217 protein-coding genes, 2 tRNA genes and 2 riboswitches (2 of these 221 only partly in view) are annotated in these 226,009 nt (G+C 62.9%); of the genes, 117 read left to right on the forward strand and 102 right to left on the reverse strand.

What is annotated here, in order from left to right; translation table 11 throughout:
• On the forward strand, positions 1–350 hold the 3' portion of the coding sequence (locus tag GOX53_RS06055; RefSeq protein WP_171174415.1) for a flavin reductase family protein. The gene continues 151 nt to the left of window position 1, outside the view; the window shows 350 of its 501 coding nt (coding positions 152–501); its start codon lies off the left edge, out of view; the stop codon is at positions 348–350.
• Between the two features lie 3 nt (positions 351–353).
• On the opposite strand, the gene GOX53_RS06060 is transcribed toward GOX53_RS06055, so the two are convergent.
• From GOX53_RS06060 to GOX53_RS06075, 4 genes are read right to left on the reverse strand one after another with little or no spacing between them, the layout of a single operon-like run.
• Complete coding sequence (locus GOX53_RS06060) at positions 354–833, reverse strand: DUF6505 family protein (RefSeq protein WP_171174418.1); 480 nt, start codon at positions 831–833, stop codon at positions 354–356.
• Complete coding sequence (locus tag GOX53_RS06065) at positions 830–1,537, reverse strand: biotin/lipoate--protein ligase family protein (RefSeq protein WP_171174419.1); 708 nt, start codon at positions 1,535–1,537, stop codon at positions 830–832. Before GOX53_RS06065 ends, GOX53_RS06060 begins: the two co-directional genes overlap by 4 nt.
• Positions 1,534–2,595: an Mrp/NBP35 family ATP-binding protein gene (locus GOX53_RS06070; RefSeq protein WP_171174421.1), complete on the reverse strand. Its 1,062-nt coding sequence runs from the start codon at positions 2,593–2,595 to the stop codon at positions 1,534–1,536. The genes GOX53_RS06065 and GOX53_RS06070 overlap by 4 nt, the downstream gene beginning before the upstream one ends.
• Positions 2,592–2,789, reverse strand: a complete 198-nt coding sequence (locus GOX53_RS06075) for a DUF6494 family protein (protein ID WP_171174842.1) — start codon at positions 2,787–2,789, stop codon at positions 2,592–2,594. The genes GOX53_RS06070 and GOX53_RS06075 overlap by 4 nt, the downstream gene beginning before the upstream one ends.
• 64 nt (positions 2,790–2,853) lie before the next feature.
• Between GOX53_RS06075 and GOX53_RS06080 the strand changes: the two genes are divergently transcribed.
• Positions 2,854–3,582 carry a hypothetical protein gene (locus tag GOX53_RS06080; RefSeq protein WP_171174423.1) on the forward strand — a complete coding sequence of 243 codons (729 nt, stop codon included), beginning with the start codon at positions 2,854–2,856 and terminating at the stop codon, positions 3,580–3,582.
• 151 nt (positions 3,583–3,733) lie between these two features.
• Here GOX53_RS06080 and GOX53_RS06085 read toward each other — a convergent pair whose 3' ends face one another.
• Positions 3,734–5,686, reverse strand: a complete 1,953-nt coding sequence (locus tag GOX53_RS06085; protein ID WP_171174425.1) for a 4Fe-4S binding protein — start codon at positions 5,684–5,686, stop codon at positions 3,734–3,736.
• A 294-nt stretch (positions 5,687–5,980) separates the two neighbouring features.
• Between GOX53_RS06085 and GOX53_RS06090 the strand changes: the two genes are divergently transcribed.
• The 11 genes from GOX53_RS06090 (at position 5,981) to GOX53_RS06135 (ending at position 15,566) form a co-directional block, all read left to right on the forward strand.
• A complete protein-coding gene (locus GOX53_RS06090) occupies positions 5,981–6,535 on the forward strand; it encodes a DUF3305 domain-containing protein (protein WP_171174426.1) in 555 nt (184 codons plus the stop codon).
• Complete coding sequence (locus GOX53_RS06095; RefSeq protein ID WP_171174427.1) at positions 6,532–7,098, forward strand: DUF3306 domain-containing protein; 567 nt, start codon at positions 6,532–6,534, stop codon at positions 7,096–7,098. The genes GOX53_RS06090 and GOX53_RS06095 overlap by 4 nt, the downstream gene beginning before the upstream one ends.
• Positions 7,099–7,101: 3 nt before the next feature.
• A complete protein-coding gene (locus GOX53_RS06100; RefSeq protein ID WP_171174428.1) occupies positions 7,102–7,713 on the forward strand; it encodes a molecular chaperone in 612 nt (203 codons plus the stop codon).
• A gap of 59 nt (positions 7,714–7,772) precedes the next feature.
• Complete coding sequence (locus tag GOX53_RS06105; protein WP_171174429.1) at positions 7,773–7,961, forward strand: ubiquinol-cytochrome c reductase iron-sulfur subunit N-terminal domain-containing protein; 189 nt, start codon at positions 7,773–7,775, stop codon at positions 7,959–7,961.
• Between the two features lie 154 nt (positions 7,962–8,115).
• Entirely contained in the window at positions 8,116–11,010 is a 2,895-nt protein-coding gene (locus tag GOX53_RS06110; RefSeq protein ID WP_171174430.1) for a formate dehydrogenase subunit alpha, read from the forward strand.
• A gap of 12 nt (positions 11,011–11,022) precedes the next feature.
• Positions 11,023–11,616 (forward strand): formate dehydrogenase FDH3 subunit beta, encoded by a 594-nt coding sequence (fdh3B, locus tag GOX53_RS06115; protein WP_171174431.1) that lies wholly within the window; start codon positions 11,023–11,025, stop codon positions 11,614–11,616.
• 96 nt (positions 11,617–11,712) lie between these two features.
• Positions 11,713–12,063, forward strand: coding sequence for a putative quinol monooxygenase (locus tag GOX53_RS06120; RefSeq protein WP_171174433.1), 351 nt, complete (start codon positions 11,713–11,715; stop codon positions 12,061–12,063).
• A gap of 26 nt (positions 12,064–12,089) precedes the next feature.
• Complete coding sequence (locus GOX53_RS06125) at positions 12,090–13,283, forward strand: formate dehydrogenase subunit gamma (RefSeq protein ID WP_171174434.1); 1,194 nt, start codon at positions 12,090–12,092, stop codon at positions 13,281–13,283.
• The gene (locus GOX53_RS06130) at positions 13,284–14,552 is read left to right on the forward strand and encodes a c-type cytochrome (protein ID WP_171174436.1); all 1,269 of its coding nucleotides are present in this window, start codon (positions 13,284–13,286) and stop codon (positions 14,550–14,552) included.
• Between the two features lie 15 nt (positions 14,553–14,567).
• Entirely contained in the window at positions 14,568–14,693 is a 126-nt protein-coding gene (locus tag GOX53_RS30100) for a hypothetical protein (RefSeq protein WP_256415844.1), read from the forward strand.
• Positions 14,694–15,566: a helix-turn-helix transcriptional regulator gene (locus GOX53_RS06135; protein WP_171174438.1), complete on the forward strand. Its 873-nt coding sequence runs from the start codon at positions 14,694–14,696 to the stop codon at positions 15,564–15,566.
• Positions 15,567–15,624: 58 nt separating this feature from the next.
• Here the strand turns inward: GOX53_RS06135 and GOX53_RS06140 are convergent, their stop codons facing one another.
• From GOX53_RS06140 to GOX53_RS06190, 11 genes are all read right to left on the reverse strand, one after another.
• The gene (locus GOX53_RS06140; protein ID WP_171174440.1) at positions 15,625–16,449 is read right to left on the reverse strand and encodes a substrate-binding domain-containing protein; all 825 of its coding nucleotides are present in this window, start codon (positions 16,447–16,449) and stop codon (positions 15,625–15,627) included.
• A 129-nt stretch (positions 16,450–16,578) separates the two neighbouring features.
• Complete coding sequence (locus tag GOX53_RS06145) at positions 16,579–17,313, reverse strand: ATP-binding cassette domain-containing protein (protein WP_171174442.1); 735 nt, start codon at positions 17,311–17,313, stop codon at positions 16,579–16,581.
• Positions 17,306–18,019, reverse strand: coding sequence for an ABC transporter permease (locus GOX53_RS06150; protein ID WP_171174445.1), 714 nt, complete (start codon positions 18,017–18,019; stop codon positions 17,306–17,308). Before GOX53_RS06150 ends, GOX53_RS06145 begins: the two co-directional genes overlap by 8 nt.
• 182 nt (positions 18,020–18,201) lie before the next feature.
• Entirely contained in the window at positions 18,202–19,191 is a 990-nt protein-coding gene (locus GOX53_RS06155; protein ID WP_171174844.1) for an ABC transporter substrate-binding protein, read from the reverse strand.
• Positions 19,192–19,251: 60 nt separating this feature from the next.
• Positions 19,252–20,097: an ABC transporter permease gene (locus GOX53_RS06160; RefSeq protein WP_171174447.1), complete on the reverse strand. Its 846-nt coding sequence runs from the start codon at positions 20,095–20,097 to the stop codon at positions 19,252–19,254.
• A 94-nt stretch (positions 20,098–20,191) separates the two neighbouring features.
• Positions 20,192–21,106, reverse strand: a complete 915-nt coding sequence (locus tag GOX53_RS06165; protein ID WP_171174449.1) for an ABC transporter permease — start codon at positions 21,104–21,106, stop codon at positions 20,192–20,194.
• Positions 21,103–21,534: a GNAT family N-acetyltransferase gene (locus GOX53_RS06170; protein ID WP_171174451.1), complete on the reverse strand. Its 432-nt coding sequence runs from the start codon at positions 21,532–21,534 to the stop codon at positions 21,103–21,105. Before GOX53_RS06170 ends, GOX53_RS06165 begins: the two co-directional genes overlap by 4 nt.
• Complete coding sequence (locus GOX53_RS06175; protein ID WP_371810256.1) at positions 21,534–22,376, reverse strand: ABC transporter ATP-binding protein; 843 nt, start codon at positions 22,374–22,376, stop codon at positions 21,534–21,536. The genes GOX53_RS06170 and GOX53_RS06175 overlap by 1 nt, the downstream gene beginning before the upstream one ends.
• Positions 22,377–22,378: 2 nt before the next feature.
• Complete coding sequence (locus GOX53_RS06180) at positions 22,379–22,789, reverse strand: hypothetical protein (RefSeq protein WP_171174453.1); 411 nt, start codon at positions 22,787–22,789, stop codon at positions 22,379–22,381.
• Entirely contained in the window at positions 22,789–24,243 is a 1,455-nt protein-coding gene (gene hydA, locus GOX53_RS06185) for a dihydropyrimidinase (RefSeq protein ID WP_171174455.1), read from the reverse strand. The genes GOX53_RS06180 and hydA overlap by 1 nt, the downstream gene beginning before the upstream one ends.
• 80 nt (positions 24,244–24,323) lie before the next feature.
• On the reverse strand, positions 24,324–25,574 hold the full coding sequence (locus GOX53_RS06190; RefSeq protein WP_171174457.1) for a Zn-dependent hydrolase: 1,251 nt from the start codon (positions 25,572–25,574) through the stop codon (positions 24,324–24,326).
• Between the two features lie 169 nt (positions 25,575–25,743).
• Here GOX53_RS06190 and GOX53_RS06195 point away from each other — a divergent pair, with 169 nt between their 5' ends.
• A complete protein-coding gene (locus tag GOX53_RS06195) occupies positions 25,744–26,364 on the forward strand; it encodes a TetR family transcriptional regulator C-terminal domain-containing protein (protein ID WP_171174459.1) in 621 nt (206 codons plus the stop codon).
• 4 nt (positions 26,365–26,368) lie between these two features.
• On the opposite strand, the gene GOX53_RS06200 is transcribed toward GOX53_RS06195, so the two are convergent.
• The 4 genes from GOX53_RS06200 to GOX53_RS06215 all read right to left on the reverse strand — a co-directional run bounded on the left by GOX53_RS06200 (position 26,369) and on the right by GOX53_RS06215 (position 30,421).
• Positions 26,369–26,719 (reverse strand): hypothetical protein, encoded by a 351-nt coding sequence (locus GOX53_RS06200; protein WP_171174461.1) that lies wholly within the window; start codon positions 26,717–26,719, stop codon positions 26,369–26,371.
• A gap of 202 nt (positions 26,720–26,921) precedes the next feature.
• On the reverse strand, positions 26,922–28,226 hold the full coding sequence (preA, locus tag GOX53_RS06205) for an NAD-dependent dihydropyrimidine dehydrogenase subunit PreA (RefSeq protein WP_171174463.1): 1,305 nt from the start codon (positions 28,224–28,226) through the stop codon (positions 26,922–26,924).
• A gap of 70 nt (positions 28,227–28,296) precedes the next feature.
• Complete coding sequence (locus GOX53_RS06210; RefSeq protein WP_171174465.1) at positions 28,297–29,631, reverse strand: NAD(P)-dependent oxidoreductase; 1,335 nt, start codon at positions 29,629–29,631, stop codon at positions 28,297–28,299.
• A gap of 157 nt (positions 29,632–29,788) precedes the next feature.
• Positions 29,789–30,421: a cupin domain-containing protein gene (locus tag GOX53_RS06215; protein ID WP_171174467.1), complete on the reverse strand. Its 633-nt coding sequence runs from the start codon at positions 30,419–30,421 to the stop codon at positions 29,789–29,791.
• Positions 30,422–30,635: 214 nt separating this feature from the next.
• On the opposite strand from GOX53_RS06215, the gene GOX53_RS06220 reads away from it, so the two are divergent.
• The 6 genes from GOX53_RS06220 (at position 30,636) to GOX53_RS06245 (ending at position 36,880) form a co-directional block, all read left to right on the forward strand.
• Positions 30,636–31,178 carry a 3-hydroxyanthranilate 3,4-dioxygenase gene (locus GOX53_RS06220; RefSeq protein WP_171174469.1) on the forward strand — a complete coding sequence of 181 codons (543 nt, stop codon included), beginning with the start codon at positions 30,636–30,638 and terminating at the stop codon, positions 31,176–31,178.
• 49 nt (positions 31,179–31,227) lie between these two features.
• Positions 31,228–32,211, forward strand: a complete 984-nt coding sequence (locus GOX53_RS06225; RefSeq protein WP_171174471.1) for a TRAP transporter substrate-binding protein — start codon at positions 31,228–31,230, stop codon at positions 32,209–32,211.
• A 67-nt stretch (positions 32,212–32,278) separates the two neighbouring features.
• Entirely contained in the window at positions 32,279–32,821 is a 543-nt protein-coding gene (locus GOX53_RS06230; RefSeq protein ID WP_171174473.1) for a TRAP transporter small permease, read from the forward strand.
• Complete coding sequence (locus GOX53_RS06235; RefSeq protein WP_171174475.1) at positions 32,818–34,077, forward strand: TRAP transporter large permease; 1,260 nt, start codon at positions 32,818–32,820, stop codon at positions 34,075–34,077. Before GOX53_RS06230 ends, GOX53_RS06235 begins: the two co-directional genes overlap by 4 nt.
• A gap of 128 nt (positions 34,078–34,205) precedes the next feature.
• Entirely contained in the window at positions 34,206–35,210 is a 1,005-nt protein-coding gene (locus GOX53_RS06240) for a hypothetical protein (protein WP_171174477.1), read from the forward strand.
• 377 nt (positions 35,211–35,587) lie between these two features.
• Positions 35,588–36,880 carry an O-acetylhomoserine aminocarboxypropyltransferase/cysteine synthase family protein gene (locus tag GOX53_RS06245; RefSeq protein WP_171174479.1) on the forward strand — a complete coding sequence of 431 codons (1,293 nt, stop codon included), beginning with the start codon at positions 35,588–35,590 and terminating at the stop codon, positions 36,878–36,880.
• Positions 36,881–37,305: 425 nt separating this feature from the next.
• Here the strand turns inward: GOX53_RS06245 and GOX53_RS06250 are convergent, their stop codons facing one another.
• Together GOX53_RS06250 and GOX53_RS06255 are read right to left on the reverse strand one after the other, a co-directional pair.
• Positions 37,306–38,496 carry an adenylate/guanylate cyclase domain-containing protein gene (locus GOX53_RS06250; protein WP_171174480.1) on the reverse strand — a complete coding sequence of 397 codons (1,191 nt, stop codon included), beginning with the start codon at positions 38,494–38,496 and terminating at the stop codon, positions 37,306–37,308.
• Between the two features lie 221 nt (positions 38,497–38,717).
• A complete protein-coding gene (locus tag GOX53_RS06255; RefSeq protein WP_254446480.1) occupies positions 38,718–39,416 on the reverse strand; it encodes an SIMPL domain-containing protein in 699 nt (232 codons plus the stop codon).
• A 163-nt stretch (positions 39,417–39,579) separates the two neighbouring features.
• On the opposite strand from GOX53_RS06255, the gene GOX53_RS06260 reads away from it, so the two are divergent.
• Complete coding sequence (locus GOX53_RS06260) at positions 39,580–41,769, forward strand: hypothetical protein (protein WP_254446481.1); 2,190 nt, start codon at positions 39,580–39,582, stop codon at positions 41,767–41,769.
• 190 nt (positions 41,770–41,959) lie between these two features.
• The gene (locus GOX53_RS06265; protein ID WP_171174484.1) at positions 41,960–42,328 is read left to right on the forward strand and encodes a hypothetical protein; all 369 of its coding nucleotides are present in this window, start codon (positions 41,960–41,962) and stop codon (positions 42,326–42,328) included.
• 141 nt (positions 42,329–42,469) lie between these two features.
• On the opposite strand, the gene hppD is transcribed toward GOX53_RS06265, so the two are convergent.
• Positions 42,470–43,570 (reverse strand): 4-hydroxyphenylpyruvate dioxygenase, encoded by a 1,101-nt coding sequence (gene hppD, locus GOX53_RS06270; RefSeq protein ID WP_171174486.1) that lies wholly within the window; start codon positions 43,568–43,570, stop codon positions 42,470–42,472.
• Positions 43,571–43,717: 147 nt separating this feature from the next.
• On the opposite strand from hppD, the gene GOX53_RS06275 reads away from it, so the two are divergent.
• Entirely contained in the window at positions 43,718–44,173 is a 456-nt protein-coding gene (locus GOX53_RS06275) for an Lrp/AsnC family transcriptional regulator (RefSeq protein WP_171174488.1), read from the forward strand.
• A gap of 18 nt (positions 44,174–44,191) precedes the next feature.
• Complete coding sequence (locus tag GOX53_RS06280) at positions 44,192–46,069, forward strand: monovalent cation:proton antiporter-2 (CPA2) family protein (protein WP_171174490.1); 1,878 nt, start codon at positions 44,192–44,194, stop codon at positions 46,067–46,069.
• Between the two features lie 50 nt (positions 46,070–46,119).
• On the opposite strand, the gene cobT is transcribed toward GOX53_RS06280, so the two are convergent.
• Positions 46,120–47,133 (reverse strand): nicotinate-nucleotide--dimethylbenzimidazole phosphoribosyltransferase, encoded by a 1,014-nt coding sequence (cobT, locus tag GOX53_RS06285; protein ID WP_171174493.1) that lies wholly within the window; start codon positions 47,131–47,133, stop codon positions 46,120–46,122.
• Positions 47,134–47,212: 79 nt separating this feature from the next.
• Between cobT and cobS the strand changes: the two genes are divergently transcribed.
• Positions 47,213–47,977 carry an adenosylcobinamide-GDP ribazoletransferase gene (gene cobS / locus GOX53_RS06290; RefSeq protein WP_371810257.1) on the forward strand — a complete coding sequence of 255 codons (765 nt, stop codon included), beginning with the start codon at positions 47,213–47,215 and terminating at the stop codon, positions 47,975–47,977.
• A 64-nt stretch (positions 47,978–48,041) separates the two neighbouring features.
• On the opposite strand, the gene GOX53_RS06295 is transcribed toward cobS, so the two are convergent.
• The 5 genes from GOX53_RS06295 to GOX53_RS06315 all read right to left on the reverse strand — a co-directional run bounded on the left by GOX53_RS06295 (position 48,042) and on the right by GOX53_RS06315 (position 53,093).
• On the reverse strand, positions 48,042–48,551 hold the full coding sequence (locus tag GOX53_RS06295) for a CarD family transcriptional regulator (protein WP_171174497.1): 510 nt from the start codon (positions 48,549–48,551) through the stop codon (positions 48,042–48,044).
• 281 nt (positions 48,552–48,832) lie between these two features.
• Positions 48,833–49,171 carry a ferredoxin FdxA gene (fdxA, locus tag GOX53_RS06300; RefSeq protein WP_171174500.1) on the reverse strand — a complete coding sequence of 113 codons (339 nt, stop codon included), beginning with the start codon at positions 49,169–49,171 and terminating at the stop codon, positions 48,833–48,835.
• Between the two features lie 65 nt (positions 49,172–49,236).
• Positions 49,237–49,608 carry an RNA-binding S4 domain-containing protein gene (locus GOX53_RS06305; protein WP_171174501.1) on the reverse strand — a complete coding sequence of 124 codons (372 nt, stop codon included), beginning with the start codon at positions 49,606–49,608 and terminating at the stop codon, positions 49,237–49,239.
• Between the two features lie 6 nt (positions 49,609–49,614).
• Complete coding sequence (locus tag GOX53_RS06310; RefSeq protein ID WP_171174503.1) at positions 49,615–52,494, reverse strand: helicase-related protein; 2,880 nt, start codon at positions 52,492–52,494, stop codon at positions 49,615–49,617.
• A gap of 29 nt (positions 52,495–52,523) precedes the next feature.
• Positions 52,524–53,093, reverse strand: a complete 570-nt coding sequence (locus GOX53_RS06315; protein WP_171174505.1) for a tetratricopeptide repeat protein — start codon at positions 53,091–53,093, stop codon at positions 52,524–52,526.
• A 69-nt stretch (positions 53,094–53,162) separates the two neighbouring features.
• Here GOX53_RS06315 and GOX53_RS06320 point away from each other — a divergent pair, with 69 nt between their 5' ends.
• The 4 genes from GOX53_RS06320 to GOX53_RS06335 all read left to right on the forward strand — a co-directional run bounded on the left by GOX53_RS06320 (position 53,163) and on the right by GOX53_RS06335 (position 56,848).
• On the forward strand, positions 53,163–53,453 hold the full coding sequence (locus GOX53_RS06320) for an SCP2 sterol-binding domain-containing protein (protein ID WP_171174508.1): 291 nt from the start codon (positions 53,163–53,165) through the stop codon (positions 53,451–53,453).
• Positions 53,453–54,421 (forward strand): alpha/beta hydrolase, encoded by a 969-nt coding sequence (locus GOX53_RS06325; protein ID WP_171174510.1) that lies wholly within the window; start codon positions 53,453–53,455, stop codon positions 54,419–54,421. Before GOX53_RS06320 ends, GOX53_RS06325 begins: the two co-directional genes overlap by 1 nt.
• 72 nt (positions 54,422–54,493) lie before the next feature.
• Positions 54,494–56,314: a M3 family oligoendopeptidase gene (locus tag GOX53_RS06330; RefSeq protein ID WP_171174512.1), complete on the forward strand. Its 1,821-nt coding sequence runs from the start codon at positions 54,494–54,496 to the stop codon at positions 56,312–56,314.
• 120 nt (positions 56,315–56,434) lie between these two features.
• Positions 56,435–56,848, forward strand: a complete 414-nt coding sequence (locus GOX53_RS06335; protein WP_171174514.1) for an ankyrin repeat domain-containing protein — start codon at positions 56,435–56,437, stop codon at positions 56,846–56,848.
• A gap of 110 nt (positions 56,849–56,958) precedes the next feature.
• Here GOX53_RS06335 and GOX53_RS06340 read toward each other — a convergent pair whose 3' ends face one another.
• Positions 56,959–57,228, reverse strand: coding sequence for a DksA/TraR family C4-type zinc finger protein (locus GOX53_RS06340; protein WP_171174516.1), 270 nt, complete (start codon positions 57,226–57,228; stop codon positions 56,959–56,961).
• Positions 57,229–57,316: 88 nt separating this feature from the next.
• Positions 57,317–58,291, reverse strand: a complete 975-nt coding sequence (locus GOX53_RS06345) for a Gfo/Idh/MocA family protein (RefSeq protein WP_171174518.1) — start codon at positions 58,289–58,291, stop codon at positions 57,317–57,319.
• 178 nt (positions 58,292–58,469) lie between these two features.
• Between GOX53_RS06345 and GOX53_RS06350 the strand changes: the two genes are divergently transcribed.
• Both GOX53_RS06350 and GOX53_RS06355 read left to right on the forward strand, forming a co-directional pair.
• Complete coding sequence (locus GOX53_RS06350; protein ID WP_171174520.1) at positions 58,470–59,648, forward strand: dipeptidase; 1,179 nt, start codon at positions 58,470–58,472, stop codon at positions 59,646–59,648.
• A 312-nt stretch (positions 59,649–59,960) separates the two neighbouring features.
• On the forward strand, positions 59,961–61,136 hold the full coding sequence (locus GOX53_RS06355; RefSeq protein WP_171174522.1) for a fasciclin domain-containing protein: 1,176 nt from the start codon (positions 59,961–59,963) through the stop codon (positions 61,134–61,136).
• 70 nt (positions 61,137–61,206) lie between these two features.
• Here the strand turns inward: GOX53_RS06355 and rpoH are convergent, their stop codons facing one another.
• Positions 61,207–62,103 carry an RNA polymerase sigma factor RpoH gene (gene rpoH / locus GOX53_RS06360; RefSeq protein WP_171174524.1) on the reverse strand — a complete coding sequence of 299 codons (897 nt, stop codon included), beginning with the start codon at positions 62,101–62,103 and terminating at the stop codon, positions 61,207–61,209.
• 145 nt (positions 62,104–62,248) lie between these two features.
• The gene (locus GOX53_RS06365) at positions 62,249–63,283 is read right to left on the reverse strand and encodes an RluA family pseudouridine synthase (protein WP_171174526.1); all 1,035 of its coding nucleotides are present in this window, start codon (positions 63,281–63,283) and stop codon (positions 62,249–62,251) included.
• Between GOX53_RS06365 and GOX53_RS06370 the strand changes: the two genes are divergently transcribed.
• Positions 63,282–63,584: a DUF6476 family protein gene (locus GOX53_RS06370; protein WP_171174528.1), complete on the forward strand. Its 303-nt coding sequence runs from the start codon at positions 63,282–63,284 to the stop codon at positions 63,582–63,584. The genes GOX53_RS06365 and GOX53_RS06370 overlap by 2 nt on opposite strands.
• A 53-nt stretch (positions 63,585–63,637) precedes the next feature.
• Here the strand turns inward: GOX53_RS06370 and GOX53_RS06375 are convergent.
• Together GOX53_RS06375 and GOX53_RS06380 are read right to left on the reverse strand one after the other, a co-directional pair.
• Positions 63,638–63,714, reverse strand: a tRNA-His gene (locus tag GOX53_RS06375).
• A 47-nt stretch (positions 63,715–63,761) separates the two neighbouring features.
• A complete protein-coding gene (locus tag GOX53_RS06380; RefSeq protein ID WP_171174530.1) occupies positions 63,762–64,244 on the reverse strand; it encodes a GNAT family N-acetyltransferase in 483 nt (160 codons plus the stop codon).
• 77 nt (positions 64,245–64,321) lie between these two features.
• Between GOX53_RS06380 and GOX53_RS06385 the strand changes: the two genes are divergently transcribed.
• Entirely contained in the window at positions 64,322–64,510 is a 189-nt protein-coding gene (locus GOX53_RS06385) for a DUF6324 family protein (RefSeq protein ID WP_171174532.1), read from the forward strand.
• A gap of 3 nt (positions 64,511–64,513) precedes the next feature.
• Here the strand turns inward: GOX53_RS06385 and GOX53_RS06390 are convergent, their stop codons facing one another.
• Complete coding sequence (locus GOX53_RS06390; RefSeq protein ID WP_171174534.1) at positions 64,514–64,945, reverse strand: MmcB family DNA repair protein; 432 nt, start codon at positions 64,943–64,945, stop codon at positions 64,514–64,516.
• Positions 64,946–65,060: 115 nt separating this feature from the next.
• On the opposite strand from GOX53_RS06390, the gene GOX53_RS06395 reads away from it, so the two are divergent.
• Positions 65,061–65,381: a helix-turn-helix transcriptional regulator gene (locus GOX53_RS06395; protein ID WP_171174536.1), complete on the forward strand. Its 321-nt coding sequence runs from the start codon at positions 65,061–65,063 to the stop codon at positions 65,379–65,381.
• A complete protein-coding gene (locus tag GOX53_RS06400; RefSeq protein WP_171174538.1) occupies positions 65,378–65,803 on the forward strand; it encodes an SRPBCC domain-containing protein in 426 nt (141 codons plus the stop codon). Before GOX53_RS06395 ends, GOX53_RS06400 begins: the two co-directional genes overlap by 4 nt.
• A gap of 226 nt (positions 65,804–66,029) precedes the next feature.
• Here GOX53_RS06400 and GOX53_RS06405 read toward each other — a convergent pair whose 3' ends face one another.
• The 4 genes from GOX53_RS06405 to ribB form a co-directional block, all read right to left on the reverse strand.
• Positions 66,030–66,335 (reverse strand): hypothetical protein, encoded by a 306-nt coding sequence (locus GOX53_RS06405; RefSeq protein WP_171174540.1) that lies wholly within the window; start codon positions 66,333–66,335, stop codon positions 66,030–66,032.
• A 71-nt stretch (positions 66,336–66,406) separates the two neighbouring features.
• Positions 66,407–66,889, reverse strand: a complete 483-nt coding sequence (gene nusB, locus GOX53_RS06410) for a transcription antitermination factor NusB (RefSeq protein ID WP_171174542.1) — start codon at positions 66,887–66,889, stop codon at positions 66,407–66,409.
• Positions 66,886–67,437, reverse strand: coding sequence for a 6,7-dimethyl-8-ribityllumazine synthase (locus GOX53_RS06415; RefSeq protein ID WP_171174544.1), 552 nt, complete (start codon positions 67,435–67,437; stop codon positions 66,886–66,888). Before GOX53_RS06415 ends, nusB begins: the two co-directional genes overlap by 4 nt.
• A gap of 1 nt (position 67,438) precedes the next feature.
• On the reverse strand, positions 67,439–68,560 hold the full coding sequence (gene ribB / locus GOX53_RS06420; RefSeq protein WP_171174546.1) for a 3,4-dihydroxy-2-butanone-4-phosphate synthase: 1,122 nt from the start codon (positions 68,558–68,560) through the stop codon (positions 67,439–67,441).
• Positions 68,561–68,704: 144 nt separating this feature from the next.
• On the opposite strand from ribB, the gene GOX53_RS06425 reads away from it, so the two are divergent.
• Together GOX53_RS06425 and GOX53_RS06430 are read left to right on the forward strand one after the other, a co-directional pair.
• Positions 68,705–69,757 carry a proline racemase family protein gene (locus GOX53_RS06425; RefSeq protein WP_171174548.1) on the forward strand — a complete coding sequence of 351 codons (1,053 nt, stop codon included), beginning with the start codon at positions 68,705–68,707 and terminating at the stop codon, positions 69,755–69,757.
• A gap of 136 nt (positions 69,758–69,893) precedes the next feature.
• Positions 69,894–70,991 carry a phosphatase PAP2 family protein gene (locus GOX53_RS06430; RefSeq protein ID WP_254446482.1) on the forward strand — a complete coding sequence of 366 codons (1,098 nt, stop codon included), beginning with the start codon at positions 69,894–69,896 and terminating at the stop codon, positions 70,989–70,991.
• Here the strand turns inward: GOX53_RS06430 and GOX53_RS06435 are convergent.
• Positions 70,961–71,548, reverse strand: coding sequence for a riboflavin synthase (locus GOX53_RS06435; protein WP_171174550.1), 588 nt, complete (start codon positions 71,546–71,548; stop codon positions 70,961–70,963). The two genes, GOX53_RS06430 and GOX53_RS06435, sit on opposite strands and share 31 nt — an antisense overlap.
• Positions 71,549–71,703: 155 nt before the next feature.
• Between GOX53_RS06435 and GOX53_RS06440 the strand changes: the two genes are divergently transcribed.
• The 3 genes from GOX53_RS06440 to GOX53_RS06450 all read left to right on the forward strand — a co-directional run bounded on the left by GOX53_RS06440 (position 71,704) and on the right by GOX53_RS06450 (position 76,234).
• Positions 71,704–72,999, forward strand: coding sequence for a capsule biosynthesis protein (locus GOX53_RS06440; protein ID WP_171174552.1), 1,296 nt, complete (start codon positions 71,704–71,706; stop codon positions 72,997–72,999).
• A 96-nt stretch (positions 73,000–73,095) separates the two neighbouring features.
• Positions 73,096–74,229 (forward strand): polysaccharide biosynthesis/export family protein, encoded by a 1,134-nt coding sequence (locus GOX53_RS06445; RefSeq protein ID WP_171174554.1) that lies wholly within the window; start codon positions 73,096–73,098, stop codon positions 74,227–74,229.
• Between the two features lie 4 nt (positions 74,230–74,233).
• Positions 74,234–76,234, forward strand: coding sequence for a capsular polysaccharide biosynthesis protein (locus tag GOX53_RS06450; RefSeq protein WP_171174556.1), 2,001 nt, complete (start codon positions 74,234–74,236; stop codon positions 76,232–76,234).
• 92 nt (positions 76,235–76,326) lie between these two features.
• Here the strand turns inward: GOX53_RS06450 and ribD are convergent, their stop codons facing one another.
• The 16 genes from ribD to GOX53_RS06530 all read right to left on the reverse strand — a co-directional run bounded on the left by ribD (position 76,327) and on the right by GOX53_RS06530 (position 92,233).
• Entirely contained in the window at positions 76,327–77,427 is a 1,101-nt protein-coding gene (gene ribD / locus GOX53_RS06455) for a bifunctional diaminohydroxyphosphoribosylaminopyrimidine deaminase/5-amino-6-(5-phosphoribosylamino)uracil reductase RibD (RefSeq protein WP_371810258.1), read from the reverse strand.
• Positions 77,424–77,894, reverse strand: a complete 471-nt coding sequence (gene nrdR / locus GOX53_RS06460; RefSeq protein WP_171174558.1) for a transcriptional regulator NrdR — start codon at positions 77,892–77,894, stop codon at positions 77,424–77,426. The genes ribD and nrdR overlap by 4 nt, the downstream gene beginning before the upstream one ends.
• A 121-nt stretch (positions 77,895–78,015) precedes the next feature.
• A complete protein-coding gene (locus GOX53_RS06465; protein WP_171174560.1) occupies positions 78,016–78,429 on the reverse strand; it encodes a secondary thiamine-phosphate synthase enzyme YjbQ in 414 nt (137 codons plus the stop codon).
• A 70-nt stretch (positions 78,430–78,499) separates the two neighbouring features.
• Positions 78,500–78,904, reverse strand: a complete 405-nt coding sequence (locus GOX53_RS06470) for a hypothetical protein (RefSeq protein ID WP_171174562.1) — start codon at positions 78,902–78,904, stop codon at positions 78,500–78,502.
• 81 nt (positions 78,905–78,985) lie between these two features.
• Positions 78,986–79,531, reverse strand: a complete 546-nt coding sequence (locus GOX53_RS06475; RefSeq protein ID WP_171174564.1) for a DUF4166 domain-containing protein — start codon at positions 79,529–79,531, stop codon at positions 78,986–78,988.
• Positions 79,532–79,534: 3 nt separating this feature from the next.
• Positions 79,535–79,969 (reverse strand): thiol-disulfide oxidoreductase DCC family protein, encoded by a 435-nt coding sequence (locus tag GOX53_RS06480; protein ID WP_171174566.1) that lies wholly within the window; start codon positions 79,967–79,969, stop codon positions 79,535–79,537.
• Between the two features lie 10 nt (positions 79,970–79,979).
• Positions 79,980–80,591, reverse strand: coding sequence for a hypothetical protein (locus tag GOX53_RS06485; protein ID WP_171174568.1), 612 nt, complete (start codon positions 80,589–80,591; stop codon positions 79,980–79,982).
• Positions 80,592–80,622: 31 nt separating this feature from the next.
• On the reverse strand, positions 80,623–82,611 hold the full coding sequence (rpoD, locus tag GOX53_RS06490; protein WP_171174570.1) for an RNA polymerase sigma factor RpoD: 1,989 nt from the start codon (positions 82,609–82,611) through the stop codon (positions 80,623–80,625).
• A gap of 114 nt (positions 82,612–82,725) precedes the next feature.
• Positions 82,726–84,678 (reverse strand): DNA primase, encoded by a 1,953-nt coding sequence (gene dnaG, locus GOX53_RS06495; protein ID WP_171174572.1) that lies wholly within the window; start codon positions 84,676–84,678, stop codon positions 82,726–82,728.
• A gap of 79 nt (positions 84,679–84,757) precedes the next feature.
• Positions 84,758–85,057, reverse strand: a complete 300-nt coding sequence (locus GOX53_RS06500) for a hypothetical protein (protein WP_171174574.1) — start codon at positions 85,055–85,057, stop codon at positions 84,758–84,760.
• A gap of 36 nt (positions 85,058–85,093) precedes the next feature.
• Entirely contained in the window at positions 85,094–85,639 is a 546-nt protein-coding gene (locus GOX53_RS06505; RefSeq protein ID WP_171174575.1) for a sarcosine oxidase subunit gamma family protein, read from the reverse strand.
• The gene (locus GOX53_RS06510; RefSeq protein ID WP_171174577.1) at positions 85,632–88,565 is read right to left on the reverse strand and encodes a sarcosine oxidase subunit alpha family protein; all 2,934 of its coding nucleotides are present in this window, start codon (positions 88,563–88,565) and stop codon (positions 85,632–85,634) included. The genes GOX53_RS06505 and GOX53_RS06510 overlap by 8 nt, the downstream gene beginning before the upstream one ends.
• Positions 88,562–88,825, reverse strand: coding sequence for a sarcosine oxidase subunit delta (locus tag GOX53_RS06515; RefSeq protein ID WP_171174579.1), 264 nt, complete (start codon positions 88,823–88,825; stop codon positions 88,562–88,564). Before GOX53_RS06515 ends, GOX53_RS06510 begins: the two co-directional genes overlap by 4 nt.
• Before the next feature lie 60 nt (positions 88,826–88,885).
• Entirely contained in the window at positions 88,886–90,139 is a 1,254-nt protein-coding gene (locus GOX53_RS06520) for a sarcosine oxidase subunit beta family protein (protein ID WP_171174580.1), read from the reverse strand.
• 229 nt (positions 90,140–90,368) lie between these two features.
• On the reverse strand, positions 90,369–91,799 hold the full coding sequence (locus GOX53_RS06525) for a Glu/Leu/Phe/Val dehydrogenase (protein WP_171174582.1): 1,431 nt from the start codon (positions 91,797–91,799) through the stop codon (positions 90,369–90,371).
• 275 nt (positions 91,800–92,074) lie between these two features.
• Positions 92,075–92,233, reverse strand: coding sequence for a hypothetical protein (locus GOX53_RS06530; protein WP_171174584.1), 159 nt, complete (start codon positions 92,231–92,233; stop codon positions 92,075–92,077).
• Between GOX53_RS06530 and GOX53_RS06535 the strand changes: the two genes are divergently transcribed.
• Genes GOX53_RS06535 through GOX53_RS06545 form a run of 3 tightly spaced genes read left to right on the forward strand, consistent with a single transcriptional unit; the run spans position 92,223 to position 94,948 of the window.
• A complete protein-coding gene (locus tag GOX53_RS06535; protein WP_171174586.1) occupies positions 92,223–93,839 on the forward strand; it encodes a Tad domain-containing protein in 1,617 nt (538 codons plus the stop codon). The genes GOX53_RS06530 and GOX53_RS06535 overlap by 11 nt on opposite strands.
• Positions 93,836–94,372, forward strand: a complete 537-nt coding sequence (locus GOX53_RS06540) for a TadE/TadG family type IV pilus assembly protein (protein ID WP_171174588.1) — start codon at positions 93,836–93,838, stop codon at positions 94,370–94,372. Before GOX53_RS06535 ends, GOX53_RS06540 begins: the two co-directional genes overlap by 4 nt.
• Before the next feature lie 9 nt (positions 94,373–94,381).
• The gene (locus GOX53_RS06545) at positions 94,382–94,948 is read left to right on the forward strand and encodes a TadE/TadG family type IV pilus assembly protein (protein ID WP_171174590.1); all 567 of its coding nucleotides are present in this window, start codon (positions 94,382–94,384) and stop codon (positions 94,946–94,948) included.
• Here GOX53_RS06545 and GOX53_RS06550 read toward each other — a convergent pair.
• Positions 94,945–95,421 (reverse strand): hypothetical protein, encoded by a 477-nt coding sequence (locus GOX53_RS06550; protein WP_171174592.1) that lies wholly within the window; start codon positions 95,419–95,421, stop codon positions 94,945–94,947. The genes GOX53_RS06545 and GOX53_RS06550 overlap by 4 nt on opposite strands.
• 169 nt (positions 95,422–95,590) lie before the next feature.
• Between GOX53_RS06550 and GOX53_RS06555 the strand changes: the two genes are divergently transcribed.
• Positions 95,591–96,502, forward strand: a complete 912-nt coding sequence (locus GOX53_RS06555; RefSeq protein WP_171174594.1) for a pirin family protein — start codon at positions 95,591–95,593, stop codon at positions 96,500–96,502.
• A gap of 15 nt (positions 96,503–96,517) precedes the next feature.
• Here GOX53_RS06555 and GOX53_RS06560 read toward each other — a convergent pair whose 3' ends face one another.
• Positions 96,518–97,117, reverse strand: a complete 600-nt coding sequence (locus GOX53_RS06560; RefSeq protein ID WP_171174596.1) for a TetR/AcrR family transcriptional regulator — start codon at positions 97,115–97,117, stop codon at positions 96,518–96,520.
• Between the two features lie 99 nt (positions 97,118–97,216).
• On the opposite strand from GOX53_RS06560, the gene GOX53_RS06565 reads away from it, so the two are divergent.
• From GOX53_RS06565 to GOX53_RS06585, 5 genes are all read left to right on the forward strand, one after another.
• A complete protein-coding gene (locus GOX53_RS06565) occupies positions 97,217–97,504 on the forward strand; it encodes a hypothetical protein (RefSeq protein ID WP_171174598.1) in 288 nt (95 codons plus the stop codon).
• A gap of 102 nt (positions 97,505–97,606) precedes the next feature.
• Positions 97,607–98,893: a homoserine dehydrogenase gene (locus GOX53_RS06570; protein WP_171174600.1), complete on the forward strand. Its 1,287-nt coding sequence runs from the start codon at positions 97,607–97,609 to the stop codon at positions 98,891–98,893.
• A 74-nt stretch (positions 98,894–98,967) separates the two neighbouring features.
• Entirely contained in the window at positions 98,968–99,945 is a 978-nt protein-coding gene (gene glpX / locus GOX53_RS06575) for a class II fructose-bisphosphatase (RefSeq protein ID WP_171174602.1), read from the forward strand.
• Between the two features lie 93 nt (positions 99,946–100,038).
• Positions 100,039–101,787 (forward strand): single-stranded-DNA-specific exonuclease RecJ, encoded by a 1,749-nt coding sequence (recJ, locus tag GOX53_RS06580; RefSeq protein WP_171174853.1) that lies wholly within the window; start codon positions 100,039–100,041, stop codon positions 101,785–101,787.
• A gap of 104 nt (positions 101,788–101,891) precedes the next feature.
• Positions 101,892–101,966: transfer RNA gene (locus GOX53_RS06585), tRNA-Glu, on the forward strand.
• Positions 101,967–102,098: 132 nt separating this feature from the next.
• On the opposite strand, the gene GOX53_RS06590 is transcribed toward GOX53_RS06585, so the two are convergent.
• The 14 genes from GOX53_RS06590 to GOX53_RS06655 form a co-directional block, all read right to left on the reverse strand.
• Complete coding sequence (locus tag GOX53_RS06590; RefSeq protein WP_171174603.1) at positions 102,099–103,376, reverse strand: ABC transporter permease; 1,278 nt, start codon at positions 103,374–103,376, stop codon at positions 102,099–102,101.
• On the reverse strand, positions 103,373–104,293 hold the full coding sequence (locus GOX53_RS06595) for an ABC transporter permease (protein WP_171174606.1): 921 nt from the start codon (positions 104,291–104,293) through the stop codon (positions 103,373–103,375). The genes GOX53_RS06590 and GOX53_RS06595 overlap by 4 nt, the downstream gene beginning before the upstream one ends.
• Before the next feature lie 12 nt (positions 104,294–104,305).
• Positions 104,306–105,418: an ABC transporter ATP-binding protein gene (locus GOX53_RS06600; RefSeq protein ID WP_171174608.1), complete on the reverse strand. Its 1,113-nt coding sequence runs from the start codon at positions 105,416–105,418 to the stop codon at positions 104,306–104,308.
• Between the two features lie 123 nt (positions 105,419–105,541).
• Positions 105,542–106,666: an extracellular solute-binding protein gene (locus tag GOX53_RS06605; RefSeq protein ID WP_171174610.1), complete on the reverse strand. Its 1,125-nt coding sequence runs from the start codon at positions 106,664–106,666 to the stop codon at positions 105,542–105,544.
• A 433-nt stretch (positions 106,667–107,099) separates the two neighbouring features.
• Positions 107,100–107,939, reverse strand: coding sequence for a DMT family transporter (locus GOX53_RS06610; RefSeq protein ID WP_171174611.1), 840 nt, complete (start codon positions 107,937–107,939; stop codon positions 107,100–107,102).
• A 75-nt stretch (positions 107,940–108,014) separates the two neighbouring features.
• Entirely contained in the window at positions 108,015–109,160 is a 1,146-nt protein-coding gene (locus GOX53_RS06615; RefSeq protein ID WP_171174613.1) for an iron-containing alcohol dehydrogenase, read from the reverse strand.
• Positions 109,157–110,539, reverse strand: coding sequence for an aldehyde dehydrogenase family protein (locus GOX53_RS06620; RefSeq protein WP_171174615.1), 1,383 nt, complete (start codon positions 110,537–110,539; stop codon positions 109,157–109,159). Before GOX53_RS06620 ends, GOX53_RS06615 begins: the two co-directional genes overlap by 4 nt.
• A 98-nt stretch (positions 110,540–110,637) precedes the next feature.
• Positions 110,638–111,924: a glutamine synthetase family protein gene (locus GOX53_RS06625; RefSeq protein WP_254446493.1), complete on the reverse strand. Its 1,287-nt coding sequence runs from the start codon at positions 111,922–111,924 to the stop codon at positions 110,638–110,640.
• 71 nt (positions 111,925–111,995) lie between these two features.
• On the reverse strand, positions 111,996–112,745 hold the full coding sequence (locus tag GOX53_RS06630; protein WP_171174619.1) for an N-formylglutamate amidohydrolase: 750 nt from the start codon (positions 112,743–112,745) through the stop codon (positions 111,996–111,998).
• Positions 112,742–114,442, reverse strand: a complete 1,701-nt coding sequence (locus GOX53_RS06635; protein WP_171174621.1) for a Na/Pi cotransporter family protein — start codon at positions 114,440–114,442, stop codon at positions 112,742–112,744. Before GOX53_RS06635 ends, GOX53_RS06630 begins: the two co-directional genes overlap by 4 nt.
• A gap of 3 nt (positions 114,443–114,445) precedes the next feature.
• Complete coding sequence (locus GOX53_RS06640; RefSeq protein ID WP_371810259.1) at positions 114,446–115,219, reverse strand: inositol monophosphatase family protein; 774 nt, start codon at positions 115,217–115,219, stop codon at positions 114,446–114,448.
• Positions 115,203–116,006 (reverse strand): DeoR/GlpR family DNA-binding transcription regulator, encoded by an 804-nt coding sequence (locus GOX53_RS06645; protein ID WP_371810260.1) that lies wholly within the window; start codon positions 116,004–116,006, stop codon positions 115,203–115,205. The genes GOX53_RS06640 and GOX53_RS06645 overlap by 17 nt, the downstream gene beginning before the upstream one ends.
• Before the next feature lie 191 nt (positions 116,007–116,197).
• Positions 116,198–118,612: an FAD-dependent oxidoreductase gene (locus GOX53_RS06650; RefSeq protein WP_171174623.1), complete on the reverse strand. Its 2,415-nt coding sequence runs from the start codon at positions 118,610–118,612 to the stop codon at positions 116,198–116,200.
• Positions 118,609–120,996: an FAD-dependent oxidoreductase gene (locus tag GOX53_RS06655; protein WP_171174625.1), complete on the reverse strand. Its 2,388-nt coding sequence runs from the start codon at positions 120,994–120,996 to the stop codon at positions 118,609–118,611. Before GOX53_RS06655 ends, GOX53_RS06650 begins: the two co-directional genes overlap by 4 nt.
• Positions 120,997–121,096: 100 nt before the next feature.
• Here GOX53_RS06655 and GOX53_RS06660 point away from each other — a divergent pair, with 100 nt between their 5' ends.
• The 7 genes from GOX53_RS06660 (at position 121,097) to GOX53_RS06690 (ending at position 130,528) form a co-directional block, all read left to right on the forward strand.
• Positions 121,097–122,062, forward strand: coding sequence for a LysR family transcriptional regulator (locus GOX53_RS06660; RefSeq protein WP_217351678.1), 966 nt, complete (start codon positions 121,097–121,099; stop codon positions 122,060–122,062).
• Positions 122,063–122,144: 82 nt separating this feature from the next.
• On the forward strand, positions 122,145–123,689 hold the full coding sequence (locus GOX53_RS06665) for a trimethylamine methyltransferase family protein (RefSeq protein ID WP_171174629.1): 1,545 nt from the start codon (positions 122,145–122,147) through the stop codon (positions 123,687–123,689).
• On the forward strand, positions 123,686–125,005 hold the full coding sequence (locus tag GOX53_RS06670) for an aspartate aminotransferase family protein (protein WP_171174631.1): 1,320 nt from the start codon (positions 123,686–123,688) through the stop codon (positions 125,003–125,005). Before GOX53_RS06665 ends, GOX53_RS06670 begins: the two co-directional genes overlap by 4 nt.
• 301 nt (positions 125,006–125,306) lie before the next feature.
• A complete protein-coding gene (locus tag GOX53_RS06675) occupies positions 125,307–127,766 on the forward strand; it encodes a VWA domain-containing protein (protein WP_171174634.1) in 2,460 nt (819 codons plus the stop codon).
• Between the two features lie 106 nt (positions 127,767–127,872).
• Positions 127,873–129,441 (forward strand): caspase family protein, encoded by a 1,569-nt coding sequence (locus GOX53_RS06680; protein ID WP_171174635.1) that lies wholly within the window; start codon positions 127,873–127,875, stop codon positions 129,439–129,441.
• Positions 129,411–130,112 carry a hypothetical protein gene (locus GOX53_RS06685; protein WP_171174637.1) on the forward strand — a complete coding sequence of 234 codons (702 nt, stop codon included), beginning with the start codon at positions 129,411–129,413 and terminating at the stop codon, positions 130,110–130,112. The genes GOX53_RS06680 and GOX53_RS06685 overlap by 31 nt, the downstream gene beginning before the upstream one ends.
• 11 nt (positions 130,113–130,123) lie before the next feature.
• Entirely contained in the window at positions 130,124–130,528 is a 405-nt protein-coding gene (locus tag GOX53_RS06690; protein WP_171174639.1) for a hypothetical protein, read from the forward strand.
• On the opposite strand, the gene GOX53_RS06695 is transcribed toward GOX53_RS06690, so the two are convergent.
• Positions 130,525–131,478, reverse strand: a complete 954-nt coding sequence (locus GOX53_RS06695) for an NAD(P)-dependent oxidoreductase (RefSeq protein WP_171174640.1) — start codon at positions 131,476–131,478, stop codon at positions 130,525–130,527. The genes GOX53_RS06690 and GOX53_RS06695 overlap by 4 nt on opposite strands.
• Positions 131,479–131,710: 232 nt before the next feature.
• Here GOX53_RS06695 and GOX53_RS06700 point away from each other — a divergent pair, with 232 nt between their 5' ends.
• The 8 genes from GOX53_RS06700 (at position 131,711) to cobJ (ending at position 140,986) form a co-directional block, all read left to right on the forward strand.
• Entirely contained in the window at positions 131,711–132,595 is an 885-nt protein-coding gene (locus GOX53_RS06700; RefSeq protein ID WP_171174642.1) for a LysR substrate-binding domain-containing protein, read from the forward strand.
• Between the two features lie 72 nt (positions 132,596–132,667).
• A riboswitch (cobalamin riboswitch) is annotated at positions 132,668–132,903 on the forward strand.
• Positions 132,904–132,972: 69 nt separating this feature from the next.
• Positions 132,973–133,356, forward strand: a complete 384-nt coding sequence (locus GOX53_RS06705; protein WP_171174644.1) for a DUF1636 domain-containing protein — start codon at positions 132,973–132,975, stop codon at positions 133,354–133,356.
• Positions 133,357–133,358: 2 nt separating this feature from the next.
• A complete protein-coding gene (gene cobW, locus GOX53_RS06710) occupies positions 133,359–134,414 on the forward strand; it encodes a cobalamin biosynthesis protein CobW (RefSeq protein WP_171174646.1) in 1,056 nt (351 codons plus the stop codon).
• A 15-nt stretch (positions 134,415–134,429) separates the two neighbouring features.
• Positions 134,430–137,723: a cobaltochelatase subunit CobN gene (gene cobN / locus GOX53_RS06715; RefSeq protein WP_171174648.1), complete on the forward strand. Its 3,294-nt coding sequence runs from the start codon at positions 134,430–134,432 to the stop codon at positions 137,721–137,723.
• Positions 137,720–138,856 carry a cobalamin biosynthesis protein CobG gene (locus GOX53_RS06720; protein ID WP_171174650.1) on the forward strand — a complete coding sequence of 379 codons (1,137 nt, stop codon included), beginning with the start codon at positions 137,720–137,722 and terminating at the stop codon, positions 138,854–138,856. Before cobN ends, GOX53_RS06720 begins: the two co-directional genes overlap by 4 nt.
• Positions 138,856–139,485: a precorrin-8X methylmutase gene (locus GOX53_RS06725; protein WP_171174652.1), complete on the forward strand. Its 630-nt coding sequence runs from the start codon at positions 138,856–138,858 to the stop codon at positions 139,483–139,485. The genes GOX53_RS06720 and GOX53_RS06725 overlap by 1 nt, the downstream gene beginning before the upstream one ends.
• Positions 139,482–140,210, forward strand: coding sequence for a precorrin-2 C(20)-methyltransferase (locus tag GOX53_RS06730; RefSeq protein WP_171174654.1), 729 nt, complete (start codon positions 139,482–139,484; stop codon positions 140,208–140,210). Before GOX53_RS06725 ends, GOX53_RS06730 begins: the two co-directional genes overlap by 4 nt.
• The gene (gene cobJ / locus GOX53_RS06735) at positions 140,207–140,986 is read left to right on the forward strand and encodes a precorrin-3B C(17)-methyltransferase (protein WP_171174656.1); all 780 of its coding nucleotides are present in this window, start codon (positions 140,207–140,209) and stop codon (positions 140,984–140,986) included. The genes GOX53_RS06730 and cobJ overlap by 4 nt, the downstream gene beginning before the upstream one ends.
• Here cobJ and GOX53_RS06740 read toward each other — a convergent pair.
• Positions 140,977–141,708 carry a cobalt-precorrin-6A reductase gene (locus GOX53_RS06740; RefSeq protein ID WP_171174657.1) on the reverse strand — a complete coding sequence of 244 codons (732 nt, stop codon included), beginning with the start codon at positions 141,706–141,708 and terminating at the stop codon, positions 140,977–140,979. The two genes, cobJ and GOX53_RS06740, sit on opposite strands and share 10 nt — an antisense overlap.
• Here GOX53_RS06740 and cbiE point away from each other — a divergent pair.
• The 9 genes from cbiE to GOX53_RS06785 all read left to right on the forward strand — a co-directional run bounded on the left by cbiE (position 141,707) and on the right by GOX53_RS06785 (position 148,542).
• A complete protein-coding gene (gene cbiE / locus GOX53_RS06745) occupies positions 141,707–142,906 on the forward strand; it encodes a precorrin-6y C5,15-methyltransferase (decarboxylating) subunit CbiE (RefSeq protein WP_171174659.1) in 1,200 nt (399 codons plus the stop codon). The genes GOX53_RS06740 and cbiE overlap by 2 nt on opposite strands.
• Positions 142,903–143,271 carry a cobalamin biosynthesis protein gene (locus GOX53_RS06750; protein WP_171174661.1) on the forward strand — a complete coding sequence of 123 codons (369 nt, stop codon included), beginning with the start codon at positions 142,903–142,905 and terminating at the stop codon, positions 143,269–143,271. The genes cbiE and GOX53_RS06750 overlap by 4 nt, the downstream gene beginning before the upstream one ends.
• On the forward strand, positions 143,268–144,062 hold the full coding sequence (cobM, locus tag GOX53_RS06755; RefSeq protein WP_171174663.1) for a precorrin-4 C(11)-methyltransferase: 795 nt from the start codon (positions 143,268–143,270) through the stop codon (positions 144,060–144,062). Before GOX53_RS06750 ends, cobM begins: the two co-directional genes overlap by 4 nt.
• Complete coding sequence (locus GOX53_RS06760; RefSeq protein ID WP_371810261.1) at positions 144,049–145,371, forward strand: cobyrinate a,c-diamide synthase; 1,323 nt, start codon at positions 144,049–144,051, stop codon at positions 145,369–145,371. Before cobM ends, GOX53_RS06760 begins: the two co-directional genes overlap by 14 nt.
• Complete coding sequence (cobA, locus tag GOX53_RS06765) at positions 145,368–146,096, forward strand: uroporphyrinogen-III C-methyltransferase (protein WP_171174667.1); 729 nt, start codon at positions 145,368–145,370, stop codon at positions 146,094–146,096. Before GOX53_RS06760 ends, cobA begins: the two co-directional genes overlap by 4 nt.
• A complete protein-coding gene (cobF, locus tag GOX53_RS06770; RefSeq protein ID WP_171174669.1) occupies positions 146,089–146,832 on the forward strand; it encodes a precorrin-6A synthase (deacetylating) in 744 nt (247 codons plus the stop codon). Before cobA ends, cobF begins: the two co-directional genes overlap by 8 nt.
• A gap of 43 nt (positions 146,833–146,875) precedes the next feature.
• A riboswitch (cobalamin riboswitch) is annotated at positions 146,876–147,087 on the forward strand.
• A 35-nt stretch (positions 147,088–147,122) separates the two neighbouring features.
• The gene (locus GOX53_RS06775) at positions 147,123–147,290 is read left to right on the forward strand and encodes a CbtB domain-containing protein (RefSeq protein WP_171174671.1); all 168 of its coding nucleotides are present in this window, start codon (positions 147,123–147,125) and stop codon (positions 147,288–147,290) included.
• Between the two features lie 3 nt (positions 147,291–147,293).
• A complete protein-coding gene (locus tag GOX53_RS06780) occupies positions 147,294–147,986 on the forward strand; it encodes a CbtA family protein (RefSeq protein WP_171174672.1) in 693 nt (230 codons plus the stop codon).
• Between the two features lie 64 nt (positions 147,987–148,050).
• On the forward strand, positions 148,051–148,542 hold the full coding sequence (locus GOX53_RS06785; RefSeq protein ID WP_171174674.1) for a hypothetical protein: 492 nt from the start codon (positions 148,051–148,053) through the stop codon (positions 148,540–148,542).
• Here the strand turns inward: GOX53_RS06785 and GOX53_RS06790 are convergent.
• Genes GOX53_RS06790 through GOX53_RS06800 form a run of 3 tightly spaced genes read right to left on the reverse strand, consistent with a single transcriptional unit; the run spans position 148,530 to position 150,724 of the window.
• A complete protein-coding gene (locus GOX53_RS06790) occupies positions 148,530–148,889 on the reverse strand; it encodes a DUF1636 family protein (protein WP_171174675.1) in 360 nt (119 codons plus the stop codon). The genes GOX53_RS06785 and GOX53_RS06790 overlap by 13 nt on opposite strands.
• A gap of 59 nt (positions 148,890–148,948) precedes the next feature.
• A complete protein-coding gene (locus GOX53_RS06795) occupies positions 148,949–149,899 on the reverse strand; it encodes a LysR substrate-binding domain-containing protein (protein WP_171174676.1) in 951 nt (316 codons plus the stop codon).
• A 39-nt stretch (positions 149,900–149,938) separates the two neighbouring features.
• Entirely contained in the window at positions 149,939–150,724 is a 786-nt protein-coding gene (locus GOX53_RS06800; protein WP_371810262.1) for an aspartate dehydrogenase, read from the reverse strand.
• Positions 150,725–150,869: 145 nt separating this feature from the next.
• Between GOX53_RS06800 and GOX53_RS06805 the strand changes: the two genes are divergently transcribed.
• From GOX53_RS06805 to mdoH, 9 genes are all read left to right on the forward strand, one after another.
• Positions 150,870–152,972, forward strand: coding sequence for a xanthine dehydrogenase family protein molybdopterin-binding subunit (locus tag GOX53_RS06805; RefSeq protein ID WP_254446484.1), 2,103 nt, complete (start codon positions 150,870–150,872; stop codon positions 152,970–152,972).
• A gap of 3 nt (positions 152,973–152,975) precedes the next feature.
• Positions 152,976–153,929 carry a dihydrodipicolinate synthase family protein gene (locus GOX53_RS06810; protein WP_171174677.1) on the forward strand — a complete coding sequence of 318 codons (954 nt, stop codon included), beginning with the start codon at positions 152,976–152,978 and terminating at the stop codon, positions 153,927–153,929.
• 222 nt (positions 153,930–154,151) lie between these two features.
• Positions 154,152–154,625 carry a DUF302 domain-containing protein gene (locus GOX53_RS06815; protein WP_254446485.1) on the forward strand — a complete coding sequence of 158 codons (474 nt, stop codon included), beginning with the start codon at positions 154,152–154,154 and terminating at the stop codon, positions 154,623–154,625.
• A gap of 79 nt (positions 154,626–154,704) precedes the next feature.
• Positions 154,705–156,324 carry a thiamine pyrophosphate-binding protein gene (locus GOX53_RS06820; protein WP_171174865.1) on the forward strand — a complete coding sequence of 540 codons (1,620 nt, stop codon included), beginning with the start codon at positions 154,705–154,707 and terminating at the stop codon, positions 156,322–156,324.
• Positions 156,311–157,495 carry a CaiB/BaiF CoA-transferase family protein gene (locus GOX53_RS06825; RefSeq protein ID WP_171174678.1) on the forward strand — a complete coding sequence of 395 codons (1,185 nt, stop codon included), beginning with the start codon at positions 156,311–156,313 and terminating at the stop codon, positions 157,493–157,495. Before GOX53_RS06820 ends, GOX53_RS06825 begins: the two co-directional genes overlap by 14 nt.
• Before the next feature lie 181 nt (positions 157,496–157,676).
• A complete protein-coding gene (locus GOX53_RS06830; protein ID WP_171174679.1) occupies positions 157,677–159,047 on the forward strand; it encodes a tetratricopeptide repeat protein in 1,371 nt (456 codons plus the stop codon).
• Between the two features lie 26 nt (positions 159,048–159,073).
• Positions 159,074–160,291 carry an OpgC family protein gene (locus tag GOX53_RS06835; RefSeq protein WP_171174680.1) on the forward strand — a complete coding sequence of 406 codons (1,218 nt, stop codon included), beginning with the start codon at positions 159,074–159,076 and terminating at the stop codon, positions 160,289–160,291.
• Positions 160,288–161,790, forward strand: a complete 1,503-nt coding sequence (locus GOX53_RS06840) for a glucan biosynthesis protein (RefSeq protein WP_171174682.1) — start codon at positions 160,288–160,290, stop codon at positions 161,788–161,790. The genes GOX53_RS06835 and GOX53_RS06840 overlap by 4 nt, the downstream gene beginning before the upstream one ends.
• Positions 161,787–163,658 (forward strand): glucans biosynthesis glucosyltransferase MdoH, encoded by a 1,872-nt coding sequence (gene mdoH / locus GOX53_RS06845; RefSeq protein ID WP_171174683.1) that lies wholly within the window; start codon positions 161,787–161,789, stop codon positions 163,656–163,658. The genes GOX53_RS06840 and mdoH overlap by 4 nt, the downstream gene beginning before the upstream one ends.
• Here mdoH and GOX53_RS06850 read toward each other — a convergent pair whose 3' ends face one another.
• Both GOX53_RS06850 and GOX53_RS06855 read right to left on the reverse strand, forming a co-directional pair.
• On the reverse strand, positions 163,659–164,480 hold the full coding sequence (locus tag GOX53_RS06850; protein ID WP_171174685.1) for a PHB depolymerase family esterase: 822 nt from the start codon (positions 164,478–164,480) through the stop codon (positions 163,659–163,661). It lies immediately after the preceding gene.
• Positions 164,477–164,959 (reverse strand): rhodanese-like domain-containing protein, encoded by a 483-nt coding sequence (locus GOX53_RS06855; protein ID WP_171174687.1) that lies wholly within the window; start codon positions 164,957–164,959, stop codon positions 164,477–164,479. Before GOX53_RS06855 ends, GOX53_RS06850 begins: the two co-directional genes overlap by 4 nt.
• A gap of 235 nt (positions 164,960–165,194) precedes the next feature.
• Between GOX53_RS06855 and GOX53_RS06860 the strand changes: the two genes are divergently transcribed.
• Genes GOX53_RS06860 through selD form a run of 7 tightly spaced genes read left to right on the forward strand, consistent with a single transcriptional unit; the run spans position 165,195 to position 173,290 of the window.
• Positions 165,195–168,071, forward strand: coding sequence for a monovalent cation/H+ antiporter subunit A (locus GOX53_RS06860; protein WP_171174688.1), 2,877 nt, complete (start codon positions 165,195–165,197; stop codon positions 168,069–168,071).
• Between the two features lies 1 nt (position 168,072).
• Positions 168,073–168,423, forward strand: coding sequence for a Na+/H+ antiporter subunit C (locus GOX53_RS06865; protein ID WP_171174690.1), 351 nt, complete (start codon positions 168,073–168,075; stop codon positions 168,421–168,423).
• Positions 168,420–169,970, forward strand: a complete 1,551-nt coding sequence (locus tag GOX53_RS06870; protein WP_171174692.1) for a monovalent cation/H+ antiporter subunit D — start codon at positions 168,420–168,422, stop codon at positions 169,968–169,970. Before GOX53_RS06865 ends, GOX53_RS06870 begins: the two co-directional genes overlap by 4 nt.
• Positions 169,967–170,464 (forward strand): Na+/H+ antiporter subunit E, encoded by a 498-nt coding sequence (locus GOX53_RS06875; protein ID WP_171174695.1) that lies wholly within the window; start codon positions 169,967–169,969, stop codon positions 170,462–170,464. Before GOX53_RS06870 ends, GOX53_RS06875 begins: the two co-directional genes overlap by 4 nt.
• On the forward strand, positions 170,461–170,730 hold the full coding sequence (locus GOX53_RS06880; RefSeq protein WP_171174697.1) for a K+/H+ antiporter subunit F: 270 nt from the start codon (positions 170,461–170,463) through the stop codon (positions 170,728–170,730). The genes GOX53_RS06875 and GOX53_RS06880 overlap by 4 nt, the downstream gene beginning before the upstream one ends.
• A 7-nt stretch (positions 170,731–170,737) precedes the next feature.
• A complete protein-coding gene (locus tag GOX53_RS06885; protein ID WP_171174699.1) occupies positions 170,738–171,124 on the forward strand; it encodes a Na+/H+ antiporter subunit G in 387 nt (128 codons plus the stop codon).
• Between the two features lie 6 nt (positions 171,125–171,130).
• Entirely contained in the window at positions 171,131–173,290 is a 2,160-nt protein-coding gene (gene selD / locus GOX53_RS06890) for a selenide, water dikinase SelD (protein WP_171174701.1), read from the forward strand.
• Here selD and mnmH read toward each other — a convergent pair.
• A complete protein-coding gene (mnmH, locus tag GOX53_RS06895; RefSeq protein WP_171174702.1) occupies positions 173,281–174,333 on the reverse strand; it encodes a tRNA 2-selenouridine(34) synthase MnmH in 1,053 nt (350 codons plus the stop codon). The two genes, selD and mnmH, sit on opposite strands and share 10 nt — an antisense overlap.
• Before the next feature lie 117 nt (positions 174,334–174,450).
• Between mnmH and GOX53_RS06900 the strand changes: the two genes are divergently transcribed.
• Entirely contained in the window at positions 174,451–174,921 is a 471-nt protein-coding gene (locus GOX53_RS06900) for a MarR family winged helix-turn-helix transcriptional regulator (protein WP_171174704.1), read from the forward strand.
• A 14-nt stretch (positions 174,922–174,935) separates the two neighbouring features.
• Here the strand turns inward: GOX53_RS06900 and GOX53_RS06905 are convergent, their stop codons facing one another.
• The 3 genes from GOX53_RS06905 to GOX53_RS06915 all read right to left on the reverse strand — a co-directional run bounded on the left by GOX53_RS06905 (position 174,936) and on the right by GOX53_RS06915 (position 177,961).
• Entirely contained in the window at positions 174,936–175,610 is a 675-nt protein-coding gene (locus tag GOX53_RS06905; RefSeq protein ID WP_171174705.1) for an SOS response-associated peptidase, read from the reverse strand.
• Positions 175,611–175,650: 40 nt separating this feature from the next.
• The gene (locus GOX53_RS06910; protein ID WP_171174708.1) at positions 175,651–176,256 is read right to left on the reverse strand and encodes a glutathione S-transferase family protein; all 606 of its coding nucleotides are present in this window, start codon (positions 176,254–176,256) and stop codon (positions 175,651–175,653) included.
• A gap of 127 nt (positions 176,257–176,383) precedes the next feature.
• Positions 176,384–177,961, reverse strand: a complete 1,578-nt coding sequence (locus tag GOX53_RS06915; protein WP_171174710.1) for a bifunctional UDP-sugar hydrolase/5'-nucleotidase — start codon at positions 177,959–177,961, stop codon at positions 176,384–176,386.
• 131 nt (positions 177,962–178,092) lie between these two features.
• Here GOX53_RS06915 and GOX53_RS06920 point away from each other — a divergent pair, with 131 nt between their 5' ends.
• From GOX53_RS06920 to arsC, 4 genes are read left to right on the forward strand one after another with little or no spacing between them, the layout of a single operon-like run.
• On the forward strand, positions 178,093–178,431 hold the full coding sequence (locus tag GOX53_RS06920) for a DUF952 domain-containing protein (RefSeq protein ID WP_171174712.1): 339 nt from the start codon (positions 178,093–178,095) through the stop codon (positions 178,429–178,431).
• Positions 178,428–178,859, forward strand: coding sequence for a DUF1330 domain-containing protein (locus tag GOX53_RS06925; RefSeq protein WP_171174714.1), 432 nt, complete (start codon positions 178,428–178,430; stop codon positions 178,857–178,859). The genes GOX53_RS06920 and GOX53_RS06925 overlap by 4 nt, the downstream gene beginning before the upstream one ends.
• Positions 178,856–179,914 (forward strand): quinone-dependent dihydroorotate dehydrogenase, encoded by a 1,059-nt coding sequence (locus GOX53_RS06930; protein ID WP_171174716.1) that lies wholly within the window; start codon positions 178,856–178,858, stop codon positions 179,912–179,914. The genes GOX53_RS06925 and GOX53_RS06930 overlap by 4 nt, the downstream gene beginning before the upstream one ends.
• Complete coding sequence (arsC, locus tag GOX53_RS06935) at positions 179,911–180,252, forward strand: arsenate reductase (glutaredoxin) (RefSeq protein ID WP_171174718.1); 342 nt, start codon at positions 179,911–179,913, stop codon at positions 180,250–180,252. Before GOX53_RS06930 ends, arsC begins: the two co-directional genes overlap by 4 nt.
• On the opposite strand, the gene GOX53_RS06940 is transcribed toward arsC, so the two are convergent.
• Genes GOX53_RS06940 through GOX53_RS06950 form a run of 3 tightly spaced genes read right to left on the reverse strand, consistent with a single transcriptional unit; the run spans position 180,249 to position 182,509 of the window.
• A complete protein-coding gene (locus tag GOX53_RS06940; RefSeq protein WP_171174721.1) occupies positions 180,249–181,565 on the reverse strand; it encodes an MATE family efflux transporter in 1,317 nt (438 codons plus the stop codon). The genes arsC and GOX53_RS06940 overlap by 4 nt on opposite strands.
• Before the next feature lie 6 nt (positions 181,566–181,571).
• Positions 181,572–182,090 carry a PaaI family thioesterase gene (locus GOX53_RS06945; RefSeq protein WP_171174723.1) on the reverse strand — a complete coding sequence of 173 codons (519 nt, stop codon included), beginning with the start codon at positions 182,088–182,090 and terminating at the stop codon, positions 181,572–181,574.
• On the reverse strand, positions 182,090–182,509 hold the full coding sequence (locus GOX53_RS06950; RefSeq protein ID WP_171174724.1) for a PaaI family thioesterase: 420 nt from the start codon (positions 182,507–182,509) through the stop codon (positions 182,090–182,092). The genes GOX53_RS06945 and GOX53_RS06950 overlap by 1 nt, the downstream gene beginning before the upstream one ends.
• A 116-nt stretch (positions 182,510–182,625) precedes the next feature.
• On the opposite strand from GOX53_RS06950, the gene GOX53_RS06955 reads away from it, so the two are divergent.
• The 8 genes from GOX53_RS06955 to GOX53_RS06990 all read left to right on the forward strand — a co-directional run bounded on the left by GOX53_RS06955 (position 182,626) and on the right by GOX53_RS06990 (position 190,679).
• Positions 182,626–182,994, forward strand: a complete 369-nt coding sequence (locus tag GOX53_RS06955; RefSeq protein ID WP_171174726.1) for a MerR family DNA-binding transcriptional regulator — start codon at positions 182,626–182,628, stop codon at positions 182,992–182,994.
• A gap of 361 nt (positions 182,995–183,355) precedes the next feature.
• A complete protein-coding gene (locus GOX53_RS06960; RefSeq protein WP_171174728.1) occupies positions 183,356–183,757 on the forward strand; it encodes a MerR family DNA-binding transcriptional regulator in 402 nt (133 codons plus the stop codon).
• A gap of 50 nt (positions 183,758–183,807) precedes the next feature.
• Positions 183,808–185,589 (forward strand): acyl-CoA dehydrogenase C-terminal domain-containing protein, encoded by a 1,782-nt coding sequence (locus tag GOX53_RS06965; RefSeq protein WP_171174730.1) that lies wholly within the window; start codon positions 183,808–183,810, stop codon positions 185,587–185,589.
• A gap of 55 nt (positions 185,590–185,644) precedes the next feature.
• Positions 185,645–185,857 (forward strand): hypothetical protein, encoded by a 213-nt coding sequence (locus GOX53_RS06970; RefSeq protein WP_171174731.1) that lies wholly within the window; start codon positions 185,645–185,647, stop codon positions 185,855–185,857.
• Between the two features lie 278 nt (positions 185,858–186,135).
• A complete protein-coding gene (locus GOX53_RS06975; RefSeq protein ID WP_171174733.1) occupies positions 186,136–186,774 on the forward strand; it encodes a glutathione S-transferase family protein in 639 nt (212 codons plus the stop codon).
• A gap of 10 nt (positions 186,775–186,784) precedes the next feature.
• Entirely contained in the window at positions 186,785–187,996 is a 1,212-nt protein-coding gene (locus tag GOX53_RS06980; protein ID WP_171174735.1) for an acetyl-CoA C-acetyltransferase, read from the forward strand.
• Positions 187,996–188,481, forward strand: coding sequence for a cupin domain-containing protein (locus GOX53_RS06985; protein ID WP_171174737.1), 486 nt, complete (start codon positions 187,996–187,998; stop codon positions 188,479–188,481). Before GOX53_RS06980 ends, GOX53_RS06985 begins: the two co-directional genes overlap by 1 nt.
• Positions 188,478–190,679, forward strand: coding sequence for a 3-hydroxyacyl-CoA dehydrogenase NAD-binding domain-containing protein (locus tag GOX53_RS06990; protein ID WP_171174739.1), 2,202 nt, complete (start codon positions 188,478–188,480; stop codon positions 190,677–190,679). The genes GOX53_RS06985 and GOX53_RS06990 overlap by 4 nt, the downstream gene beginning before the upstream one ends.
• A 70-nt stretch (positions 190,680–190,749) precedes the next feature.
• Here GOX53_RS06990 and GOX53_RS06995 read toward each other — a convergent pair whose 3' ends face one another.
• Both GOX53_RS06995 and GOX53_RS07000 read right to left on the reverse strand, forming a co-directional pair.
• Positions 190,750–191,397, reverse strand: a complete 648-nt coding sequence (locus tag GOX53_RS06995; protein ID WP_171174741.1) for a sulfotransferase family 2 domain-containing protein — start codon at positions 191,395–191,397, stop codon at positions 190,750–190,752.
• Positions 191,398–191,435: 38 nt separating this feature from the next.
• A complete protein-coding gene (locus GOX53_RS07000; RefSeq protein WP_171174743.1) occupies positions 191,436–192,344 on the reverse strand; it encodes a DMT family transporter in 909 nt (302 codons plus the stop codon).
• A gap of 261 nt (positions 192,345–192,605) precedes the next feature.
• Between GOX53_RS07000 and GOX53_RS07005 the strand changes: the two genes are divergently transcribed.
• Entirely contained in the window at positions 192,606–193,619 is a 1,014-nt protein-coding gene (locus tag GOX53_RS07005; protein ID WP_171174745.1) for a hypothetical protein, read from the forward strand.
• A gap of 14 nt (positions 193,620–193,633) precedes the next feature.
• Here the strand turns inward: GOX53_RS07005 and GOX53_RS07010 are convergent, their stop codons facing one another.
• The 7 genes from GOX53_RS07010 to GOX53_RS07040 all read right to left on the reverse strand — a co-directional run bounded on the left by GOX53_RS07010 (position 193,634) and on the right by GOX53_RS07040 (position 200,111).
• A complete protein-coding gene (locus GOX53_RS07010) occupies positions 193,634–194,161 on the reverse strand; it encodes a hypothetical protein (RefSeq protein WP_171174747.1) in 528 nt (175 codons plus the stop codon).
• Between the two features lie 79 nt (positions 194,162–194,240).
• Positions 194,241–194,873 (reverse strand): uracil phosphoribosyltransferase, encoded by a 633-nt coding sequence (upp, locus tag GOX53_RS07015; RefSeq protein ID WP_171174749.1) that lies wholly within the window; start codon positions 194,871–194,873, stop codon positions 194,241–194,243.
• Positions 194,870–195,871 (reverse strand): adenosine deaminase, encoded by a 1,002-nt coding sequence (locus GOX53_RS07020; protein WP_171174751.1) that lies wholly within the window; start codon positions 195,869–195,871, stop codon positions 194,870–194,872. Before GOX53_RS07020 ends, upp begins: the two co-directional genes overlap by 4 nt.
• The gene (locus GOX53_RS07025) at positions 195,868–197,079 is read right to left on the reverse strand and encodes a phosphopentomutase (RefSeq protein ID WP_171174753.1); all 1,212 of its coding nucleotides are present in this window, start codon (positions 197,077–197,079) and stop codon (positions 195,868–195,870) included. The genes GOX53_RS07020 and GOX53_RS07025 overlap by 4 nt, the downstream gene beginning before the upstream one ends.
• On the reverse strand, positions 197,076–198,383 hold the full coding sequence (locus GOX53_RS07030) for a thymidine phosphorylase (protein ID WP_171174755.1): 1,308 nt from the start codon (positions 198,381–198,383) through the stop codon (positions 197,076–197,078). Before GOX53_RS07030 ends, GOX53_RS07025 begins: the two co-directional genes overlap by 4 nt.
• Positions 198,384–198,387: 4 nt before the next feature.
• Positions 198,388–198,780: a cytidine deaminase gene (locus tag GOX53_RS07035; RefSeq protein WP_171174757.1), complete on the reverse strand. Its 393-nt coding sequence runs from the start codon at positions 198,778–198,780 to the stop codon at positions 198,388–198,390.
• Positions 198,781–199,025: 245 nt separating this feature from the next.
• On the reverse strand, positions 199,026–200,111 hold the full coding sequence (locus GOX53_RS07040) for a cupin domain-containing protein (RefSeq protein WP_171174759.1): 1,086 nt from the start codon (positions 200,109–200,111) through the stop codon (positions 199,026–199,028).
• 142 nt (positions 200,112–200,253) lie between these two features.
• Here GOX53_RS07040 and GOX53_RS07045 point away from each other — a divergent pair, with 142 nt between their 5' ends.
• Together GOX53_RS07045 and GOX53_RS07050 are read left to right on the forward strand one after the other, a co-directional pair.
• On the forward strand, positions 200,254–202,527 hold the full coding sequence (locus GOX53_RS07045) for an NADP-dependent malic enzyme (protein ID WP_171174761.1): 2,274 nt from the start codon (positions 200,254–200,256) through the stop codon (positions 202,525–202,527).
• 43 nt (positions 202,528–202,570) lie between these two features.
• A complete protein-coding gene (locus GOX53_RS07050; protein WP_171174763.1) occupies positions 202,571–202,960 on the forward strand; it encodes a GFA family protein in 390 nt (129 codons plus the stop codon).
• A 39-nt stretch (positions 202,961–202,999) separates the two neighbouring features.
• On the opposite strand, the gene GOX53_RS07055 is transcribed toward GOX53_RS07050, so the two are convergent.
• Positions 203,000–203,353: a glycine zipper domain-containing protein gene (locus GOX53_RS07055; RefSeq protein WP_171174765.1), complete on the reverse strand. Its 354-nt coding sequence runs from the start codon at positions 203,351–203,353 to the stop codon at positions 203,000–203,002.
• A 399-nt stretch (positions 203,354–203,752) separates the two neighbouring features.
• Here GOX53_RS07055 and prpE point away from each other — a divergent pair, with 399 nt between their 5' ends.
• Positions 203,753–205,645, forward strand: a complete 1,893-nt coding sequence (gene prpE, locus GOX53_RS07060; RefSeq protein ID WP_171174767.1) for a propionate-CoA ligase PrpE — start codon at positions 203,753–203,755, stop codon at positions 205,643–205,645.
• An 88-nt stretch (positions 205,646–205,733) separates the two neighbouring features.
• On the forward strand, positions 205,734–207,164 hold the full coding sequence (locus tag GOX53_RS07065; protein WP_171174769.1) for an amidase family protein: 1,431 nt from the start codon (positions 205,734–205,736) through the stop codon (positions 207,162–207,164).
• Positions 207,165–207,266: 102 nt separating this feature from the next.
• Here GOX53_RS07065 and dnaE read toward each other — a convergent pair whose 3' ends face one another.
• A complete protein-coding gene (gene dnaE / locus GOX53_RS07070; RefSeq protein WP_171174771.1) occupies positions 207,267–210,770 on the reverse strand; it encodes a DNA polymerase III subunit alpha in 3,504 nt (1,167 codons plus the stop codon).
• Positions 210,771–211,114: 344 nt separating this feature from the next.
• Here dnaE and xdhA point away from each other — a divergent pair, with 344 nt between their 5' ends.
• From xdhA to GOX53_RS07110, 8 genes are read left to right on the forward strand one after another with little or no spacing between them, the layout of a single operon-like run.
• Positions 211,115–212,521, forward strand: coding sequence for a xanthine dehydrogenase small subunit (xdhA, locus tag GOX53_RS07075; protein WP_171174773.1), 1,407 nt, complete (start codon positions 211,115–211,117; stop codon positions 212,519–212,521).
• Positions 212,518–214,842, forward strand: a complete 2,325-nt coding sequence (xdhB, locus tag GOX53_RS07080; protein ID WP_171174775.1) for a xanthine dehydrogenase molybdopterin binding subunit — start codon at positions 212,518–212,520, stop codon at positions 214,840–214,842. The genes xdhA and xdhB overlap by 4 nt, the downstream gene beginning before the upstream one ends.
• Before the next feature lie 3 nt (positions 214,843–214,845).
• Complete coding sequence (gene xdhC / locus GOX53_RS07085; protein WP_171174777.1) at positions 214,846–215,781, forward strand: xanthine dehydrogenase accessory protein XdhC; 936 nt, start codon at positions 214,846–214,848, stop codon at positions 215,779–215,781.
• Entirely contained in the window at positions 215,778–217,295 is a 1,518-nt protein-coding gene (locus GOX53_RS07090; RefSeq protein ID WP_171174779.1) for an ABC transporter ATP-binding protein, read from the forward strand. The genes xdhC and GOX53_RS07090 overlap by 4 nt, the downstream gene beginning before the upstream one ends.
• 53 nt (positions 217,296–217,348) lie before the next feature.
• Positions 217,349–218,431: an ABC transporter permease gene (locus tag GOX53_RS07095; protein WP_171174781.1), complete on the forward strand. Its 1,083-nt coding sequence runs from the start codon at positions 217,349–217,351 to the stop codon at positions 218,429–218,431.
• Positions 218,428–218,727 (forward strand): hypothetical protein, encoded by a 300-nt coding sequence (locus GOX53_RS07100; RefSeq protein WP_171174783.1) that lies wholly within the window; start codon positions 218,428–218,430, stop codon positions 218,725–218,727. The genes GOX53_RS07095 and GOX53_RS07100 overlap by 4 nt, the downstream gene beginning before the upstream one ends.
• Positions 218,727–219,647, forward strand: a complete 921-nt coding sequence (locus GOX53_RS07105; protein ID WP_171174785.1) for an ABC transporter permease — start codon at positions 218,727–218,729, stop codon at positions 219,645–219,647. The genes GOX53_RS07100 and GOX53_RS07105 overlap by 1 nt, the downstream gene beginning before the upstream one ends.
• 35 nt (positions 219,648–219,682) lie before the next feature.
• The gene (locus tag GOX53_RS07110) at positions 219,683–220,756 is read left to right on the forward strand and encodes a BMP family ABC transporter substrate-binding protein (protein WP_171174787.1); all 1,074 of its coding nucleotides are present in this window, start codon (positions 219,683–219,685) and stop codon (positions 220,754–220,756) included.
• A 50-nt stretch (positions 220,757–220,806) separates the two neighbouring features.
• Here the strand turns inward: GOX53_RS07110 and GOX53_RS07115 are convergent, their stop codons facing one another.
• From GOX53_RS07115 to GOX53_RS07130, 4 genes are all read right to left on the reverse strand, one after another.
• Positions 220,807–221,661, reverse strand: coding sequence for a hypothetical protein (locus GOX53_RS07115; protein ID WP_171174789.1), 855 nt, complete (start codon positions 221,659–221,661; stop codon positions 220,807–220,809).
• Between the two features lie 201 nt (positions 221,662–221,862).
• Positions 221,863–222,474 (reverse strand): CDP-alcohol phosphatidyltransferase family protein, encoded by a 612-nt coding sequence (locus GOX53_RS07120; RefSeq protein ID WP_171174791.1) that lies wholly within the window; start codon positions 222,472–222,474, stop codon positions 221,863–221,865.
• Positions 222,475–222,534: 60 nt separating this feature from the next.
• Positions 222,535–223,767 (reverse strand): HlyD family secretion protein, encoded by a 1,233-nt coding sequence (locus GOX53_RS07125; protein WP_171174793.1) that lies wholly within the window; start codon positions 223,765–223,767, stop codon positions 222,535–222,537.
• 3 nt (positions 223,768–223,770) lie between these two features.
• Positions 223,771–224,223 (reverse strand): hypothetical protein, encoded by a 453-nt coding sequence (locus GOX53_RS07130; RefSeq protein WP_254446486.1) that lies wholly within the window; start codon positions 224,221–224,223, stop codon positions 223,771–223,773.
• 128 nt (positions 224,224–224,351) lie between these two features.
• Here GOX53_RS07130 and GOX53_RS07135 point away from each other — a divergent pair, with 128 nt between their 5' ends.
• Both GOX53_RS07135 and GOX53_RS07140 read left to right on the forward strand, forming a co-directional pair.
• The gene (locus GOX53_RS07135; RefSeq protein ID WP_171174795.1) at positions 224,352–225,290 is read left to right on the forward strand and encodes an aldo/keto reductase; all 939 of its coding nucleotides are present in this window, start codon (positions 224,352–224,354) and stop codon (positions 225,288–225,290) included.
• Positions 225,287–226,009 carry the 5' portion of an FAD-binding oxidoreductase gene (locus GOX53_RS07140; protein ID WP_171174797.1) on the forward strand. It continues 351 nt past the right edge of the window, so the window shows 723 of its 1,074 coding nt (coding positions 1–723); it begins with the start codon at positions 225,287–225,289; the stop codon falls past the right edge of the window. Before GOX53_RS07135 ends, GOX53_RS07140 begins: the two co-directional genes overlap by 4 nt.

Raw genomic sequence — 226,009 nt, forward strand, 5'->3', positions numbered from 1 at the left:
TGGATCCCCCGCTGGTTTTGTGGTGCCTGGGCGAGGAGTCGAACCGGTATGACGCGTTCTCCAAGGCCGGGCAATATGCCATCCACGTGATGGCCGAAGGACAGCAGGATCAGACGCTGCGCTTTGCCCGCAACGGCTGGGATTTCTCGCATGCGGACTGGCAGGCTGACGCCAGCGGCACCCCGATCCTGAGCGGCTGCCTCGCGCGGTTCGACTGCCGCCTGCACGCGCGGCATCAGGCCGGGGATCACCTGATCATCGTCGGAGAGGTTCTACGCGCCATGCACCGGACCGGCAAAGGGCTGATGTTCAAGCGTGGCCAGTACGGCGCATTCACGGATCTGCTCTAACGACTATTCATCCAAAGTTCCGTGCACCGCCAGCGCCTCAAGCTCGGCATCCTGCGGCGTGATCACGCGATAGGCCTCATGCACGCCGGCCCCGGTCAGGGTCCGGGCCACCGTGAGCAACGTGTTGGGGGCGTGTTCATCGCAGAGGCCCGCCATCTGCGCGATCTCGTCTTTGGCCACGCCTAGCGCCGCCTCGACCGAGGGCGCGCCGTAGAGTGCAACGAAATGTTCGGCGAGGCTGCACTCCAACCGCTCCACCTCTGCGGCTTCTGCCCGTGTCACCGCGACAAAGGTCACCCGCCCAAAGGTCTCGAGACCCAGCCAGCCATTGGCAAAGGCCTGCCGGGCCTTGCCCTCCAGATCGCCCTCGCCCCAGTTGGAAAACTCGAACCCGCCCGAGACGCACCATTCACCGGTGCGGGCCGGAGAGTGAAACACGTTCAGATCGCTTTCATCGAAATGGATAGCGCGGGCGAGTTTCATGTATTCCCCTCCAAGAGTGTGCTCATGGGCACAAGATGTGTCTCCGAGCCGTCGCGGATCAGCATGCCGAACCGCTCGTCGGTGCCCAGAAAGGTGCCGTCATATCCACCCTGTCGGACCGGCTCGCCGACGCCGCGCAGCAGGCCCATCCATTCGGAATGCAGGGGCGCGTTGCCGTCCTCCTCCCACCGGTTCAGCCAGGCCAGCATGTGGCGCGACCAGCTTTCGACAAGCCGCACTGGGGTGACCTCGGCGCAACCCTCGTCATAGAGCGCGGTTACGTCTGGCGTTTCGCCCGGCGCCGGTCCGGTCTGCATCAGGGCCAGTTCCCAGCCGACAACCAGCCAGTCGGGTACAGCCGCCGGATCGGCACTGGCAGCGGCGGCGCGGAAATGGCCGCACCGGGCGCCATTGACGCAGATCGTGCCGTCCCAGCCCAGATGCACCGCCACTTCGGGCGGGGCCAGCGCGCCGAGGGCGTTCTGGAAGCCCATCGCGCAGAGCGGCAGCATCGCCATGGCCTCTTCCAACGCCACCTCGGGGGCAAAGACGATGGCCACACGCAACCGGTCGGTCTGAATGTTGTAGACTACCGTGCCGCTGTCGCAGCCGAGAGCGGCCAGTGCCTGCGCACGATCGAACGGATCCTCTCCACCCCGGCCGGGGTGGCCCTGCAGCAGGGGTGGAAAGGTGGGTTCCGTCATGCGTTGCCCTTGGCGATCATGTCCCGTGCGATGCGGCGGAAGGCGTCGGCCTGCGCACTGTCGGGCTTGCTGACCACGATGGGTGCTCCGCCATCGGCGGCCACCCGGATGTCGAGATGCAGCGGGATTTCGCCCAAGAGTGGCACATCCAGCGCCTGTGCCTCATTCGCGACACCGCCATGGCCGAACACATGCTCTTCATGCCCGCAATTCGAGCAGATATGGGTGGACATGTTCTCGATCATGCCATGGATCGGAGTCTTGAGCTGGCGGAACATGTCGATCCCCTTGCGGGCGTCGATCAGGGCCACGTCCTGCGGGGTCGAGACGACGATGGCGCCGTCCACCTGGAATTTCTGGCTGAGCGTCAGTTGCACATCTCCGGTGCCCGGCGGCAGATCGACGATGAGGATGTCGAGCGCCCCCCATTGCACCTGCCCCATCATCTGCTGCAGCGCGCCCATCAGCATCGGACCGCGCCAAACCACGGCCTGGCCTTCGTTCACCATCAGGCCCATCGACATCATGGTGACGCCATGATTGCGTAGCGGCAGGATGGTCTTGCCATCGGGGCTGGCAGGACGGCCCGAGACGCCCAGCATACGTGGCTGGGACGGGCCATAGACATCGGCATCGAGCAGCCCCACCCGGCGGCCTTCGGCGGCCAGCGCGCAGGCGAGGTTGGCGGCAACGGTGGATTTGCCCACCCCGCCCTTGCCGGAGGCGATCGCCACGATCCGGTCCACGCCCGGCACCGCCTGCGGGCCGGTCTGCGAGGGTTTGGGTTTCGGCTTCAGATCCGGCGGCGCCTTTTCCGAATGCGCCGTCATCATGGCCGAGACCTTCTCGACCCCCTCCACCATCTGCGCGGCCTGTTCGGCGGTGACGCGCACCGGCTCCATCCGTTCGGCCTGTTTCGGGTCGATCTCCAGCACGAAGCGCACGGTGCCATCCTCGACATTCAGCGCCCGCACCAGACCGGCGCTGACGATGTCCTGGCCCGAAACCGGGTCGGTGATCTTTTTCAGGTTCGCGAGAACCGCGTCGCGGATACTCATGCGTCGCCATCCTTGATCACGCCGGTCACGGTGTGTTCGACCTCGAGCCCGTCGATGGTCAGCACCACCTTAGCCTCATAGCTCTGGCCCGTGGGATTGCCCGCCTTGCGCAGCCCCTCTTCGATGGCCTGCTGGCTGGTCACGCCAACCTGCTTGAGGAACTTGCGCATGGACATGTTGTAATCGCCGCTCATCGCGTGGGTCTCCGTATCATTCGCCGCGTTTGACGCAATCGCCCCGGCACCGTTAGGCTGGGCCATGCGCTTTGCCCTGTTGTGCCTGAGCCTGATGCTCTCTGCCAGCCCCTCTTGGTCGCAGGAGGCGCTTGGACTGATGGCACCCGACGAAGTGGCACGATCCGGCCTTTTGAAACATATTCTTCCGCGCTTCTCTCTCAAGACCGGAATTCGCGTGGTTGCGGATGAGACCGGGCCGATGGAGATCACCGTGGCTACCCCGGGCGACCCGGTGTTTCGGGGTGGTGGGGTCACTTATTACCTGCGGGTTAGCGATGAGCAGCGGCAGCAGCGGTTCCGGGACTGGATGTTGTCCGAGATCGGCAAGCGCACCATCGAAGGGTTTCAGCCTGAGAATGGCCCGCCCTTCACCGCCAGTTTCGACACAGTGGAGGTTGTCGAGGCCCCGGCCTTTACGGGCAATGCGGCATTGGGTGCGGATCTGGCGCTGACCCATTGCGGGCGTTGCCATGTGGTGGGACCGCAGAACCGGATGAACGGGCTGGGCTCGACCCCGTCTTTCGCCGTGCTTCGGACGCTGCCGGACTGGTCGGACCGGTTCCAGCAGTTCTACGTCCTGCGCCCGCATGGGGCGTTCACGCAGGTCAAGGATGTCACCCCACCCTTCGATCCAGAGCGTCCGCCGCCCATCGTGCCGGTCGAGATCACGTTGGACGATCTTGAGGCGATCCTTGCTTTTGTTGCGATAACCGGCGCAGCCGATCTGGGGGCACCATTGCAGTTTCAGTGAGGTGGCTTAAGCGGCAGCGTTGCAGGGGGCGCTGCCCCCGTCGCCTTTGGCGACTCCCCCGGGATATTTTTAAACAGAAGAAGATGCAGGCCGATTTGGTTATGAAGTTACTAGTGTGCTTGGGGCTAGGCATCAGGGCGGGAGGCAGGTGTCAGTGGTCCTTGCGCTTGGTGAAATAGTCGTCAGTCGTCGTCACCCGTGGTTTGGGTGCGGCCGCAAAGGGATTGTCCTGGGTATGGAACTGCGCCTTGACCCGGCAGTCGTCGCACATCTGGATCATCCGCGCCTGTTCGGATGAGGCAAACATCGGGTGTGTGCCTGCCAGTTTCTCCATGATCCGCTCGACGGTGGATTTCACGCCAAACAGAGCGCCGCATTCGATACAGGCAAAGGGTTCTTCCTCGTTCAGCACCCGCTGTGATAGGGCGGCATCGCTGAGGTCGAGCTGCGGGACCAGCGTGATAGCGTTTTCGGGACAGATGGTGTGGCAGAGACCGCATTGCAGGCAGGCGTCCTCCTGAAAGTTGAGCTGCGGCAGGTCGGGGTTGTCGATCAGGGCGCCCGAGGGGCAGAGCGACACGCAGCTCAGGCAGAGCGTGCACGCGTCGGTATCGACCGCGATGGTGCCATAGGGGGCGCTGTCAGGTAGTTTTATCGAGGGTCCGCCAGGGTTCAGCGCCTGTGCCGCCAGCCGTGCGATCTGACGGCGGTTACCTAATGGCAACACCGGGTCGGGCAACGGAGCAGGTTTTTCCTGCGCATAGAGCAGGTCTGTGAGGGCATCGGGGTCGCTCTCATCGATCAGGCCCAGCCGGTTCGGCCCTGCCAGCGCCTCGGCCAGCGCCAGCTCGCGGATAAGCGCATCGCGCTCGGTGGTTGGGGCCAGCAGGATGTCCACGCGGGCAAAGCCATGGGCCAGACCGGCCAGCATCTCGGCATGGCCGAAGCCCGAGAGCACGCCCAGTTCCAGCGGGATCACATCGGCGGGCAGGCCGCGCCCGAAACGGGCCGCCAGCCGGATCATCTCGGCCCCGTGCGCGTCATGCACCAGCAGTCGGGGCGCGTGGCCCCCAGCCTGCCGGAAGGTTCGGGCCAGCAGTTGCATCCGGGCCAGTAGGAAGCTGACCGGCGGGTCCTCATAGGTGATTGCGGTCGAGGGGCAGAGCGCCGCGCAGGCGCCGCAGCCGGCGCAGATCATCGGGTCGATGGCGACATGATCGCCGGCGGGCGTGATGGCACCGGTGGGGCAGATATCGAGGCAGTTGGAGCAGCCCACCTGCTCGGCCCGGGAATGGGCGCAGAGGCTTTCCTCGAGCCGCACATAGAGCGGTTTTTCGAATGTTCCGATCAGTTGCGCCGCCTCGAAAGCCAGCCGCGCCACCGCCACCAGATCACGCGGATCAGCGCGCAGATAGCCCTCGCGCTTGTGCGGGGCCTGCACCATCGGGATGTCACCGGTCAGGTCGATGATGATATCGCATTGCGACACCGCCCCGTCACGCGGCGCGGTCCAGCCGAAACCGCCGCGCCCGCCGGGTTCGATCTGCTGCACTGCGTCCAGACGCAGTTCGAACCCGCCCAGCGCGCCCGAGACCTGCCGCACCCGGCCCCGCACCACGTCATAGGCGCGCGACAGCGGCCGGGCATCGTCCGTGACCAGCACGGTGACCGCAAGGCTGTCCGAAAGCTGTGCCGCCAGATCAAAGGCCACCTCACCGGGCCCTGCGATGAAACAGACGCCTTCGCTGACCACATCCGCCGACGGGGTAACCGGCGCCGGCAGCAGTGCCTCAGCGGCCAGAGCGGCCATCTTCGGGGTGGCATCGGCGCCCTGTTCGGACCATCCGGCGCGGTCGCGCAGATCGACAAAGCCGGGGGTATCGACTTCAAGCTCGGCGGCCAGTTCCGTGAAGGTGACCTGTTCCTGCCCGCAGGCGATCACCACCTCGCCCTCTTGCTGCAACAGCTCGGCTGCTGTGCCCAATTCAGCCGTGCAGAGTGCGGTGTGGACACGGGAGCAACTGACGTCACACCCGGCCTCGATCGCCGCGCGGTCCATGTTTTGCGAGCCGCCGCAATCACATAGAATGAGTTTTTTGACCATGTCCTCCCCCGGACGCCTTGCAGTCCGCCTGCCAGCCTAGGCGCAGACCATACGTGGCGTAAAGGGTGGCGGGTGCCCAGATCAATTTTTCACCGGCTCCTCTGTCCGCACCCAAAAACTGCATTATAGTACATCTGAATGCGCACTGCGCATATTGTCGGAACTATCGAAAAACCTCCTGAAAATTTGGTGATCTCGGAAATTTTGCCCCTTCGCGGGCTTGGCACAGGGCGCCTTTGTGTACCATAGTTCATCAAGCGGAAGGCCACGGAGAGCCTTTCGGGGGAGGAACGCGTGGCCGGGGCCGCTATTCACATCGAAATGCCGCTGGGTGTTGTCGTCCGGAAGACGCCGGGTGTAACCCGCTGGGCGCGCTGGAACTGGACCGCTGTTGCGGTGTTGCCGGGCGCCGGGCCTGCCGACTGGGTCGAGTTGCGGCGCGAGGGCGATGCGGTCGAATACCATGCAGCCACCCTGCCCCTGACCCTCTGGGCCGCCGAGGCCGAGGCCTATATGGCCAACCTCGCCGATTCCCAGCCGTCGATCTATCTGGTCCTGCGCGACGAGGCCGGGGACAAGCGCCCGCTGGATGCGGTGCTGGTGACCGCCTCGCCCTTTGAAGGGCAGGACTATGCCGACACCGGCGAGGAGATCGTCGAGAAGATCCCGATGACCGAGGGCCTGATCGCCTGGGTCCGCGACTTTGCGCTTGAGCACTACCGCGATGATGGCTTTGTGAAGCGCCGCCGTGACAGAAAGCGGGTCGATCTGGTCGAGGATGGCAAGGGCGATGCCCGCATCCGTCAGGCCTCGGACGTCTACCGCGCGCCGAGGAGGATTCTGCAGTGACCCAGCCGCGCGATTTCTGGTCCCGCCGCAAGGCCGGGGTGCAGGCTGAGGCCGAAGCCGAACAGGCGGCTGTCGAGGCTCAGGTGATCGCGCAGGAACAAGCGGCGTTGGAGGAAAAGGGCGACGCAGAGATTCTGGCCGAGTTGAACCTGCCGGATCCCGACAGTCTGCAACCCGGCGATGACGTGACGGGCTTCATGGCCCGCGCCGTGCCCGACCGCCTGCGCCGCCGCGCGCTGCGCCGGTTGTGGCGGCTGAACCCGGTTCTGGCCAATGTGGACGGGCTGGTCGACTACGGCGAGGATTACACCGACGCCGCGTGCGTCCTTGAGAACCTGCAAACCGCCTATCAGGTCGGCAAGGGCATGTTGGCCCATGTCGAAGCGCTTGCCGCCGAGGCGGAGGAGCCGGACGATGAAACCGATGACGACGTGGTCGCAGAGGAACCGCCCACCGCCGAGCCGGAGCCCGCAGCCCAGCCACAGCTTGCCGAAGCGGCGCCCGAACCGGAAACGGATGACACCCCCGCCCCGCGCCGGATGCGATTCGAGTTCGAAGGATAGATCATGGTGACTGCCCCATCCGCCCCTGCTGCCATCCCCGAAGAGGACCGCTTGCGCGCGGATTTCTACAACTTTCTTGGTCTTCTGCTGGCAGGTCCGCCGGATCAGTTTCTGCTGGACCAGATGGCGGGGCTGAGCGGGGATGACACGGAACTGGGTCAGGCCATCGGTGCCATGGCACGGGTCGCAAGGGTCACCAAACCCGCCGCTGCCGAACGCGAATTCAACGCGCTGTTCATCGGGCTGGGGCGTGGTGAGTTGCTGCCCTATGCCAGCTATTATCTGACCGGTTTTCTCAATGAAAAACCGCTGGCGCAGCTGCGGCAGGACATGGCCGCGCGCGGCATCACCCGCGCGCCGAACGTCTATGAACCCGAAGACAACGTCGCCTCGCTGATGGAGATCATGGCCGGGCTGATCGTGGGCCGGTTTGGCTCCGTGGCCGGTCTTGAGGACCAAAGGACGTTCTGGAACAAACATGTCGGCCCCTGGGCCGGACATTTCTTTACCGATTTGGAAGCCGCCGAGAACTCGGTGCTCTATGCCTCGGTCGGCAGCGCCGGCCGGGTCTTCATAGAGATCGAGCGCGAGGCATTCCGGATGACGGCGGCGTGATCCGCCACTCGCCAGCGCCCGCCCGGGCGCTACATCGCAAATGGGAAAGGAGGACTCCCATGAGCAAGACCAAGGAAGATGGCGCAACGCGCCGCGACTTCCTGAAACTGGCTGGAACCGCAGCGCCCGCTGCCGTTGCCGCCGCCAGCCTGAGCGGCAAGGCCGAAGCTGCCGAGCAGCCGACGGATGACACCCGCATTCAGGACACGGCGCATACGCGCGCCTACATCGACAGCGCCCGCTTCTGAGCGCGACTCTAAATAGCGCATCCAAGCGCACCGACAGCGCCCGGCCACGATCCGGACGAGGTCATACCCGGCAGACGGTTGCGATTGGCCCTGACGCCGGTTTTGGGAGGACCAAGCCAGCCGCGTGAAACGTGGCCAGCAAGGGAGGAGAGAAATGCTTAGGAAAAAGACCAACGGGGTTGCGAGACGCCCCCAGCGGACTTCGATCCTGTCCAAGGTCGGCGACACGCGCGTTGACCGCCGCGCATTCCTGCGTGGCTCGGGCCTGACGATCGGCGGCCTTGCCGCGATCAGCGCCACGGGTGGAACCGTGACGCCAGCCAGCGCCCAGACAGCGGCAAACACCGCCGTTGAGAATATCAAATCCATATGCACTCACTGCTCGGTCGGCTGCACGGTCGTTGCCGAGGTACAGAACGGAGTCTGGGTCGGGCAGGAACCCGGCTGGGACAGCCCGTTCAATCTGGGTGCACACTGCGCCAAGGGGGCCTCGGTCCGCGAGCACGCCCATGGCGAGCGTCGCCTGAAATATCCGATGAAAAAGGAAGGCGGAGAGTGGAAGCGCATCAGCTGGGAAGAGGCGATCAACGAGATCGGCGACGGCATGATGAGCATCCGCGAAGAATCCGGGCCGGACAGCGTCTATTGGCTGGGGTCCGCGAAGCACAATAACGAACAGGCCTATCTGTTCCGCAAGTTCGCCGCCTATTGGGGCACGAACAACGTGGACCATCAGGCGCGTATCTGCCACTCAACCACTGTTGCGGGTGTTGCGAATACATGGGGCTACGGCGCCATGACCAATTCGTACAACGACATCCACAACTCTAAGGCCATCTTCATCATCGGCGGCAACCCGGCCGAGGCGCATCCCGTCTCACTGCTGCATGTTCTGCGCGCGAAAGAGCAGAACAACGCGCCGCTGATCGTCTGCGATCCGCGCTTTACCCGCACCGCAGCGCACGCGGATGAATATGTCCGGTTCCGCCCGGGCACAGACGTCGCTTTGATCTGGGGCATCCTCTGGCACATCTTCGAGAACGGCTGGGAGGACAAGGAATTCATCCGCACCCGTGTCTGGGGCATGGACCAGATCCGCGACGAGGTTCGCAAATGGAACCCCGATGAGGTGGAACGGGTGACCGGCACCCCGGGCAGCCAGCTGCGCCGCGTGGCGCGCACCATGGCCAATAACCGTCCCGGCACGGTGATCTGGTGCATGGGCGGGACCCAGCACACCAATGGCAACAACAACACCCGCGCTTATTGCGTGCTCCAGCTTGCGCTTGGCAACATGGGCACCTCGGGTGGTGGCACCAACATCTTCCGGGGCCATGACAACGTGCAGGGCGCGACCGACCTTGGTGTCCTGTCCCACACCTTGCCCGGCTATTACGGTCTGTCGAATGGCGCGTGGGCGCATTGGAGCCGTGTCTGGGGTGAAGATGTCGACTGGCTGAAAGGTCAGTTCGCCACGATCAAGGACAAGGAAGGCAAGGACAAGCCGCTGATGAACGAGCGCGGCATCCCGGTCTCGCGCTGGATCGACGGCGTGCTGGAAGACCCGGCCAACATGGATCAGGACAACAATGTCCGCGCCATGGTGCTGTGGGGTCATGCTCCGAACTCGCAAACGCGGGGTCCGGAGATGAAGACGGCGATGGAGAAGCTGGACATGCTGGTCGTGATCGACCCGTACCCCACCGTTTCCGCCGTTCTGCATGACCGTACTGACGGCGTGTACCTGTTGCCGGCCTGTACGCAGTTCGAAACCCGTGGCTCGGTCACGGCCTCGAACCGCTCGCTGCAATGGCGCGACAAGGTGGTTGATCCGCTGTTCGAAAGCCTGCCGGACGAGGTCATCATGGCCAAGTTTGCCAACAAGTTCGGCTGGGCGGATCGGCTCTTCCGCAATATCGAGATGGAAGATGCGGAAACCCCGAATGTTGAAAGCATCACGCGCGAGTTCAACTCGGGCCTCTGGACCATCGGCTATACCGGTCAGTCGCCGGAACGTCTGAAAAGCCATATGGCCAACCAGCACACGTTCGACAGAACCACGCTGCAAGCCATTGGTGGACCCAATGACGGCGAGTATTACGGTCTGCCCTGGCCGTGCTGGGGCACGGCTGAGATGAGTCATACGGGGACACCCAACCTCTATGATATGTCCAAACCGGTGGCCGAAGGCGGCCTGACCTTCCGTGCCCGTTTCGGCGTGGAGCGCGATGGCGACAACCTGCTGGCCGAAGGGGTCTATAGCGCCGGGTCGGAAATTCAGGACGGATATCCTGAATTCACGATGCAGATGCTGATGGACCTTGGCTGGGACGGTGATCTGACCGCCGAGGAACGCGCGGCGATCGACGCCGTTGCAGGACCGGAAACCAACTGGAAGACCGACCTTAGCGGCGGCATCCAACGGGTCGCAATCAAGCATGGCTGTGCGCCCTTCGGGAATGCCAAGGCCCGCGCGGTTGTCTGGACCTTCCCGGATCCGATCCCGCTGCATCGCGAGCCGCTGTACACGCCGCGCCGCGATCTGGTCGAGGACTATCCGACCTACGAGGACCGGCATGCCTATCGCCTGCCCACCCTTTATGCGTCGATCCAGAAGAACGACTTTTCAAAGGATTATCCGATAATCCTCACGTCAGGTCGTCTGGTCGAATATGAAGGCGGAGGTGAGGAAACCCGGTCCAACCCGTGGCTGGCCGAGCTGCAGCAGGACATGTTCGTCGAGATCAACCCACGCGACGCCAACAACCTTGGCATTCGCGACGGGGCGCAGGTCTGGGTCGAAGGTCCCGAAGGCGGCAAGGTCAAGGTGATGGCGATGCTGACCGAAAGGGTCGGTGCCGGGGTGGCCTTCATGCCATTCCATTTCGGCGGCCATTTCCAGGGTGAGGATCTGCGGCACAAATATCCAGCCGGGGCCGATCCATATGTGCTCGGCGAAAGCTCGAACACTGCCCAGACCTATGGCTATGATTCAGTGACCCAGATGCAGGAGAGCAAGTGTACTCTCTGCAAGATCTGGGCAGCGTGAGGAGGACGATAAATGGCTAGAGCGAAGTTTCTCTGCGACGCTGAACGCTGCATCGAATGCAATGCCTGCGTGACCGCGTGCAAGAACGAGCACGAGGTCCCCTGGGGCATCAATCGCCGCAGGGTGGTGACGATCAATGACGGCAAGCCGGGCGAACGCTCGATCTCGGTGGCCTGCATGCATTGTTCGGACGCGCCCTGCATGGCCGTGTGCCCGGTCGACTGCTTCTATCAGAACGAAGAAGGGGTCGTCCTGCACTCGAAGGACCTGTGCATCGGCTGCGGCTATTGCTTCTACGCGTGCCCGTTCGGCGCGCCGCAGTACCCGCAGGCGGGCAACTTTGGTTCGCGCGGCAAGATGGACAAATGCACCTTCTGCGCCGGTGGACCCGAGGAAACCCACTCGACCGCCGAGTTCGCCAAATACGGGCGCAACCGGATCGCCGAGGGCAAGCTGCCGCTCTGTGCCGAGATGTGCTCGACCAAGGCGCTGCTGGCCGGTGACGGCGATGTGGTCTCGGCCATCTACCGCGAACGCGTGGTGGCGCGCGGCTTTGGCTCGGGCGCCTGGGGTTGGGGCACCGCCTACGACCAGAAGGGCGGCTGATCCGCGCATGGGACGGCCCCGGAGGTGATCCGGGGCCGCTCGCCTTGGTGAAACCCCGTCTTTCGGCGGGGATGCGTTGCGCAACGGAGGCATGGCATGACCCCAGACGTCTATTGGATTCTGCGGCTGACGATCAATGACGGTCAGGAAGAGGCGTTCGAGACGCTGATGCCCGAAATGGTCGCCTCGACACTGAAGGAAACCGGCGCCAAGGCCTATGAGTGGCACCGCGAGGGGTCCGAGGTGCATATCTTCGAACGCTATGCCAGCGCCACCGACGCGATGATCCACATGGGCAATTTCGGCGCCCATTTCGCCGACCGCTTTCTGGCTGCACTCACCCCCACCGGCTTTGACATCTATGGCGCCGTCAATGACGAGGTGCGTCAGGCGCTGGGTCCGATGGGGGCGAAATTCCACGACCAGGTGGGCGGCTTCGACCGTTGATCCGGAACCTTTGGGAGACCCGACCGATGCGCCCTCTGCTTTCGCTGCTCATCCTGCTGATCTGGACCACCTTCGCCTGGGCGCAGGAAGCCCCCGCCCCCGATCCGGACCGCACGGCCACCGGAGGCGCCACGACGCTGGAGGACATTCTGGCCCGTCAGCGCGGCGAGAAAGTGGACAACAGCCACCGCGCGGGCAACACCGGTCAGGGCAATGTCGAGGCGCTGATCGGGCAGTTGGGAACACGCGGCATCGCCTCGGACAGCGACCTATACCGCGCGTTGCGCTACGGCTCGGCGGATATCACCGTCTCGTCCCGCAGTCCGGCGGCGGATGTGATCATTCAGGACAGCGGTATGTGGTGGCTCAATTTCCGCACCGGCCCGCTGCGCCTATATGGCACCTACGCGATGGGCGGGATGCTGGCCATTCTGCTGCTGTTTTTCCTGATCCGGGGCAAAATCCGCATCGATGGCAAGAAAACCGGCCGTACCGTCACCCGCTTTTCCGGCTTTGAACGCTTCGGCCACTGGCTGTTCGGCGGCTCGTTCCTGATCCTTGGCGCCACCGGCCTGATCACACTCTATGGCCGCGACTTCCTGATCCCGCTCATCGGCAAATCCGGCTTTGCCACCATCGCGCTGGCCTGCAAATGGCTGCACAACAACCTCGCATGGGCCTTCATGCTGGGGCTGGTAATCATCACCGTGAACTGGATCGCCCATAACCTGCCCAACCGCCACGACCTGAAATGGCTGGCGGCGGGCGGCGGCCTTTTCACCAAGGGCAGCCACCCGCCCGCGCGCAAGTTCAATGCCGGGCAAAAGCTGATCTTCTGGGCCTGCGTCATCCTCGGCATCTCGATTAGTCTCTCGGGTCTGTCGCTTCTATTTCCCTTCGAGCTGCCGATGTTCGCAAAGACCTTTGCCATCGCCAATGCCACCGGCCTGCCTGAGTTGATGGGGCTCAATCTGCCCGAGCAGATGTCGCCGCATGAAGAGATGCAATATGCCCAGCTCTGGCACCTCATGATCGCCTTCGCCTTCCTCGCCATCATCTTCGCCCATATCTATCTGGGCTCGGTCGGGATGGAGGGCGCATTCGACGCCATGGGCACCGGCGAGGTCGAGGAACAGTGGGCCCGCGAACACCATTCCCTGTGGCTGGAGGAGGTCAAGGGGGCTGACGCCTCGCAAAGCGCCCCCTCACCGGCGGAATAGATGCGGCGTCTGGCGCTAGTTTTGGCCCTGCTACCGCTGCCCCTGAGCGCGGCGGAATTCTTCACGCTCAAGGGCCATGGCGGCCCGATCATGGGCATCGCCACCGCCCCGGACGGGCGCATCGCCACCGCCAGTTTCGACAATTCCGTGGGCCTCTGGAACAGCCACAAGCCGCGCTGGCTGGAAGGGCACGAGGCCGCCGTCAACACCGTCATCTTCAACGGCACCGCGATCTATTCGGCGGGCGACGATTTCACCCTGCGTCGATGGCCCGGCGGCGATGTGGTGGGCCGCCACAAGGGCAAGATCGTGAACATCGCGGCATCGAAAACCCATATGGCCACCGCCAGTTGGGACGGCACCATTGGGATCTGGCCGGTGGACGGATCTGAGCCAGTAATGCTTGGGCCCACTGGCAGCGGCGTCAATGCGGTCACGTTCAGTCCGAACGGCACGCGCCTCTATTCCGCTGGCATGGACGGCACTTTGCGGGAATGGGACATGGCCAGCGGAGCCGAGACGCGCCAAATCGTGAAACACGGTTTTGGCATCAACCAACTGGTGCTCAACATTGCAGACGGCTGGCTCGCCTATGGCGCCGTCGATGGCGTCACCCGCATCATCGACCCGGAGACCGGCGCGGAGTTGCACGATTTCACCCTGGACCGCCGCCCCATTCTGGCGCTGGCGCTGAGCCCCGATCGCCGCCAGCTCGCGGTGGGCGATGGCGAAGGCTATATCATGGTGATCGACACCGAAAGCTGGACCATTGCCCGCGATTTCCGCGCCACTCTGCACGGGCCGGTCTGGGCGCTGGCCTTTTCGCCCGATGGTCAGAACATCCACGCCGGCGGCATCGATGACGCCATGTACAGCTGGCCGGTGGCCTCGCTGGCCGAGCATGAGCAGATGGCGGGCGCCGAACGCAGCTTTCTCAAGAACCCCGACGAGATGGGTAACGGAGAGCGCCAGTTTGCCCGAAAATGCTCGATCTGCCACGCGCTCACCGCTGACGGCAAACGCCGCGCCGGGCCGACGCTGCATCGCCTCTTTGGGCGTCGCGCGGGCACGCTGCCGGGCTATCTCTATTCCGAGACGTTGAAAAACGCGGAAATCATCTGGACGGATGAGACCATAAATGCCCTTTTCGATCAGGGCCCGGACCATTACATTCCGGGCTCCAAGATGCCGATGCAGCGGATCGCCGGGGATCAGGACCGCGCCGACCTGATCGCCTATCTACGCCGCGCCACCGCAACGGATAACTGAGCCGGAGGACCAAAGATGAAAGCCTTTCTTGCCGCCGTCGCCGCGATGGTCGTGATTACTGCCTCCGCCCCCTTCGCGCTCAAGCAGATCGGTTTTACCTCTGCCGATACCACCGCCGGCCCCGCCGTGCGCCTCGACTGAATGGCCGAATACCTGACCACCCGCGAATTGGCCGACCTGCTGCGCATCGGCGAGCGCAAGGCTTACGATCTGGCCTCGTCGGGTGAGATCCCCTGCGTCCGCGCCATGGGCAAGCTGCTCTTTCCACGGGCCGAGGTCGTGGCCTGGCTCAACGCCTCGCGCTCGGGCCCGCAGGTGGCCGACCCGCCACTGCCGCAGATCGTGGCGGGCAGTCACGATCCGCTGCTGGACTGGGCGCTGCGCGAAAGCGGCTCGGGGCTGGCCACCTACTATGACGGTTCCTTCGACGGGCTCGAGCGGCTGAAATCCCGCACAGCACAAGCCGCCGCGCTGCATATCCACGAGGATGACGGGTTCAACACGCGCGCCTTGCGCGACGCTCTGGGCGAAGCTCCGGTGGTGCTGATCGAAATCGCCCGCCGCCAGCGGGGACTGCTGCTGGCCCCCGGCACCAAAGGCATCTCCAGCTTCGCAGACCTGAAGAACCGGCAGGTCGTCCTGCGCCAGCAAAGTGCAGCCAGCCAACGCCTGTTCGACACCCACCTGGCCGCACATGACCTGACCCATGACGATCTCGCCCCCCTGCCCGCCTGCGCCCGTACCGAAGAGGAACTGGCGATCGCCCTGCATGACGGCAAGGCCGAGGCGGGCTTCGGCTTGGGCGCGCTGGCGGGGCTCTACGGGCTGGGCTTCATCCCTACCCACGAAGAACGCTTCGACCTCGCCATCTGGCGCCGCGCCTTTTTCGAGCCGCCGATGCAGAACCTCATGGCCTTCCTGAGGTCCGATCGCTTCGCCACCCGCGCCAAGGAACTGGGCGGCTATGACCTCACCGGCCTCGGCCAAATCCACCACAACGGTGCCAGCGGCTGACAACGTAGCCCCTGCACCTTCATCTTTTTAAAAGTACTCCCGCCGGAGGCACGGCCCGTCAGGGCCGTACCTGCGCATTGGGAAAGAACAGTTGCTGCCCCTCCAATTGGTAGGCCGCAATCGCCGCCTGCCCGTCCTGCCCCACCAGCCAATCGACAAACCGCTGCCCCGCCTCAGCCCGCACGCCCGGATGTCGTTCGGGGTTCACCAAAATGACCCCGTACTGGTTGAAAAGCCGCGGGTCGCCCTCGACCAGCACCTCCAGGTCCCCCTTGTTGCCAAAAGCGATCCAGGTGGCCCGGTCGGTCAGCGCATAGGCCCCCATCCCGGCAGCAATGTTCAGCGTTGCGCCCATGCCCGAGCCGGTCTCGCGATACCAGTCACCCGAAGCCGCCCCGGCGTCGATACCCGCCGCCTGCCAAAACCGCATCTCAGCCTTGTGCGTGCCGCTGTCATCCCCGCGCGAGGCAAAGGGAACCTCCGCCCCGGCAACGGCAGTCAAGGCCGCCACGATGTCCTGACCTCCCTCAACCCCTGCAGGGTCCGACTTCGGCCCGATCAGCACGAAGTCGTTATACATCACGTCGAAACGCTCAACGCCCCAACCTTCGGTCACGAATTCTTCTTCCGCCGCCTTGGCATGGACCAACAGCACATCGCCGTCGCCATTGCGCGCGTTGCGGATCGCCTGCCCGGTGCCCACGGCCACCACCCGCACCTCGATGCCGGTCTCGGCCTCGAACCCGGGCAGGATATAGTCCAGCAGCCCCGAATTCTGCGTCGAAGTGGTCGATTGCACCACAATGAAAGGCGCCTCGGCCTGGGCCGCCCCTGCCCCCAATCCAAGCGCGATTACACCGGCCCGGACCCAAGTTCCGATCATTCCACTCTCTCCTGTCACATGCGCGCCGGAGCGCGTTGCGTTCATTAGCATCATGCGGCAGGCTCCGGCCACTTTGATTGCGCATGTCCGAACAGCACAAAACCGGTTCCCACTTTTGCGCGTCATGCTCTAGATCAGCAGCCCCCCGGCGAGGTAGCGCCTTGCCGCCTCGCTCCGCGGATTTTGCAGCACTTCATCCGCAGGCCCGTGTTCAACCACGTGCCCGCCCTGCATCATCACCACATCCGCCGCCAGGCGCCGCGCCTGACCGATGTCGTGGGTTACCATCACGATCCTCACCCCACGGCTCGAGGCGCGCAGGATCATCTTTTCAATAGCCTGCGTGGCCGCCGGGTCCAGCGCGCTGGTGGGTTCGTCCAGAAACAACACTTCGGGTTCCGTCGCCAGCGCGCGCAGGATCGCCAGCCGCTGCGCCTCACCACCTGAAAGCGAGCGCGCCGATTGCCGCGCCTTGGCAGCCAACCCTCCTTCGTGCAACAGCTCTTCGATCCGGACTCGGCGGGCGGGACGGTTCAGCCGCCGCCGCCGGAGCACGAAATCCAGATTGGCCGTCACCGTACGCCGCAGCAGCACCGGGCGCTGAAACACCATCGCCTGCCGCGCCTTTTGAATGGGCCCGAGGTTATGGCCATCCTGTAGCACGCGCCCGGCCTCCGGTACGATCAGCCCATGCAGGCAGCGCAGCAGCAGGCTCTTGCCCGCGCCGTTCGGCCCCAGGATCAGCGTCGGCCCGGGCCCATCAAGCAGCAGCCGCGGCACATCCAGCAGCGTGCTGCCATTGTGTCCGATAAGCAGGCCCCGGGCCTCCAGCGTTCCCATGGTGTCGGCTGTCAGATCACGCATGGCTCAGCCCTTCCTGTTCCGCCCGCAGGCTCAGCAGGCTGACCAGCGCGTTCACCGCAACCGCGATGCCAATCAGGATCGCCCCCAGCGCCAGCGCCAACGCCAGATTGCCCTTCGAGGTTTCCAGAGCGATGGTAGTGGTCATCACCCGGGTCACATGGTTGATGTTGCCGCCCACGATGATCACCGCGCCCACCTCGGCAATCGCCCGCCCGAACCCAGCCAGCAGCGCCGTGACCAGCGCCAGACGCGCGTCCCATAGCAGCACCGGCACCGAGGCTAGGCACGACACGCCCAGCGAGCGAAGCTGTTCGGAATATTCCTCGGCCAGCATCTCGACCACCTGCCGGGTCAGCGCCGCGACAATCGGCGTCACCAGCACCACCTGAGCGATGATCATGGCCGTCGGCGTATAAAGCAATTGCAACACCCCCAACGGCCCCGAGCGTGACAGCATCAGGTAAACCAGCAGGCCCACCACCACCGGCGGCAGGCCCATCAGTGCGTTCAGCAACACGATCACCGCGCGCCGTCCCCGGAACCGCCCCACCGCCAGCGCCGCCCCCAAAGGCATGCCGATCATTGCAGAAATCAGCACTGCGAGCAGCGACACGCGCAGCGACAGCAGTACAATCGCCCACAGCTCGGCATCTCCTTTGAGAATCAGGAGAAGTGCAGCACTGATTTCTGATGCAAAATTCTGCATTATCTCCCAACTAGAAACGCTAAGCGTATCAACTGCATGTTTCTTCGCCCTTATTCTAGTTCACCAACCCTACTTCGCCAGCCTCAAAACCGACGATCATCACAAAAAACACGGCCCCTCGGGAAGGGGCCGTGACGATGGCCTCCGCCATCCTGTTCGGACTGGTACCCGTGTCCGCAGGCTCAGTTCAGCGCCGCGTCGGTGATCTCGTGGGTCCAGGCGCCCTCGGGCTCGGCAGTGATCACCGGGTCCGAGCCACCGGCTAGCAGTGTCTTGACCGTGCGGTCGAAATCGGCCGGGTCCAGCGCGCCGTTCGATCCGGCGGTCAGCTTGGCGATCTCACCCATCATGCGCTTCTGATGCTCTTCGGTCTGCGCCCCGGTCGCATCGTTGTCGAGCACGATCCCGGCGGCGTCATCCGGGTTCTCCTCGGCCCATTTCCAGCCCTTCATCGACGCCCGAACAAAGCGCTGCATCTTGTCGACAAAGGCCGGATCGCCCAGCTTGTCCTCAAGCACATAGAGACCATCCTCCAACGTCGCCACACCCTGATCTTCGTATTTGAAGGTCACCAACTCATCCGGGCTGACGCCCGCGTCGATGACCTGCCAGTATTCGTTGTACGTCATGGTGCTGATGCAATCGGCCTGGCGCTGCAGCAGCGGGTCCACGTTGAAGCCCTGCTTGAGCACTTCGACGCCAGTCTCGCTCTTCCCGCCCGTGTCGATACCCAGCTGGCTCATCCAGCTCATGAACGGAAACTCGTTGCCAAAGAACCAGACGCCCAGCGTACGGTTCTTCAGGTCCTCAGGGGCGGCGATGCCGGCATCCTTCCAGCAGGTCAGCATCATGCCGGAGCTTTTGAACGGCTGCGCAATATTGACCAGCGGCAGGCCTTTTTCACGTGCGGCCAGCGCGGCGGGCATCCATTCGACCGTCACGTCGGCACCGCCACCGGCGATCACCTGCGTGGGCGCGATGTCAGGACCGCCGGGCAGGATGGTGACGTCCAGCCCCTCCTCCTCATAAAACCCCTGATCCAGCGCCACATAATATCCGGCGAACTGCGCCTGGGTCACCCATTTGAGCTGCAGGGTAACCTCGTCTGCGGCCCAGGCGCCGCCGGCTGCCAGTGTAAAGGCGGCAACCGCCCCGCTCAGTAGCTGTTTCATCATCTTCTCTCCTTGTTGCAATTGGCGCCCCGTTTTGGGGTCATTCTTGATTATCCTAACCTATCCGCGCTGTGAGGGATGCCAGAAGGTCACTGCCTTCTCGATCACCGCCACCAGCCCATAAAACGCCGTGCCCGCCAGCGCCGCTACCACGATCTCGGCCCAGACCATATCCAGTGCCAGCTGCCCTACGCTGGTCGAGATGCGAAAGCCCATCCCCACGGTGGGTGAGCCAAAGAACTCGGCCACGATCGCCCCGATCAGTGCCAGCGTCGTCGAGATCTTGAGCCCGTTGAACACGAACGGCATCGCAGCCGGAAGCCGCAGCTTGAAAAAGCTCTGCCAGTACGAGGCGGCGTATGTCTCCATCAGATCGCGCTGCATCGCGGTGGCCTCGCGCAGCCCGGCCACGGTGTTGACCAGCATCGGAAAGAACACCATCACCACGACTACGGCAGCCTTGGACTGCCAGTCGAACCCGAACCACATCACCAGAATGGGCGCCGTGCCCACGATGGGCAGCGCGGCCACGAAATTGCCCACCGGCAGCAACCCCATGCGCAGAAAATCCGAGCGGTCGATGGCAATGGCGGTCAGGAACGCCGCGCCGCAGCCGATCAGGTACCCGCTCAACGCACCCTTGAGGATGGTCTGCACGAAATCGGCCCACAATATCGGCAGGCTGTCGGCAAACCGCACCGCAATGCCCGATGGCGCGGGCAGGATCACCAGCGGCACCTGCAGGCCCCGCACCAACAACTCCCACACGCCGATAACGGTCAGGCCGAACATCACCGGCACCAAAAGCTGCACAGCACGCAGCCCGGCATGAGGCCCCCCGGCCAGCCGCGCATTGACCCACCAACCCAGCAGCCAAAGCGCCAAGGCAAACACCACCAGCATCATCGCGCGCGCCCCGCCCCCTTCTTCTGTTTGAAAATATCCCGGGGGAGTCGCGCCCGCGCGACGGGGGCAGAGCCACCTGTGTCCAACCTCGCCATCACACGATCCCCATCCGCTTCAGCACCCCACGCTCGATCAGCCCCAGCAAACCCACCAGACAGGCTGCCAGTATCGCCGCCGCAAAAAGCGCCGACCAGATCTGCACGGTCTGGCCATAGTAGCTCCCCGCCAACAGCCGTGCACCCAGACCGGCCACCGCGCCGGTCGGCAGCTCGCCCACGATGGCACCGACCAGAGACGCCGCGATCCCGATCTTGAGCGAGGCAAAAAGATACGGCATCGACGCCGGCAGCCGCAGTTTCCAGAACCCTTGCGACCGGGTGGCGTTGTAGGTCTGCAGCAGATCAAGCTGCATCGCATCCGGGCTGCGCAGCCCCTTCACCATGCCGACAACGACAGGGAAAAAACTCAAATAGGCCGAGATCACCGCCTTGGGGATGATCCCTTGCACGCCCACGGAATAGAGCACCACGATGATCATCGGCGCCAGGGCGATGATCGGGATGGTCTGGCTGACGATGGCCCAAGGCATAACCGACATATCCATCACCCGGGAATGCACGATCCCCACCGCCAGCAGAATGCCCAGCCCCGTGCCGATTGCGAACCCCAGAAGCGTGGCACTCAACGTCACCCAACCGTGGTAGACCAGCGAGCGTTTCGAGGTGATCTTCTTGCCCACCGTGGTCTCCCACAGTTCCGCCGCCACCTGATGCGGCGCCGGAAGGCGGGGCCGGTCCTGCGACCACGTGGCCGGGATGGCAAAGCTGTTCCGGGCGGCCAATCCGAACTCGTTCAGACCCCGGCGATCCTTGGCCGTTGCAGGAATCACTTCGGCGCCCGCCCTTTCGGCTTCGGTCAGCACTCCTTGGATATTCATCGGGATGCAGGCCGCGTACCACAGGACGACGATCGCGGCGACAACGCTCAGAACGGCGAGAATGGATTTCATGCGTGCCACTCCATTCTGATCACCGGAAGCGTTTCGGGCGGCTCGGGCGGCAGGCGACCGGTCTCGACGAAGCCTTCGCGCCGATAAAACCGCTGCCCATCCCGGTTTGGCTCATGTGTGGTCAGCCACAGGCTCTGTCGCCCCTCCTTGGCCTTGTCCAGCAGGCGTTTGCCGATCCCCTCACCGGTTCTGAGGCAATAAAGCGCGCCGACCTTTCCCGCCTCGGGATCGACGGACATGTAGCAATCCACCGGGTCGCCCGCGACCCAGATCTCGCGGGCCGGGAATGCCTCGCGGATCAGTGCCTCCAACTCATCCTGCGGCAATTCGGGCGGCATCCAGTCCGTCTCCTCCATCCAGGTGCTGATCACCCGGGCACAGGCCGGAACATCCTCTATCGTGGCGCGTCTGATCCCGACCTCCGCCATCACTGCCCGTCCTCATGCCCGGCCCGGAGCCCTTCGCGCACCCGGTGGGCGACCTCGATGAATTCGGGCGTGTCGCGGATATCCAGCGGGCGTTCCTTGGGCAGCGGGCTTTCGATCACATCCGTGATCCGACCTGGACGCGGGCTCATCACCACGATCTTGGTGCTGAGATACACCGCCTCGGGAATCGAGTGGGTGACGAAACCGATGGTCTTTTCGGTCCGCGCCCAGAGCGCCAGAAGCTGCTCGTTCAGGTGGTCCCGCACGATCTCGTCAAGGGCTCCGAAAGGTTCGTCCATCAGCAGGATGTCAGCATCGAAGGCCAGCGCCCGCGCAATCGAGGCACGCTGCTGCATTCCGCCCGAGAGCTGCCATGGAAATTTGCCTCCAAACCCTTCCAGATCAACGAGTTCCAGAACGTTCTTCACCCGCTCATCCTGTTCGGCGCGGGAGTATCCCATGATCTCAAGCGGCAGCTTGATGTTCTTGGCAATGGTCCGCCACGGATAAAGCCCTGCGGCCTGAAACACATAGCCATAGGCCCGGTTCCGCCGCGCTTCGTCCGGCGTCATGCCATTGACGGAAAGCGTCCCTCCCGTCGGCGTCTCCAACGCCGCGATACAGCGCAGAAAGGTGGTCTTGCCGCAGCCCGACGGGCCGATGAAGCTGACGAAGTCACCTTTGTCAATGGTCAGGCTTACATCCTTGAGCGCGTGGATCGGACCGTCGTTCGTTTGGAAAGTGAGGTCGAGATTTGTAGCCCTCACCACAGCGCTCAACTCCTGATTAGAATTCTCCACTGCTGCGTCGCCTTCTTTCCCTTGAATGGCTTGTTCAACCATTGTCATTTCGCCACCCGTTCCAAGCCAGGCCCTTCAATCCGCCACCAAACCCAGCCCCCGATAAGGCCAGATACCCCGCCCAATATTGCAAATCGCAGCACTTCCGACACGTCGCCCACCAATTGAGTGATCGAAAATGCCGCAAGTCCCATGGAACCAACTGCGGCCCCCGTAACAAGCGCGACGGGTTTAGGATTGTTGAACAGCCTTCCCACAATCGCGCGTATGAGCACACCGATAGGCGTGAGGAGCAGGGCCAACGGTAAAATGGCGATTTGACCGATGACCCAAACGCCGACGCCTTCAAGAATTGCATCCAGTCCGCTGTCGTTCACCATAGTTCCAATGCAAACAACCAAGGCACCGGCCTGAATTGCCGCAAAACTTGCACCAAAAGACAAGGTGAGGTTCATCAAACCCCCGACGCCGGAATGCCGCTCCGCTCCACCGGGCGTGGCGCGGTCAGTTCCTTCCATGTGCTCAGCGCCTTGTTCACCGTGGCATTCGCCTCGCGCGCAACGAATTTGCCATGACCTTCCTGCGTGCGGATTTCCCCATCATGCACCGCCACATGCCCGCGGGTCAGGGTAAAGCGCGGCAGCCCTTTGACCTCGTGCCCTTCGAACACGTTGTAGTCGATTGAGGATTGCTGCGTAGAAGCCTGAATGGTCTTGGTTTTCTCCGGGTCCAATACCACCAGGTCTGCATCCGCTCCGACCAGCACCGCTCCCTTCTTGGGATAGCAGTTCAGGATCTTGGCAATATTGGTCGAGGTCACGGCCACGAACTCGTTCGGTGTCAGCCGACCCGTTGCCACGCCATGGGTCCAGAGCATCGGCATCCGGTCCTCAAGCCCTCCGGTCCCATTCGGGATCTTGGTGAAATCACCAACGCCATAGCGCTTCTGCTCGGTGGTGAAGGCACAGTGGTCTGTGGCCACGACGGACAGAGACCCGGATTGCAGCCCCGCCCACAGGCTGTCCTGATGCTGTTTGTTGCGGAACGGAGGCGACATCACCCGGCGCGCAGCGTGGTCCCAATCAGGATTGAAATACTCGCTCTCATCCAGCGTCAAGTGCTGGATCAGCGGCTCACCCCAGACCCGCTTGCCCTGCATACGCGCGCGGCGGATCGCTTCGTGGCTATCCTCACAGGACGTGTGCACCACATAGAGCGGCACTCCGGCCATGTCGGCAATCATGATGGCGCGGTTGGTGGCTTCGCCCTCGACCTGCGGCGGGCGGGAATAGGCGTGCGCCTCGGGGCCGGTATTGCCCTCGGCCAGCAGCTTGGCGGATAGCTCGGCCACGACGTCACCGTTTTCGGCATGCACCAGCGCGATACCGCCCAGTTCGGCCAGTCGCTGGAACGAGGCATAAAGCTCGTCATCATTCACCATCAGCGCGCCTTTATATGCCATGAAATGCTTGAAGGTGTTGATGCCGCGCTGTTCGATGACGGTTTTCATGTCGTCGAACACCTGCTCGCCCCACCAGGTCACCGCCATGTGGAAGGAATAGTCGCAATTGGCGCGCGTCGACTTGTTGTCCCAACGCTTGAGCGCGTCCAGCAGGCTCTCGCCCGGGTTGGGCAGCGCGAAATCCACCACCATTGTGGTGCCGCCCGCCAGACCGGCGCGGGTGCCGCTTTCGAAATCGTCCGAGCTGTAGGTGCCCATGAACGGCATCTCAAGATGCGTATGCGGATCGATCCCGCCTGGCATCACGTAACAGCCGGTGGCGTCCAGTTGCTCGTCTCCCGACAAGTTTGGTCCGATCTGAGCGATCACGCCGTTCTCGATCAGCACATCCGCCTTATAGGTCAGATCGGCGGTAACGATGGTTCCGTTCTTGATGACAATAGTCATGTTCTCATCTCCCTGCAGGCGTGACGCTCGCCCTCTTCATCTTTTTTCAAATACTCCGGGGTCCGGGGCAGAGCCCCGGGTTAGTCCACGATCTCCGCGGTCTCGACCACGGCATGGAACAGCACATCCGCCCCGGCGGCGGCCCATTCCCGGCTGATCTCCTCGGCCTCGTTATGGCTCAGCCCGTCCACGCAGGGGCACATGATCATCGCCGTCGGCGCCACTCGGTTGATCCAGCACGCGTCGTGACCGGCGCCGGAAACGATATCCAGATGCGAATAACCCAGCCGCTCGGCCGCGCCGCGCACCGCTGCAACGCAGCCGTCGTCGAATTTCACCGGGTCAAAGCCACCCACCTTTTCGAATTCGATCTCCAGCCCCATCGCATCCGCGATTTTCTGGCCCTCGATGCGCAGGCGAGCCTCCATATCCTCGATCACGCTCAGCTCGGGCGAGCGGAAATCGACCGTGAACACCACCTTGCCCGGGATCACATTGCGCGAATTGGGGTAGACGTCGATATGACCCGCCGCGCCCACAGCGTGCGGCGCATGAGACAGCGCGATTTCATCCACCTTCTCCAGCACCCGCGCCATGCCAAGGCCCGCATTGCGCCGCATCGGCATCGGGGTCGAGCCGGTATGGGCGTCCTTGCCGGTGATCGTCACCTGCGTCCAGCTCAGCCCCTGTCCATGGGTGACGACGCCGATATCCTTGCCCTCGGCCTCGAGAATCGGGCCCTGTTCGATATGTAGCTCGAAGAACGCATGCATCTGGCGGGCGCCGGTTTCTTCCTCGCCGCGCCAGCCGATGCGTTTCAACTCATCGCCGAATTTCTTGCCCTCGGCATCCTCGCAGTCATAAGCCCAGTCCTGAGTGTGAATTCCAGCAAACACACCCGAGGACAGCATCGCGGGGGCATAGCGGGTGCCTTCCTCATTGGTGAAGTTGGTCGCCACGATGGGGTGTTTGGTCTTGATCCCCATGTCGTTCAGAGTGCGGATTATCTCCAGCCCGCCCAACACACCCAGCACGCCATCATACTTGCCGCCCGTCGGCTGCGTATCCAGATGCGAGCCCACATAGACCGGCAGCGCATCGGGATCCGTGCCCTCGCGCCGCGCGAACATGTTGCCCATCTGGTCGAGCCCCATGGAACAGCCCGCCGCCTCGCACCAGCTTTGAAACAGCGCGCGGCCCTCGCCATCCTCGTCGGTCAGGGTCTGACGGTTGTTGCCGCCCGCAACCCCGGGGCCGATCTTGGCCATCTCCATCAGGCTGTCCCACAGCCGCTCGCCATTGATCCTGAGATTCTGCGCCGGCGCTGCCATGTCTCTCCCCCTGTCGCTTGCGATTTGGCTCGCTTTTGGTGTCGTGATTTGACCATCTGGTCAAACTCACGCTATCACGGGTCTGACATCAGTCAAGAAATTGCATCGCGCAGCCGGAGATTTGTGCCAATCTGCGCGCGTTTGGCGGAAAAAGAGACACGAAGCCCAGATGCCCGAGGACCGCGCGCCGACCCGAATCCAGAAAAAGAACCGCGCCGCCATCCTTGAGGCGGCGCTGAACGTGTTTTCCACCCACGGATTCCGCGGCGCCACCGTCGATCAGATCGCAACCGAAGCGGGGCTGAGCAAGCCCAACCTGCTTTATTACTACCGCAGCAAGGATGCCATCTATGCCGCGCTATTGGAGCGGCTGCTGGACACCTGGCTCGACCCACTGCGGGCCATCGACCCGGATGGTGACCCGTTGCAGGAACTGCTGGGCTATATCCGCCGCAAACTGGAGATGAGCCGGGATTATCCGCGCGAAAGCCGTCTGTTCGCCAATGAGATCATTCGCGGCGCACCGCATATCCATGCGGTGCTGTCCACGGATCTCAAATCGCTGGTGGATGAGACCGCCCACCTGATCCGCCACTGGATCGCCGAGGGTCATATCGCCGAGGTGAACCCCTATCACCTGATCTTTTCGATCTGGTCCCTGACCCAGCATTACGCCGATTTCGACGTCCAGATTCGCGCGGTTCTGGGGGATGCCGAACCCGATCCCTACCCCGGCGCCAGCGCCTATCTGGACCAAATCTTTACCCGGCTGCTGACCCCTCCGGGCTGAACCGCTACTTTGCCGGTTTCAGCGCCAGAATACGCTTGAGGACGACGATCGTCATGGCCAGCAGGATGGTGAAATCGCCCATTGTCTTGACCGTGCTGATCTTGGGCACTTTCCCCGCTTCCTTGACGATGGCGGTGTACATCCTGGGCTGCTGCACCCCGGCCATATGCTCCGGCGCCGAGACCTTGATGAACTTGTCGAAATCCTGAAGCGCCTTCACCTTCTTGGTGACCTGGCCCATGAACCGCTGGTCCAGCTGGCGGTCTTCCTTCAGCTTCTCCATCATCTCGTCGATCGAGCGTTTCAGCTTCTGGATATTATCCAGATCCTTCCGGACCTGTTTCTGATGCTGCACAAAACTCTTGGCGGCAAGCGCGTCGCGCTGCTTTGCCTTGGACAGGGCTACGTTCTTTTTGGACCTGTCCCGATCCAGTTTCGAAACCTTGTTGCCGCCCTTGTTCCGGCCCGGCGGCGGCGCTGACGTGACATTCTCCTTTGATCCTGTCCGTCAGCGGCATTCTAGCGCCGAACCAGTTAGTGTAGGATACCGGTATCCCCTACTCTGCCGCCTTGGCCATCGGATTGTTGGGATGCGTGGTCCAGTTGGCATATTCGGCCTCGACCACCGCGCCGGTGCGCGGATCCACCTCACCCGGCTGCATTTCGACCATCGAGATACAGCCCTCGACCGGGCAGACATCGACGCAGAGGTTGCAGGCCACGCATTCCTCATCGATCACCTCGAAGGTGCGGTCATCAGAGATCGAGATCGCCTGGTGCGAGGTATCCTCGCAGGCCGCATAGCATCGGCCGCATTTGATGCACTGGCCCTGATCGATCTTCGCCTTGGCGATGTAGTTCAGGTTCAGATACTGCCAGTCGGTGACATTAGGCACCGCGCGGCCAGCGAAGTCGTTGATCGTGCGGTATCCTTTCTCGTCCATCCACTGGCTGAGCCCGGTCTTCATCTCTTCGACGATACGGAAACCATAAGTCATCGCCGCCGTGCAGACCTGCACGTTGCCGCAGCCGAGGCTGATGAACTCGGCCGCATCGCGCCAGGTGGTGATGCCGCCGATGCCCGAGATTGGCAGGCCGTGCGTCTCAGGGTTGCGGGCAATCTCCGAGACCATCGACATCGCAATCGGCTTGACCGCCGGACCGCAATAGCCGCCATGGCTGCCCTTGCCGTCAATCGAGGGCTCGGGGCTCATGGTGTCGAGATTGACGCTGGTGATCGAGTTGATCGTGTTGATCAGCGATACCGCATCCGCGCCGCCGTTCTTTGCCGCGACCGCAGGTTTGCGGATATCGGTGATGTTCGGCGTCAGCTTCACGATCACGGGTCGGTCGTAATATTGCTTGCACCAGCGGGTGACCATCTCGATGTACTCGGGCACCTGCCCCACGGCCGAGCCCATCCCGCGCTCGCTCATCCCATGCGGGCAGCCGAAATTGAGCTCGATCCCGTCAGCTCCGGTTTCGGCTACCCGCGGGAGGATCGTTTTCCACGCGGCTTCTTCACAGGGCACCATGATCGAGGCGATCAGTGCCCGGTCGGGGTAATCCGCCTTGACCCGCGCCATCTCCTCAAGGTTCGTCTCAAGCGGGCGGTCGGTGATCAGCTCGATATTGTTGAGCCCCAGCAGCCGCCGGTCGGCACCGTAGATGGCGCCATAGCGCGGGCCGTTCACGTTCACCACCGGCGGGCCTTCGGCCCCCAGCGTTTTCCAAACGACACCGCCCCATCCGGCCTCGAAGGCGCGGCGCACGTTGTATTCCTTGTCCGTCGGCGGCGCCGATGCCAGCCAGAACGGGTTGGGGCTGGAGATGCCCAGAAAGTCAGTCGTCAAATCAGCCATTTATCCGGCCTCCCTGATGCGGCTCCGCATCTTCATCTTTTCCCAAATACTCACGTCGGTCCGCCTGCCGTCACGCGGACAGGCTGGCGTGAATGTCCATGGCGGCGTCACGGCCTTCGGCCACCGCGGTCACGGTCAGGTCATCACCACCGGCAGCACAGTCGCCCCCGGCCCAGATGCCCGCAACCGAGGTGCGCCCCGGCCCGGTCACCGCAATCTTGCGCCCGTCGAGCGCCAGGCCCTCAGGTGCGCCTTCCAGTGTCTGGCCGATGGCCTTGAACACCTGATCGGCGGGCAGGCGCACGGTCTCGCCGGTGCCGGTCAGATCACCGCCGCTGCCGGAAGTATACTCCAATTCGATCTCGGCCGCTGCCCCGTTGCCATGCACCGCCACCGGCTGGACGTTGAACATGATCTTGACGCCCTTCGAGGTGGCCAGATCCTGTTCGAACCGGCTGGCGCCCATGGCGTCACGGTCGCGGCGATAGGCGATGGTGACATTCTCGGCACCCAGCAGTTTCGACTGCACCGCCGCGTCCACCGCCGTCATGCCGCCACCAATCACCACCACATTGCGGCCCACCGGCAGGGCCGACAGATCGCCGGCCTGTCGCAACTCGGCAATGAACTCGACCGCGTCACGGACGCCGGCCTTGTCCTCACCCGCGGCGCGCAGGGCGTTGACTCCGGTCAGACCGATGGAGAGGAATACCGCGTCATGGCTCTCGCGCAAACCATCCAGTGTGATCCCCTGCCCCAGAGCCGAGCCGGTCTCAATAGTGATACCGCCGATCTTGAGCAGCCAGTCCACCTCGGCCTCGGCGAAGTTGTCGGTGGTTTTGTAGGCGGCGATGCCGAATTCGTTGAGGCCGCCGGACTTGCCGCGCGCCTCGTGGATCACCACGTCATGACCCAGCATCGCCAGCCGGTGGGCGCAGGCCAGCCCCGCCGGACCGGCGCCAACCACGGCCACACTCTTGCCGGTCGGGGCCGCCCGTTCGAACGGGTGAATGCCCGCCGCCATCACAGTATCGGTGGCATAGCGCTGCAACCGCCCGATCTCGACCGGCTTGCCCTCTGCGGTTTCACGCACGCAGGCCTCTTCGCACAGCGTCTCGGTCGGACAGACCCGGGCGCACATGCCGCCCAGAATGTTCTGGTTCAGGATCGTCTGCGCCGCCCCTTCGGGATTACCCGCCTGGATCTGGCGGATGAACATCGGGATGTCGATGTCGGTGGGACATGCCACCTGGCATGGCGCGTCGTAACAGAAATAACAGCGATCCGCCGCCACCGCCGCCTCATGCGGTTCATAGGCCGGATGCAGATCGCTGAAGTTCTGGGCAATCTCGTCGCTGGATAGCCGTCCGGACACGATACCGGGGGCCGTCTGGCCGTGTGCCATCACTCTCTCCCTGAGCTATGTTTTCTGCCCACCAGAGTGCCACATCTGAATTTTTTATCAATTGGTAAAATTTATCGAAGGGTCAAAAAATGAAAAACCGGGCCGTTTGACCCGGTTCTCCTTCGTTTTTCATGGCGTTTCACTGAAATTCCGACCGTCACACCATGCCCGAAAGGTGCCCGGACTTGATCCAGACCCGTGCACCCGCGCTGCCCGCAACCCCGTTGAAGGTCGATCCCGGCGGCAGGCGCAGCCAGTCCCAGGCGCCGAAATCCTCGCCCGCCTCGGCAAAGCCGCCCTCGATCACGAAGACCTCGACCCCGGCGGAGGCGTCGCGTTCAACGGCCTCACCCGGCGCCCAGGTTTCGATACGCACATCCTCATGCGCATCGCGGAACAGGGCCACGTCGCCGCCCGAATTGATCGAGCGGCGCACCTCGGTCCGGTCTGCCGGGTCGAACTGATGCAGCTTGACCAGAATGGTCGCGCCCTCCCGCGCCGAGGGCGTGTGCGAGGTGGTTGGCGGGTTGCGTACGTAGCTGCCCTTGGGAAAATCGCCGGTTTCGTCCTGAAACACGCCGTCGAGTACCAGAAACTCCTCACCGCCATCATGGGTATGGGCAGCGAAGGCGCTGCCGGGGGCGAACCGAACAATGGTGGTGGCACGGGCCACCTCCTCTCCGATCCGGTCCAGCATCTTGCGCTCGACCCCAGCGGCGGGGGACGCGACCCAGTCGGCCTCATCGAAATGCACGGCAGCGCGCCGGGTAAAGTCGGCGTTGATCCTCATCGGCTTTCTCCTGACCTGCTTGGTGTCAATAAGTGGCCGGCCGGCACGCGATTGCAAATGCAATCACATATTCGCGGCCGGAATGCCGCCTAAGGTTATCGCAGGTCGCGCAGGTATCGGGATATCCTATAGCAGATTTCGGACAAACATCTTGTCGCTATACCGGTCCGGGCGCGAACCTGTCTTTGACAGGGAGATCAAGGGAGGAAGACCGATGGCACGCCTGAGCGCCTTCAATTTCCAGAAATGGATCGACGAGCACAAGCACCTGCTGAAACCGCCCGTCGGCAACCAGCAGGTATGGGAGGACGCGGATCTGATGGTCACTGTGGTCGGCGGCCCCAACAAACGGACCGACTACCATGACGACCCGGTCGAGGAGTTCTTTTACCAGCTCAAGGGCGACATGGTGCTCAAGCTCTATGAGGGCGGCGAGTTCTACGATGTGCCGATCCGCGAGGGCGACATATTCCTGCTGCCGCCGCGTGTTCGCCACTCGCCGCAGCGCCCGCAGGAGGGGTCGATCGGGCTGGTGATCGAACCGAAGCGCCCCGAAGGCGCGCATGACGCTATCGAATGGTACTGTTTCAACTGCGGCACGCGGGTGCATCGGGCCGAGCTGATCTTGGAGAGCATCGTCCGCGATCTGCCGCCCGTTTACGAAGGTTTCTACGCCGACGAAGCCGCCCGCACATGCCCCGATTGTGGTGAGGTTCATCCCGGAAAAGAACCGCCGGAGGGTTGGGTGAAACTCTGATCCGCGCTTAAACTCGCGGAAAAACAATGATTCTATCAGGGAGAGAGACATGACTTTCAGCTTCAAGGGGCTGGCCCGGGGGGCCGCCTGTGCAGCACTTGTACTGGCCGCACTGCCTGCCACCGCCAAGGAATTCCGCCTCGGCCTCATCACCCCGCCGCCGCATACCTGGACCAAGGCTGCCGAGGCGTTTGGCGCGGAACTGGCCGAGACCTCGGGCGGCGCGCATAGCGTGACGGTGTTCCCGGCGCGGCAGTTGGGCAACGAGGCGCAGATGCTGCAGCAGTTGCAGACCGGCGCGCTGGACATGGCATTTATGACCGTGGCCGAAGTGTCGAACCGGGTCCCCAACATGGGCGCCTTCTATGCGCCCTATCTGGCCGAGAATATCGACCATGCCGCGGCCATCCTGCGCTCGGACACCGCCAAGGGCATGCTTGATGTGCTGCCGCAGGAGGCCGGTGTCGTGGGCGTCGGCTATGGCTCGGCGGGGATGCGCCAGATCCTGAGCCGGGGAGAGGTGAACTCGGCCGATGACCTCAAAGGGCTGAAGCTGCGGATCACGCCGTTCGACCCGATCCTCGATTTCTACAACGCTCTGGGTGCCGCGCCGACGCCGATGCCCCTGCCCGCCGTTTATGACGCGCTGGCCAACGGGCAGGTGGACGCCATCGACATGGATGTCGAACTTATCAACGTGCTGAAATACCACGAGCATGCGGACACGATCCTGATCTCGAACCACATGATGTTCCCGATGGTGGGTCTGATCTCGGCCCGGGTCTATGCGGGCCTCAGCGATGAAGACAAGGCGATGATCTCGGAACTGATGGCCAAGCATGTGGACAGCACGCTGGACGTCTATATCGCCAAGGAACCGGAATGGACGGATTCGCTGACCAAGGTCGGCAAGACCTTCAAAGAGGTCGATTCCAGTTTCTTCGGTGATGCCATCGGCCAATGGGAGGAAACCTGGACCGCCAAGGCCCCGTCCCTGCCCGATCTGCGCAAGGCCGCCGAGGACACCAAGTAAGGTACTAAAATGATGCGAAACGGGCCGGGCACGTTCCGGCCCGATTTGTGTAGGAATAGGCAGGTACATGCTCCACAGGGCATCCCACTTCTGGGCACGGGTTGAGATCTTTCTAGCGGCGGCGTTTGCGGCCTCGATCACCGGGCTGATCCTATTGAACGTGGTCACCCGCGCGGCAGGCAATGCGATCTACTGGGTCGATGAGGCGGCGATCTATGCCATGGTCTGGATGAGTTTCCTGGCGGCCTCGGCTGCGATCCATTATCGCTCGGCCATTTCGGTCACGCTCATCAACGAGGTGCTGCCCGATCACGCGCGCCGCTGGCTGACACGCTTTGTCGATCTGGTACTCTTTGTATTCGCCTGCCTGATGGTCTGGATCTGCCTGCGCTGGTTCATGCCGTGGCAGCTGATGCAGGCCGGATGGGACGTGAAAGTGTTTCAAGGGCAGACCTTCAACTTCATCTACGCAGAACCCACCAATACCATCGGCGTCAGGAAAGTGTGGATCTGGCTGGTCATGCCGCTCTTCACGCTGGGCGCCCTGCTGCACGCAACCTCAAACCTGTTCCACCCCGGCGAGACGGCGCAGATGGAGGCCGCCGAATGACCCCGATCCTGTTTCTGATCCTGCTCTTCGCCTCGGTCCCGATTGCCTTTGTGCTGGCGCTGACCGCGCTCTGGTACATCTATGACAGCGGCAATCTGGTGCTCTACGACAGCTATGCGCAGCAGATCTTCTCGGGCGTCGAAAATTACGGCCTGCTCGCCATCCCGCTGTTCATCCTGACCGGAGAGCTGATGAACGAGGGTGGTATGACCCAAAGGCTGGTACGCGCCGCTCGCGTCTTTGTCGGCGGGTTTCGCGGTGGGCTCGCCTATATCAACCTGCTCGCCAACATGTTTATGGCCGCCATCATCGGCTCGGCTGCAAGCCAGATCGCAGTAATGTCTCGCGCGATGGTCCCGGCGATGACGAAGGAGGGCTATGACCCCGGCTTTTCCGCCGCCACCACCGCTGCCGGAGGGCTGCTCGCCCCGGTCATCCCGCCCTCGATGCTGTTCGTGATCTATGGCGTTCTGGCGCAATTGCCGATCGGAGACCTGTTCATCGCAGGCATCATCCCCGGCCTGATCATGGCGGCGGCGTTCTTTGTCGTTGTGGCCCTGATCGGGCTGGCGCAGAACTTCCCCAAAGGCGAGTGGATGAATCTGACACAAGCCGCGCGGGCCCTGCGTGATGCCCTGCCCGCCTTTCTGATCCCGCTTGCCATCGTGGGCGGCATCCTCTTTGGCATCGCTACCCCCACCGAGTCCGCCGCTGTCGCCTCGCTGATCGCCTTTGCCGTGGGCTGGCTGATCTATCGCGAGATCAACCCGCGCGATCTGGGGCGGCTGTTCGTGCGCACGGCCACTAACTCCTCACTGGTGATCTTCATGATCGCCGCCGCCAACGTGTTCGGCTGGGTGGTGGTCTACGAGGAGCTGCCGCAGAAACTGGCCGCGTTTATCTCGACGGTGACATCGGACCCGTTCACCTTCCTGCTGATCGTGAATGCCTGCCTGCTGTTTGTCGGCATGCTGATCGACGGCATCGCGGCGCTTATTCTGATCACGCCGATCCTTTTGCCAATTGCAATGAACACCTACGGCATCAACCCGTTCCAGTTTGGTGTCGTCATCAGCCTGAATCTCGTGCTGGGGCTGCTGACACCGCCGGTGGGTGTGGGGCTCTACATCGCCTCGGCCATGTCCGGGGTACGGCCCTTCACGATCTTCACCGCCCTCTGGCCATTTCTTCTGGCGGTCGCAGGGGTGCTGATCCTGCTCAGCTATTTCCCGATCCTCAGCACCGCGCTGATTTAAGGCCGAGCGCCGTTCGCCCAGGCGCCAAGCCGGGCAATTTCGGGGCTTTTTGCACGTCAGCCGACCTCGTATAGTGCCCGCCAACGCAACACTTTCTATGAAAAACAGACAGGCGGCTGGAACAAAGAATGGCACGCAATCAGGCGCCGAACTCACCCTTCAACATCGTCATAATCGGGCAAAACAATCGCTTGCAATACGAGGCGGTGCTGTTTGCCGCCTCCCTGCGTCACACGTCCCCAGATTTCCAAGGTCGCCTGTTCGTAGCAACACCGCAGCCCGGCCCCAAGTGGCGGAATGATCCGAGCATCAGAAATGCAGATGTCCTGAAGGCACTCAAGCAGTTGGATGCCGAAGTTCTTCCGTTCGAAAACCGGGTTTTCGGCGACGCCTATCCCTACGGCAACAAGATCGAAGCGCTCGCGGCCCTGCCCGAGGGTGAGCCGTTTGTCTTTTTCGACACCGACACGCTGATCACCGGCGATCTGACATCGGTTCCGTTCGATTTCGACCGCCCGAGCGCATCGCTAAAGTGCGAGGGGACATGGCCGAACCCGACGCTTTACGGCCCCGGATATGACGGGATCTGGAAGGCGCTCTATGAACGGTTCGGGCTGGATTTCGAAAGCTCTCTGGACTTGAGCCAGCCCGAAGGCTACTGGCGCCGCTACCTCTATTTCAACGCCGGATACTTCTACTATGGCTGCCCGCGCGTCTTCGGCCAAAGATATCTGGACTACGCCAAAACCATCCGCTGGGAGGACATCCCGGAACTGGCCGGGCAGAGCCTTGATCCATGGCTCGACCAGGTGGCCCTGCCGCTGGTCATCCATTCGCTCCGCGGTGGCCGGGACACTCTTCCCCCCGGCCTTCTGGACGGTTCGATCAGTTGTCACTACCGCCTGTTTCCAATGCTTTATGCGCGCGAGAGCGACCATGTGATCGATGTTCTGGAAACCGTTGCCGCGCCCAACAAATTCAAGAAGGTTCTGAAGAATTACGAACCTATGAAGAAGCTGATTTTTCAGAACAAGGGAGCCAAGGTGCGTGCGCTGTTCGATCAGGACAACCTGCCACGCAAGGAACAAGCGATCCGCAACCGCATCAAATCCGCGGGGCTCTGGCTGCGTTAGGGGCGCGAGCTTGCCGGGCATCATGTTCGATCCGGATTGTCCCGATTGCAGTCTTTGCATTTTAGCCCCGGCGGAGGGCCGCGCCCTCCCTCGGGTAGGCGCTCGCTCGGCGTGTGGTCAGCAGTTTATCTCAAAAGCCCAGGACACCGAATGAATGGCGCGGGGCATCGCCAATGCGCCCTCCCAATGGGTAGGGAGGGCGCGGCCCGGCGGCACTGCGCGCCTTGATTCCGGACCCGGCAGGTGGAGGGGACACCGGGGGGTGAGCTAGGCGCGCTTGCGAACAAATCGTAGCCGCCTGATATGGCTACGTTGTGTGAGTGCGATTGATGCCCTACACATTGCGTCAATCAATATTCGCGAGGGAGACTTTGAACATGTCCAACGGCCCCACTTATGGCTTTGATACGCTGCAGATTCATGCAGGCGCCCGCCCCGATCCCGCGACCGGCGCGCGGCAGACGCCCATTTACCAGACCACGGCCTATGTGTTCCGCGATGCCGATCACGCCGCCGCCCTCTTCAACCTGCAAGAGGTGGGCTATATCTATTCGCGCCTGACCAACCCGACCGTGGCAGTTCTGCAAGAGCGCGTCGCGACGCTGGAAGGTGGCGTTGGCGCGGTCTGCTGCTCGTCTGGTCACGCGGCCCAGATCATGGCGCTGTTCCCGCTGATGGGGCCGGGCTGCAACGTGGTGGCTTCGACCCGGCTCTATGGCGGCACGGTGACCCAGTTCACCCAGACGATCAAACGCTTTGGCTGGTCGGCCAAATTCGTCGATACCGACGATCTGGACGCGGTGAAGGCCGCCATCGACGACAACACCCGCGCGGTGTTCTGCGAATCCATTGCCAACCCGGGCGGCTATGTCACCGATATCCGGGCGCTGGCCGATATCGCCGACGCGGCGGACATTCCGGTGATCGTCGACAACACCTCGGCCACGCCCTATCTGTGCCGCCCCATCGAACAGGGCGCGACGCTGGTGGTGCATTCGACCACCAAGTACCTGACAGGCAATGGCACAGTCACCGGCGGCTGCATCGTCGATTCAGGCAAGTTCGACTGGTCGGCCAGCGACAAGTTCCCCTCGCTCAGCACACCGGAACCGGCGTATCACGGGCTGAAATTCCACGAGACCTTTGGCCCGTTGGCCTTTACCTTCCATGGCATCGCCGTTGGTCTGCGCGATCTGGGCATGACCATGAACCCGCAGGCGGCGCATTATACCCTGTTGGGGATCGAAACCCTGTCCCTTCGCATGCAGCGCCATGTGGAGAACGCGGAAAAGATCGCCGCCTGGCTCGAGACCGATGATCGGGTCGAGTATGTGACCTATGCCGGGCTGCCCTCGTCGCCCTATCAGGAAAGGGCGAAACAGCATTATCCCAAAGGCGCAGGCGCGCTCTTCACCTTTGCGGTCAAGGGCGGATACGAGGCCTGCGTGAAACTGGTGAACGCGCTGGAGATCTTCAGCCATGTCGCCAATCTGGGCGATGCGCGTTCCCTGATCATCCACTCGGCCTCGACCACCCACCGGCAACTGACGGCGGAGCAGCAGGAAGCGGCGGGCGCCAGCCCGAACGTGGTACGGGTGTCGATCGGGATCGAGGATGCAGACGACCTGATCGCCGATCTGGATCAAGCCCTCGCCAAAGCGTGCGCCTGACGGCGTAGGCTTAAAGAGATCGCCAAGACAGTGTTCCCGCATGGCTGGAAGTGCCATGCGGGAATTTTCTTTTGCTTGTAGCGACTTGCTATTTCACTCCCCAAGAGCTGGCATTCGGCAGCATGGGTTGGCAGCGGGATGTGATTTATGGCACCAAGCCTAGTCCTGCGCACAATTCAGACTTTGCGCATACGCTTGCCGGCGCAATAAGCCGCCCAGCAACATTGAGTTTCCCGGCGAGGCTTCTTGTCGGCTTGTTGGAGGGACCTCGGTTGCGAAACGATGCTGGGCAGAACCTCTGGGGCCAGAAGTAGACCAGTCCAAGCTTTCTTATCCAAAGCAACCCAATGACAACGGGCCGTGGAGCAAAAATTGATCGAAAATACAAACCTGCCCATCAAGGCGGGACCGTCGCTCGAACCGGATCAACCGTCACCCCGCACGGCAAATACCTCTTGCGGGGTTTTCAAACCTTTCAGGGCGTGCGTCCCAACCGACCGGGCCGGTATTCCCGCCTGTCGTTGAAAATCGTTTGAGACCAACAGGGGTTCGCTGAGGTTGCCGCACAGGCTTGCAACCCGGGCCGCCAGATTCACGTCCCGACCGATCACTGTGTAATCGAGCCGCAACCCCGACCCGACATTCCCGTAGGCCACCTCGCCGAAATGCAGGGCGACACCCACGTCAAAGCGCGGGGACGTGTCGGCTGCGTTTACCCGCGTCAGCCCCTCGCGCGCGGCTTCCATGGCACGGATGCAGGTCTGCTTGCCCTCGCCTTCCGCCCGGAAAATCGCCAGAACACCGTCGCCCATGAATTTCAGCACTTCGCCCCCGGCGTCTTCGATAGGCGGTACGATGCAGTCGTAATAAGCGTTAAGCAGTTGCGTCGCCTGCTCGGCGCTCATCTCCGAGGTCAGTTCGGTGAACCGGCGCATATCGGCGAATAAAATGGCAGAACGGATATGCATGACCTCGCCCCGGTGCACGTCGCCGGACAGGATGCGTTGCTGCGGCTCGGCCCCGACATACATCCGCATAACCTCGCGCATCGCGCGGGTTGTGGCCAGAATGTCCTGACACGCGGCCAAGGCCGGAAGCACCGTGCGGAGAAAGGCGATGTCGGCGGGCGAAAACCCGTCCGGTGACCGCGTGGCAAAGCTGAACGTGCCTGCCATCCCGCTTTTCATGAAAACCGGCGCCATGATGTAGTGGGTGTGACCGGCCTGCTTGAGCTCGGGCACGATGTCGTAGGTCTCATCCGGTGTGTCCGGCAACCACAGGGTGACCCATTCTCCGGTTTCGTGCACGACGGCCGCCGGTGAGCGTGTGTATTCCTCCCCGCTTTCCTTGGTGTAGGGGAACAGGTAGCTGCGCGCGCCGCTTTCGACCTCCCAGAACCGGGCACTGGCGACCGCCTCGGCATGCAAAAGCGGGACAATGGATGTGGCCCGCGCCAACGGAACGCCCGCCCGGCAAATACGTTCGGACATCTCGGTCAGGACGTCGTCGGCATCCTCGGCCTGCAAAGCCTCGCCCAGCATGTAGTGGATGAGATCGAATGCGGGTTTGAGCCGATCTGACGGCAAGTTGTCGAAGGCCTGTGCGGTGAGTTTCATGAAGCCATTCTAGGTCCTCTGACCTTATCGGGCCAGCACGCTGACTGACGCCGACTTAAAGCACTTCACTGAAGCCACACCCGGCGGGGAGGTTTCGCATGAACTTCACATTGCAACATGTTGACAAATATTGCATTCAAGAACTCACAGACATCCTAGTGACGCCCAGCCGTCGCCAATGAAAAAAGGAGCTTCTCCAGCTCCTTCCCCAAGTTCGGCTTTTAGTCATCCCCAATGGCAAATACCATCGAGACCGACGCCTCGACCGTCACCTCTCCGGCGGCCACGGGTACGCCCCCGGCATCCGCCATCGACATCTCGGCCATCCGCATCATCGGCCGTCCGCCGCCGCCGTGATCGCTGATCGAGATCACCTGTCCCAGCGGCACACCGGCGGCCTCGGCCAATTGCCGGGCCTTTTCCATTGCGTTCTGCACGGCTTTGGCACGCGCCTCGGCCGATAGCGGGTCAGGGTTCTGCACTCCGAAGCTCAGACCACCGAAATCATTGGCGCCGTCCCGTATCACCGCGTCCAGAACACTTCCCAACGCATCCAGGTCCCGTACCCGCACAAATACACGGTTGGATGCGACAAAACCGGTGATTCTCGGCACCTCGCCTTCCAGCCCGCGCCGACCGGTCCACACCGGCGACAAAGACAGGTCGCGGGTTTGGACGTCGCGGGGTTCGATTCCCATTTCTTCCAGCCGGGCCAGGATCTGCGTCACCGCCTCCGACGTTGCCTGCATGGCCTGTACTGCCTCGGCGTTCTCGTTGGTCACGCCAAGAGTAATTGTTGCCATGTCGGGCACGGCTTCGACCATACCGGTGCCATTGACCGTGATCCGGCGCTCTTCGGCGTGGGCCAGGCTCACCGTGGCTGCCAGCAGGGCCGCCGCCAGAAAAGTAAATGTCTTCAAACCGCTTTCTCCCATTGCTACCCCATCAAGATGGGTGCGCGGGGCTTTGCCGGGCAAGGGGAGAATGAGTGTTTTTCTTTCCCTCGGCGGGAACCTGCTTTAATCTCGGCGCGTGGGCCTTTCGGGGTCTGCGCAAGAACTTGTCTATGCGGTTTTTCAGACCATGAAACCCGGCTTTGCGCTGTCATTGTCAATCGAGGGTATTTCGCTGCTGCACCGGGCCGAAGGCGGCTGGCGCAGCGTCGGCGATGTTCCCGTGGATACTGCTGACCTGAACGAAGCCATGCATCAGTTGCGCGAACGCGCGCTGGAACTGGCGGATGATCTGCGCTGCAAGGTGATCATCCCGAACGACCAGATCCGCTATCTGAGCGTCGAAACCGGCGACCAACCCGAGGACGAACGGCAGTTTCTGATCGAGGCCGAGGTGGCGACCGCAACGCCTTATGAGCTGGACAAGCTGGTCTTCGACACCGTCGATGAAGGCTCGCGCACCTATGTTGCAGCGGTGACGCGCATGACGCTGATCGAGGCCACGGGATTTGCGGTGCAATACGGGTTCGAGCCGGTCAGTTACGTCGCCATTCCCGAACCCGAGGAGTTTCCGGGTGAGCCGTTCTTTGGCCCCTCTCCCGCCGCCGCGCAGCTGACCGGCGCTGACGCCGTTGAACCCGACGGCATCGCGATTGTCGTGATCGGCGACGCAGAGTTGCCGGAAGATGAACAGGCCTCTGCGGAAGAGGTTTCGGACGAGGAGCAGGCCGAAGATGTCAGCGACACCGAAACCGAAGAGATCGAAGAACATGCCGAAGAGCATTCTGATGATGCCCCAGCGCCCGGCTTCTCATCCTGCCGTCGCCCGACTCTGGACGAGTCCCCTGCACCGCCGCTTACTCCGGAGCCCATTGCCGAAACTGAGGCCCCGACAACCGCACCGATGCGTGCGGAGAAGGCTGTCGATTTTGTCGAAAGCAGCGTCGATGACCCTGCGCCCCCTGCCGCAGAGATTCATCCGATTGCAGAGCCTTCGAAGGCTCCGGTATTTGCGGCCCCCACGATCCCCGGTGTCGATCCGCGCGACGAAGCCGAGCGGCTCACGATTTTCGGTGCCCGGGGTCAGCTGTCTCACCGCAGCAAGTACCGGTATCCGGCCTTGGCGGCGTCGTTTGTTACCGTTCTGGCGGTGGTCGGCTGGGCCGCATTGGGTCCGTCGGACGTCGAAGGACCGATCGGTTCCGACATCGCATTGGAGGACACTGCCGAACCCACGCCCGCCCTCAGCGAACCGGACACACAGCAGGATGTCGCCGCCCTACCCGGCCTGAGCGACACCGACAACGCCGTGCTGGACGCTTTGAATGTCGCGCCACAGCCGGTGGAGCAATTGGATTTCGACCCCGAACAGGAAGAGGCGCTGTATGCGGCGACCGGCATCGCCAGTGACGCCCCGCAAACGCCCGAGGCTCCGACAATCATACCGGTGGACAATGTCTATGTCGCATCCATCGACCGCACCGATCTGTCACAAGATGCGCTGGCGTTGCCCCTGGCCCAGGAGTTCGACACCGATCAGCCCATTGATCGGATCGGTGTGCCTGGCGTAGCCGGGGCTGAATACGCATTGGACGCGCAGGGGCTGGTGGAACCCACACCCGAGGGCACGCTCAACCCGGATGGGGTTATGGTGTATCTCGGGCGCCCAAGCGTCGTGCCACCACCAGTGCCGGTCCGGTTCGAGACCGAGCCCGAGGTGGATGTCGCGCAGGACCGGTTGGCAGAGCTGCGGCCGCGTACGCGGCCTGAAACACTGGTGGAACAGAATGAACGGCTGCGGCTGGGTGGCCGGTCGCTTGAGGAACTGGCCTCGGTCAGACCGAAACTGCGCCCGGCCTCGGCGCAGTCCCGGCAAGTGGCGGCTGTGGCTTCGACACCGGCGGTCCTAGTCTCTCCCAAGCCGAAGCGGCGACCTGCCAATCTGGCTGTGGCAGTGGCCGCCGCAGCGGCGGCGAACAATCGGAACCTGGGCTCAACAGCTGGCTTGAGCGGTGATTCATCGTCCGACGAAAGCGGCACGTTCGCGCCCCGGGCGGTAAAGCCCAAGGCGCCGTCATCGGCATCCGTGGCACGACAGGCCACGCTGGACAACGCCATCAACCTGCGGCGCATCAACCTGATCGGGGTCTATGGCACGCCCGCCAACCGCCGGGCGCTGATCCGGCTGCCCAGCGGGCGCTACAAGAAGGTCAAAGTGGGCGACCGGGTCGATGGTGGCAGGGTGGTGGCCATCGGTGACAGCGAACTGCGCTACCAGAAGGGCAAGCGCAACCTGACCCTGAAGATGCCGAGTGGCTGAGCTCAGTTGAAATAGCATACGGCGCTTTTTCTGAGGCGGCTGCAAGATGCGACTAGTATTTTGATCTATCGGATAAAACCCATTTCTATTCCGTTGATTAGCGAGTGTTCAAACAATAGAAATCGACGAAGATATGTTCGTTAGATTTGTCTGCAATCGTCCCCATCCCAGCGCCGACGCGGAACTCGGTATGTTCGCGGCAAGAAACGAAATAGATTTCTCTTGGCAACGCGGAAGCGTCCAGCGGGCACAGGAAGATGCTTTTTATTGGTTCACTGGGGACGGTGGCGGTGAGCTGATGTATCCGCGCCTGAAAGGCAAAGCTCGAACCCCAAACGTAAGGAAATCCTTGTTCTGGTTCAGAGAGGATGCGCTCCTCTTCAGCCGTGAAGCGGGAAGCGTAGTCATGCGAGCGCGCGAACTTGCTGCGGCAATCACGCTAGCGGGATGCGAGATTCGAGAAATCAAACTTAACGACCCGGGAAGAATAATCTGGGAAGACAGCCGGCAGGTGCTCGCACTTCCGGAACAAAGAAAGATTCCAAGAGCTTTCTGCTAAGCACATTAGAGCACTCAGTTCATCTGCATGACCGTCATAATTCTTCACCGTTGCAACTAAAAGAGAAAACGCCCCGGCCAACAGCCGAGGCGCTCTCCGTTTCCGGCGCAAGAATACCCTGCCCCGGCCTCCCGTGTACCGTCACTCGGCGGCGGTGATCTCACCGCTCTCGATCTGCTCCCGCTCGATGGATTCGAACAGCGCCTTGAAGTTGCCCTCACCAAACCCGTCATCGCCCTTGCGCTGGATGAACTCGAAGAAGATCGGCCCGATCACGGTTTTCGAAAAGATTTGCAGCAGGATCTTGGTCTCGCCGCCATCCACGACCCCCTCGCCGTCGATCAGGATGCCGTGTTTCATCATCCGGTCCTTGGGCTCATCATGGCCCTGCACGCGGTCATAGGACATGTCGTAATAGGTCTCGTTCGGACCCGGCATGAATTTCAGGCCCTTCGCCGCAATCGCATCGGTCGAGTCGTAGATGTCGTCGGTGCCCACGGCGATATGCTGGATGCCCTCGCCCTTGTACTTCTTCAGATACGACACGATCTGCCCGGTCTCGCCGCGGTCCTCGTTGATCGGGATGCGGATGCGGCCACAAGGCGAGGTCAGCGCGCGGCTGTAGAGGCCGGTGAATTTGCCCTGAATGTCGAAGAAACGGATTTCCTTGAAGTTGAACAACTCGCCATAAAACCTGAACCACTTGTCCATGTTGCCCTTGTAGACATTGTGGGTCAGGTGATCGAGGTAATAGAACCCGTCGCCGCGCGGCTTGGATTGTTTGAGCCACTCGAACTCAGTGTTGTAGGGCGAGGTTTCGTAGTACTGGTCGATGAAGTAGATCAGCGAGCCGCCGATACCCTTGATCGCAGGCACGTCCATGGTCTTGTCAGGCGCATCATAGGGCTCGGCCCCTTTCGACACGGCGTGCTCATAGGCCTGTTTCGCATCCACCACGCGCCAGCCCATTGCGGGGGCGCAGGGGCCGTGTTCGGCCACGAACTTGGCAGCAAAGCTGTCGGGGTCGGCATTCAGGATGTAAGTCACGTCGCCCTGCTGCCATAGCTCGACTGCGGGCTTGTCTTTGTGGCGGGCAACCAGTTCGTACCCCATGCGTTCGAACAGGTCGCGCAGTTCCTGCGGCTCTGGGTGGGCAAACTCGACGAATTCGAACCCGTCGGTGCCGGCGGGGTTTTCGTCGCTGATTACGGATTTCGGGGCATTGTGCGGGAACGGACCCATGGCGCGTCTCCTATGGCGAGAGTGTCTGTTTAGCTGACTCAAGAATACGCCTTAGTTCGCGCTGTTTCTGCGCATTGTTTTCAGGTAACATCCGATTACATGCGGAGATACCGCATCAAGTGACATGATATCGAGGATTTCCCGCACATGCTGGATGCCATCGACACCCGCCTTCTAGCCGCGCTGCAAAAGAACGCGCATCTGACCGCGCATCAGTTGGGTGAGTTGCTGAACCTGTCGCCCAGTCAGGCCGGGCGACGACGGCAGCGGCTGGAAAGCGATGGCTATATCACCAGCTATGCCGCGCGGCTCGACCCGCTGAAGCTGGGGTTGCATGTGCAGGGCTTTGTGCAGGTGCATCTGGGCACCCACGGGCCTGACCAATCCGCCAGTTTTGCCCGCATGGTCGATACCCGACCGGAGATTACCAGCGCATGGACCATGACCGGAGAGGCGGATTACCTCCTACATGTGTATTGCGTTGATCTGCCCGCCCTCAACCGCTTGCTTCACGAGGTGATCCTGCCGCATCCTGCGGTTGCCCGTGTACAAAGCCAGATCGTGATGGATCAACTCAAGCGCGACGCGCCGCTGCCCACCTGACCCGGCGAAAGGACGAAAATGGAAAGCTTCCTCTACCAAGCCTCGATCTATCTGGCGGCAGCCGTGATCGCCGTGCCGTTATCGGCACGGCTGGGTCTGGGGTCGGTGCTGGGCTATCTGGCTGCCGGCATCTTCATCGGGCCGATTCTGGGCCTGGTTGGGGCGGAAACCGAAAGCCTGCAACATGTGGCCGAGTTCGGCGTGGTCATGATGCTGTTCCTGATCGGGCTTGAACTGGAGCCCAAGGCGCTCTGGGACATGCGGGACAAGCTGTTGGGCTTGGGCGGCCTGCAGGTGATGATATCGACACTGGTGATCACCGCAGTGGCGATGTTCGCGGGCCAGCCCTTGAGCGTCGCGTTGGCCGTGGGCCTGACGCTGTCACTTTCCTCGACCGCCATCGTGCTACAGACCCTGTCCGAAAAAGGCCTGATGCAGACAAACGGCGGGCGCGCGACCTTCTCGGTGCTGCTGACTCAGGACATCGCGGTAATCCCGATCCTCGCTTTCCTGCCCCTGCTGGCCTCGGACGCGGTTCTGCGTATACGCGATGACGGGTCAATCAGCCGTGGCGGCGAAGGCGGAGATGCGCACCACCACACGCTGTCGCTGGTCGAAGGGTTGCCTGGCTGGGCAGTGACACTGGTTACCATCGGTGCAGTGGTCTTCGTGGTGCTGGCGGGCATCTACCTGACGCGGCCCCTGTTCCGTTACATCCATACGACCCGCCTGCGCGAGATGTATACCGCACTGGCGCTGATGATCGTCGTGGGCATCTCGTTTCTGATGACGCTGGTGGGCCTGTCCCCTGCATTGGGCGCCTTTCTGGCGGGCGTGGTTCTGGCCAGCTCGGAATTCCGGCATGAGCTGGAAAGCGACCTTGAGCCGTTCAAGGGCCTGTTGCTAGGGCTGTTCTTCATCACCGTCGGCGCAGGCATCGACCTCGGTTTTTTCTTCGCCGACCCGCTGGACCTGATCGGGCTGGCCCTGCTGGTGATCTTTGCCAAGGGGGTCATCCTGTACGTTGTAGGCCGCGCCTTCAAACTGAAGGGCCGCGACCGGTGGCTGTTCACACTGGGGCTGGCGCAGGCGGGCGAGTTCGGGTTTGTGTTGCTGGCATTCTCAACCCAGCAGAACGTGATCCCGCCGGGGCTGGCGCAAAAGCTCTTGATGATCATCGCGCTGACCATGCTGATCACTCCGCTTCTGTTCATCATCTACGATATCCTGTCGCGCAACATGCGCGAGCACCGGCAACAAGTCGCGCCTGACGAGATTGACGAGAAAGGCCCTGTGATCATCGCGGGGATCGGGCGGTTCGGACAGATCGTCAACCGACTGGTGCGCGCCAGCGGGTTCAAAACCATCGTTCTGGACCACGACATCGAAACCATCCAGTTGATGCGCCGGTTCGGGGTCAAAGGCTTTCTGGGCGATCCGACCCGGCCTGAGCTGCTCAAAGCCGCCGGGCTGGAAAAGGCCGAGGTGCTGGTGGCTGCCATGGACGACCACAAGCAGGTGACGCGGCTGGTCTCTTACGCCCGGCGCGCCCGCCCGGATTTGCACATCATTGCCCGCGCCCGCGACCGGACCCATGTTTATGAGCTCTATCAGGCGGGTGCTAACGACATCGTGCGTGAGATGTTCGACGGATCGCTGCGCGCCGGGCGCTATGTCCTCGAGAATATCGGCCTGAGCGAATACGAGGCCGCGCAGGCCGAGCAGACCTTTTATCACCACGACCGGGGCTCGCTGCGCGAACTGGCCGATCTGTGGATCCCCGGCATGCCAACAGCAGAGAACAAGAAATACATCGAGCGCGCGCGTCAGATGGAGCGGGATCTGGAAACGGCCCTGTTGGAGCTTGCCGAAGAGCACGCGAAGCAATCCGCATGAAAAAGCCCCGGTAGCGAACCGGGGCTACTTTGTTCACATTTACCGCTGGGTTACCCGTCTGACACGCCCGCTTCGGCAAAGGTTGCCATACCGGAATGGCAAGCCACTGCGCTTTTGAAGATGTTAATCGCCAGCGCCCCGCCCGAGCCCTCGCCGAGCCGTAGGCCCAGCGACAGAAGTGGCTGCTTACCCAGTTTTGCCAGCATTGCGGCATGGGCGCTTTCGGCGCTCTGATGACCGGCAACGGCGTGATCCAACGCACCCTCGGTGGTCGCTGCCAGACAGGCTGCCGCTGCCGAACAGATGAACCCGTCGAGAATGACCGGAATGCGCAGCACCCGGGCGGCTGCAATCGCTCCGGCCATGGCCGCAAGCTCACGCCCGCCGAGACGGCGCAGGACTTCCAGCCCGTCGCCGCTGCCGCCATGCCGTGCCACGCCCTCGGCCACGACCCTCGTCTTGTTGGCCAGCCCCGCATCATCGACGCCGGTGCCCCGCCCCGTCCAGTCGCCCGCCTCGCCGCCAAACAGCGCGCAGGCGATGGCCGCCGCCGGAGTGGTATTGCCGATGCCCATCTCGCCCACGACCAGCAGGTCCGCCTGCGGATCGACAGCGCTCCAACCGGTGCACAGCGCGGCGAGCAGGTCCTCTTCATTCATCGCCGGGCTTGCCGTGAAGTCTGCCGTAGGCCGGTCCAGTTCCAATGCGTGCACATCCATCTTGGCGCCCGCCGCCTTGGCCAACTGGTTGATTGCAGCTCCACCATGCTGAAAGTTCAGCACCATCTGCTCGGTCACTTCCGGCGGAAAGGCCGACACACCCTGCACCGTCACCCCGTGATTACCCGCAAACACGATCACCTGCGGCGCGTTGATTGCGGGCCGCGCATCGCCGCGCCAACTCGCATACCAGATCGCCAGATCCTCAAGCCGCCCCAGCGCGCCCGGCGGCTTGGTCAACTGCTCATTCCGCTCCTCGGCACCTTGCGCGGCGGCGGTGTCAGGCCCGGATGCGCCCGCCAGAAGATCGCGGAACGTGGTCAGGTCGGTGAGTTCGGGCAGCATGGAAAGCCTCGTTGCATCAGAGTGTTCCTGCGTGTTTAACCATTGCACCGAAAGCCACAACACCCTGAAAGGCCTGGGAGTGACCAAAAACGACACGCGATTGTTCTCGGCCTGGGATATTCCGTTGGCGCTGGTGTTGCTGACGCGGCTGCCGCTGCCGCATCTGCCCGAGCGTGTGTTTGACCGGCAAGCCGCCGCCGCCTGGGCCTTTCCGCTCGCCGGGTTGGCGGTGGGGCTGCTGGCCTGTCTGGTGGGCTGGGCCGGAATGGCGGTGCATCTGCCGCCTGCGGCTAGTGCCGGGCTGATGCTGGCGGCTCTGATCGTCACCACGGGTGCGATGCACGAGGATGGGCTGGCCGACACGGCGGACGGGCTCTGGGGCGGTTTCACGCCCGAGCGGCGACTGGAAATCATGAAAGACAGCCACATCGGCACTTACGGTGTGCTGGCGCTGATCCTGTCGCAGCTCTTGCGGTTCTCAGCACTTGCGGCGCTGATCGCGGCAGGCGCGCTGTGGTCTGTTCTGGCTGCAGCGCTGTGGTCCCGCGCGCTGATGCCGGTGCTAATGACCGCCCTGCCCAATGCGCGCGGATCGGGTCTGAGCCACGGGGTCGGCGCCCCGTCCCCCACCACCTGCGCTACCGGGCTGGCGCTGGCGCTAAGTCTCGGGCTGGCGGTGTCCGGGGTGTCCGTACTGATCCCTGCTTTGTTGGCCGGTTTCGCCGCGGCTATGCTGGCGGTGGTCGTCAGAGCGAAGATCGGGGGCCAGACTGGCGACATTTTGGGTGCGGCGCAGCAGTTGGGCGAGATCGCGTTTTTGCTGACGGTGTTGGCTCAGCTCTAGCACCTGCCCAAACGAAAAGGCCGCCCCGTCGAGGAGCGGCCCTTCCTTGAGAAATCCCTGTCTCTTACGCGGCGCGCGAGGTTAGGACGTCGTCCACCTGCTTGGCCGCGGAAATTTCGTCGCCACCCGACACGGCGGCCACTTCGCGTGTCAAGCGTTCCAGCGCCGCTTCATAGAGTTGACGCTCGGAGTAGCTCTGCTCGCGCTGGTCATCGGTGCGGTGCAGATCGCGGACCACCTCGGCGATCGAGATTAGATCGCCTGAGTTGATCTTTTGTTCATATTCCTGCGCCCGGCGGGACCACATGGCGCGCTTGACCTTGGCCTTACCCTTGAGCGTCTTCATCGCCTGGCTGATGACGTCCGGCGAGCTGAGCGAGCGCAGTCCGGATTCGGTGGCCTTGTTGGTCGGCACCCGAAGCGTCATCTTGTCCTTCTCGAAGGAAATCACGAACAGCTCGAGCGCATATCCCGCGACTTCCTGCTCTTCGATCGAGATGATCTGGCCAACGCCATGCGCCGGATAGACCACATAGTCGTTCGGGCGGAATTCGAGCTTTTTCGACTTGGTCATTCAGTCTTTCCTTGTCTGCAGACCGGTAAACGGGCGACAAAAAGCCACAAGCGGGGCGAATAAGGCCCCGACAGGCAGCGTGGTTGTCATAACATCAGAACCCCAAAGCGAGCATACTTTCGGAGCGCATCCCGATCTTTTTCATCATTTGAAGTATTAACATATCACAAAAACCAACAGACCGGAAGCTGACCATGGGTCACCTTCTGGTAAGTCTCATGTTTTCAGGGGCCTGACCGCCGCTCTGGCCAACAGTCCCCCTAAGAGCGCGCGCGAATCGCTCAGCCGCCCTCGCCCGGCGCTTCCGAGAAGTATTTCTCGAGCTTGCCCTCTTCGCCATCGCGTTCCTCGGCGTTGGGCAGCGGGTCTTTCTTGGTCACGATCACCGGCCATTGCTCCGAGAATTTGCGGTTGAATTCCACCCACTCCTCCATCCCCGGCTCGGTGTCGGGTCGGATCGCGTCGGCGGGGCATTCTGGCTCGCACACACCGCAGTCGATGCATTCGTCGGGATGGATGACCAGCGCGTTCTCACCTTCGTAGAAACAGTCGACCGGGCACACCTCAACACAGTCGGTGTATTTGCAGGCGATGCAGTTATCGGTGACAACGTAGGTCATGGTCGGAATCCACTTGTGGTTTGGGCGACTAGCTAAATCAGAGTGCCCCCTTCTTCAAGGGAGGATCAGTCGTCAGAGCGGCGAGAAAGATCAAGCGCCCGCCTTTCCCGCTTGGAGGGACGACCCTTTCCCTCATATTTCGGATTTGGCGGCGGAGCGTCCTGTTTTTCCGTCAAATCCGTATACAGCGTCTGCGCCTCGGGCGCCGGACCGCGCCGCTCGCCCAGCGCGTTGATACGGACAACCCGCACCTGCCGCCCCTGGGCAAAGGTTAGGACATCACCGGGCCCGACGGTCTGCGCCGGTTTCAGGACCCGGTTGGAGTTGACGCGCACATGGCCGCCGCTGACCTGTTTGGCGGCCAGGCTGCGGGTTTTGAAGAACCGCGCATGCCACAGCCACTTGTCGATCCGCAGCTTTGCCGGTGCGTCGGCCATGGGAGGTCAGTTGCCCTCCTTCAGCCCCATCAGCGCCGCGGCAAAGGGGTTGTCAGGGTCGATGGCCTTTTCTTTTTTCGGCGGGCGAGATGAGAAAGTCTTGGCGCCCTGCTGAGGCTTGCCGCCCTTCTTGCCATGTGGTTTGCCATGGGATTTTCTGGGGCCGTCCTGCGGTTTGCCGCGCGGCTTGCCTTTGCTCTGTCCCTGACGTTGCTCGCGGCCCCGATGACCCTGGCCGCGATTTGACTGCCGCTGACGACCCCAGGTGAAGGTATAGAACACTTCGATCTCAGGCTCGTCGACTGCGGCATCGGAGGCCGGAGGAGCCTCGGCTGCCGCCTCGGTGCTGTCGGTGGCCTCGGCTGCCGCCTCGGCGGGCGCAGCGACCTCCTCCGGTGCGGTCTCGGGTGCCGGGGTCTCTTCGGCGGCAGGTTGCTCGGGCGCTTCTGCCTCTGCTTCGGTCGGGGTGGCTTCCGCTGTTTCGGGTGTGGCTTCGACCGGCGCCGGTTTGACCTTTTCACGCTCACCGCGCTCGGCCTTATAGCCCAGCCCCTGCATCAGGTCAGCGAATTGCTCCAGCGTCATGCCGGTGATCGAAAGCATATCGGCCTTGGCCTCGAACCCGCCACGGCTATCCTCGGAGCGCAGCATGTCAGCCAGACGCTCCAGCATGTCGATCCGGATCGCCCGTTCGCCGGCAGCGCGGTAGCCGCACATGGTGTCGTAACCCGTTGGCGCATCGTTGGCGGTGGGCACGGTGACCAGGCCCGGCGGCGGCGCTTCGGGGAATTCCTGTAGGCCGCCGGCAAGCGACCAGAGCACCAGACGCAGACGGGTCGGCGCCGGTTTCAGCAGAAGCGGCATGAAGATGGTGAACTGGCCGAACCGGATGCCGTGCTTGCGCAACGCGCCGCGGGCGTCCTGATCCAGGTCCTTTACCTCTTGCGCCACATCCGCGCGCGGTAGAATGCCGAGTGCCTCGACCATGCGGAAGGCGAAGCCACGGGCCAGTCCGGTCAGCTCCTCGTCGCGCGACAGGCCCAGCAGCGGCTCGAACAGGGCCGCAACCTTGCGGTCGATGAAGTGCTGCAGACGGCGTTGCACCTTCTGTTCGACATCCGGGCCTGCGGCCTCATCCACAAACACCTCGACCATCGGCTTGAGCGGTTCCGCCCCGGCAACCAGCTTGCCCACGGCATATTCGCCCCACATCAGGCCGCCCTGATCGGTGAAATCAATTTCGGTATCGGGTGCGTTGTAGAAGCGGTCGGCACGCAGGTGGAATTGCGGCGCCAGCGCCTGCAGAGACGCAGCTTTCAACGCTTTCGCCTCGGCGCCTTGTGCGCTTTTGTCCGGGATGAACCGGAACCCTTCCAGACGCCCGACGAATTCGCCTTCGACGGTCACTTCACCCTTGTCATTCACTTCGGCCAAAAGGGCCTCCTTTTGCTTGAGCCGGCGCAGCAGAACTGATGTCCGCCGGTCCACAAATCTTTGTGTCAGACGCTCGTGCAGAGCGTCCGACACCCTGTCTTCTACAGCGCGTGTTTCGGCACGCCAATGGGTTTCGTTGCGCACCCAGCCATTCCGCTGCGCGACATATGTCCACGTGCGAATATATGCCAACCGTTTGGAAAGGGCATCAATGTCTCCGTCGGTGCGGTCGATCCGGCGGATTTGCCGCGCCATGAAATCCTCGGGTATGGCGCCGCGTTCATGCAAATGGCCGTAAATCACCTCTAGCAGCCCGGCATGTTCGGCGTGACTGATGCCCCGGAAATCGGGGATGCGGCAGACATCCCACAGCAGCCGAACCGAGGCACCGTCGCTGGCACGCGCCGCAACCTCGGCCACTTGTGCCAACGATTTGAGCGCATTCAGGTCGTCCGCCGGGCGTGCTTTGAGCAGATGTTCGCCGTCCGGACTGGCCTCGAGCGAGGCGATCAGGGCGTCAATCGAACCGAATCGCAGCGCCGCATTGCGCCAGTTGAGCTTTTTCAGCGGCGTGAACCGGCTATCCATGATCGCCTGCGCCACACCGTCATCCAGCGGCGGCGCCTCACCGGTGACGCCAAAGGTGCCGTCGGACATACCGCGCCCGGCCCGGCCCGCGATCTGTGCCAACTCGTTCGGGGCCAGAGGCCGCATCCGCCGCCCGTCGAACTTGCTGAGCGCGGAAAAGGCCACGTGGTTGATGTCCAGATTCAGACCCATGCCAATGGCATCGGTGGCGACCAGATAATCGACCTCGCCATCCTGGTAGAGCGCTACCTGAGCGTTGCGCGTGCGTGGGGATAGTGCACCCATCACCACCGCAGCGCCCCCTTTTTGCCGCCGAAGCAACTCGGCGATGGCATAGACGTTTTCGACCGAAAACCCCACGATGGCGCTGCGCGCCGGCATGCGGCTGATCTTTTTCGAGCCGGAATAGACTAACTGCGACATCCGCTCGCGGCGAACGAATTGCGCCTGCGGTACCAGCGCCGCGATGGGCGCGCGCATGGTGTCGGACCCCAGAAACAGCGTCTCATGCGTGCCACGCGCGCGCAGCAGGCGGTCGGTGAAGACATGGCCGCGTTCCGGGTCGGCGCAGAGCTGAATTTCGTCGATGGCGACGAAATCGGCGCCCATGCCCTCGGGCATCGCCTCGACCGTGCAAACCCAGTATTGGGCGCGGGGTGGCACGATTCGCTCTTCTCCGGTCACCAGCGCCACCACCGAGGGGCCACGGATCGTCACGATCTTGTCATAGACCTCGCGCGCCAGCAGCCGCAGCGGCAGGCCGATCACACCGGTGCGGTGCCCCAGCATCCGTTCGATTGCGTAATGCGTTTTGCCTGTGTTGGTCGGGCCCAAGACGGCCACGATTCGGGATGACCCGCTCACCTTTGCCCCCTGCCCCGCTGTCCGGGACTTTAGAGTGCCTTGCCCGCGATCTGGGGCTTCAGCCGATTCACGGCCTTGGTTACTTCCTCGTGATGGGGATGTATAGCCAGCGCGCGGGAGTAGGCCTCATAGGCCTGCTCGGGCCGTTCCAAGGCCTCGAAGATCAGGCCAAGCCCATAGATCGCATCGTAATTATTGGGGTTGAGCGTCAGCGCATGCTCAAGATCGGCCAGCGCCAGACCATAGCGTTCCATGCCGAAAAAGACCGACGCGCGGGCGTGCCAGCCTTCGGCAAAATCCGGTGCATGATCGGTCAGCGCCGTCAGATGCTCGATCGCGGCATGGGTGTCACCGGCCTCGAGCGCATCGCGGCCACGTTCCAGCAGCAAGTCAGCCGAGGCCGAACCGGATTTGTCCCACAACGCCTGCAACTGCCGATCCAGCCGCTGCGCCTGCGCCGGATCGGCCCGCAATAATGCGCCGAGCAGGGCGGATTCGTTGCTGGAATCCGCCTCTTGTGCATGTCCAGTCACGGAATACATGACTATGAACATGATTGCCGCAACGGTACCTTTGAGATTGGGGTGTGCAATGCTCATAACAAAGGTCACTGTAGCGTGGCGCCTGTCGGAGTCCAATCACGGCGCCGTTTCAACATGAGGAAGAACATGAGCGACATTCTTGAGCAGGCCGCGGCCGCACTGAACGAAAAACTGTCGGGCGGCGATTTCGACGCCTCGGCCAAGTTTGCCATCGCCGATCTGGGCGCGATCATCCTGGACGCCAACGGCGCGCGGGTTGGCGACGAAGAGGCGGACGTGACGCTGAGCGCCGACGCTGACACCTTCGAGCAAATCCTGAGCGGTGATCTGAACCCGACCGGCGCCTTCATGTCCGGCAAGCTGAGCGTGGACGGCGACATGGGCATCGCCATGAAGCTTGCATCGGTGTTGGCCTGATGACACTGACGCCGGCCCCTTTGTTCGACGATATGGCCGGCGGACCCGACGGCGGTCAGGCCCACTGGCTGCAGACCGCCGACGGTTTCCGGATTCGCGTGGGCCACTGGCGCCCCAAGGATCAGGAACATGGCACGGTGATGATGTTTCCGGGCCGGACTGAATACATAGAAAAATATGGCAACGCCGCGGGCGAATTCGTATCGCGCGGTTTCGCCTTTCTGGCGGTGGACTGGCGTGGTCAGGGGCTGGCCGACCGCTTGCTGCCCGATCCGCGCGTGGGCCATGTTGAGAATTTTCCCGACTATCAACACGATGTGGCAGTGGCACTGGAGCTTGCCGAGGCGCTGGAACTCCCGAAGCCCTGGCACGTGATCGGCCATTCGATGGGTGGCGCCATCGGGCTGCGGGCGGTTTACGAGCGCGGCTGTTTCGCGTCCTGCGGCTTTACCGGGCCGATGTGGGGCATTTTCTTTACGCCGATCATGAAGCCGCTCAGCCGGTTGACCGCGTATTGGGGGCCAAGGATCGGGCTGGGAGAAAAAACGCCGCCGACGACAACACTTGAAAGCTATGTGGTCTCGCAACCTTTCGAGGGCAACATGCTGACCCGCGATCCGGACATGTACCAGATGATGAAGGATCAACTGGCGGCGCATCCCGAACTTGCATTGGGAGCGCCCTCGACCATCTGGCTGCGCGAAGCACTGGAAGAATGCCAGTATCTGATGGCCAAGCCCGCCCCGGACGTGCCCTGCCTGACCTTCTTGGGCAGCCATGAGCAGATCGTGGACCGCAAGGCGATTCGGCGGCGCATGGCCAATTGGCCGCGCGGCACACTGATCGAAATTCCCGATGGTGAGCACGAGGTACTGATGGAACCCGCCGACATTCGCGGCCCGGTCTTCGACCAACTGGCCGCGCTGTTCTCGGGCGATCAGCCGGACGGCGCCCGTCAGAGCGCTTGACCCGGGCTGCTCGCTTGTGATCCCTGCGCCCCACGCTTAGATGTTGGCAAACGCAGTTTCACGAGGTGTCCGATGCTCAACCTTCCCTTCCCCGTTCGCGATGCCAACGCCGCCGGCGGCGCCGACGATCTGGGCAATCTGCCCGAATGGGATCTGACCGATCTTTATACCTCGGAAGGCGCCCCGGAACTGACCCGCGATCTGGACTGGCTGGAACAGGAATGCGCCGGTTTCGCAGCCGATTACGAGGGCAAACTGGCCGATCTGGACGCCGACGGCCTGCTGACCTGCGTGCTGCGCAACGAAAAGATCAGCGCCATCGCAGGCCGTGTCATGTCCTTTGCGGGCCTGCGCTATTACCAGCTGACCACCGATGCCGACCGGGCCAAGTTCATGTCGGACATGCAGGAACGGGTCACCATCTCGACCACGCCGCTGGTCTTTTTCACGCTGGAGCTGAACCGGATCGAGGATGACGCGCTCAAGGCCCATTTCGACGCCAACGCGGACCTGGCCCGGTACGAACCCGTCTTCCGCCGCATCCGCGCGATGAAGCCCTATCAGCTATCCGATGAGCTGGAGAAATTCCTGCACGATCTGGGCGTTGTCGGCGACGCGTGGGAGCGTCTCTTCGATGAAACCATCGCCGGGCTGACCTTTACTGTCGATGGCGAAGAACTGAACATCGAGGGCACGCTGAACCTGCTGACCGAACAGGACCGGACCAAACGCGAGGCCGCCTCGCGCGAGTTGGCACGGGTGTTTCAGGAGAACGTGAAGACATTCGCCCGTGTCCACAACACCCAGTCCAAGGAAAAGGAAATCATCGACCGCTGGCGCGGGATGCCCACGGCGCAGACCGGGCGGCACCTGTCGAACGATGTCGAACCCGAGGTGGTCGAGGCCCTGCGCGAGGCCGTGGTGGCCGCCTACCCCAAGCTTTCGCACCGCTATTATGAGCTAAAACGCAAATGGCTGGGCCTCGACAAGATGCAGGTCTGGGACCGCAACGCGCCGCTGCCGATGGAAGACACCCGCATCGTGAACTGGACCGAGGCCGAGAAAACGGTGATGGACGCCTATAACGCCTTCGACCCGCGCATGGGTGAGATCGCGGCGCCGTTCTTCTCGAAAGGCTGGATCGACGCCGCCGTTAAACCCGGCAAGGCTCCGGGCGCTTTCGCCCACCCGACGATCACCGAGGTGCATCCTTACGTGATGCTCAACTACCTCGGCAAACCGCGCGACGTGATGACCCTGGCGCATGAGCTGGGCCATGGCGTGCACCAGGTGCTGGCCGCCGGTCAGGGCGAGATGCTCAGTTCCACCCCGCTGACGCTGGCCGAAACCGCTTCGGTGTTCGGCGAGATGCTGACCTTCCGCAAGATGCTGGACGCTGCTGAGACGCCGGAACAGCGCAAGGTGCTGCTGGCGGGAAAGGTCGAGGACATGATCAACACGGTGGTCCGCCAGATCGCGTTCTACGATTTCGAATGCAAACTCCACGCCGCCCGCCGCGATGGCGAACTGACCCCCGACGACATCAACGCGCTGTGGATGTCCGTGCAGGCCGAATCCCTCGGCCCCGCTTTCGAGTTCATGGAAGGGTATGAGACCTTCTGGTCTTATATCCCCCACTTCGTCCACTCGCCCTTCTACGTCTACGCCTATGCCTTCGGCGACGGGTTGGTGAACGCGCTCTACTCGGTCTACGCGTCCGGCGCTGACGGGTTCGAGGACAAGTATTTCGAAATGCTCGAGGCGGGCGGCTCAAAACACCACAAGGACCTGCTGGCACCCTTCGGCCTTGATGCGAGCGACCCCAAGTTCTGGGACAAGGGCCTCAGCATGATCTCGGGCTTAATCGACGAATTGGAGGCGATGGAAGGGTGAGATGTTGATCCAGGCCGCCAACGGCCTGGGCGGCTGTATATTGTGGCGAACAGAGCGGTCATTGGCTGTTTTCGGATGCCCGTGTTAGCATTGAGCACCCCCTCAACGAGGTCTGCCGAAATGCACTCTTTGCAGTGTCTTTATCGCGCAATCGATGATAACCAGCCTGAACTGGCCCGCGACGTTCTAGACACGAACAAGGAGCTGGCGAATGCGCCGGATGAAACGCCGCCGCCTATCCATTGGGCGATTTTTCGTAACCGGCTTCAGATCGTCGAATTGCTTCTCGACTACGGTGCAGACATTGAAAGGAAAGATCAGGATCGCGGCGCCACGCCGCTCGACTACGCAATCATGTATGGGCGAATGGACATTGTCCGCATGCTGATCAATCGCGATGCCGACACCGATGGCCGACTGGAGCTCGCGCGACGAGCGGCGACAGGTGCATTTGATGAGTTTCCCGATTTACCATCTCGCAAGACATATCAGGAAGTCGCCAAGATCCTGCAGGCAGAGATCGGCAATAAGTAAGGCAGGCGCAGCCTGGATTTCTAGCGTTGAGGAGCCAGACCAAAGTCAACTCATATGGACTGCATTGCGGCTTTCGTTGATTGCGAACTCAATGCGGACCATCGCCAAACTCACTTCAACTGACTGTCTTTCGATCCCCGCCGGTTGATGCCGCCGCGTGCTTTGAAGGCGCCGTCCCGTTCCTGTTGGCACTCGATGCACAGCTTCACCCCCGGCAGCGCCACGCGCCGTGCTTCGGGGATCGGCTCTTCGCATTCGGCGCAATGGGTCAGGCTCTCGCCTGAGGGGCGTTTTTGCGCCTGCATCCGCGCCAGTTCATCGCTGATCGAGGCTTCGATCTGTTCGCTTACCGCGCCGTCGCGCGCCCAACCTCCGGCCATGACTCAAATCCGTTGTTCGATGTCCGAACAGAGTAGATGACACGGCCCGCGCGAGGCAAGCCGCCCAGGGCCGCACAACCGCCATGTGTCACAGCGCGGCGGCCTTGTCGAAAACCTGGTCGATCATATCCTGTGTCCCGCGCGAGAACTCCAGCGGGCAGGCATAGGGGACGCCGTCGCGCACGGACCGGGCAAATGCCTCGACCTGCAGCTTGTAGTGATCATCCGCCGGGAACCGCGTCACGAGGACTTCCAAACCGGGGCGATGCAACTCCACCCTTGCCTCGCCAAACACGCGGGCATTGAACGGCGCTGTCAGGCGGATCAGCCCCTTCTCACCGTGAAACACCATCTCCTGATAGGGGTGCATGCGGATCGAAACATAGCTAGAATAGGTAAATCCCGGGAAGGTCGCCTGGATTTCAGTGAACGCGTCGATCCCGTCCTCCCAGCGGATCCGCGAGGTGACCGAGATCGGTTCCTGCCCGGTCGCAAATCGCGTTGAACCGATGACATACACCCCGATATCGCGCAGCGCGCCGCCGCCGGTTTCCGCCCGATTGCGGATATTCCCGGTGTCGGCGCGATTGTCGAAGCTGAACGCGCCCGAGACATGCACCAGTGCACCGATTGCCCCGTCGGAGATGAGTTGCCGGACCAACTGCCATTGCGGGTGATGTACGATCATGTAGCCCTCGGCGGCGAGCAAGCCGGTCTCATCGCGTTTTGCGATCAGGGCATCGAAGTCCGGGGCCCGCATGCCCATCGGCTTTTCGCACAACAAATGCTTGCCCGCTTCGAGCGCCCGCAGGCTCCATTCCGCATGCATGTGATTTGGTAGCGGGACATAGACCGCGTCCACATCGGGGTCCGCAAGCAGATCCTCGTAGTTCAGATGGGTTTGCAGGTCCGGGCAAAACGCCTGAAACGGGTGCGCCTTTTCCGGGCTGGACGTGGCCAGGGCCGTCAGCGCCGCCCCATTTGCGGCATGGATTGCCGGCCCCATGTATTCACGTGCAAACTTTGCCGCGCCCAAGATGCCCCAGCGGACCGGTTCGTTCATGTGTCCTCTCCCTGCAATCGATCACCACCATAGTTGGGCAAACCGCCCCCGCAACCCCGTCCGGTACACGCACCGTCAGCGCCGTCCGGCTCATGCCGATGTGGCCCGACGCAAAGTCGTTCTTTTTTCTCACGACGAGGCGCGTACTCTTTCAGCAACAGCTCAGGGAGATGGAACTATGCTTCGATTGGTCAAATGGCTCTGCGGCCTTGCGCTGGTTGCGCTTGTCGTCGGTGCGGTGGTCTTTTTCAGGTTTATGCCCGCCTATATCGAAGACAAGCGCAACAATGTCATCGACCATGCCCCCTATCCGGTTTCCGATGCGGCTGCGGCGCTGCATGAAACACTGATCGTGGGCGACCTGCACGCCGATCCGCTGCTCTGGAGCCGTGATCTGACCAAGCGGGGCACCCGTGGCCAGGTGGACATCCCGCGTCTGATCGAGGGCAACGTGGCCGTGCAGGTCTTTACCGCCGTCACCAAATCACCCGCCGGTCAGAACTATGACAACAACGCCGCAGACGCCTTTGACAACATCACTGTGCTTGCCGTGGGCCAGCGTTGGCCCCTGCGCACCTGGGGTTCCCTGCGTGAGCGTGCGATCTATCAGGCCGAAAAGCTGCACGCCTTCGAGGCCAATTCGGACGGCCGCCTGAAGATCATCAAATCCGCCGCCGATCTGGAGGCGGTTCTGGCCGCCAAGGCAAACGGCGAACAGGTGGTTGGTGGCCTTCTCGGCATCGAAGGCGGACACCCTCTGGAAGGCGATCTGGCCAACCTGGACCCGATATACGATGCCGGGCACCGGTTGTTCGGCCTGCAGCACTTCTTCGACAACGAACTTGGCGGCTCGCTGCACGGGCAGGCCAATTCCGGCCTTAGCGATTTCGGGCGTGAAGTGGTGGCGGAACTGGCCAAACGCCCGGTGGTGATCGATCTGGCCCATTCCAGCCCGCAGGTTGCCCGCGACGTGCTGGAGATGACCGAAATCCCACTGGTTGTCAGTCACACCGGCCTGCACGGCTTCTGCCCGGTCAAGCGCAATTATCCCGATGACCTGATGCGCGACATCGCCGCCACCGGCGGCGTGATCGGCATGGGGTACTGGGCCGATGTGACCTGTGGCGACATCACGCCCGCAGGCATCGCCAAGATGATCGTGGCCGCGATCGAGACCGTTGGCGAAGACCACGTCTCGCTGGGCTCGGACTACGACGGGTCCGTGGAAACCGCGTTCGATACATCGGAACTGGCCGCACTGACATCTGGCCTGATGGAGACCGGACTGACCGAAGCGCAGATCCGCAAAGTCATGGGAGAGAACATGATGCGCGTTTTGCGGGACCGCTTGCAATAACATCGGATTGCGGGAGAGCCTGACAGTTTGCACTGGCAAGCCGCCTGAAAAACACGTCCTTGCGGGCCGTATGTTGCCGGCGTCAAGGCACTTGGAATCTCAAGAAAGCTGATCTTGCCCCGAAGAGGCCCGACTGTGATTGCCAGTGAACTCGGCTGGCGGAAATCGGCCATCACCGTCAGTGGCCTCCCCGGCCTTTGATCCACGGCATCATTTGCCCCGTACCCCAAACGTCCTTGCAAATCAGATGCCGGCCATCCCTTGCGCCCTTCTGTTGCGAGGACGTGCAAACAGGGTGGGAGACAAAGCAGAATGGAAGCGACACAAACATTGACCGGTATCGTGCTGAACAGCGGTGCACCGGGGACTTTTGACACCGACAACAGCGATTTCGACCTGCTCCGCGAAGCGGTCATTGCCGCAGGGCTGGCGGACACGCTGAACAGCGACGACGTCGCGTTGACGGTATTTGCCCCGAACGACGCGGCCTTTATCGAACTTGCCCAGACCCTGGGTTTCAAAGGCTCGGACGAAAACGGAGCGCTCAGCTATATCATCGAGGCGCTGACGCTTCTTGGCGGCGGCGATCCGATCCCGCTTATGTCGGAAATCCTGAAATATCATGTGGTTGACAGCAAGTTCAACCTTGAGGCAGTGGCAGGTCTGGGAAACGGCGCGGCCATTGGAACGCTGCAAGGCGGGGATCTGACGCTCAATCTGGCAAGCACACCGCCGAGCTTGGGTGACGCGGATGATGGTATCGATGATCCCGGCCTCATCGCCTTTGATATCAAGGCCACAAACGGGATAATCCACGTTCTGGACGGCGTGCTGTTGCCGATTTCGGTGACGGATATTCTGACGCAGAAAAACACCGACTTCATCCTGGGCGGCGACTCGGATGAATTCTACTTCACCGGCAAGGGCAATGACTTCGTCGATGGCAACGGCGGCAATGATGTGATCAGAACCGGCCAGGGCAACGACGTGGCACTTGGCGGCACCGGCAACGACCTGATGTTCGGCGGCCGCGGGGCTGACCTGCTGCGCGGCGAAGACGGCCATGACATCATCCACGGCGGTTCGGGCAAGGACACGATCGATGGCGGTTCCGGCAACGATCTGCTGAAAGGCGGGCGCGGAAACGACATACTTAGGGGTGACGACGGCAACGACGTCATTCACGGTGGCCGCGGCAAGGACCTGATCGACGGTGGCGCAGGAAACGACCTGCTGTCCGGCGGCTGGGGTAGCGACACGTTCGTTTTCGAGCAAGGCGATGGCGACGATACAATCGTCGGGTTCCGGGCGGGCCGCGATAAGATCGACCTGTCGGGTTACGACGGCATTACCAGTTTTGCGGATATCGAGGACGATATCGATGGTGGGTTCTTCAGAACCACCATCGAGCTGGAAAACGGCGACAGCATCAAGCTTTTGGGTGTCTGGGAGAGCCAGCTTTCGGAAAGCGACTTTATCTTCGCGTGATCGCAGGCCGAAGCCAAATGAAACAGCCCGCCGTGATTAGCGGGCTGTTTTGGTTGATAGAAGCGTAAGGTCAGGCCGAGGTCAGCATCCCCTTCTCACGGGCCAGTTCGCGCATCTTCTTCTGCAGCTTCTCGAACGCCCGCACCTCGATCTGGCGAATGCGCTCGCGGCTGACCTTGTACTGCGTGCTCAGCTCTTCCAGCGTCACCGCCTGATCCATCAGACGGCGCTGGGTCAGGATGTCCTTTTCCCGGTCATTCAGCACCGCCAGGGCCTCGGCCAGCAACTCGCGCCGCGCCTCGAGCTCATCGCGGGCCTCGTAATCGCCCGCCTGGTCGGCGTCTTCGTCCTCAAGCCAGTCCTGCCACTGCATCGAGCCTTCGCCCTCGGTTCCGACCGTGGCGTTCAACGACGCGTCACCACCGGACATGCGGCGGTTCATGCTAATCACGTCCTCTTCGGACACGCCCAGATCGGTGGCGATCTGCGCCACGTTCTCGGGACGCAGGTCGCCCTCTTCCAGTGCACCGATGCGGGCCTTGGCCTTGCGCAGGTTGAAGAACAGCTTTTTCTGCGCCGAGGTCGTGCCCAGCTTCACCATCGACCACGACCGCAGGACATATTCCTGGATCGAAGCGCGGATCCACCACATCGCATAAGTCGCCAGCCGGAAACCCTTTTCCGGGTCGAACTTCTTGACCGCCTGCATCAGGCCGACATTGGCCTCGGAAATCACCTCGGCCTGCGGCAAGCCGTAACCACGGTATCCCATGGCGATCTTGGCGGCCAGCCGCAGGTGCGAGGTAACCATCTTATGCGCGGCCTCGGTGTCCTGCTCCTCGACCCAGCGCTTGGCCAGCATGTACTCTTCTTCCGGCTCCAGCAGCGGAAACTTGCGGATTTCCTGCATATAGCGGTTCAGGCCGCCTTCCGGAGTGGGTGCGGGGAGGTTTGCATAGTTTGCCATGTTCCGTGTCCCTCCTTGTAATGTTTATGGCTTTAACATGGATATGGGTCATCCATGTTGCCCTTTCAAGAGGTGGGGCTACTATATTGTGATTAAGCTTCCATTAAGGAAACATGAGAATGCGTGTATCACGCGCATGTGCTAATCATGTCAGTGGCGCACGTAAAGCGGCGATCAGGTTTGCCATATCGTCAGGAATCGGGGCCTCGAACCGCAGATGTTCCCCCGTTACGGGATGTTCAAAGCCCAGGATCGCCGCGTGCAGGGCCTGCCGGGGAAACGCATGCACGGCTTCTGCCGCTTGCGCAGATAGCGCCTTCTGTGCCAGTTTGCGCTTGCCGCCATAGACCGGATCGCCGATCAGGCCGTGGCCTGCATGGGCCATATGCACGCGGATTTGGTGGGTACGGCCGGTCTCCAGCCAGCATTCGATCAGCGCCACAACGGCAGGCGTACCGAACGGCTCGACAATCCGCGCCCGCGTCACCGCGTGGCGGCCGCCGTGAAACAGCACCGCCTGTTTCTGCCGGTCGGTCTTGTGCCGCGCCAATTGCGTGGTCAGGCGCAGGACATTGCCCGGCTCGAAACTCACCCCCTTGATCCCGCGCAGCCGGGGATCGTTGGCGTCCGGCACCCCGTAGCAGAGTGCGCGATAATAGCGCTCGACGCTATGTGCCTCGAACTGCGGGGCCAGTCCCTGATGGGCGGCATCGGATTTGGCCACGACCAGCAACCCGCTGGTTTCCTTGTCGATCCGGTGCACGATGCCGGGACGCTTGACGCCGCCCACCCCGGACAAATCGTCGCCGCAATGGTGCAGCAGCGCGTTGACCAGCGTGCCGCTGGGCGAGCCCGGCGCCGGGTGCACGACCATGCCCGCAGGTTTGTTGACCACGATCAGATCGGCATCCTCGAACACGATATCCAGCGGGATATCCTCGGGGCCAATATGGCTGTCCTCGGCCTCTTCCACTGTGATGGTGATCCCTGCCCCCGCGGCCACCCGCGCCTTGGCGTCGGTCAGCACCGCGCCATCCACCTGGACGGCGCCTTCGGCGATCAGCCGCGCCAGCCGGGTCCGCGACAGGGCTGCCTCGGCTGGCACATCCCGTGAAAGCGCCTTATCAAGGCGGGGCGGCGGCGCGGCCGCAATGGTGAATTCTATCAGGCGGGTGCCCATGACTGTCCCTTCCGACCCCCAGGAACCGCAGGAAACACCGCAGCTGAGGCTGCTTCGGCGCATGGTCATGCTGCTGACCGCGGTGATGATTGGCGGGGTTCTAGTCACATTCGCACTGATTGTCATCCGCCTGTCGGATCGTACCCCCACCTTGCCCGATCAGGTCGAATTGCCCGACGGTGCCAAGGCCCAGGCGGTTACGATCGGCTCGAACTGGTATGCAGTGGTGACCGACGACAATCGAATTCTGATTTTCGATAAAACCACCGGCCGGATGCGGCAGGAAATCACAATCGAGTAACCGAAACACGCCCCTTACTGGACGGTTGCAAAGACATTCGCGAGTTTGGTGGATGGTACCGCCTCCCTGGCTTGAACAGGGGACCTCTGGATCCACAATCCAGCGCTCTAACCAACTGAGCTAAGGCGGCACTTGTGAAGGGCGATGTACCCAACCGGCCTGCGGAATGCAAGGGGCTTAGAGTTGAATTTTCCAGCTTTGTTCGACCAGATCGACCCCGAAGGAATGCACCGGTTTGCTGTCCTCCAACTGCCAGCCGGTCGCCGCATAAAGCGCGCAGGCAGCACGGTGGCTTTCATGGGTCCAGAGCCGCATGTCGCGATATCCGGCGTCCCGTGCGAACCCCATACAGGTGTGCAGCAAACGCTTGCCCAGTCCCCTGCCCCGCGCCTCGGGCAGTAGCAGGAACAGGCGCAGTTTGGCCGTGGACTCTCCAGCTTTGACGCAGAAGATACTGCCCAGCCGGTGGCCGTCCTGCTTGGCAATCCAGCCCCTTTCGAGCGTCGGGTCATGATCGGCGATGAAATCGTCGAGGATTTGCGCGACCAGTTGCCCAAAGGTGTCGTCAAACCCTTCGTCACGGGCATATAGAGTACCGTGACACTCAACCAGCCAGGGGGCGTCATCGGGGCGGAACGGGCGCAGGGTGACATCATTCATGCCCCATCTGAACGCAAAGCCCGCTTGATTCTCAACCCGTTGCGGGCTAGCACAAACGCTCATCTCCGGAGGCTGACATGAGCATCAATACCGAGCGCGATATCGAGGCGAATCTGCAGATCGGGCCGACCGATCAGGGCATGGTGCGCCTGTTCATCGAGGCAGGAGATATCGAGATCCCGATGGATTTCGACCCGGAAGAGGCCGAGGAAATCGCCGAGGAGATTCGTGCAGCCGCTCATGCCGCGCGCGCCGTGAAAGGCTAAGCCCTACAGCCTCGGGTCGCGCAGGGCGCGCAGTCGCCGCGCCGCGTCCATTGCAAATTTCTGGATCAGCTTCTTGCGCCGCGCCGGGGCAACCTTGTCCTCGGGCGCCATGCGGATGACCTCGGCGTCATAGGCGTCGGCGATGATCAATCCCGTTTCCGATGGCAGCAGATCGGTCGGAAAGTCGGTATCGACCGCCCAGAAGAACCGGTCGCACCATTCCAGATAGCCCTGCCACTTGGCATCCGACTGATAATCGGCGCGGCTGGATTTGCACTCGACAACCCACAGCTCGCCCTTGGGGCCCAACCCCATAACGTCCACGCGCAATCCGCGGGCGGGCACAAATTCCTCAACGGAAACAAAGCCATGGCTCGCCAGGTGCCGCGCCACGCCGCGCGCCAGTTTCTGTCCGGGCTGCAAATCCAGTGTCATGCGCCAAAGGTGAACAATTCATGAACAAAAATCAAGGGCGCGTGGCGTACTTGACATGATACTAAAAGGTATCTTATTAAATGAGATACCAAACGGTATCACTTAAGGAGGTACCATGACAGACCAGACCCAATACGCCTTTCGCGCCCTGGCCGACCCGACCCGGCGCGACATCGTGCGGATGCTGGCCGCGGACGAGATGACCATCGCGCAGTTGACCGAGCGGTTCGACATGACCCGCGCGGCAGTGAAAAAGCATCTGACAGTGCTCTCGGATGGCGGCCTCATCACTGTCGAGCCAAGGGGGCGCGAGCGCGTCAACCGGCTCAACCCGCAGGGCATGGAGCCGGTTCTCGACTGGTTCAGCTATTTCGACCAGTTCTGGGACGACCGCCTTGCTGATCTGAAAGAAGCCATTGAAAGGAACAAGAAATGACCCAAACCGTTCTGGAGAAATCCATTTATCTGCGCGCCGAACCCGAAACCGTCTGGGCCTATCTGACCGAACCGGACCGGCTGGCCGAATGGTTTCACAAGCCCGAACGTCCGCTGGCGGCGGGGCAAAAGCTGGAGATGTACGGCACCACCAGCGGCGACCTGCTGATCTGGGGCGAGGTGCGGGCGGCGCGGCCGCCGGAATATCTGGAATACACATTCACCGTCAAACCCATGGGGGATGCCGTCAGCGTGGTGAAATGGACGCTGGAGCCAGTCGCGGGCGGCACCAAGCTGTCGCTGCTGCATGAGGGCCTGCCGCAGGGCGCCGAGGCGTTCGGTCTGGTTCTGGCGCTGGACAAGGGCTGGGACGGTCATTTAGGCGAGATGCGCGAAGCGCTCAACGAAACTGTTCCTGCCTAACCCCTTGTGCAACCCCGCCGGGAGGCCTACTTAGGCGGTCGGCGGGGTCTGCCCTTCTCGTGACAGGTAGCATTCCGGTGGCCTTAAGCAATTCCGAGGGAGCTGGCTCTGTTCAGGTCCTGGCCTGATTACCTGGCGCCCACCTGTAAATACAGGTCCTCGGGAATCAAAGCCGCACGGTTGACTGGTGGTCCCGCCACATTTTCCCTTTTCGCCCAGATCGGGATCAGCGTTTCGCGCCGGCCTCCTGCCGGATCAGCGTCGGTTTGATCGCGTGCGCAACGGGCGTGCCACGGCGGGGACCTTTCGGTTTTTCCGCCATGCTCATGATCTTCCACGCGAACTGCACCCCGGCAAAGACAATCCCGTTCATGAACCAGATCATGCCCAGCGCGATCAGTCCGCTGTCAGAGCCAAAGATGAGGCCCCGCAGGTTGGCCACGTTCAGCACCAGCAGCAGCGCGACGAACACCGCCGAGATCACGAATCCGATAGCCACTTGGGTGATGTAGAGGCGGATCAGTTTGGGCATGGTGAGTCTCCTTGCGCTCTGACATTCAGTTTAGCGCATATTAGGCCCGGGTTACAGCACACAAAGGCGTGTCAGAACGCCTCGGGCTGAGCTTCGCGCGCCATGTGATCCAGCACGGCGTTGACGAATTTCGGCTCGCGGCCCTCGGGGAAGAAGGCCCGCGCGATGTCCACGAATTCGTTGATCACCACCTTGGGCGGGGTGTCGTGATGCGTCAACTCGGCGCCTGCGGCGCGAAAAGCGGCGCGCAGAGTCGGGTCGATGCGGGCAATCGGCCATTTCGCCACCAGCGCCCGGTCGGTCATCTGGTCGATCTGGGCCTGATAGTTCACCGCGTCATCGACCAGCTTGCGGAACAGCGAGATATCTCCGTCCAGCATCTCGTCCCCCTCGTAGACCGCACCGAACCGGTGATCCAGAAACTCGTTGACGACGGCTTCGATGGTCTGGCCCGACTGCTCCATCTGAAACAGCGCCTGCACGGCGTAGAGCCGCGCGGCGGATTTCATCAAGCGTTTCCGGTTGCCCGGCTTGGGCGCGTCTTTGGTACTCATGCGGTCTTGGGTCCGTTGCTGTCGCCTGCCAGAAGGATCGACTCGGACGGCGGTTTAAAGCCGACCCCCTTTCTGGAAGCGCCCCACTTACGGCTGAGCGCGATCAGATGCAAGGCCGCAGCCGCAGCCCCACCGCCTTTGTTCTGATCGGCGGGATCGGCGCGCACTTCGGCCTGTTTGCGGTTCTCGACCGTCAGGATGCCGTTGCCGATGCAAAGCCCCTGCAGGCCCATCAACTGGATGGCGCGGCTGCTGTCATTGCAGACCGTGTCGTAATGCGTGGTCTCGCCCCGGATCACGCAGCCCAGTGCCGCGTAACCGTCGAAATTGCACTGCCGGTCGGCCATGGCGATGGCGGTTGGTACCTCCAGGGCGCCGGGCACTTCGGCGATGTCCCAGGTGCCGCCGGCGGCCTCGATCTCAGCCTTCGCGCCCGCGACCAGATTGTCGGCGATGTCCTTGTAATAGGGCGCCACCACGATAAGCAGCTTCACCGGTGCGTCGAACTCGGCTCGGGGCAGGATGTAGTGGGTTTCTTGTCCGGCCATGTCAGTCATCCTTCAGAATCGGTCGGGTCCCGACGATGGACAGCCCATAAGCATCCAGACCCAGGTATTTCGTCTCGGGCGTGTCGGTCAGCAGCACCAATTCGTGTAGCCCCATCTTGGACAGGATCTGCGCCCCCAGCCCGGTCTGCTTGATGGTGCGCGGCCCTTCGTCCTCGCTGGCGTAAAGCGAGTTGCGCGGCTGGCGGAACAGGCAGACCACGCCCCGTCCCTCGGCGGCGATCTTCTGCATCGCGCGCGGCAGTTCCTGAGGCGATTTTGGCCCCAGGCCCAGCACATCCGACGCCTCATGCAGCGCATGGGTGCGAGTCAGCACCGGCTCGGGGGTGGAGATATCGCCCTTGATCATCACTACGTGCTCGATGCCGTGGGTCTGGTCGGTGAAGATCCGCAGCTCCCACTCGCCGCCATATTCCGAGGCGACGGTCTCTCGCGAGGTTTCGACCACCAGATTGTCGTTGCGCGACCGGTAGGCAATCAGGTCGCTAATGGTGCCGATCTTGAGTCCGTGTTCTTTGGCGAACGCCACCAGATCGGGCAGCCGCGCCATGGTGCCGTCCGGCTTCATGATCTCGCAGATCACGCCCGAGGGGTTCAGCCCGGCCAGACGCGAGATATCCACAGCCGCCTCGGTATGGCCCGCACGCACCAGCACCCCGCCCCGCTTGGCCCGCAGGGGGAAGACATGGCCTGGCGTAGCGATATGGGCCATCGTGTTCTGCTCGTTGATCGCGGTTGCCACGGTCAGCGCCCGGTCGGCGGCGGAAATCCCGGTGCTCACCCCCTCGCGCGCCTCGATCGAGACGGTAAAGGCGGTTTCGTGCCGGGACGAATTATTGACCGCCATCATCGGCAGGCCCAGCAGGTCGATCCGCTCGGCGGTCATCGGCAGGCAGATCAGCCCGCGCCCATGCGTGGCCATGAAGTTGATCGCCTCGGCATCGGCGAACTCGGCGGCGATCACCAGATCGCCCTCGTTCTCGCGATCCTCATGATCGACCAGGATATACATCCGGCCCTTGCGCGCCTCGTCGATGATCTCTTCGATCGGGCTGATCGCGTCGCGCAGCTGGGCCTCGACCGGACCCGGGGTTTCAAAGCTCATGGGGCAGCCTTTCGCTGAGCATCTCTTGCGTGGCGGGATAGACCACCCATGCGCCAAAGGCCAGACCGCAAACGGCATCGGCAGGGCTGGACGCGGCGTAGAAAGGGCGGATAGCGTCCCGGCAAAGGAAGAGAGGAGTTCCGGATGCGCGTATCCCGCATGATCACCGCCGTCGAGGCCCATGCCGAGGGCGAACCGGGCCGCGTCATCACCGGCGGCCTGCCGCACATCCCGGGTGAGACGGTGTTCGCAAAGATGCGTTGGATGCAGGAAAACCTCGACGAGGTGCGCCTGCTGATGCTGCGCGAGCCGCGCGGCAATCCCGGTCTCTGCTGCAATGCGCTGGTGCCGCCCTGCGATCCGTCCGCCGATGCGGGGTTCATCATCATGGAGCAGATGGAGTATCCGCCCATGTCCGGCTCGAACACGATCTGCGTTGTCACGGTGCTGCTGGAAACCGGCGTTCTGCCGATGGTCGAGCCGGTGACCGAACTGACGCTTGAGGCCCCGGCGGGTTTGATCCGGGTGAAGGCGGAATGCCGGGACGGCAAGGTCAAACGCGTCGAGTTTCGCAACGTCCCCGCCTTCGCCATGCATCTGGATGCGCCGGTCGAGGTGCCGGGTTTGGGCACGGTCCATGTGGACGTGGCCTGGGGCGGGATGTTCTTCGTGCTGGTCGAGGCGGCAAAACTGGGCGTGTCGCCTGATGCGGAGAATGGCGCCGAAATCGTCCGCGTCTCGGAAGCGATCCGTCATGCCACGGCTGAACAACTCCCGGTGGTCCACCCGGAAAACCCCCAAATCACCGGACCAACGATCACCAATCTCTGGGGGCCGCCGGTTGCCCAAGGCACCCATGGCCGCGGCGCCATCACCATTTCGACTGGCCCTTACAATCCTGCGCGTCCACAGGACGCCTCGGGCATCCTCGACCGCTCCCCTTGCGGCACCGGCACCTGCGCCAAGATGGCGGCGCTGCATGCACGCGGGCTGCTGAAGGTGGGCGAGGATTACGTGAACGCGGGACCCTTGAGCACCTCTTTCACGGGGCGCATCGTCGATACCTCAACCGTCGGCCCCTACCCGGCCATCATCCCCACACTGTCTGGTCAGGGCTGGATTCACGGCACAGCGAACTGGACACTCGATCCCTCTGACCCGTTTCCCGCAGGCTACAAGGTCGGAGACATGTGGTAGCGAAGGGCCAACGGCGTAACCCGGTGGCGGGCACGCACGCCGCAAAAATGCCCGAATCCTGTCGAACGAGCGTCAAAGCCCCACCGTATCTGTTTTCGCAACAAACTGTTGCCGCAAGCCGGAGGGGGCAAAAGACATGACGCATGTACTGACTGCGCTCTCGACCGCAGGCTCAGCGTTGGGTGCGACGCTGAGACGAAATCGTCTGTTCTTGTCTCTGGTGCTGATCTACACATTTGCAGCCGCAGCGGTAGGCCTTTTCATGGGGATCCCTTTTTGGGCCAGGGTGCCGCCGGTCGTGCTGACTATTCTGGATATCCTGAAGTTGTTCCTGATCATCATTGGCACCAGCATTATTGTCTGGCGTTTCATCCACTGCCTGTTGCGGGTTAAACCCGACAAGCCGGTCCGATGGCTGATGTCCGATTTGCGCTCAATCCTGCGCGACGTTACGCATCCGGTAGACGGCATCCTGTGCTTTATGCTTATCGCGCTAATGTCCGCAAGTTACGCGTTTTTCAAAGATCTGATCCCGGTCGTAAATCCGTTTCAGTGGGACACGTATTTTGCCGCTCTGGACCGAAGCCTGCATGGCGGGGCCGATGTGTGGACCTTGCTTTGGCCGCTATTTGGCTCTCCGACCGCGACGAGCTTAATCAACGTGGCTTATCACGCCTGGTTCGCGCTGATTTACCTAGCTGTGTTTGCGGCCGCCTTCGACCGCCGCGATCCCGAGCGCGGGACCGTCTTTCTGGTCTCGTTCGCACTGACTTGGGCCGTCGGCGGCAGCCTGCTTGCGACGCTCTTTTCCTCTGTTGGCCCGGTCTATTACGAAGCCTTCGGCTTTGGCGACACCTATGCCGGACAGATGGAGAGGCTGAAGCAACTGAACGAAATCAGCCCCGTTTGGGCGCTTGAACTGCAGCAGAAGCTGCTTGAGGGCTATCAGTCCCAAAGCGGCATGCGTGGTATTTCGGCCATGCCCAGCATGCATGTGGCCACCAGCGCGGTCATTGCCCTGTTCGGTTTCAGCTATTCGCGGGTGCTGGGGTGGCTGCTGACGGCCTTTGCCGGCGTCATCCTGATCGGATCGGTCCATTTGGGATGGCATTACGCGGTCGACGGATATCTCTCGATCGGATTGGCAGCGCTGTTCTGGTGGGTGGCCAAGATCCTGACGCGGCGGTTCGGCGCGACCGAAAACTATCCGCAGTCGGCAAGCCTGGCCACGTAACGGGCCAGCGTGTCGATCTCGAGGTTGACGGCATCGCCCACCGCCACGTCGCCCCAGGTGGTCACCTCTTTGGTGTGCGGAATGAAGTTGATGCCGAAATCGCAGCCATCGACATCGTTCACCGTCAGCGACGTACCGTTCAGTGCCACCGAGCCTTTCGGAGCGATGAACCGTGCGAGTTCCTTGGGCGCCCGCAAGGTCACGCGGGTGCTGTCCCCCTCGTCCGCGACGGCCATCACCTCGGCCACGCCATCCACATGTCCTGAGACGATGTGCCCGCCCAATTCGTCCCCGACTTTCAAAGCCCGCTCCAGGTTGAGCCGTTTGCCTTCGGTCCAGGTCCCCAGATTGGTCGTGGACACCGTCTCGGCACTGATCTCGACATCGTACCAGTCCTCGCCCAGCGCGATCACCGTCAGACAGACACCGTCGCTTGCAATCGAGGCGCCGATATCGATACTCGCAGTGTCGTAGCACGTCGCGATCCGCGCCCGCAGATCGCCCCGCTTTTCCAGTTCCACCACGGTGCCGATATCTGTGACAATGCCCGTAAACATGTTCTCAACCCTTTCAGGACCAGCATTCATGGCCGGGGTAACGCTCCCTGCCGCCGCGGACAAGCCCCCACCTTGCCATCGGGATGCACCATGCCGTAGTTTCGACGGAATTTTCTGCCAGACTGAAGCAACCGCCACCATCGCAAATGGACCGCATGACGCTTAACGAGGCCCCTTCCGGACGTGTGTTCCTGTTTCTCCAGGGGCCGCACGGCCCGTTCTTCGATGCGTTGGCGAAGATGCTGCGGACTGCTGGAGCCACCGTGCTGCGTGTCGGGTTCAATGCCGGTGACCGTGCCTTTTGGTTCCACAAGGACAGTTATATTCCCTATCGGGGCACACTTGCTGAATGGCCGGACACCCTTGATACCCTGCTGGCAGAGCACGGTGTGACCGACATCGTACTCTATGGCGACACCCGGCCCATCCATGCCCGCGCCGCCAAAGCCGCACGGACACGCGGGCTGGCCCTGCATGTGTTTGAGGAGGGGTATCTGCGTCCCTGGTGGGTCACTTACGAACGCGGCGGTTCGAACGGGCATTCGCGACTGATGGAGATGTCGGTCGCCCACATGCAGGCCGCGCTGGTTCAGTCTGACGCTGAAGCTCCCCCGCCTCCATCACATTGGGGCGACATGCGCCAGCATGTGTTCTATGGGGCGCTTTACCACTGGTTCGTGATGTTCTGGAACCGCCGCTATCGCAATTTCCAACCCCATCGCGACCTGCCGGTGTCGCGCGAGTTTCATCTGTATCTCAAGCGCTTGCTGATGATGCCGCTGCACTGGCTTCAGCGCAGGCAGGCAACGCGCAACATTCGCAATGGCGGCTTCCCCTATCATCTGGTGCTGCTGCAACTGGAACATGACAGCTCTTTCCAGAATCACTCGCCCTTTGCGTCAATGACAGAGTTTCTCGATCGCGTGTTCGAGGGGTTTGCGCACGGTGCACCGCGTCACCATCATCTGGTCATCAAGGCGCATCCGCTGGAAAACTACCGGGTTCCGCTGCGCCGGGAAATCCGGCAATTGGCAAAGCGGTATGGCCTGACCGATCGCATCCACTACGTGCCCGGGGGCAAGCTGGCCCAGTTGCTTGACGATGCACGTAGCGCGGTCACGGTGAATTCCACCGCCGGTCAGCAGGCGCTTTGGCGGGGAATTCCGCTGCGTGTGTTTGGAGCCGCTGTTTATGCGAAAGCGGAGTTCGTTTCGACCCAACCGATCAGCGCATTTTTTACAGCCCCCGACCGCCCCGACAGCCGTGCCTATCGCGATTACCGCCACTATCTGCTTGAAACCAGCCAGATTCCGGGCGGTTTCTATTCGCGCCGCGGGCGCCGGCAACTGTTGCGCCGGGTGGTCGACATGATGCTCAGCCACGAAGATCCCTATCAGGCCTTGACCTCGGGAAAAGCGGCAGCACGGCAACACTTGCAGGTTGTGACCTGAGCGAAGCGCGCCGTGAGGCTGGATAACCGCAGCCGATTTCGGTACTTTGCCGCCAACTCCTGAGGCAGAAACAGAACCGGTCGAGGACCCCAAACAGTGAAAACCCCCTCTTTCCGTTGGGCCAAATGCACCGCCCTTCTGGCCGCGCTTTCCATTGTGGCCGCGTGCACGCTGCCCAAAGTCGGGCCGAACAAGCGCGAAATCTTCGAAGGTTCCGTGCTGAACAATGGCGACGCGTTCGTTGTCGAAGTGAACGACCGTGTCACGCGCGCTACTGCGGTGGTTCCGGCGCTAGGGTTTTCCTCTGCCTTCCAGAGCGCGTCCAACCTGACCGCGGACACGATCCGACCCGGTGACGTTCTGGGCCTGACGGTCTGGGAAAACGTCGATGATGGCCTGCTGGCCGGCGAGACCAGCAACGCAACCATTCTGGAAGAAGTGCAGGTCGACAGCGACGGGTTTATCTTCGTGCCTTATGCCGGGCGGGTCCGCGCCTCGGGCAACACGCCCGAGCAACTGCGCGCCGTGATCACCAAAGAACTGGAAGAGCAGACGCCGGATCCACAGGTTCAGGTCCGCCGCGTTGCTGGCGACGGCGCTACCGTTTCACTGACCGGCGCCGTTGGCGTGCCCGGCGTCTATCCGATCGAACGCCCGACCCGGACACTCGCCAACATGTTGGCCAAGGCCGGTGGAGTTTCGGTCGAACCGGAAATCGCGCAGGTCACCGTGATCCGCGGCAACCAAAAAGGACAAGTCTGGTATCAGGATCTGTTCACCAATCCGCAGCTCGACATCGCACTCCGCGGCGGCGACCGCATTCTGGTCGAACAGGATACCCGGTCCTTTACCGCGCTTGGCGCCACCGCCAGCCAGGCCCGGGTTCCGTTTGAAAGTCAGGACCTTTCCGCGCTTGAGGCGATTGCGCAGGTCGGTGGCCTGCAATCCCTTTCGTCCGATCCGACGGGCATCTTCATTTTGCGCAACGAGCCGGCCGAAATCGCCGGTCAGGTTCTGGGCCGGAACGATCTTCAGGGGGCGCAACGCATGATCTATGTGCTGAACCTGACCGAGCCCAACGGATTGTTCGAAGCCCGTGATTTCGTGATCCGGGACGACGACACGATCTATGTGACCGAAGCGCCCTACGCACAATGGACCAAGACCATTTCGCTGATCGCCGGCGGTCTGACCCCTGTTGCCAATGTCGCGACGCTGACCGGCAACTGACGGCATGAGCCATGATCCGGATTCGGCAGCCGGGGGCGAACGCTCCCGGCTATTCGTTTATAACGGGGGCTTCCTGACCCAACGCCGCATCCGCCGTATCCTGTCGCTGGCAGGGTATGACCTGCGCCTTGGCCTGCCCGGACCATCAGACATGGTCGGCATCTGGGGCACCAGCCCCACCGCCCATCGCGGGCGCGCAGTGGCTATGCGCCGCAATGCGCCGCTCTTGCGAGTAGAGGACGCCTTTCTGCGCTCGCTTCATCCCGGGCGCTCAGGCGAGCCGCCGTTGGGGCTGCTGCTCGACCGGTCCGGGGTGCATTTCGACCCTGCCGCGCCCTCCGATCTGGAGACCCTGCTGGCCACCCATCCACTGGACGACACCGCACTGCTGAACCGCGCACGCGGCGCGACTGAGCGGATGCGAGAGCTGCATCTGAGCAAGTATTCCGCCTTTGACCCCGAGGTGCCCGTGCCCGATCCCGGCTATGTGCTGGTGGTGGATCAGACGCGTGGCGACGCCGCCGTCACCGCAAGCGGCGGCGACGAGGCGCTGTTTCGCGAGATGCTGGTCTTCGCGCAAGAGGAGCATCCCGGCGCGCGGGTGATCATCAAGACCCACCCTGAGACCGCCGCCGGGCACCGGTCTGGACATTACACATCGCAGGATGCAACCGGGCGCGTCACCTTGCTGGACCAGCCGGTTAGCCCCTGGGCTCTGCTCGAAAGCGCGGTCGGGGTCTATACGCTGTCCTCGCAATTGGGATTCGAGGCGATACTGGCCGGGCATAAACCGCGGGTGTTCGGGCAGCCCTTCTATGCGGGCTGGGGTCTGACACAGGACGAACGCCCCCTGCCCCGCCGCCAGCGCCACCTGACCCGCGCGCAGTTGTTTGCGGCGGCGATGCTGCTCTACCCGGCCTGGTACGATCCTTATCGTGACCGGCTGTGTGAGTTGGAAACCGTGCTGGACACGCTCGAGGCGCTGACCCGCGCATGGCGGCAGGATCACCGGGGCTGGACCGCCTCGGGCATGCGGCTGTGGAAGCGGCGCCCCTTGCAGAAGATGTTCGGACAGCAGAAGAAAATCGGTTTTACCGACGCACCGGATCCCGCCGATCCCCGCCCGCACATGAGCTGGGCCAACCGGGTCGGAGACCAGGACGACGTAGTCCGGGTTGAAGACGGGTTTTTGCGCTCGCGCGGGCTAGGAGCCGAGCTAGTACCTCCGGTGTCGCTGGTGACCGACGATCTGGGCATCTACTACGATCCGACCCGGACCAGCCGGTTGGAAGCGCTGATCGCTGCGCGTGAAACGCTCCGCCCCGATCAGCAGCTCAGGGCCGAGCGTCTGGTGGCACGGCTGACCGAGGGCGGGCTCAGCAAGTACAATCTGGGCGGCGCCGTGCCCGATCTGCCGGAAGGGCACCGCATCCTGGTGCCCGGACAGGTCGAAGATGACGCCTCGATCCACAAGGGTGCGGGGAGCATCCAGACCAATCTTGAGCTGCTGCGCGCGGCACGTGAGGCCAATCCGAAGGCAGTGATCATCTACAAGCCCCATCCGGATGTCGAGGCCGGGCTGCGCACCGGTGACATCGCGCCGACCGATCTGGCGGATGTGATCGCCGGCGGCTCCGATCCGGCGGCGCTGCTGAAGCAGGTGCAGGAGGTCTGGACCATCACCTCGCTCACCGGGTTCGAGGCGCTGTTGCGCGAGGTCAAGGTGACCACGCTGGGCGCGCCGTTCTACGCGGGCTGGGGGCTGACGACCGATCTGGGACAGGTGCCTGCACGCAGGGGCGCGCGACCGTCGCTCATGGGCCTTGTGCACGCGGCGCTGATCGACTATCCGCGCTATCTGGACCCGGTGACCGGCCTGCCTTGCCCGGTCGAAGTGGCAGTGGAGCGGCTGAGTGCGGGACATATCCCGCATCCGGGGCTGGCCAACCGGCTCTTGTCCAAGCTGCAGGGCACCTTCGCCACCTACGCGCATCTCTGGAGATAGGCAGCAAAGCCGCTTGCAAGCGGCTTAAGCGGTTTCCAAACCGCTTGAAGGCGTTTTCAAACGCCTTTTCCGCTCTGTGTTTCCCGGGATGCTTATCTCAGGGCGCGCGTCCAACGGTGCAGGATATCCGCACCAACGGGCCGGGTTTCGACCAGCTCGAACCGGGGCGCATCCTCCAGCCGGTCCAGACCCAACGCACCAACCGCGGGCAACCCCTCGGCTCCGATTGCGATCCCCGCCGAAAAACCGATCAGCTCATCCACCAGATCCTCAGCCAGCAACGAAGCCGCCAGTGCCGAACCACCCTCGCAGAACACCCGGGTCAGCCCGGCCAGCCCCAACTGTTGCAGCAGGTCCGCCGCATCAAGCTGCACACCATGCACCGCGCAGGAAATCAGTCGCGCACCAAGCCCCTCCCAGGCGCGCATGCGCTCAGCATCCGCGCCAGGTCCATGACACAACCAGACGGGAACATCGTTGGCCGTCCGCGCCAGTTGTCCCATCAGCGGCAGGTCCAGATGGCGCGAGACCACGACCCGAACCGGCTGATGCTCGACCCCCAGATCGCGCACCGTCAGCGACGGATCGTCCGCCCGCGCCGTGCCAGCGCCGACGATGACCGCATCGTGGCGCGCCCTCATGGCATGCACCACCCGCCGCGCCTCGGGTCCGGTGATCCACTTGCTCTGTCCAGTCGCCGTGGCAATCCGACCGTCGAAACTGCTGGCCAGTTTTAGCGTCACCAGCGGACGGCCCTGTTCGGTTTTCAGAAAGAACCCGGCATGATCCCGCGCGGCCTGATCGCGCAGCACACCGGTCGTCACCTCGATCCCGGCCTCACGCAGCAGTGCAAAGCCCTGTCCGGCAACGCGCGGGTCACTGTCCTCGACCGCGCAGACCACCCGGGCCACGCCCGCCGAGACCAGCGCCTCGGCGCAGGGCGGAGTTTCTCCGTGATGGGCGCAGGGTTCCAGCGAGACATAGGCGGTCGCGCCGCGCGCGGCCTCTCCGGCCTGCGCCAGCGCCTCGGTTTCCCCATGCGGACGCCCGCCCGGCTGAGTCCAGCCGCGCCCGACGATCCGGCCACCTTGCACGATCACGCAACCCACTGCGGGGTTGGGCCAGCATGTTCCTTGTCCGCGCCGGCCCAGTGACAGGGCCAACGCCATGAAACGCTTATCTGTGTCGTTCACTCTTCAGCCGGAGGTTGCGGCGGGCGCAATTCATGGACAAACTCCTCGAAATCGTCGGCCGCCTGGAAATTCTTGTAGACGCTCGCAAAGCGAACATAGGCCACCGTGTCGATCCGCGCCAGCGCTTCCATCACGATCTCACCGATCTTGTTCGAGGCGATATCGGTCTCGCCCATACTCTCAAGCCGCCGCACGATGCCTGAGATCATCTGATCGATGCGATCCGGGTCAATGGGACGTTTCTGCATCGAGATGCGGATCGACCGCTCCAACTTGTCGCGATCGAAATCCTCGCGCTTTCCGTTCGACTTGATCACTACCAGATCGCGCAACTGCACGCGTTCATAGGTTGTGAACCGGCCGCCGCACGCCGGACAGAACCGCCGCCTGCGGATCGCCACGTGATCCTCTGCGGGCCGTGAATCCTTGACCTGAGTATCGATATTTCCGCAAAACGGGCAGCGCATTCGCCGTCTCCTCGTCCCTTGTCCGCCTCTTTTTGTGAGCGCTCCGGCCCACTTATCCACAACTATAGGATAACCGCTAGGGTTTGGGTAGCCGGAATTTCACACCGCAAGATAAAGGATGTCAGGCGAAATGCGCCGCGACCCGGCGCGTGTGCGCGGCACGGCGGTGTTCGAACAAATAAACGCCCTGCCAGGTGCCCAGCGCGGGCGCCCCGTTTGCGACCGGGATTGACAGGGATACCGGCATCATCGCTGCCTTGATATGGGCAGGCATGTCATCCGGGCCCTCGTATGTATGCCGCAGATAGGCCATCGAGGGATGATCCGAGGGCGGCACCAGCCGTTCGAAAAAGGCGTGCAGATCGGTTTGCACCTCGGGATCGGCGTTTTCCTGGATCAGCAGCGAGCATGAGGTATGGCGGACAAACAACGTCAGCAGCCCATCCTTGCCCATGGGGCGCAGCCACTCTCGCAACTGCGCCGTGAACTCATAGAGGCCGGGGCCCCGGGTCGCGATCTGAAATTCGGTCTGCATGTTCCCTAGATGCCCGTGGGGCTGACTGCGTTCAAGTGCTCGCTAGTCGTCGCAGTCGAGGAACACGCATTCACCGAAAAAACGGGATGACGTTACAGAGGGAATTAGCCCTCTGAACGCTCATGCTATCGCCCACAGGGAAACCGGTGCGAAGCCCACCTCCCTGCAGCGGTGTGACACCTGCGGCGGTTGGGTTAAGCGTGAATTGCACCGCGGTGCGCCGACCGGTTGTGACGCTCCGCCCACGGCCGTTGACCACATATATCTTCTGATTCCAGGGGGCTCCGGCAGCGCGGCGGGAGAAGTCGGACGCCGCACACCAGATGGCATCCGAGCTGGTATCAGTGCGTGGGATAACCTCGAACACGGAGCCATTGATGGGGTTCACGCGCGCGCCGTTCTTAGCGCTGAAAGCCTGCGCCTCGGCAGCAAGCGTGAATGTTGCGGCAACGGTCAATAACAATCTGAGTTTCATTGGTCTAAATCTCTCTTTTGGTGCCTTTGCGACAAAACTAGTTACGTCACCAGGATCCGCACAGATCAATTCACGGCAAATTCAGAACCCGTAAGTACCATCCTTTGCCGGTTGCAACCAGCCTCGATAGCGGATCAGGCGCCCCAGAAAGGGCAGCGCGGCAGCCACATCAAAGCAAAACCGACCATCGGAATCCTGCCGTTCGGTCGTGGTTGAGCGGGGTAGCAGCCAGCGCGGGCATGGTAGCCCACCGACCGCCAGTCGGGATATGTCGATGGCCAGACCCTCTTCTGTTCTGCGTGAGGAGAGCCATAGGGTCAGCGCCCCCAATTGCTCGCGCACGGTTCCTGATTTGGCATCGAAGGTGAGAGCCGAGCGGGTCACATGGCCGCCGAAGTCACGGACCCAAACCCATGTCCCGTGGTCACGCGTGATGGTCAGGCTTACCGGCACGTCCCGTCCGGATGAAGGAAACCGACCCAGCCACAGCAGCGCGGCGATAAGCCAGCCCCGTCCCCGCTCGATCCGACACCGGCCTTGCAGCCGCCCCTGAAACCGATGCAGCGCGTATACCGCTTCCGGCAGGTCCGCGCCCGGAGCCAAGGCTTGCAGAAACGGATCGTCCATGCTTCAGAATCCCTCGGGCGCAAACCGCGCCCGCACAGCCGCATCCGGGATCATGCATTGCGCGTACCGGCCAAAGATCGCGTACCGGTTACGGGCGATGGCGTGATAGAGCGGGTCCTTGACCACCTTGGGCAGGAAGCGGCAGGCGGAAAGCAGCGGCCACAACCCCGGCAGGGCCCGCATGGCGGCAGCAAATGCATCGAGCCGCTGATGCACACGGCCTCGGACAATCACCAGGTTGGTTTCGAACTCGTCTATGGGCAGGCCGAGTTGGCGATAGAGGCGCTGACCAAGCGGGGATTGCGCGGTGGCGAAGGCAAATTTCCGTGCCCGGTCACGGTGCAACATGAAGCGGAAGAAGCCAGAGCAGAGCACACATTCGCCGTCGAAGACGATGAGGTCGTGAGGTTCTGCACTTTTGACCGGATTCTGCCTCATAAAAGAGTTCCTACAAACCAAACTTCGAAAGGTACTGTCCCGGCGTCAGAGCTTCGCGGAAGCCCACCTCCGCTAACTTGTCGGCATTCTTCTGAAAATCTCTTGTGTTTGTTGTAATGAAGAAATCCCTTTCAGCGTGCATGTGCGCATAAGCCGAATACACATCACACCAACTATTCCTCCACTTGGAAAACGGGGCAGAGGAAATGGGTACGTCTTCTGGGATTTCGTGCGTGTTTCTAAATTCGGCTACATCTTTGGGAACCCTCGCTTTGGCAATCAGACGCCAGAGTTTATCGATAGTTGCATCAGCATCCTCATCAGGCCAAAAACCGAAACTCCAATAAGTCATACCCCACGCCGCCGGTGTCGGCACAATAGGCAAATTCCCCCAACCTAGCTTTTCGATCCGTTCGAAAAAATCGTTTGTTGAAGCAGGGAGTGATTTGCTGCCTCTCAGGCTTTCGCTCGCAGATGTGGCAACCAAACCTACTTCGTGCACACCTTGGTTGTGCAAGCTGATGATCTTTTTAATGTAACGAGAATCTGCGTCCTGCTTTTCTACTGCGATTACGCAGTTCCAGTCGAAGCTCAGCTTTCTCAACCAAAAAACCTCAAACAAAAAAAGGCGCCTCCGGAGAGGCGCCGTTGCTCTACTGATCCAGGAACGACCGCAGCTTGCGCGACCGGCTGGGATGCTTCAGCTTCCTGAGCGCCTTCGCCTCGATCTGGCGGATACGCTCGCGGGTCACGCTGAACTGTTGACCGACCTCTTCCAGCGTGTGGTCGGTGTTCATGCCGATGCCGAACCGCATCCGCAGAACCCGTTCCTCACGAGGCGTGAGCGAGGCCAGAACCCGGGTGGTGGTTTCCTTGAGGTTTTCCTGAATGGCGCTGTCGAGCGGCAGCACGGCATTCTTGTCCTCGATGAAATCGCCCAGTTGGCTGTCTTCCTCGTCGCCGATGGGGGTTTCGAGAGAGATCGGTTCCTTGGCGATCTTCATCACCTTGCGAACCTTCTCGAGCGGCATCTGCAGCTTTTCGGCCAGTTCTTCCGGCGTCGGCTCGCGACCAATCTCGTGCAGCATCTGGCGGCCGGTGCGGACCAGCTTGTTGATCGTTTCGATCATATGGACCGGGATACGGATCGTGCGCGCCTGATCCGCGATCGAGCGCGTGATCGCCTGACGGATCCACCAAGTCGCGTAGGTCGAGAACTTGTAGCCGCGGCGGTATTCGAACTTATCCACCGCCTTCATCAAGCCGATGTTACCTTCCTGAATAAGATCAAGGAATTGCAGGCCGCGGTTCGTGTACTTTTTAGCGATCGAGATCACCAGACGCAGGTTGGCTTCGACCATTTCCTTCTTGGCCTGACGTGCCTCTTTCTCGCCCTTCTGGACCTGCTGGACGATGCGACGGAATTCGCTGATATCCAGACCGACATACTGGCCGACCTGCGCCATGTCGTTGCGCAGTTCCTCGACCTTTTCCGACGAGCGTTCGATGAACATCTGCCAGCCCCGGCCCGGCTTTTCGGCCATTTCGGACAGCCAGTTGGGGTCCAACTCTCGCCCGCGATAGGCCTCGATGAACTCACGCCGGTTGATGCGGGCCTGGTCGGCCAGTTTCACCATCGCGCTGTCCAGCGACATCACGCGCTTGTTGATCCCGTAAAGCTGGTCGATCAGCGCCTCGATCCGGTTGTTGTGCAAATGCAGCCCGTTCACCAACTCCACGATCTCGGCGCGCAGCTTCTGGTACGTGGCCTCATCCTTTTCGCTGAACGAGCCATCCTCGTTCAGGGTGGCCGAGATGCGGCTGTCCTGCATTTCCGACAACATGGCGAAATCGGTCGAGATACGCTCGAGCGTGGTCAGCACCTGATCCTTGAGCGCGGCCTCCATCGCGGCCAGTGACATGTTGGCCTGATCGTCCTCGTCGTCATCATCGTCAGTGGCAATCGGGTTGCCGTCGGCATCCAGTTCCGGACCAGTATCCTTGGCGGGTTTCGCGGCCTGCACCGCCGAAGTATCGACGACCGGCTCTTCGACATCGCCCTCTTCGTCCATCTGGTTGCCGAACGTGGCCTCCAGATCGATGACGTCGCGCAGGAGGATGTCCTCGCTCAGCAATTCGTCGTGCCAGATGGTGATCGCCTGGAAGGTCAGCGGGCTTTCGCAGAGCCCGAGAATCATCGTGTTACGGCCCGCCTCGATCCGCTTGGCGATGGCGATCTCACCCTCGCGGCTCAGCAGTTCGACGCTGCCCATTTCGCGCAGATACATGCGCACAGGGTCGTCGGTGCGGTCCAGCTTTTCGGTCTGGGCCCCGGCCAGCGTGATCTCACGCGCGCCTTCGGTGGTGACGATCTCGGTCGAGCCCTTTTGCTCTTCCTCTTCCGCCTCTTCATCCTCGATTATGTTGATGCCCATTTCGGACAGCATCGACATCACGTCTTCGATCTGTTCCGAGCTCACCTGATCCGGCGGCAGAACCTGATTGAGCTGATCGTAGGTGATGTAACCCTTCTCGCGAGCCTCCGCGATCATCTTCTTGACCTGGGTCTGACTCATGTCCAGCGAGATTTCCTGATCCTGCTCGTCGGATTTGCGTTCCTCGTTGGTGTCCTTGGCGGCCATTCAGTGCTCCTGCAGGGATGGGTGATTCGTTGGAACCGAATCATTAGCGCGAAGAAGTGATTCGGCCACCCGTTTACCCGTTTTTCTTTGTCGGTTCCTTAGGAAAACGCACAATCACCGGCGTTTCCGGTCAAAGTTAATGCCCGCCATGATCGCCTCGAACGCCTCGCGCTCGTCCCGGTTGATTCGGGCGCCGTTGTCGGCGACATCGAAAATCGCCTTGTCCTCGTTCTCGCTGCGGCTTGCGCGGTTACGCTCTTCGGCGGCCTGGGCCACGCGCCAAGTCAGGGCCTCGTCATCCAGTTCAGCGATTTCTTCTCGGGCTTCGGCGATTTCAGCGGCATGCCCACGGAGCGCAGAGAGTTTTGCGAGTTCTTCGGCCAGGGTCATCTCGGCCGCTTCAAGATCGCCGGGACGGCGCACACAGGGGCTGATGGCCACATGGCGAAGAGCATGAAGGTTTTCAAGGGCCTCAGGACCCAAAATCTGTTCGATGTGATCCTGCAGCATCTCGGGCGCGTCGATGGCGTGGCGCAAGATCACATCGCGCAGAGCGGCATGGTCGGGATCGCGGCACTCCATTTTTTCGATCTCATGCTCGAACTGGATCACCACCTGCGGGGTGGCAATGGTGGCAGCGAGGATCACCGCCTCGCGCATGCGGATCTGGCTGTCTTCGCCGGACGAGGCCAAGAGCGAGGCTTTGGTGGTCGAAACCGCGCCAGGCTTAGCCCGTTCCCATTGCCCACGCGGCTGCCATTTGCCTTTTTTACCCCCCCGCTGCGGGCGGAAAAGCTGCCAGCGCAGGTCCTTGATTTCCTGCCCGTAATGCGAGCGGATCGAGGGGTCGCGGATCAGCCTGATCTTTTCGCGTAGCGCCTTGTCCAGCGCTGCCTTGCGCTCGGGGCTGTCGAATACGCGGCCTTCGGTTTCGCGCTGCCAGAGCAGTTTGACCATCGGAATGGCCTGATCCAGCACCGCCTGCACCGCAGGCGCCCCTTCGGTCCGGATCAGGTCGTCGGGGTCCTTGCCCTCGGGCATCAGGGCAAAGCGGAGGGATTTGCCCGCCTCGAGCAGAGGCAGCGCCAGGTCGATCACCCGCATCGCCGCGCGCAGACCGGCGGTGTCGCCGTCGAGCGCGATGATCGGCTCATCCGCGATCCGCCAGAGCAGTTGCAACTGGTTTTCGGTGATCGCGGTGCCCAAGGGCGCGACCGAGGCGCCGAACCCGCCCTCGGCCAGTGCGATCACGTCCATATAGCCCTCGGCCACGATCAGTGGCTGGCCCCGCCCCGCCGCAGTGCGCGCGGGTCCGTGGTTGTAGAGACTGCGGCCCTTGTCGAACAGATCGGTCTCGGGCGAGTTCAGATATTTGGCGTTATCATTCGGATCCATCGCCCGACCGCCGCAGGCGATGCAGCGGCCGCGCACGTCACGAATGGGGAACATGATCCGGTTGCGGAACGTGTCGTAGGGATTGCCGCCCTTGGTCGAGGGTTTGGCGAGCCCCGCGCCCATGATTAGATCTTCGGCCACGCTCTTGCCGCGCAGATGATCCCAAAGGTTCTGCCAGCCGTCGGGGGCAAATCCGATCTCCCACCGCTCGAGCGCAGGCTCGGCGAGCCCCCGCCGCGTCAGGTAATCGCGCGCCGCGGCCCCCGCGCCAGTGTTGAGCTGCAGGCGGAAGAACTGCACCGCCTGCTCCATCACCTCGGCCAGTTGGGTGCGGCGGTTCTGTTTCTCCTGCGCGCGCGGGTCGCGTGCGGGCATGGTCATCCCAGCCTCGCGCGCCAGAATCTCGACCGCTTCGATGAACGAGACATTCTCGGTCTCTTTCACAAAGCTGATCGCGTCGCCCTTCGCATGACAGCCGAAGCAGTAATAGAATCCCTTGCGGTCATCGACGTGGAACGAGGCGGTCTTTTCCTGGTGGAACGGGCATGGTGCCCACATGTCGCCCTTGCCCTGATTGGACTTGCGCTGATCCCACATCACCTTGCGCCCGACAACCTGTGTCAGGCTCAGGCGGGTGCGCAACTCGTCCAGAAATCCGGGGGGCAGTGACATGGGTCAAATCTGACAGAAACCGACACGCACGCCAAGCACCCGGCGCGCGTTGTCCACAGGCAATTGCGGCGGCGGTGGATTACTGCTGCAGACAGAGCTCAAGCCAGGCCGCGCTCAGGTCCTTTTTGCGCACGTCGCGCATCTTCTGCTCGTAGACCCACGGGGTGATCAGCGGAATGGCGGCGTTGTAGTTCTCGGGCCATTCCGGGCCGGTCTTGGCGATGGCGGCGGGCACGTCGCGTTCCTTCACCCGATCCAGCCGCGCCTGTTGGACCGCGGCGACCACATCCGCCTGGTACTGGCAGCTTTGCTCTTTGGTCTCGGCGGCATGGACGGGCGCGGCCATCAAAATAGTGGCGGCAATGGCGAGGCGAAACATGCGTGTCTCCGTGAATCGTTAAAACTCGGGCGCAGTCTATCCGCGTGCGGCGACACCTTCCATGGCCGTTTTCAGATCGTGAACCAGTGTCTCGGCCATAGAGCGGAACACCATGATCTGAAACGTCTTTTCGCCCACTTTCGTGATCGAGGCGGACATGTGAAACAGCAGGCTGCGCACCGTGTGCCCGCGCTTGAACTGTGCCGGGCGCAGATCGACCGGCACCAGACGCGCCAGCACATCCTCGACCCCGTCGCCCTCAAGCCGCACCACGGCCCAGGCATCCGACTGATCCACAAGGGCCGCGTGTTCGGCCAGAGACGCATCCGGCGCGGGTCCCATCAGCATCGCCTGCGCATGCCCGAACCAGACCGCCCGCGCCCCGGCCTTTCCGGTTGCCCTGTTCGCCGCCGGATAGGTCATGCCATGCGCGGCTTTCAGCGCTGCCGACAGATCCTTGACCCGGCCCTTGTAAGGCGCGATCGAGGTCATCGCGCCGGGGTCTTCCTCGGTCAGGTTCACCGATCCGACCGTCAGCGGCAGCAGCCCCTCGCAGGGGGTATTGGCACTCAGCTTATCCACGCACGCGCCCTCCTTCGGGGTCAAAGAACACCGGGTTCACCACTTCGCAGAGCGTCGTTACCCCGCGCAGCCCGTCCACCATCTTGACGATCTCGCCATAGCGCGCCGGTCCGTCGGCCAGAAAGCCCAGCCCTAGCATGCTGCCCAGCGTCGGTGAGTAGCAGACCGAAGTGATATAGCCCTGGTCGTTCACACGAACCGGCTCGGCCTCTTCCTTGTAGAGATGCGCCCCGGCCAGCAATTCCCTGCTTTCGCCGATGGGCTTGAGCCCCACAAGCTGCTCTCGTCCGTCCTCTTCCAGACCGGGACGCTCGGACATGGTCTTGCCGATGCAGTCCTTCTTGGCCGAAACCATCCGGCCCATGCCGATGTCGAAGGCAGTCGTGCGCCCGTGAATCTCGGCATGGGTGATGAACCCTTTCTCGATCCTGAGCACATTCAGCGCCTCCATCCCGTAGAGCCCGCCACCCAACGCCTCAGCCCGCTCGGTCAGCACGTCGAAGAGGCTAGCGCCATACCGCGCGGGCACTGCGATCTCATAGGCATGCTCACCCGAGAACGAGATGCGGAACAGCCGCCCCTCGACTCCCAGCACCTTGACAGGGCCACAGGCCATGAAGGGCCAGTCCTCATCGGTCAGCGGTGCCTCGAGCAGCCCGTTCATCAACTCGCGCGATTTCGGGCCGGCGGCGGCGAACTGCGCCCATTGCTCAGTGACCGACGTGAACGCGACATCCAGATCGGGCCGCAGCCCCTGGGTCACAAATTCCAGATGCTTCATCACATCGCCCGCGCCCGCCGTGGTGGTGGTCATCACATAGTGATGCTCGTCCAGCCGCGCAGTGGTGCCGTCATCCATCACATGCCCGTCCTCGCGCAGCATCAGGCCATAGCGCGTGCGCCCCACCTTCAGCGTCGAGAACATGTTGGTATAGACGAAATCGAGAAACTCGCCCGCATCGGGCCCCTGAATGTCGATCTTACCCAAGGTCGAGACATCGGCCACGCCCACCGCCTCACGCACCATCCGCACCTCGCGGTCGCAGGATTGCCGCCAGGTGGTTTCACCGGCCTTGGGGAAATAGCTCGGGCGATACCAGAGCCCCGCCTCGATCATCGGCGCCCCGCGCGCGACGGTCGCCTTGTGCGAGGTGGTGAAGCGCTGCGGCTTGAACCCCATCCCTTCGGCACCGGCACCGAATGCGGCGATGGCGACCGGAGAATAGGGTGGGCGGAACGTGGTGGTCCCGGTCTCGGGTATCCCCCGCCCCGTCGCATCGGCCAGCACCGCCAGCGCGGCGACGTTCGAGTTCTTGCCCTGATCGGTCGCCATGCCTTGCGTGGTGTAGCGTTTCATGTGCTCGACCGAGCGGAAGTTCTCGACCGCCGCCTGTATCACATCCTTGACGGTCACGTCGTTCTGGAAATCCAGCCACGCGCGGCCCTTGCCCGGCACGGCCCAGAGCGGCGCGATCTCATTCGGCGCATCCTCGGCCTGAGGCGGGGCTAGATTGGGCACCGTGAACCCCAGTTCACCCAGCGCCTCGCCTGCGGCAGCCGCCCCTTCGCGCAGACAAGCCGCGGTCGAGAACGCGCCGTTGCAGGCCCCGGCCACGACCATGCCCGGCACTGCGCCCGGCGTCGGCACGAAAGCAGCAATGTCGCGCTGCCAGGTGGGGCGCCCGTTCATGTGACAGGTCAGATGCACGGACGGGTTCCACCCGCCGGTCATCGCCAGACAATCGGTCTGGATCTTCTCCTCGCCGCTCGGACGACGCACGGTGATGCTCTCCAACCCCTTGCGCCCGGAACTGCCACAAACCTGCGCCCCACGCAGGACCGGATAGTCGTCCGACAAGGGCGCATCGTGGCGGCTGTCGATCACGGCGGCCACATGCACACCTGCCTCCAATAGATCGCGCGCGGTACGGTGGATGTCGTCGGTATTGCCGAACACGGTCACGTTACGCCCCGCGCTCACACCCCACCGGTTGAGATAGGCCCGCACCGCGCCCGCGTTCATGATCCCGGGCCGGTCATTGTCACGGAACGCCACGGGCCGCTCCAGCGCCCCCGCCGCCAGCACCGAGCGCTTGGCCACGATGTGCCAGAACGTCTCGAGCGGCGCGCCATGGGGGCGGCGCCCTTCGTGATGCAGTACCCGCTCCAGCGCACCATAGGTGCCCTGATCATAGGCACCCGCCACCGTGGTTCGGGTCATCAGGCGCACATTGTCCATCGCCCCGAGTTCGGCCAGAACCTCATCGGCCCAGACAGGGCCGGGCTTGCCGTCGACCTCATAGGTCTCGGCCAGCAGACGGCCGCCCATGCGGCTGCCCTCATCGGCCAGGATCACATCCGCCCCAGCCCGGCCCGCCACCAGCGCCGCTATCAACCCGGCAGGCCCGGCGCCGATCACCAACAGATCGCAGAACGCATAGGCGCGCTCATATTTGTCCACATTGTCCTGACCCGAGAGCGCGCCCAGCCCCGCCGCGCGCCGGATCGCGGGCTCATAAACCTTTTCCCAAAAACTCTTGGGCCACATGAAGGTCTTGTAATAGAACCCCGCGCCAAAGAAGGGTGCGGCCAGATCGTTCATCCCCAACACATCGAAATTCAGCGACGGCCAGCGGTTTTGGCTGCGTGCGTCAAGCCCGGCATAGATCTCCTGCATGGTCGCCCGCACATTGGGCTCCTGCGAGGCGCCCTGCCCCACGGTCACCAGCGCGTTCGGCTCTTCGCTGCCCGCCGTCAGCACTCCGCGCGGGCGGTGATACTTGAACGAGCGTCCCATCAACCGGATGCCATTGGCCAGCAGGGCCGAGGCCAGCGTGTCGCCCTCATACCCGGAGTAGCGCACGCCATCGAACAGGAACGGCACCGATTTCGACCGGTCCAGCAGGCCCCTGCCATCCACCCTCATGACCGCGCCTCCGATGCCAGTTCGGAGCCCAGAACCTCATGAGTCACGGTATTGCGGGTCACCACCACCCAGGCGCCGCAGCCGCTCTCGTGATACCACAGGTCTCGCGTCACCCCCGCCGGATTCTCGCGCAGATAGACGAAATTGTCCCACGCTTCCTCCCCGGCATCCGGTGCCGGCCGGTCCAGATCCACGGCGGCACCACGATAATAGAACTCCCGGCGGTCCCGCTCGCCGCAATGCGGACAGGTGATCCTCATGGCCGCGCCCCCATCTTCATCTTTTTACAAATACTCAAATTCGACATCTGCCACGCGCCCCTAGTGCAGGTTGTGCTGAGAGCCCTTGCCCTCTTCATCGATGATCCCGCGCCCGGTCCGGAACCGATCCAGGCGGAACCGCGTGGCATTCTCGTGATACCGATCCGTAGCGATCAGATGCGCAAACACATTCCCCGAGCCCGGCACCGCCTTGAACCCGCCATAGTTCCAGCCGCAGTTCAGATAGAGCCCGTCGATATGGGTTCGGTCGATGATCGGAGAGCCGTCGGGCGACATGTCCATGATCCCACCCCAACTGCGCAGCACCTTGGCCTTGCCGATCATCGGCATCAGCGCCATGCCCGCCTCCATCACGTTTTCCACCGTGGGCAGGTTACCGCGCGCCGCATATGAGGCGTAGAAATCCAGGTCGCCGCCAAAGACAAGGCCACCCTTGTCCGACTGGCTGATATAGAAGTGGCCCATGCCAAAGGTCACCACATGGTCGATGCAGGGCTTCAGCCCCTCGGTGACAAAGGCCTGCAACACGTGGCTTTCGATCGGCAGGCGCATCCCCGCCATGGCCGCCACCTGACCCGACCGGCCCGCAACCACCATAGCCACCTTCTTGGCCCGGATCGCGCCGCGCGAGGTCTGCACGCCGCGGACCGCACCGTTCTCGATGTCGATACCGGTGACCTCGCAATTCTGGATCAGGTCGACGCCCCTCTGATCGGCGCCCCGTGCAAAACCCCACGCCACCGCGTCGTGGCGCGCGGTGCCGCCGCGCGGGTGGTAGAGCCCGCCATATAGCGGAAAGCGCAGATTGTCGTGGTTCAGATAGGGCAGCATCTTGCGCAACTCTTCGCGGTCCAGCAGGATCGCATCGTCCCCCTGGCTGATCATCATGTTCCCGCGCCGCGCCGCCGCGTCCCGCTGCCCGTCGGAGTGGAACAGGTTGATGATCCCCCGCTGCGAATGCATCAAGTTATAGTTCAGATCCTCTTCCAGCCCCTCCCACAGTTTCAACGAGTGCGAATAGAACTCGGAATTACCCTGCAGGAAGTAATTGGCCCGCACGATGGTGGTGTTCCGTCCCACATTGCCGCCACCCAGATAGCCCTTTTCGAGCACCGCCACATTGGTCAGCCCATGCTCCTTGGCCAGGTAATAGGCCGTGGCCAGACCATGCCCGCCGCCGCCGATGATGACGACGTCGTACTCGGCCTTGGGCTCGGGATCGCGCCAATGCGGCGTCCAGCCCTTGTTGCCGGTCAAGCCTTCCTTCAGAATTCGGAGCGCTGAAAACCGCATGTGCTCTCCCCTTGTCGCAGGCTGAAACTGAACCACCGGGAAATACCTATCAACCCGCCATGGGCCGGGCCATATCGCTTTTCGACAAATACTGTCCCACGCGCGACCGTTTTCGCCGTGCTTGAGACACGCAGCGCACGGTGGATGGCCTCGAGACCCAACCTGCAGGTTCAAAAACAAAACGCGCCCCAAATGGAGCGCGTCTCGGCTCTGTTTGATCGCGGAGACCCTACAGACCTTTGGCCCGATAGCTCTTGGCCACCTTGTCAATCGCCACGATGTAGGCCGCGGTCCGCAGATCCCCAACGTCCGACCGGTCATGCCAGACCTCGGCCATCGACTGATAGGCGATCCGCATCGTGTCATCAAGGCCCGAGCGCACCAACTCCAGCTCCCCAGCCCCGCGCAGATACTGAGCCTTGAAGTTCGGTGACATCGACCAAGCATCGCCCAGATAACGGTCCAATCGCTGTAGCTCGCTCACAATCAGTTCATGGCGTGCCTCTTCCTGGCGGCGCTGCATACGGCCAAAGCGGATGTGACTGAGGTTCTTGACCCATTCGAAATAGGACACAGTCACCCCGCCAGCATTGGCATACATGTCAGGGATAATCACGGTGCCCTTCTTGCGCAGAATCTCGTCGGCGCCAGCGGTGACAGGCCCGTTTGCCGCCTCGATGATCAGCGGCGCCTTGACCCGATCCGCGTTGGATAGGTTGATCACCCCTTCCAGCGCGGCAGGAACGAGAATATCGCATTCTTCCTCAAGCACGGTCCCGCCGTCAGGCACATGCGTGGCGTCGGGGAACCCGGTCACACCGCCATGCTTGACAATCCATTGCCGCACCGCCTCGACATCCAGGCCGTCCGTGTCGAACAGGGCGCCGTCCCGTTCGATAATGCCGATGATCTTGGAGCCATCCTCTTCGCTCAGGAACTTGGCGGCGTGGTAGCCCACGTTTCCAAGCCCCTGCACGATCACCCGCTTGCCGTCCAGCGAACCCTCAAGGCCCGCAGCCGCCACATCCTTGGGATGCCGGAAGAACTCGCGCAGCGCGTATTGGACCCCTCGGCCCGTGGCCTCAACACGCCCGGCGATCCCGCCCGCATTCAGCGGCTTGCCGGTCACACAGGCGCGCGAGTTGATGTCGGTCGTGTTCATCCGCGCATACTGATCCGCGATCCACGCCATCTCACGCTCGCCCGTCCCCATGTCGGGGGCTGGCACATTCTGAGAAGGGTTGATCAGATCGCGCTTGGCCAGTTCATAGGCAAAGCGGCGGGTGATCTGCTCCATCTCATATTCTTCGTACTCGCGGGGATCGATGCACAATCCGCCCTTTGAACCGCCAAACGGCGCTTCGACCAGCGCGCATTTGTATGTCATCAGCGCGGCCAGCGCCTCGACCTCATCCTGGTTCACAGCGGTCGCGAAACGGATGCCGCCCTTGACGGGCTCCATATGCTCGGAATGCACCGATCTGTACCCCACGAAGGTGTGCATCTGCCCACGTAAGCGCACCCCGAACCGGACCGTATAGGTCGCGTTGCAAACGCGGATTTTCTCTTCGAGGCCAGGCGGCAAATCCATAAGGGCCGCCGCCCTGTTGAACATCAGATCCACACTCTCGCGAAAGCTGGGTTCGGTTGTTCGGGTCATGCAATCCTCCCTGCCCGTTTCCGACTCACGTCATGGCGTTTTGTCGCACCCAGCTTATGACGGTTCAATTAAGAAGTGCCAATTTTTTCGGCAAAGGCTTTGGTCTGTTTACATTTTATTAGCGAGTCGGGCTTCTCATCGGCGAGGGCGTGTCATTGTCCCATGCTGAGAAACAGAAATCCGCCAGCGGCGCAAAGTATCCCCCGTTTCTGCACAATAATGGCTATATAGCAACAACTTCGCCCAAATCCTGCCATCTTCTATCTATAGTTTTCTCAGGTCAATTTATCTAAGGTCGGCTGCTCGGCCATCAGAGGGTTTGTCATGCGCATGGGTTCTTGGAAGTCGGTGGTTGAACAAAAGAAAACAGCCCCTTTTGCCAGATCGGAGATCGGAAAGTTCGCGTCCGGCGAGGATGGCAGCATGACGATCAACGCACTTTTCCTCTTTATCACCATCCTGGCGATCACCGGTCTGGGCGTCGACCTGATGCGCTTCGAGCGGAACCGGTCAATCCTGCAATACACCGTCGACAGGGCAGTGCTGGCGGCGGCTGACCTCGACCAGACGATTCCTCCGCAACAGGTGGTCGAGGCTTATTTGGACAAAGCCGGTCTGGGCGAATACCTCACTGGCGTGGATGTGCAGGAAAGCATCGGCTACCGGAAAGTGACGGCGACCGCCGAGATGGAGGTTCCAACGCATTTTGTGAACTTCACCGGCGTTCGGTCGTTCAGCGCACCGGCTGCAAGCGCGGCTGAGGAAAGCATCGGCGGCGTCGAGATCTCGCTGGTGCTGGACGTGTCAGGCTCAATGAACAGCAACAACCGGCTGCCGCGGCTGAAGGTTGCGGCCAAGGAATTCGTGGACCAGATGATCGAGAACTCCGAGGACGGCAAGCTCTCGATTTCCATTATTCCCTATGCATCGCAAGTTTCGGTGCCGGATAGCATTTTTGACCAGCTCAACGTGTCCACCGAGCACGACTATTCCAACTGCGTGAACTTCACGTCTTCGCAGTTCTCGAGCCGCACGCTTTCACCGACGGATCCGCTGACGCGCACGATGCATTTCGATCCCTGGTACAATTATGATGCCCGCATCAACGCATCTCCAGACATTTTGGGCGAAGGTACGAGTTCCGGTTCCTCATTGCCGGTCTGTGAAGCGCGCGAGTCCCGCGAGATTTTGCCGCTGCAAAAAGACGCAACCGTGCTCAAAAACTACATCGAAGGCTTCATTGCCCGTGGCAATACCTCGCTGGAAATCGGCATGAAATGGGGCACCGCCCTTCTGGACCCGAGCATGCGTCCTGTTGTTTCGCAGTTGGCGGCCAACAACGAAATCCCCAGTGTTTTCGGCGACCGCCCTGGCGCATATGGCACAAGCGAAACCCTCAAGGTCATCGTGCTGATGACCGACGGGGCAAACACCACACAATACTATATTCCTGAAGGTTATCGTGGGGACAACTCCACAGTCTGGTGGAACGAACAGGCAAAGAGGTACTCCACCTTTGACGAAAACAACAACCGCTACTATTGGGACAATGCCACTTCCGAGTTGGACGCGCTCAGCAATTGGCAGGACCACGCGTACGGTAACGGCACATACGAGCGTTGCATCAGCACAAACCAGTGGGGCAACTGCACTGACACTCGTGAAACGGAAGAAACTGGAACCGCCACTGAACTCTCCTTTGGGGAACTCTGGGCCTATACCTCGATTTTGAGCAACTATTATACGAACTTTCAGCCTTGGATGGGTTCGGCGGCGAACTATCCGTGGTACTATGATATTCGCAAAGGCATCGATGCCGGCGTCAAAAACTCGCGCACTCAGTCCATCTGCTCGGCAGCCAAGGACGCGGGCGTGATTGTATACACAATAGGCTTTGAAGCGCCGTCCGGCGGTGTCTACCAGCTGCAAAACTGCGCCAGCTCGGACAGCCATTACTATGAGACGGAACCAGGTGTAAGCATCTCGGATGTGTTTGCCTCGATCGCATCGTCGATCCGCAAGCTGAGGCTGACTCAATGATCCGCCGTGTGGCAAACTTTCTGCGCCGCTTCCGGCGCAACGAATCCGGCAACATCGTCGTTGAATTTGTCATTGTCTTTCCGATCGTCATGGTGACTGCGCTCTCTGGGATCGAGTTGGGCTTTGTCGCTCTTAACCACGCGATGCTTGAGCGGGCCGTGGACCTGACGGTCAGGGACATTCGCATCGGAACCGGCACGGCCTTTACCCATGACGCGATCAAGGACACCGTTTGCGTTCGAGCGGCTTTCATCCCGAATTGTGACGCCAACCTGAAGTTGGAAATGATACAGCTGGATCCGTTTGCCGGTGTAGCCCTGCCCGCCGATCCGGATTGCACGGACAAATCGGAAGAGGTCCGGCCGGTCCGTTCATTCGCAAACGGGCAGAGCAACGAACTGATGGTACTGCGCGCATGCGCAAAAATCTCGCCCGTTTTTCCGACCTCCGCACTTGGCCGGAGGCTTGGGGATAATGCAGACGGGCAATACGCGCTGACGGCCACGACCGTTTTTGTTCAGGAGCCGAGGTAAGACATGTTCATGGCTAAACTCCGCAACCACCTGAGGAAATTCGCACGAGATACCGAAGGGGTCATCGCGATTGAGACGATGCTCACCCTTCCCATCATCTTCTGGACCATTATCGGGTGTTACACCTTTTTCGATGCGTACCGGCAGAGCGCATCGAACCTGAAAGCCGCTTACACGATTGGAGACCTGATTTCCCGCGAAACCCAGGAGATCGACGAAACTTACGTGGATTCGATGCATCAGCTGATGCAGATCATGATCCGCAACACCGAAAACGTAAGCATGCGTCTGACCCTCATCGCCTTTGACGAGGAGGAAGACAGACACTTCGTCAGATGGTCGACCGTGCGAGGATTCGATACTGAATGGACCGACGGCAACATCCATCTGATGCGCGACCGGCTGCCGCCCATGCCCAACGCCGACACTCTGATCGTTGTTGAAACCAGCAACGACTTTCAGCCACCGCTGGTCTTTGGTGTCTTGTTCAATTGGGGCCTCATTGGTGAGATCGAGCTGAACAACTTCATCTTCACCCGTCCCCGTTTCACCAACGAGATTGCGGCCAGCGTTTAAACGCCGTCTCGTTCCGCCATCAAGGCGGCCAGAGTTTCCGACATGAACTTGGTTTGTGCGGCGGCGGTAACGCCGCCGACACCGATTCTGCGGCCCAGGCGCCACCAGAGACCGGGGGCCCAGGCGCCCTCCCCTGCGGTTCGGGTCCGAATCAGAAAGCCATTGGAGGGCTTGAAGGCAAACACGCCGCGATCCATCGCCTCGACATCGGTAACCTGGGCTATGACAACCCCGGCGCTTGAGCGAAGCTCTGTTGTAGTGAGTTCGATCCGGTGCGCGGTTGCCTGGTACATCCGCTGCGCTAGCCAAAGCGCCAGAATGCCCATCACGATCAGAAATACCTGCCACCCGAGTGCAGGTGGCGTCGCAAGCGCCACGTAGATCACCAGCACGCCCACGGTCACCAGCATCCCCACCCCGATCCAGCGGCGGGGCGCCGAAGCCTCGACCACTGCAAGTATCTCGTCCTGCATCGCACCTCTCCGTTTTGTTCTGACTGTCGGATACTGCAAATCCAGGGCAAGCGACAGGGCCTTGCTGCCACCATCTGGCCCTCACAAATTTGCACAGTCTCGGTGCCAGAGCGCGAATTGATCGCAGCAACGCACGATTTATCTTGGGGTAAAGCTACAGGAGGCCGATATGTCCCTCAGACCCATGATCGAAGCCCGCAAGGCTGTGCCCACGATGGAGGGCGCAGGCGTCAAACTTCACCGCGCCTTCGGGTTTCAGGATCCGGAAGAGCTCGATCCTTTCCTGCTGTTCGACGATTTCCGCAATGAACGGCCCGAGGATTACCTTAAAGGGTTTCCCTGGCACCCGCATCGCGGCATCGAGACCATCGCCTATGTCCTGTCCGGCACAGTTGAGCACGGCGACTCGCTGGGCAATACCGGCACGCTTGGAGCAGGCGACGTGCAGTGGATGACCGCAGGCTCGGGCATCCTGCATAAGGAGATGCCCAAAGGGAACGCGAACGGCCAGATGCATGGGTTCCAGCTCTGGGGCAACCTGCCCGCCAGCCAGAAGATGACCGCCCCGCGCTATCAGGATGTACGAGGCAGCGATATCCCAGAGGTGGTCGATGATGACGGCACCCGCGTTCGGGTGGTCGTAGGTGAGTTCTGGGGCAAGAGAGGGCCGGTGGACGGGATCGCGACGGATCCCCAATATCTGGATATCTCCGTGCCTGCCGGGGTAAGGAAGACCTTTCGGATCGACACCTATCGCCGCGCCTTCGCCTATGTGTTCGAAGGTCAGGCTGCCTTTTCCGATGCCTCGGCGCCAACCGGCGTGCTGCTCGAAAAAGAGGTGGCCGGACAAGAGGTCAACATCCGCGACATGTCCGGCGACCGGACGCTGGTGCGCTTTGGCACCGGGGATGAGATCACCGTGCAGGCCGGGCCCGAGGGTGTGCGGTTTCTGCTGATCTCAGGCGCGCCGATTGCCGAGCCGGTGGCGTGGCACGGACCGATCGTGATGAACACGAAAGAGGAATTGCGGCAGGCCTTTCGCGATCTGCGCAACGGAACGTTCATCCAGCCTGCGCATTGACCCGTGTGGGCGCGCTCAGCTCCGACCGCGCGCGCCCACGGTCTTACACACCATCTGCCAGTAGGCGTCAGCCACCTGCTCGCCCGACAAGCGCCCCTCGGGCCGGTACCAGGTGTTTACCCCGGTCAGCATCGCGATCACGCCCAGCGTCGCGATGCGCGGATCGGGCACATCGAACTGTCCCTGCGCCACACCATCCTGCAGGATCGCTTCCAACTCATTCTCGTATGCCCGGCGCAGCCCTTCGATGGCCGAGAAATTCTCCGGGTCCAGATTGCGCAGCTCCATATAGGCGATGAACACCTCATCGGGGCGCTGCAGGTGATAGCCGATGTGAAATCGGGTGAACGCCTCGAGCCGCCGCAGCGGATCGCCCGAGCGGTCCTGACCCGCCCATGCCGCGAGCAGCTCGTCCATATGGGTCTTCATCAGACGAAACAGCAGGCTCTGCTTGTCGGGTATGTAGTTATAAAGCGCCCCCGCCTGCACGCCGACCTCACCCGCGATCTGGCGCATCGAGACGGCGGCATAGCCATATTGTGCAAACAGCCGTAGCGCCGCAGCCTGAATACGCGGGCCGGTTATATCGGAATGGGAACCTTGGGTACGTGCCATGCCGCCAAGCTATCTGAACATACGTTCAGATAGAACCCCGCTTGATCCGCCGCACCGAAACGGGCATCAAACACTCAGGCCATATCCAAAGAGACCCCGATGCCCGTTTTGTCCCGCGCTATATTGCTGATTGCCCTTGCCGGATGCACGCAGGTGCCCGAGCTGGACGAACGGCTGACCCCGGACCTGCGCAACGCGCCCTATCCCCGGCTGATCCCTTTGGATGACGCGCTTGGACCACCGCCCAATCCACAGCAGGAGGCCGCCGATTTGGAGGATCAGCTGACCGCGCGCCGCGACCAGTTGGCGGCGCGCGCCCGGCTTTTGCAGGCTCCGGTGGTCGATGACGCCGCCCGCGGCCGTCTGGAACAGGATATCGACGGCTGATCCCACATCGGCGCATTGCGCCCCTGCCCCGAACCGGCTAAGGCACGCGGCAACGGACGGGCCGGTGGCGGCCGGATTTTCGAGCAGAAAGGGACCCTCAGAATGACACAGGCGCTGCGGCTTGGGATTGCAGGTTTGGGGACCGTTGGCGTGGGGGTGGTCCGGATCATCCGGCGCCAGGCCGATCTGCTTGCGGCGCGCACGGGCCGCCGGATCGAGATCGTGGCGGTCTCGGCCCGCGACGCGGACAAGGATAGGGGCGTCAGCCTGTCGGGATATGCCTGGGAAACCGACCCCGTGGCGCTGGCCAAACGCGACGATATCGACATCTTTGTCGAACTGATGGGCGGCTCGGAAGGGGCCGCAAAGGACGCGACCGAGGCGGCGCTGGCCAGCGGCAAGGATGTCGTCACCGCCAACAAGGCGCTGCTGGCCGTTCACGGGCAAGCACTGGCCGAACAGGCCGAGGCGGCGGGCCGCGTGATCCGGTTCGAGGCCGCCGTTGCGGGTGGCATCCCGGTGATCAAGGCGCTGACCGAAGGGCTGGCCGGAAACGGCATCACCCGGGTCATGGGCGTCATGAACGGCACCTGCAACTATATCCTGACCCGGATGGAATCGCAGGGGCTGGGCTATAATGCGCTGTTCGACGAATGCGCCAAGCTGGGGTATCTCGAAGCCGATCCCAATCTGGACGTCGGCGGCATCGATGCGGCGCACAAGCTGACGCTGCTGGCCTCGATCGCCTATGGCACCAGGCCCAATTTCGACGGCATCGAAGTTGAAGGCATCCAGCGGATCGAACTGGAAGATATCCGGCAGGCCTCCGACATGGGCTATCGTATCAAGCTTTTGGGCGTGGCGCAGCGTTCGCCCCGTGGGCTTGAGCAGCGCATGCAGCCCTGTCTGGTGCCTGCCGACTCGCCGCTGGGGCAGCTTGAGGGCGGCACCAATATGGTGGTGGTCGAGGGCGACGCGGTCGAACAGATCGTGCTGCGCGGCCCCGGCGCGGGCGAAGGTCCCACCGCCAGCGCCGTGCTGGGCGATATCTGCGATCTGGCGCGCGGGCTGCACATTCCGACTTTCGGCCAGCCCGCCGATACGCTGGAAGCGGCGCAACCGGCCCGCACCGGCCTGCCCGCGCCATATTACCTACGCACGGCGCTGCTGGACAAACCCGGCGCGCTGGCCAAGGTCGCGGCCATTCTGGGTGAGGCCGGCATCTCGATCGATCGGATGCGCCAGTATGGGCACACCAACAGCACGGCACCGGTGCTGATCGTGACCCACAAGACAACCCGTGCGGCGTTGGATGAGGCGCTTTCGGCGCTGAAGGAAACGGACGTCGTCGCGCTTGAGCCCGTCGCCCTGCGCATCGAAGAGCTCTGAGCCTTCCTCTTGCAGAGGCCGGGCGGGACGGGCTATGCCCGTTGAAACGTCTTCAATGACCAAGGGATAGTGAAATGAGCTCTGACGACACCACCTTCCATGACCGCATGCTGTCGCTGGGTCTGGCCCGCGTTGCCGAACAGGCGGCGCTGGCCTCGGCCTCGCTGGTGGGCCGTGGCGATGAAAAGGCCGCCGACCAGGCCGCCGTGAACGCCATGCGCGAACAGCTGAACCTGCTGGACATCGCAGGTGTGGTGGTGATCGGCGAAGGCGAGCGTGACGAGGCGCCGATGCTATTTATCGGCGAAGAGGTCGGCACCGGCAAAGGCCCCGGCGTCGATATCGCGCTGGACCCGCTCGAGGGCACCACGCTGACCGCCAAGGACATGCCGAACGCGCTGACCGTGATCGCCATGGGCCCGCGCGGCTCGATGCTGCACGCGCCGGATGTGTACATGGACAAGCTGGCCATCGGTCCGGGCTATGAGCCGGGCGTGGTGATGCTGGACATGTCGCCCCGTGAACGGGTCGAGGCGCTGGCCAAAGCCAAGAGCTGTGATTCTTCCGACATAACCGTTTGCATTCTGGAGCGTCCGCGTCACGAAGCGATGATCTCTGAGGTGCGTGAAACCGGCGCCTCGATCCGGCTGATCACCGACGGCGACGTGGCCGGTGTCATGCACTGTGCGGAGGCTGAAGAGACCGGCATCGACATGTATATGGGCCAGGGCGGTGCGCCCGAGGGCGTTCTGGCCGCTGCCGCGCTGAAATGCATGGGCGGGCAGATTTTTGGCCGCCTCCTCTTCCGCAACGATGACGAGCGTGGCCGCGCCGCCAAGGCGGGCATCACCGATCTGGACCGAGTCTATGCCCGCGACGAGATGGTGACGCAGGACGTGATCTTTGCCGCCACCGGTGTGACCGGCGGCTCGCTGCTGCCGCGTATCAAACGCGAGCCAGGCTGGGTCGAGACCACGACGCTGCTGATGCGGTCCAAGACAGGGTCGGTCCGACGCATGTCTTATCGCACGCCGCTTGCGCCGCACCAGTAAGCGGCTTGCGCCGCTGCCTCCGGCGGGAGTATTTATAAAAAGATGAAGGGCCGGGTCCGCGATGGGCCCGGTCTTGGTACATTGGGGGACGCGGTGAGTTTTCTTGGGGTTGAGCAGTCACTGACCGGGCGGCGCTGGGTCGGGCCGTCGGTTGAGCTGGAGCGCGCGTCCGAGATGATGGCACAACAGACCAGCCTGCCGCGCGCGGTCTGTCAGGTGTTGGCCCGAAGGGGCGTTCCGGCGATGGAGGCCAAGGGGTTCCTGGCGCCGACGCTGAAGGAGTTGCTGCCTGATCCGCGCGGAATGAGGGATATGGAGGTCGCCGCCACGCGATTTCTGCAGGCGGTGCAGCGTAAGGAACGGGTCGCGGTCTTTGCCGATTATGACGTGGATGGCGGCAGTTCGGCGGCGTTACTGCTGGTCTGGCTGCGGCAGATGGGGCTGCAGGCGACGCTCTATGTGCCGGACCGGATCGACGAGGGTTATGGCCCCAATGTGCCCGCCATGCAGGAGCTTGCGGCGCGCCACGATCTGATCATTTGTGTTGATTGCGGCACGCTGAGTCATGAGCCCATCGCCGCCGCAGAGGAAGCGGATGTCATCGTTCTGGATCACCATCTGGGCGGCGAGACCTTGCCCGACTGCGTGGCCGTAGTGAACCCCAACCGGCAGGACGAAAGCGGCGATCTGGGCTATCTCTGCGCCGCCGGTGTCGTGTTCCTGATGCTGGTCGAGGCCGGGCGGCAACTGCGTGAGACCAGGGCGAAAGGGCCCGATCTGATGGCCCTGCTGGATCTGGTGGCGCTGGCCACGGTGGCCGATGTGGCGCCGCTGATCGAGGCGAACCGGGCGTTGGTGCGGCAGGGGCTCAAGGTGATGGCGCAGCGGCATCGGCCCGGGCTGGTGGCGCTGTCGGATGTGTCGCGGATGGATGCGGCACCAAGCTCTTACCATCTGGGTTTTCTGCTGGGTCCGCGCGTCAATGCGGGCGGGCGGATCGGCCAGGCGGATCTGGGCGCGCGGCTGCTGTCCACCGACTCGATGGTCGAGGCCGAAGCGCTGGCGCAACGGCTGGATGAGCTGAACACAGAGCGGCGCGAGATTGAAAACGCCGTGCGCGCCGCCGCACTTGAGCAGGCCGAGCAACGGGGGCTGGAGGCGCCGCTGGTCTGGGCGGCTGCTGACGGCTGGCACCCGGGCGTCGTCGGCATCGTCGCCTCGCGGCTCAAGGAGGCGGCCAACCGCCCCGCCATCGTCATCGGCTTTGACGGAGATGAGGGCAAGGGTTCGGGTAGGTCGGTCTCGGGTGTCGACTTGGGCGCGTCGATCCAGCGGCTGGCCGCCGAAGGGCTGCTGGTCAAGGGCGGCGGGCACAAGATGGCTGCCGGGCTGACCGTGATGCGGGACAAGCTGGAACCGGCGATGGAGCGTCTGTCAGAGCTGCTGGCCAAGCAAGGCGCCGGTCAGGGTGGGCCCGCTGACCTGAAACTCGACGGGGCGCTGATGCCCAAGGCCGCCACCGTCGACCTGATCGAACAGATCGAACAGGCCGGCCCGTTTGGTGCCGGCGCCCCTGCCCCGCGCTTTGCTCTGCCCGACCTCCAAGTGCGCTTTGCCAAGCGGGTGGGAGACTCGCATCTGAAACTCTCGCTGTCGGACGGGATGTCCGGCGGACTGGACGCCATCGCCTTTGGCGCCTTCGACGGCCCGCTAGGAGAGCGTCTGTCCAATCATGGCGGCGCGCGGTTCCATTTTGCCGGGCGGCTTGAGATCAACACATGGGGTGGCCGGCAAAGCGTTCAACTGCGTCTTGAGGATGTCGCAGACGCCGGAAATGGCTGAAAACATGGGCCCTCAGGAACCGCGCAAAAAACTTTCACCAAACCGCATTTTTCCGCTTGCGGGGTTGGGCGGTAATACGTAAAAGGCGCTCCACAAGCCAGCGTGGCCCGTTCGTCTATCGGTTAGGACGCCAGGTTTTCAACCTGGAAAGAGGGGTTCGATTCCCCTACGGGCTGCCACTTTTCTCCGCCTATCATGATAGCCTCACAGATCACGCTGTTTTTACGCGATGTTGCTGCCTCCATTGCGCGGGCAAGAAAAAACCCCCGGACCGATCCGGCCCGGAGGTTCTATTGCGCGTGCCGACCGGGTTAATCGCTCGGACTTTGCAGTGAGTTCGGATCGAAGGCCCCTCCGAAACCGCCATTGCCGCCGGACGGCTGCTCATCAGTATCGGTCTCTGGTGCGTCGTCCTCTCCCTCACCGCTTAGCGTGTTCGGAGCGAAGACATTGCCGAAGCCGCTGTTGTTGGACGGTTTCGGAGCAGACTGCTGCGCTTCGCCCTGTTCGGCCTGTTCGGCCTCACGTTGCTTGCGCTGCTCCTCGCGCTTTTTGCGCAGTTCCTGAATGCGCTTCTCGGCCTCAAGGCGCTTCTGCTCCTTGACGTCGGCGATGCACTGCGCAGGGCTGTAGACCGTCGCCGTGCCCACGACCGAGATCGTGGCGATGGCAAAGACCACCAGCACCACCGCAGCCGCGTTGCCGGTGAAGAAGCCGGGCAATCTGACCTTGCCGGTCATCTCACCTACCGTCGCCTGACGGCGCGCGGCGGCGACGACCTCCTTGCGCTTGATGCCCGCTTCGTTGAGCAGCGCAAAGAACACCGTCAGCACCACGATGATGAAGGCAAGCGCCGAGATCGCCGGGGTGATGCCGTAGCGCACCTTCTGCGCCAGTTCGATGGTAAGCGTCGGGTATTCGCCAAAGGTGAAGGTCGTGGTGTTGTAGTTCTCGAACGACGCCAGGAACGCCAACACCGCAGCCGAGGCAATCGCCGGACGCATGAAGGGCAGCAAGATCTTGCGGAACGCCTGCGCGTGGGTCGCGCCCAGATCCAGCGCCGCCTCGGTCAGCGCCACGTCATAACGCTGCAGCCGCGCCACCAGCACCAGCATGCAGTAGCTGGCGATGAAGGTGGACTGGCCGATCACCGTCAGGAAGATGCCGTTGGACAGGAAGCTATCCGCCCCCAGCCCCAGGAACCGGTTGATCCGGTCCCAGAACACCAGCGTCGAGATACCCAAGACCACGCCCGGGATCAGGATCGGTGCGATAATGATCGTGTAGTAGGTGGCGCGCAGCTTGGGCCAGATCTGGGTGAGCATCAGCGCCCCCGCCAGACCCATCGCTACCGACAGCACCACCGTGCCCAGCCCGATGATCAGCGAGTTCTTGATGCCATTCAGGATGCGCTGATCCTGAAACAGCGCGCTGAACCAGTCGAAGGTCAGGCATTCCCACGGCGTCGCCCGCGGGAACTCGGATGAGTTGAACGCGGTGACCGACATGATCACCAGCGGGCCCAGCAGATAGGCGAAGAAGATCGCGAGATAGACCCAGACGCTTACACGGAGGAAGGAAGTGTTCATTTCCCGATATCCCCCATGTTCACCTTGAACAGCCGCATCGCGGCGAGCACGAACAGGATACAGGTCACCAGCAGCACGATGGCGTAGGCAGCACCCTGCGGCCAGTCATTGTTGTCATTGAACTGCTGATAGATCAGCTGAGTGAACCACAGCGACGATGGCCCACCAAGGATCTGCGGCGCCGCCAGTGCGCCCGCGCTCAGCATGAACACCATCGTGCAACCCGAGCTGATGCCCGGCTTGGCGTAAGGCACGACCACCCGCCAGTGGATGCGCCACCAGGGCGCGCCCAGATCCCGTGCCGCCTCGATCTGGTTGTGATCCAGACTTTCGATCACGTTGTAGATCGGGAAGATCATCAACAGGATGTAGGCATAGCCCAGACCGGCATAGAGCGCGATGTCGTTGCGGATGAAGTCGAAGGGTGTGTCGAAGACACCCAGACCCACCAGCACCGTGTTCAGCACGCCGGTCTCGCCAAAGATGATGCGCAGCGCGAAAGCGCGCAGGATCTCGTTGATCCAGTAGGGGATGATCAGCATCAGCGCGAAGACGCGGATGTGATTGCCCTTGGTCTGACCCAGATAATAGGCAATGGGATAGCACAGGATCAGGTTGAAGATCGTCACACAGACCGCCGCGATCAACGTGCGGAAAAAGATCCTCAGATCCACCACGTTATAGTCCTGGCTGCCCCCCTCGGGGCCGTAGACAAGGTATTTGTAGTTCTCCAGCGTGTAGACGTCCTTGGGCCCGCCGATCTCGGGCGGCGGCAGGTTGGGACGGAACGAAAAGTCGAGCATCGACAGCTGCGGCAGGATGATCAGGCCGATGGTCCAGAAGAGGACCAGACCGAGGATCGCCAGCCCCATGCCGGTGCCGTTGCGGTTAAGAAACTCCTTGAGGAAGCCGGGCATTGTCAGGCCTCCTTATTCTGCGGCCAGTTCGCCCGCCGGAACGATCACCGCGTTGCGGGTCTCGTATTCCAGCGTGATCGCCTGACCGGTATGGGATTCGAAGGATTGGCCCAGGTTCGGGATCGACACCTTGATCTCCTTGCCGCCCTCGCCCTCGGTGAAGATGTTGAAGACGTTGCCCTCGAACTCTTCATGGGTGACCGAGGCGGTCACGAAATGATCACCGGTGGCGCCGTCGGGCGCGATGGCGAAAGCCTCGGGACGGATGAACATCATCGCCTCGTCCCCCTCTTTCATCTTGCCCTGATTGGCGGTCGAGATCCGCGCCACCAGATCGCCCGAACGGTTGGTGGTGATCAGCGCCTCGCTTCCCATGACCTGTTTAACCTTGCCGCGGAAGACGTTGTTTTCACCAACAAAAGAGGCCGCGAATGCGGTCGAGGGGTCGTTGTAGATGGTCTTGCCATCGGCGATCTGGTCGATCACACCGGCGCGCATCACGGCAATGTCGTCCGACATGGTCAGCGCTTCGCCCTGGTCATGGGTGATGTAGATAAAGGTGATGCCGACACGTTTCTGAATCTCGCGGAGTTCGGTGCGCATGTGCTGGCGCAGCTTGAGATCCAGCGCCGAGAGCGGCTCGTCCAGCAGAAGCACGTCCGGTTCGGCACAAAGCGCCCGGGCAATCGCCACCCGCTGACGCTGACCGCCCGACAACTCGCTGGGCAGCTTGTCGCCCTGATCCGGTAGCGCGATCATGTCCAGCAGCTCGTCGGCGCGCTTGCGGCGCTCGGCGCTGCTGGCGCCCTTGATCTCCATTGAGAAGGTGATGTTCTCCCACACCTTCATCAGCGGGAAAAGCGCCAGGTTCTGAAAGATCAGCGCAGTCGGGCGCTTGTTTGGCCCGATGCCCTTCATGTTGTTGCCGCCGATCAGGACATTGCCCTCGGACGGCTCGAGAAAGCCCGAGACCGCACGCAGGATCGTCGTCTTGCCGCAGCCCGAGGGCCCGAGGAACGAAAAGAAATCGCCCCCGTTGATGTTCACATTCGCGTCGCGCACGGCGACAAAATCTCCGAACCGGATCCAAAGGTTTTCCAGATCGACTCCGACCCCAGCACTCATCTTTGGGTTCTCCCTCGCAATGCGGTTCCGCTTGGTGCGACCGCATCTGTTTGTTGTCTTTGCGCGCGGCACATACAAAGAGGGCCCCCTGCGCACGCACAGGGGGCCCGCGTTCACCGCCGGTCAGGCGCTCTTGAACTTGTTGACGAACTCGGTCCGGACCTCGGCATACCAGGGTGCCTCGGCCGGCCACGGATTCAGGTTGGCCAGCGAGTCGCCGGGATAGGCCTCGGCAAAGTTCTTCTTGTAGACGTCGCCCGCGAAGGTATCAGCGCCCAGAACCGGCGAGTTGTAGCCGTGGCTGTCAATGGCCACGCCTGCGGGCTCCTTGCGATAGGCAAACTCAAGGAACGCATAGATCTGGTCCGTGTTGGCGGCACCGGTCGGCATCGAGATACCGTCGACCCACGCCATCGCACCCTCGACCGGGGCCTGATAATGCACCGGCTCACCGGCGGCCTTCAGTGCCAGTGGCGGGCCGTCCCAAGTCTGGCCCACGATCACGCCTTCGTTCAGCAGACCATTCTTCTGGGTGTCGGCATCGTTCCAGATTAGCTTGATGCGATCCTTGCGGGCAATGCACCAATCGGCCACCTGACCCCAGACCTTGCGCATGGTTTCCTCGTCGCCGTAAGCGGCCCAGATCGAGCCCGGCTCCATTTCGCCCGAGCGCTCCATGTAAAGGCCAGCGCCCAGCATCATCGAATGCGCGCGGCCCATGGTCTTGCCCGCGTTCTCTTCCGACCAGACGTCGCCGTAAGACGGTGCGTCGCCCTCGGGCAGCCACTTGTCGGTGCGATAGGCGATGCCCTCGGTGCCCCAGATATGCGGCAGCCAGTGCACGCCGTTGCCGCCGAAGTTCCACGCGTCGGTGCCGATCTTGGCCATTGCCGGGTTCACCGCGTCGACATTGACCTTGCCCATGTCGAAGGGCTGCAGTAGCTCCAGCGGTTCCCACTGAAGCGAGCGGTTGTTGGTCGGCGACACGATGTCGAAACCCTGACCCTTGGTGGCCTTCATCTTGTTGATGATTTCCTCGTTCGAACCGATGCCTGTGTAGTTCACCTTAATGCCGGTTTCGCTCTCGAACTCGGAAATGAAAGACGGCGGAAGGTAGTCCGACCACATCAGGATGTTGATCTCACCCGAGGATGCCAGCGCGCTCTTGGAATAAAGCGGTGCGGCCAGTGCCGCAGCGCCAGCCCCCTTCAGAACCGAGCGGCGGGTTACAGTTGATTTTACAGCCATTAGTTACTCTCCCGTTTTTGGACTGATTTGGCGTTGTTTTTCTTGGTTATACGTGAAGTCTTTGCGGTGCTTTCTACTCTCCTAAAGTGACAGTTTCATATTTTGGTAGGTCCAGATGCGATCACCCGTTTTTTGCCGGAGTCTTGGGACCGGCGCAGCCGCCGAATTGGCGCGCTTTGTCTTTGCATGGTCCTAAAACCATTGCTGAAACGCAGTTTCAGGCCTTTTGTGCCGACGGGTCATCTCGCAGGTCAATCTCACGTCTGCTTCCCCCTGATGTGACTGCGCGACCGCCGTTTCCTGTCGCTCCCGGCGCATTGGCCTGACAGCAAAGCAGGTGGTCCGGCATCACCGTACCAATCTAGCACATTTTTCGGCCGTATCGCGGTCCGGCGCGACCTCCTGCGAGGTAACAGCGACCGGCCCCCGAGCCTCAGACCGCCATGCCGATCAGTGCGACGCCCAAGGCCATCAGAACTGCTGCTCCCAGCCGCCGCATCCAGTTGCCTTCCTTGAGGAAGATGAACCCGATCAGCGCAGCAAAGATCACCGAGGTTTCCCTGAGCGCCGACACCGCTCCGAGCGGCGCGAAGTTCTTGGCATATAGCACCAGCCCGTACGCCGTCATCGACACCAGTCCGCCGACAATGCCGGTCATCCAGACCTTGGCGGGCAGTTGCGCCAGAACGGCGCGTTTCCGGATACCCACGAAACCGGCGATGAAGAGGTGCAAAAAAGCGCCCCAGGCCCAATAGCTGAGCGTATTGCCCGACAGCCGTACCCCGATTCCGTCCACCACCGAATAGATCGAGATGCAGAACCCGGTGCCCAGCGCAAAGCCCAGTGCCACCCGGCCGACGCCCGAGCGCAGCGCCTTCCAACTGCTCAGTTGGATGCCTAGGGCGATCAGGGCGATCCCACCCCAGGCCTGCCATGGCAGCACCTCGCCCACCAGGACCATCGCCCAGAGCGATACCAGCGCGGGCACGATGCCGCGTGCGATGGGATAGACGACACTCAGATCTCCATGCTGATAGGCCTTGCCCAGCATGAAGTAGTATCCGAAATGCACCACGGTCGAGAGCAGGATGTAGGGAAAGCTCTCGGCACTGGGCAGCGGCAGCAGTATCACCATGATCCCGGCGGGGATGACATGGCCAAAGGCTACAAGCCCCAGCGTGGTGGTCCGGTCGGCCGCCGTTTTCACGATGGCGTTCCAGACGGCGTGCAGCAGCGCCGCCGACAGGATGATGGCGATGACGAAGAATGTCACGTGCGGGCCTTTCGCGCGAGGAAGGACCGGCCGTCAACGCGGGCCGGTTGGTCAGATCGTATGTCAGGCCGCCGGTCACAGCGCCGCGTCGAAGAGGCCGGTCAGGTTCTCTTCGGTCAGTTCGATCGGGTTGCCGCCGCAGGACGGATCAATGATCGCGCCTTTGACGAGTTCCGGGATCGCCCTGGCTGTCACGCCCAGATCCGAGAGCTTGCGCGGGATGCCGAGGCTGTCGTTGAACTCCTGCACGAAGGCGCGGAAGCCATCAAAGCCACCGCCGATCCCCAGATAGGCCGCTGCAGTGTCGAAGCGGGCGGCAATGGCAGACGCATTGAAGTCGAGCACCGCAGGCATGCAGACCGCGTTGGTGGTGCCGTGATGAGTGTTGAAATGCGCGCCTACCGGATGGCTCATGGCGTGGATTGCGCCAAGGCCTTTCTGGAAGGCGGTAGCCCCCATTGCCGCCGCGCTCATCATCTGGGCGCGGGCCTCGATATCAGTGCCGTTGGCATAGGCGCGCGGCAGGTAGTCTTTGACCAGCCGCATCCCCTCCAGCGCAATGCCCTGAGACATCGGGTGGTAATGCGGGCTCGAGAACGCCTCGACGCAATGCGCAAAAGCGTCAAGCCCGGTGCCGGCAGTGATGAATTTCGGCATCCCCACCGTCAGCTCCGGATCGCAGATCACCACGGTCGGCAAAACCTTGGGATGGAAGATGATCTTCTTGGCGTGGGTTTCGGAATTGGTGATCACGCTGGCGCGGCCCACCTCCGAGCCCGTGCCGGCTGTTGTCGGCACCGCGATGATCGGTGCGATGGCGTCGGCGTCGGCGCGGGTCCACCAGTCGCCGATATCCTCAAAATCCCACACGGGCCGCGTCTGGCCGGCCATGAAGGCCACCATCTTACCTAGATCCAGACCCGAGCCGCCGCCGAACGCGACTACCCCGTCATGGCCGCCCGCCTTGTAGGCCGCGACCCCTGCGTCGAGGTTCTGTTCGTTCGGGTTCGGGTCCACATCGCTGAACAGACCCCGGCCCAGGCCAGCGGCCTCCATGATATCCAGAGTCGCCTTGGTAATCGGCAGATCGGCCAACCCCTTGTCGGTGACCAGTAGGGGGCGCTTCATGCCCGCCGCTGCACAGGCCTCGGGCAGTTCCCGGATGCGGCCTGCGCCGAACTTGATCGCGGTCGGGTAGGACCAGTTTCCAACAAGGCTCATGGTGTCACCTTCTTCAGATGGTAGGATTTGGGACGGGTCAGGTTGTGATAGCCGATGACGGACAATCCACCGCCGCGCCCGGTATTCTTGCAGCCGGTCCAGCAGAGGCCCGGGTCCAGATAATCGGCCCGGTTCATGAACACGGTGCCGGTTTCAATCTGGTCGCCGACCCGTGCCGCACGATCCACGTCGCGGGTCCAGAGGCTGGCCGTCAGGCCGAACTCGCTGTCATTCATCAGCGCAATCGCCTCTTCGTCCGAGGACACTTTCATGATGCCCACAACCGGGCCAAAGCTCTCATCCCGCATCACCCGCATGTCATGGGTGACGTTTGTCAGGATCTGCGGAGTCAGATAGGCCCCGCCATCATCCTCGGCGAATGTGTCAATATGGGCCACGGCGCCGGCCTCGACCGCCTCTGCGATCTGGGCCCTCACCTCATCGGCAAAGCGCACATTGGCCATCGGGCCAATCGTGGTGTCGCTGTCCAGCGGATTGCCTAGCTTATAGCCCTTCACGATCTCCACCGCCTTGGCGAGGAAATCGTCATGGAGGCTTTCATGCACGTAGATCCGCTCGATCCCACAGCAGCACTGACCCGAGTTGAACATCGCCCCATCGATCAGCGTATCGACCGCTGCATCCAGATCGGCGTCTTCCATCACATAGCCCGGGTCCTTGCCGCCCAGCTCGGTGCCCACACCGATAAAGGTGCCCGCCGCCGCACGCTCCATCGCCTGACCGCCCCCGACCGAGCCGGTGAAGTTCACGAAGTCGAACGCATTGCCCGCAATCAGCTCATTGGTCACGCCATGGGTCAGGAACACGTTCTGGAACACATCTTGGGGCACGCCCGCCCCATGGAAAGCCTGCGCCATGCGCTCGCCCACCAGCAGGGTCTGCGTGGCGTGTTTCAGGATCACCGTGTTGCCCGCGATCAGCGCCGGCGCCACCGTGTTGATCGCTGTCATGTACGGGTAGTTCCAAGGCGCTACTACAAAGACCACTCCATGCGGGATTCGCTTGATATAGCGCTTGAACGTCTCATCCTCACCCACGGCGATATCGGCCAAAGACGTTTCAGCAATCTCCGCCATGTGACCGGCACGTTCGTTGAAGCCGCCAAACTCGCCGCCGTAGCGCACCGGGCACCCCATCATATGGGCCAGTTCCGGCACGATCTCGCCATTCATCGCGCCCACAGCGGCCACGCCCGCCATCACCAGATTGATCCGCTCCTGCAACGGACGCGCGGCCCATTCCGCCTGCGCCGCCCGCGCCCGCACCGCAGCCTCGAACGCCGCCTCACGCGACAAGGTTCCGCGCTCGGCAAACACCGACCCGTCGATCGGTGAGATACATTTCAGTGTCTGGGCCATCCCAACCTCTTGACTGTTCGCAGGGCACGCCCTGCTTCATCTTTTTCCAAATACTCTCGCCGAAGGCCTCCGGGCGCGCCGCGCCCGGACCCGCCGGTTCACGCCCGCTCAAATCCGCGGGCCACTTCCCAATCGGTCACCACGCGCTCGAATTCCTCGATCTCCACCTCGGCGGCGCGGGTGTAGTGATCGACCACGTCATCCCCCATCGCTGCCCGCAGCATGGCCGAGCCGTCCAATGCATCGCGCGCGTCCTTCAGCGTGCCGGGGATCATTCCCGTCTCGCCCTGATAGACATCGCCCTTGGCGGGCGGCTGCAACTCCAGCCCCTCCTCGATCCCCGCGATCCCTGCAGCCAGCATCCCGGCCATGGCGAGATAGGGGTTCATGTCCGAGCCCGGAATCCGGCACTCGATCCGCACCGCCTTGGTGCCTTCGCCGCACAGGCGGAACCCGGCGGTGCGGTTGTCCACCGACCAGATGATCCGCGTCGGCGCGAAGGTGCCCTTCATGAACCGCTTGTAGCTGTTGATGTATGGCGCCATGAAATAAGTGTAATCGGCGGCGTATTTCAGCAGACCGGCCACATAGCGCTTCATCAGCGCTGACATGCCCAGATCGTCGCCCTCGTCGTAGAAGGCGGGCTTGCCGTCCCGCCACAACGACTGGTGTACGTGCGAAGAACTGCCCACCTTGTCGTGATGCCATTTCGGCAGAAAGGTCGCGGCGTGCCCATGCTGCCAGGCGATTTCCTTCACCGCGTTCTTCGCGATCGAGTGATACTCGGCCGTGTCCATCGCAGGCGCGTATTTGATGTTCAACTCTTCCTGCCCGGTCTCGGCTTCACCTTTCGAGTTTTCGACCGGTATCCCCGCATCCCACAGATGGTTGCGGATCGGGCGCATCACATGCTCTTCCTTGGTGGTCTGCAGGATGTGGTAATCCTCGTTATAGCCCGAGATCGGCTCCAGATCGCGAAAGCCTTCCCCACGGATCTGATCAAAGCTTTTTTCGAACAGGAAAAACTCCAGCTCGGTCGCGGCCATGGCGTCATAGCCCGTGCCCTTCAACCGGTTCACCTGGCGTCTCAAGATCGCGCGCGGAGAATGCGGCACCTCTTCATGCGTATGATGATCCAGCACGTCGCACATCACCATCACCGTGCCCTCTAGCCACGGCACCGGGCGCAGGGTTTCGAGATCGGGTTTCATGACGTAATCGCCATAGCCCCGCTCCCAACTGGTTGACGCATACCCGTCGGGCGTGCCCATCTCCAGATCGGTGGCCAGCAGGTAGTTGCAGCAATGGGTCTCTTCCCAGGCACCGGCCACGAAATGACCGGCGTGAAAGCGTTTGCCCATCAGGCGGCCCTGCATGTCGACCATGCAGACCAGAACCGTATCCACCTCTCCGGCGGCCACCTGCGCCCTGAGGTCCTCAAAACCGAGAGTTCCGCTCACGATGCCTCCTCCTTGATCGCGATTTCTTTCAGCGCCGGGTCGAGCAGCGCCAGAATGTCCTGTGCCATTGCGGCAACCTGTTTGTCTGTGCGCAGCAAATCGTTGCGTACTTCGAGCATCACATTGGCCAGCCCCCGACCAAGCGCGTGCAACCGCAGCGAATGGGTGACCCCATCCGCAGGGCCATAAGGTTCATTGCGTTCGGTGTGGCGGTGCGGGACGTGGTCCACATGATCGAGCATGGCATCGACCAATCGGCTGTCCTCATCGTGCAAGAGGCCCAGCTCTACCGCCCGTGGCTGGCCGAAATAGACCGGTGTGAAGGAATGTACAGTCACCAGCACCGTCTCGGGTCCGCGCGCATCGAGCACCTGCGCGACCGCCTTGCAAAAAGGCGCGTAGATCGCTGCGGCGCGCGCATCGCGCGCCTGTTGGCTGAGCCCCACGTTGCCCGGCACCCCGATCGTTTCCGATCTCTCCGGCGTGGCGCTGGCCGCCTCGGGCGGGCGGTTGCAGTCGTAGACCAGCCGCGACACGGTCGAGGCCACAACCGGCGCGTCCAGCGCCCGTGACAAGCGCAACGTCAGCGTCCGCGCGCCCGGGTCCCAGGCAGCATGGCTGGCACGATCCGCCTCAGACAGGCCCAACCCGTCATACTCCGCCGGAATACGGTTGCTGGCATGTTCGCACAGCAGAACCACCCGGCCCCTGCCCGCCGCATTCAGAACCTCGACCGGAGCCGTCATCCTTTGACCTCCGCATCTGGGCTATCTTCCATCTGCGGCATTTCTTCGATCAGCCGCGTCTCCAGCAGCTGGCCGTTGCGATAGAGGATCGGATAGGCCACGGCGGCGATATGGCTGTTGAACTCGCGGAACGCACGCAGGGTTTCCAGATGGATATCACTGGTCTCAAAGCTCTCGGTGGTTCCGTGCTGCAGGCGCTTGAGGTGGCGCTTGCGGCTATCGCGTTCGGCCCGCTTGATCTCGGTTTTCTCAAGGCTCAACAGCCGGGCACTTTCCAGGTCGTCCGAGATCAGCACGTTCGATGCCAGCTTCATATTGGCCAGAATACTCTCATGCATCTCAACCAATTCCGACCAGCCGTCCTTTGAGAACGAGGCGCCCTTCTTGCGCATGTCCCCCGCCAGCACGGTCAGGCGCTTGGCCACCACATCGCCCGCAGTTTCCAGCCGGATGGCGTATTCCATCAGATCCCGCGCCACCTTGGCGTTTTCCTTGCCAAACTCCTCCGCCGGAATGGCGGCGACGAACTTCCGCACGCCCGAGAGGCAATCATTCACGTCCTCATCGACATCCCGGACTGTGCGGATCTGCTCCTTGTCGCCGCTGCGATAAAGCTCCAGCGACGGTCGAAACATCGCCTCGACCAGATCACTCATCCGTAAGAGTTCGCGTTTGAGGCTTGAGAGCGCTTGGCTGGGGCTGCCGATATTGCGCAGGTCCAGCGCGCTGGCGGGGCGGCCCGGCTGCAGGGTCGCATCGGCGTTCTTCGGTTCGGGCAGCAACTGTTCAAACGGCGCGCGCAGGCGGGCGCAGAACGGCAGGGCCAGCACCAAGAGCGAGGCGTTAAACGCCAGATGCGCGTTGACCAGCATCTGCCCACCCTGCAGATCGCCCAAAAGCCCGTTGCGCAGCGCCATGTTCGCGGCAAACAGGGTGACCACTGCCCATGTGCCGCGCAGCGCCAGATTGGCGAAGGGGATACGCCGCGCTGGCAATTCCATGCCCCGCGTCAGCCACGCCGGAATGAAGGCCGAGCCGAAATTGGCGCCCAGTACCAGCGAGAGGCCGGCTGCGAACGGGATGGCGTCAATCTGCACCAGCGTCACGCACATCAGGATCACCGCAACCGAGGAATGCATGACAAAGGCCAGCGCGCCACCCACTAGAAACGCGGTGATGTAGTCGCGTGCCAGATACCCGGCGATGGCAGGCAGAAAGGCGCTGTCGCGGATCGGGTCCATCGCCTCACGCAGAAAGCGCAGTGAGATTAGGATGAAGGCAATCCCCATCAGGATGCGCCCCATCTGGCGTGGCCGCTTGGCCTCGGTCTTGACGAAAAGATAACCGCCCACCGCCAGCAGCATCGGCACCAGCCAGTCCAGCCGGAACGACAGGATCTGGATGATCAGGGCCGAGCCCAGATCGCCGCCCAGCACGATGGCCAGCCCGGCCGGAAAGCTCAGCATCCCACCGGCGGCAAAGCCCGAGGTCAGCAGCGCCACCGCCGCCGAGCTTTGCAGCACAATGGCCATCACGATGCCCACAAGGCTGGCCTGCGCATAGCTACGCTGCCCGGTCATCACCCGCTGGAACGAAGCGCCATAGCTGCGCTCGATCCCCGTGCGCACCATGCGCACGGCGTAGAGCAGCAGCATCGTCGCTCCGGCAAGGCTTATGAGGAAACTGACGATCGCCATGGCCTACCCACACACCAGTTCCAGCATCTCGGCATGCAGTTCCGGCGTCGCCGCCGAGATCACACGGCCATCCGAACTCAGGTTCAGGGGCTTGCAGTCCCAATCGGTCATTACTCCGCCTGCGGCTTCGACAACCGCTAGAACCGGAAGGAAATCATAGGGTTGCAGGTCATAGTCGATTACCGCATCCACATGCCCCGCCGCCAACAGGGCGTGCGGATAGCAGTCATAGGCAAAGCGCCGGGTCTGCCCCGACCGCATCAGCCGGTCGAACAGCGCCGGATGGTCACGGTGGATCTTGTCGCCCTCGTTCACGAACAGGATTGAACGGTCCAGCCGGGTCTTGTCCGACACGCGAACAGGCTCGCCATTCAGTGTCGTCCCCTGCCCCTGCACGCCCAGAAACACCTCACCCAGCGCCGGCATGCCGATCACACCGAGCTGCGGTACGCCATCCACCAGATGCCCCAGCAGAAAACCGAATAACGGATGACCGGACAGGAACGAGCGCGTCCCGTCGATGGGGTCGATGATCCAGACATGCTTGCGGTCCAGCCCTTCGATCCCATGCTCTTCGCCAAAGACGCCGTGTTCGGGAAAATGCTCTGCCAGATACGCGCGCACCTGCGCCTCGACGCCCTTGTCGGCTTGCGTTACCGGGCTTTCATCGGCCTTGAACTCAATTCCCAGACGGCCACGGAAGTAGCCGCGGGCCGCCTCGGCGGCAAGCTCGGCCATCTGCGCTGCATGCGCCGCATAATCATTTCTTACCAGCACGGCTTTCTGCTCCGGTCGCCAAATGAATCTTGATCCCCCAGTCTCTGAACGCTGCCGCCAGTTCACCCTCGGGCGCCTGATCCGTCACCATGTCGTGCACCCGGCGGGGGTCAGGGCCGCAATAAGGGGCTGTCTCGCCATATTTGAAATGCGCCACGGCGACCAAGGACCGCTCGGCGCTGTCGGCAACAACCGACGCGAGATCGGCTTCGGCGGCGCTTAAGTACAGGAACCCCTGACGGGCCGAAATTGCATCCGTGCTCAAAACCGCAAGGTCGAATGCAAATCGCCGCGCCTGCCGGTGCGTGACGTGCCCGAACGATCCCCGCTCATCACTTTGCATTTCACCGCCTAGCAGATGCACCCGGTTGTTGTTCACACCGACCAGTGTCTGCGCCACTCCGATGGAATTCGTGACAACGGTCAGATTGCTGCGCTGACGCAGTTCTTCGGCAACAAAGGCCGTGGTCGAGCCGACATCCAGAAACAGCGTCATGCCTTCGCGCACCATTGAGGCGACTTTTGCTCCGATCAGACGCTTTTCGTCAGAGTGCTGAGCAATCCGGCGGAAAAAACTCGGGTCGCCCTGGGTGCCTGCCAGATAAGCGCCGCCATGCACCCGCTCGATTGCCCCGGATTTCGACAGCGCCTTGATAGTACGCCGCACGGTCTCTTCGGACACGTCCAGTGTCTTGGCCAGATCCGAATTCCGCGCGGCACCGCCCAAACGGCGCAACACATCCAGCAACTCCAGCTCACGATGGGTATGAGGTGCCCGCTTTTTCACATCTTTCCCCAAAAAATCCAAATCTTCCCACATGAAGACACGGGAATCGGTCAACGATCAAGCGTTTTTGCCGATTCTGCCTGCAGTCAGGGGTTTTTGACCTAAGATGCGACTGGGCTACGTGAGGGCCCAGCGTATCTAAACGCTCGAACAATAGGGTTGATCAGCGGCATATGTCACCGGTGATCCGGTCAAGATTTAAGCCGGATGCTCAGCGGATCGAACGGTACCTGCGGTAGTATAATCGCAGACCGCCGGCGCCCGAGGATTTCGACCTCCAACTGATCCCGCGCGGTTCGGTCGCGCAGATATGCCAAAGCCAGCGTTTTGTCCGTGCGATGTCCGTAAGCCGCCGATGTGACCACGCCGACGATTTGGTCGCCCCGCATGACGCTGTGAGCGTAGTATGGGTCGACATCGCCTGCCTCGATATCAAGCAAGACCATGTCCCAGCGGTCATCGGCACCCATCCGGTTTGTCAGCGCTGCTTTCCCGATGAAGTCATGGTCCAGCCTGATCAGAAAACCGACGCCCGCCTCTTCGGGCGTCCGCTCGGTCGTGAGGTCCGAACCCCAGGCCCGGTAGCCCTTTTCCAACCGCATCGCATTCATGGCATATGCACCGAACAACCCCAACCCGTGGGATTTGCCTGCCGTCTCAAGGGCCAGAAACAGCTCCTGCATCCGGTACACGGCGACGTGCAACTCCCACCCCAACTCGCCGACATAGGACATGCGCAGAGCCCGGACGGGAATGCCGGCAACAGTGATTTCGCGCACCGAGAGCCAGGGAAACCCAGGACTCAGATCGGCAGTTGTCAGCGCTGCAAGCACGTCCCGGGACTTCGGCCCCATAAGGCCCAGCACTCCGAAATCCTCGGTGACGCGGTGGAGGGTCACGTCGAAGGCGTCGGCATGGGTGCGCAGAAGGTCATCGTCCACATCCTCGGCGGCAGCAGCGGAAGTGAGATAGAAATGATCCGCGGCCAGAGCGCTGACCGTGAACTCGGATCGTACCCCACCCGCAGGTGTAAGCGCATGCGTCAAGGCGATGCGCCCCGATACGGGTGCGCGATTGGTTCCTAAAGCGTCAACAAAGCGGCGCGCGTCCGGTCCACTCACTTCGAATTTCGAGAAGACGGACATGTCGGCCAGTCCGACGGCGTCTGTCACCGTGGCGCATTCCTGAGCAACCGGTTGGAACCAGTTCGACCGGCGAAAACTCGGTACGGCCTCGTCGCCGGGCCGGTCGCCGAACCAGTTGGGGCGTTCCCAGCCAAAGGCGGCACCCATCACGGCGCCGCGCTCCAGCAGCAGATCATGTATGGGCGATACACGTTTGTTGCGGGCGGCAGGGCGTTCTTCGTGCGGATAATGCACCCCGAATTGCAGGCCAAAACATTCGACCGCCTTCTTCACCCGATAATCGCGGTCAGCCCAGCTGCCGAAACGGCGACTGTCCACCGCGAGCGCGTCCATGGGCGGGGCGTCATGGGTCATCCAGTGCGCCAGAAACCAACCGGCGCCGCCACCTTCCATCACCCCCATGCTGGATCCGGTCAACAGCCAAGCGTTTGGCAGGCCATGCGCCGGGCCGATCAGCGGGTTGGCGTCCGGTGTGAAGGTGATCGGACCGTTCACGACCGATTTGATGCCACCGGTTCCAAGCGCGGGAATACGTTCCATCGCAGCCATGATGATGTGCTCGACCCGGTCCAGATCGGGCGGCATCAGATCGGCGCCGAAATCCGGTGGGCAGCCATCGACCGACCAGGGTTGCGCCTCTTTTTCATAAGGCCCGAGGATCAGCCCGTCGCGCTCCTGCCGGACATACCAGCTTTCTTCCGGGTCACGGATCATCGCCAATTCGGGCTGACCCTGCTCGGCCCGCTCGGCCACCGCCGAAACCGTATCCGTCACCAGATACTGGTGCAGGACCGGCACCGACGGGATATTCAGCCCAATCATATGGCCGACCTCCCAGCCCCAGGTTCCCGCTGCATTGACGATATGTTTCGCGCGAACCGTGCCTTTTTCGGTCTCGGCAATCCAGATACCGCCTTCGCGCCGGATCGAGGTTACCGGGTTGTACCGCAGGATCGTTGCGCCATTTTTGCGCGCAACTCTGGCCATCGCATTGGTCGCCAGCGAAGGGTCCACGTGACCGTCATCGGGCTCGTATATCCCGCCCAGCAGGCCCTCAGTCCGCGCCAGCGGATGCAGGCGTTCGATGTCATCTACGGTCAATATCTGCAGGTCGTAGCCGGTAAACCGGCTGAGGCCTGCCACATGCGCAAATTCATCCATCCGGTCGGGATTCGAGGTGATCCGCATCGCGCCCGAGCGGTGGAACCCGCAGGTATCACCGGTTTCGGCCGGAAGAATGTCGCGATACAGCCTGACGGATGCGGCGCGTAGTTCTTGAATGGTCGGGTTGTGGGCGAAGTGAGTGCACAACCCGGCGGCGTGCCAGGTCGAGCCATGGGTCAGGTCGTTCTTTTCGGTCAGAACCACGTCGCCCCAGCCGAGCTTGGTCAGATGATACATGAGCGAGACACCCATGACGCCGCCGCCGATAATCAGGATCTGAGCATCGGTCGTTTTCATCCGCGCATCCTTTTACCTGCGGGATCGAATGTAGACCGCTTCATCGCATGAGCCTTGTGAAACGTCCCCGCGATTTCAATCTCGAAGCTCCGGTCGCATGTGGCCGAGATATCTTCGCCCGGCGCGATCACAATCAGCCCTAAAGCCAAGGTTTGGCCCGTTCGCGCACCGCGCGCGCCGCTTGTCGTCAGACCAACCACGCGCCCGCCCTCCCATATCGGTTCGTCATGCAAAACCAGCGGATGCGAAGGGATATCGAACAACACCAGTTTGCGCGTTAGCCCCTGCGCTTTCTGGGCAGCCAATGCTGCACGTCCCAGAAATCGCTTGTCCAGGTCGACGGCAAAACCGAGCCCCGCCTCCAGCGGGGTGATCTCGGGGCCCAAATCGTGACCCCAATGCCGGAACCCTTTCTCGATCCGGCAGGCGTCCACTGCGAAATGCCCCAAAGGCCGCGCCCCACGATCATAGAGCGCATCGAACACCGGACCGGCTTGGTTGGCGTCAATGGAGAGTTCCCACCCCAGTTCACCGACAAAGCTGAGCCGCGTCGCTGTGACCGGCTGGCTGGCAACAGTGACGTCCCGGGACGTCGAGAACGGGAATGCGTCCCAATCATCGGGCGACAGAGATTTGAGAAATTCCCGAGACCCCACCCCCATCACACCGATCACAACCTCGGCTTCGGTCACATCCTCTATCTTCACATTCTTACCGGTGGCGTGGCGGCGCAGCCAGGCGAGGTCCTTGCGCCGGGTCGCAGCACCAGATGTCATGCGAAAACGATCCGCAGCGACGCGAACAATGGTGACATCCGCCTCGATCCCACCTTTTGCATTGGTCAACGGGGTGTACACCGCCTGCCCCACCGGAACATCCAAATTGGCGTTGGCCAGATACTGCATGAGCGTCAGGGCATCCGGCCCCCGAATGTCGAACTTGCTGAACGGGGACAGATCGATCAGCGCGATGCCATCCTGCATCTGCGCCGCCTCGCGCACGGCAATCGGGTGCCAGGGCTGGTCGCCCACCGAGTAAGACAGATTGCGCTCGTCTTTGTTCTGCGCATACCACAGGCCACGCTCCCACCCGGCGGTCAGGCCGAACTGCGCGCCCGCCGCCTGCCACCGGTCATGCAGTGCGGATTTGCGCAATCCCCTCCCCGCGCCGGGCTGCTTGAAGGGCCAGTGCAGGGCGAACGCGTCGCTGACGGCTTCTTCCATGCGGGTTTCGATATGATCCCTGTCTGCAGTCAACGGGTCGACCCGGGCGATATCGACCTCCCAAAGATCCATCGGCAGTTCGCCAAGAAGCATCCAGTCGGCCAAGGCGCGTCCTATGCCCGCCGAGCTCATGACACCGACCGAATTCATGCCCGCCGCCACAAACAGCCCGTTCACTTCCGGTGTCTGACCAATCAGGGGTTTGGTGTCTGCGGTAAAACTCTCGGGCCCGTTCATGAAATGCTGAATGCCAGTCTCGGCTAAGGCTGGGATCAGATCCAGAGCGCCTTCCATGAACGGCATGAACTGATCCCAGTCTTCGGGTAGTTCCAGAAACGGGCGGTCACCCTCCGGTCCGAAGGCATCCCAGATCTTGGCATTGGGCTCAAAGCCGCCGATCACCAGCTTGCCCGCGTCGCCCTTGACGTAAAAGCCACGGTCCAGATCGCGCAGCACCGGGTATGGATGCGGGATACCCGCCATCGGCTCGGTGACCACGTACATGTGCTCGACCGCCTGCAGCGGCAGCGCAACACCCGCGTTGTCAGCCAGACGTTTCGACCAGGCGCCCGCACAAAGTGCAACCTGATCGGCCGGAAGCTCGGACCCGTCGGCCATCCGAACGCCCTTGGCCGACCCATTCTCGACCAGCAATTCCGCAACCTGGGCGTTTTCGCGGATTTCAACCCCCTTGGCCCGCGCCGCCTTGGCGTAGGCCATGCACAGATCGACCGGATTTACATTGGCGTCTTCTTCGACATGCAATGCACCGACCACACCGTTCAGGTGCAGGCCCGGCACGTCGATCTGCCCGGGCTCCAGAATGGAGGGCGTCAGACCGAGATGCCGGCCCAAGGACCCTATCCGGTGCAACTCATCCATTCGCGCGACATCGCGCGCCAGCCAATACCCGCCGGTTTGCCGATACCCTGTCGAGAGACCACATTCCTGTTCGAGCCTGGGAAACAATTCAAGCGCATACATCGCCAGTCTGGTCATGCCGGGCGTGGCCCGCAACGGTCCGACAATCCCCGCCGCATGCCAGCTTGTCCCACTGGTCAGCTGGTTGCGCTCCAAAAGCACGACTTTCGCACGTCCGGCCAGGTGATAGGCCAAGCTGAGCCCGATAATCCCGCCCCCCACGATGATGATTTGCGTCATGCCCAAAACCTTGCGTCTTTCGGGCAGGATTGACTTCGGCTTATCTCAAGCACAAGAATTCACGCAAAAAATAAGAAAAACTAATGAAGCCGAGAACCAAATGAAGAAACAGCAGTCGGAAGCGGAGATAAACCTGTTCCGGGCGCTTGAAGTTTTCATGGCTGTTTCCGACACGCGCCATATCACGCTGGCCGCATCCGCCCTTGGCATGACGCAGTCGGCAGTGTCGCAACAGATAAAAAAGCTCGAACAGGCGCTAAACACGCAGCTCTTCGACCGGGCACACCGCCCGGTGGAATTGACTCATGCGGGCGAGCTTCTGCGTCGCCGTGCCTTTCGCATTCTCAACGAGGTCGAGGATCTGCGATCGGATCTGCGCCATATGCAATCCAGTTCGCTGCCGATCCTCAGGGTCTCCATGCTGGCCTCCATTGCCACCACCCTGACGACCGGAATTCACGAACTCGTACATGACCGGCTGAACATTCCGGAGCTTAGCCTGGCCGCCGGTCTAGCGACGGACCACCAAATTGCCCTCGATGCCCGTCAGACCGACATCGCCATCACCTCGGACCCGCAGTTCGATCTGACCGATTACGACTGCATCCCGATTCTTGAGGAGCCCTTTTTTCTCGTCCTGCCAGAGAGTTACGACGGCCAAACAGATGACATGCAGCAAATCGCCCAACGCCTGTCCTTTGTGCGTTTCAGTTCGGACGCACCGGTTGGCCGCCGTACCGATCAGCACCTGCAACGCTGCCGCCTGGACCTGCCCCGCTCGATGGAGGCCGACCGCGCCTCGATGGTTGTTGCAGGCGTGAACACCGGAAAATGCTTTGCCATCCTCAGCCCCACCTTGTTGATCGACGCCGTTGCCGAAGGGATGAACCTACGCATCGAACCGCTCCCCTTCGCGGGCTTCAAACGCTCGATCCTCGCGGTCCATCGCAGCGGCGATCTGGGAGACATCCCTCAGCAGCTTGCCGAGGAAAGCGGTCGCCTGCTGCGTCTGAGTTTCGAAAAGCTGCTGCCGCAAGTTGCTGAGCAGGTCATTTACCAGACCTAATCAGGAACATTATTCGTGCTAATGTTGCCCGGTTTGGCTATTCCGACAATGGGTTCCCTGCAATGTTTTTACCGTCACGTCCATGCGGGGAAAAATGACGGCAGGAGAATCCAGACGCGCTGGCCGACAGGCTCGTATGGCCGCCCGAGCAGCCGGGGCCGACGTCTACGCGCCATACACGATCCGCAAGATCGGCAAGGTCAGCCTGATAGACGAGGACGCCGTCGCCATCATCGAACACAACGCCGACCGCATCCTGGACGAGATCGGCATGGAGTTCAGAGGAGACGCCGAGACACTGAAGTTGTTCAAACGTCACGGCGCGCGGGTAACGGGCGAGCGCGTGCGCTTTGACCCTGGCTGGTGCCGCGACAGGATCAAAACCGCTCCACCGGTGTTCACGCAGCACGCACGCAACCCGGAACGCTCGGTCCAGATCGGCGGCGATGCACAGGTTTATGCGCCGAGTTTCGGCCCGCCCTTTGTGCATGACATGAAAAACGGCCGCCGCTATGCGACGATGGAGGACTTCAGGAACATCACCAAACTGCACCATCAGCTTGGCGCCATAAATCACTCGGGCGGGGTTGTGGTGGAGCCGGTGGATATCCCGGTCTCCATGCGTCACCTGCACATGGCCCATGCCCATCTCACCCTGAACGACAAACCGTTCATGGGGGCGGTGACGGCGCCAGAAAGGGCCCGCGACACGATCAAAATGTGCCGCATCGTCATGGGGAGGGAGTTCGTCGACCGGAATTGCGTGCTCTATTCGGTGGTCAACACAAACGCCCCGCTGGTGATGGATGAAACCATGCTCTGGGCGCTCAAGGAATATGCCCGCGCCGGGCAATGCACTGTGGTATCGCCTTTTGTCCTTGGCGGTACGATGTCTCCGGTGACGGTTGCTGCCACCCTGTCGCAAGTTCTGGCCGAGGTGATGGCCGCGGTGGCCCTGATCCAGTTGATCCGTCCAGGTGCCCCGGCCGCCTTCGGCACATTCTTTTCGCCGATCAGCCTGAGAACCGGCGCACCTACGTTCGGCACCCCAGAAGGAACCCAGTTCCAGATGTGCGCAAAAACCCTGGCCGACAGGCTCGGCTTGCCCTTCCACTCGGTCGGGGGGCTGACCGCGTCCAAGGTGCCCGACGCGCAGGCCGGTTACGAAAGTCAGGCGCAGTTGATGGGGGCGGCGATGGCGGGGGTGAATTTCATCATCCATGCCACCGGCTGCCTCGAAGGGCTGCTGACCACGGGTTACGAAAAGATCGTGATGGATGCGGACCGCTGCTCGGCCATGCAACGTTTTGCGCAAGGGGTCGATTTCTCGGAAGCGGCTCAGGCGATGGATGCGTTTTTCGAGGTTGAGCCCGGCGGCCATTTCCTTGGCGCGCAGCATACCCGGGACAATTTTGAAACCGCCTTCTGGATGGGCGAGATGTCCGACAACAAGACGTACGAACAGTGGCGGGCCGAGGGAGCGCGATGGCAGCATGACCGCGCCAGCGCCCGGGTCCGGCAACTGATCAACGAGTATGAAGCACCGCCGATGGATATCGGAATTCGAGAGGCGCTGGATGATTTCGTTGCACGGCGCAGCCGGGAAATCGAAGGAGGTAACACGTGAGCCTGCAGACAGACTGGACCCTGGACGAGACCGCGCGACGGCGCGGCACCTACTATGCCGCCTCGCAGCGCAGGTTCGTCCCCTTCAATGAGCCAATGGTGTTCAGAAAGGGGTCGATGCAGTACCTCTGGGACGCGGAAGGCCGCAAATACATCGACCTGCTGGGCATGAACGTCTGTATTTCCGTGGGCCATAGTCACCCTAAGGTCGTGGCTGCCGCAATGGAACAGGCGCAGGAACTGACCCATTGCACCGCCATGTTCTATCACCCTGTGCCTGCGCATTTTGCCGAGGAACTGGCCGCTGCCATGCCCAATCCGAATGGCAATATCGAATGGGTGGTGCACTTCACCAATTCCGGGTCCGAGGCGGTCGACCTCGCCATGACCATGGCCCGCGGCTATACCGGAAATCTCGATCTGCTGGCCCTTCGGTCGGCCTATCACGGCCCAACCGCCGCGGCCCAGTCGGTCACCGGAATATCGGGCTGGCGACATCCCGGCATGCCGGGCAATGTCGCTTTCGTGCCCGACCCGAACCAGTATCGCGGTATCTTCGGGGAAAATGCCGGGGCGGGTCCTTACCTGGATGAGATCGACCGCACGATCCACGCTGCAACCTCTGGTCAGGTCGCGGGCATCATCATCGAAAGCGTGCAGGGTTACGGCGGCATCATTGAGATGCCCAAAGGGTACATGTCCGGCGCCGCCGAGCGTGTCCGCGCCAGGGGCGGACTGCTGATCGCGGATGAGGTTCAAGCCGGCTTTGGCCGCACCGGTGAGCATATGTGGGGGTTCGAAGCCGACGGCGTCATCCCCGACATCGTGGTCATGGCCAAGGGGATCGGCAACGGCTTCCCCCTTGGCGCAGTGGTCGCGCGCAAGGAGATTGCCGCGCCGATGGCGGAGAAGTTCATGTTCCACACCTATGGGGCCAATCCAACCTCTTGTGCTGCAGGCCGTGCGGTTCTTCAGGTGATCAAAGAAGAGAAAGTGCAGGAAAACGCCCGGGTCGTCGGTGCAGCGCTTCTGGAACGTCTTCACCAGTTGAAGGAGAACCACCCCGTCATCGGGGATGTTCGCGGGCGCGGCCTGATGCTGGCCATCGAAATGGTCAAGGACCGCAACACCAAGGAGCCTGACCCGCAAACCACGGCTGCCGTGTTCGAGGCCTGCCGCGAAAGCGGGCTTATCCTGTCAAAATCCGGCCCGTACCAGTCCTGCCTGCGTCTGGTGCCACCGATGTGTTTGTCTGCGGCAGATGTCGATCAGGTATACGAAGGGCTGGACAGGGCATTTGGTCGGTTGGCAGGCTAGACCGGTTTTTTCCCGTAAAGACTGCCTGCAAACCTGACCGCCGCACAGGCCGCATGGCCTATGTTGAGCATTTTCATCGAGGCTTTTCCAACCTGTCCGGCGCCCCGGATCACGGGCAGCCGGATCAGGCTCGGGCAACCAAACCAATGACTTTGATTCCGAAGCTGATAGTGTGGTTGAATTCGGATTATTGAACGCATTCTGTTTGGGAGGGGTAGCCTTGGGTATGAACGCCATTCGCGGTGCAGTTTTCTCTGCTGCAATTTTTGTCGCCTCATCGGTCACAGCAAATGAAAACGTGATGGTCGTTTTCGATGGGTCGAACTCGATGTGGGGCCAGATCGAAGGTCAGGCCAAGATCGAAATTGCCCGCGATGTGATGGAAAACTTGTTGGGGGAATGGGTCGAAGAGCGAAGCGTGGGGCTCATGGCCTATGGCCATCGGCGTCGGGGCGATTGCAGCGATATCGAGGTATTGGTGGAGCCCGGTCAGCAGGCACGACAGAACATACTGGACCGAATCAATGCGATCACACCAACCGGCAAGACCCCCCTGACCGACGCGGTCGAGGCCGCCGCGAAGGCCATGTCTTATACCGATCAACCCGCGACCGTCGTCCTGATCTCCGACGGACTGGAAAGCTGCCAGCGCGATCCCTGCACGTTGGCGCAGGCGCTGGAGAACAGCGGGGTGGCCTTTACCGCGCATGTCGTAGGGTTCGGACTGGCCAGCGATGAGGATGCCAGTTCGCTCGCCTGCATCGCTGAAAACACTGGCGGGCAGTACATCACCGCCGGAAGCGCCGAAGAGCTTGGCGCCGCGCTCAGCACGGTTGGAACGGCTGTCGCTCAGGCCGCGCCGGAACCTGAGCCCGAGCCAGAGCCGGCCTCACCGGAGGTTGTCGTTGACGGACCGGACACGGCGGTAGGCGGTGCGGACATTCGGGTGACCTGGGCGCCTACGGTCGCCGAGAGTGACTATATCAACATTGTGCCGGTGGGCACCGATCCCGGCGTCTTCGGAAACTATGTGCGTATCGGCAAGTCCACCGAAGCGAACTTGCCTGTCCCGGGCAGCGAGGGATTGTATGAAATCCGCTATCTGCACAATCAAAGCAAAGACACTCTGGGGCACGACACGATTGAGGTTACCAAACCCGAAGTGACCCTCAGCGCCGCAGACACGGTTCAGACCGGCGCGAAGTTCAGGGTTGAGTGGACCCCCACGATCAACAAACGGGATTACGTGGCGATTGTGCCGCTGGGCTCCGACGCCGGCACGTTCGGGAATTACCAGAACGTTGGCAACAACGAGGCGACCAACCTTAGTGCGCCAGCCGATCCCGGACTGTACGAGCTGCGTTACATCCTGAATGTCGACAAGCGCACCGTCGCCTCGCGACAGATCGAGGTGACCGATCCGCAGGTCGTCCTGCAGGTGCCGGAAACGGCTTTGACCGGCGCGGCGTTCGAGGTCAGCTGGTCGGGCACCGTGAACACGCAGGACTATATCAACATCGTTCCCGTGGGCACTGACGAAGGGGAATTCGGCAATTACATCGTCGTCAGGGATAACTCCAAAGACCTGCTCAAGGCCCCGGCCGAAACCGGCATGTACGAAGTGCGCTATGTGCTGCGCGAGGGCGGCAAGACACTCGCCAGCGAAACGATTGAGATCGCCGCGCCGGAGGTCACCGTATCGGGCCCCGAAAAAGTGGTGACGGGCGAAAAGTTCGACGCGTCCTGGACCGGGACCGTCAACACTCAGGATTATGTCGCAATCGTTCCCGCCGGTTCGGATGAGGGTGAGTTCGGCAACTACATCGTCGTTCGGGATGCAGGTAAAGGCGTACTGACCGCCCCGGCTGATCCCGGAATTTACGAGCTGCGCTATATTCTGCGCGAGGGGTCCAAGACCCTTGCCACGTCGTCGATCGAGGTCACCGAACCGCAAGTCACAATCGACGCGCCCGAAACCGTGTTGGCCGGAAGCAAATTCAAAGTGTCCTGGACAGGCGCCGTCAGCTCGCAGGATTACATCAACATCGTCCCCATGGGCACCGAGGAAGGAGCGTTCGGCAACTACATAGTTGTGCGCGACGTCACCAGCAACGACCTTCAGGCGCCTGCCGAAACGGGCCTCTACGAGATCCGGTACCTGCTGAGGGAGGGCTCCAAGACCGTCGCAACGGCGACAGTGGAAGTTACCGAACCCGAGGTGACCATCAGTGCCGCAGACCAAGTGCGGGCGGGCGACAAGCTGCGTGTCTCGTGGACCGGAACCATCAACAGCAGCGACTATGTCAATCTGGTTCCGGTGGGCACGCCTGACGACGCGTTCGGCGTGTACTCGCAAGTACGCAACAAGACGGAGCTCGACCTGAACACGCCGGAAGAAACCGGGCTTTATGAGATCCGGTATCTCATGCGCGAGGGCAGCCGCGTCCTGGCCCGCCAGACGGTCGAGGTTCTGGCGCAGGATGCCGCGCTGGAAACCGGTGCGCAGCTCGACGCGCCGGATACCGCGGCCCCAGGCGCAACGATCACCGTGGGATGGACCACCGACAGCCAAAGCGCCGATCAACGCATTACGCTGGCCCGAGGGGAGCAGGCCATTTTTACATGGATTTCCGCCCAGAAGATCACCGGCGATCCGCCGGTTGAACTCACGATGCCTGACGACCCCGGTGTTTATGAGATCCGGCTGCTGGACCTGACAAACAAGGCCGTTCTTTCCAGAAAGGTCATCAAGGTCGAATGACGTCAGGACCGGTTGCTTGTAGCAGCGGGTTCTCTTGGAGGTGCCGAGGAGAAATCCCGGCATCATCCATGGTGCGCGTATCATTTCTTTGCGCTAACGTGGCGGCATGAGGTCCCTGCGTCTCCCATTCATGCCGATCCACATCCTGTTCTGGCTGTTGATCCTTTCGCTCGCGGCGATGCCGGCATTGGCCTCGGGGCGCGTCGCCCTGTTGATCGGTAACTCGGCCTATGACGCGCCCGACATGGCCTTGCGCAATCCCGTCAATGATGTGACCGCGCTGGCGGAGGCGCTCAGAGAGCTTGGGTTCGCAGTCACCGAGACCACCGATCAGGATGCCGCTGCGATGACGCGCGCACTTGAGCAATTCGGGTCGGCGGCGCAGGGGGCTGAGATGGCGGTGTTCTTCTATGCCGGGCATGGCGTGCAGATCGGAGGCGAAAACCACCTGATCGGCACGGATTTCGCGGGCAGCGATCTTGGGGCGCTGCGCCGGAGTTCCGTGACGATGGGGCGGGTCCGGGATGTGATCGCCCGGGCGGGACCCGAGATCGGCATCCTGCTGCTGGACGCCTGCCGCAACAACCCGTTCTCGGAACGAGGTATGGTCGAACAGGGGCTTGTCCGGGCTCGCGGTGGTGCCGGGCTGCTGATTGCCTATGCCACCGATCCGGGCAATGTCGCTTATGATGGCATCGGCGAGAACAGCATCTTTACCACCGGTCTGCTCGAACATATCGCCACGCCCGGCCTGGATGTGCGGCTGATGCTGGGCCGCGTGCGCCAGCAGGTCGTGCTGGACACAGATGGCCGCCAGGTGCCCTGGGTGGAGGAATCCGTGCTGGACGAACACAGCTTCGCGCCAACCCTGCCCACCAGCGCACCACAGGACGAGACCGCTGCCGAACTTGCCCTATGGCGCGACATTGCCTCCAGCAGCGACGCAAGCGATTTCGAATCCTATCTGCGCAGCTACCCCGAGGGGCTGTTCGCCCCTTTCGCCCGGGACCGGATTGAGCGGCTGGCATCCCGCACAGCCCCGGCTGCCGCACCGGTTGCGGCAACGCTGGCCGCCGCCGAGCCCGACAAGCTGGCCGCCGCGCTGGTGGCATTGGGCTTGCTGAGCGATGGTCCCGCCCGCGATCTTGGTCCGGCGCTTGAGGGCTACCGCCGCTGGCTGCCCGCGAACGAAACCGCCACCGCCGAGCGGCTCTATCAGGACGCAGCACAAGTGTCGGTGTTTCTGGCGGCAACGACGCTGCAACGGCTGCGCACCGATATCGTCGCTTTGCGCAGTGTCGAGCGCACGCTGACCGTTGCCGAAGACGCGCTGGGGCAGATCGAGGAGATCGTGCGCTCGAACCCCGACGCCTTGCCAGTGCTGCAACAGGCGCGCAACGATATCTACGACATCCACCGCTCGCGCGGCGTTATCCTGCGCCGTCTGGACCAGAGCCGCAGTTACTATGACGAACTGTTGGGCCGCGCGGTGGTCTTCTTTCCGCCTGACGCGAGCAAAGTACTGGTCGGCGGCGAAACCCGCGTGCGCGACTTGGACCATGCCGGGGCGCAACTGACCGAAAACGCCGCCCTTTTCCTGCGGCACGTAGCGCAGGCGGATGACAGCAAGAAAGGGAGTTACCAATGGCTGGCAGACCTCATTCCACCCGGCTGAGCGCCGCGCTGATCTCGGTGTCACTGGCCCTGTCGGCCTGTGGTGAGACCAGCCAGACCGCAGCGCCGGCCACGGGTAGCGGCGGCACCACGCAGGCCGAGGCGGATCTGGCCAAACAGGCCGCCGCGATGCAGAAAACCATTCTGCAAGGCGCTGCAGCCGGCGGAGCGGCGGGCGGTCTGATCGGATTTGGATTGGGCGACAGCGACGATGTCGGCACCGGGTTCTCGATCGGGTTGGGCGCCGGGGCGCTGGCCGGGACCTATGTGGCCTTCGTTCAGCGCAAATATGCCCGGCGCGAGGCGCGGCTGAACCAGATCAAGAGCGATCTGGACCGCAACGCCGCCGAAATGCAGACGACGATCAATGTGATGAACCAGGTTCTGGCGGCACAAAAGGCAGAGCTAACGGCACTGCGCGCAAGTGCAGCAACAGGTGCCTCGGATCAAGCGCAATTGCAGCGAGAACTGGCCGAGGCCAATGGCAACCTGTCGCAGATGCAGATCGCCATCGACGGCGCCACCAAGCGGCAGGCCGAGTTCAACGAGGCGCGGGGGCTGACCGTCGCCCGGGGTCAGGCCGCGTCCCCCATCGACGGCGATCTGGCCGCGCTCTCGAACCAGATCGCGCAGATGCGCGGGATCGCCAACGATCTGGCGGCGTCGCTGTGAAGGGGGGTGTCATGAACCGTCTGATCGCCCTGCCCTGTCTGCTGCTCGCCGCCTGCGAGACAACCACCGATCCTGCCGAGGGCGGGTTCTTTTCCGGAGTGTCCGGCATCACCTCCGGCGCCTATGACGAACGGATCGAGACCGCCGAGGCCGATGTAGCCGCCGCCGAGGCCCGAAACGAAGCGCTGGCGGCGCAGATCCGGTCCTCGGAATCGGAACTGGCGCAGTTGAAGCTGAAAATCCTGCAACAGCGCGACGCAACAGGGGGCGGCGATGCCGCCACCGCGGCCCGTATCGACCGGGTTCTGAACTCGAACCCGACCGGTTCGACACCCGAAGCGCGGTTGGCGGCCCTGCAGCGCAGTATTGCCGATGCCCGCGCGCTCAGTGCTGATCTGGCGCGGCTGTCCGGTTAACGCTTCGCGCCCTGCGGGATGACCTCATAGCCGGGCTCTTCCGGCTCATAGTCCAGCATTTCCGGCGGGAAGCCCGGCGCACGGATATCGAGGCCGGTGGCTTCTTCCAGCCGTTTGATGATGTTGGGCGACAGTTCTCGGTCGCCGTAGCGGGCAATGCCGTCGTTGAAGATGTCGATCAGCACCGGGCTGACCTCGAGCGGGACATTCGCGCGGTCGGCGACCTCCTGAAACAGGCCGATGTCCTTTTTCACCAGATCCATGGTGAAGGAGATATCGCGCGAGCCGTTCAGGATCACCTGGCTTTCGGTTTCATGCACGAAGGAGGTGCCGGATGAGATCTTCATGGCTTCATATGCGGTGTTTAGGTCCATGCCAGCAGCCTTGGCCACCACCAGCGCCTCGCAGCAGGTGACTAGATTGGCGGTGGCCAGATAATTGGTCACCACCTTGAGGACAGAGGCCGAACCCAGATCGCCGGTATGCAGGATGCGGCGACCCATGGTTTTCAGGAACGGCGCGATACGGTCAAAGGTCACCCGGTCGCAGCCTGCGAAGATCGAGATATTGCCGGTCGCCGCCCGGTGGCAGCCGCCCGAGACCGGGCAATCCACCGCCGCGCCGCCGCGTTCCATCACCATCGCGCCCAAACGTTTGACCTCGGCCTCGTCGGTAGTGGACATCTCCATCCAGATCTTGCCATCGGTAACCTCGGGCAGCATCTCCTGCATCACCGCGTCCGAGGCGGCGGGCGACGGCAGGCAGGTGATCACCGCATCGCACTCGCGCATCAGTTGCGCCGGGCCCGTCGCAGCCTTGGCGCCGCGCGCGACGAAATCCGCGACCAGATCCTCGCTCAGGTCATGCACGGTCAGGTCGATGCCATTGCGCAAAAGCGAGCCCGAGAGCTTGCCGCCCACATTGCCCAGACCGATAAAGCCGACTTTCATGTCTCAATCCTCCCCGGCGAGCATGTACCCGCGTATACGATTCCTGCAGTCAGTATTCCGCGTGACATTCCCCAAGAGAAACGAATAATAACACTATTTATATGCAAAAAATTTTGGTGATAAATGCCGAAGTTCTCCCCACTGTGCGACCAAAATTCTTCGAAGAATTTTGACCAAGAAAATTCGAATTTTCTTGGTCGCGCACCGTTCCGCGCGCAGGTGGAGTTCTGACATGGATCGCCTGCCCAACCCCGTCTGGCTGCGCAGTTTCGAGGCGGCCGCGCGGCATTTGAACTTTACCGAGGCCGCACGGGAGCTTGGGCTGACCCAGACCGCCGTGTCGCTTCACATCCGGTCGCTGGAGGCGGAACTGGGGGAAAAACTGTTCAGCCGTGCCGCCCGCAGGCTGGACCTGACTGAGTTGGGACAATCCTACGCCCTGACCGTGCGGCGGGCGCTGTCCGATATCGCGCTGTCCACCAACAGCCTGTTTGGTCCGGCCACGCGGCAGACCCTGACGCTGCGGGCGCCGATTTCGACCGCGACCTACTGGCTGGCCGCTGAACTGCCGGAGTTCTCGGCGCTTTATCCGGAGGTGCCGGTGCGGCTGGTCTCGAACATCTGGGCCGACAGCGCTGCGCCGGGGGACGTGGATGTGGAAATCCGGCTGGGATACGGCGACTGGCCGGGGCTGCGGGCCGAGAAGCTGTGCGACGAGACGATCGTGCCGGTCTGCCCGGCGAATGCGCCCCTGCCCGCGCTGGAGAAAATGCGGCAAGGCCCGCTGATTCACATTCTGGGCTATGAAGACAACTGGGCCCGCTATTTCGAGGCTCATGACCTGCCGCCCAACGAAGCAGCAGTACGCCATTCGGTGGACACCACCGTCGCGGCGCTGCAACTGGTGATGGCGGGCGCGGGCTATGCCACGATCCTCACCCGCTTTGCCCGCAATGCCATCGCGCAAGGCGCGCCGCTGCAAGTCGCCGGCCCACCGATTCCCTTCGCGCAGTCGCATTACCTCATCAATCCGGACGGCGCGGCGGCGCCATCGCCGCTGGCGCAGCTCTACTCCGCGTGGCTGCGTGAACGGCTGGCGCGCGATGCCGCTCCCTGACCCCGGCGGGTCGCTTTTTCGCTCTGGTCGCAGCGCCCGGTTCCGGCGCGCTTGACAAGGCCCCATGCCATGCCGCATGTCCCATCCGTTGGTGTCCGTCGCAAGACGGATGAAAAGGGAATGCGTCAGCGGCCGGAACCAAGGAACGGGCCGTCAAACGCAGCCGCCCCCGCGACCGTGACCGGAGAGGGTGCCCAAAGCCACTGGCCTGATAGCCGGGAAGGCGGGACATCCGACAGAGAAGCACCCAAATGAGGGGCCTCTGACATCCGCAAGCCGGGAGACCTGCCAACGCCCGAAGACCAGACCGGACGGGGTGTTCCGGTGTCGGGCTAATGGCCCGCGCATACCCCGTCCCCCGAAACCTGTATGGGGGGATGAGAGACGTGACCGAGACCGCACCAGTCGAATTGCTGGTCTGCACCACCTGCCGTCGTGGCCTGCCCATCGAAGAGGATGATCAGCGCCCAGGCTCCCTGCTGCACAAGGCACTGACACAGGCCGAGTTGCCCGAAGGCATTCGGCTGAGACCCGTCGAGTGCCTGTCGAACTGCGATCAGGGTTGTTCCATCGTGCTGCGCGGCGGGCCGTCGCGCTGGACCTTCGTCTACGAAAACCTGAACGAAGCCGACGATGTCGAGATCATCGTCGAAGGCGCCACCAAATACCTGGCTACAACCGATGGCCTGGTGAAGTGGCGCGACCGCCCCGAACATTTCCGCAAGAACTGCGCTGCCCGCATTCCCCCGATTGGAGCCTGAGAATGAGCACCCTCGAAAAACTCCCCGTCACTGTGATCACCGGCTTTCTCGGCTCGGGCAAGACCACACTGATCCGCCACCTGATGCAGAACCCGCAGGGCAAGCGGCTGGCCGTAGTGGTCAATGAATTCGGCGATGTGGGCGTCGATGGCGAGATCCTAAAATCCTGCGCCATCCCGGATTGCCCTGCCGAGAACATCATGGAACTGGCCAATGGCTGCATCTGCTGCACCGTGGCCGACGATTTCATCCCCACTATCGAGGCGCTGATGGCGCTGGAGCCGCGCCCCGATCACATCCTGATCGAAACCAGCGGTCTGGCGCTGCCGAAACCGTTGCTCAAGGCGTTCGACTGGCCCGATATCCGCTCCAAGATCACCGTAGATGGCGTGATTGCCTTGGCCGATGCCGAGGCCGTGGCGGCGGGCCGGTTCGCGCCCAACGTGGCGGCGGTGGATGCGCAGCGGCTGGCCGATGACTCGATTGACCACGAAACGCCTCTGTCCGAAGTGTTCGAGGATCAGATCTCATGCGCCGACATCATCCTGCTGACCAAGCCGGATCTGGCGGGACCCGAGGGTGTGGCCAAGGCGAAAGAGATCATCGCCACCGAGGCGCCGCGCCCGCTGCCGGTGGTCGAGGTCGCCGAAGGTGCGGTGGATGCGCGCGTGGTGCTGGGTCTGGAAGCTGCCGCCGAGGATGACATGGACGCTCGCCCCTCGCACCACGATGGCGCCGATGATCACGAGCATGAAGATTTCGAAAGCGTGGTCATCGACCTGCCGGAACAGAGCGCTCCGGCAGAGTTGGTCGCCAGGATCGAGCGTCTCGCCAATGAGCTGAACATCCTGCGCGTCAAGGGCTATGCCGCTGTCACCGGTAAACCGATGCGCCTTCTGGTGCAGGCCGTGGGCGCCCGGGTACGGCACCAGTATGACCGCCCGTGGCAACCGGATGAAGCGCGCCAGAGCCGGCTGGTGGTGATCGCCGAACATGACGACATCAGCGAGGGCGCGATCCGCGAGATCCTCACCGCTGTCACAGAGGCCGCCGAATAAGGGAACTGCCCGCCGATGCATGTTGTCTTCCGCGAAAGCCACGGGTTAGAGGAAAGCGAGACCCCGACTGATCTGGGCCAGAGCCCGGGCGATCTGGTGGTGCTGTCCTTCTCGGACAGCGATCTCGGCGCGTTCGCGGCGGGCTGGCATCGTGGCGGCGGGCCCGAGGGGCGGATGCCGACCCTGCGGCTGGCCAATCTGGCGGCGCTGAAACATCCGCTGTCGGTCGATACCTATGTCGAACAAACGCTGGAGGGCGTCAAAGGCATCCTGATCCGCCTGATCGGCGGGGTGCCCTACTGGTCCTACGGGCTGCAGCAGGTTTACGCGCTGGCGCAGGCCAGAGGGCTGGCGCTGGCCGTCCTGCCCGCCGATGGGCGCGAGGATACACGGTTGGACGACTATTCCACCCTGCCCGTCTCCACCCTGCGCCGTCTGGCGCATCTCTGCGATACTGGCGGCGAGGTGGCAGCACAGGCGGCGTTAGCGCAGATGGCGCTCGCCACCGGGCTTTATGCCGGGCCGGTGATGGGATCGAAGGTGCTGCCCGAATGCGGCGCGTGGTGCCCGGACCGGGGCGTGATCCCGGTCGAGACTGCGTTCGAAGGCGGCAAGCCGCGCATCCTCATCACCTTCTACCGCGCCTATCTGACCGCCGCCGACACCGCCCCCATCGCCGCCCTGATCCGCGCCTTCCGCGCGCGCGGTTTCGATGCGGTGGGGCTGTTCGCGCCGTCGCTGAAAGCGCCCGCATCGGCCAAATGGCTGGCCGAGCAGACCGCCGCGCTGATCCCTGCGGCCATCGTCAACGCCACCGCCTTCTCGGGCAAGGGCGACAGCGGCACGTCTCCGCTCGATGCCGCAGGCGTGCCGATATTTCAGGCCATGCTCGCCACTTCGAACCGCAAGGCATGGGATGAGGCTGAGCGGGGCCTGTCGCCCGCCGATCTGGCGATGCATGTGGTGTTGCCAGAGGTGGACGGGCGCATCACCGGTAGCGTTGTCTCGTTCAAGGAGCCCGACCAGCGCGACGAACACCTGCAATTCGCCCGCGCCCTGCACACGCCCGAACCCGACCGGATCGAGGCGCTGGTGGACCGGGTCAGCGGCTGGGTAGGGTTGGCTGGGAAACCCAAAGCGGAACAGGTGCCGATGCTGGTGCTCTCGACTTATCCCGGCAAGGACTGGCAGATGGCCCACGCGGTGGGTCTGGATGCACTGGCCTCGGCTGAGGCGATGCTGGGGGACATGGCCACCGAGGGTTATGACGCGGCACCTGCGGAACCAATTGCCCAGGCACTGCAAGGTGCGCGGATGAGCTGGCCGCTTGCGGAGTATCACAAGGCCCTCGCTGCCCTGCCTAACAGCCTGCAGCGGGACCTCCAAATCGTCTGGGGTAAGCCCGAAGACGATCCAGCCTATGCGGATGACACCCTGCACTTCACCGCCCTGCGGCGCGGCAAGGCCATCATCGCCCTGCAACCCGAACGGGGCACGCCCGAGCTGCGCGATGACGAGTACCATGACCTGTCACGCACCCCGCGCCACGGCTACGTCGCCTTCTACCTATGGCTGCGGCACGCGGCGCAGGCCGACGCGCTGATCCATATCGGCGCGCACGGCACGCTGGAATGGCTGCCCGGCAAGTCGGTGGCGCTCTCCGGCGCCTGCTGGCCCGAGGCGCTGATCGGCGATCTGCCGGTGATCTATCCGTTCATCGTCAACGACCCGGGCGAGGCCGCGCAGGCCAAGCGCCGTATCGGCGCCGTCACGCTGGGCCACATCCCCCCGCCCCTGCGGGCAAGCGGCACGCCGGACCGGATGGTGCGGCTTGAGGCGCTGCTGGACGAGTTCTCGAACGCCGACGGGCTGGACCCGAAACGCCGCGACCGGCTGCAGGCCGATATCCGCGACGAGGCGCAGGCCATCGGGCTTGAGGGCGATCTGGGTCTCGACCGTGCCACCTCGACCGCCGAGGCGATCACGCGCATCGACCGCTTCGTCTGCGACATCAAGGAGAGCCAGTTCGGCGACGGGCTGCATGTGTTTGGCCGTGTTCCGGACGTGGCAGGCAATTTCGACGCAGCCCCCTCGGCCCATGCCGAACGCGCAGCCTTGCTGGACGCGCTGTCGGGCAAACGGATCGAGGCAGGTCCGTCCGGTTCGCCCTATCGCGGACGCTCGGACGTGCTGCCGACCGGGCGCAACCTCTACACCACCGACCCCCGCTCGGTGCCCACACGCGCGGCCTATGCGCAGGGGGTAAAGCTGGCCGAGGAATTGGTGCGACGGCATCTGCAGGAAGAGGGCGATTACCCCAAGGGGCTGATCGTCGATCTCTGGGGCTCGGCCACCATGCGCACCGCCGGCGAGGAGTTTGCCATGGCGCTGCACCTGCTGGGTGTGAAACCGGTCTGGGATGCCGGGTCCGAGCGGGTCTCGGGCATCGAAGTGCTGCCGATCACCGATCTGGACCACCCGCGTCTGGACGTGACGCTGCGGGTCTCGGGCCTGTTCCGGGACGTGTTCCCGACGCTCTCGGCGCTTTATGGCCAGGCGATCCGCGCGCTGTGCGCCCGGGATGAGGCATCAGACTGGAACCCCTATGCCGGGCAGGAGCCGTCCGCGCGCGTCTACGGGCCTGCGCCGGGCAGCTACGGGTTGGGGATGCAGCATCTCTCGGAGACCTATACCGACGATGCCCGTACCGCCGCTGGGCAGGCCTGGCTGGATGCCAGTTCCTTCGCGCTGGAGGGCGGGCATATTGCCCGCGACGCTCAAGGCATCACCGAGCGTGTCGCCAATGCGGACAGTTTCGTTCATTTGCAAGACCTCAGCGAAACCGACCTGCTGCTGGCCAATGACTATGCCACCCATGAGGCCGGGTTCGCTGCGGCCAAACAGGTCACGGGCGGCACCGCGCAGCTTTATCATCTGGACAACACCAACCCCGAGACGCCCCGCGCCCGCACCCTGCCCGAGGAAATCAGCCGCGTCGTCCATGCCCGCGCCGCAAATCCGGGCTGGATCGCCGGCATGCAGCGGCACGGGTTCCGGGGCGCCGCCGAGATCGCGGCGACGCTTGATCACATGGCCTCATTCGCGCATCTGTCGGGCACCGTCGCGCCGCATCTCTTCGACCTCTATCACGACGCCACGCTGGGCGATCCGCAGGTGGATGCGTTCTTGACCGAGGCCAACCCGCAGGCGCGCAAGGCGATGCAGGACAAGTTCCGCGCGCTTTACGAGGCGGGTTTGTGGGACACCCGCCGGAACTCGATCCGGGCCGGGATGGAGGGGCTGCTATGAGCGCGCCCGTAAAGCCGATTGTCCAAGGCTGGTGCCCCGGCGCCCACCGCCCGATGATGTCCGGCGACGGGCTGGTGGTGCGGGTGCGGCCGCGGCTGGCGCGGCTGACGACAAAGCAGGTTCTGGGGTTGTGTACGGCGGCGGAGCGGTTCGGCAACGGCACCATCGACCTGACCAACCGCGCCAATCTGCAACTGCGCGGCGTGGCCGAGGCGGATCACCCGCCACTGCTGGCTGAACTGGCGACGCTGGATCTGCTGGATGCGGAACCGGGGATCGAGGTTCGGCGCAACATCCTCGTCACGCCGCTCTACCGGGCGGGAGAGTTGACGGCGCGGCTGGCGCAGGAATTGATCGACCGGTTAGGCGAACTCCCTGATCTGCCTGCGAAGTTCGGTTTTGCCGTAGATACCGGGCCGGAGCGGCTGCTCAGCCACGACTCCGCCGATATCCGGCTGGAGGCCGGCGCCGACGGCTTGATTCTGCGCGCCGATGGTGTGGAGACCGGACGAGCGGTGCGCGAGGAAGAGGCCATCGACCGGCTGCTCGATCTTGCCAGTTGGTTTTCGGAGAACCACACACAGGACACCCGCCGCATGGCGCGGCTGATGCGGGCCAAACCGCTGCCGCAGGACTGGCAATGCGCAGCCCCCGGCCCGGTCGGTACACCTCTGCAACCGGGCGAAACGCCGCTCGGACCGCTCTATGGCGCGGTTTTCGGGCAGTTGCCCGCCGACGATTTGGCAGGGCTGATCGCCAAGAGCGGCGCAGGGGCCCTGCGGATCACCCCGTGGCGGCTGGTCCTGCTGGAAGGCGGGGCGGCGATACCCGCTCGGGCCTTTGTCACCGGCGGCACCGACCCGCTCCTGACCACCGACGCCTGCCCCGGGGCGCCGTTCTGCCCGCAGGCGCAGGTGGAGACGCGCGACATCGCTCGCGCTTTGGCTCCGCGCATCAACGGATCGCTGCATGTCTCGGGTTGCCCCAAGGGGTGCGCCCGCATGGGCAAGGCAGATGTGACGCTGGTGGGCAGTGCCGGACGATTTGACCTTGTAAAGGACGGCCGCGCGGGGGATGAGCCCTGCCAGCGCGGCCTGAGCCCCGAAACACTGATGACCATGGACCTGACCTGATGCCCTACGAATACGAAACCGACGGCGCGGCGATCTATAAACAGAGCTTTGCCACCATCCGGTCCGAGGCCGATCTGGCCCGGTTCGACGCCGATGAGGAGCAGGTTGCCGTCCGGATGATACACGCCGCCGGGATGGTAGGGCTTGAGGAATACGTGCATTTCTCGCCCGGCTTCGTACAGGCCGCCCGCAACGCTCTGGAAGGAGGGGCGCCAATCCTATGCGATGCGCGCATGGTCTCCGAAGGCGTCACCCGCTTTCGCCTGCCTGCCGATAACGAGGTGATCTGCACGCTGCATGACGAGCGTGTGCGGCCGCTGGCGGCGGAGATGGGCAACACCCGCTCGGCGGCGGCGCTGGAATTGTGGCGGCCCCGGCTGGAGGGTGCGCTGGTGGCCGTCGGCAACGCGCCCACGGCGCTCTTCCACCTGCTCAATATGCTCGAAGATCCCGCCTGTCCCCGCCCCGCCGCCATCATCGGCTGCCCGGTCGGGTTCGTTGGTGCGATCGAGTCGAAAGACGCTCTGTGGGAGGCACAACCGGTGCCGTCCTGCATCGTCAAGGGCCGTCTGGGCGGCAGCGCCATTACCGTGGCCGCCATCAACGCCATCGCAAGCCGGGCGGAATGAAGATGGGAACCATATATGGCGTGGGCCTCGGCCCCGGCGATCCGGATCTGATGAGTGTCCGCGCCGACCGGCTGCTGCGCGGTGCCCGGCACGTGGCCTATTTCCGCAAACCGGGCCGCACCGGACAGGCGCGCAAGATCGTCAACGGTATGATCCCCGGTGATGCCGTCGAGTTCCCGATGGAATACCCAGTCACCACGGAAATCCCGGTGACCGACCCGCGTTACAATGAACTGCTGGCCGCGTTCTACAAGGATTGCACAAAACGGCTGAAAGAGCTGTCGGATCAGGGCAAGGATGTGGTTGTGCTGTGTGAGGGCGATCCGTTCTTCTATGGCTCTTTCATGCATCTTTACAGCCGCTTGCGCAACGAAGCTCCGGTGGAAGTGGTGCCTGCCATCACCGGTATGTCCGGTGCCTGGACGGCGACCGGCGATCCGATCACCTGGGGCGACGATGTGCTGACCGTGCTGGTCGGCACCCTGCCAGAGGATCTGCTGGCCACCCGAATGGCGCAGACCGACGCGCTGGTGGTGATGAAGATCGGGCGCAATATCGACAAGGTGAAGCGGGCGCTGAAGACCGCTGGACTGTATGACCGGGCCTGGATCGTGGAATATGCGCAGATGCCGAACCAGACGGTGACTAGACTGTGTGAGGCCTGTGACAAGATCACCCCCTATTTCTCGATCATCATCGTGCACGGACAGGGGCGGCGACCATGACGGACTCAAACGAGCGCGGATGGGTCAAAATTGCCGGACTCGGACCGGGCAATGAGGCGCTTGTGACCCCCGAAGTGACCGAGGCGTTGGCCGAGGCGACGGATGTGGTGGGCTACGTCCCCTACGTGGCGCGGGTTGCCGAGCGCGAGGGGCTGACGCTGCACGCCAGCGACAACCGGGTGGAAATCGACCGCTCGCAGCACGCGTTGCGGATGGCCGCCGGGGGCAAGCGGGTGGTCGTGGTATCCTCAGGCGATCCCGGCGTGTTCGCTATGGCGGCAGCCGTTTATGAGGCGCTGGAGAATGGCCCCTCCGAGTGGCGCGATCTGGAGATTTCGGTACTGCCCGGCATCACTGCGATGCTGGCGGCATCCGCCCGCGCGGGCGCTCCGCTGGGCCATGATTTCTGCGCCATCAACCTCAGCGATAACTTGAAACCGTGGAAGCTGATCGAAAAGCGCCTGCGTCTGGCCGCGCAGGGGGATTTCGCCATGGCGTTCTACAATCCGCGCTCGAAGTCCCGGCCCGAAGGCTTTGTAAAGACGCTGGAAATCCTGCGCGAGGAGTGCGAACCCGAACGCCTGATCCTGTTTGCCCGCGCTGTGTCGCGGGAAGACGAGGCCATCCGCATCTCAACTCTGGCGGAGGCGACGTCTGAGATGGCGGATATGCAAACCGTGGTGATCGTGGGCTCGTCGCGGACGCGGGTGATCGAGCGCAAGGGGGCGCTGATCGTCTATACACCGAGATTCACGTCTACCGGGGATCAAGAATGAGCCAGCCAGTCCAGAACCTCAGGCACGGTTGCCAGTTCGACCCGCTCCGGCATTGCCGGGCGATCGATCATCAGCACCGGCAAGCCCAGCGCACGCGCCGCATCGAGCTTGGCCAGCGCGCCGGTGCCGCCCGCGTTCTTGGACACGATCAGTTGGGTTCCGTGGCGCTCCATCAGCGCCCTGTCCCCGTCCACGGTGAAGGGGCCGCGCGAGACCACCACCTCACATTCCGGCAACGGCAGCGTGGTGGGCGCGTCAACCAGCCGCAGCAGGTAGTGGTGCTGGGGCTGGGCGGCGAAATCCTCAAGATGCATCCGGCCCACAGCGAGGAATATCCGTTTGCGCGCGCCGGAGAGTGCCGCAACCGCCGCCGGGATGTCGGGCACACGGCGCCAGCGATCACCCTCTTGCGCGTCCCAAGCTGGGCGGGTCAGCGCGGCGAGCGGCGTGCCAGTCTCGGCGCAGGCGGTGGCGGCGTTGCGGCTCATCTGCGCGGCAAAGGGATGGGTGGCGTCCACCACATGGCTGATGCCATGATCGCGGATGTAGCGCGCCAGCCCTTCGGCGCCGCCAAAACCACCCACGCGCGATGGCAACGGTTGCGGACGGGGATTGTCGACGCGGCCCGCGTAGGAATAGGTCGCCGCTACCCCTTGATCGGAAACGGCTTTGGCCAAAATGTTGGCCTCGGTCGTGCCGCCAAGGATCAGGAGGTGAAACATGACTGAAGCTCCGTGGCTGACCGTCGTCGGGTTGGGCGAAGATGGACTGGATGGCTTGTCCCCTGCAAGCCGTCAAGTGCTGGACCGGGCCGAAGTGATCATGGGGCCGCCGCGCCATCTGTCTCTGCTGCCGGAAACCGGCGCCGAGCGGGTGGAATGGCCGGTTCCCTTTTCGGAAGGCATCCCGATCCTGACCGGTTTTCGGGGGCGCCATACGGTCGTCCTGGCCTCGGGCGATCCGTTCTGGTTCGGCGCAGGTTCGGTCATCGCGCGGCATTTCAAGGCGGGCGAATGGACCGCCCTGCCCGGGCAGTCGACCTTTTCGCTGGCAGCCGCGCGTCTGGCCTGGCCGCTGGAAGATATCCTGACCTTCGGACTGCACGCCGCCCCTTTGACCCGTCTGCGTCCCCATCTGGCCCGGGGTTTGCGCGCCATCCTCTTGCTGCGCAACGGAGCCGCGGTGGCCGAGCTGGCGACGTATCTGAACGAGACCGGCTTTGCCGACAGCTCTCTGCACATTCTGGAGGCACTTGGCGGGCCACGCGAACGCACGCAGAAAATATCGCTGACCGAAGCTCTGCTGGGGTCCTTCGCACATCCGATCTGCGTGGGACTGGAGGTCGCAGGCCCGGGTCAGGCCGTTCCCAAGGCGTCCGGAAAGCCCGACGAGATATTTGAAACCGACGGGCAGATCACCAAACGCCCGGTGCGGGCGCTGACCCTGTCGGCGCTGGCGCCGCAGCGGGGCGAGCATCTGTGGGATATCGGCGGCGGCACCGGCTCGATCAGCATCGAGTGGCTGATGAGCGATCCCAGCCTGACCGCAACCAGCATCGAACCGCTTGCAGATCGGGCGGACCGCATCCGGCGCAATGCGGACGCTTTGGGGCAGGACCGGCTGGAAGTAGTTCACGGCACGGCCCCGGAGGCTCTGGACGGGCTGGCGCTGCCGAATGTCGTGTTCATCGGCGGCGGGCTGAGTGAAGCGCTGCTGGGTTGGCTGACGGAACACCTGCCCGCTGGAACCCGCATTGTCGCCAACTCGGTGACGTTGGAAAGCGAGGCGCTGCTGGCACAGTGGCAGGAAAAGCTGGGCGGAGACCTGCTGCGGATCGAACTGGCACAGGCCGCACCGCTGGGGCCGCGCCGGGGCTGGAAATCGGCCTATCCGGTGGTGCAGTGGAGCGTGACGCTATGATCGTTGCGGGATTCGGGTTTTCGTCCGCTGCCACGGCGGCCAGCCTGATCGACGCCTATCACGCAGCAGCGGGCGGGCATCCCGTGACGGCGTTGGCCACGGCTGAGGACAAGGCCACCCACCCGGCCTTCACCGATCTGGCCACCCGGCTTGGCCTGACCGTTCATCCCGTTTCCGAGGCCGCGCTTGAAGCCGTGGAGCCCGTGACCCGATCCTTGCGCAGCCTTAAGGAACGTAACACCGGTAGCGTCGCCGAGGCCGCTGCTCTTGCCGCAGCCGGACCGGGTGCGCGGCTGGTTTCCACCCGACATATGTCGACCGACCGCCTTGCCACCTGCGCGGTCGCCACAGGAGAACAGACATGACCGTTCATTTCATCGGTGCCGGACCGGGTGCCGCCGACCTGCTGACCCTGCGCGGGCGCGACATCATCGCGTCCTGTCCGGTCTGTCTCTATGCAGGCTCGCTGGTGCCCGAGGAAATTCTGGGCCACTGCCCAGAGGACGCAAAGATCGTCAACACCGCACCGATGGATCTGGATCAGATCATGGTTGAGATCGAGGCCGCGCATGAGGCAGGTCACGACGTGGCGCGGCTGCATTCGGGCGATCTGTCGGTCTGGTCGGCGATGGGTGAACAGATCCGGCGCCTGAAGGCAATGGGCATCCCGGTCAGCGTGACGCCCGGCGTGCCCTCCTTTGCCGCCGCCGCAGCGGCGCTTGGCACCGAACTGACCCTGCCCGGCTTGGCACAATCAGTGGTGCTGACCCGCACGCCGGGGCGCGCCTCGTCCATGCCCGAGGGCGAGACGCTGGACAACTTCGCCCGCACCGGCGCGACACTGGCGATCCACCTGTCGATCGGAAATCTGGGCAAGGTGATCGCCGATCTGACACCGCATTATGGCGCGGATTGTCCCGTAGCGGTGGTCTATCGTGCCAGTTGGCCGGATGAGCGGATCATTCGCGCCACGCTGGCCACGCTGAAGGAGGTGCTGGACGAGAGCATCTCGCGCACCGCGCTGATCATGGTGGGGCCGGCGCTGGCGGGCGAAGGCTTCGACGAGAGCTGCCTCTATTCCAAGACTTATGACCGCCGCTACCGCCCGCAGAGCGCGGACAGTCCTTGGTCGAGTTGGAGCCATGGTGATGACTAATCCGCAGGGCCTTTTGATCTCCGCACCCTCTTCGGGGACGGGCAAAACCACCGTCATGCTGGGTCTGCTGCGTGCGCTGGCCGAGGACGGGCTGGCCGTACAGCCGTTCAAAAGTGGGCCGGATTACATTGACCCGGCCTTTCACCGGGCAGCAGCGGGACGGGCCTCGTTTAATCTGGACAGCTGGGCAATGGGCGAGCCGCTGATGAACGCAATTTCGGCCCAAGCCGAAGGCGCGGATATCGTGGTGGCCGAGGGCTCGATGGGTCTGTTTGACGGTGTCGCCAAGCCGGGTGAGCTGGGTCACGGGTCGAGCGCCGAGACTGCTCTGCGCATGGGCTGGCCGGTGGTGCTGGTGCTGGATGTCGGCGGTCAGGCGCAGTCGGCAGCGGCCACGGCGCTGGGGTTCCGGATGTACAACCCGGATCTGCCCTTTGCCGGGGTAATCCTGAACCGCTGCGCCAGCCCGCGTCATGAGCGCCTGACCCGGCTGGGCATGGAGCGCGCGGGTCTGCCCGTGCTGGGCGTGCTGCCGCGCCGGGGCGATCTGACACTGCCCGAGCGGCATCTGGGTCTGATCCAGGCGGTCGAGCATCCCGATCTGGAAAGCGCGATTGCCAGGTATGCGGCGTTTCTACGCGAGCATGTGGATCTGGAAGCGATCAAGCTGGCGGCCTCCTCAAGCCCCAAGGGGTCGTCGTCGGTCGCGCTGCCGCGGCCACCGGCCCAGCGGATCGCATTGGCGCGGGACGCAGCGTTTTCCTTTACCTACCCGCATCTGCTGGAGGGCTGGCGTGCGGCAGGGGCGGAGATTCTGCCGTTTTTACCGCTGGCCGATGAGGCCCCGGCGGCAGATGCCGATCTGGTCTGGCTGCCCGGCGGATATCCAGAGTTGCATGCAGGCACCCTGGCGGCGGCAGAGAGCTTTCTGACCGGTCTGCGCAAACATGCCGAGACCAAACCGGTTCATGGCGAGTGCGGCGGCTACATGGCGTTGGGCGATGTGCTGATCGACAAGGACGGGACCCGACACAAGATGGCCGGGCTGCTCGGGCTGGTGACGTCCTATGAGAAGCGCAAGTTCAATCTTGGCTACCGCAAAGCGCATCTGACCGCACCGATGCCGGGGTTCGATACGGGTACGGCTCTGCGCGGGCACGAGTTCCACTATTCCTCGATCATCGACCAGCCAGATGCGCCGCTCGCGCGGGTCTTCGACGCCGAAGGCGCCGAGGGGCCGCAAACGGGATCGGTGCGCGGCAATGTGACCGGAACCTTCTTTCACCTGATCGCCGAGGCCAGCCAGTGAGCGGGTTCGTTTCGTTTATCGGCTCCGGCCCGGGCGATCCGGAACTGCTTACGCTCAAGGCGGTGGATCGGTTGCAAAAGGCCGATGCGGTGCTGTTCGATGACCTGAGCAGTGGGCCGATCCTGACCCATGCGCGGGACGAGGCCGATCTGGTGGGCGTCGGCAAGCGCGCGGGCCGCCCCTCGCCCAAGCAGGACCACGTGAGCCGGTTGCTGGTGGACTATGCACAAACCGGCGCGCAGGTGGTGCGTCTGAAATCCGGCGATGGCGGATTGTTCGGACGGCTGGAGGAAGAACTGATAGCTCTGCGCGACGCCGGGATCGAGTACGAGATCATCCCCGGTATTCCATCCGCCGTTGCAGCGGCGGCAGCGGCCGGCATTCCGCTGACCCGGCGCCTGACCGCGCGGCGGGTGCAGTTCGTCACCGGCCACGACATCAGCGGTAAACTGCCCGAGGACCTTAACCTGCCCGCGCTGGCCGATCCCGGCGCCACCACCGTCGTCTTCATGGGCAAGAGCACCTTTCCGCTGTTGGTCGAGGCGCTGCACGCCCACGGCCTGCCGTTCGACACTCCGGCGCTGATGGCGGAATCGGTCTCGACCCCCGACCAGACCTTGCACCGTGCTACCGTCGGGGCGCTGGCCGAGAAGCTGAGCGACGAGATCGGCTCCGCCCCGGCCCTGATCCTCTATGGCCCACTTGCGGAGTTCGGGGATGTATGAGCTGAACCTGATCGGCATCGGCACCGGCAACCCGGATCACGTGACCTTTCAGGGCGCGCAGGCGATCCGGGCGGCGGACCTGATCCTGATCCCTCGCAAGGGCGAGAACAAGGCGGATCTGGCGGGGCTGCGTGAGGAGATCATCGCGCAGGTGACCGAGACCACCCCACAGATCGCCTATTTCGATATCCCCAAGCGCCGCGCTGAGGATGGCTATCTGCGCGGGGTGGACGAATGGCATGACTCCATCGCGCTGCGCTGGCAGGAGGCGATTGCGGCGCACAGCCAGGCGAAACAGGTGGCTCTGCTGATCTGGGGCGACCCGTCGCTCTATGACAGCTCCTTGCGAATCGCCTCGCGACTGGAACCGCAGCCGAAGACGAAGGTGGTTCCCGGCATCACCGCGTTGCAGGCGCTGACGGCGGCGCATGCGATCCCGATCAACGAGATCGGCGCGCCTTATCTGGTGACCACCGGGCGGCGTATCCGGGACGAGGGCTGCCCCGCAGGCGTTGAGAAACTGGCCGTGATGCTGGATGGCGAGTGCTCGTTCCAGAGCCTGCAAATGGACGACTACGACATCTGGTGGGGCGCATATGTGGGAATGAAGGAAGAAATTCTGATCCACGGCCCGCTGGCCGATGTGGCGCAACGGATTCTCGACACCCGGGCGCAGGCGCGGGCCGACCACGGGTGGATCATGGATATCTACCTGCTCAAAAAGCGCGGGAATTGACTCAAGAGGTCGCAAATGACGATTGCGCCGAGGGGTGTATCGCGGCTAAATGGGCGGGTCTGGTCCTGCCGGAGCAATCCGGATGCTAAGAGGGAATTGGGTGCGGGCGCGCAAGCGTTCAAAGCCCAAGCCGCCCCCGCGACTGTAAGCGGTGAGCCCCTGTTCAACCAGCCACTCCCGGGCCCAACCGGGGGGAAGGCGAACAGAGGCACCGACCCGCGAGCCAGGAGACCTGCCAGGCGTAAAATGAAACACCGGCCGTCGGGTGCGGCGGCTTAGGAGGACATGAAATGACGACCAAAACGATCAAGGCATCCGCGGCAGGTACCTTTGCTCCTGTTCTGTTTGCTGTGGTTCTGGGCCTGGGGGTCATCACCCTGACCGGCCATGTTCAGGCATCCGCCCTGCATGACGCCGCTCACGACGTGCGCCACGCAACCGGCTTTCCCTGCCACTGACCCATGTTCAGTCGTATTCTGACCAGCGCGTTGTTCGCTGGCGCTGCAGCAGGGTTGATTGCCGCCCTGCTGCAGCTGGTTTTTGTGCAGCCCGTTCTGCTTCACGCCGAGCTTTATGAGTCCGGTGAGCTTGTGCATTTCGGAGGTGAGGCGATTAGCGCCCATCCCGAGCTGCCCGGGTTCAACGCCATGCGCGACGGGCTGAGCATCGTCTTCACCATGCTGACCTATACCGGCTATGCGCTGGTCATGGTTGCGCTGATGTCGATGGCAGAACGTCAGGGCCACGCGGTCAACGCGCGCTCGGGCCTGCTCTGGGGTCTGGCCGGGTTCATCACCTTCCACTTCGCGCCCGGCCTGTCGCTGGCGCCCGAGGTGCCGGGTGTCGCCGCCGCTGATGTGGCCGTGCGCCAGATCTGGTGGACCGCAACGGTGGCCGCCGCCGGGATCGCCATGTGGCTGATCGCCTTTGGCGGCAATCTGGTAAGCTACCTGATCGCCGCCGCACTGCTGCTGGCCCCGCATCTGATCGGCGCGCCCGAGCCCGACAGCTTCTCGGGTCCGGTGCCGACCGAGATCGGCGCGCTGTTCGCCGCGCGCGCCTTTGGCATCGGCATGGCAGCCTGGGTTCTGTTGGGCACATTTGCCGGATATTTCTGGCAATCCGAAAGCGCCCGGGCCGAAGCCGCAGCCTGATCCGACCTGCATGATCCCCGCCGGGCCCGTCCCGGCGGGGTCTTTCTTTGTCCAAGGAACAGATATGTCCCGCTCACTCGCACTCTTCGCCATAGGCCTCGTCTTCGGCGGCGGCGCCGGTTTCGTGATCGCCGCAGGCAACGGCGTCACCTTCGATGGCCATGACCACTCCGACCCGTCCCAGCACGGCGGCAGCGCCGAAGCCGCCGCCCACGACCACTCCACCGCCGTCAACCTGCCTGCGGGCGAGGACGCGCCGGGCCTTCAGATCGACGTGATCAAGGACCCGATGGCTGGATGGAACCTGCACGTGATGCCGCAGAATTTCCGGTTCTCGCCCGAGAACGCCTCAAGAACCGACATCCCTGGGGAAGGCCACGCGCACATCTACGTCAACGGCACCAAGCTGGGTCGGCTCTACAGCAACTGGTATCACCTGACCAACCTGCCCAAGGGCGAGGTCGAGATCGAGGTCTCGCTGAATGCCAACAGCCACAGCCCGCTGATGGTGGACAATGTGCCCGTCGCGGTCTCGACGACGATTCAGGTGGACTGAAGCGCAGGTACCCTCGCCCGCAGACACTCCCGAAGCCGCCCGCAGGGCCGGGCGTCTTCGATCCAGCCTGCCGGGGCATCCAGGTAGGTCCGGCAGGTCGCCGCGATGTCGGTGGCATCGGCCACCGGATCGAGCCCTGAAAACACATATGACGCCATTCCCTGCCCCTGCAGCGCCAACGAGACCGGCCCGGCGCAGGCACTGAAACAGGCGTGATCGCCAAGCTCCACTTGCCCATCCAGCCCGACGTCGGCCAGCGCATCGGTCACCGCCTTCCGCTCGGCAGCACGGTCCCGCGCACCGGTACAGCTTGCACACAAGAGCAGTCGAATTCTGGAGTTGGGCATGCCGGGCCTGATCCTCTGTTGGCCTCGCGTTGTGACTGCTTCGGAACCAGAGCGCAAGCTCAACCGGTCATATCCACCGCTTCGCGCCGCAGTGCTGCGAGGAAGCCATCGACCGGCGGCGACAGCGCCACCGATTTCCGCATCGACACCCCCACCGGGCCAATCGGAATGGGGACCATCCAGTTCACTTGGCGCAGAAGACCGGCCTCGATATCCCGTGTCGGTACATGGGCGGGCATGATGGCCAGCATATCGGAAGACACCAGCAGGCTGCGATTGGTCAGGTACGAAACCGATTCGACCGGGAATCGCGGCGCATCGCCGCCGGCGGTGGCAAAGATCTGGTCCAGTTGGCGACGCAGCGTGGTCTCGGCGGGCGGCAGGATCCACGGGTAGGCCATCAGGTCGGCCAGTTCCGGCGCGGGAAGATCATGCGCCGGGTGCCCGGCCCAGGCAACACAGATCACCTGCTCGTCGAACAGGCGTTCCTGCACGATTTCGCTGCGGTGGCGGTGCACCGGCAGGCGGCCCACGACCAGATCGACCTCGCCCGCGCGTAAGGCAGGCATCAGCACCTCGTTCGTCCCTTCGACCAGCTTGACTACCAGTTCGGGCTTTTCGGTCAGCAGGCGTTGCATCACCCGGGGCAGGAACTCGGCCGAGGCGGCCAGCAACGTGCCCACGACCACGCGCCCGCCATTGCCTTCGTTCAGGTCGTCAAGCTCCTGCGCGGCATGCGAAATCTGCGCCAGGATCAACTTGCCATGCCGGATCAGCGCCTTGCCGAAGACCGTGGGCACCATGCCGCGATTGGTGCGATCAAAGAGCTGGACGCCAAAATCCAGTTCCAGATCCTTGATCAGCTTGGTGGCGGCGGGCTGCGAGATATGCAGCGACTGCGCGGCGTGCAGGATCGAACGCTGCTCGCCCACGGCCACCAGCAGGCGCAGTTGCTTGAGCTTCAGCCGGGTCAGGACCCGTTCAACAATGCGGATCTGGGAGTGACTCATGGAATTTCTGATAGCACCGAAGCCAGATATCCGTCAAAGCTATATCTGGATCGGAGAAATCCGCCTGCGGATTTCGCGCACCACGCTCATTGCGGTCAGCGCCGAAGAGCTGGGATTATCGGGCAGCGCATTGCCCTGGATTTCAAAGCGGAACCGACCAAAGGCGCCCTCGGCCTGTACCTCGTGGATGTTGCGGGTGGCGTCCGGGTCAGCGATCAGAACGGCGCGGGTGTTGTCCAACCCAGCCCCGGCCAGCGCCACGGCAGCGGCCACGTTCGCGTTCCTTGGATAAAGCCGCGCGGCCTCGCGTGCCGAGCCTTCGAAATGAGTGGCGGCTGCGGTCAGGGCGCCGAGGTCCAGCACCTCTTCGGCCCACGATCCGCGCCAGCCGAGCGGTGGCTTGCGTCCGGTATAGGTCACGCTCAGCGCCCCACCCTCGGCAGCGGCGGACAGAGCATCAAGCGAGCCGATGGCTCCTGACGCGACGCTGAGTTGCGCCTGTCCCGCCTCTGCCGCTTCAACCAGATCGGAGTGCAGTTCCGCGTCCGCCAGCGCACCGACCGAGACCGTCAGCACATCGATCCCCGCCCGCAAGGCGGCCAAACCATGCGCCCTGAGCCCCGCATGCCCGGCGCAGTCGATCAGCAGATCGGGACGTTTTGGCAGATCGGCAATCTCAGTTATGGCAGGTGCGCCCATCACCTGACGCGCTGCAGCCTCGCGCCCCGGCCGGCAGATAACGGCGATGATCTCGGCACCGTCCGGGCAGCGACGAGCCGCATGACTGGCGATGGCGCCGTGTCCTATGAAGGCGATGAGCATCATGATGTTTCCTCCCGCTGCCCTCATGGTTTTCACATATCCAGGCCTCAGTGCTATCCGCTTTTCCGATATCCAGATAGAATTTCCCGATTTGCCCGGCAGGCACTGCCCCCGCAGGATCGGACGCGACCCAGCGGAGACCGTATCCTTGCGCGATGCCCCACAAGCCCATATCGGCCGACCCATGCGTCGCCGCGAAGACCCGCGCCTGCTGCGCGGTGAAGGGCGCTTCGTGGACGATATCCAGCTGTCCGACGCGCTGCATCTGACATTCCTGCGCAGCCCTCTGCCCCGTGGCCGGATCGTGGAGTGCGACGTGAGGGACGCCGCCGAACTGCCGGGTATCGCGGCCATTTTCCGGGCAGCGGATCTGGGCGAGACCCGCGCGCTGAGCGTAAATCCGGTCCTGCCGCTGCAAATTGAGCCACCGTATCCGCTGCTGGCCGATGCGAGAGTCGAAGCGGTCGGGCAACCGGTGGCCGCCGTGCTGGCAGAGACGGCAGAGCAGGCGCAGGATGCGGTAGAGGCGATGTGGCTCGATATAGAGGAAGACGGCGTGGCGCTCGATCAAGCCGCAGCCGGGCAAAGCTGGACCAGCGGCGATACCGAAGCAGCATTTGAGCAGGCCGCGCATGTGGTTTCGGCAGAGCTCCGTCACCCCCGGCTGGCCCCCTCGCCGCTGGAGCCACGTGCGATTGCAGTGGCGCCGGAGGGCAATGCGCTGACAGTCTGGCTCTCGACCCAGACCCCGCACCGGGCCCGGTCCGAACTGGCGCGTATTCTAAGAGTGCCCCCCGAGCGGCTTCGGGTGATCGCCCCGGATGTGGGCGGCGCGTTCGGGATGAAAGCCTCGCTCTATCCCGAAGAGGTCGTGGCGGTCTGGGCCGCCCAGCGGCTGCGGCGCCCGGTGTGCTGGACCGCGACCCGCAACGAGGATTTCCTGTCCGCCACCCACGGGCGCGGCCTGCGCATGCGCGGGGACTTGGCTGTGAATGGCGCGGGCAGGTTCCTTGGTCTCCGGACAGAGGCGGAGGCCCCGCTGGGCCATTGGCTGCCAAACTCGGCACTGATCCCGGCCTGGAACGCGGCGCGCATTCTGCCGGGCGGATACCGGGTGGATGCCGTCGACATCTCGACCCGCGCGCGAATGGCCAATACTGCGCCGGTCGGCATCTATCGCGGCGCGGGGCGGCCCGAGGCCTGCACGCTGATGGAGCGGCTGGTGGACAAGGCGGCGCGGGCCACCGGGCTGGACCCGGCTGAGATCCGGCGACGCAATCTATTGCCGCCCGAAACTCTGCCCTGCGGCACTCCCACCGGATACCGGCTGGATTCCGGGCGCTATACCGAGGCGCTGGACCGGCTGCTCGCCTCGGCGGATTATGCCTCATTGCTTGCCGAGCGAAAAAAGCGCCGGGCCGAAGGAAAACTGTTCGGGCTGGGGCTGGCCTTCTATGTCGAACCTTCGGGCACTGGCTGGGAAAGCGCGCGCGTGACATTGACGGAAAGCGGCGCGGTCGTGGCAACAGGTGGCAGCACGCAGGGGCACGGGCGCGAAACGGCGCTCGCTCAAGTGACAGCGGACACGCTTAGCCTAAACCCGGAGCAGGTCACCGTCCGGCACGGCGACACCGAAAGTTGCCCGACCGGCATCGGTGCGCTGGCCAGCCGCAGCACGCCCATCGGGGCCAGCGCGGTGCAGACCGCCTGCGCCGAGATACTGTCCCGCAGGGCGAAAGGTGAGGCCCTGCCCCTGACCGCCGAACTGCGCTATGACGCGCCGCACGAGGCCTGGGGGTATGGCTGCCATCTTGCCGCGATGCACATCGACCGCGAGACCGGTGTCCCCACGATCCACCATCTCTCATGCATGGATGACGCCGGACGCCTGATCAACCCAATGATGGTCGAGGGTCAGATCCGGGGCGGCTTCGCGCAGGGGTTCGGCGAGGCGATGATGGAGGCGCTACACTACGAAGACGGTCAGCTTTTGACCGGATCGCTGATGGATTACGCCCTGCCCCGCGCCGCCGACCTGCCTCCGCTGGAGATACACAAGATGGAAACGCCGACCGATGCCAACGCGCTGGGGGCCAAGGGTGTGGGCGAGGCTGGCACCATCGGCGCGCCTGCGGCTCTTCTGAATGCCGCCATCGACGCGCTCAGCCCGCTGGGCGTGACCGATCTGCAAATGCCGCTGACCAGCCTGTCCTTGTGGCAGGCGATCCGCGCCGCCGAAACGGAGAGATGACGGATGAAATACAGCAAGCTCGACGCCAAAGATCACGCCCGCGAACACATGCGCGGCATCTGGGCAGCGGCCCTCAATCCCTTCCGGCCGGATCTGAGTTTCGACGAGGCCGGATTTTGCCACAACATCCGCCACTGGATCGACGATCTGGGCATCGCGGGCCTGTTTATCGCCGGCAAGCAGGGCGAGTTCTTTTCGATGTCGGTCGAAGAGCGCAAGCGCAACCTTGAGATCGCGGTGGAAGAGGTGGACGGCAAGGCCGGCACGATCATGTCGGTCTCGGACCAGAATTTCGACACGGTGATGGAACTGGCCCGGCATGCGCAGGATTGCGGGGCGGATTACGTCGTCGTGCACGCGCCGGTTCTGAACTTCGTCAAGGATCAGGACGAGACGGTTTATCGTTACTACAAGGCGATCAGCGATGCGGTCGATATCGGCATCGCCATGTGGAGCCACCCCGACAGCGGGTATCTGATGAGCCCCGAGCTCTGCGCCCGCATCGCCGATCTGCCCAATGTGGTAGCGATCAAATACTCGGTTCCGCGCGAGATGTATGTGCGGCTGACGGAGCTGGCCGGGGACCGGATACAGGTCTCGACCGCGTCCGAAGAGGAATGGTTTGACAATATCGTGGAGCTGGGATGGCAGCTCTACCTGTGTTCCTCTCCGCCCTACCTGCTGCAAACAGCCAATGACCGACGGATGCATGACTATACAAGGCTTGCCCTTGACGGACGCATCGACGAGGCCCGCGCGATCCGCGACAGTCTGGAACCGGTGCGGCAGGCCATCCGGGAAACCAAGCCTGCCGGAAAACCACATGCGCATGGCAAATACTGGCAGGAACTGTTGGGCCAGATCGGCGGCAGGGTTCGTTTCCCGATGCTGGAGTTGACGGAAGAAGAAAAAGCAACGACCCGGGCCGCCTTTGAAACCTGCGGCCTGCGCCTCTGACTGACGGAGCCTGCGCGGCCTTCGGCCTTGCGTCCTGCGGACGGCGCTGCCGGGCCCAACGGGAGGAGACGTGCCGCCAGGCATATCGAGCGACGGGCGGGAGCACCTCTGCCTCAGGGTCTCTTCGATCGGGCATCTGACGTTGCGGGCCACGAGATTGTGACAGCATCTCGCAGCAATATCTGGCATCAATCCAACATCATGATGACCGGAGCCGGACAGATGAAACGGATTACCCTCGCCTTCCTCGCCCTTATCCTCGCCACCCTGCCCGGCTGGGCCTCCGATCTTAACCCGCGCGACGGCTGGGCCATGCACCGGACCGGCAAGAGCTATGACGCCCTCGTAGCGGATGCGAAAACGGCGGTGAAAGCGAACGGGTTGATCGTGGTGACCCAGGCCGGGCCGACCAAGGCCGCCGCCGCGCGCGGCATCGCCATACCGGGTAACCGGGTCATCGGCATCTTCAACAACGACTTCGCCGTGCGAGTACTGGAAACCTCGACCGCCGCGATGATCGAGGCGCCGATCCGCCTGTATGTTACCGAAAACGAGGACGGTACCGCCACGCTGTCCTACAAACTCCCCAGCCACGTCTTCGCACCCTACATGGAAGAAGGCGGCCCGGCGCTGGAGGGGATTGCCCAGGAATTGGACAAAAAGTTTCAGATGATCGCCGAAACGGCCGCCAATTAGTCACACTGACGTGATCCGACTTGCGCCTGCCCGCTGCCTCCGCAATCTGCGGTTTCAGGACTGAAACGGAGCACAAATGATGCAGGACCTCATGCCCCGCGCCGCGGATCTTCTGGCCAAACGGCTCTGCGAGGCCGGATGCCGCCACGCTTTCGGAATGCCGGGCGGCGAGGTCCTGACGCTGGTGGACGCGCTTGAGCAGGCGGGCATCACCTTTCATCTGGCCAAGCACGAAAACGCCGCCGGTTTCATGGCCGAGGGCGTGCATCACCGGGACGGCGCGCCCGCGATTCTGGTGGCAACGCTGGGACCCGGCGCCATGAACGGGATCAACGTGGTGGCCAACGCCCTGCAGGACCGGGTGCCGATGATCGTGCTGACGGGCTGCGTCGATGCGGACGAAGCGCAGACCTATACCCATCAGGTGATGGACCACCAGCAAATCTATCGCTCGATTACCAAGGGCACCTTTCGCATGACGCCGGAGGGCGCGGATATCATCGCCGACAAGGCGGTGTCGCTGGCCACGCAGGCCCGCCCGGGCCCGGTACATATCGACGTGCCGATCTCGGTCGCCGACACCCGTGTGCGAGACCCGAAACGCCGTCGCCTCAAACGGGCGGCTCCGGTTTCGCCCGAAGGCACCTGTCTGGAAAAGGCGCGGAAATGGGTGGCCGAGGCGGAGCGCCCGTTGGCTGTCGTTGGCCTGGACTTGCTGGAGGGAAATTCCAACCGCGTCCTGCAGGCGTTTCTTGAGCATTTCCGCATTCCCTTCGTCACCACCTACAAGGCCAAGGGGATCGTGCCCGAGGATCATCCCCTGTGTCTGGGCGGCGCGGGACTGTCGCCACTGGCCGACCAGCATCTGTTGCCGCTGGTCGAACAGGCCGACCTGATCCTGTGTCTGGGCTATGACCCCATCGAGATGCGCCCCGGCTGGCGCGAGGTGTGGCACCCGGACACGCAACGCGTGATCGACATCTCGGCGGCGGTAAATGACCACTACATGCATCAGGCCGGGCTCAATTTCGTGGCCGATACGGGCGCCACACTGGAGGCGATCGCCAAGGGCAACCCTGCGCGGGAGACCTGGCCGGGCGGGGAACCGCAGGCGGTGCGCGAGGCGCTGGCCCGGGCCTTTCCCATGGATGATGACTGGGGGCCTGCGGGGATCATCGCCGAGGCGCGCGACGTACTGCCCGCAGACACGCTGGCCACCGCCGATAGCGGCGCGCATCGCATCCTGCTGAGCCAGATGTGGCAATGCACCGAGCCGCGCGGGCTGATCCAATCGTCGGCGCTCTGCACCATGGGCTGTGCGGTGCCGATGGCGATTGGGTTGAAACTGGCCGCCCCCGACCGGCCCGTGATCAGCTTTTCCGGCGACGCCGGGTTCCTGATGGTGGCCGGGGAGCTTTCAACGGCAGCGGAGATGGGCGGCAATCCGATCTTTCTGGTCTTCGTCGATGCCTCGCTGGCGCTGATCGAGTTGAAACAGCGCGGACGGCAGATGGCGAACCGGGGCGTGGATTTCGACCGCCACGACTTTGCCGCCATGGGTCGCGCGTTTGGCGGCAATGGCCATACCGTCCGCAACCGGGCCGAGCTGCGCACGGCGCTGGAAGCGGCGATGCAGGCCGATACCTTTACCGTCATCGCCGCCGAGATCGACCGGGGAAGCTACGATGGCCGCATCTGACGGACCGCTGAAAGGCGTCAAGGTTCTGGACCTCAGCCGCATTCTGGCCGGCCCGACCTGCACGCAGTTGCTGGGCGATCTGGGCGCCAGCGTGATCAAGGTCGAAAACCCGGCAACCGGCGGCGACGACACCCGCCAGTGGGGTCCGCCTTACGTCGAGGATGCCGACGGCAACCGATCCGACCTGAGCGCCTATTTCATGTCCGCCAACCGCAACAAGAAATCGGTGGCGGTGGACATCGCGACGCCTGAGGGGCAGGCCGAGATCAGGCGGCTGGCGGGGCACGCGGATATCCTGATCGAAAATTTCAAGCCCGGCGGGCTGGCGAAATACGGCCTGGATTACGACAGCCTGCGCGGCGGCCTGCCGGGGCTCGTCTATTGCTCGATCTCGGGTTACGGGCAAACCGGGCCGAATTCCACCAAGCCCGGTTATGACCTAATGGCGCAGGGCTATGGCGGGATCATGTCGCTGACCGGTGAACCCGATGGCGCGCCGATGAAGGTAGGCGTGGGCATCGCCGACGTGATGTGCGGCATGTACGCCGCCGTGGGCATCCTTGCCGCTCTGCGTCACCGCGACCTGACCGGCGAGGGGCAGCAGATCGATTTGGCGCTGGTCGATGCGCAGGTGGCTTGGCTGATCAACGAGGGCGTGAACTACCTGACCAGCGGACAGGTGCCGCGGCGGCGCGGCAACGGGCATCCGAACATCGTGCCCTATGATGTCTATGAAACCGCTGATGGTCATGTGATCCTTGCTGTTGGGAATGACAGCCAGTTCAAACGGTTCTGCGACTATCTTGATCTTCCGCACCTGTCCGGGGACACCCGTTTCGCCACCAACCCGGCGCGGCTGGAACACCGCGACACGCTCAACGCGGAGCTGCGCCCGGCCATGCGAACACGCCGGACGACCGAGGTGATCGAAGGGCTCGAATCGCTGCGGGTGCCGGTCGGACCGGTGCGGACGCTGGATCAGGTTTTTGCCTCGGATCAGGTGGCCGCGCGGCAGATGCAGATCGCGATGCAGGCCGCTCCGGGCGAGGTGCAACTGATCGGCAATCCGCTCAACCTGTCGCGCACGCCGGTCACCTATCGCCACGCCCCGCCCACCTTCGGCGCCGATACCGAGGCGGTGCTGAGCTCTGAAAACCCGTTTGAAGACTGAAACATCCCCGGGGTCATGCGCGGCAAATCGCTGAAACATGCCCTTGAATCGGCGGGATTTCTCAGATTCTTCGCACACGGGTTTTCACCAATTCGCGAGCGACGTCGATACTGATACGGCGCACCAATACAGTTTGCTATTGCAATGGTAGCCACAAAACGAAATCGGATTGGACCCTGGCATGAAACAAGACATTTTCGGACAGATGAACAGCTTGACCCGCGCGGACAGTGCCGAGGCGTGGGACGGCGTTCTGCTGGGGTTCATGGCCCATGCCGCGATCACCCCCCAGCATCTGGCCAAGGTTCTGGAGCTTGAGCCGGGGTTCGCGCTGGGTCACGCGGTCAAGGGGCTGTTCACCGTGTTGCTGGGCCGCCGGGAGCTTTTGCCGGTCGCGGCCGAGGCGCTGGCCACTGCGGAAGCCGCGATGAAGGCGCATCCGATATCTCCCCGTGAGCGTCATTATGTGGACGCGCTGCGCCTCTGGCTGGCGGGCAACCCCACGCAATCGGTACAGAATTTCGAGGCCGTGCTGCGCGAGCACCCCGAGGACACGCTGGCGATGAAACTCAGCCACGCCACCCGGTTCGTGCTGGGCGATCCCGACGGCATGCGCCGCTCGATCGAGCGGGTGATGCCGGCTTATGCCCCCGATCACGCCGGTCGCGGTTATCTGCTGGGCTGCCACGCCTTCGCGCTTGAGGAAACCGGCGCTTACGAAAAGGCCGAGATCGCGGGCCGTCAGGCGCTGTGGATGGTCTCGGACGATGCCTGGGGCCTGCATGCGGTGGCGCATGTTCACGACATGACCGGCAATGCCGCCCAAGGTTTGGAATGGCTGGCGGGCCGGGAAGCGGCCTGGGCCCATTGCAACAACTTCCGCTACCATGTGTGGTGGCACAAGGCGCTTATGCATCTGGACCTCGGTCAGATCGATCAGGTGCTCGAACTTTATGACGCAGAGGTCCGTAAGGACAAGACTGACGACTATCGCGACATCTCGAACGGCACTTCGCTGCTGATGCGGCTCGAGCTTGAGGGCGTCGATGTCGGCAACCGCTGGGAAGAGATGGCCGACCTGAGTGCCGCGCGCACCGAGGATGGCTGCCTGATTTTTGCCGATCTGCACTATCTGCTGGCGCTGACCGGCGACAATCGCGAGGACGCCACCGCCAAGATGTTGCAACGCATTCACCGCGACGCCAAGCTTGCCAACGACGACACCACCCGCCGCATGGCCGATCCCGGGGTCGAGGCGGCGCTGGGGCTCGAAGCCTTTGGCGATGGACTCTACGGGCAGGCCTTTGACCATCTGCTCGCGGCGCGCGGGTCGATGCAACTGGCGGGCGGCAGCCATGCCCAGCGCGATGTGTTCGAGCGCATTACCATCGACTCGGGCCTGCGCGCGGGTCGCCTGGACGCCGTCGAGCGCATTCTGGACGACCGCCGCGCCAAGCGGGCCGGTGGCGAGGACAATTACGCCCTCGCGCGTCGTGAACTGATCACGACGGCGCGCGGCGAGGATGACGCGCAAAGCGTACCCGCCGAATAATAAAGACCAAGAAGGACAGAAAACGCATGGCGACCGTTTCGCCCGCCACTGATTTTGCCCCGGCCGCGAACATGACCGCGGCCCCTGCCCGCACGCGCGACCCGCGGCTGGATTTCTATCGCGGCATCGCGATGTTCATTATCCTGATCGCCCATATTCCGAACGATCCCTGGGCACGGTGGATTCCGGCGCGGTTCGGGTTCTCGGACGCGACCGAGATCTTTGTGTTCTGCTCGGGCATGGCATCGGCCATCGCCTTTGGCGGTGCCTTCATGCGCCGGGGCTGGTGGATGGGCACGGCGCGCGTCGCCTTTCGCATCTGGCAGGTCTATTGGGCCCATATCGGTCTGTTTTTCTTCGTCGCCATGTCGATGGCGGCGCTGGACCTCTCAGGTCTGTTCGAGAAGGATTATATCTCGTCCCTGAACCTGCAGCATTTCTTTAACAATCCGATGCCGCAGTTGGTGGGGATGTTCACCCTCACCTACGTGCCCAACTACTTTGACATCCTGCCGATGTATCTGGTGGTGCTGGCGATGATGCCTCTGTTCATGGGGCTGTCGCAGATCGGGTTCTGGGCGGTTGCACTGACCTCGATCGCAATCTGGGTGGTGGCGCAAACCGGTGCGCTGGCCCTGCCCGCCGAGCCTTGGTCGGACCGGCAGTGGTTCTTCAACCCGTTCGGCTGGCAATTGCTGTTCTTCACCGGCTTCGCCTTCATGCGCGGCTGGCTGCCGGCCCCGCCGGTGTCCAAGGTACTGATCTGGGCCAGCGCCCTGTTTCTGGTGCTGTCGGCGCCCTTCGGGTCGTGGAAAGTGTTCCTGTGGGTTGAGGCCTGGAACGCCGATCTGGCCGAAGAGATCCGCAAGGTCTGGCCACTGACCAAGGAATTCCGCTCCAAGACCGAGTTCGGGCTGCTGCGCTACATGCATTTCCTGGCGCTGGCCTATCTGGGCTGGGTGGTGGCGGGCGAGCGGGGCTCGCGCTTGGTGGCCACCGGTCACGGGATCGGCGCACAGATCTGGCAGCGGTTGCTGGCGGTCATCACCAAGGTCGGACAGCAGTCGCTGGCAGTCTTCGTCTTTTCGATGGCCGCGGCGCGGCTGATCGGCGTGGGGCTGGATGAGGCCGGGCGGAATCCTGCCAGTGTTCTGGCCGCAAACCTGATCGGCTTTGCCATGATCATCGGCGTGGCCTATCTGGCCGCCTGGTTCAAAGCACACCCGTGGAAGTCCAAGAAATGAAACTGACCCGCCGCACATTTCTGGCCTCGACATCGGCGCTGGCGCTGACCCCCGGTGCCGCCTTTGCCACCGGCTCAGGCACGCCGTTTGACCACGACGCGGTCATTGCCGAAGCCCGCGATCTGGCCAGCCGTCCTTATACCGCGCGTGCGCAGGTGCCGCAGGAGTGGCGCGATCTGAGCTATGAGCAATACCGCTCGATCCGGTTCAAGCTGGATAAGGCCCTGTGGTACGGGGCCGAAACGCCCTACAATGTGGATTTCTTTACGCCGGGCCTGTACTTCCCGCGCGCGGTTAAAGTATTCTCCGTCGAAAACGGCATGGCCACACCTGTGAGCTTCGATCTGTCGATGTTCACAAAATCGGACGAGGTCCCGACCCTGCCGGTGGACGACACGCTGGGCTTTTCCGGCCTGCGCCTGCGCACCGAGATGCACCGGCCCGGCCTGACGGATGAGTTCTGCGTCTTTCAGGGGGCAAGCTATTTCCGCGCCATTGGTCTGCACGAGGTCTATGGCCTCTCGGCACGCGGGCTGGCGCTTAAAACCGGCGATCCGGATGGCGAAGAATTCCCCGACTTCATCCGCTTCTGGCTGGAGCGCCCCGCCCCCGGCCAGCGCAACATGATCGTGCATGCCCTGATGGACAGCCCCAGCGTGACCGGTGCCTATCGGTTCGACATCACCCCGGGCGCTGACTGCGTGATGGAGGTCGAGGCGACGCTGTTCCCGCGCGAGGAACTGGACCATGTGGGCATCGGACCGCTGACCTCTATGTTCCTCTACGATCAGACCAACCGCACCCGGTTCGACGATTTCCGCCCCGCTGTGCATGACAGCGACGGCCTGATGATCCGCAACGGCGCGGGTGAGGTGCTGTGGCGGCCGCTTGCAAACCCGAAGACATTGCAGGTGTCGTCCTTCGTCGACATGAACCCGCGCGGGTTCGGCCTGATGCAGCGGACGCGCGAGTTTTCCGATTTCGCTGATCTCGAAGCGCTTTATCATAAACGCCCGGGTCTCTGGGTCGAGCCCAAGGGCGACTGGGGCAAGGGCACGGTACGGCTGGTTGAGATCCCGGCGGATCAGGAGATATATGACAATATCGTCGCCTACTGGCGGCCTGCACAGGCCTATGCGGCGGATGAACAGGTGGACCTGTCCTACCGCCTGACATGGGGCGAGGAACCCCAGCGCACGGCCATGCCCAGGGTGATCAACACCGCGATGGGCGACAAGACCTTTGGCTCGGGCCGTCTGGTGGTTGTGGATTTTGAGGCCAGCGACATGTTTGACGACCCCGACACGCTGGATATCTTCGTGCAGTCTCCGCATGTCGAGGTCTCGAAAGGCGTGCTGCAGCGCAACCCCGATACCGGCGGGTTGCGGCTGGCCTTTTCTTTTGAGCCGGGCGAGCGCGATCACGTGGAGCTGCGGGCGCAACTGCGCAAGGGCAAACAGCCCGCTTCCGAAGTCTGGCTCTACCGGTGGATCGCATGAGCCACGAGCTGCATATCATGCCGCCCGAGGCGCCGCTGCGGATGCCCGCGCAGGATTTCCGCGCCGGGTTCCGGGACGCGGACGCGCCCGCGCGCGAGGCGCCGCGCATGGTGGCATGGTGGCGGGTGCTGGTCTTTTCGCCCGCGATGGCGGCCACATTAGCGCTGGTCTGGATCATGCAGGACTGGTTCTCGGACGAGGGGATCAGCGTCATCGAGGGCGTGCTGCTGACCCTGATCTCGTTCAACTTCTTCTGGATCACCTTCACCGTCAGCACCGTGCTGCTGGGCATGATCTCTCTATCCCGTCAGGCCCGGCCCGAGCGCAAGACACGGTCGCAACCGCTGCAAGTGGCGCTGCTGATGCCGGTTCACAACGAGGTGCCGTGGTACGTGCTGGGCAATGCCCGCTCGATGCTGGAAGAGCTGCGCGCGCGCGGCGGGCAGCACCACTATGCGATGTTCATCCTGTCCGATACCCGTGATGACGCAATAGCGGCGCAGGAACAGGCCAGTGTCGAGGCGCTGCGCACCACGCTGGCGCCGGGGCTGGAGCTGTATTACCGCCGCCGGGAACAGAATACCGACCGCAAGGTGGGCAATATCGCCGATTGGGTCAGCCGCTGGGGCAGTGCCTGGGACGCGATGCTGGTACTGGATGCCGACAGTCTGATGACCGGCCGCGCCATCGCCCGGCTGACCGATGCGCTGTCGCGCGATCCCGGCGCGGGACTGATCCAGAGCTATCCGCAACTGATCGGCGCCCAGTCGGTCTTTGCCCGGATGCAGCAATTCGCAAATGGCGTCTATGGCGTGTCCTTCGCCGAGGGTCTCGCGCGCTGGTGCGGGCAGGAGGGCAACTACTGGGGCCACAACGCCATTATCCGTACCGCCGCCTTCGCCAATTGCGCCGGTCTGCCCCGGCTGCGCGCGCTGAATGGGCAAGAACGGCTGATCATGAGCCACGATTTCGTCGAGGCGGGCTTGCTGCGCCGCGCCGGGTGGAGCGTGCGGTTCCTGCCGCGCATCCGGGGCTCGTATGAAGAAACGCCCCCCACCCTGATCGACCACGTGCTGCGTGACCGGCGCTGGTGTCAGGGCAATCTGCAGCACCTGAAACTGCTGGGCTCGCGCGGGTTCCGCCCGATCTCGCGTTTTCACATGTTCCATGGCGCGGTGGGGTATCTGTTGTCGCCGCTCTGGTTTGCGCTGCTGGTGATGTGGGCACTGATCGGTCAGGGCAAGGATGCCTCCGTCCTGCATTATTTCAGCCCCGACAATCCGCTGTTCCCGCAATGGCCGGAGATGACCGAAGGCCGTCACGTGCTGATCATTCTGGTGATGTACGCGATGCTACTGGCGCCGAAACTGCTGGGCATTGCCGCCCTGCCCCTGAGCGGCGCGCGCTATGCGGATTTTGGTGGCGGCTGGCGTTTTGCGCTGTCGTTCCTGTCCGAGGTGATCCTGTCGATCCTCTACGCCCCGATCCTGATGGTGCAGCAGATGATCGCCGTGTTCCGCACCGCTTTGGGCCTGCAAAAAGGCTGGTCGCCGCAGACACGCGACGGCGGGCGGTATGGTCTGGGTACGCTGCTGCTCTGCCACGCGCTAGAAACGGTGAGCGGGCTGGCGTTGAGCGCGGGTATCTTTGCGGGGCTGGTCTCGATTTGGCTTGCGCCCATCGCGATCAGCCTGGCGCTGGCGGTGCCGCTTTCTGCGCTCAGCGGGGTGTCTGCGGGCTCGGCCCGGCGGCTGCTGGGGATGCGCGAGGATTTCAGCGAACCAGCGATCACCCGTTCGGCACGGGCCTATCGCAGCGAGTTGCGGGCATTGCTCGAAGGTAAGGGCAAGTTCACCCCGGCGGAGTGATCAGCCCCCCGGCAGCCCCTCATACCAATCCAGCATCATGTCGGCCCAGCCTTTGGGCACCATATGTCCACCGGGAAACAGCGCGAACTCCAGCGCACTGCCCTCGGCACAGCGGGTCCATTTGCGGCGCATGAACTGGTCGGTCTTCGAGAATCCATCGGGGCGGTTGTCGAGGCATTCATTGGCAGCGCGCCAGATCTCCAGCCCGGCAAAGATATCGCCCTGAATGAAGCGCCCGCCACCCAACTGACGCCCTTCCAGGGGCACCACATTGTCGGTCCAGCCATGGGTGTGGAACATGCGGACCGGCCCCTCGCAGCTTACGGGATGGGGGCGCCAGAATCCGCCCGAAACCGGCGCATAGGCCGAGAAGGTGTCCGGCGCATCGCAGGCCAAATAGTTCACCATGAACCCGCCGGCAGAGAAGCCGCTCAGCACCACGCGGTCATCATCGACGCCGAACCGGCTGGCGGCATCGGCAACAACGGCGGTGAGGAACGCGGTTTCATCCCGGCCCTCCCAGCCGGGATAGAAATTCCAACTGCGCCCGCGCCGCCCGACACGCTCGGCCCCGGCAGGTGCCATCACCGCATAACCGCGCGCCAGCAGGCGGTCGACCATGCCCCGGTTCTTCATGACATTGGCGCCGCTGCTGCCATAGCCGTGCAGGAACACCACCAGCGGCGGGTTTTCCGCCTGCGGCAGTTCGATATGGTAGATACCGGTTTCGATCTCGCACGGCTCGGGCGCATCGGCGCAGCCCGCCTGTGCCACCTGACCCGCCAACCCCAGCCCTGCGGCCAGCCACAGCGCCCGGATCATCCCGCGTCTCCTTCGTAATCATGCAACGGCAGCCCGACCCGCACCCAGCCCGGCCCGGCGCGCGAGCCGAGCATGCCTTCGGGCACGTCGATGATATTGGTAAAGCCCGCCTCGGTCAGGTGCAGGCTCAACCGGGCCGAGCGCACGCCGCGCGCGCAGATCAGCGCGATGGGTTGGCTTCGGTCGGGGCCCACCACCGCCGTCAACGCCTGCACGAAATCCGCGCGCCGCATGTCGATGGGATGCGCACCCTCGCCGATCCCGGAGGCCCGCCATTCGCGCGGCGTACGGATGTCGATCAGCACGACCTCTCCGGCCACGGCACTCCGGTGCGCGTTAGAAACGCTCAGCTTGCCACCCGCGTAATCCGGAGGCGTCAGGCGGTATTCGCGCACCGCCCATGTCCCGGCAACCGCCGCCGCGCCCAGCAGAACCCAGCGGCGCGTCGGAGATCGGGAAACGGCCTGACTGACACTCATTCGCGCACCTCATCCAAATGGCTCAACACCGGCTTAGCACAAACGGAACCGGCGCGCCGCCCTGTCGAAAGCCCAAGGTGATCAAGTTCGCGTCAGCGGCGGGACGTGTTCGCCCGGCCATAACGTCGCAGTCTTATGCCCTAGGAAATCAATGCAAACTTGCAATAGCTGGACAGCCCGGAAAATATCTTTACTGAGATTACATCATTTGCCCGTCAAACCCGGAGTCCTGCTGGTGTCCCTATTTCTCATCGCGGCCCTTCCCTTTCTCGGAGCTGTTTTTCCCGCCCTCCTGATCCGTGCGGGGCGCAACGCGGCCGCCTCGGCCGCCGGGCTGACAAGCTTTCTGGCGCTGGTGGGGTTGCTGATCAACGCACCCGCCGTGATGCGCGGAGAGCTTGTCACCGCCCGGTTCGACTGGATCCCGCTGCTCGGGCTGAACACCAACTTCATGCTGGACGGGCTGGGGTTGCTCTTTGCCTCGCTGATCCTCGGGATCGGGTTACTGATTATCCTCTATGCGCGATTTTACCTCTCGCGCGAGGACCCGATGGGACAGTTTTACACTTATCTGCTGCTGTTTCAGGGCGCGATGGTGGGGATCGTGCTCAGCGACAACATCCTGCTTTTGCTGATTTTCTGGGAGCTGACCTCGCTCAGTTCCTTTCTGCTGATCGGCTATTGGAAGCACCTGCCCGCAGGGCGGCAGGGCGCGCGCATGGCGTTGGCAGTGACCGGCTCGGGCGGGCTGGCGATGATCGGGGGCATGCTGATTTTGGGCAACATCGTCGGGTCTTATGATCTGAGCGTGATCCTGCAAAACAAGGAACTGATCCAGGCCTCGCCGTTCTACCTGCCTGCACTGATCCTGATCCTGCTGGGCTGTTTCACCAAATCGGCACAGTTCCCGTTCCATTTCTGGCTGCCGCACGCGATGGCGGCGCCGACACCGGTTTCGGCCTATCTGCACTCGGCCACGATGGTAAAGGCGGGCCTGTTCCTGATGGCACGGATGTGGCCGGTGCTGGCGGGTACGCCGGAATGGTTCTACATCGTCGCGACCACCGGTCTGGTCACCATGGTAATCGGCGCCGCGATTGCGCTTTTCAAGGACGACCTCAAGGCGCTGCTTGCGTTCTCGACGGTCAGCCATCTGGGTCTGATCACCATGCTCTTGGGCTTTGGCACCAAGATCGCCGCCGTGGCCGCCGTGTTTCACATCATCAACCACGCCACCTTCAAGGCGGCGCTCTTCATGACCGCCGGTATCGTCGATCACGAGGCGCATACCCGCGACATCAAACGTCTGGGCGGTCTGCGCCACCTGATGCCGGTGACCTTCACCATCGCCCTGATCGCCGCCCTGTCCATGGCCGGTCTGCCACCGCTCAACGGCTTCCTCAGCAAGGAGATGATGCTGGAAGAGACCGTGCACACGGTCTGGAACCACTCGCACTTGCTGGTGCCGGGGTTGGCGTTGATCGGGGCGTTGTTCTCGGCGGCCTATTCGTTCCGCTACATTGCGCATGTGTTCCTGGGCCCCAAACGCGACGACTATCCGGCGCATCCGCATGATCCCGGTGTCGGCATGTGGCTGGCGCCTGCGTTTCTGGTGGTTCTGGTGGTTGCCATTGGCTTCTTTTCCAAAGCCATCGTCGGGCCGCTGGTGGCCATCGCCTCGACCGCCGTGATCGGTGGAGACAAGCTGCCCTATTACTCGCTCAAGCTCTGGCACGGGTTCACGCCCGCGCTCTACATGTCCATTGCCGCCACCATCGGCGGTCTGATCCTGCTGGCGTTGCACCGCCATGCTGAACGCCTGTGGAACGCCGCACCAAGGCCCGAGGCCAAGGTGATCTTTGATGCCGTCATCGGCGCTGCAACATGGGCCAGCCGGACACTCTCGGACACGCTGCACAATGGCGTCATCAGCCGCTATGCCGCGATCATGGTCGCCTTCACGGTTGGGCTGGGCTACTACGCCTATTCCACGGGCACCATCAGCGTGCCGACACGCGTGCCACTGCCCGCCACGATCATTCCGATCATCGGCTGGATTTGCCTGGTCGGCGCGACAGTGGCAATCATGTATTTCCACCGCAACCGCCTGCTGTCGCTGGTGCTGATCGGAGTCGTGGGTCTGATCGTGTCGATGGCGTTCAACTACCTCTCGGCCCCGGACCTGGCGCTGACCCAGATCTCGGTCGAGGTGGTGACGATGATCCTGCTGCTGCTGTCGCTGAACTTCATGCCGACAGTGACGCCGGTGGACAGCACCAATGCGCGCAAGGTCCGCGATGCGGTGATCTCGGTCTTTGCCGGGTTGGGCGCCGGCGGCCTGATCTATGCGCTCATGCTGCGCGACTTCGCCCTGCCGACGATCTCGGACTTCCATCTGGCCAATTCCTACAAGGGCGGCGGCGGCACCAATGTGGTGAACGTGATCCTGGTGGATTTCCGGGGCTTTGACACCTTTGGCGAGATCATCGTGCTGGGTATCGCTGCGCTGGTGATCTTTGCCTTGACCGAGAGCGTTCTGGGCACCAAAGTGCGCGCCTATCTGCTGAACCGCAAGCCGCACTGGCCGCAATCGGGTGACGCACATCCGCTGATGATGGTTGTGGCGACCCGCGTGATGATGCCCATCGCGCTGATGGTCGGCGCCTATATCTTTTTCCGCGGTCACAACCAACCGGGCGGCGGGTTCATTGCTGGTCTGGTCGTCGCCATCGCCTATCTGATGCAATACATGGCAAGCGGTTACACCTGGGCCATCGAGCGGCAGCGTTTCTACTATCACGGCAGCATTGGCTGGGGCGTCCTGATCGCGGCGGCCACCGGTGTGGGCGCGTGGTTCAACGAGCGCCCCTTCCTGACCAGCGATTTCGGCTACATTCACTGGCCGCCGCTGGAAGAGTTCGAATGGGCCACCGCGATCCTGTTCGACACAGGGGTATTTCTGGCGGTTCTGGGGGCGGTGATGCTGGCCCTCGACAGCCTGTCACGCTTTGCCTGGCAGCCGGGAATGGTGCAGGAACACGCCATGGATATCAACCCGCAGCGGGACGACCCTCCTGAACCGGAAGGCGAGCAAGAAAGGGAGGAGGCCTGACATGGAAGCGCTGTTTGCATCCGCCGTGGGCGTGTTGACCGCTGCGGGCATCTTTCTGATCCTGCGCCGCCGGACCTTTCCGGTCATCCTCGGCCTGTCCCTGCTGACCTATGCGGTGAACGCCTTCTTGTTTGCCACCGGGCGGCTGGCGCTGAACGCCCCGCCGGTGCTGAACAAATACAAGGAGGTCGCTTATACCGATCCGCTGCCTCAGGCGCTGGTGCTGACCGCCATCGTGATCTCGTTCGGAATGACAGCGGTGATCGTGATGATCGCGCTCAGCGCGTATCTGTCCTCGAAGACCGATCACATCGACCTGCCGCTGGCGGAAGAGGCAGGAGAAGACGAATGAACCACTGGATCATTGCTCCGATTGTCCTGCCCGCGATCCTTGCACCCTTCATCATCATGGTGCTGCGTCACCATCTGGACCTGCAGCGGGTCTTTTCGGTGGCGGGCAGCGTTGGCCTGCTGGCGATTGCCGCCACCCTGCTGGCGCAGGCCTCGACCGGTGAGATTCAAACCTATGAGCTGGGCAACTGGCCTGCGCCCTTCGGCATTGTGCTGGTGCTCGACCGGCTGTCGGCGCTGATGGTGGGGTTGACAGCGATGCTGGCCCTGCCGGTGGTTCTCTACGCCATTGGATCGGGCTGGGACACAAGGGGGCAGCATTTCCATGCGCTGTTTCAGTTCCAATTGATGGGGGTGACCGGTGCCTTTCTGACCGGCGACGCCTTCAACCTGTTCGTCTTTTTCGAAGTGCTGCTGATCGCCTCATACGGGTTGATGACCCATGGGGGCGGCGCGGTGCGGCTGAAGGCGGGCGTGCAATACGTGACCTTCAATCTGCTGGGCTCGACCTTGTTCCTGTTCGCACTCGGCACGCTTTACGCGGTGACCGGTACGCTGAACATGGCCGATCTGGCGGTGCGCGTGGCCGAGATCCCGCCCGAGGACACAGCCCTGCTGCGTGTGGGCGCGGTGCTGCTGCTGCTGGTCTTTGCCATCAAGGCCGCCGTTTTGCCGCTGCATTTCTGGCTGCCCGCCAGCTATGCAAACGCGCCTTTGCCGGTCGCTGCGCTGTTTGCCATCATGACCAAGGTGGGGGCCTATTCGATCCTGCGGGTCTATACGCTGATCTTTGGCCCCAATGTTGACGCGACCGAAGGGCTGGTCGGTGACTGGCTGCTGCCTGCGGCGATGCTGACACTGGCCGTGGGTGCCATCGGCATTCTGGGCGCGCGGCAGATCGGTCGGCTGGCAGCGTTCGGGGCCATCGCCTCGATGGGTACTCTGCTGATCGCCGTGTCGCTGTTCACGCCAGACGCGACGGCCGCAGCGCTCTATTACACCGCGCACTCGACCTTTGCCGCCGCCCTACTGTTCCTGATCGCAGACATGGTGATGGAGCGTCGCGGCGGCGCGATCATACCGCAAAGCCCGATGGCGCAAACCGGGTTGATCGCCTCGATCTTCTTTGTCAGTGCCATTGCCATGGCGGGAATGCCGCCGCTTTCGGGTTTCGTCGGCAAGCTGCTGGTCATGGATGCCGCGCGGCATGTCGAGAACTATGCCACGATCTGGGCCGTGATCCTCGGAGGCTCCTTCGTCACCATCGTGGGCCTTGCCCGTGCGGGTTCGCTGATTTTCTGGAAAAGTCACGATCCCGCCTATGTGCAAGCTGAGGTGGTAGACGAAGAACCTGAGGAGGCACCCGCTCCTGCCGCGCCCGAACCCTATCCCGGCCTGGCATTCGCTTCGGTCTTCGTACTGGTGGCCGGGCTTGCCGCGCTGACGATCTTTGCCGGGCCAGCCACGAAATACACCGGAGGGATTGCCGCGCAGCTCTTCGCGCCGCAGGATTACATCACGGCCGTTCTGAAAGGGGAGAAGGAATGAAACTTCTGCGTCGCATCTTCCCCCACCCGCATCTGACCGTGCTGCTCACGCTGGTCTGGCAGCTTTTGGCAAATGAACCCTCGCTCAATTCGCTGTTGTTCGGCCTGCTGCTTGGGATCGTGATCCCGTTCATCACCCAACCCTACTGGCCGGACCGGCCCAAGCTGCACAACTGGCCGATGGTGGTCGAATACATTCTCGTCGTGCTCTGGGACATCATCATGGCGAACATCACGGTTGCGCGGATCATCCTGTTCAAGCGGGACGAGGATCGCGAACCGAACTGGATCTGCGTACCGCTCGAACTGCGCACGCCCGAGGCGATCACGGTTCTGGCCGGAACCATCACCATGACCCCGGGCACGGTCAGCTGTGACCTGTCGGCCCAAGGCCACAACCTGCTGGTTCACTGCCTTGACGCACCCGATCCGGACGCCGTGCGCGACCAGATCAAATCCCGCTACGAACGCCGCCTGAAGGAGATTTTCGAATGATCACCTATGCGCTCTACTTCACCTTCGCCTGTTTCGGCGCGGCGATCATGATGTGTCTGTGGCGGATCATCACCGCCGAGGGCGTGGGAACCCGCGTCCTGGCGCTGGATACGATGGTGATCAACACAATCGCACTCCTGATCCTCTACGGGCTGAACCTCGGCACCGAGATCTTTTTCGAATCCGCGATGATCATTGCCATGCTGGGCTTTGTCTCAACCGTCGCCTATGCGCGCTTCATGCTGCGCGGCAACATTATCGAGTGAGGCAGCCATGCAGTATCTGTTCGAACTCCTGATCGCCTTCTTCCTGATCGTTTCCGGCATCTTCGGCTTTGTCGGGTCCTTCGGGATGATCAAGCTCAAGGACCCGATGTCGCGCCTGCACGCACCGACCAAGGCGACGACGCTGGGCGTGGGCGGGGTGCTGCTGGCGTCGATCTTCCACTCGATCCTGCTTGAGCAGCACGTGTCGCTGCATGAGTTGCTGATCACCCTGTTTCTGTTCCTCACCGCTCCGATCACGGCGCTGTTCATTGCAAAATGGCACATTCATCGCCATGAGAAGCCCGAAAACCTGCCGGATGCGGGCGAGGATGAGCTGTGGGCCACCCACGCCGTCGAGCAGGACGAAGACGTACCGGACCACTCTGCAACCTGAGGCCCCATGCACACACCTCCCCTGCCTCTGACCCGTGATCTGGTGCTGATCGGCGGGGGACACACCCATGCCCTGGTGCTGCGAAAATGGGGCATGGACCCTCTGCCGGGCGCGCGTGTCACCGTGATCAATCCCGGCCCGACGGCACCGTATTCTGGGATGCTGCCCGGCTTTGTCGCCGGTCATTATGAACGATGGGAGCTGGATATAGACTTGGTGCGGCTGGCGCGTTTTGCTGGTGCACGGGTGATCCTTGGCGGGGTCGAAGGGATCGACCTCGACCGGCGCGAGGTAAATGTGCCAGGCCGTCCGCCGGTGGGGTTCGACGTGGCCTCGGTCAATGTGGGCATCACCTCGGACATGCCGGCACTGCCGGGTTTTGCCGAACATGCGGTTCCTGCCAAACCTCTGGGGCCTTTTGCGGCGCGATGGGCCGAGTATCTGGAAGGCGACGGTCCCGCCTCGGTCGCGGTGATCGGTGGTGGGGTTGCTGGAGCCGAACTGGTTATGGCCATGGCCCATGCCTTGAAGGCGCGGGGGCGATCCGCAAAGGTCACGCTGATCGACAGCGCCACCGCGCTGAGCGCGACCGGCCCCAAGGCCGCCGCCTCAATCCGGCGCGCGATGGCGGGGCTGGGGGTCGACCTGATTGAGCAAACGCAGATCGAGCACATCACTTCGGATTACCTGCAACTGGCCGACGGGCACCGGATCGAAGCCGAGTTCACGACCGGTGCCGCAGGCGCCCGGCCCTATCGCTGGATCGCCAAGACCGGGCTGGCCTTGCAGGACTGTTATATCGCGGTGAATGGGCATCTGCAGTCGAGCGACCCGCATGTATTCGCCGCCGGGGATTGCGCGCATCTGAACGAGGACCCGCGCCCCAAGGCGGGTGTCTACGCGGTGCGTGAGGCGCCGGTGCTGTTCGACAATCTCCGGGCGGCTCTCGACGCAGGCCAGATGCGCCGGTATGTGCCACAGAAGGATTACCTAAAGCTGGTGTCTCTGGGCGGCAAGTCGGCACTGGCCGAGCGGTTTGGAACCGCGCTGAGCGGCAGGCTGATGTGGCGGTGGAAAGACCATATCGACCAGAAATTTATGAACAGGTTCCGCGACCTGCCGCAGATGAAACCGGCTCCGCTGCCCCGCGTCCATGCCGCTGGGTTAGCTGAGGCTCTGGGTGACAAACCGATGTGCGGCGGCTGCGGTGCCAAGGTTGGACGCGGTGCGTTGCGCACAGCGCTGTCGGCGTTACCGGCTACGCAGCGCGAGGACATCACCCCCCTGCCCGGCGATGACGCGGCGTTGCTGACCACGGGTGGCGCGCGTCAGGTGATGACCTCGGACCATCTGCGCAGCGTGACGGATGATCCGGTACTGATGACCCGGATCGCCGCGGTGCACGCCTTGGGCGATATCTGGGCCATGGGCGCACGCCCGCAGGCTGCCACAGCCACGCTGATCCTGCCGCGCCTGTCACCTGAGTTGCAGCAACGCACGATGGCCGAGATCATGGCGACCGCGACTGAAGTCATGCGCGAGGCCGGGGCCGAGATCGTCGGCGGGCACAGCTCGATGGGTGACGAGATGACCATCGGCTTCACCGTGACCGGCCTGTGTGACGCTGACCCGATCACGCTGGCGGGCGGGCAGCCTGGGGATGCACTGATCCTGACCAAACCGCTGGGCAGCGGCGTGCTGATGGCGGCCGAAATGGCGGGCAAGGCGCGGGGCGCATGGGTTGCGGCCGCTTATGATCTCGTGACCCGGTCGCAGGGGCAGGCAGCGAAGATACTGCGCAGCGCCCATGCAATGACGGATGTGACCGGGTTCGGGCTGGCCGGGCATTTGCAGGGGCTGGCTGAGACCTCGGGCTGCGGCGCGGTGCTGGATCTGGACGCGGTGCCCGTGATGGAGGGCGCGCTGGACCTTTCCGAACAGGGCATCCGCTCGACCATCTATGCCGACAACCGGGCGCTGGCGCCGGAGCTGCCAACGGGCGGCAAGGCCGATCTGCTCTACGATCCGCAAACGGCAGGCGGCTTGCTGGCCGCAGTGGCCGCGTCCGATGCAGAACGCCTGCTGGCCGAATTGCAGGACGCGGGCTATCCCGCCGCGATCATCGGCCATCTGACCGGCACGCCGGGCCTGACACTTCAAAGCTGAGCGACGATCTCTTCGATCCCCGCCGCCGCCGTCTCGAGCCCGGCGGCGTCCAGCGCCGGTGCCTCGACCCGTGCAATCACCTCGGCGCCATGGGCCTTGCGGGACTTCAGGTAGGCGGGGTCGTAATGCTGCTCCATCAGCATCCGGGTCAACCCGAACTTGTCGCCCGCCTCGATCCGCTCGACCCAGCCATCGACCACCTCGTGCCCGCGATGATGGCGCAGCGGGTCGAGCCGAGCGCGCAACCGGTCGGCGTCGGAAAGGATATCGTCATAGGCCTCAACCAGATAGACGGTGCGGGCCTCAAGCGGCGCCGACACCTCAATCCGCGGCGCGGCGCGCAGGGCGTTCCACAGGCTGGGCGGCAGGATGCGGTCTCCGATCTTGGACGATTCCGCCTCGACCACCACGGGCCGCGCCGGATTTAGCCCGCAGAGCACCCCAGCCAACCGCGATTCGAAGGCTTTCTGGCTGGGCTGCCCGCCCGGCCTCTCGCCCAGCAGCGAGCCGCGATGATTGGCCAGCCCCTCCAGATCCACCACCTGCACGCCACGCGCGCTCAGCCTTTCCAGAAGTTTGGTCTTGGCCGTGCCGGTATAACCGTCCAGCGCCACCAGGCGGTGCGGCAGCGGATCGTCGTATAGATAGCGGTTCACCAGCCGCCGGTAGGTGCGATAGCCACCTTCGATCACTTCGGCGCGCCAACCGATCTGCTGCAGCAACCAAGTGAACGAGCCCGACCGCTGCCCGCCCCGCCAGCAATAGACCAGAGGCCGCCAACCGCCCTCGTGATGGCTCAGACGATGCTCCACATGGTTGGCCGCATTGCGGAACACCAGCGCCGCGCCCAGCTTGCGGGCCAGAAACGGGCTCTGTTGCACATAGATGGTGCCGACCCGGGCGCGTTCCTCATTGTCGAGAACCGGCAGGCTAATGGCGCCGGGCAGATGATCCTCGGCGTATTCCGCCGGGCTGCGCACGTCGATGACGGTGTCGAAGCCGTGAGAATAGAGTTCAGAGAGGGACGAAAATTTTAGTGGCATAGTGCCGGTCTAACGCGCTCGTGTCAGGGGGGAAAGATAGGCGAATCCGATCCCTATCGTTCTTAACAATTCTATGACACAGGTTAAGGACCGACGAGTATATAATTGGTTGTCTGAATGGTATCGATGGACCTTCACCTGATGCCGGGTCATCTGATCCGGCGGCTGAATCAAATCTCGGTCGCGTTGTTCCTGGACCGGATGGAGCGTGCCGGGATCAGGCTGACTCCGGTTCAATTCTCTGCGTTGACCGTGATCCGAACGCATCCGGGCATCGATCAGGCCTCGGTTGCGGGGCTGATTGGTTATGATCGGGCCACGTTGGGCAAGGTGGTCGACAGGCTTGAGACGCGCGGTCTGGTCACGCGGACCGTGTCCGAAAACGACCGCCGCGCCCGGTCGTTACGCCTGAGCCCGCAAGGAGAAGCGCTGTTGGATCAGGCCACGCCGCATGTCGAAGCAGTTCAGCCGGATATGCTGATTGGCCTGGATCAAGCTGAGCAAGAACAGTTTCTGGCGCTGCTGAACAAGATCATCATGGCGGGAAATGACCTGAGCCGCGCGCCTCTGACGCCGAATCGCAACTGAACCACCAGCGGTGGCTACTCAGCCTGCACCGGTAATGGCTCGATCAGCTCCGGCCCGCTAGCCCGGTTTGAGTTAACGGCCACCGGAACGCGGTGGAATTGCAGGATGTCCTCGGCCCCGGGCCGCATCAGAGGCGCTGCGCCCTTGCCCAGCTCGCCGAGCCAGAGCGCCCAATTCTCGGGCTCTAGAATCAACGGCATGCGGTGATGGATCTGTGATAGTGTCCGGTTCGCGGGTGTGGTGACGATGGCGCAGGTGCTCTGCCGCGTCTCGACCGGCCCCCAGTCCTGCCAGACCCCTGCAAATGCGATGGGCGCGCCGTCGCGGCGCTGAATGTACCACGGCAGACGCTTACCCTCTGCCGTTTTGGTCCATTCGTAGAACCCGGTTGCCACCAGGATACAGCGACGCTGGCGGCAGGCTTCACCAAACGCGCGTTTATTGGCAATGGTCTCGGACCGGGCGTTGATCAGCAGCGGGCCGCCATTCTCGGTCTCGTACCACCGCGGTAGGAAGCCCCAGCGCATCGCCACCAGTTGCCGCCCGGTCTCGCCCGATTTCACCACATGTACCTGATTGGTCGGGCATACGTTGTAGTTGGGCGCATAAGGCACAGTATTGGCCACGCGCGCGTCAAAATGCTGGCCCATAGCGTCATTGGGCAGAGTGATGGTGAAACGTCCGCACATGGGGCGGAGCTTAACCTTCCGCCCCGCCCGTCGCCAGAGCTCAGGCCGCTTGCGGCGCGGGATTCGCCGCCTGCCATGCATCAAGCGCCTCAAGAGCGGCAATCCAGCGCTGGATGTTGGCGTAATTCGCCACCGGGAAATGGCAGGGCTCACGATAGCAAAGGATCGCGCCGACCGAGATATCGGCGGTGGTCATCCCGTCGCCTGACAGCCAGTCGCGGCCTTTCAGATGCCCATCCAGCACGGCGGCGAACTGGTGGAAGGTCTGGGTGGCTTCCTCCAAATCGACACCCTCATTGCCGAAGATGTAGCGCGAGATGAACTTGGAGCAGGCCGGGGTCCAGTGGCAGGATTCCCAGAATTGCCAACGCATGATGTCATAGCGCGCATTCGATTTCGGCCAGAGCGGGGTGTCCACCTCGGCGCACAGCCGGTTGATGATCGCATTCGATTCCCAGAGCGTGGAGCCGTCGTCATATTCCAGCACCGGCACCCTGCCATTGGGGTTGAGCGCCAGAAACTCGGGCGCGCGCTGCGCGCCGGATTGCAGATCGACGATCTCGGCTGGCAGGTCCAGGCCCAGCAGAGAATTCACAACCAGAACTTTGCGGGTGTTGGGTGAGGCGGGAAAGACATGCAGTTTCATTGGATATCCTTCTTTTTAACATTTAAGTTAAATAAAAGGATATACCTTACGAGTCAATCCCCGCCCCGCAATGAAATAGGGCCGCACCGGATGGCGCGGCCCCTTGGGCAGGTTCGTAAACCTAGCCTTATTTCTGCTTGATCCGCCCGTCCAGATAAGGCTGATACGGCGCGTTCGCGGCCAGATACTCAGCGGTCACATCCGCCAGATCGGGGCCGAAATCATAAGCGTTCTTGTCGTCGCCCGAGAACATCTTGTAGCCGTCGCCGCCATTGCGGACATAGTTGTTGGTCACCACCAGATAGGTCTGCGCCGGGTCAATCGGCACAAAGCCGTCCTCGCTGGCCACCATGACCTCCTGAATGCGACCCTCGTTGGGAGCAACCGCCGGGTCCCAGGTAAAGGTCAGGCCCGAGACCTGCGGGAACCGTCCCTTGACCTCTTCCACCTGGCTCACACCGTTTTCCAGTGCGTCGATGACGCCCTGCCCGCTGATCTCGAAGGTCGAGAGCGTGTTCTGGAATGGCAGCACGGTCAGCACCTCGCCCATGGTCACCTCGCCGGTGTCAATCGAGGCCCGCAGACCGCCCGAGTTGGCAATGGCGATGGTCACGCCCTGATCGGCAACGCGGTCCAGCATGGCGTCGGCCACCAGATTGCCCATCTCGCATTCCTGCACGCGGCATACGGCACGGTCGCCCTCGATCGGTGCGGCAGCATCGGCAACCACCTTGTTGCGGATCTCTTCCAGCGGCTGGGCCAGTTCCTTGATGCGGGCCACGGTGCCCTCATCCTCGGACACGGTGCCGTCCATGACCAGCGGTTCTCCGACGGCTTCGACCACGTTGCCGTCATCGTCGAAGGTCACGTTCAACTCACCCAGGAACTTGCCATAGGCATAGGCCTGAACGATCTGGACGCCGTTGACAACGGTCGGGTACGGGCCCACGGCCTTGTCGGACGTATTGGAGAGATAGGTGTTGGAATGTCCGCCAACGATCACGTCGACCCCGGTAGTTTCCGCGGCAACGCGCTGATCGACGCCATAGCCGGAATGGCTGAGCACGACGATCTTGTTCACGCCTTCGGCGGTCAGCCTGTCCACTTCGGCCTGCACTGCGGCTGCCGGATCGCTGAAAGTGATATTGGGACCGGGCGAGGCCAGATCCGGCGTATCCTCCGGCGTCAGACCGATCAGGCCGATCTTTTCACCGCCTTTTTCGATCACCGCCGATTTCATCAGCGTATCGGCCAGCAGTTCCTCTTTGGTGACATCGGCGTTGGACATCAGCACCGGGAACTCGACCGCATCCATGAAACCGCGCAGCACTTCGGGCCCATCGTCAAACTCGTGGTTGCCCACGGTCATGCCGTCATAGCCGAGCTTGTTCATCATCTCGGCGGCAATCTTGCCCTTGTAATAGGTGTAGAAGAGCGAGCCCTGGAACTGGTCGCCGCCATCCACCAGGATCGAGTTTTCCGCTCGCCCGCGCGCCTCTTCAATGGCGGTCACCAGACGGGCCGAGCCGCCGAAGCATTTGCCCTCGGCATTGTCTTCCGCGCCGCAGCCGCTGTCATACTTGTTGATGGGCTCAAAGCGCGAATGGAAATCGTTGGTGTGCAGGATCGTCAGTTTGTAATCGGCCGCAGCCATGCCGGCGGTCAGGCCAAGTGCGGCCACCGTGGTCAGAAAACGGGTCAACATCGATAGAAACTCCCTATTGTCGTTTTGCAGCGATGGTGCGACGGGGACGGCGCGGAGTCAAAGGGTGAGTTGCGGCGACGTAGCGGGAATTGCCGCTTGATTCCGCCCCGGCCCCAAGGCATCACGCCCTCATGCTGATCTACAAGATTTTCCGGGCGGACGAATGGGCCGCCCTGCAGGCCCAAAGGGAAACGCCGGGCGCACCGATCGATGTGAGCGACGGGTTCGTGCATTTTTCGACTGCCGAGCAGGCCGCCGAGACCGCCGCCAAGCACTTCACCGGGGCCGAAGGGCTGACCTTGCTGGCCTGTGACGCCGACGCGATGGGTGAGGCGCTGAAATGGGAGGTGTCGCGGGGCGGTGCCCTGTTCCCGCATCTCTACCGCAACATCCGGATGTCGGATGTGGTCTGGGCCAAGCCGCTGCCGCTGGTGGACGGGGCGCATCGCTTCCCGCCGGACGTGGTATGAGCGGCCATGTCGATCCCGACCGCGCCCAGTTCGAGGCATTCAAATCGCTCGACAGGGACCAGCCTATCGAAATGCTGAATCTCTTGAAATTCAACGATCTGGCGGCCTATCCTGAAGGGCACGATCTGGCCGGGGCTGGGCTGAGCGGGGCCGAGGCCTACAGGCGTTATGGCGCCGAGACCGCGCCGATCATCGCACGGCTGGGTGCCTCGATCCTCTGGCGCGGCGCGTTTCAGACGGTGCTGATCGGGCCGGAGGGTGAGGCCTGGGATGAGATGTTCATAGCCCGGTATCCTTCTGCGCATGCGTTTCTCGAGATGGTCACAGATCCCGACTACAAACAGGCCGTCATACACCGGCAGGCGGCCGCCGAAACCTCGCGTCTGATTCGCTGTGCACCCGCCGAAGGGAGAAGGACATTCGGATGAACATGATTGAGAAGCTGGGCCTTGCTGCCCTGCACCGGATGGACCCGGAAGCTGCGCACGGGATGTCGATCAGGGCGCTGAAGATGGGGCTGACCCCGGCGCCCGGGCCGGTGACCTCGCCGCGTTTGTGCACGCGTGTGGCCGGGCTGGACCTGCCCAACCCGGTGGGCCTTGCCGCCGGGTTCGACAAGAACGCCGAGGCCTTGGCGCCCTTGTCGCGATCCGGCTTCGGCTTCGTAGAGGTCGGCGCCGCAACCCCGCGTCCGCAGCCCGGCAACCCGAAGCCGCGCCTGTTCCGGCTGACCGAGGATCGGGCGGCCATCAACCGCTTCGGCTTCAACAACGAGGGGATGGAGGCCATCGGCGCCCGTCTGGCCGCCCGGCCCAGGGACGCGGTGATCGGCCTGAACCTTGGCGCCAACAAGGATAGCGACGATCGGCCCGGCGATTTCGCCAAGGTGCTGGCCCACTGCGCCGCGCATCTGGATTTCGCCACCGTCAATGTCTCGTCCCCAAACACCGAAAAGCTGCGGGATTTGCAGGGCAAGGCGGCACTGACGGCGCTGCTGGCGGGCGTGATCGAGACCCGCGACGCCCTGCCCCGCCCCCTGCCCGTCTTCCTCAAGATCGCTCCGGATTTGACCGAGGCCGAGTTGGAGGACATCGCCGCGGTCGCCCGTGAAACCGGCGTAGATGCGGTGATCGCCACCAATACCACCCTGTCGCGCGAGGGGCTGGCCAGCGCACACAGGGGCGAGGCTGGTGGCCTGTCCGGCGCGCCTCTCTTCGAGAAATCCACCCGCGTTCTGGCCCGCCTCAGCGCGCTGACCAAGGGAGAAATCCCGCTGATCGGCGTGGGCGGCATCAGCACTGCGGAACAGGCCTATGCCAAGATCTGCGCGGGCGCCTCGGCGGTGCAGTTCTATACGGCCATGGTCTATGGCGGGCTGTCACTGGCGGGCGAGATCGCGCGCGGGCTGGACAAGTTGCTGGCTCGCGACGGGTTCGAGAATGTCGCGCAGGCTGTTGGCAGCAAAAGAGAGGACTGGCTGTGATCGAATATTGGCATAACCCCCGCTGCTCCAAATCCCGTTTGGGTCTGGCCTTGCTGGAGGAGCGCGGGGCAGAGGTGACGGTGCGCAAGTACCTTGAAGACGCGCCATCGCTGGAGGAGCTGAGGGCGGCGCAAGCTGCGGCTGGCATCCCTGCGATCCAGATGATGCGGACGGGCGAAAAGCTTTTCAATGAGTTGGAACTGAGCAAATCGGATGCGGACGAGGTGCTGCTGGCCGCGATGGCCGTGCACCCAATCCTAATCGAACGTCCGCTGGCCCTAAGCGACGGCAAGGCCGTGATTGGACGACCGACCGAGGCGCTGCTGGACCTGCTCTAACCCACCTGCGCCTCAAGGCGCGGGTAGCGCAGGCCCAGCGTCAGCCCGCGGGTGATGTTGAGCACCATCAGCGACGCCCAGAGCCCGTGATTGCCAAATGCGGGCACCAGCACCACCAGCGCCAGCACATAGACGGCGACCGACTGGATCATCGCCCAGCGCATGTCGCGGGTCCAGGTGGCGCCGATATAGATGCCGTCGAACATCCAACTCGCCACGCCCAGAACCGGCGCGATGGCGGCCCAGAACAGGAACTCGCGCCCGGCTGCACGCACCTCGGGCGAGGTGGTCATGATGTCGATGAGCAGCGATCCGGCAAACATGAAGAGTGCCGCCAACACAAACGCTCCGCCCACGCCCCATTGCGATGCCACAACCGACGCGCGGCGCACCTGATGGCGGTCCCTGGCTCCGACCGCTCCACCCACCAGCGCCTCGGCAGAGAATGCGAACCCGTCGAGCGCAAAGGCGGTGATCTCCAGGAACTGCAGCAGCACCTGATTGGCGGCGAGATTTACGTCGCCCAGATCCGAGCCTATGAACAGGAAAGTGGTAAAGGACACGGTCAGCAGCACCGAACGCACCATGATATCGGCATTCACCTGCAGCATCCGGCGCAAACGGGCGGGGTCGAAAATGCGCGCCCAGTCGTGCCATTGATCCCCGGCAAAGGCATCGCGGCAGAGCCACAGGCCCAGCGCCAGACCGGTCCATTCGGCAATCAGGGTCGCAGTGGCCACGCCCTCGACACCCCAGCCCAGCCCCAGCACAAACCACAGATCCAGCACGATGTTGAGCCCGTTCATCCAGATCTGCAAGACGAACACGCCCCGGGTTCGCTCGACCGCGATCAGCCAGCCGGTGACGGCATAAAGCGCGATGGTGGCAGGCGCCCCCCAGATGCGGATCTCCAGATAGTCGCGGGCGAGACCTTCGACCTCGGCACTGGCCGGGGCCAAGGCGAAGGCACCCCAGAATAGCGCCACCTGCGTGACGATGAAGATACCGCCAGCGAGAAAGGCGAGGAGCAGACCCCGCATCAGCAAAGCGCCGGTCTCGGCCATGTCCCCGGCTCCGCGCGCCTGCGCGGCGAGGCCAGTGGTGCCCATGCGTAGGAACCCGAAGATCCAGTAGATAGTGGCCAGGATCACCGCGCCGATGCCAACGGCTCCGATGGGCGCGGCCTGTCCCATCTGTCCCACAACGCCGGTATCCACCGCCCCCAGAATCGGCACGGTCGCATTGGACAGTACAATTGGCAGCGCGATCTTCAGCACCCGGCAATGGGTGATGGGTGCCGAAGCATCGGACACGTCAGATCAGCCCTCGGTCACACGAGGCTGGGGCATCAGGAAATGACCGGTGGCCTGCGCGAACAATTTGGCGTGATTGTCCTGCCACGCCTCGACCCGGACCGAGGCGTACCGGCGTCCGGATCGGCTGATGAAGGCGCGCGCATAAGCATCGCGCGGCAGACCCGAGCGCAGGTAATCGACGGTGAAATCGATGGTCTTGGGAAACCGCATCCGCGCGTCGTTCAGGATATCCTCGGGGTTCACCTCGCCGCTTTCGATCTGCGGGAACAGGTGCGCCCAGCTAAGCGTGATGATCGCCGTCACCTCAAGAAAGGCGGCCGTCACCCCGCCATGGATCGCGGGCAGGAACGGGTTTCCGATCAGCTTGTCGTCGAAATTCAGCACGCCGGTCAGCTCATCGCCGCGGCGGTCGAAGCTGATGTCGAGAAAGCGGATATAGGGTACGCCTTCGACCAGCGCCTTGAGCGCGGCATCGCGGCGCTGCTTGACCACCTGCATGGGTTCGGGGCGGGGACGAGGCATCACTTGCCCTCCACGGTAAAGGCGCCCGCGGCGGTGGCCACGGGGCGGTCGGCGTCTTCGTCCATCGCGGTGGCGCGGACAAAGGCCACGTTGCGGGTGATGTGATAGCAGGTCGCCTTGGTGGTGATGGTCTGCCCCGGCGTTGCCGCACGCATGTAGTCGATGCGCAGGTCGATGGTGGCAGTGCCCCCGGGTGCCGACGGATGGCTCATCACCGCAGCACCACAGCAGGTGTCGAGCATCGCCGACACCGCCCCGCCGTGGATGACGCCAGTGCGAGGGTCGCCGATCAGATCGGTATTGTAGGGCATCGAGATCTCCGCCTCGCCCGCGCCGATATGCGTCAGCTCCAGCCCCAATGCCTTGGCATGGGGAATCGCCTCGATGAATTGGCGCGCCAGTTTTATCTTGTCGACCATATGCTTGGGTCCTGTCCTTGGGTCGCCCCTTTATGAGCCGCTGCCCGCGCAAAGGGCAAGCCCGGCTGTTGCGCTTGGCCGCGCGACACCATAGGTTGCGGGCAAGGAGAATAGGAATGTCCGACAGCCGTTTGTCATTCAAAGAGATGTGCGTGGAATTCGACGTAACACCGCGCACCCTGCGCTATTACGAATATATCGAGTTGCTGCAACCGGACCGGGATGGCCGATCCCGGTACTACGGCCCCCGCGAACGCGCCCGTATGAAGCTGATCATGCGCGGCCGCAAATTCGGTTTCCCGCTGGAAGAAATCCGTCAGTGGCTGCTGATCTACGAAGATGAAGGGAACGCCGCGCAAATGGCGACCTTTGTCGAGATGGCGGATCGCCAAATGGAAGAGCTGCGGCAACAGCGCGAGCAACTGGACGAAGCCATGGACGAGCTCCAGCGCCTTCGTGACCAGACGGCAAACAGCATCAAGTAACCCCCCCCTCCTTCTACAAATCGGATCAAAACCCCGTAATGCGGTCGTCCGCTCGTTGAACCCGCTTCGACCGCCGTTCGTGCCCCGAGGGTGATCGGGTGTTTTTCTGCTGGGTTGTTAGCATGTTGCCCGACCTTCGTTCGGAATCTTACGCCGATTGCGTTTTTGTGACCGGCAAAGCCCTCTGTGGTGACAGCCATGTCAAAATATTGTTTCGAAAAAAGTGGCTTTACGCGACCTGATCTAACGTCAATCATTTTGTGACGTAGCGTCTGGGTTACGTAAACGTCAATCAAGTGTTGTAAAACGGGCAGTGACCCAACACCTCACGCCCACGACGCCAGTGATGAGAGTTTGAGACATGACCGACGATTTGATGACCATTCGCGAGATGTGCGAAACATACGACGTGACTCCGCGCACGCTGCGCTTTTACGAGTCCAAGGAACTGCTGTTTCCGATCCGCGAAGGTCAAAAGCGACTTTTCACCAAGCGCGACCGGGCGCGGTTGAAGCTGATTCTGCGCGGCAAGCGCTTTGGCTTCAGCCTTGAGGAAATCCGCCAGCTTCTGGACCTGTACCATGCAGGCGACCAGCAACTGACCCAGCTGACCCGCACATACGAGATCGCGTGCGAGCGGCTGGCCGACATGGAATCGCGCCGCGACGAGCTGACTCAGGCCATCGAGGACCTGCGCGAGCAGCTTCGGTGGGGCGAGCGGGTCATCGACTCGATGAAAGAAGACAAAAAGGCGGCCGAGTGATCCATTCGGCCCCTGCCCCCACGGACATTTGAATAACCAGGGAGACCCCAATGCCCGTCTACAACGCCCCGACCAAGGATGCTCAGTTCATCCTGCATGATGTACTGAAGATCTCGGAAGCCGGCATTCCCGGATATGACGAGTTGGAGTCCGAGTTCACCGGCGCGGTACTGGAAGAGGCCGGAAAGGTCGCAACCAACGTGCTGCACCCGCTCAACGTGGTGGGCGACACCGAAGGCTGTCGGCTGGAGAATGGCATCGTCTACACGCCCACAGGGTTCAAGGACGCGTTCGCGCAGATGAAGGAAGGCGGCTGGACGGGGCTGGACATGCCCGAGGAATATGGCGGGCAGAACATGCCATATGTTCTCGGCACTGCCGTGGGCGAGATGTTCTCCGCCGCAAACCAGGCCTTCGTGATGTATCAGGGCCTGACCCACGGCGCGGCCTCGGCGATCCTTGCGCATGGCACCGACGAGCAGAAGAACACCTACCTGCCCAAGATGGTCAGCTGTGAATGGACCGGCACCATGAACCTGACCGAACCCCATTGCGGCACCGATCTGGGCCTGATGCGCACCAAGGCCGAGCCGCAGGCGGATGGATCCTACAAGATCACCGGGCAAAAGATCTTTATCTCGTCCGGCGATCACGACATGGCCGATAACATCATTCATCTGGTGCTGGGCAAGATCGTGGGCGGCCCCGAGGGGATCAAGGGCGTGTCGCTGTTCATCGTGCCCAAGTTCCTGGTCAAAGAGGACGGCTCCTTGGGTGAACGCAACGGCGTCTCGGTCGGCAAGATCGAGGAAAAGATGGGCATCCACGGCAACTCGACCTGCGTGATGAACTATGACGGCGCAACCGGTTACCTGATCGGAGAAGAGCACAAGGGCATGCGCGCCATGTTCACCATGATGAACGAAGCGCGCCTAGGCGTCGGCATGCAAGGCCTGAGCCAGGCCGAGGCCGCCTATCAGAACGCGCTGGAATACGCCAAGGACCGCCTGCAGGGCCGCGACGTGACCGGGCCGAAGAACCCAGATGGCCCCGCCGATCCGCTGATCGTGCACCCGGATATCCGCCGCAACCTGATGGACCAGAAGAGCTTTACCGAAGGCGCGCGCGCGTTCATCCTGTGGGGTGCCACGATGATCGACAAGGCGCACCGGTCGGGTGACAAGGACGCGGACGGTCTGATCTCGCTGCTGACACCGGTCATCAAGGGGTTCCTGACCGACAAGGGATACGACATGACCGTGCAGGCCCAGCAGGTCTATGGCGGCCACGGCTACATTGAGGAATGGGGCATGTCGCAATACACCCGCGACGCCCGCATCGCGATGATCTACGAAGGTGCCAACGGCGTGCAAGCGCTGGATCTGGTGGGCCGCAAGCTGGCGCAAGATGGCGGCAAGCACGTCATGGCGTTCTTCGAAATGGTCAAAAGCTTCTGCAAGGAGAACGGCGGTCAGGACGAAGCCTATGACAAGGCCTTCATCGAACCGCTCAAGGCGGCGTCGAAGGATCTGCAGGCGGCGGGGATGTATTTCATGCAGGAAGGCATGAAGAATCCCAACAATGCACTGTCGGGATCGTATGACTTCATGCACATGTTCGGCCATGTCTGCCTGGGCCTGATGTGGGCCCGGATGGCCAAGGCCGCCCAAGGCGCGCTGGACGCCGGCGCGTCGGACAAGGAGTTCTACGAGACCAAGATCAATACCGGCCGCTACTACATGGCGCGCCAACTGCCCGCCACGGGTATGCATCTGGCTCGCATTCAAACCGGCGCGGACACGGTAATGGCACTGGACGCGGCAAACTTCTGAACCCAGTGTGGTTTCGGGCATCTTTGCCCGGAACCCGTTCACCGGAGGACATTAAATGCCCAAACGCTTTCGCCTGACCCGCCGCTTTCCCGTCGCCATGACCGAGGACGGGTATCGCAAGCTCAAGGGGTTCGCCCGCGAGGCCGGTCTGGATGAAGGTGAGGCGCTGTCCTTTCTGTTCGAGAACTTCAACAGCGTCATCGACGAGGAGAACCTGACCCACCGGCTGCGCCTGTTCAATTCCGAGCTTGAGGCGCGCAAAAAGTGAAGACCAACCGCGACCAAACATCGGCCAGCGCCGATATCAACGCCGGACGCCTCCGGCGGGAGTATTTGTGAAAAGATGAAGACAGGATGCGCCCCTGCCACCGGGCGCTCCCCATCAGGACAGGGACGACTTCACCTTTTGCGGTCATCGGCTCTCCAGCCTGTACCGTGCGACCATTGAAACCGACGATGGTTGATAAAAGGTTACCGTCAGATCTTCATCTTTTCAAAAATACTCAAATCCGGCTTAGCCACACGCGCCTTGGGAGGGGTGATCGCATGACCATCAAACTTCATTGTTTCGGAGAAAGCGGGAATTGCTACAAGGCGGCACTGGCGCTGGAGCTGTCCGGGCTGGACTGGGAACCGGTTTTTGTCGATTTCTTCAATGGCCAGACCCGCACGCCGGAATACCGTACCGAGGTCAACGAAATGGGCGAAGCCCCGGTCATGGTTGACGGCGACTTCCGCACAACGCAGTCCGGCACCATTCAAGCCTATGTGACCGAGAAATCCGGCAAGTTCGGCGGCAAGACCCGCGACGAGAACTATGACATTTTCCGCTGGGTGCTGTGGGACAACCACAAGCTCAGCTCGATTGCCGGGATGACCCGGTTCCTGATCAATTTCCTTCCCGAGGAACACCGCAACCCCGACGTGATCGGCTTCAACCAGGGCCGTTTGAAGGCGGCTTACCAGGTTCTGAATGCCCATCTTGAGGGTCGCGACTGGATCGTCAGCGATGGCGTGACCAATGCCGATCTCAGCTGCTGCGGTTACCTCTATTACCCCGAACCGTTCGGCTTTGACCGCGCCGACTGGCCCCATATCGATGCCTGGCTGACTCGCCTGTCCGAGCAGCCCGGCTGGAAACACCCCTATGACCTGATGCCCGGCAAACCGTCGGACCGCGCCTGAGGAGACCCCTATGACCGAAGCATATATCTATGACGCCCTGCGCACTCCGCGCGGCAAGGGCCGCAAGGATGGCAGCCTGCACGAGGTAACCTCGGTGCGTCTGTCTGCATTGACCCTGAACGCGATGAAAGAGCGGAACAACCTCGAAGGCCACGCCGTGGAAGACGTGATCTGGGGGAACGTCACGCAAGTGATGGAGCAAGGCGGCTGTCTGGCTCGCTCGGCCGTTCTAGCCTCGGATCTGGATGAATCGATCCCCGGTCTGGCGATCAACCGTTTCTGTGCGTCGGGCATGGAAGCCGTGAACCTGGCCGCAAATCAGGTCAAAGGCGGAGCGGGCGAGGCCTACATCGCTGGTGGCGTCGAAATGATGGGCCGCGTGGCCATGGGCAGCGACGGTGCGGCTATTGCCGTTGACCCCTCGCTGGCGATGGACACTTATTTCGTGCCGCAGGGCATCTCGGCCGACATTATTGCGACCGAATACGGATTCTCCCGTGATGACGCAGACGCTCTGGCGGTTGAATCGCAAAAACGCGCCGCGGAAGCATGGGCAGACAACCGGTTCGAAAAATCGGTCATCACCGTCAAGGACCAGAACGGCCTGACCATTCTGGACCGCGACGAATACATGCGCCCCGGCACCGACATGCAAAGCCTTGGCGCGCTGAACCCGTCCTTCCAGATGATGGGTGAACAGATGCCGGGCTTCGACAAGGTGGCGATGCTCAAATACCCGCATCTGGAGCGGGTCAACCATATCCACCACGCGGGCAACAGCTCGGGCATCGTGGATGGCGCCGCCGCTGTTCTGATCGGCAACAAGGAATTCGGTGAGAAATACGGCCTGAAACCACGCGCCCGCATCAAGGCAACCGCTAAAATTGGCACTGATCCGACGATCATGCTGACCGGCCCGGTTCCGGTGACCGAGAAGATCCTGGCCGACAATGGCATGAAGATCAGCGATCTGGACCTGTTCGAGGTGAACGAAGCCTTCGCCTCGGTCGTGCTGCGGTTCCAGCAGGCATTCGACGTCGACCCGGAACTGGTCAACGTCAACGGCGGCTCGATCGCGATGGGTCACCCGCTGGGCGCGACCGGCGCGATGATCATCGGCACGCTGCTGGATGAACTGGAGCGCCAGGACAAGGAAACTGGCCTCGCCACGCTCTGCATTGCGTCCGGAATGGGTGCGGCAACGATTATCGAGCGGGTCTGATGCCCAAGCTGGATCTCTCTCAGATCCCGTTTCAGGGCGGCTCGGGTTATCCCGGCAGGCTGGCCAAGGCAGGCGATGGCCGCTTTGTTCAGCGTATCGGGGATGCGGGCGGGCTGACCCAATACGGGGTCAACATCGTGCGGCTGGAGCCCGAAGGCCTATCCTCGCTGCGCCACTACCATATGGAGCAGGACGAGTTTGCCATCATGCTCAGCGGCAAATGCGTGCTGATCGATGATGATGGTGAACACGAGATGCTGCCCGGCGATTGCGCCGCTTTTCCGGCAGGTGAGGCTAATGGCCACCACCTTGTGAACAAGACCGATGCGCCCGCGACCTTTCTGGTGGCGGGCACACGGACCCCGACCGAGACCGGCTATTACAGCGACTTAGACATGATGGTGAAGTTCGATGCCGATGGCTTTTCCTTCACCCGCAAAGACGGCAGCCCCTTGACGGCTGAACAGATTGGAGACGACGGATGACCGAGTTTACTCTGACCAAAGACGCCGATAGCGTTGGCATCATCACCTGGGATGTGCCCGGGAAAACAATGAACGTGATGTCCTTTGAGGGGCTTCAGCAACTCAACGATTGCATCGATCAGGCGCTGGCCGACGATGAGATCAAGGGGGTGGTCATCACTTCGGGCAAGGACGGCTCGTTCGCCGGCGGCATGGACCTGAACCTGCTGGCCGTGATGAAGGAACAGGCGGGCGACGACCCTGCCAAGGGTCTGTTCGAAGGCACGATGCAGATGCATGCCCTGCTGCGCAAGATCGAGCTGGCGGGCATGGATCCCAAAACCAAGAAGGGCGGCAAACCGATCGCGGCCGCCCTGCCCGGCACCGCCGCAGGCATTGGCATGGAACTGCCTCTCTCAACACACCGCATCTTTGCCGCCGAGAACCCCAAGGCCAAGTTCGGCCTGCCCGAGATCATGGTTGGCATCTTCCCCGGCGCTGGTGGCACCACGCGGATGGTGCGCAAGGTCGGCGCGATTGCCGCGGCTCCGCTGCTGCTGGAAGGCAAGATGCTGGACGTGAAAAAGGCCAAGGGTGCCGGTTACATCGACGAGATTGCCGCCGATCCGGTGGCTGCGGCGAAAGAATGGGTACTGAACGCCAAGGACACCGATCTGGTCAAGCCGTGGGACGCCAAGGGCTACAAGATGCCCGGCGGTGCGCCCTATCACCCCGCAGGCTTCATGAATTTCGTCGGTGCCTCGGCCATGGTGAACGGCAAGACGCAGGGCGCGTTCCCGGCAGCCAAGGCGCTGCTGAGCGCGGTCTATGAGGGCGCGCTGGTCGATTTCGACACCGCGCTTAAGATCGAAGCACGCTGGTTCACCTCTGTTCTGATGAACCCGTCTTCGGGCGCAATGATCCGGTCGCTGTTCCTGAACAAGGAGGCGCTGGAAAAAGGCGCGGTCCGCCCGCAGGGTATCCCGGACCAGTCGGTGAAGAAGATCGGCGTTCTGGGCGCGGGCATGATGGGCGCGGGCATCGCCTTGGTCAGCGCGCAGGCTGGAATGGAAGTCATCCTGATCGACCGCGATCAGGCCGCCGCCGACAAGGGCAAGGCCTATACCGAGGCCTATCTCGACAAGGGCATCAAGCGCGGCAAGACCACGGCAGAGAAGAAAGAGGCGATGCTGGGCCAGATCACCGCAACGCCGGATCTGGAACAGCTCAAGGGCTGCGACCTGATCATCGAGGCGGTGTTCGAAGACCCGGGCGTCAAGGCCGAGATGACCCAAAAGGTCGAGGCGATCATCCCCGAGGACTGCATCTTTGCCTCCAACACCTCGACCCTGCCGATCACTGGTCTGGCCAAGGCCTCGCAACGGCCCGAGCAGTTCATCGGCATCCACTTCTTCTCGCCAGTCGAGAAGATGTTCTTGGTCGAGATCATCAAGGGCAAGGAAACCGGGGATCGCGCGGTGGCCAAGGCGCTGGACTATGTGCGCCAGATCCGCAAGACGCCGATTGTGGTCAACGATGCGCGCTTCTTCTACTGCAACCGCTGCATCATTCCCTACGTCAACGAAGGCGCTCGGATGATCACCGAGGGCGTCTCGCCGGTGCTGATCGACAACGCGGCGCGTCAGCTGGGCTTCCCCGTCGGGCCGATCCAACTGACCGATGAGACTTCGATTGATCTCGGCGCCAAGATCGCACGGGCAACCAAGGCTGCGATGGGCGACGCCTATCCTGAAAGTGCCGCGGACGATCTGATCTTCTGGATGGAGGAACAGGGCCGTCTGGGCCGCAAGGCCAACGCGGGCTTCTTCGACTATGACGAAAAGGGCAAGCGCGTCGAATACTGGAAAGGCCTACAAGAGAAATACCCGCATGCGGAGGATCAGCCCGACCTGATCGAGGTGCAGGAACGCCTGATGTTCGCGCAGGTTCTGGAAGCGGTGCGCGCGCTGGAAGAAGGCGTGCTGGAAGACATCCGCGAAGGCGACGTGGGTGCTATTCTCGCTTGGGGCTTTGCGCCTTGGTCGGGTGGCCCGCTCAGCTGGCTCGACATCATCGGCACGCCGTACGCTGCCGAGCGCTGCGATCAACTGGCCGAGAAATATGGGGAACGCTTCGCCTGCCCGCCGCTGCTGCGCGAGATGGCGGAGAAGGGCCAGAGCTTTTATGGCCGCTTCAACCCCGAGGCCAAGGCAGCCTGAGACTGAACTGATTGTCGGCGCGTCTTAAGGGCGCGCCGAATGTTCTTACCCCGACAAACAAAGTTACATATTATTCAAAACGATAGCCGAATTTATTAATGTCTTCGGCACAGGCCTGCGCCACCGCCTCCATCCCGCGATCCGAATAGTAGCGCCGGTAATCCGTTTCCCGCTCGGACCGGTTCAGATGGGGCATCTCGACCGAAAACCCCAAATGCGCGAACAGAGGCACTGCATCTTCGGCAAAGTGTTCGATCCGGATATAGGCCGCGCATTGCTCGACCCCGTCCGCCCTTTGCATGTAGGACCGCGCCGGGCTGGCGCGCAACGAGGTCAGAATGTCCGGATGCATCACAAAGGGCTCGAACTCGAGCCGTTTGGCGTGGGTTACCGCGATGTGGTCGAACCGCTGCTCGCGCAGCCAATGGTAGTAGCTGACGACCCGGTCCCACGGGTTGCGCACGAGGGTAAAGGCGAAAAGCCCGCGCAGCACGTCCGGCGCGATCAGCCCGTCGATATCGCTCAGCGTCGAATGTTTCCACAAGCGTCCCCGACTTGGGGCATCTTTCACCCGCTTGCGGCGGCGCTTGGCCCTGGGCGTGTCGCCCAGCAGGATATCGTCTTTCATCGCCCGCCCCTCAAGTGCCAGCGCGAGAGACGTGCCGCCCGTCTTGGGGATATGAACAAAGACATAGGAACGGCCGGTCGAGATGATCATGCCGTCACGCTAGCTGCGTTTCGGGGCAAGCTGAACCCCTAGCCGGAGCGAAGCGCAATCACGCTGCCCGCCGTCGCGATCAATGCGATACCGGCGATCTGCATCATCCCCACCGGCTGCCCCAGCGCCGCCCAGGCAAAAAGCGGGCCAAAGATCATCACCGAGTATTCGAAAACAGACACATAGGATGGCTCACCCAGTTGATAGGCCTTGATCAGCATGAACACCGCCAGCGACGAACCGACGGCTTGCACCATCACCCAAGGGATCGCCTCGGACATCGGCCAGACCCAGCCCCGGGTGACAAAGCCTGCGGGGCCGCTAACTGTCTCGCTCGGAAACGCCGCCAGCCCGATCAGCCCTGCTGACCCGGCCAGTCCCAGCGCAATCACCAGCGCGCCCAGCAGCACCACGGTGCTTTCGCCGGCGCACATGTGCCGCGTGGTGACGGCTCCCAGCGCGTAGAAAAACCCGCCCGCCACCGGCAGCAGCACCTTGAAGTCAAAATCCTGCGGATCGGGCTGCAATACGCAGAGAATGCCGGCAAAGCCCACAACAACCGCCAGAATGCGCCAGATGCCGATCCTCTGACCCATACCAAGCGATGAGATCAGCAGCACGAACATCGGTGACGTGAAGAGACCCGCCAAGGCTTGGGCGATGGGCATCACCGCCAGCGCGCTGAAATAGAACATCAGGGCGGTTGCCACCAACACGCTGCGCAGAATGACCGCGCCCAACCGCTGCGGCCTCAGACCTCCCAACCCGATCAGGGACATGCCCCCGATCAGCGGCAACATCATCAACGTGCGGGTGAGTTGGAATTGCCACAGCCCGATGGTCTCGGCCAGAAGGACGACGACATTGTCGATCACCCCCAGGATTGCCATCGCCGCCACCATCAGAATCGAGGCGGAGACCGGGTATGAGGAACTAGGGGCCTGCATCCCCTTCCCCTATCAGCCGCCCTGCCCCGGCTCTGAGCGATCCGCGACACCGCATGCCGGTTTGCGACCCCGCATTTGCCCACCGCGCAGGCGTGCAACTCACTTGCCGCGCGCGAGCCACGCTACAGCGCCTTGCGCTTTACCTGAGGCGTTTTTATCGAAATGCGCGTTCGACCGAAGGGAGTGGCCGCGTATTTCGATTCAAATCAAACGCAAAACGCTTTAAGCTTGGCTAAAAGAGGACGAGCACAACCCAACCCCATGACGGCTCTGAAAGAATACGAACGGATCGAAGCCACCGGTCTGTGGCGGGCCTCGCACGAGGATCAGCGCCGCGAGGTGGTCATCTCGATCGGCGAGGCGACCCTGACGATCTCGGATTTCAACGACCGGGCGCTGACCCACTGGTCGCTGGGAGCGCTGGAACGGCAGAACCCCGGCGAGACCCCGGCGATCTACAGTCCCGATGGCGACCCGGGCGAAACTTTGGAGCTACCTGACACCGAACAGACCATGATAGAGGCGATCGACCGCCTGCAACGCGCCATCGAACGGGCCCGCCCGCATCCCGGGCGGCTGCGCTGGCTGAGCGTGGCGGGGGTTCTGGCCGTGGTGATCGCGGCACTGGTCTTTTGGCTGCCGGGCGCACTGCAGCGTCACACGGTGTCGGTCGTGCCCGCGATCAAACGTCAGGACATCGGTCGCATGGTGCTGCACCGGATCGAACGGGTCGCGGGGCGGGCCTGCAGCACGGACGAGGCGCAGGCGGTGCTGGGCCGCCTGGCGCAGCGTACCGGCGTGCGGCGCCTGGTGGTTCTGCCCGCTGGTGTGGCCGACAGCCTGATCCTGCCCGGCGGCATCGTGTTGCTGAACCGGGCGCTGATCGAGGATCACGAGGACCCCGCCGTCGCAGCCGGATACGTTCTGGCCGAGCGGACCCGGGCCGCGGCGATGGACCCGCTGGCCGACCTGCTGGGCAGGGCGGGGCCGCAGGCGTCGTTCCGGTTGCTCACGACCGGAGAGCTGACGCCGGATATCCTTGATCTCTACACCGAGCAGGTGCTGACCGAACCTCGCCCGCAGGTTTCGGACGAGGTGCTGCTGGGGCTCTTCGGGCAGGCGGCGATCCCCTCGACGCCCTACGCCTATGCCCGCGACATCACCGGAGAAACCGTTCTGGGGCTGATCGAAGCCGATCCGATGGCGGGCCGCACGCTCGAACCTGTGCTGCCGGACCGCGACTGGGTCCGGCTGCAAAATATCTGCGGCGGCTAATCCCGGGTCGCTGTCTACCGGTTATACCCGGTGACCCCCGATACGTTGCCGGAGAAGACGTCGATGCTGGTCTCCTGCCGCTTCTGGCCCAGATAGGTAGGCCCCACGCGCTGCACGGTTGCGATTCCGCCGCCCGAGGACGCTGGGTTCAGTTTGCGTGGCGTGGTGCTCTGCCAAACAAGATCGGTCTGAGCATCGCCATAGGCCGAACGCAGACCCCGGCGCGGGTTGAGCCGATCATCCTGGCGCCGTACCGCCCGATAGCCGCGCGGGGCGACAAAGCTCTGCGGCGCCACCGCAGAGCGCAACGTGTGTTCGGCGCGGTGCTGGTTCAGGCGGCCATCGGTCCAGACGCTGCGGTAACCGCGTGGGATAACCGGCTGGCCCACTCGCTTGCGCTGCTCATAGACATGGCGCGGCACGACGCGGGTGTCGAGCGACAGCGGCGTTCCATCCGGCGTAAGCGGAGTATCGGCCATGAGCCCGCCCGTACCGACCAGCGCCGCCATCAGCCCGGCTGCAAACAAACGTATCACTTTCATGGCCGCCCTCCCGAAAATGGAACCTCAACGTTGCCCCAGGACGGGACATGAGTAAAGCGGCCAGTTCGATGAATTTGCTCTACTTTGTCCCGAACATCCGATCACCCGCATCGCCCAGCCCGGGCATGATGTAGCCCTTGGAGTTCAACTCGCGATCCAGCGAGGCAGTGACTATGGGCACATCCGGATGTGCCTCTTTCATCCGCGCAACACCCTCAGGCGCGGCCAGCAGGCAGAGGAAACGGATATCGGTGGCGCCTGCCTCTTTGAGCAGATCGATGGCGGCAGCCGAGCTGTTGCCGGTGGCCAGCATCGGGTCGACCGCGATCACCAGACGGTCCTTCAGCCCCTCGGGCGCCTTGAAGTAGTACTGCACGGGTTTCAGCGTCTCTTCATCGCGGTACAATCCGACAAACCCCACCCGGGCAGATGGTACAAGTTCCAACACTCCGTCCAGCATCCCGTTTCCGGCGCGCAGGATCGACACCAGCGCCAGTTTCTTGCCGGCCAGAATTGGCGCGTCCATCTCTTCCATCGGCGTTTCGATATGGCGGGTGGTCAGCGGCATCTCGCGGGTGATCTCATAGGCGAGCAACTCGGTGATCTCGCGCAGCAACTGCCGGAACCCGGCGGTCGAGGTGCCCTTGTCCCGCATGAGCGTCAGCTTGTGCTGCACCAGCGGGTGATCGACGATGGTCAGGTGTTCGCTCATGTTGTCTCCAGTCTTTTCTCGACCCGCGCGCGGGTATCTTCATCGCAAAAGGCCGCCTCAAGCGCTGTGGCGTTGAGCACGGCGAAATCCTCGGGCCCCCATCCGAAGGCCCTGTTCAGCATCTCGTATTCCCGCCGCATGGTTGTATGAAAAAACGGCGGATCGTCGGTCGAGACCGTGACCTTGACACCCGCCTCGCGCAGACGGGCGATCGGGTGGGCGGCGAAATCGGGATAGAGGCCCAGAACCACGTTCGAGCCCGGGCAGACCTCAAGCGTGATGCCCCGGTCGGCCAGTTCGTACACCAGATCGGGGTCCTCTATGGCGCGAACACCGTGGCCGATCCGCTCGACTTTCAGATCGCGCACCGCATCACGCACGCTCTCGGGCCCGCCGAACTCGCCCGCATGGGTGGTCAGTTGCAGCCCGGCTTCGCGGGCGCAGTCGAAGGCCCAGGCAAAATCGCCCTGACGGTGCATGCCTTCGTTCCCGCCCATGCCGAAGCCGGTGATCCAGTCCCCGGCGGTTTCGGCAGCGCAGCGGGCCGAGGCCTTAGCCTGTTCCGGGCCGAAATGGCGCACGCAGGTGACAACGCCGCGCAGGGTGATGCCCAGCTTGGCCTCGGCCTCGTCAGCGGCATCCTGAATCGCGGCCAGATAGTCGCGCCAGGCCGCCACGTCTCCGCCGCCGCAGAAATCCGGGCTGAGAAAGGATTCCGAATAAACAACGCCGTTTGCGGCACTTTCTTGGAGAATCGCCCAGGTCAGGCGGCGGAACTCCTCGGGCCCGGTCAGCACCTGGCTGGCGGCCTCATAGACGCTGAGGAAATGCGCAAAATCGCGGAAATCGTAGGAGCCGTCGGGTTTGAAGATTCCACTCAGGTCAATGCGTTTCTCATGCGCCAACTGGCGGATAAAGGCCGGTGGGGCCGCGCCTTCGTGATGCAGGTGCAGTTCAACCTTTGGCAGGTCGGCAACCGGAGTATCAGCAGCAGTCAAAGAAAGCTCCTCCCCGGCCCATGCGCCGGAACATCAAGATGTTGGGCGATACTGGCGGCAACATCGGCAAAGTTCACGGCGCCGATTTCACCCGCACCGCGCCCGGCGATCAGAACCGGCACCTGTTCTCGGGTGTGATCGGTGCCAGTCCAGCTCGGGTCATTGCCGTGATCGGCGGTCAGCAGCATCAGGTCGCCGGGGCGTAGTTTTTGCAGGACCTTGCCGATCTCGACATCGAACCATTCCAGCGCACGGGCATAGCCGCTGATATCGCGGCGGTGGCCATAGAGGCTGTCGAACTCGACGAAATTGGCGAAGGTCAGGCTGCCCTCTTCGGCCTCATCGACCAGCGCCGACAGATGCCCCATCAGCTCGGCATCCGAACCCTTGCGCAATGTGTCGATCCCCTGCATCGAGAAGATGTCACCAATCTTGCCGACCGCGTGCACCCGGCGTCCTGCGTCCTGCGCCCAGTTGGTCAGCACCGGCGCAGGCGGAGTGATGGCGAAATCCTTGCGGTTAGTGGTGCGGGTAAAGCCCTGATCCGGGCTGCCCACGAAGGGGCGCGCGATGACGCGGCCCACCTTCATCTCGTGCAGGCGCGGAGCGATAGCGCGGCATAGATCCAGCAGGCGGTCGAGGCCGAACGTCTCCTCATGCGCCGCGATCTGAAACACGCTGTCGGCGGAGGTGTAGCAGATCGGCTTGCAGGTCTGCATATGCTCGGCGCCGTGGCGGTCGATGATCACCGTGCCCGATGCGTGACAATCGCCGAGGATACCGTCCGTGCCAGCAACCTCGGCCACCGCGCGGCTGAGATCGTCGGGAAATGCAGGCACCGTGTCCCGGAAATAGTGCCAGTCCCACGGCACCGGCAGCCCGGCCAACTCCCAATGTCCCGAGGGCGTGTCCTTGCCCGGACTGTGCTCGCGCGCGCACCCCCAGAGACCGGTGGGCTCTGCATCAAACCCCGGTGCATCGTCGCCCGAGGCCAGCCGAACGGCCGCCGCGAGCCCCTGCGCCTCCAGATTGGGCAGTTGCAGGGGACCGCTCCGCCCCTCCTCTGCCTCCCCGGCAGCGCAGGCCTGCGCGATATGGGCCAGCGTGTTGGCACCGGTATCCGGGGTCGTGCCATTGAAAAACCGGTCCGCATCCGGCGCGCCGCCGATGCCCACCGAGTCCATCACCACCAGAAAGGCCCGGGTCATGCGGTAATCCTTTCATGTACCAGAGGCGGCAGGTCCGTAGGATTGTCGCCCAGCGTGATCGCCGCGCGCACGGCAGCCTCGGCCTGCCGCGCCGCATCTTCGCGGGCAGCGTGGATCACGGCGAACGGCTCTCCCTTGCCAACCTTGTCGCCCAGCCGAACCATGCCTGACAGGCCGACACTCGGGTCGATCACATCGTCTTCCACCTGACGCCCGCCACCCAGCGCCACCACGGCGAGGCCCAACGCCTCGCCATCGATGGCAGTGATATAGCCCGCTTTGCGCGCCTGCACTTCCTGAACCACAGTGGCTTCGGGCAGGAACCGTGCCCAGTTCTCGACGAACTTCACCGGCCCGCCCACGGCGGCAATCATGCGGCCAAACCGTTCGGCGGCGCGGCCATCGCGGATGATCTCGGCTATAAGCACGGAACCCTCTTCGACATCGCTTGCCAGTCCGGCATCAACCAGCAGCACGCCACCCAGTTCCGCCGACAGCCCGGCCAACGGGCTGTCTTGTCCGCTGGTCAACGCCCGCATCACCTCGGCCACTTCCAGCGCGTTGCCCAGCGAGGGCGCAAGCGGCTGGTTCATGTCAGTAATCACGGCCGAGGTCCGACATCCGGCGGCATTCGCGGTCCCGGCCAGGGCGCTTGCAAGTGCCCGCGCTTCATCCGGTGTTTTCATGAACGCGCCGCTGCCAACCTTGACATCCAGCACCAGCGCATCCGGGCTGGCGGCCAGCTTCTTCGACAGGATCGAGGCGGTGATCAGGTCAAGGCTTTCCACGGTCGCGGTCACGTCCCGGATCGCATAAAGGCGCTTGTCGGCGGGCGCGATAGTCGCCGTGGCGCCGACGATCGCCGCGCCCACATCGCCCACGATCTGTGCCAGCCGCTCCTGCCCCACCTGCGTGGTGACGCCGGGAATGGCCTCCATCTTGTCGAGCGTGCCGCCGGTATGGCCCAGCCCGCGCCCCGAAATCATCGGCACATAAACCCCGCATTCCGCCAACGCAGGCGCCAGCACCAGCGACACGCAATCGCCGACCCCGCCAGTCGAATGCTTGTCGATCACCGGGCCGTCCAGATCCCAGCTCAGCACATCGCCACTGTCTCGCATCGCCAGCGTCAGCGCGGCGCGGGCCTCAGCGCCCAGCCCGCCCATGCAAACCGCCATGGCAAAGGCCCCGGCCTGCGCGTCGCTCACGCCGCCATCGGCCAGGCCTTGGGCGAACCAGCGCAGTTCCTCGCTTGAAGGCACTTCCCGGCGGCGTAGCCGGGCAATGATCGAACGGGCGTCCATGCGCTCAGGGCTCCTCCATATGCGCAGCACCAAAGGCCCCCGGCAGCAGATCGCCGATGGTCGTATGCATCTCGGTGCCATCCACGGTGGCCATGGTGACGACAACGTCCGCCTTGCCGAATTCGGCCAGTTTCTGGCGGCACCCGCCACAGGGCGGCACCGGCTGCGGACTGCCCGCAACCACGTAGACCTCAGTCAGCTCAGTCTCGCCCGCGGCAACCATCGCAGCAATGGCGCCCGCCTCGGCACAGGTGCCTTCGGGATAGGCCGCGTTCTCGACATTGCACCCGGCATGGACTGCGCCCGAGGCCGAACGGATCGCGGCCCCCACCTTGAACTTGGAGTAAGGCGCATGCGCGTTTTCGCGAACTGCGAGGGCGGCGTCTTTCAGGCTCATGAGCGATTCCCCGATTTTTTGATCATCTGGTCAGAATGGCATACCCTAAAGGAAGGACCGGCGCGAGGTGAAGTCTGGACCATGGGAAAGGGGGCGCTGCCCCCGCCGCGCGTTCCGCGCGACTCCCCCGGGATATTTATGAACAGAAGAAGCAGGATAGGCGTTCTGCTCTTCTTCTGTTTGAAAATATCCCGGAGCGCGAGGCAGAGCCTCGCATCCACGGCCTCCACAGGCGCGCCGCGTCCTCAGGCCAAGGTGGTGTTGAACACGCCGGGCAACGTCACTTCGAGCAGTTCCACGTCGTCGGACGGATCGGCAAGCCGCGTCTTCATCCCCGGTGGGATGACAAAGGCATCGCCCTGTTCCAACCGGTAGGGATCGCGCCCTTCGCCCTCGAGCGTCACCTCGCCGTTCATGACGAAGGTGAAGTGGATATCGGTGTCATGACTCGCCCAGACCGGATCGCCGTCACCCCGACGCACCACTTGCACGCCCGCGACGCCCTTAGTGTTCTCGTCAATCGTGGTGTCACGGCAGACATAGCCCGGCAGGCGAAAGGGCATCCATTCGGCTCCTTCGGCCTGGTTGTAAACGAACCGCTGCCCCTGCCATTCGCGGTCGGGGCGATAGTGCGGTGTGGGCAGGGTCATCTCGTGGTCGATCTCGGTCACGTGTTCCGCCGGAACGCCGATCTCGATCACCTGCACATTGTCGCTGGCCTCAAGCACGCGGTGGCGAATCTCGGGTGGCTGGATGAAGCAATCCCCCGCGGTCAGGCGCATCCTTTCCCCCTGATCCTCATAGACCACGTCGACCCAGCCATGGATGCAGAAGATGAGTTGAAAGCCCACCTTGTGAAAATGCACCATGTCCGGCACCGGGCCGCCGTCCGGGATGCGGATATGGCTGGCAATGATCGACCCGCCCAGACGCGAGGGCACCAGATCGCGGTAATGCATCCCCGCCCGCCCGATGATCCATGACGCCTGATCCTTGAGGCGGCGCACGACGAAGGAATGCACCGTTTCGGGCATGACCATCGGCGGGTTGCGCTCTTCGATCTCGATGCGGGTGCCGTTCGGCGCCACCATTGAGCGTTTACCCGCCGCAAACCCGTCCGGATCCTCGGTCAGGATGCGGATCGTGCCCGGCGGCTCGGGCGCGTCCTTTTCCACCCGCAACCGCAGCCCGTGACCGGAAAACACCGCCGTGCGCGGGTCGTCGGCGGGATAGATCATGTCCATCCGCATCCCCAGAACCTTGGTGAAAAACGGGATATCATCACGCAGCTCGCGTGTTGGCAGGCGCATTTCCGCTATGGTGTCCGTCATCTTCGTCTCCTCTGGCCGGGACAGTGACCGGGGCCTGACAGATTTGCAAGAAGCCGCCTGCGGCAGAGATTCGCGAAAACCCCTGTTTCCCCGGCGTCAAAAGTAGTTTAATGCTAAACTAAATTTCTCAAGGAGCGCCTTCATGTCCGACACCCCCAGCCAGCGCCAGGCCGCCCTCGATTATCACGAATTCCCCAAACCCGGAAAACTCGAGATCAAGGCGACGAAGCCGATGGCGAACGGGCGGGATCTGTCGCGCGCCTACTCTCCCGGCGTGGCCGAGGCCTGCATCGAGATCAAGCAGGACGCCTCCAGCGCCGAACGCTATACCGCGCGGGGCAATCTGGTGGCGGTGGTGTCGAACGGCACCGCCGTGCTGGGGCTGGGCAATATCGGCGCGCTGGCCAGCAAACCGGTGATGGAGGGCAAGGCGGTCCTGTTCAAGAAGTTCGCCGGCATCGATTGCTTCGATATCGAGGTGGATGAGCAGGACCCAGAGAAACTGGCGGATATCGTCTGTGCCCTCGGCCCCACCTTCGGCGCCATCAATCTGGAAGACATTAAAGCGCCAGACTGTTTCATCGTCGAAAAGCTCTGCCGTGAGCGGATGAATATCCCGGTTTTCCACGACGACCAGCACGGCACCGCCATCGTGGTCGGCGCCGCCGCCAAGAACGCGCTGCATGTGGCGGGTAAATCGTTCGGGGATATCAAGATCGTCTCGACCGGCGGCGGGGCGGCGGGCATCGCCTGCCTCAACATGCTGGTCAAGCTGGGCGTTAAGCGCGAGAACATCTGGCTGTGTGACATTCACGGGCTGGTCTATGAGGGCCGCACCGAGGACATGAACCCGCAGAAGGCGGCCTTTGCACAGAACAGCGATCTGCGCACGCTGGATGAGGTCATCGACGGGGCGGACCTGTTCCTGGGCCTTTCCGGCCCCAATGTACTGAAATCCGAGATGGTCGCAAAAATGGCCGACAGGCCCATCATCTTTGCGCTGGCCAATCCGACGCCCGAGATCCTGCCCGACGTCGCGCGCGAGGTGGCCCCAAAGGCGATCATCGCCACCGGGCGGAGCGATTTTCCCAATCAGGTCAACAACGTGCTTTGCTTTCCGTTCATCTTCCGGGGCGCGCTGGACGTCGGCGCGACCGAGATCAATGACGAGATGCAGATCGCCTGTGTCGACGGCATCGCGGAACTTGCCCGCGCCACCACCAGCGCCGAGGCGGCGGCGGCTTACAAGGGCGAGCAGCTGACATTCGGTGTGGATTACCTGATCCCAAAACCCTTCGACCCGCGCCTGGTGGGCGTGGTGTCGTCGTCGGTGGCCCGGGCCGCTATGGAAAGCGGCGTGGCCAAACGGCCCATCGAGGATATGGAAGCCTATAAAGAGAAGCTGAACCAGACCGTCTTCAAGTCGGCCTTGCTGATGCGCCCCGTATTCGAGGCCGCCACCGCCGCCTCGCGCCGGATCGTCTATGCCGAGGGCGAGGATGAGCGGGTGCTGCGCGCCGCCCAGGCCGTGCTGGAAGAGACCACCGAAACCCCGATCCTGATCGGCCGCCCCGAGGTGATCGAGGCACGTTGCGAACGGATGGGCCTGTCGGTGCGCCCCGGGCAGGATTTCCAGATCGTGAACCCGGAAAACGACCCGCGCTACTACGATTATTGGACCTCGTATCACCAGCTCATGCAGCGCCGGGGCGTCACCCCGGATCTGGCCAAGGCGATCATGCGCACCAACACCACCGCTATCGGCGCCATCATGGTGCATCGCGGCGAGGCCGACAGCATGATCTGCGGCACATTCGGCGAGTTCCGCTGGCATCTCAACTACGTCGAACAGGTGCTGGGCAATGGCGATCTGCGCCCGCATGGCGCCATGTCGCTGATGATCCTTGAGGACGGCCCACTGTTCATCGCTGACACTCATGTTCGGCAACTGCCCACGCCCGAAGAACTGGCCGAAATCACCATCGGCGCTGCTCGTCACGCGCGTCGGTTCGGCGTCGAGCCCAAGATCGCCTTTTGCTCGCAATCGCAGTTTGGCAATCAGTACGAGGGCTCGGGCAAGCGGTTGCGGGACGCGCTCGCGCTTCTCGACAGCGAGCCGCGCGATTTCTCCTACGAGGGTGAGATGAACTTGGACACCGCGCTCGATCCGGAATTGCGGCAGCGGATTTTCCCGAACTCCCGGCTGGAGGGTGCGGCCAATGTGCTGATCTTTGCCCATGCCGACGCGGCAAGCGGCGTGCGCAACATCCTGAAGATGAAGGCGGACGGGATCGAGGTTGGCCCGATCCTGATGGGCATGGGCAACAAGGCGCATATCGTGACACCCTCGATCACCGCGCGGGGTCTGTTGAACATGGCAGCCATTGCCGGAACGCCGGTTGCGCATTACGGTTGATGCCGGCGGTCGCATTTCCGGCCGCCCATCACGGGAGGTCACCATGAAAGGGCATTGCCATTGCGGCGCGGTGCACTGGGAAAGCGATGGTGAGGTGGCGTGGAGCTGTTATTGCCACTGCACCGACTGCCGCCGGAACTGCGCGGCACCCGTCACCGCATTTTTCGGACTGCCGCACGGGTCAGTCACCTGGTCCGGCGACGCGCCACGCATCTACAACTCATCCGAAGGGGTCGAACGCCTGTTCTGCGGCACCTGCGGTACGCAGATGGCGTACCGCAAAGCCACGGATAAGGTGAACATCCACCTCTATACCGCTACCCTGGAGGACCCGAACGAGCTGCCGTCCCGCTTCCATGTCTTCCATGCCGACCATCTGAGCTGGCTCAACATTCAGGACACGCTGCCGCGCTACGCCAAATCTGCCGGGTAGGCCCCGGCAGATCCAACGCGTGCGGCGCTTGCGGACAGGTCAGCCGATTACTCGGTGCCCCCGCCCCTGCATGCAGTTGACCATCACCTGACGCCGGATCAGCTCGTCATTATACTGCCCCTTTGCGGCCCCGATAATGGCGCCGCTCAACGCCCCCGCGACAACATCCTCGCTCTCACCGATGGTCCAGCCGGTGACCGCACCGCTGACCGCGCCATAGGCAATATCCGCGCCCTGCTTGCCCGGATGGTAATTTGCGGCCAGGGCCCGGCACTCGACCTCGTCAAAGCCGAAATTTGCGTTGCGCGTGCCGTCCACCGCCAGCGGTTTCTGCATCGGATACTGGCCACAGGCTGCAAGGCCGAGCAGGGCGACAAACATCAGTTTCTTCATCTTGGTAATCCCTTTTAAATACACCGTCCGGGTGGGGCGCATCGGCGGCAGAAATATCCTGCCCGCCTGCTGAATCGGAGATGGGGATCGGGCGTCACTTTGTAGAGATCACGCCAAAGTGAACGCAGCGTCACAAGTACGATTTTCGCTCTTGCGGCTGACGCAGCGGCAATCAGCCGATTCACTTGCATTTGCAGTTCAAAAATTAGCAAGTTTGCAAAGTCTATATACATTTACTGTAATGCTTGCGAAAATATATGGTTTGCAAAAATTTGCAGGTGAAAATCCGCCTATCTTGCAAATTCGTTGCGATAATCTGACGCGACGTCGCAGCGGCTGCTTGCCCGGTGGCATTCGGATGCCTAACACATTCTGCAAGCCGAACGTGAGGAGGACGCCATGGCATACAGGGATGTTTACGAGAGCTGGAAGAACGACCCCGAGGCCTTCTGGATGGAAGCCGCAAAGGGGATCGACTGGGTCGAGGCCCCGACCCGGGCGCTTTATGACGACAACGCCCCGCTCTATGAATGGTTCTCGGATGCCAAGGTGAACACGTGCTGGAATGCCGTGGACCGTCATGTCGAGAATGGCCGGGGCGAACAGGCCGCGATCATCTATGACAGCCCCATCACCCACACCAAGCGCGAGATCTCGTACATGGAGCTGCGCAACCGTGTGGCCACCCTGGCCGGGGCGCTGAGGGCCAAGGGGGTCGAAAAAGGCGACCGGGTCATCATCTACATGCCGATGATCCCCGAGGCGCTTGAGGCGATGCTGGCCTGCGCCCGCCTGGGTGCGGTGCATTCGGTCGTGTTCGGCGGCTTTGCGTCGAATGAACTGGCGGTTCGGATCGACGATGCCCGGCCCAAGGCGATTATCGCCGCTTCCTGCGGGATCGAACCAGGACGTGTGGTGCATTACAAACCCCTCCTCGACGGCGCCATCGAGATGGCCACGCACAAGCCCGATTTCTGCGTCGTCTTCCAGCGCGAACAGGAGGTGGCCCAGCTAATCGAGGGTCGCGACTACAACTGGCACGGCTTCCAATACGGCGTCGAACCGGCGGAATGCGTGCCGGTCGCGGGCAACGATCCGGCCTATATCCTCTACACCTCCGGCACCACCGGCGCACCCAAGGGCGTGGTGCGCCCAACTGCGGGCCATCTGGTGGCACTGAACTGGACGATGAAGAACATCTACAATGTCGACCCGGGCGATGTGTTCTGGGCCGCCTCGGATGTGGGCTGGGTCGTGGGGCATTCCTACATCTGCTACGCCCCCCTGATCCACGGCAACACCACTATCGTGTTCGAGGGCAAGCCGGTGGGCACCCCCGACGCGGGCACGTTCTGGCGGGTGATCTCCGAGCACAAGGTCAAAAGCTTTTTCACCGCCCCCACTGCCATCCGCGCCGTCAAACGCGAGGATCCCAAGGGCGAGATGCTAGCGAAATACGACTTGTCCTGCCTCAGCGCCCTTTATTTGGCTGGAGAGCGCGCAGACCCGGACACCATCGAATGGGCGCAGGAGGCGCTGAAGGTGCCGGTGATCGACCATTGGTGGCAGACCGAGACCGGCTGGGCCATCGCGGGCAACCCGTTGGGGATCGAGGAACTGCCGGTCAAGCTGGGCTCGCCTGCCAAACCGATGCCGGGTTATGACGTGCATATCCTGGATGAGGGCGGACACCCGATGAAACCGGGCGAGTTGGGCGCCATCGCAGTGAAACTGCCGCTGCCGCCGGGCACCCTGCCGACGCTGTGGAATGCCGAGGACCGGTTTCGCAAATCCTACCTGCACCAGTTTCCCGGCTACTATGAGACCGGCGATGCCGGGATGATCGACGAGGACGGATACCTCTACATCATGGCGCGCACCGATGACGTCATCAACGTGGCCGGGCATCGCCTGTCGACCGGCGGGATGGAAGAGGTTCTGGCCGCCCATCCCGATGTGGCCGAATGCGCGGTGATCGGGGTGTCGGATCAGCTCAAGGGGCAGATGCCGGTCGGGTTCCTTTGCCTGAATGCAGGAGCAGAGCGCGATCACTCGGACATCGTGGGCGAAGTGGTCAAGCTAGTGCGGGAAAAGATCGGCCCCGTCGCGGCCTTCAAGCTGGCCGTCGTCGTGGACCGCCTGCCGAAAACCCGCTCGGGCAAGATCCTGCGCGGCACCATGGTCTCGATCGCGGATGGTAGGGACTACAAGATGCCCGCCACCATCGACGATCCGGTCATTCTGGACGAGATCAAGTCGGCCCTGCAGACCATCGGTTACGCACAGGCCTGATCGCAGACGCGGCGCTAGTCAGCAGGTCCGCGCAAAGGCTCTTGCCTTCTCTCCCGCCCGGCTTAGGCTGCCCGGCGGGAGATATTTCATGACCGACACAGAGATCTGGCGCCTCAGCGCCACCGACCTTGCCGCACGCATCAAGGCAGGCGAGATTTCCGCCGAAGACAGCGTTTCAGCGGCGATCCAGCGGATGCAGACGGTCAACCCTGCACTCAACGCGGTGGTGGGCGATTGCAGCGCTGTGGCACTGGAACAAGCGTGGGCGCTGGACAAGACACGCAGAGACGGTGCACCAATCGGGCCGCTGCATGGGGTGCCGGTTACCATCAAGGTGAATGTCGACCAGAAGGGACACGCAACGACCAATGGCGTTACCGCGCTGAAGGATCTGATCGCCCCCGATGACGCCCCCATCGTCGCCAATCTGCAAAAGGCGGGCGCGGTCGTGATCGGACGCACCAACACGCCGGAGTTTTCGTTCCGGGCCGACACCGACAATCCGCTGCATGGCCGCACCCACAACCCTTGGGGCAAACATATCTCGCCCGGCGGTTCCTCGGGCGGTGCTGGGGCTGCGGTGATGGCCGGGATCGGGGCGCTGGCGCATGGCAACGACATCGGCGGCAGTCTGCGCTTTCCCGCAGCCGCCAACGGAGCGGTGACCGTCAAGCCCGGGCTGGGCCGCGTGCCCGCCTGGAACCCCAGCCAGACCGTCGAGCGTGGCATGCTGGCGCAATCCATGTCGGTGCAGGGGCTGATCACCCGCAGCGCAGAGGACCTGCATCTGTCGATGCCCACCATGATCGCCTCCGATCCGCGCGACCCCTTCCATGTCCCCCTGCCCTGGCGCGGTGAGCCGGTGGATGGCCCGATCAAGGTCGCCTTCACCAAGAACACCTTCGGTTACGACCTGCACCCCGAGGTCGAGGCCGCGCTCGACGCCGCCCGCGCAGCGCTGGAGGATGCCGGTTATCACTTCGAAGAGGTCGAACCGCCCGATGTGTTCGACTGCGGTCGCACCGGCTATCGCGCCCTGATGGGCGAGGTGTGGACGCTGATGAAGGGCGATATCGACGCCTACGGCTCCCAAACCGTCCGCGATATCTTCGAGGTCTATTTTCAGGAGTTCCCGCCCTTTCTGGACACCGAGCTAGTGCAGATGATGGCCAAGCGCAGCCACTATGCGCGGCGATGGTCCCTGTTTCTGGAGGACTACCCGCTGGTGCTGACACCCTTCCTGCCGCAGCCCTTTTTCAAGCCCGACCGCGACACGGAAGGGGCACCCGGGGTGCATGAGGTGCTGGGCTGTGCCGTCTACTCCTATGCGATGAACTTCATCGGACTTCCGTCGGCTTGTGTTCCGGCGCGGCTGGCAAATCTGCCCAAGGGACCGCAGCCGATCAGTGTTCAGATCGTTGCCCGGCGCTGGCGTGAGGATATCGCGGTGGATGCAGCAGCAGCCATCGAAGCGCGCGTGGGTCGGATGTGTGAAGAGCTCTGGAATCGGATGGCCTGAACGCGGTCGCTTTTACCGACCGGCTGAAGCCAGTAGATGGTTGTGCTGTTCGGCAAGTTTCACAATGGCTGAAAACCGTCATCAGGCCAAACGTGCGCTCAGCTACATTTCCTCGACCGACAGCACGCCTTCCAAGGATTTGATCGCCCCCTTGATCTGCGGCGTGATCGGAAAATCCTGGCCCAGCTCCATCTCAACATCCCCCGGAAGTCCCGGGTCCAACAGGCAGAGCTGGATCGGCCCCTTGGAGGCCCCGCGCGCGGCCGAGGCGGCTTCTTCGAGAACCTTGGCCACCGTCGGCAAAGCCTGCGCCTGGTCCACGAAAATCCGCAGGCCTGTCGCCCCGGCCTCGGCCACGGCGGCGTCGATGGGGCCGACCGAGCGGCCCAGCAGCTTGAGCTGATCCGCCTCCATCGTCGCCTCTACCGTCAGCACCACATGGGCGCCGGTTTCCAGAAACTCGCGGCTTTTCTCAAGCGTTTCCGAGAACAGCGTGACCTCGTAGGCTCCGGTCGGGTCCGAGAGCTGGGTAAAGGCAAACCGGTTGCCACGCGCCGACTTGCGTTCTTGCCGTCCAGCGACGACACCGGCCATTTTTGCGCCCATTGCACGCTGAACTTGAACGCGTTCAATGACCTGATCCAGCGTCAGCACCTGCTTGCGCTTGAGCGCAGGCATGTAGTCGTCCAGCGGATGGCCGGACAGGTAGAACCCGATCGCCTTGAATTCCTCGCTCAGCCGTTCGGCGGGCAGCCAGTCGGGTGTCGGCGACAGGCGCGGTTCGGGCAGGTCGTCGCCCGCCTCACCGAACAGCGACACCTGGTTCGAGTTCTTCTGTTCATGGATCGCCACCGAGTAATTCACCAGCGCATCGAGGCTTTCGAACACCCGCCGCCGGTTGCCGTCGAGCTGGTCGAAGGCACCCGCGCGGGCCATCATCTCCAGAGGCCGCTTGCCGACCTTCTTCAGATCCACCCGGCGCGCAAGGTCGAAGAGGTTCACGAAGGGCTTGCCGTCGCGCCCCTTGACCACAAGGCTCATTGCCTCGACACCCACATTCTTGAGCGCCCCCAGCGCATAGACAAGCTCACCATCCATCACGTCGAAGGTTGCCTGCGAGCGGTTCACGCAGGGCGGCACGTAGGGCAGATCCAGCCCCTTCTTCACCTCTTCAAAGTAAGTGGCCAGCTTGTCGGTCAGGTGGATATCGCAGTTCATGACACCGGCCATGAACTCGACCGGGTGGTTCGCCTTCAGCCAGCCGGTCTGGTAGGACACCACCGCATAGGCCGCAGCGTGGGATTTGTTGAAGCCATAATTGGCGAATTTCTCCAGCAAGTCAAAGACTTCGGAGGCTTTCCTAGCGTCCACACCGTTCTCTGCCGCGCCCTTTTCGAATTTCGGGCGCTCGGCATCCATTGCCTCTTTGATCTTTTTCCCCATCGCGCGGCGCAGTAGGTCAGCACCGCCAAGGCTGTACCCCGCCATCACCTGCGCGATCTGCATCACCTGTTCCTGATAGACGATGATGCCCTGGGTTTCCGACAGGATATGGTCGATCAGGGGGTGGACCGAGGTGATCTCGCGTTGGCCGTTCTTGACCTCGCAATAGGTGGGGATGTTCTCCATCGGGCCGGGACGGTAGAGCGCCACCAGCGCCACGATATCCTCGATACAAGTGGGTTTCATGCGCTTGAGCGCGTCCATCATGCCGGTGGATTCCACCTGGAACACCGCCACCGTCTTGGCCGCCGAGTAGAGCTTATAGGTCGCCTCGTCATCCAGCGGGATGGCGTTGATTTCGTTCACCGCACCTTCGGGCGGATCATATAGCTGCGTGCCATCGGCGGCCACATGCAGGTCGCGGCCCGATTTGAGGATCAGGTCGACGGCATTCTGAATGACGGTCAGGGTCTTGAGGCCCAGAAAGTCGAACTTCACCAGCCCCGCCTGCTCGACCCATTTCATGTTGAACTGGGTCGCGGGCATGTCTGAACGCGGGTCCTGATAAAGCGGCACCAAAGCGTCCAGAGGCCGGTCGCCGATCACCACACCGGCGGCGTGGGTCGAGGCGTTCCGCAGCAGCCCCTCGACCTGTCGGCCGTAAGTGAGTAGGCGGTCCACCACTTCTTCACTGCGCGCTTCCTCACGTAGACGCGGCTCGTCCTTCAGCGCCTTTTCGATGGAAACTGGTTTGACCCCCTCGACCGGGATCATCTTGGACAGCCGGTCCACCTGCCCGTAGGGCATCTGCAGCACGCGCCCGATATCGCGCACAGCGGCCTTGGACAGCAACGCACCAAAGGTGATGATCTGCCCGACCTTGTCCCGCCCGTATTTCTCCTGCACATAGCGGATCACCTCTTCGCGGCGATCCATGCAGAAGTCGATATCAAAGTCGGGCATCGACACTCGTTCCGGGTTCAGAAAGCGTTCGAACAGCAGCGAATAACGCAGCGGATCGAGGTCGGTGATCGTCAGCGCATAAGCCACCAGCGAGCCCGCACCGGACCCCCGTCCCGGCCCCACCGGAATATCTTGATCCTTGGCCCATTTGATGAAATCTGCCACGATCAGGAAGTAGCCGGGAAAGCCCATGCCTTCGATGATGCCAAGTTCGAAATCCAGCCGCTCCTGATATTCCTCGGACGTCACCGCGTGGGGGATCACGGCCAGACGCTTCTGCAGGCCCTCATTGGCCTGCCGCCGCAATTCCTCGACCTCGTCATCGGCGAATTTCGGCAAGATCGGATCGCGGCGATAGGCCATGAAGGCGCAGCGCCTGGCGATCTCGACCGTGTTCTCGATCGCCTCCGGCAGGTCGGCGAACAGTGTCGCCATCTCCTGCGGCGACTTCATATAGTGCTGCGCGGTCAAGCGCCGCCTCCCCTCCTGCTGGTCCACATAGGCGCCTTCGGAAATGCAGATCAGCGCGTCATGCGCTTCATACATGTCCGAGGTCGGGAAATAGACGTCATTGGTGGCCACCAGCGGCAGGTTCTTGGCATAGGCCATCTCGACATGACCGCGTTCGGTCAGCCGCTCGGCCTCGGGCTGCCCGCCCTCGCCCGGATGGCGCTGCAATTCGATATAGAGTCGGTCGGGGAACGTCGCCGCCAGCCGGTCCACCAGCGCCTCGGCCGCCGGGCGCTGCCCCGCCTGCAACAGCGCCCCCACCGGCCCGTCCGGGCCTCCGGTCAGGCAGATCAGCCCGTCCGAATGCTGCTCCAGCTCGGCCAGAGACACCTGTGGCAGCTGCCCACCCTTGTCCACATACAGGCACGAGCTGAGTTGCATCAGGTTCTCATACCCCGCCTCGCTCTGCGCCAGCAGTACCAGCGGGGCGGGCGGTTTCGGCTTCTCCCCGGGCTGCGCCTGCACGTAGGCCAGATCGACCTGACACCCGATGATCGGCTGGATACCGGCCCCGCTGGCGCCAACAGAGAACTCGAGCGCCGAGAACATGTTGTTGGTGTCGGTGACGGCAACGGCGGGCATCTCCATCTTCCGGCACAGATCCGGCAGCTTCTTCAGCCGCACGGCGCCTTCGAGAAGGGAATATTCGGTGTGGACGCGGAGATGGATGAATCGCGGAGTACTGCTCATGACGCCGAAGCTACCCCAGCGATCCGCGCTGAGAAAGCGGGAACCGGGCGCTTATTTTCCCGAAAGATCGGACCGGATTATTCTGGAATTCTTGAAGGAGCTTCTGACCCCGCCACACGCGATGTGACAAAATATCCTGAGAAAACATAACTGTAATTGACATCAGTCAAGGGCCAGAAGCACCCAAAACCGCCCAAAACCCACATCCCAAGGGCAGTTTTTCTTGCCAGATCGCCCGCGCTCTTTCTAACGTTGTGAACGAAGACACGCCCGCTTCTTCTTCTACGTCGCATCGAGGGAGAACGTTCAGGGGCATAACAGGGTAAGGCGACGGGTTTCACATTATGGACATCACGTTTCTTCTGAACGGAGAGACTGTGGACCTGGCGGGGGTCGATCCCACCGCCACGCTGCTGGACTGGCTGCGCGAAGAGCGCGGCCTGACTGGCACCAAGGAAGGCTGCAACGAGGGCGATTGCGGCGCCTGCACGGTTATGGTGACGGATGAGGACGGCGCCAAGGCGCTGAATGCCTGCATCCTGTTCCTGCCGCAACTCCATGGCAAAGCGGTCCGCACTGTCGAAGGCGCCAGTGGTCCCGGTGGTCAAATGCATCCCGTCCAAAAGGCGATGGTAGAGCATCACGGCTCGCAATGCGGCTTCTGCACCCCCGGTTTCGTGATGTCCATGGTCGCAAGCCACACCAACGGCGCCACCGATCACGACACCCAGCTGGCGGGCAATCTCTGCCGCTGCACCGGCTATGCCCCGATCATCCGCGCCGCACAGGCAGTTGAGGGCACACCGGTCCCCGACTGGATCGAAACTGACAAGTCCTTCCTCTTGCCGGAAATATCCCGAGGGCAGGTCGAAGACCGGGGGGCAGAACCCCCCTCCTCCCGCTTCCTCCCGCGCAACGCTGACGAGCTGGCCGAGATCTACGCCGCTCATCCAGACGCCACGCTTGTCGCTGGCGCCACCGATGTCGGCCTTTGGGTGACTAAGCAATTGCGTGATCTTGACCCGGTGATCTTCCTCAGCGGTTGCGAGGATCTGAAAGAGATAGTCATCACCGAAGACACCATGCGTTTCGGTGCCATGGTGGACATGAACCGGATGGGCGACGCGCTCAACGATCAACACCCATCCTACGCCGAAATGATCCGTCGCTACGCTTCGGTGCAGGTCCGCCACGCGGCCACCGTCGGCGGCAATATCGCCAACGGCTCGCCCATCGGCGACAACCCTCCAGCCCTGATCGCGTTGGGGGCAACGCTGCATTTGCGCAAGGGCGACACCCGCCGAGACCTGCCGCTCGAGGACTTCTTCATCGACTACGGCAAACAGGACCTTCACCCCGGCGAGTTCGTCGAGACCGTGAGCTTTCCGCGTCAGGCGGACCGGCTGAAATGCTACAAGCTCTCCAAGCGGTTCGATCAGGATATCTCAGCGGTCTGTGGTTGCTTCAACATCACGATCAGCGATGGCACGGTGTCCGAGGCGCGCATTGCCTTTGGCGGCATGGCCGGTATTCCGAAACGCGCCTCAACCGTTGAAGCGGCACTTATCGGCAAGCCTTGGAGCACTGAAACCGTGCAGGCCGCCGTGCCCGCGTTCGGTGCGGATTTCACTCCGCTCACCGACATGCGCGCCTCGGCGGAATACCGGTTGGAGACCGCCAAGGCGATGCTGGAACGTTACTTCGCCGAAGATCAGGGTGAGGCGGTGAATGTGCTGGAGGTGTCGGCATGAGCGTAACCAAGCCCCTGCCCCATGACGCCGCGCCGCTGCACGTGACCGGATCGGCGCGCTATGTGGACGATATCCCGACGCCCAAAGGCGCGTTGCATCTGGCCTTTGGCCTCAGCCCGATTGCCAAGGGCCGCATCACGGCGATGGACCTGTCGGACGTAAAGGCAGCACCGGGCGTGGTCATGGTGATGACCGCCGAGGATCTGCCTTTCACCAACGATGTCTCGCCCTCGATCCATGACGAGCCGCTTCTGTCGGATGGCACCGTGAACTACATCGGCCAGCCCGTCTTTCTGGTCGTGGCCACCAGCCATCTGGCCGCGCGCAAGGCGGCGCAGCTGGGCAAGGTGGAGTATACGGAAGAGACCCCGATCCTGACCATCGAAGAGGCGCTGGCCGCAGATTCCCGCTTTGAGGAAGGCCCGCGCATCTATGAAAAAGGCGATGCCGAGGCCGCGATTTCAGCGGCACCTCGCGTGATCGAAGCATCGTTCGAACTGGGCGGGCAGGAGCATTTCTACCTCGAAGGTCAGGCCGCGCTGGCGGTGCCGAACGAGGGCGACATGCTGGTGCACAGCTCGACCCAGCATCCGACCGAGATCCAGCACAAGGTGGCCGAGGCGTTGGGCGTGCCCATGCATGCCGTCCGCGTCGAGACCCGACGGATGGGCGGCGGCTTTGGCGGCAAGGAGAGCCAGGGCAACGCGCTGGCCGTCTCCTGCGCCATCGCGGCCCGTGCCACCGGCAAGGCCTGTAAGATGCGTTATGACCGCGACGACGACATGGTCATCACCGGCAAGCGCCACGCCTTCCGCATCGCCTATCGCGCCGGGTTCGATGAGGAGGGTCGCATTCAGGGCGTTTCCTTCCTGCATCACGCGATCTGCGGCTGGGCGCAGGACCTGTCGCTGCCGGTGGCCGACCGCGCCATGCTGCATTCCGATAACGCCTATCTGCTGCCCAATGCGCGGATCGAGAGCCATAGGTTGAAGACCAACACTCAGTCCGCCACCGCCTATCGCGGGTTCGGCGGGCCGCAGGGGATGGTCGGGATCGAGCGGGTGATGGATCATGCTGCGCATGAACTGGGGCTGGACCCGGCCGAGCTGCGGCGGCGGAATTACTATGCGGCGCCGTCGCAGGGGGGCGCTGCCCCCCAAGCCCCCCGGAGTATTTCGAAAAAGGTGAAGAACACCACGCCTTATGGCATGGAGGTCGAGGATTTCGAACTGCATGAGATGACCGAGGCGCTGTTGGCCTCGTCTGATTATGCGGCGCGGAAAGAGGCGGTGGCGCGGTGGAATGCCGAGAACCGGGTTGTCAAGAAAGGCATCGCCTTTTCGCCGGTGAAGTTCGGGATTTCGTTTACCCTGACGCATCTCAATCAGGCGGGCGCGCTGGTGCATGTCTATCAGGACGGCTCGGTACATCTGAACCATGGCGGCACCGAGATGGGTCAGGGTCTGTTCCAGAAGGTGGCGCAGGTGGCGGCCAGCCGGTTCGGCATTCCGCTGGACCTGGTCAAGATCACCGCGACCGATACTGCCAAGGTGCCTAATACGTCGGCCACGGCGGCCTCGTCAGGCTCAGATTTGAACGGTATGGCGGTCAAGGCGGCCTGCGACACGGTCCGCGACCGCATGGCAGAGTTTCTGGCGGAGCGGCATCAGGCGGATGCGGGTTCCGTGCGCTTTGCGGAGGGTCATGTCGAGGTAGGCGAGGCGCGGTATAGCTTCGCCGAGGCGGCGGCGCTGGTCTATCAGGGCCGGGTCAGCCTGTCGGCCACCGGGTTCTACAAGACGCCGAAGATCGAGTGGGACCGGATCAAGGGCCATGGGCGGCCATTCTACTACTTCGCCTACGGCGCCTCGGTGACCGAGGTGGCGGTGGATACGCTGACCGGTGAGAACCGCATTTTGCGCACCGACATCCTGCATGATGCGGGCGCTTCGCTGAACCCGGCGCTGGATGTGGGCCAGGTCGAAGGCGGTTATGTTCAGGGCGCCGGCTGGCTGACGACCGAGGAGCTGGTCTGGGACGACATGGGCCGTCTGCACACCCATGCGCCCTCGACCTACAAGATCCCGGCCTGTTCGGACCGTCCGGATGTGTTCAATGTGGCGCTGTGGGACGGCGAGAACCGCGAGAACACGATCTATCGCTCGAAAGCGGTGGGTGAGCCGCCCTTCATGCTGGGGATCTCGGCTTGGCTGGCGCTATCCGATGCGGTGGCGGCCTGTGGCGCAGCCTATCCGGCGCTGAATGCGCCTGCCACGGCGGAAGAGGTCTGGCGCGGCATTCGAAGGGTAAAGGGAGGATAACCCATGGGATTTGACCTGGAGGCTTTGAGGGAAGCGGTCGAAATCCATGGGCAAGTCACCCGTGTAGTCATCGCCGCGTTGCGGGGGTCATCCCCGCGCGAGGTCGGCGCCGCGATGCTGGTGTGGCGGGATGGGCAGTCGGGCACCGTCGGCGGCGGTACGCTGGAATATCAAGCCGCTGAGGCGGCGCGGGGACAGACCGCCCCGCGTCAGCTCAGCCACCATGCGCTGGGTCCCGATCTGGGGCAGTGCTGCGGCGGCGCGGTGACGCTGCTGAGTGAGGTTTACGATGCCGAGGCGCTGGCCGCGCTGGAGGGTGACGTCATTGCCCGGCCCACGGCGGGCGGAGGGATGCCCCTGTCGGTCAAGCGTCTGCTGGCACAGGCGCGCGGGCAAGGGGTGCCGCCCGAGCCGCAGCTGATCGACGGCTGGATGATCGAGCCGGTGCACAAACCGGCGCGCAACCTCTGGATCTGGGGTGCGGGCCATGTGGGCCGGGCGCTGGTCGATGTGCTGTCGCCGCTGCCCGATCTGGCCATCACCTGGGTCGATACCGGACCCGAGCGGTTTCCGGCGGATATTCCGGCAGGCGTCACTGCCATTCCGGCGGCGAAACCGGTAGAATTGGTGCCTTATGCCCCCCGCGATGCCGAGCATCTGGTGTTGACCTATTCGCACACTCTGGACCTGGAATTGTGCAACCGCTTGCTGGGACACGATTTTCGCTTTGCGGGGCTGATCGGCTCGGCTACGAAATGGGCGCGGTTCCGGTCGCGGCTGAAAGCGCTGGGGCACACGCCCGGGCGGATCGGCCGCATCACCTGCCCGATCGGCGATCCGTCCTTGGGCAAACATCCGCAAATGATCGCCGTGGGCGTCGCCGCGCAGCTCTTGCGCCCTGCCCTGACCGAGACACGAAAGAAGGACCTGAGCGCGTGACCACCCCATTGTTGAGCTTGCAAGGCCTGACCAAGGCCTATCCCGGCGTCGTGGCCAATGACACCGTGTCCTTCGATATCGGCGAGGGCGAGGTGCACGCCCTGCTGGGCGAGAACGGCGCCGGAAAATCGACGCTGGTCAAGATGATCTACGGGCTGGTCAAGCCCGACAGCGGCGCCATGCTGCTGAACGGCCAGCCTTATGCGCCGCCCGAACCGCGGGCCGCACGTGCCGACGGTATCGCGATGGTGTTTCAGCATTTTTCACTGTTCGACGCGCTGAACGTGGCCGAGAACATCGCGCTGGGGATGGAGAACCCGCCGGCGATGTCCGATCTGGCTGCGCGTATCCGCGAAGTGTCCGAGACCTATGGGTTGCCGCTCGACCCTTACCGCACGGTGGGGGACCTGTCGGCGGGTGAGCGGCAACGGGTCGAGATCATCCGCTGCCTGCTGCAGGATCCCAAGCTGCTGATCATGGACGAGCCGACCAGTGTTTTGACGCCGCAGGAGGTGGAGATCCTGTTCGAGACGCTGCAGAAGCTGCGATCGGAGGGAACCTCGATTCTCTATATTTCTCATAAGCTTGAGGAAATCCGCACGCTGTGTGACCACGCCACCATTCTACGGCTGGGCAAGAATGTGGGTGAATGCGTGCCGTCCGAAACCTCGGCGCGGGAAATGGCTGAACTGATGGTGGGTTCAACCCTGCAGACGCCGGAACGCGCGGGCCGCGAGTTCGGCGAGGTGGCGCTGGACATCACCGGGCTTTCGGTGCCCTCGCCCTCGGAATTCGGCACCGCGCTGAAGAACCTGCACCTGACCGTGCGCAAGGGCGAGGTGCTGGGCATCGGCGGGGTGGCGGGCAACGGGCAGGATGAGTTGCTGGGCGTGCTTTCGGGCGAGATCGTGACCGATGCGGACGCGGTGAAGATGGACGGACAGGCCGTGGGCAGGCTGGGCCCGACTGCGCGGCGCAAGCTGGGGCTGCTGACGGCGCCGGAAGAGCGGCTGGGTCATGCTGCGGCGCCGGACATGAGCCTGACCGAAAACGCGTTGCTGACCGGATCGGTGCGCGAGGGGCTGGAGAGCCGGGGTTTTCTGAAATGGTCCGAGAGCCAGGGTTTTGCCGAGAAGATCATCGAGGCGTTCGACGTGCGCACGCCCGGGCCGGACAATGCTGCGCGGTCGCTGTCGGGCGGCAATCTGCAGAAATTCGTAATTGGCCGAGAGGTGTTGCAGAACCCCGATGTGCTGGTGGTGAACCAACCGACCTGGGGCGTGGATGCGGCGGCGGCAGCGGCGATCCGTCAGGCCATTCTGGATCTGGCCGCCAAGGGCGCGGCGGTGGTCTGCATCAGCCAGGATCTGGATGAGCTGATGGAAATCTCGGACAGTTTCGCGGCCCTGAACGAGGGCCGCCTGAGCGCGCCGCGCCCGGCGACGGGTCTGACCGTTGACGAGATCGGTCTGATGATGGGTGGCGCCCATGGCATGGAGGTGGCGCATGTTTGACCCGTTGCACCATGCGTATTTGAAGCAAGAAGAAGCGATGAGGGGGTGAGCGGATGATTGTGTTGGAGAAACGGCCACAGCCATCACAGGCGTGGTCGATGGCGACGCCGCTGGTGGCGGTGCTGGCGACGATGCTGTTCGGAGGGCTGCTGTTCGCGGCGCTCGGCAAGAACCCGGTCGAGGCGATCCGGACCATTTTCTGGGAGCCTCTGTTTGGCGAGTTCGCCTTTTTCTACCGCCCTCAGCTTTTGGTGAAGGGCGCGCCGCTGGTACTGATCGCCATCGGGCTGTCGCTGGGTTTTCGCGCCGGGATCTGGAATATCGGGGCCGAGGGCCAGTACATCATGGGGGCCATCTTTGGCGCAGGTGCTGGTCTTGCCTTTTATCCGCTTGAGGCGTGGTACATCTTTCCGCTGATGGTCATCGCCGGGGCGCTTGGCGGCTGGATCTGGGCGACGATCCCGGCCTTTCTGAAGGTGCGGTTCGGCACCAACGAGATTCTGGTCTCGTTGATGCTGGTCTATGTGGCCGAGCAGATGCTGGCCTCGGTCTCGCTGGGGTTGCTGAAGAACCCCGAAGGCTTCGGCTTTCCGGGCTCGCGCAACCTGCAATCCTATGCCAGCGCGCATAATGCCGAGATCATCACGGGCTCGGGCATGCATTGGGGTGTGGTCGCGGCCTTTGTCGCGGTGATCTTTGCCTATGTGCTGCTCAACCGTCACATGCTGGGCTTTCACATCCGGCTGACCGGAGAGGCGCCGCGCGCGGCCCGGTTCGCGGGCGTCAACCCCTCGCGGTTGATCCTGTTCTGTCTGGGTCTGTCCGGCGCGCTGGCCGGGCTGGCGGGGCTGTTTGAGGTGGCGGGTCCCTCAGGTCAGATCTCGATCGACTTCAACGTGGGCTATGGCTTTACCGCGATCATCGTGGCCTTTCTGGGCCGCCTGCATCCCGTCGGCATCCTGCTGGCCGGGGGGCTGATGGCGCTGACCTATATCGGCGGCGAGATCGCGCAGGGCAGCCTCGGCCTGCCCGCCGCCGCCATCCAGGTGTTCCAGGGGATGCTGCTGTTCTTCCTGTTGGCGCTGGATCTTCTGACCAATTACCGCGTTCGCGTGGCTCGCAGGGAGGTGGCGTGATGCAACGGCTTATACGCAGATTCGCAGTATCCACGGCCATCGCCTTTCTGGTGCTGGCAGGGCTTTCGTTCACGCCGCTAGCGTTCATCCCGGCGCTGTTGAACCTCGTGACAATTGGTTGGGAGGGGGTTGCTGCCGTCCTGATAGTCATGGCGGCGCCGTTCGGCGGGTTCCTGTTCGTTCTGTTGTTCAGTCGACACAACGAGCGGACGAATGAGATAGCCGCTCTTTCCGGTGTTTGGGTCGGCGCGATTGCCGGCTCGCTGGTTGGTGTCAAATTTTTGGGGGCAGTGTAATGGACCTATCCGCAATCAATCCAGTTCTGCTGGTAGCCTCGCTGATGGTGGCTGCCACCCCTCTCCTGCTGGCCGCCATTGGCGAGTTGGTGGTGGAAAAGGCCGGGGTCCTGAACCTCGGCGTCGAGGGCATGATGATCGTGGGCGCCATCAGCGGTTTTGCCATATCGGTTGAGACCGGCTCACCCTGGCTGGGGTTCATCGCCTCGGCCATCGGTGGCGCTGTGCTGTCGCTGCTTTTCGTGCTGCTGACGCAAGTGGCGCTGGCCAATCAGGTGGCGAGCGGTCTGGCGCTGACGCTGTTTGGTCTGGGCCTCAGCGCCCTGATGGGGCAGAGCTATGTGGGCATCAAGCCGCCGCAGATGGGCAAGCTGGATATTCCGGTGATCAGCGATCTGCCGGTGGTCGGGCCGGTTCTGTTTTCCCATGACCCGATCCTCTATCTCGGCATCGCGCTGACCGCCGCCGTGTGGGCCCTGCTGAAATACACCCGCGTGGGTCTAGTCTTGCGCGCGGTCGGCGAAAACCACGATGCCGCCCACGCGCTGGGTTACAAGGTGATCCGCATCCGGATCATGGCGATCCTGTTCGGCGGCGCCTGTGCCGGTCTGGGCGGGGCCTATATCAGCCTGATCCGCGTGCCGCAGTGGACCGAGGGCATGACCGCCGGTGTCGGCTGGATCGCCCTGGCGCTAGTGGTGTTTGCCAGCTGGAAACCGTGGCGTGCCCTGCTGGGTGCCTATCTTTTCGGCGGAGTGACCGTGGTGCAGCTCAATCTGCAGGCGGCAGGCGTTGCCATTCCCGTCGAGTATCTGGCAATGTCGCCCTACATCATCACGATCCTTGTGCTTGTGATCCTTTCGGCCGACAAGAGCAGCGCGCCTGCGTCGCTTGGCCGGACCTTCCATGCCTCGCACTAGACGAGGGAAATTGTACCAACCTGGGGAGTAACCTGATGAAATTCAATTCACTTCTGGCAACGGCCGCAATGGTGATCGGTCTGGCGACCGGCGCCGTGGCACAGGACAAGACCAAGGTCGGTTTTGTCTATGTCGGCCCCGTCGGCGACGGCGGCTGGACCTATGAACACGACAAGGGCCGTCAGGCCGTCGAGGAGCATTTCGGCGACAAGGTCGAGACCGTCTTCGTCGAATCCGTGCCCGAAGGCCCGGATGCCGAGCGTGTAATGACCCAGATGGCGCTGGAGGGCGCGGACCTGATCTTTACGACCTCGTTCGGCTACATGGACCCGACCATCAACGTGGCCAAGAAGTTCCCGAACGTGAAGTTCGAGCATGCCACCGGTTACAAGACCGCACCCAACGTGTCGGTCTATTCAGCCCGCTTCTATGAAGGCCGCGCAGTGCAGGGTCATATCGCGGGCAAGATGACTGAGTCGAACGTCATCGGTTATATCGGCTCGTACCCGATCCCCGAAGTGATCCGGGGCATCAACTCGGCCTATATCCACGCCAAGAAGGTCAACCCGGATGTGCAGTTCAAGATCGTCTGGGCCTACACCTGGTTCGACCCGGCGAAAGAGGCCGATGCGGCCAAGGTGCTGATCGAACAGGGCGCCGACGTGATCCTGCAGCACACCGACTCGACCGCGCCTCAGGCCGCGGCGCAGACAGCGGGCAATGTGATCACCTTCGGTCAGGCCTCGGACATGAGCGAATATGCCCCCAAACCGCGCGTTAGCTCGATCATCGACAACTGGGCACCCTACTATGTCGCCCGCACGCAGGCGGTCATGGATGGCAACTGGGAGACCGTGAACACCTGGGACGGTATCGCCCAGGGTATGGTTGAAATCGGCGAGATTTCGGACGCGGTTCCGGCGGATGTCAAAGAAGAGGCGCTGGCGCTGAAAGCGTCGATCGCCGATGGCAGCTATCACCCTTTCACCGGCCCGCTGAAAAAGCAGGACGGCAGCGATTGGCTCGGCGAGGGTGAGACCGCCGATGACGGCACGCTGGCGGGCATGAACTTCTACGTCGAAGGGCTGGAAGGCGATATCCCGCAGTAAACCTGCGAAACGCTTGGATACAAAGACCCCGCGGCGGCGGGGTCTTTTCTTTATGAGGTGGCTTCGGCTCCATATTCTGGCGATGTTCTTGCCTCAAGCAAGTTGGGCACCAACCGCTCGCTGAATCCGGCGAGAAGGCAGACGAAGGACAACCAGTAGGGGTTGATGCCCACGGTCGAGGGTGGAAGGTTGCCCGATCCGGTCAGCAGGTCGCGCAGAACGCCTGACTGGAAGCCAAAATACAGGATCAGTGCCCCCAACGCTCCGACAATGACCCTCTGGAAAGCGTAGACCCAGTGCATGTACTGGGTGACCGATGGATCGACAGCCATACTTTGTAGCCGGACAGTTGTTGAAAACAATGCGCCGACGCTACCCATCATGATGGCGAGGCTGATCTCCTGAAAGTTGAAGCCAAACTTCGACACGTAGTCCGACTGCAACAAAACCATGCTGGCAAGAATGATCAAAAGCACAAGCACGATGTTGACCAGCAGGTGGGCAACCCGCCCCCGGTTGCTGATGCGCGCGGCCAGCCGGTCCAGAAGTTCAGCCAGCGATGCCTCGGCCTGCTCGACTTGACCCAGCAGTGCCTGAGCGATGCATCTGGCCAGTTCGCGTTCGTAGTACACGAGATTCTCGTGCGAGGTTTTGTTGATGAATATCTTGCTGATGAACGGGATAAATGGCGGCTCAAGGATCTGGATCAGGTGGTTGAACTCGGCAATGCCTGATCCGAGCTCAAGATAGGCTAGTTTCTGGGTGCGGGCCTCTGTCGGCACATCTGAGAAGAAGGGTGATATTCCGTTGGTGGTTTTGTAGATCTTGAACTCGTTTACCGCCCATAGAATCTCTAAGACCATACGTCCGCGCGGGTCGGCCGCGCCAACCTGCAGATCGGCCATCCGGAACTCCATCGGCGGATAGTTATCTGGGTCCAATGGCTCGGTGGGTGCGGATTGACCTTTGGTATGGGGTTCGGAATGGCCCATGAATGCACTCCCAGAAACGAGCTTCGGAAAATGCGTTTGGTCTTTCCAGCGTAACACGCGAAAGGTGTTTTACAAAACGCGCCGCTCATCTATTTGGGGTCTGGCGGAGCCCACCTATTCGGGCCCGAACACCTGCATCGCCAGCAGAATGCGGGAAACGGCGGTGACAAGGCAGAGCGCGCCGAACACCCAGGCCAGAACCGAGAACCACGCAGGCCATAGGCAAAGCGCCACGAAGAACGCGATGGTCTCGGCCCCTTCCAACAGACCGCCGGTGAAATAGAGCGTCTTGACCCCATGGCGCCGCGACTTCATCCCGTGACGCTCGGCCAGAACCGCATAGCCCAGAAAGCTCGCACCATTCACGTAGAATGCGGTCAGCAGGAAAGCCCCCGCTGCGCCGTTGGCTGCAGGATCGAGCCAGACAAAGGCCATCGGCACCGCCCCGTAAAAGGCAAAGTCGCAAGTGATGTCCAGATATCCGCCGAACGAGCTGGGCTGTGTCACCCGCGCCACTGCCCCATCCAGCCCGTCGGCCAGACGCGAGAGCAGCAGCGGCAGTAGCGCCCAGCCGGTCAGCCCCAGCGCGATAAGCAACGCAGAGGTTAAACCTGCGGCCAGCCCGGCCAGCGTCACCTGATTGGCGCTGACGCCCCAACCGGCCAGCATGCGGCCTTGCGCCTGCAAGGGCGGGTCGATGATGGGGCGGAGCATGGCGTCGAACATGGCGCTACCTAACCCGAGCCGAGGGTCGGCTTCCAATCACGAATTGATCAGCCACGCCCGTCAGTGCCCGCTGAACACCAGCGTCTGGACCGGCATCAACAGCAGCCGCAGACGCAGCCCCGCCGCGTGAACCACGCCGATCGTGTCCACCACATGCAGTAAGATCCGCCGGCCCGTGCCCAGCTCTTCATGCTCCAGCCTGTGGTGGTTGGAGGTGTAGACATTGGCCAGACAGTTGCTGCCCGGCGGCAGCGCATCGGCCATGCCGTCGTAAAGCGGTTCGAGATAGACCAGGATCGAACCCGGCGGGGGGCTGTTCTGCGGCTCAAGCAGTTGATCCGAGGGGCGGATCTGCCCCGACGGGATTACATCCTGTACCGCAACGACGACCATCGGAACCACGGTGAACGGCTTGGTCATGCAGCCGATCTCGGCAACCATGCCGGGGCGGATGACCTGCGCCGAAAGCTGATTGAAACCCGCCTGAAACCGCTGCCGTCCCGAGAAGCTGGGCACCAGAATGCCAGCCGGGCGCAGCAAGGGGCTGACATAATCGCCCACCTGCAACGAGAACTGTTCGATCCGCCCTTCGACACCCGCAACGATCAGCGTCTTGTCCAGTTCCGCCTCGGCCTGCTCCAGCTGCGCCTCGGCGCTGGCATGCTGCGCCGGGATCAGGACGTCAATCTGCTGCTGTACCGCCGCCTCATTCGCGCGCGCGGCATCCAGACGCCCGGTCCGTTCTTTCACCAGGTTTTCCAAACGTTCGATCTCGGTCAGGCGCACAGCGCTCGAACCTTTCTCGCGCAGTTCCTGATTTCGGGCGAGATCCTCATTGGCCTGCGCCAGCGAGGCCTCGGCCTGCACAACACCCGCCCGGGCCGCCGCCAGATCGGTTTCGGCAACCTTCATCGAGGCATCAACCTCGGCCAGATTGGCCTTGGCCGTCTCGACCGCAGCCTTCTGCGATAGACCGTCGAGACGGAAGATCGGATCTCCCGCCTGAACCTGCTGATTGTTCTCGACATAGATCTCAGCCACGCGTCCCCCGACCTGCGGCAGGATCGTCACCGTGCGGAAATAGGACGTCACCGAAGCCGTTGCCGGATGAAAATAGAACAGGGTCGTAATCACCGTGATCGCTGCCATCGCACAGGTGGTCAGCCCCCAGCGAAGTTCGTACCACATCGTGAAAAAGGTGATCTCATGCCCGATCCGCTTACCCTGCACATAACGGCGGAACAGGAAGTCGGGCAGAATGGTGAAGAGGGCGCAGATCAGTGTCTCCAGCATTGCTCAGTGCCCCTTCGCTTCGGCGTCTGCTTCGGTCTCTGCCTTAGCCTCCACTTCGAGTGGGACGGCTTCCGGTTCAACTGCCTCCCGCTCTGTCGTGGCCTGATTTCCCTGCGCGGCAAGCGCCGAAAGCGAGGTCGCCATGGACCGGATCGGGCTGAGGTAATCAGGAATGCGGAACCCGGCCACGAGGATTGCTATGACCCAGAAAATATTATTGTGGGTGAACAGCGCCAGAAGGGCCAGAATGCCCACGAATTGGAACTGCGAATGGTTCGACTTGTGCGCCATGCGCTCGGGTAGCGCGTGCAATGTGAAATAGCCGACCCCCAGAAGCACGATCAAGACGACGGTAAATATCACCATGAAGTTGAACAGATAATCGGACCCGTCCGCCGCTGTCACGTATGCAGGTATGTGCCCCGTCGCCATCGGGTGTAAGGCGGCTGTGTCCATCTCTCGCTCCATCTTCGGCCCTTTTGCGGGCTTTGGGCCACTATGCGTGCCCAAGCCAGAGCGGGCAAGTTTCCTGTGGGCCTCTGTTGGCTCTTTTCGCCGCGCCGGGGGCGTGCAATTCTCCGCCCATGATTTGCAGATTGACCAGCCCCAACGGCACGCCAGCCAGTTCGTTCGCCTTTGGCACCATGCAGTTCGGCGGCCGCGCCGATGCGGCGCAGAGCCGGGCCATGTACGATGCGTGCCGGGCGGCGGGCATTACCCATTTCGATACCGCGCATGCCTATACAGATGGCTATTCCGAGACGCTGCTGGGCGGGATGATCGGCGCCGAACGCGACCGCGTGCTGGTCGCTACCAAGGTCGGCTATCAGGGCGGTGCGGGGGCCGCGAATATGCGGGCGCAGTTCGATGCCTCTCGGCGGCGGCTGGGGCTGGATGCGGTGGACATCCTCTATCTCCACCGGTTCGACCCGGAAACCGATCTAGCCGAGACCATGGCGTGTTTTGCCAAACTGAAGCAGGCCGGGCAGGTCCGCTATGTGGGCCTGTCGAATTTCGCCGCCTGGCAGGTGATGAAGGCGGTGGCGATTGCCGCCCGGTTCGATCTGCGCATCGACATCCTGCAACCGATGTACAGCCTGGTGAAGCGTCAGGCCGAGGTCGAGATCCTGCCGATGTGCGCCGATCAGGGCATCGCGGTGGCGCCCTATTCTCCGCTGGGGGGTGGGTTGCTGACCGGCAAATACACCCGGGGCGGCGTCGGGCGGCTAAGCGAGGACAGCCGGTATGCCGCGCGCTATGGGCAGGAGTGGATGGCGGGTACTGCTGCGGCGTTGGCGGAACTGGCTGATGAGCTGGGTACCTCCCCCGCCACGCTGGCGGTGGCGTGGGTTGCGGCCCATCCGTGCCAGCCCATGCCGATCATCTCGAGCCGCGGCGCTGAGCAGATCGCGCCGTCGCTGGCGGCGCTGGATTATGACCTGACGCCAGAGCTCCACAACCGGATCGCGGCGCTCAGCCCAACACCGCCCCCTGCAACTGACCGTCTTGAGGAGCGGACATGATCGACTTTCTGATTATCGGCGGCGGCATCGCCGGGTTGAGCGTGGGCGCGCATCTGTCCACGCATGGCTCGGTCACCGTGCTCGAGGCCGAGGATGCGCTGGGGTATCACGCGTCGGGCCGCTCGGCGGCCTTGTTCGAGCAGAATTACGGCCTGCCGCCCACCGTGGCGCTGAGTCGGGCCAGTGCGAACTATCACCAGACCGCCAATGGTGGCTATCTCAGCCCCCGGGGGCTGCTGTTGATCGGTGGACCGGACCAGAGTGCCTCCTTCAGGGCGGATGTACGTGATCTTGGCATGCACGAGATCACCTTTGACGAGGCCCGCGCCCGCATCCCCATTCTGAACCCCGACGCCGTGGCCTTTGCCGCCTATCACGAGGATGCGCAGGACATCGACACCGACAGGATGCTGCAGGATTTCGCGCGCGAGATCCGCTCCAATGCCGGGCAGGTTCTAACCAAGCGACGAGTGACAGGCATCACCAAGGAGCAGCGCTGGCAGGTCGAGGCGGGCGAGATGTTCGAGGCCCGCAACCTTGTCAACGCCGCAGGCGCCTGGGCGGATCAGGTAGCGCAGATGGCCGGGATTGCGCCCATCGGAATCACCCCGTGCCGCCGGTCGATGGCCCGCCTGCCCGCGCCGGGCGGTCATGACGTATCGGGCTGGCCAATGATGCTGGGTGTCGGCGAAAGCTGGTATGCGAAACCGGATGCGGGC

The sequence above is a fragment of the Ruegeria sp. HKCCD8929 genome (assembly GCF_013031405.1).
In the GTDB taxonomy this organism is placed as follows: domain Bacteria; phylum Pseudomonadota; class Alphaproteobacteria; order Rhodobacterales; family Rhodobacteraceae; genus Ruegeria.

Excerpts from the sequence above, each read along its gene's own strand:
- GOX53_RS06605 (WP_171174610.1), bottom strand. The coding sequence starts at position 106,666 with ATGGCTGTAAAATCAACTGTAACCCGCCGCTCGGTTCTGAAGGGGGCT.
- GOX53_RS06500 (WP_171174574.1), bottom strand. The coding sequence starts at position 85,057 with ATGTTTCGCCTCGCCATTGCCGCCACTATTTTGATGGCCGCGCCCGTC.
- cobF (WP_171174669.1), top strand. The coding sequence starts at position 146,089 with ATGTATGAGCTGAACCTGATCGGCATCGGCACCGGCAACCCGGATCAC.
- hppD (WP_171174486.1), bottom strand. The coding sequence starts at position 43,570 with ATGGGTCCGTTCCCGCACAATGCCCCGAAATCCGTAATCAGCGACGAA.
- GOX53_RS06125 (WP_171174434.1), top strand. The coding sequence starts at position 12,090 with ATGCGCCCTCTGCTTTCGCTGCTCATCCTGCTGATCTGGACCACCTTC.
- GOX53_RS06650 (WP_171174623.1), bottom strand. The coding sequence starts at position 118,612 with ATGAAAACGACCGATGCTCAGATCCTGATTATCGGCGGCGGCGTCATG.
- GOX53_RS06975 (WP_171174733.1), top strand. The coding sequence starts at position 186,136 with ATGACCATCAAACTTCATTGTTTCGGAGAAAGCGGGAATTGCTACAAG.
- mnmH (WP_171174702.1), bottom strand. The coding sequence starts at position 174,333 with ATGCCACTAAAATTTTCGTCCCTCTCTGAACTCTATTCTCACGGCTTC.
- GOX53_RS06160 (WP_171174447.1), bottom strand. The coding sequence starts at position 20,097 with ATGATGCTGGTGGTGTTTGCCTTGGCGCTTTGGCTGCTGGGTTGGTGG.
- GOX53_RS06980 (WP_171174735.1), top strand. The coding sequence starts at position 186,785 with ATGACCGAAGCATATATCTATGACGCCCTGCGCACTCCGCGCGGCAAG.
- GOX53_RS06400 (WP_171174538.1), top strand. The coding sequence starts at position 65,378 with ATGACCCAAACCGTTCTGGAGAAATCCATTTATCTGCGCGCCGAACCC.
- GOX53_RS07065 (WP_171174769.1), top strand. The coding sequence starts at position 205,734 with ATGACCGACACAGAGATCTGGCGCCTCAGCGCCACCGACCTTGCCGCA.
- GOX53_RS06340 (WP_171174516.1), bottom strand. The coding sequence starts at position 57,228 with ATGGCCGGAGGTTGGGCGCGCGACGGCGCGGTAAGCGAACAGATCGAA.
- GOX53_RS06325 (WP_171174510.1), top strand. The coding sequence starts at position 53,453 with ATGACACTGACGCCGGCCCCTTTGTTCGACGATATGGCCGGCGGACCC.
- GOX53_RS06365 (WP_171174526.1), bottom strand. The coding sequence starts at position 63,283 with ATGGGCACCCGCCTGATAGAATTCACCATTGCGGCCGCGCCGCCGCCC.
- GOX53_RS06955 (WP_171174726.1), top strand. The coding sequence starts at position 182,626 with ATGTCCGACAGCCGTTTGTCATTCAAAGAGATGTGCGTGGAATTCGAC.
- GOX53_RS06165 (WP_171174449.1), bottom strand. The coding sequence starts at position 21,106 with ATGAAATCCATTCTCGCCGTTCTGAGCGTTGTCGCCGCGATCGTCGTC.
- GOX53_RS06080 (WP_171174423.1), top strand. The coding sequence starts at position 2,854 with ATGCGCTTTGCCCTGTTGTGCCTGAGCCTGATGCTCTCTGCCAGCCCC.
- GOX53_RS06395 (WP_171174536.1), top strand. The coding sequence starts at position 65,061 with ATGACAGACCAGACCCAATACGCCTTTCGCGCCCTGGCCGACCCGACC.
- GOX53_RS06180 (WP_171174453.1), bottom strand. The coding sequence starts at position 22,789 with ATGAACCTCACCTTGTCTTTTGGTGCAAGTTTTGCGGCAATTCAGGCC.
- GOX53_RS06260 (WP_254446481.1), top strand. The coding sequence starts at position 39,580 with ATGAAACCCGGCTTTGCGCTGTCATTGTCAATCGAGGGTATTTCGCTG.
- GOX53_RS06665 (WP_171174629.1), top strand. The coding sequence starts at position 122,145 with ATGCGGGGAAAAATGACGGCAGGAGAATCCAGACGCGCTGGCCGACAG.
- GOX53_RS06815 (WP_254446485.1), top strand. The coding sequence starts at position 154,152 with ATGAAACGGATTACCCTCGCCTTCCTCGCCCTTATCCTCGCCACCCTG.
- GOX53_RS06795 (WP_171174676.1), bottom strand. The coding sequence starts at position 149,899 with ATGAGTCACTCCCAGATCCGCATTGTTGAACGGGTCCTGACCCGGCTG.
- GOX53_RS06690 (WP_171174639.1), top strand. The coding sequence starts at position 130,124 with ATGAACCGTCTGATCGCCCTGCCCTGTCTGCTGCTCGCCGCCTGCGAG.
- GOX53_RS06655 (WP_171174625.1), bottom strand. The coding sequence starts at position 120,996 with ATGACGCAAATCATCATCGTGGGGGGCGGGATTATCGGGCTCAGCTTG.
- GOX53_RS06600 (WP_171174608.1), bottom strand. The coding sequence starts at position 105,418 with ATGAGTGCTGGGGTCGGAGTCGATCTGGAAAACCTTTGGATCCGGTTC.
- GOX53_RS06060 (WP_171174418.1), bottom strand. The coding sequence starts at position 833 with ATGAAACTCGCCCGCGCTATCCATTTCGATGAAAGCGATCTGAACGTG.
- GOX53_RS06225 (WP_171174471.1), top strand. The coding sequence starts at position 31,228 with ATGACTTTCAGCTTCAAGGGGCTGGCCCGGGGGGCCGCCTGTGCAGCA.
- GOX53_RS07000 (WP_171174743.1), bottom strand. The coding sequence starts at position 192,344 with ATGCAGGCCCCTAGTTCCTCATACCCGGTCTCCGCCTCGATTCTGATG.
- GOX53_RS06315 (WP_171174505.1), bottom strand. The coding sequence starts at position 53,093 with ATGAGCATTGCACACCCCAATCTCAAAGGTACCGTTGCGGCAATCATG.
- cobM (WP_171174663.1), top strand. The coding sequence starts at position 143,268 with ATGACCGTTCATTTCATCGGTGCCGGACCGGGTGCCGCCGACCTGCTG.
- GOX53_RS06995 (WP_171174741.1), bottom strand. The coding sequence starts at position 191,397 with ATGATCATCTCGACCGGCCGTTCCTATGTCTTTGTTCATATCCCCAAG.
- GOX53_RS06595 (WP_171174606.1), bottom strand. The coding sequence starts at position 104,293 with ATGCCCGGCTTCCTCAAGGAGTTTCTTAACCGCAACGGCACCGGCATG.
- GOX53_RS06820 (WP_171174865.1), top strand. The coding sequence starts at position 154,705 with ATGCAGGACCTCATGCCCCGCGCCGCGGATCTTCTGGCCAAACGGCTC.
- GOX53_RS06320 (WP_171174508.1), top strand. The coding sequence starts at position 53,163 with ATGAGCGACATTCTTGAGCAGGCCGCGGCCGCACTGAACGAAAAACTG.
- GOX53_RS06305 (WP_171174501.1), bottom strand. The coding sequence starts at position 49,608 with ATGGCCGACGCACCGGCAAAGCTGCGGATCGACAAGTGGCTGTGGCAT.
- GOX53_RS06330 (WP_171174512.1), top strand. The coding sequence starts at position 54,494 with ATGCTCAACCTTCCCTTCCCCGTTCGCGATGCCAACGCCGCCGGCGGC.
- GOX53_RS06250 (WP_171174480.1), bottom strand. The coding sequence starts at position 38,496 with ATGAAACTCACCGCACAGGCCTTCGACAACTTGCCGTCAGATCGGCTC.
- mdoH (WP_171174683.1), top strand. The coding sequence starts at position 161,787 with ATGAGCCACGAGCTGCATATCATGCCGCCCGAGGCGCCGCTGCGGATG.
- GOX53_RS06785 (WP_171174674.1), top strand. The coding sequence starts at position 148,051 with ATGTCCCGCTCACTCGCACTCTTCGCCATAGGCCTCGTCTTCGGCGGC.
- GOX53_RS06555 (WP_171174594.1), top strand. The coding sequence starts at position 95,591 with ATGTCCCTCAGACCCATGATCGAAGCCCGCAAGGCTGTGCCCACGATG.
- GOX53_RS06625 (WP_254446493.1), bottom strand. The coding sequence starts at position 111,924 with ATGGTCGACATGCAGGGCCGCCTGATGGGCAAACGCTTTCACGCCGGT.
- GOX53_RS07040 (WP_171174759.1), bottom strand. The coding sequence starts at position 200,111 with ATGACGGACACCATAGCGGAAATGCGCCTGCCAACACGCGAGCTGCGT.
- GOX53_RS06790 (WP_171174675.1), bottom strand. The coding sequence starts at position 148,889 with ATGCCCAACTCCAGAATTCGACTGCTCTTGTGTGCAAGCTGTACCGGT.
- GOX53_RS06535 (WP_171174586.1), top strand. The coding sequence starts at position 92,223 with ATGACGATCAACGCACTTTTCCTCTTTATCACCATCCTGGCGATCACC.
- GOX53_RS06760 (WP_371810261.1), top strand. The coding sequence starts at position 144,049 with ATGGTGATGACTAATCCGCAGGGCCTTTTGATCTCCGCACCCTCTTCG.
- GOX53_RS06350 (WP_171174520.1), top strand. The coding sequence starts at position 58,470 with ATGCTTCGATTGGTCAAATGGCTCTGCGGCCTTGCGCTGGTTGCGCTT.
- GOX53_RS06230 (WP_171174473.1), top strand. The coding sequence starts at position 32,279 with ATGCTCCACAGGGCATCCCACTTCTGGGCACGGGTTGAGATCTTTCTA.
- GOX53_RS07120 (WP_171174791.1), bottom strand. The coding sequence starts at position 222,474 with ATGTTCGACGCCATGCTCCGCCCCATCATCGACCCGCCCTTGCAGGCG.
- GOX53_RS07045 (WP_171174761.1), top strand. The coding sequence starts at position 200,254 with ATGTCCGACACCCCCAGCCAGCGCCAGGCCGCCCTCGATTATCACGAA.
- GOX53_RS06545 (WP_171174590.1), top strand. The coding sequence starts at position 94,382 with ATGGCTAAACTCCGCAACCACCTGAGGAAATTCGCACGAGATACCGAA.
- xdhA (WP_171174773.1), top strand. The coding sequence starts at position 211,115 with ATGGACATCACGTTTCTTCTGAACGGAGAGACTGTGGACCTGGCGGGG.
- dnaG (WP_171174572.1), bottom strand. The coding sequence starts at position 84,678 with ATGTCACTGCCCCCCGGATTTCTGGACGAGTTGCGCACCCGCCTGAGC.
- GOX53_RS06540 (WP_171174588.1), top strand. The coding sequence starts at position 93,836 with ATGATCCGCCGTGTGGCAAACTTTCTGCGCCGCTTCCGGCGCAACGAA.
- glpX (WP_171174602.1), top strand. The coding sequence starts at position 98,968 with ATGAGCTCTGACGACACCACCTTCCATGACCGCATGCTGTCGCTGGGT.
- GOX53_RS06695 (WP_171174640.1), bottom strand. The coding sequence starts at position 131,478 with ATGAAAGTCGGCTTTATCGGTCTGGGCAATGTGGGCGGCAAGCTCTCG.
- GOX53_RS06510 (WP_171174577.1), bottom strand. The coding sequence starts at position 88,565 with ATGAGGGTGGATGGCAGGGGCCTGCTGGACCGGTCGAAATCGGTGCCG.
- cobW (WP_171174646.1), top strand. The coding sequence starts at position 133,359 with ATGAGCACCCTCGAAAAACTCCCCGTCACTGTGATCACCGGCTTTCTC.
- xdhC (WP_171174777.1), top strand. The coding sequence starts at position 214,846 with ATGGGATTTGACCTGGAGGCTTTGAGGGAAGCGGTCGAAATCCATGGG.
- GOX53_RS06925 (WP_171174714.1), top strand. The coding sequence starts at position 178,428 with ATGAGCGGCCATGTCGATCCCGACCGCGCCCAGTTCGAGGCATTCAAA.
- GOX53_RS06910 (WP_171174708.1), bottom strand. The coding sequence starts at position 176,256 with ATGAAACTGCATGTCTTTCCCGCCTCACCCAACACCCGCAAAGTTCTG.
- GOX53_RS07010 (WP_171174747.1), bottom strand. The coding sequence starts at position 194,161 with ATGAAAGTGATACGTTTGTTTGCAGCCGGGCTGATGGCGGCGCTGGTC.
- preA (WP_171174463.1), bottom strand. The coding sequence starts at position 28,226 with ATGGCTGATTTGACGACTGACTTTCTGGGCATCTCCAGCCCCAACCCG.
- GOX53_RS06380 (WP_171174530.1), bottom strand. The coding sequence starts at position 64,244 with ATGAATGATGTCACCCTGCGCCCGTTCCGCCCCGATGACGCCCCCTGG.
- GOX53_RS07035 (WP_171174757.1), bottom strand. The coding sequence starts at position 198,780 with ATGAGCCTGAAAGACGCCGCCCTCGCAGTTCGCGAAAACGCGCATGCG.
- GOX53_RS06265 (WP_171174484.1), top strand. The coding sequence starts at position 41,960 with ATGTTCGCGGCAAGAAACGAAATAGATTTCTCTTGGCAACGCGGAAGC.
- GOX53_RS06235 (WP_171174475.1), top strand. The coding sequence starts at position 32,818 with ATGACCCCGATCCTGTTTCTGATCCTGCTCTTCGCCTCGGTCCCGATT.
- GOX53_RS06140 (WP_171174440.1), bottom strand. The coding sequence starts at position 16,449 with ATGATCGGAACTTGGGTCCGGGCCGGTGTAATCGCGCTTGGATTGGGG.
- GOX53_RS06465 (WP_171174560.1), bottom strand. The coding sequence starts at position 78,429 with ATGCAGACCGAATTTCAGATCGCGACCCGGGGCCCCGGCCTCTATGAG.
- GOX53_RS06105 (WP_171174429.1), top strand. The coding sequence starts at position 7,773 with ATGAGCAAGACCAAGGAAGATGGCGCAACGCGCCGCGACTTCCTGAAA.
- fdh3B (WP_171174431.1), top strand. The coding sequence starts at position 11,023 with ATGGCTAGAGCGAAGTTTCTCTGCGACGCTGAACGCTGCATCGAATGC.
- GOX53_RS06615 (WP_171174613.1), bottom strand. The coding sequence starts at position 109,160 with ATGAGCCTTGTTGGAAACTGGTCCTACCCGACCGCGATCAAGTTCGGC.
- GOX53_RS06880 (WP_171174697.1), top strand. The coding sequence starts at position 170,461 with ATGATCACCTATGCGCTCTACTTCACCTTCGCCTGTTTCGGCGCGGCG.
- GOX53_RS06850 (WP_171174685.1), bottom strand. The coding sequence starts at position 164,480 with ATGATCCGGGCGCTGTGGCTGGCCGCAGGGCTGGGGTTGGCGGGTCAG.
- GOX53_RS07055 (WP_171174765.1), bottom strand. The coding sequence starts at position 203,353 with ATGAAGAAACTGATGTTTGTCGCCCTGCTCGGCCTTGCAGCCTGTGGC.
- GOX53_RS06900 (WP_171174704.1), top strand. The coding sequence starts at position 174,451 with ATGGTATCGATGGACCTTCACCTGATGCCGGGTCATCTGATCCGGCGG.
- GOX53_RS06920 (WP_171174712.1), top strand. The coding sequence starts at position 178,093 with ATGCTGATCTACAAGATTTTCCGGGCGGACGAATGGGCCGCCCTGCAG.
- GOX53_RS06195 (WP_171174459.1), top strand. The coding sequence starts at position 25,744 with ATGCCCGAGGACCGCGCGCCGACCCGAATCCAGAAAAAGAACCGCGCC.
- GOX53_RS06450 (WP_171174556.1), top strand. The coding sequence starts at position 74,234 with ATGAGCCATGATCCGGATTCGGCAGCCGGGGGCGAACGCTCCCGGCTA.
- rpoH (WP_171174524.1), bottom strand. The coding sequence starts at position 62,103 with ATGGCAAACTATGCAAACCTCCCCGCACCCACTCCGGAAGGCGGCCTG.
- GOX53_RS06430 (WP_254446482.1), top strand. The coding sequence starts at position 69,894 with ATGACGCATGTACTGACTGCGCTCTCGACCGCAGGCTCAGCGTTGGGT.
- prpE (WP_171174767.1), top strand. The coding sequence starts at position 203,753 with ATGGCATACAGGGATGTTTACGAGAGCTGGAAGAACGACCCCGAGGCC.
- GOX53_RS06875 (WP_171174695.1), top strand. The coding sequence starts at position 169,967 with ATGAAACTTCTGCGTCGCATCTTCCCCCACCCGCATCTGACCGTGCTG.
- GOX53_RS06220 (WP_171174469.1), top strand. The coding sequence starts at position 30,636 with ATGGCACGCCTGAGCGCCTTCAATTTCCAGAAATGGATCGACGAGCAC.
- GOX53_RS06415 (WP_171174544.1), bottom strand. The coding sequence starts at position 67,437 with ATGGCCGGACAAGAAACCCACTACATCCTGCCCCGAGCCGAGTTCGAC.
- hydA (WP_171174455.1), bottom strand. The coding sequence starts at position 24,243 with ATGACTATTGTCATCAAGAACGGAACCATCGTTACCGCCGATCTGACC.
- GOX53_RS07095 (WP_171174781.1), top strand. The coding sequence starts at position 217,349 with ATGATTGTGTTGGAGAAACGGCCACAGCCATCACAGGCGTGGTCGATG.
- GOX53_RS06385 (WP_171174532.1), top strand. The coding sequence starts at position 64,322 with ATGAGCATCAATACCGAGCGCGATATCGAGGCGAATCTGCAGATCGGG.
- GOX53_RS07105 (WP_171174785.1), top strand. The coding sequence starts at position 218,727 with ATGGACCTATCCGCAATCAATCCAGTTCTGCTGGTAGCCTCGCTGATG.
- GOX53_RS06705 (WP_171174644.1), top strand. The coding sequence starts at position 132,973 with ATGAGAGACGTGACCGAGACCGCACCAGTCGAATTGCTGGTCTGCACC.
- selD (WP_171174701.1), top strand. The coding sequence starts at position 171,131 with ATGCACACACCTCCCCTGCCTCTGACCCGTGATCTGGTGCTGATCGGC.
- GOX53_RS06295 (WP_171174497.1), bottom strand. The coding sequence starts at position 48,551 with ATGACCAAGTCGAAAAAGCTCGAATTCCGCCCGAACGACTATGTGGTC.
- GOX53_RS06720 (WP_171174650.1), top strand. The coding sequence starts at position 137,720 with ATGAGCGCGCCCGTAAAGCCGATTGTCCAAGGCTGGTGCCCCGGCGCC.
- GOX53_RS06120 (WP_171174433.1), top strand. The coding sequence starts at position 11,713 with ATGACCCCAGACGTCTATTGGATTCTGCGGCTGACGATCAATGACGGT.
- GOX53_RS06560 (WP_171174596.1), bottom strand. The coding sequence starts at position 97,117 with ATGGCACGTACCCAAGGTTCCCATTCCGATATAACCGGCCCGCGTATT.
- GOX53_RS06775 (WP_171174671.1), top strand. The coding sequence starts at position 147,123 with ATGACGACCAAAACGATCAAGGCATCCGCGGCAGGTACCTTTGCTCCT.
- GOX53_RS07025 (WP_171174753.1), bottom strand. The coding sequence starts at position 197,079 with ATGACCCGGGCCTTTCTGGTGGTGATGGACTCGGTGGGCATCGGCGGC.
- GOX53_RS06800 (WP_371810262.1), bottom strand. The coding sequence starts at position 150,724 with ATGATGCTCATCGCCTTCATAGGACACGGCGCCATCGCCAGTCATGCG.
- GOX53_RS06970 (WP_171174731.1), top strand. The coding sequence starts at position 185,645 with ATGCCCAAACGCTTTCGCCTGACCCGCCGCTTTCCCGTCGCCATGACC.
- GOX53_RS06945 (WP_171174723.1), bottom strand. The coding sequence starts at position 182,090 with ATGCCTCGTCCCCGCCCCGAACCCATGCAGGTGGTCAAGCAGCGCCGC.
- GOX53_RS06155 (WP_171174844.1), bottom strand. The coding sequence starts at position 19,191 with ATGAAACAGCTACTGAGCGGGGCGGTTGCCGCCTTTACACTGGCAGCC.
- GOX53_RS06730 (WP_171174654.1), top strand. The coding sequence starts at position 139,482 with ATGAAGATGGGAACCATATATGGCGTGGGCCTCGGCCCCGGCGATCCG.
- GOX53_RS06110 (WP_171174430.1), top strand. The coding sequence starts at position 8,116 with ATGCTTAGGAAAAAGACCAACGGGGTTGCGAGACGCCCCCAGCGGACT.
- GOX53_RS07125 (WP_171174793.1), bottom strand. The coding sequence starts at position 223,767 with ATGCTGGAGACACTGATCTGCGCCCTCTTCACCATTCTGCCCGACTTC.
- GOX53_RS06275 (WP_171174488.1), top strand. The coding sequence starts at position 43,718 with ATGCTGGATGCCATCGACACCCGCCTTCTAGCCGCGCTGCAAAAGAAC.
- GOX53_RS06675 (WP_171174634.1), top strand. The coding sequence starts at position 125,307 with ATGGTCGTTTTCGATGGGTCGAACTCGATGTGGGGCCAGATCGAAGGT.
- GOX53_RS06870 (WP_171174692.1), top strand. The coding sequence starts at position 168,420 with ATGAACCACTGGATCATTGCTCCGATTGTCCTGCCCGCGATCCTTGCA.
- ribB (WP_171174546.1), bottom strand. The coding sequence starts at position 68,560 with ATGAGCTTTGAAACCCCGGGTCCGGTCGAGGCCCAGCTGCGCGACGCG.
- GOX53_RS06865 (WP_171174690.1), top strand. The coding sequence starts at position 168,073 with ATGGAAGCGCTGTTTGCATCCGCCGTGGGCGTGTTGACCGCTGCGGGC.
- fdxA (WP_171174500.1), bottom strand. The coding sequence starts at position 49,171 with ATGACCTACGTTGTCACCGATAACTGCATCGCCTGCAAATACACCGAC.
- GOX53_RS06950 (WP_171174724.1), bottom strand. The coding sequence starts at position 182,509 with ATGGTCGACAAGATAAAACTGGCGCGCCAATTCATCGAGGCGATTCCC.
- GOX53_RS06070 (WP_171174421.1), bottom strand. The coding sequence starts at position 2,595 with ATGAGTATCCGCGACGCGGTTCTCGCGAACCTGAAAAAGATCACCGAC.
- GOX53_RS06990 (WP_171174739.1), top strand. The coding sequence starts at position 188,478 with ATGACCGAGTTTACTCTGACCAAAGACGCCGATAGCGTTGGCATCATC.
- GOX53_RS06725 (WP_171174652.1), top strand. The coding sequence starts at position 138,856 with ATGCCCTACGAATACGAAACCGACGGCGCGGCGATCTATAAACAGAGC.
- GOX53_RS06825 (WP_171174678.1), top strand. The coding sequence starts at position 156,311 with ATGGCCGCATCTGACGGACCGCTGAAAGGCGTCAAGGTTCTGGACCTC.
- GOX53_RS06405 (WP_171174540.1), bottom strand. The coding sequence starts at position 66,335 with ATGCCCAAACTGATCCGCCTCTACATCACCCAAGTGGCTATCGGATTC.
- rpoD (WP_171174570.1), bottom strand. The coding sequence starts at position 82,611 with ATGGCCGCCAAGGACACCAACGAGGAACGCAAATCCGACGAGCAGGAT.
- GOX53_RS06965 (WP_171174730.1), top strand. The coding sequence starts at position 183,808 with ATGCCCGTCTACAACGCCCCGACCAAGGATGCTCAGTTCATCCTGCAT.
- nrdR (WP_171174558.1), bottom strand. The coding sequence starts at position 77,894 with ATGCGCTGCCCGTTTTGCGGAAATATCGATACTCAGGTCAAGGATTCA.
- GOX53_RS06830 (WP_171174679.1), top strand. The coding sequence starts at position 157,677 with ATGAAACAAGACATTTTCGGACAGATGAACAGCTTGACCCGCGCGGAC.
- GOX53_RS06915 (WP_171174710.1), bottom strand. The coding sequence starts at position 177,961 with ATGTTGACCCGTTTTCTGACCACGGTGGCCGCACTTGGCCTGACCGCC.
- GOX53_RS06565 (WP_171174598.1), top strand. The coding sequence starts at position 97,217 with ATGCCCGTTTTGTCCCGCGCTATATTGCTGATTGCCCTTGCCGGATGC.
- GOX53_RS07050 (WP_171174763.1), top strand. The coding sequence starts at position 202,571 with ATGAAAGGGCATTGCCATTGCGGCGCGGTGCACTGGGAAAGCGATGGT.
- GOX53_RS07130 (WP_254446486.1), bottom strand. The coding sequence starts at position 224,223 with ATGGACACAGCCGCCTTACACCCGATGGCGACGGGGCACATACCTGCA.
- GOX53_RS06425 (WP_171174548.1), top strand. The coding sequence starts at position 68,705 with ATGCGCGTATCCCGCATGATCACCGCCGTCGAGGCCCATGCCGAGGGC.
- GOX53_RS07115 (WP_171174789.1), bottom strand. The coding sequence starts at position 221,661 with ATGGCCGATCTGCAGGTTGGCGCGGCCGACCCGCGCGGACGTATGGTC.
- GOX53_RS06840 (WP_171174682.1), top strand. The coding sequence starts at position 160,288 with ATGAAACTGACCCGCCGCACATTTCTGGCCTCGACATCGGCGCTGGCG.
- GOX53_RS06660 (WP_217351678.1), top strand. The coding sequence starts at position 121,097 with ATGAAGAAACAGCAGTCGGAAGCGGAGATAAACCTGTTCCGGGCGCTT.
- nusB (WP_171174542.1), bottom strand. The coding sequence starts at position 66,889 with ATGAGTACCAAAGACGCGCCCAAGCCGGGCAACCGGAAACGCTTGATG.
- GOX53_RS06515 (WP_171174579.1), bottom strand. The coding sequence starts at position 88,825 with ATGAGGATCACCTGTCCGCATTGCGGCGAGCGGGACCGCCGGGAGTTC.
- GOX53_RS07005 (WP_171174745.1), top strand. The coding sequence starts at position 192,606 with ATGACGGCTCTGAAAGAATACGAACGGATCGAAGCCACCGGTCTGTGG.
- GOX53_RS30100 (WP_256415844.1), top strand. The coding sequence starts at position 14,568 with ATGAAAGCCTTTCTTGCCGCCGTCGCCGCGATGGTCGTGATTACTGCC.
- GOX53_RS06475 (WP_171174564.1), bottom strand. The coding sequence starts at position 79,531 with ATGGACGATCCGTTTCTGCAAGCCTTGGCTCCGGGCGCGGACCTGCCG.
- GOX53_RS07030 (WP_171174755.1), bottom strand. The coding sequence starts at position 198,383 with ATGGACGCCCGTTCGATCATTGCCCGGCTACGCCGCCGGGAAGTGCCT.
- GOX53_RS06985 (WP_171174737.1), top strand. The coding sequence starts at position 187,996 with ATGCCCAAGCTGGATCTCTCTCAGATCCCGTTTCAGGGCGGCTCGGGT.
- GOX53_RS06835 (WP_171174680.1), top strand. The coding sequence starts at position 159,074 with ATGGCGACCGTTTCGCCCGCCACTGATTTTGCCCCGGCCGCGAACATG.
- GOX53_RS06280 (WP_171174490.1), top strand. The coding sequence starts at position 44,192 with ATGGAAAGCTTCCTCTACCAAGCCTCGATCTATCTGGCGGCAGCCGTG.
- GOX53_RS06210 (WP_171174465.1), bottom strand. The coding sequence starts at position 29,631 with ATGGCACACGGCCAGACGGCCCCCGGTATCGTGTCCGGACGGCTATCC.
- GOX53_RS06240 (WP_171174477.1), top strand. The coding sequence starts at position 34,206 with ATGGCACGCAATCAGGCGCCGAACTCACCCTTCAACATCGTCATAATC.
- GOX53_RS06175 (WP_371810256.1), bottom strand. The coding sequence starts at position 22,376 with ATGGTTGAACAAGCCATTCAAGGGAAAGAAGGCGACGCAGCAGTGGAG.
- GOX53_RS06635 (WP_171174621.1), bottom strand. The coding sequence starts at position 114,442 with ATGGCGATCGTCAGTTTCCTCATAAGCCTTGCCGGAGCGACGATGCTG.
- GOX53_RS06370 (WP_171174528.1), top strand. The coding sequence starts at position 63,282 with ATGACTGTCCCTTCCGACCCCCAGGAACCGCAGGAAACACCGCAGCTG.
- cobT (WP_171174493.1), bottom strand. The coding sequence starts at position 47,133 with ATGCTGCCCGAACTCACCGACCTGACCACGTTCCGCGATCTTCTGGCG.
- GOX53_RS06190 (WP_171174457.1), bottom strand. The coding sequence starts at position 25,574 with ATGGCAGCGCCGGCGCAGAATCTCAGGATCAATGGCGAGCGGCTGTGG.
- GOX53_RS06810 (WP_171174677.1), top strand. The coding sequence starts at position 152,976 with ATGAAATACAGCAAGCTCGACGCCAAAGATCACGCCCGCGAACACATG.
- GOX53_RS06855 (WP_171174687.1), bottom strand. The coding sequence starts at position 164,959 with ATGAGTGTCAGTCAGGCCGTTTCCCGATCTCCGACGCGCCGCTGGGTT.
- GOX53_RS06470 (WP_171174562.1), bottom strand. The coding sequence starts at position 78,904 with ATGAAACTCAGATTGTTATTGACCGTTGCCGCAACATTCACGCTTGCT.
- GOX53_RS06480 (WP_171174566.1), bottom strand. The coding sequence starts at position 79,969 with ATGAGGCAGAATCCGGTCAAAAGTGCAGAACCTCACGACCTCATCGTC.
- xdhB (WP_171174775.1), top strand. The coding sequence starts at position 212,518 with ATGAGCGTAACCAAGCCCCTGCCCCATGACGCCGCGCCGCTGCACGTG.
- GOX53_RS06780 (WP_171174672.1), top strand. The coding sequence starts at position 147,294 with ATGTTCAGTCGTATTCTGACCAGCGCGTTGTTCGCTGGCGCTGCAGCA.
- GOX53_RS06750 (WP_171174661.1), top strand. The coding sequence starts at position 142,903 with ATGATCGTTGCGGGATTCGGGTTTTCGTCCGCTGCCACGGCGGCCAGC.
- GOX53_RS06885 (WP_171174699.1), top strand. The coding sequence starts at position 170,738 with ATGCAGTATCTGTTCGAACTCCTGATCGCCTTCTTCCTGATCGTTTCC.
- dnaE (WP_171174771.1), bottom strand. The coding sequence starts at position 210,770 with ATGAGCAGTACTCCGCGATTCATCCATCTCCGCGTCCACACCGAATAT.
- GOX53_RS06145 (WP_171174442.1), bottom strand. The coding sequence starts at position 17,313 with ATGCGTGATCTGACAGCCGACACCATGGGAACGCTGGAGGCCCGGGGC.
- GOX53_RS06620 (WP_171174615.1), bottom strand. The coding sequence starts at position 110,539 with ATGGCCCAGACACTGAAATGTATCTCACCGATCGACGGGTCGGTGTTT.
- GOX53_RS06345 (WP_171174518.1), bottom strand. The coding sequence starts at position 58,291 with ATGAACGAACCGGTCCGCTGGGGCATCTTGGGCGCGGCAAAGTTTGCA.
- GOX53_RS06630 (WP_171174619.1), bottom strand. The coding sequence starts at position 112,745 with ATGACGGCTCCGGTCGAGGTTCTGAATGCGGCGGGCAGGGGCCGGGTG.
- cobJ (WP_171174656.1), top strand. The coding sequence starts at position 140,207 with ATGACGGACTCAAACGAGCGCGGATGGGTCAAAATTGCCGGACTCGGA.
- GOX53_RS06130 (WP_171174436.1), top strand. The coding sequence starts at position 13,284 with ATGCGGCGTCTGGCGCTAGTTTTGGCCCTGCTACCGCTGCCCCTGAGC.
- GOX53_RS06570 (WP_171174600.1), top strand. The coding sequence starts at position 97,607 with ATGACACAGGCGCTGCGGCTTGGGATTGCAGGTTTGGGGACCGTTGGC.
- GOX53_RS06550 (WP_171174592.1), bottom strand. The coding sequence starts at position 95,421 with ATGCAGGACGAGATACTTGCAGTGGTCGAGGCTTCGGCGCCCCGCCGC.
- GOX53_RS06170 (WP_171174451.1), bottom strand. The coding sequence starts at position 21,534 with ATGGCGGAGGTCGGGATCAGACGCGCCACGATAGAGGATGTTCCGGCC.
- GOX53_RS06335 (WP_171174514.1), top strand. The coding sequence starts at position 56,435 with ATGCACTCTTTGCAGTGTCTTTATCGCGCAATCGATGATAACCAGCCT.
- GOX53_RS06215 (WP_171174467.1), bottom strand. The coding sequence starts at position 30,421 with ATGAGGATCAACGCCGACTTTACCCGGCGCGCTGCCGTGCATTTCGAT.
- GOX53_RS06100 (WP_171174428.1), top strand. The coding sequence starts at position 7,102 with ATGGTGACTGCCCCATCCGCCCCTGCTGCCATCCCCGAAGAGGACCGC.
- GOX53_RS06435 (WP_171174550.1), bottom strand. The coding sequence starts at position 71,548 with ATGTTTACGGGCATTGTCACAGATATCGGCACCGTGGTGGAACTGGAA.
- GOX53_RS06245 (WP_171174479.1), top strand. The coding sequence starts at position 35,588 with ATGTCCAACGGCCCCACTTATGGCTTTGATACGCTGCAGATTCATGCA.
- GOX53_RS06075 (WP_171174842.1), bottom strand. The coding sequence starts at position 2,789 with ATGAGCGGCGATTACAACATGTCCATGCGCAAGTTCCTCAAGCAGGTT.
- GOX53_RS06960 (WP_171174728.1), top strand. The coding sequence starts at position 183,356 with ATGACCGACGATTTGATGACCATTCGCGAGATGTGCGAAACATACGAC.
- GOX53_RS06440 (WP_171174552.1), top strand. The coding sequence starts at position 71,704 with ATGACGCTTAACGAGGCCCCTTCCGGACGTGTGTTCCTGTTTCTCCAG.
- GOX53_RS06520 (WP_171174580.1), bottom strand. The coding sequence starts at position 90,139 with ATGCGGTTTTCAGCGCTCCGAATTCTGAAGGAAGGCTTGACCGGCAAC.
- GOX53_RS06355 (WP_171174522.1), top strand. The coding sequence starts at position 59,961 with ATGGAAGCGACACAAACATTGACCGGTATCGTGCTGAACAGCGGTGCA.
- GOX53_RS06065 (WP_171174419.1), bottom strand. The coding sequence starts at position 1,537 with ATGACGGAACCCACCTTTCCACCCCTGCTGCAGGGCCACCCCGGCCGG.
- GOX53_RS07135 (WP_171174795.1), top strand. The coding sequence starts at position 224,352 with ATGATTTGCAGATTGACCAGCCCCAACGGCACGCCAGCCAGTTCGTTC.
- GOX53_RS07110 (WP_171174787.1), top strand. The coding sequence starts at position 219,683 with ATGAAATTCAATTCACTTCTGGCAACGGCCGCAATGGTGATCGGTCTG.
- GOX53_RS06740 (WP_171174657.1), bottom strand. The coding sequence starts at position 141,708 with ATGTTTCACCTCCTGATCCTTGGCGGCACGACCGAGGCCAACATTTTG.
- GOX53_RS06685 (WP_171174637.1), top strand. The coding sequence starts at position 129,411 with ATGGCTGGCAGACCTCATTCCACCCGGCTGAGCGCCGCGCTGATCTCG.
- GOX53_RS06905 (WP_171174705.1), bottom strand. The coding sequence starts at position 175,610 with ATGTGCGGACGTTTCACCATCACTCTGCCCAATGACGCTATGGGCCAG.
- upp (WP_171174749.1), bottom strand. The coding sequence starts at position 194,873 with ATGAGCGAACACCTGACCATCGTCGATCACCCGCTGGTGCAGCACAAG.
- cbiE (WP_171174659.1), top strand. The coding sequence starts at position 141,707 with ATGACTGAAGCTCCGTGGCTGACCGTCGTCGGGTTGGGCGAAGATGGA.
- GOX53_RS06700 (WP_171174642.1), top strand. The coding sequence starts at position 131,711 with ATGGATCGCCTGCCCAACCCCGTCTGGCTGCGCAGTTTCGAGGCGGCC.
- GOX53_RS06085 (WP_171174425.1), bottom strand. The coding sequence starts at position 5,686 with ATGGTCAAAAAACTCATTCTATGTGATTGCGGCGGCTCGCAAAACATG.
- GOX53_RS06680 (WP_171174635.1), top strand. The coding sequence starts at position 127,873 with ATGAGGTCCCTGCGTCTCCCATTCATGCCGATCCACATCCTGTTCTGG.
- GOX53_RS06930 (WP_171174716.1), top strand. The coding sequence starts at position 178,856 with ATGAACATGATTGAGAAGCTGGGCCTTGCTGCCCTGCACCGGATGGAC.
- GOX53_RS06135 (WP_171174438.1), top strand. The coding sequence starts at position 14,694 with ATGGCCGAATACCTGACCACCCGCGAATTGGCCGACCTGCTGCGCATC.
- GOX53_RS06150 (WP_171174445.1), bottom strand. The coding sequence starts at position 18,019 with ATGCAGAATTTTGCATCAGAAATCAGTGCTGCACTTCTCCTGATTCTC.
- GOX53_RS06390 (WP_171174534.1), bottom strand. The coding sequence starts at position 64,945 with ATGACACTGGATTTGCAGCCCGGACAGAAACTGGCGCGCGGCGTGGCG.
- GOX53_RS06525 (WP_171174582.1), bottom strand. The coding sequence starts at position 91,799 with ATGACCCGAACAACCGAACCCAGCTTTCGCGAGAGTGTGGATCTGATG.
- GOX53_RS06590 (WP_171174603.1), bottom strand. The coding sequence starts at position 103,376 with ATGAACACTTCCTTCCTCCGTGTAAGCGTCTGGGTCTATCTCGCGATC.
- cobN (WP_171174648.1), top strand. The coding sequence starts at position 134,430 with ATGCATGTTGTCTTCCGCGAAAGCCACGGGTTAGAGGAAAGCGAGACC.